The sequence below is a fragment of the Devosia sp. SL43 genome, from assembly GCF_021729885.1.
Classification (GTDB): domain Bacteria; phylum Pseudomonadota; class Alphaproteobacteria; order Rhizobiales; family Devosiaceae; genus Devosia.
Genome location: NZ_CP063401.1, coordinates 1478434 through 1705951 on the forward strand (window position 1 = coordinate 1478434; position 227518 = coordinate 1705951).

Annotated in this window: 217 protein-coding genes and 1 tRNA gene (2 of these 218 running past the window's edge); 99 read left to right on the forward strand and 119 right to left on the reverse strand. The window is 62.9% G+C overall.

Features of this window, described 5'->3' with window-relative positions; translation table 11 throughout:
• Positions 1–2009: the 3' portion of a putative bifunctional diguanylate cyclase/phosphodiesterase gene (locus IM737_RS07330; RefSeq protein WP_236899264.1), read on the forward strand. It extends 211 nt beyond the left edge of the window; only the last 2009 of its 2220 coding nucleotides appear in the window; its start codon lies beyond the left edge, outside the window; it ends in the stop codon at positions 2007–2009.
• A gap of 11 nt (positions 2010–2020) precedes the next feature.
• On the opposite strand, the gene IM737_RS07335 is transcribed toward IM737_RS07330, so the two are convergent.
• Positions 2021–3016 (reverse strand): DNA topoisomerase IB, encoded by a 996-nt coding sequence (locus tag IM737_RS07335; protein WP_236899265.1) that lies wholly within the window; start codon positions 3014–3016, stop codon positions 2021–2023.
• Between the two features lie 5 nt (positions 3017–3021).
• Entirely contained in the window at positions 3022–3180 is a 159-nt protein-coding gene (locus IM737_RS07340; RefSeq protein WP_236899266.1) for a hypothetical protein, read from the reverse strand.
• Between the two features lie 118 nt (positions 3181–3298).
• Between IM737_RS07340 and ade the strand changes: the two genes are divergently transcribed.
• On the forward strand, positions 3299–5005 hold the full coding sequence (gene ade / locus IM737_RS07345) for an adenine deaminase (protein WP_236899267.1): 1707 nt from the start codon (positions 3299–3301) through the stop codon (positions 5003–5005).
• A 5-nt stretch (positions 5006–5010) separates the two neighbouring features.
• Positions 5011–6636, forward strand: coding sequence for a CocE/NonD family hydrolase (locus tag IM737_RS07350; protein ID WP_236899268.1), 1626 nt, complete (start codon positions 5011–5013; stop codon positions 6634–6636).
• Between the two features lie 189 nt (positions 6637–6825).
• Here IM737_RS07350 and IM737_RS07355 read toward each other — a convergent pair whose 3' ends face one another.
• The 11 genes from IM737_RS07355 to uraH all read right to left on the reverse strand — a co-directional run bounded on the left by IM737_RS07355 (position 6826) and on the right by uraH (position 21477).
• Positions 6826–8985: a malate synthase G gene (locus IM737_RS07355; RefSeq protein ID WP_236899269.1), complete on the reverse strand. Its 2160-nt coding sequence runs from the start codon at positions 8983–8985 to the stop codon at positions 6826–6828.
• A 46-nt stretch (positions 8986–9031) separates the two neighbouring features.
• Positions 9032–10339 (reverse strand): guanine deaminase, encoded by a 1308-nt coding sequence (gene guaD, locus IM737_RS07360; protein ID WP_236899270.1) that lies wholly within the window; start codon positions 10337–10339, stop codon positions 9032–9034.
• Complete coding sequence (locus IM737_RS07365) at positions 10336–11562, reverse strand: urate hydroxylase PuuD (RefSeq protein WP_236899271.1); 1227 nt, start codon at positions 11560–11562, stop codon at positions 10336–10338. The genes guaD and IM737_RS07365 overlap by 4 nt, the downstream gene beginning before the upstream one ends.
• 70 nt (positions 11563–11632) lie before the next feature.
• Positions 11633–12721, reverse strand: a complete 1089-nt coding sequence (locus tag IM737_RS07370; protein ID WP_236899272.1) for a BMP family ABC transporter substrate-binding protein — start codon at positions 12719–12721, stop codon at positions 11633–11635.
• A gap of 58 nt (positions 12722–12779) precedes the next feature.
• Positions 12780–13706, reverse strand: coding sequence for an ABC transporter permease (locus IM737_RS07375; protein ID WP_236899273.1), 927 nt, complete (start codon positions 13704–13706; stop codon positions 12780–12782).
• Entirely contained in the window at positions 13703–14782 is a 1080-nt protein-coding gene (locus IM737_RS07380) for an ABC transporter permease (RefSeq protein WP_236899274.1), read from the reverse strand. The genes IM737_RS07375 and IM737_RS07380 overlap by 4 nt, the downstream gene beginning before the upstream one ends.
• Positions 14766–16298 (reverse strand): ABC transporter ATP-binding protein, encoded by a 1533-nt coding sequence (locus tag IM737_RS07385; protein WP_236899275.1) that lies wholly within the window; start codon positions 16296–16298, stop codon positions 14766–14768. The genes IM737_RS07380 and IM737_RS07385 overlap by 17 nt, the downstream gene beginning before the upstream one ends.
• A gap of 1 nt (position 16299) precedes the next feature.
• On the reverse strand, positions 16300–17163 hold the full coding sequence (gene xdhC / locus IM737_RS07390) for a xanthine dehydrogenase accessory protein XdhC (RefSeq protein WP_236899276.1): 864 nt from the start codon (positions 17161–17163) through the stop codon (positions 16300–16302).
• A gap of 163 nt (positions 17164–17326) precedes the next feature.
• Positions 17327–19654, reverse strand: coding sequence for a xanthine dehydrogenase molybdopterin binding subunit (gene xdhB / locus IM737_RS07395; RefSeq protein ID WP_236899277.1), 2328 nt, complete (start codon positions 19652–19654; stop codon positions 17327–17329).
• Entirely contained in the window at positions 19651–21117 is a 1467-nt protein-coding gene (gene xdhA / locus IM737_RS07400; protein ID WP_236899278.1) for a xanthine dehydrogenase small subunit, read from the reverse strand. Before xdhA ends, xdhB begins: the two co-directional genes overlap by 4 nt.
• Positions 21118–21120: 3 nt before the next feature.
• Positions 21121–21477: a hydroxyisourate hydrolase gene (gene uraH / locus IM737_RS07405; protein WP_236899279.1), complete on the reverse strand. Its 357-nt coding sequence runs from the start codon at positions 21475–21477 to the stop codon at positions 21121–21123.
• A 153-nt stretch (positions 21478–21630) separates the two neighbouring features.
• Here uraH and puuE point away from each other — a divergent pair, with 153 nt between their 5' ends.
• Positions 21631–23046, forward strand: a complete 1416-nt coding sequence (gene puuE, locus IM737_RS07410; protein ID WP_236899280.1) for an allantoinase PuuE — start codon at positions 21631–21633, stop codon at positions 23044–23046.
• On the opposite strand, the gene IM737_RS07415 is transcribed toward puuE, so the two are convergent.
• Positions 23043–23189, reverse strand: a complete 147-nt coding sequence (locus IM737_RS07415) for a hypothetical protein (protein WP_236899281.1) — start codon at positions 23187–23189, stop codon at positions 23043–23045. The genes puuE and IM737_RS07415 overlap by 4 nt on opposite strands.
• Positions 23190–23356: 167 nt before the next feature.
• On the opposite strand from IM737_RS07415, the gene IM737_RS07420 reads away from it, so the two are divergent.
• The 4 genes from IM737_RS07420 to IM737_RS07435 all read left to right on the forward strand — a co-directional run bounded on the left by IM737_RS07420 (position 23357) and on the right by IM737_RS07435 (position 26221).
• Positions 23357–24187 (forward strand): bifunctional allantoicase/(S)-ureidoglycine aminohydrolase, encoded by an 831-nt coding sequence (locus tag IM737_RS07420; protein WP_236899282.1) that lies wholly within the window; start codon positions 23357–23359, stop codon positions 24185–24187.
• The gene (locus tag IM737_RS07425) at positions 24184–24675 is read left to right on the forward strand and encodes an ureidoglycolate lyase (RefSeq protein WP_236899283.1); all 492 of its coding nucleotides are present in this window, start codon (positions 24184–24186) and stop codon (positions 24673–24675) included. Before IM737_RS07420 ends, IM737_RS07425 begins: the two co-directional genes overlap by 4 nt.
• 76 nt (positions 24676–24751) lie before the next feature.
• Positions 24752–25537 carry an META domain-containing protein gene (locus IM737_RS07430; protein WP_236899284.1) on the forward strand — a complete coding sequence of 262 codons (786 nt, stop codon included), beginning with the start codon at positions 24752–24754 and terminating at the stop codon, positions 25535–25537.
• Between the two features lie 60 nt (positions 25538–25597).
• Positions 25598–26221: a nucleoside deaminase gene (locus tag IM737_RS07435; protein WP_236899285.1), complete on the forward strand. Its 624-nt coding sequence runs from the start codon at positions 25598–25600 to the stop codon at positions 26219–26221.
• Between the two features lie 10 nt (positions 26222–26231).
• Here the strand turns inward: IM737_RS07435 and IM737_RS20940 are convergent, their stop codons facing one another.
• The gene (locus IM737_RS20940) at positions 26232–26357 is read right to left on the reverse strand and encodes a hypothetical protein (protein ID WP_272906553.1); all 126 of its coding nucleotides are present in this window, start codon (positions 26355–26357) and stop codon (positions 26232–26234) included.
• Between the two features lie 28 nt (positions 26358–26385).
• Complete coding sequence (locus IM737_RS20945) at positions 26386–26517, reverse strand: hypothetical protein (protein ID WP_272906554.1); 132 nt, start codon at positions 26515–26517, stop codon at positions 26386–26388.
• Positions 26518–26695: 178 nt separating this feature from the next.
• Here IM737_RS20945 and otsB point away from each other — a divergent pair, with 178 nt between their 5' ends.
• Positions 26696–27472 (forward strand): trehalose-phosphatase, encoded by a 777-nt coding sequence (otsB, locus tag IM737_RS07440; RefSeq protein ID WP_236899286.1) that lies wholly within the window; start codon positions 26696–26698, stop codon positions 27470–27472.
• A gap of 24 nt (positions 27473–27496) precedes the next feature.
• The gene (locus IM737_RS07445; RefSeq protein WP_236899287.1) at positions 27497–28912 is read left to right on the forward strand and encodes an alpha,alpha-trehalose-phosphate synthase (UDP-forming); all 1416 of its coding nucleotides are present in this window, start codon (positions 27497–27499) and stop codon (positions 28910–28912) included.
• On the opposite strand, the gene IM737_RS07450 is transcribed toward IM737_RS07445, so the two are convergent.
• From IM737_RS07450 to IM737_RS07470, 5 genes are all read right to left on the reverse strand, one after another.
• Positions 28909–29799 carry a 2-dehydropantoate 2-reductase gene (locus tag IM737_RS07450; protein WP_236899288.1) on the reverse strand — a complete coding sequence of 297 codons (891 nt, stop codon included), beginning with the start codon at positions 29797–29799 and terminating at the stop codon, positions 28909–28911. The two genes, IM737_RS07445 and IM737_RS07450, sit on opposite strands and share 4 nt — an antisense overlap.
• 66 nt (positions 29800–29865) lie before the next feature.
• Positions 29866–31467, reverse strand: coding sequence for a DEAD/DEAH box helicase (locus IM737_RS07455; protein ID WP_236899289.1), 1602 nt, complete (start codon positions 31465–31467; stop codon positions 29866–29868).
• 543 nt (positions 31468–32010) lie between these two features.
• Positions 32011–32799 carry a molybdopterin-dependent oxidoreductase gene (locus IM737_RS07460; protein WP_236899290.1) on the reverse strand — a complete coding sequence of 263 codons (789 nt, stop codon included), beginning with the start codon at positions 32797–32799 and terminating at the stop codon, positions 32011–32013.
• Positions 32796–33647: a cytochrome b/b6 domain-containing protein gene (locus IM737_RS07465; RefSeq protein WP_236899291.1), complete on the reverse strand. Its 852-nt coding sequence runs from the start codon at positions 33645–33647 to the stop codon at positions 32796–32798. The genes IM737_RS07460 and IM737_RS07465 overlap by 4 nt, the downstream gene beginning before the upstream one ends.
• An 84-nt stretch (positions 33648–33731) precedes the next feature.
• The gene (locus IM737_RS07470) at positions 33732–34118 is read right to left on the reverse strand and encodes a hypothetical protein (RefSeq protein WP_236899292.1); all 387 of its coding nucleotides are present in this window, start codon (positions 34116–34118) and stop codon (positions 33732–33734) included.
• A gap of 169 nt (positions 34119–34287) precedes the next feature.
• Between IM737_RS07470 and IM737_RS07475 the strand changes: the two genes are divergently transcribed.
• Both IM737_RS07475 and IM737_RS07480 read left to right on the forward strand, forming a co-directional pair.
• Positions 34288–34839 (forward strand): sigma-70 family RNA polymerase sigma factor, encoded by a 552-nt coding sequence (locus IM737_RS07475; protein ID WP_236899293.1) that lies wholly within the window; start codon positions 34288–34290, stop codon positions 34837–34839.
• A complete protein-coding gene (locus IM737_RS07480) occupies positions 34836–35474 on the forward strand; it encodes an NrsF family protein (protein WP_236899294.1) in 639 nt (212 codons plus the stop codon). Before IM737_RS07475 ends, IM737_RS07480 begins: the two co-directional genes overlap by 4 nt.
• 140 nt (positions 35475–35614) lie before the next feature.
• On the opposite strand, the gene IM737_RS07485 is transcribed toward IM737_RS07480, so the two are convergent.
• Entirely contained in the window at positions 35615–36262 is a 648-nt protein-coding gene (locus IM737_RS07485; protein ID WP_236899295.1) for a ThuA domain-containing protein, read from the reverse strand.
• 66 nt (positions 36263–36328) lie between these two features.
• The gene (locus IM737_RS07490) at positions 36329–36790 is read right to left on the reverse strand and encodes a GtrA family protein (protein ID WP_236899296.1); all 462 of its coding nucleotides are present in this window, start codon (positions 36788–36790) and stop codon (positions 36329–36331) included.
• A 306-nt stretch (positions 36791–37096) separates the two neighbouring features.
• On the opposite strand from IM737_RS07490, the gene IM737_RS07495 reads away from it, so the two are divergent.
• Entirely contained in the window at positions 37097–38701 is a 1605-nt protein-coding gene (locus IM737_RS07495; RefSeq protein ID WP_236899297.1) for a bifunctional metallophosphatase/5'-nucleotidase, read from the forward strand.
• A 140-nt stretch (positions 38702–38841) separates the two neighbouring features.
• Positions 38842–39213 (forward strand): hypothetical protein, encoded by a 372-nt coding sequence (locus IM737_RS07500; RefSeq protein ID WP_236899298.1) that lies wholly within the window; start codon positions 38842–38844, stop codon positions 39211–39213.
• Positions 39214–39271: 58 nt separating this feature from the next.
• Here the strand turns inward: IM737_RS07500 and IM737_RS07505 are convergent, their stop codons facing one another.
• A complete protein-coding gene (locus tag IM737_RS07505; protein WP_236899299.1) occupies positions 39272–39520 on the reverse strand; it encodes a GlsB/YeaQ/YmgE family stress response membrane protein in 249 nt (82 codons plus the stop codon).
• A gap of 221 nt (positions 39521–39741) precedes the next feature.
• Here IM737_RS07505 and IM737_RS07510 point away from each other — a divergent pair, with 221 nt between their 5' ends.
• Positions 39742–40236, forward strand: a complete 495-nt coding sequence (locus IM737_RS07510) for a hypothetical protein (protein ID WP_236899300.1) — start codon at positions 39742–39744, stop codon at positions 40234–40236.
• Positions 40237–40303: 67 nt separating this feature from the next.
• On the opposite strand, the gene IM737_RS07515 is transcribed toward IM737_RS07510, so the two are convergent.
• The 6 genes from IM737_RS07515 to IM737_RS07540 form a co-directional block, all read right to left on the reverse strand.
• Positions 40304–41347 (reverse strand): Gfo/Idh/MocA family protein, encoded by a 1044-nt coding sequence (locus tag IM737_RS07515; RefSeq protein ID WP_236899301.1) that lies wholly within the window; start codon positions 41345–41347, stop codon positions 40304–40306.
• 167 nt (positions 41348–41514) lie between these two features.
• Entirely contained in the window at positions 41515–42303 is a 789-nt protein-coding gene (locus IM737_RS07520) for a ThuA domain-containing protein (RefSeq protein ID WP_236899302.1), read from the reverse strand.
• A 179-nt stretch (positions 42304–42482) separates the two neighbouring features.
• A complete protein-coding gene (locus tag IM737_RS07525) occupies positions 42483–43490 on the reverse strand; it encodes an ABC transporter ATP-binding protein (protein WP_236899303.1) in 1008 nt (335 codons plus the stop codon).
• A gap of 12 nt (positions 43491–43502) precedes the next feature.
• Entirely contained in the window at positions 43503–44348 is an 846-nt protein-coding gene (locus tag IM737_RS07530) for a carbohydrate ABC transporter permease (RefSeq protein WP_236899304.1), read from the reverse strand.
• Positions 44348–45328, reverse strand: coding sequence for a carbohydrate ABC transporter permease (locus tag IM737_RS07535; protein WP_236899305.1), 981 nt, complete (start codon positions 45326–45328; stop codon positions 44348–44350). The genes IM737_RS07530 and IM737_RS07535 overlap by 1 nt, the downstream gene beginning before the upstream one ends.
• Before the next feature lie 91 nt (positions 45329–45419).
• Positions 45420–46688 carry an ABC transporter substrate-binding protein gene (locus IM737_RS07540; RefSeq protein WP_236899306.1) on the reverse strand — a complete coding sequence of 423 codons (1269 nt, stop codon included), beginning with the start codon at positions 46686–46688 and terminating at the stop codon, positions 45420–45422.
• Between the two features lie 496 nt (positions 46689–47184).
• Here IM737_RS07540 and IM737_RS07545 point away from each other — a divergent pair, with 496 nt between their 5' ends.
• Together IM737_RS07545 and IM737_RS07550 are read left to right on the forward strand one after the other, a co-directional pair.
• Positions 47185–48201: a substrate-binding domain-containing protein gene (locus tag IM737_RS07545; protein WP_236899307.1), complete on the forward strand. Its 1017-nt coding sequence runs from the start codon at positions 47185–47187 to the stop codon at positions 48199–48201.
• An 82-nt stretch (positions 48202–48283) separates the two neighbouring features.
• Positions 48284–48676 (forward strand): YciI family protein, encoded by a 393-nt coding sequence (locus IM737_RS07550; protein ID WP_236899308.1) that lies wholly within the window; start codon positions 48284–48286, stop codon positions 48674–48676.
• Here IM737_RS07550 and IM737_RS07555 read toward each other — a convergent pair.
• The 4 genes from IM737_RS07555 to IM737_RS07570 all read right to left on the reverse strand — a co-directional run bounded on the left by IM737_RS07555 (position 48673) and on the right by IM737_RS07570 (position 53802).
• Positions 48673–49764 carry a DUF1513 domain-containing protein gene (locus IM737_RS07555; RefSeq protein WP_236899309.1) on the reverse strand — a complete coding sequence of 364 codons (1092 nt, stop codon included), beginning with the start codon at positions 49762–49764 and terminating at the stop codon, positions 48673–48675. The two genes, IM737_RS07550 and IM737_RS07555, sit on opposite strands and share 4 nt — an antisense overlap.
• A gap of 3 nt (positions 49765–49767) precedes the next feature.
• Positions 49768–50835, reverse strand: coding sequence for an imelysin family protein (locus tag IM737_RS07560; RefSeq protein ID WP_236899310.1), 1068 nt, complete (start codon positions 50833–50835; stop codon positions 49768–49770).
• Positions 50835–52346: a di-heme oxidoreductase family protein gene (locus IM737_RS07565; protein WP_236899311.1), complete on the reverse strand. Its 1512-nt coding sequence runs from the start codon at positions 52344–52346 to the stop codon at positions 50835–50837. The genes IM737_RS07560 and IM737_RS07565 overlap by 1 nt, the downstream gene beginning before the upstream one ends.
• A 193-nt stretch (positions 52347–52539) precedes the next feature.
• Positions 52540–53802 carry an imelysin family protein gene (locus tag IM737_RS07570; RefSeq protein WP_236899312.1) on the reverse strand — a complete coding sequence of 421 codons (1263 nt, stop codon included), beginning with the start codon at positions 53800–53802 and terminating at the stop codon, positions 52540–52542.
• Positions 53803–54251: 449 nt separating this feature from the next.
• On the opposite strand from IM737_RS07570, the gene IM737_RS07575 reads away from it, so the two are divergent.
• The 5 genes from IM737_RS07575 (at position 54252) to sseA (ending at position 59411) form a co-directional block, all read left to right on the forward strand.
• Positions 54252–55322, forward strand: coding sequence for an ABC transporter substrate-binding protein (locus IM737_RS07575; protein ID WP_236899881.1), 1071 nt, complete (start codon positions 54252–54254; stop codon positions 55320–55322).
• Between the two features lie 116 nt (positions 55323–55438).
• Positions 55439–56317 (forward strand): ABC transporter permease, encoded by an 879-nt coding sequence (locus IM737_RS07580; protein WP_236899313.1) that lies wholly within the window; start codon positions 55439–55441, stop codon positions 56315–56317.
• The gene (locus tag IM737_RS07585; protein WP_236899314.1) at positions 56314–57105 is read left to right on the forward strand and encodes an ABC transporter permease; all 792 of its coding nucleotides are present in this window, start codon (positions 56314–56316) and stop codon (positions 57103–57105) included. The genes IM737_RS07580 and IM737_RS07585 overlap by 4 nt, the downstream gene beginning before the upstream one ends.
• Positions 57106–57107: 2 nt before the next feature.
• Entirely contained in the window at positions 57108–58172 is a 1065-nt protein-coding gene (locus tag IM737_RS07590) for an ABC transporter ATP-binding protein (RefSeq protein WP_236899315.1), read from the forward strand.
• 405 nt (positions 58173–58577) lie between these two features.
• Positions 58578–59411 carry a 3-mercaptopyruvate sulfurtransferase gene (gene sseA, locus IM737_RS07595; RefSeq protein ID WP_236899316.1) on the forward strand — a complete coding sequence of 278 codons (834 nt, stop codon included), beginning with the start codon at positions 58578–58580 and terminating at the stop codon, positions 59409–59411.
• Positions 59412–59551: 140 nt separating this feature from the next.
• Here the strand turns inward: sseA and IM737_RS07600 are convergent, their stop codons facing one another.
• The 6 genes from IM737_RS07600 to IM737_RS07625 all read right to left on the reverse strand — a co-directional run bounded on the left by IM737_RS07600 (position 59552) and on the right by IM737_RS07625 (position 64908).
• A complete protein-coding gene (locus IM737_RS07600; RefSeq protein WP_236899317.1) occupies positions 59552–60115 on the reverse strand; it encodes a hypothetical protein in 564 nt (187 codons plus the stop codon).
• 121 nt (positions 60116–60236) lie between these two features.
• Positions 60237–60617: a nuclear transport factor 2 family protein gene (locus IM737_RS07605; RefSeq protein WP_236899318.1), complete on the reverse strand. Its 381-nt coding sequence runs from the start codon at positions 60615–60617 to the stop codon at positions 60237–60239.
• A gap of 86 nt (positions 60618–60703) precedes the next feature.
• Positions 60704–62020 (reverse strand): multiple monosaccharide ABC transporter permease, encoded by a 1317-nt coding sequence (mmsB, locus tag IM737_RS07610; protein ID WP_442874177.1) that lies wholly within the window; start codon positions 62018–62020, stop codon positions 60704–60706.
• Positions 62017–63549 carry a multiple monosaccharide ABC transporter ATP-binding protein gene (mmsA, locus tag IM737_RS07615; RefSeq protein ID WP_236899319.1) on the reverse strand — a complete coding sequence of 511 codons (1533 nt, stop codon included), beginning with the start codon at positions 63547–63549 and terminating at the stop codon, positions 62017–62019. Before mmsA ends, mmsB begins: the two co-directional genes overlap by 4 nt.
• A gap of 105 nt (positions 63550–63654) precedes the next feature.
• Positions 63655–64731 carry a multiple monosaccharide ABC transporter substrate-binding protein gene (gene chvE, locus IM737_RS07620; protein WP_272906555.1) on the reverse strand — a complete coding sequence of 359 codons (1077 nt, stop codon included), beginning with the start codon at positions 64729–64731 and terminating at the stop codon, positions 63655–63657.
• Between the two features lie 27 nt (positions 64732–64758).
• The gene (locus tag IM737_RS07625; RefSeq protein WP_236899320.1) at positions 64759–64908 is read right to left on the reverse strand and encodes a hypothetical protein; all 150 of its coding nucleotides are present in this window, start codon (positions 64906–64908) and stop codon (positions 64759–64761) included.
• A 270-nt stretch (positions 64909–65178) separates the two neighbouring features.
• Here IM737_RS07625 and IM737_RS07630 point away from each other — a divergent pair, with 270 nt between their 5' ends.
• From IM737_RS07630 to IM737_RS07705, 16 genes are all read left to right on the forward strand, one after another.
• Positions 65179–65949 carry a FadR/GntR family transcriptional regulator gene (locus IM737_RS07630; protein ID WP_236899321.1) on the forward strand — a complete coding sequence of 257 codons (771 nt, stop codon included), beginning with the start codon at positions 65179–65181 and terminating at the stop codon, positions 65947–65949.
• Between the two features lie 59 nt (positions 65950–66008).
• On the forward strand, positions 66009–66968 hold the full coding sequence (locus tag IM737_RS07635) for a sugar-binding transcriptional regulator (protein ID WP_236899322.1): 960 nt from the start codon (positions 66009–66011) through the stop codon (positions 66966–66968).
• Positions 66969–67126: 158 nt separating this feature from the next.
• Positions 67127–68434 carry an ABC transporter substrate-binding protein gene (locus IM737_RS07640; RefSeq protein WP_236899323.1) on the forward strand — a complete coding sequence of 436 codons (1308 nt, stop codon included), beginning with the start codon at positions 67127–67129 and terminating at the stop codon, positions 68432–68434.
• 319 nt (positions 68435–68753) lie between these two features.
• Complete coding sequence (locus IM737_RS07645; RefSeq protein WP_236899324.1) at positions 68754–69626, forward strand: carbohydrate ABC transporter permease; 873 nt, start codon at positions 68754–68756, stop codon at positions 69624–69626.
• Between the two features lie 11 nt (positions 69627–69637).
• On the forward strand, positions 69638–70468 hold the full coding sequence (locus IM737_RS07650; protein WP_236899325.1) for a carbohydrate ABC transporter permease: 831 nt from the start codon (positions 69638–69640) through the stop codon (positions 70466–70468).
• 11 nt (positions 70469–70479) lie between these two features.
• Positions 70480–71484, forward strand: a complete 1005-nt coding sequence (locus IM737_RS07655) for an ABC transporter ATP-binding protein (RefSeq protein WP_236899326.1) — start codon at positions 70480–70482, stop codon at positions 71482–71484.
• An 11-nt stretch (positions 71485–71495) separates the two neighbouring features.
• Positions 71496–72971, forward strand: coding sequence for a mannitol dehydrogenase family protein (locus tag IM737_RS07660; protein ID WP_236899327.1), 1476 nt, complete (start codon positions 71496–71498; stop codon positions 72969–72971).
• Between the two features lie 9 nt (positions 72972–72980).
• On the forward strand, positions 72981–73667 hold the full coding sequence (locus IM737_RS07665; protein ID WP_236899328.1) for an HAD family hydrolase: 687 nt from the start codon (positions 72981–72983) through the stop codon (positions 73665–73667).
• A gap of 2 nt (positions 73668–73669) precedes the next feature.
• Positions 73670–75256 carry an FGGY-family carbohydrate kinase gene (locus tag IM737_RS07670; protein WP_236899329.1) on the forward strand — a complete coding sequence of 529 codons (1587 nt, stop codon included), beginning with the start codon at positions 73670–73672 and terminating at the stop codon, positions 75254–75256.
• A gap of 95 nt (positions 75257–75351) precedes the next feature.
• Positions 75352–78702, forward strand: coding sequence for a transglutaminase family protein (locus IM737_RS07675; protein WP_236899330.1), 3351 nt, complete (start codon positions 75352–75354; stop codon positions 78700–78702).
• 8 nt (positions 78703–78710) lie between these two features.
• A complete protein-coding gene (locus tag IM737_RS07680) occupies positions 78711–81116 on the forward strand; it encodes a circularly permuted type 2 ATP-grasp protein (RefSeq protein WP_236899331.1) in 2406 nt (801 codons plus the stop codon).
• 5 nt (positions 81117–81121) lie between these two features.
• A complete protein-coding gene (locus tag IM737_RS07685) occupies positions 81122–82000 on the forward strand; it encodes a transglutaminase family protein (protein WP_236899332.1) in 879 nt (292 codons plus the stop codon).
• Between the two features lie 104 nt (positions 82001–82104).
• Positions 82105–82269 carry a hypothetical protein gene (locus IM737_RS07690; RefSeq protein ID WP_236899333.1) on the forward strand — a complete coding sequence of 55 codons (165 nt, stop codon included), beginning with the start codon at positions 82105–82107 and terminating at the stop codon, positions 82267–82269.
• Positions 82270–82324: 55 nt separating this feature from the next.
• Positions 82325–82483 (forward strand): DUF3309 family protein, encoded by a 159-nt coding sequence (locus tag IM737_RS07695; RefSeq protein ID WP_236899334.1) that lies wholly within the window; start codon positions 82325–82327, stop codon positions 82481–82483.
• Positions 82484–82684: 201 nt separating this feature from the next.
• Positions 82685–83044, forward strand: a complete 360-nt coding sequence (locus IM737_RS07700) for a DUF883 family protein (RefSeq protein ID WP_236899335.1) — start codon at positions 82685–82687, stop codon at positions 83042–83044.
• 5 nt (positions 83045–83049) lie between these two features.
• Positions 83050–83490, forward strand: coding sequence for a hypothetical protein (locus tag IM737_RS07705; protein ID WP_236899336.1), 441 nt, complete (start codon positions 83050–83052; stop codon positions 83488–83490).
• 3 nt (positions 83491–83493) lie between these two features.
• Here IM737_RS07705 and IM737_RS07710 read toward each other — a convergent pair whose 3' ends face one another.
• From IM737_RS07710 to IM737_RS07725, 4 genes are all read right to left on the reverse strand, one after another.
• Entirely contained in the window at positions 83494–84987 is a 1494-nt protein-coding gene (locus tag IM737_RS07710) for a sensor histidine kinase (protein ID WP_236899337.1), read from the reverse strand.
• A gap of 117 nt (positions 84988–85104) precedes the next feature.
• Positions 85105–85965, reverse strand: a complete 861-nt coding sequence (locus IM737_RS07715) for a diacylglycerol/lipid kinase family protein (RefSeq protein ID WP_236899338.1) — start codon at positions 85963–85965, stop codon at positions 85105–85107.
• A 69-nt stretch (positions 85966–86034) separates the two neighbouring features.
• On the reverse strand, positions 86035–87399 hold the full coding sequence (locus IM737_RS07720) for a sensor histidine kinase (protein ID WP_236899339.1): 1365 nt from the start codon (positions 87397–87399) through the stop codon (positions 86035–86037).
• Between the two features lie 144 nt (positions 87400–87543).
• The gene (locus tag IM737_RS07725; RefSeq protein ID WP_236899340.1) at positions 87544–88299 is read right to left on the reverse strand and encodes a Crp/Fnr family transcriptional regulator; all 756 of its coding nucleotides are present in this window, start codon (positions 88297–88299) and stop codon (positions 87544–87546) included.
• A gap of 140 nt (positions 88300–88439) precedes the next feature.
• Between IM737_RS07725 and IM737_RS07730 the strand changes: the two genes are divergently transcribed.
• Entirely contained in the window at positions 88440–88808 is a 369-nt protein-coding gene (locus IM737_RS07730; protein WP_236899341.1) for a response regulator, read from the forward strand.
• Here IM737_RS07730 and IM737_RS07735 read toward each other — a convergent pair.
• Positions 88805–89359, reverse strand: a complete 555-nt coding sequence (locus tag IM737_RS07735; RefSeq protein WP_236899342.1) for an RNA polymerase sigma factor — start codon at positions 89357–89359, stop codon at positions 88805–88807. The genes IM737_RS07730 and IM737_RS07735 overlap by 4 nt on opposite strands.
• Before the next feature lie 4 nt (positions 89360–89363).
• Positions 89364–89552, reverse strand: a complete 189-nt coding sequence (locus tag IM737_RS07740; protein WP_236899884.1) for a NepR family anti-sigma factor — start codon at positions 89550–89552, stop codon at positions 89364–89366.
• Between the two features lie 183 nt (positions 89553–89735).
• On the opposite strand from IM737_RS07740, the gene IM737_RS07745 reads away from it, so the two are divergent.
• From IM737_RS07745 to IM737_RS07755, 3 genes are all read left to right on the forward strand, one after another.
• On the forward strand, positions 89736–90530 hold the full coding sequence (locus tag IM737_RS07745) for a response regulator (RefSeq protein ID WP_236899885.1): 795 nt from the start codon (positions 89736–89738) through the stop codon (positions 90528–90530).
• A 113-nt stretch (positions 90531–90643) separates the two neighbouring features.
• Positions 90644–90808, forward strand: coding sequence for a DUF1328 domain-containing protein (locus IM737_RS07750; RefSeq protein WP_236899343.1), 165 nt, complete (start codon positions 90644–90646; stop codon positions 90806–90808).
• A 91-nt stretch (positions 90809–90899) separates the two neighbouring features.
• Complete coding sequence (locus IM737_RS07755; protein ID WP_236899344.1) at positions 90900–91877, forward strand: sensor histidine kinase; 978 nt, start codon at positions 90900–90902, stop codon at positions 91875–91877.
• On the opposite strand, the gene IM737_RS07760 is transcribed toward IM737_RS07755, so the two are convergent.
• Complete coding sequence (locus IM737_RS07760; protein ID WP_236899345.1) at positions 91862–92659, reverse strand: YdcF family protein; 798 nt, start codon at positions 92657–92659, stop codon at positions 91862–91864. The two genes, IM737_RS07755 and IM737_RS07760, sit on opposite strands and share 16 nt — an antisense overlap.
• Before the next feature lie 177 nt (positions 92660–92836).
• Here IM737_RS07760 and IM737_RS07765 point away from each other — a divergent pair, with 177 nt between their 5' ends.
• From IM737_RS07765 to IM737_RS07790, 6 genes are all read left to right on the forward strand, one after another.
• Positions 92837–93634, forward strand: a complete 798-nt coding sequence (locus IM737_RS07765) for an ABC transporter ATP-binding protein (RefSeq protein ID WP_236899346.1) — start codon at positions 92837–92839, stop codon at positions 93632–93634.
• A gap of 48 nt (positions 93635–93682) precedes the next feature.
• Positions 93683–94435, forward strand: a complete 753-nt coding sequence (locus IM737_RS07770; protein ID WP_236899347.1) for a transporter substrate-binding domain-containing protein — start codon at positions 93683–93685, stop codon at positions 94433–94435.
• A gap of 204 nt (positions 94436–94639) precedes the next feature.
• Positions 94640–95449: an ABC transporter permease subunit gene (locus IM737_RS07775; protein WP_236899348.1), complete on the forward strand. Its 810-nt coding sequence runs from the start codon at positions 94640–94642 to the stop codon at positions 95447–95449.
• Positions 95449–96183: an ABC transporter permease gene (locus tag IM737_RS07780; protein ID WP_236899349.1), complete on the forward strand. Its 735-nt coding sequence runs from the start codon at positions 95449–95451 to the stop codon at positions 96181–96183. Before IM737_RS07775 ends, IM737_RS07780 begins: the two co-directional genes overlap by 1 nt.
• Before the next feature lie 7 nt (positions 96184–96190).
• Complete coding sequence (locus tag IM737_RS07785; RefSeq protein ID WP_236899350.1) at positions 96191–96478, forward strand: MTH1187 family thiamine-binding protein; 288 nt, start codon at positions 96191–96193, stop codon at positions 96476–96478.
• 6 nt (positions 96479–96484) lie between these two features.
• Positions 96485–97627: a succinylglutamate desuccinylase/aspartoacylase family protein gene (locus tag IM737_RS07790; protein WP_236899351.1), complete on the forward strand. Its 1143-nt coding sequence runs from the start codon at positions 96485–96487 to the stop codon at positions 97625–97627.
• A 147-nt stretch (positions 97628–97774) separates the two neighbouring features.
• Here the strand turns inward: IM737_RS07790 and IM737_RS07795 are convergent, their stop codons facing one another.
• The gene (locus IM737_RS07795) at positions 97775–100168 is read right to left on the reverse strand and encodes a putative bifunctional diguanylate cyclase/phosphodiesterase (protein ID WP_236899352.1); all 2394 of its coding nucleotides are present in this window, start codon (positions 100166–100168) and stop codon (positions 97775–97777) included.
• A 207-nt stretch (positions 100169–100375) separates the two neighbouring features.
• Here IM737_RS07795 and IM737_RS07800 point away from each other — a divergent pair, with 207 nt between their 5' ends.
• Positions 100376–101737, forward strand: a complete 1362-nt coding sequence (locus tag IM737_RS07800) for an aminotransferase class I/II-fold pyridoxal phosphate-dependent enzyme (RefSeq protein ID WP_236899353.1) — start codon at positions 100376–100378, stop codon at positions 101735–101737.
• Positions 101738–101746: 9 nt separating this feature from the next.
• Complete coding sequence (locus IM737_RS07805; protein ID WP_236899354.1) at positions 101747–102139, forward strand: response regulator; 393 nt, start codon at positions 101747–101749, stop codon at positions 102137–102139.
• Between the two features lie 202 nt (positions 102140–102341).
• Here IM737_RS07805 and IM737_RS07810 read toward each other — a convergent pair whose 3' ends face one another.
• The 4 genes from IM737_RS07810 to IM737_RS07825 all read right to left on the reverse strand — a co-directional run bounded on the left by IM737_RS07810 (position 102342) and on the right by IM737_RS07825 (position 106657).
• A complete protein-coding gene (locus tag IM737_RS07810; RefSeq protein ID WP_236899355.1) occupies positions 102342–102737 on the reverse strand; it encodes a response regulator in 396 nt (131 codons plus the stop codon).
• A gap of 23 nt (positions 102738–102760) precedes the next feature.
• Positions 102761–104647, reverse strand: a complete 1887-nt coding sequence (locus tag IM737_RS07815; RefSeq protein ID WP_236899356.1) for an ATP-binding protein — start codon at positions 104645–104647, stop codon at positions 102761–102763.
• 111 nt (positions 104648–104758) lie between these two features.
• Positions 104759–105970, reverse strand: coding sequence for a mannonate dehydratase (gene uxuA, locus IM737_RS07820; protein WP_236899357.1), 1212 nt, complete (start codon positions 105968–105970; stop codon positions 104759–104761).
• A 72-nt stretch (positions 105971–106042) separates the two neighbouring features.
• Positions 106043–106657: a trimeric intracellular cation channel family protein gene (locus tag IM737_RS07825; protein ID WP_236899358.1), complete on the reverse strand. Its 615-nt coding sequence runs from the start codon at positions 106655–106657 to the stop codon at positions 106043–106045.
• A 90-nt stretch (positions 106658–106747) separates the two neighbouring features.
• Between IM737_RS07825 and IM737_RS07830 the strand changes: the two genes are divergently transcribed.
• Positions 106748–107368 carry a hypothetical protein gene (locus IM737_RS07830; protein WP_236899359.1) on the forward strand — a complete coding sequence of 207 codons (621 nt, stop codon included), beginning with the start codon at positions 106748–106750 and terminating at the stop codon, positions 107366–107368.
• A 148-nt stretch (positions 107369–107516) separates the two neighbouring features.
• Here IM737_RS07830 and IM737_RS07835 read toward each other — a convergent pair whose 3' ends face one another.
• The 21 genes from IM737_RS07835 to IM737_RS07935 form a co-directional block, all read right to left on the reverse strand.
• A complete protein-coding gene (locus IM737_RS07835; RefSeq protein WP_236899360.1) occupies positions 107517–107852 on the reverse strand; it encodes a cupin domain-containing protein in 336 nt (111 codons plus the stop codon).
• Positions 107853–107856: 4 nt separating this feature from the next.
• Positions 107857–108621 (reverse strand): 2-dehydro-3-deoxy-D-gluconate 5-dehydrogenase KduD, encoded by a 765-nt coding sequence (kduD, locus tag IM737_RS07840; RefSeq protein ID WP_236899361.1) that lies wholly within the window; start codon positions 108619–108621, stop codon positions 107857–107859.
• Positions 108618–109448 carry a 5-dehydro-4-deoxy-D-glucuronate isomerase gene (kduI, locus tag IM737_RS07845; RefSeq protein ID WP_236899362.1) on the reverse strand — a complete coding sequence of 277 codons (831 nt, stop codon included), beginning with the start codon at positions 109446–109448 and terminating at the stop codon, positions 108618–108620. Before kduI ends, kduD begins: the two co-directional genes overlap by 4 nt.
• A 2-nt stretch (positions 109449–109450) precedes the next feature.
• Positions 109451–110191, reverse strand: a complete 741-nt coding sequence (locus IM737_RS07850; RefSeq protein ID WP_236899363.1) for a FadR/GntR family transcriptional regulator — start codon at positions 110189–110191, stop codon at positions 109451–109453.
• A 3-nt stretch (positions 110192–110194) separates the two neighbouring features.
• Positions 110195–111478: a TRAP transporter large permease gene (locus IM737_RS07855; RefSeq protein WP_236899364.1), complete on the reverse strand. Its 1284-nt coding sequence runs from the start codon at positions 111476–111478 to the stop codon at positions 110195–110197.
• A gap of 5 nt (positions 111479–111483) precedes the next feature.
• Positions 111484–112011 (reverse strand): TRAP transporter small permease, encoded by a 528-nt coding sequence (locus IM737_RS07860; protein ID WP_236899365.1) that lies wholly within the window; start codon positions 112009–112011, stop codon positions 111484–111486.
• Between the two features lie 259 nt (positions 112012–112270).
• On the reverse strand, positions 112271–113251 hold the full coding sequence (locus tag IM737_RS07865; protein WP_236899366.1) for a TRAP transporter substrate-binding protein: 981 nt from the start codon (positions 113249–113251) through the stop codon (positions 112271–112273).
• Positions 113252–113553: 302 nt separating this feature from the next.
• Positions 113554–114963, reverse strand: coding sequence for a dihydrolipoyl dehydrogenase (lpdA, locus tag IM737_RS07870; RefSeq protein ID WP_236899367.1), 1410 nt, complete (start codon positions 114961–114963; stop codon positions 113554–113556).
• Positions 114964–114984: 21 nt separating this feature from the next.
• Positions 114985–115617: a LysE family transporter gene (locus IM737_RS07875; RefSeq protein ID WP_236899368.1), complete on the reverse strand. Its 633-nt coding sequence runs from the start codon at positions 115615–115617 to the stop codon at positions 114985–114987.
• An 80-nt stretch (positions 115618–115697) separates the two neighbouring features.
• The gene (locus IM737_RS07880; protein WP_236899369.1) at positions 115698–116189 is read right to left on the reverse strand and encodes a hypothetical protein; all 492 of its coding nucleotides are present in this window, start codon (positions 116187–116189) and stop codon (positions 115698–115700) included.
• A 73-nt stretch (positions 116190–116262) separates the two neighbouring features.
• Entirely contained in the window at positions 116263–116697 is a 435-nt protein-coding gene (locus IM737_RS07885; RefSeq protein WP_236899370.1) for a hypothetical protein, read from the reverse strand.
• A 128-nt stretch (positions 116698–116825) separates the two neighbouring features.
• Positions 116826–117584, reverse strand: a complete 759-nt coding sequence (locus IM737_RS07890) for an SDR family oxidoreductase (protein WP_236899371.1) — start codon at positions 117582–117584, stop codon at positions 116826–116828.
• A gap of 96 nt (positions 117585–117680) precedes the next feature.
• A complete protein-coding gene (gene odhB / locus IM737_RS07895) occupies positions 117681–118994 on the reverse strand; it encodes a 2-oxoglutarate dehydrogenase complex dihydrolipoyllysine-residue succinyltransferase (protein WP_236899372.1) in 1314 nt (437 codons plus the stop codon).
• Positions 118995–119006: 12 nt separating this feature from the next.
• Positions 119007–122009 (reverse strand): 2-oxoglutarate dehydrogenase E1 component, encoded by a 3003-nt coding sequence (locus IM737_RS07900; protein WP_236899373.1) that lies wholly within the window; start codon positions 122007–122009, stop codon positions 119007–119009.
• A 231-nt stretch (positions 122010–122240) separates the two neighbouring features.
• Positions 122241–123149: a succinate--CoA ligase subunit alpha gene (gene sucD, locus IM737_RS07905; RefSeq protein ID WP_236899374.1), complete on the reverse strand. Its 909-nt coding sequence runs from the start codon at positions 123147–123149 to the stop codon at positions 122241–122243.
• Between the two features lie 68 nt (positions 123150–123217).
• On the reverse strand, positions 123218–123757 hold the full coding sequence (locus IM737_RS07910) for a hypothetical protein (protein ID WP_236899375.1): 540 nt from the start codon (positions 123755–123757) through the stop codon (positions 123218–123220).
• 4 nt (positions 123758–123761) lie between these two features.
• Positions 123762–124955 carry an ADP-forming succinate--CoA ligase subunit beta gene (sucC, locus tag IM737_RS07915; protein ID WP_236899376.1) on the reverse strand — a complete coding sequence of 398 codons (1194 nt, stop codon included), beginning with the start codon at positions 124953–124955 and terminating at the stop codon, positions 123762–123764.
• A gap of 101 nt (positions 124956–125056) precedes the next feature.
• Positions 125057–126019 carry a malate dehydrogenase gene (mdh, locus tag IM737_RS07920; RefSeq protein WP_236899377.1) on the reverse strand — a complete coding sequence of 321 codons (963 nt, stop codon included), beginning with the start codon at positions 126017–126019 and terminating at the stop codon, positions 125057–125059.
• A gap of 139 nt (positions 126020–126158) precedes the next feature.
• A complete protein-coding gene (zapE, locus tag IM737_RS07925) occupies positions 126159–127307 on the reverse strand; it encodes a cell division protein ZapE (protein WP_236899378.1) in 1149 nt (382 codons plus the stop codon).
• A gap of 130 nt (positions 127308–127437) precedes the next feature.
• Positions 127438–128043, reverse strand: a complete 606-nt coding sequence (locus IM737_RS07930) for an AprI/Inh family metalloprotease inhibitor (protein WP_236899379.1) — start codon at positions 128041–128043, stop codon at positions 127438–127440.
• Positions 128044–128164: 121 nt separating this feature from the next.
• Positions 128165–128398 carry a hypothetical protein gene (locus IM737_RS07935; RefSeq protein WP_236899380.1) on the reverse strand — a complete coding sequence of 78 codons (234 nt, stop codon included), beginning with the start codon at positions 128396–128398 and terminating at the stop codon, positions 128165–128167.
• A gap of 194 nt (positions 128399–128592) precedes the next feature.
• Here IM737_RS07935 and IM737_RS07940 point away from each other — a divergent pair, with 194 nt between their 5' ends.
• The 5 genes from IM737_RS07940 (at position 128593) to IM737_RS07960 (ending at position 135108) form a co-directional block, all read left to right on the forward strand.
• Positions 128593–129687 carry a microcin C ABC transporter permease YejB gene (locus IM737_RS07940; protein ID WP_236899381.1) on the forward strand — a complete coding sequence of 365 codons (1095 nt, stop codon included), beginning with the start codon at positions 128593–128595 and terminating at the stop codon, positions 129685–129687.
• Positions 129684–130826 (forward strand): ABC transporter permease, encoded by a 1143-nt coding sequence (locus IM737_RS07945; RefSeq protein WP_236899382.1) that lies wholly within the window; start codon positions 129684–129686, stop codon positions 130824–130826. The genes IM737_RS07940 and IM737_RS07945 overlap by 4 nt, the downstream gene beginning before the upstream one ends.
• Positions 130823–132451 carry an ABC transporter ATP-binding protein gene (locus IM737_RS07950; RefSeq protein ID WP_236899383.1) on the forward strand — a complete coding sequence of 543 codons (1629 nt, stop codon included), beginning with the start codon at positions 130823–130825 and terminating at the stop codon, positions 132449–132451. Before IM737_RS07945 ends, IM737_RS07950 begins: the two co-directional genes overlap by 4 nt.
• A 46-nt stretch (positions 132452–132497) precedes the next feature.
• Positions 132498–134348, forward strand: a complete 1851-nt coding sequence (locus IM737_RS07955; protein ID WP_236899384.1) for an extracellular solute-binding protein — start codon at positions 132498–132500, stop codon at positions 134346–134348.
• A gap of 61 nt (positions 134349–134409) precedes the next feature.
• Complete coding sequence (locus IM737_RS07960) at positions 134410–135108, forward strand: DUF1223 domain-containing protein (RefSeq protein WP_236899385.1); 699 nt, start codon at positions 134410–134412, stop codon at positions 135106–135108.
• Between the two features lie 29 nt (positions 135109–135137).
• Here IM737_RS07960 and IM737_RS07965 read toward each other — a convergent pair whose 3' ends face one another.
• The 4 genes from IM737_RS07965 to IM737_RS07980 form a co-directional block, all read right to left on the reverse strand.
• The gene (locus IM737_RS07965; protein ID WP_236899386.1) at positions 135138–139472 is read right to left on the reverse strand and encodes a translocation/assembly module TamB domain-containing protein; all 4335 of its coding nucleotides are present in this window, start codon (positions 139470–139472) and stop codon (positions 135138–135140) included.
• Positions 139472–141325, reverse strand: a complete 1854-nt coding sequence (locus IM737_RS07970) for an autotransporter assembly complex protein TamA (protein WP_236899387.1) — start codon at positions 141323–141325, stop codon at positions 139472–139474. The genes IM737_RS07965 and IM737_RS07970 overlap by 1 nt, the downstream gene beginning before the upstream one ends.
• Positions 141326–141745: 420 nt before the next feature.
• Positions 141746–143695: a MacB family efflux pump subunit gene (locus IM737_RS07975; protein ID WP_236899388.1), complete on the reverse strand. Its 1950-nt coding sequence runs from the start codon at positions 143693–143695 to the stop codon at positions 141746–141748.
• A gap of 2 nt (positions 143696–143697) precedes the next feature.
• Positions 143698–144897, reverse strand: a complete 1200-nt coding sequence (locus tag IM737_RS07980) for an efflux RND transporter periplasmic adaptor subunit (RefSeq protein ID WP_236899389.1) — start codon at positions 144895–144897, stop codon at positions 143698–143700.
• Positions 144898–145036: 139 nt separating this feature from the next.
• Here IM737_RS07980 and IM737_RS07985 point away from each other — a divergent pair, with 139 nt between their 5' ends.
• The 6 genes from IM737_RS07985 (at position 145037) to IM737_RS08010 (ending at position 150578) form a co-directional block, all read left to right on the forward strand.
• Positions 145037–145234 carry a hypothetical protein gene (locus tag IM737_RS07985; RefSeq protein WP_236899390.1) on the forward strand — a complete coding sequence of 66 codons (198 nt, stop codon included), beginning with the start codon at positions 145037–145039 and terminating at the stop codon, positions 145232–145234.
• Between the two features lie 64 nt (positions 145235–145298).
• Positions 145299–146072, forward strand: coding sequence for an SDR family NAD(P)-dependent oxidoreductase (locus IM737_RS07990; RefSeq protein ID WP_236899391.1), 774 nt, complete (start codon positions 145299–145301; stop codon positions 146070–146072).
• A gap of 57 nt (positions 146073–146129) precedes the next feature.
• Positions 146130–148382 carry a sensor histidine kinase gene (locus IM737_RS07995; RefSeq protein WP_236899392.1) on the forward strand — a complete coding sequence of 751 codons (2253 nt, stop codon included), beginning with the start codon at positions 146130–146132 and terminating at the stop codon, positions 148380–148382.
• Positions 148379–149032 carry a LuxR C-terminal-related transcriptional regulator gene (locus tag IM737_RS08000; protein WP_236899393.1) on the forward strand — a complete coding sequence of 218 codons (654 nt, stop codon included), beginning with the start codon at positions 148379–148381 and terminating at the stop codon, positions 149030–149032. The genes IM737_RS07995 and IM737_RS08000 overlap by 4 nt, the downstream gene beginning before the upstream one ends.
• 11 nt (positions 149033–149043) lie before the next feature.
• Entirely contained in the window at positions 149044–149712 is a 669-nt protein-coding gene (locus IM737_RS08005) for a hypothetical protein (protein WP_236899394.1), read from the forward strand.
• Positions 149712–150578: a hypothetical protein gene (locus IM737_RS08010; RefSeq protein WP_236899395.1), complete on the forward strand. Its 867-nt coding sequence runs from the start codon at positions 149712–149714 to the stop codon at positions 150576–150578. The genes IM737_RS08005 and IM737_RS08010 overlap by 1 nt, the downstream gene beginning before the upstream one ends.
• A gap of 68 nt (positions 150579–150646) precedes the next feature.
• Here the strand turns inward: IM737_RS08010 and IM737_RS08015 are convergent, their stop codons facing one another.
• A complete protein-coding gene (locus IM737_RS08015) occupies positions 150647–151687 on the reverse strand; it encodes an Ldh family oxidoreductase (protein ID WP_236899396.1) in 1041 nt (346 codons plus the stop codon).
• Between the two features lie 141 nt (positions 151688–151828).
• Here IM737_RS08015 and IM737_RS08020 point away from each other — a divergent pair, with 141 nt between their 5' ends.
• The 4 genes from IM737_RS08020 (at position 151829) to IM737_RS08035 (ending at position 155875) form a co-directional block, all read left to right on the forward strand.
• On the forward strand, positions 151829–152722 hold the full coding sequence (locus IM737_RS08020; RefSeq protein ID WP_236899397.1) for an aromatic ring-hydroxylating dioxygenase subunit alpha: 894 nt from the start codon (positions 151829–151831) through the stop codon (positions 152720–152722).
• Between the two features lie 87 nt (positions 152723–152809).
• Positions 152810–154510, forward strand: coding sequence for a Rieske 2Fe-2S domain-containing protein (locus tag IM737_RS08025; RefSeq protein ID WP_236899398.1), 1701 nt, complete (start codon positions 152810–152812; stop codon positions 154508–154510).
• A gap of 169 nt (positions 154511–154679) precedes the next feature.
• The gene (locus IM737_RS08030) at positions 154680–155327 is read left to right on the forward strand and encodes a glutathione S-transferase family protein (RefSeq protein ID WP_236899399.1); all 648 of its coding nucleotides are present in this window, start codon (positions 154680–154682) and stop codon (positions 155325–155327) included.
• Positions 155328–155389: 62 nt separating this feature from the next.
• A complete protein-coding gene (locus IM737_RS08035; protein WP_236899400.1) occupies positions 155390–155875 on the forward strand; it encodes a hypothetical protein in 486 nt (161 codons plus the stop codon).
• A 4-nt stretch (positions 155876–155879) separates the two neighbouring features.
• Here IM737_RS08035 and IM737_RS08040 read toward each other — a convergent pair whose 3' ends face one another.
• The 3 genes from IM737_RS08040 to epmA all read right to left on the reverse strand — a co-directional run bounded on the left by IM737_RS08040 (position 155880) and on the right by epmA (position 159299).
• Complete coding sequence (locus tag IM737_RS08040; protein ID WP_236899401.1) at positions 155880–156887, reverse strand: hypothetical protein; 1008 nt, start codon at positions 156885–156887, stop codon at positions 155880–155882.
• A 179-nt stretch (positions 156888–157066) separates the two neighbouring features.
• Complete coding sequence (locus IM737_RS08045; protein ID WP_236899402.1) at positions 157067–158104, reverse strand: lysine-2,3-aminomutase-like protein; 1038 nt, start codon at positions 158102–158104, stop codon at positions 157067–157069.
• Between the two features lie 133 nt (positions 158105–158237).
• On the reverse strand, positions 158238–159299 hold the full coding sequence (epmA, locus tag IM737_RS08050; RefSeq protein ID WP_236899403.1) for an EF-P lysine aminoacylase EpmA: 1062 nt from the start codon (positions 159297–159299) through the stop codon (positions 158238–158240).
• A 138-nt stretch (positions 159300–159437) separates the two neighbouring features.
• Here epmA and efp point away from each other — a divergent pair, with 138 nt between their 5' ends.
• Complete coding sequence (efp, locus tag IM737_RS08055; protein ID WP_236899404.1) at positions 159438–160007, forward strand: elongation factor P; 570 nt, start codon at positions 159438–159440, stop codon at positions 160005–160007.
• Positions 160008–160052: 45 nt separating this feature from the next.
• On the opposite strand, the gene IM737_RS08060 is transcribed toward efp, so the two are convergent.
• Positions 160053–160274: a DUF2934 domain-containing protein gene (locus tag IM737_RS08060; protein WP_236899405.1), complete on the reverse strand. Its 222-nt coding sequence runs from the start codon at positions 160272–160274 to the stop codon at positions 160053–160055.
• Positions 160275–160323: 49 nt separating this feature from the next.
• A complete protein-coding gene (locus IM737_RS08065; RefSeq protein ID WP_236899406.1) occupies positions 160324–160815 on the reverse strand; it encodes a YciE/YciF ferroxidase family protein in 492 nt (163 codons plus the stop codon).
• Between the two features lie 69 nt (positions 160816–160884).
• Between IM737_RS08065 and IM737_RS08070 the strand changes: the two genes are divergently transcribed.
• Complete coding sequence (locus IM737_RS08070; RefSeq protein WP_236899407.1) at positions 160885–161607, forward strand: class I SAM-dependent methyltransferase; 723 nt, start codon at positions 160885–160887, stop codon at positions 161605–161607.
• Positions 161608–161753: 146 nt separating this feature from the next.
• Here IM737_RS08070 and IM737_RS08075 read toward each other — a convergent pair whose 3' ends face one another.
• The 13 genes from IM737_RS08075 to IM737_RS08135 form a co-directional block, all read right to left on the reverse strand.
• A complete protein-coding gene (locus tag IM737_RS08075) occupies positions 161754–162389 on the reverse strand; it encodes a ThuA domain-containing protein (RefSeq protein WP_236899408.1) in 636 nt (211 codons plus the stop codon).
• Positions 162386–164017 (reverse strand): acyltransferase, encoded by a 1632-nt coding sequence (locus IM737_RS08080; protein ID WP_236899409.1) that lies wholly within the window; start codon positions 164015–164017, stop codon positions 162386–162388. The genes IM737_RS08075 and IM737_RS08080 overlap by 4 nt, the downstream gene beginning before the upstream one ends.
• A gap of 189 nt (positions 164018–164206) precedes the next feature.
• The gene (locus IM737_RS08085) at positions 164207–165217 is read right to left on the reverse strand and encodes a hydroxyacid dehydrogenase (RefSeq protein WP_236899410.1); all 1011 of its coding nucleotides are present in this window, start codon (positions 165215–165217) and stop codon (positions 164207–164209) included.
• Positions 165214–167067 carry a DUF2264 domain-containing protein gene (locus IM737_RS08090; protein WP_236899411.1) on the reverse strand — a complete coding sequence of 618 codons (1854 nt, stop codon included), beginning with the start codon at positions 167065–167067 and terminating at the stop codon, positions 165214–165216. Before IM737_RS08090 ends, IM737_RS08085 begins: the two co-directional genes overlap by 4 nt.
• Positions 167064–168098 (reverse strand): ABC transporter ATP-binding protein, encoded by a 1035-nt coding sequence (locus IM737_RS08095; protein ID WP_236899412.1) that lies wholly within the window; start codon positions 168096–168098, stop codon positions 167064–167066. Before IM737_RS08095 ends, IM737_RS08090 begins: the two co-directional genes overlap by 4 nt.
• Entirely contained in the window at positions 168095–169114 is a 1020-nt protein-coding gene (locus IM737_RS08100) for an ABC transporter ATP-binding protein (RefSeq protein ID WP_236899413.1), read from the reverse strand. Before IM737_RS08100 ends, IM737_RS08095 begins: the two co-directional genes overlap by 4 nt.
• A gap of 249 nt (positions 169115–169363) precedes the next feature.
• Positions 169364–170500 carry an ABC transporter permease gene (locus IM737_RS08105; RefSeq protein ID WP_236899414.1) on the reverse strand — a complete coding sequence of 379 codons (1137 nt, stop codon included), beginning with the start codon at positions 170498–170500 and terminating at the stop codon, positions 169364–169366.
• A complete protein-coding gene (locus IM737_RS08110) occupies positions 170500–171489 on the reverse strand; it encodes an ABC transporter permease (protein WP_236899415.1) in 990 nt (329 codons plus the stop codon). The genes IM737_RS08105 and IM737_RS08110 overlap by 1 nt, the downstream gene beginning before the upstream one ends.
• Before the next feature lie 81 nt (positions 171490–171570).
• Positions 171571–173478 carry an ABC transporter substrate-binding protein gene (locus IM737_RS08115; RefSeq protein WP_236899416.1) on the reverse strand — a complete coding sequence of 636 codons (1908 nt, stop codon included), beginning with the start codon at positions 173476–173478 and terminating at the stop codon, positions 171571–171573.
• Between the two features lie 108 nt (positions 173479–173586).
• Positions 173587–175410, reverse strand: a complete 1824-nt coding sequence (locus IM737_RS08120; RefSeq protein WP_236899417.1) for a heparinase II/III domain-containing protein — start codon at positions 175408–175410, stop codon at positions 173587–173589.
• Positions 175411–175672: 262 nt separating this feature from the next.
• Positions 175673–176695, reverse strand: coding sequence for a LacI family DNA-binding transcriptional regulator (locus IM737_RS08125; protein WP_236899418.1), 1023 nt, complete (start codon positions 176693–176695; stop codon positions 175673–175675).
• 73 nt (positions 176696–176768) lie between these two features.
• Entirely contained in the window at positions 176769–177737 is a 969-nt protein-coding gene (locus tag IM737_RS08130) for an acetylxylan esterase (protein WP_236899419.1), read from the reverse strand.
• Positions 177738–177859: 122 nt separating this feature from the next.
• On the reverse strand, positions 177860–178174 hold the full coding sequence (locus IM737_RS08135; RefSeq protein WP_236899420.1) for an SH3 domain-containing protein: 315 nt from the start codon (positions 178172–178174) through the stop codon (positions 177860–177862).
• Positions 178175–178331: 157 nt separating this feature from the next.
• Between IM737_RS08135 and IM737_RS08140 the strand changes: the two genes are divergently transcribed.
• A complete protein-coding gene (locus tag IM737_RS08140; RefSeq protein ID WP_236899421.1) occupies positions 178332–179036 on the forward strand; it encodes a Crp/Fnr family transcriptional regulator in 705 nt (234 codons plus the stop codon).
• Between the two features lie 26 nt (positions 179037–179062).
• A complete protein-coding gene (locus IM737_RS08145; RefSeq protein ID WP_236899422.1) occupies positions 179063–180880 on the forward strand; it encodes a CHASE2 domain-containing protein in 1818 nt (605 codons plus the stop codon).
• On the opposite strand, the gene IM737_RS08150 is transcribed toward IM737_RS08145, so the two are convergent.
• The 3 genes from IM737_RS08150 to IM737_RS08160 form a co-directional block, all read right to left on the reverse strand.
• Entirely contained in the window at positions 180864–181502 is a 639-nt protein-coding gene (locus IM737_RS08150; protein WP_236899423.1) for a FecR family protein, read from the reverse strand. The two genes, IM737_RS08145 and IM737_RS08150, sit on opposite strands and share 17 nt — an antisense overlap.
• Positions 181503–181660: 158 nt before the next feature.
• A complete protein-coding gene (locus tag IM737_RS08155) occupies positions 181661–181894 on the reverse strand; it encodes a hypothetical protein (protein ID WP_236899424.1) in 234 nt (77 codons plus the stop codon).
• Between the two features lie 129 nt (positions 181895–182023).
• Complete coding sequence (locus IM737_RS08160) at positions 182024–182806, reverse strand: L,D-transpeptidase family protein (protein ID WP_236899425.1); 783 nt, start codon at positions 182804–182806, stop codon at positions 182024–182026.
• A 184-nt stretch (positions 182807–182990) separates the two neighbouring features.
• Here IM737_RS08160 and IM737_RS08165 point away from each other — a divergent pair, with 184 nt between their 5' ends.
• Positions 182991–183773, forward strand: a complete 783-nt coding sequence (locus IM737_RS08165) for a DeoR/GlpR family DNA-binding transcription regulator (protein WP_236899426.1) — start codon at positions 182991–182993, stop codon at positions 183771–183773.
• Positions 183774–183902: 129 nt separating this feature from the next.
• On the opposite strand, the gene IM737_RS08170 is transcribed toward IM737_RS08165, so the two are convergent.
• The 3 genes from IM737_RS08170 to IM737_RS08180 form a co-directional block, all read right to left on the reverse strand.
• Positions 183903–183979: transfer RNA gene (locus IM737_RS08170), tRNA-Met, on the reverse strand.
• 80 nt (positions 183980–184059) lie between these two features.
• Entirely contained in the window at positions 184060–185508 is a 1449-nt protein-coding gene (locus tag IM737_RS08175) for a UdgX family uracil-DNA binding protein (protein ID WP_236899427.1), read from the reverse strand.
• Entirely contained in the window at positions 185508–186743 is a 1236-nt protein-coding gene (locus IM737_RS08180; RefSeq protein ID WP_236899428.1) for a putative DNA modification/repair radical SAM protein, read from the reverse strand. Before IM737_RS08180 ends, IM737_RS08175 begins: the two co-directional genes overlap by 1 nt.
• A 111-nt stretch (positions 186744–186854) precedes the next feature.
• On the opposite strand from IM737_RS08180, the gene IM737_RS08185 reads away from it, so the two are divergent.
• Together IM737_RS08185 and IM737_RS08190 are read left to right on the forward strand one after the other, a co-directional pair.
• Complete coding sequence (locus tag IM737_RS08185; RefSeq protein ID WP_236899429.1) at positions 186855–187184, forward strand: putative quinol monooxygenase; 330 nt, start codon at positions 186855–186857, stop codon at positions 187182–187184.
• 106 nt (positions 187185–187290) lie between these two features.
• Positions 187291–188241: a ring-cleaving dioxygenase gene (locus IM737_RS08190; RefSeq protein ID WP_236899430.1), complete on the forward strand. Its 951-nt coding sequence runs from the start codon at positions 187291–187293 to the stop codon at positions 188239–188241.
• A gap of 98 nt (positions 188242–188339) precedes the next feature.
• Here IM737_RS08190 and IM737_RS08195 read toward each other — a convergent pair whose 3' ends face one another.
• Entirely contained in the window at positions 188340–188927 is a 588-nt protein-coding gene (locus IM737_RS08195; RefSeq protein WP_236899431.1) for a hypothetical protein, read from the reverse strand.
• A gap of 32 nt (positions 188928–188959) precedes the next feature.
• Here IM737_RS08195 and IM737_RS08200 point away from each other — a divergent pair, with 32 nt between their 5' ends.
• Positions 188960–190111 carry a mannosyltransferase family protein gene (locus IM737_RS08200; RefSeq protein ID WP_236899432.1) on the forward strand — a complete coding sequence of 384 codons (1152 nt, stop codon included), beginning with the start codon at positions 188960–188962 and terminating at the stop codon, positions 190109–190111.
• A 48-nt stretch (positions 190112–190159) separates the two neighbouring features.
• A complete protein-coding gene (locus IM737_RS08205; protein WP_236899433.1) occupies positions 190160–190747 on the forward strand; it encodes a hypothetical protein in 588 nt (195 codons plus the stop codon).
• Here IM737_RS08205 and IM737_RS08210 read toward each other — a convergent pair whose 3' ends face one another.
• Both IM737_RS08210 and IM737_RS08215 read right to left on the reverse strand, forming a co-directional pair.
• Positions 190748–193006, reverse strand: a complete 2259-nt coding sequence (locus IM737_RS08210) for a vWA domain-containing protein (RefSeq protein WP_236899434.1) — start codon at positions 193004–193006, stop codon at positions 190748–190750.
• Positions 193003–193557: an RNA polymerase sigma factor gene (locus IM737_RS08215; protein WP_236899435.1), complete on the reverse strand. Its 555-nt coding sequence runs from the start codon at positions 193555–193557 to the stop codon at positions 193003–193005. Before IM737_RS08215 ends, IM737_RS08210 begins: the two co-directional genes overlap by 4 nt.
• A gap of 105 nt (positions 193558–193662) precedes the next feature.
• On the opposite strand from IM737_RS08215, the gene IM737_RS08220 reads away from it, so the two are divergent.
• Entirely contained in the window at positions 193663–193845 is a 183-nt protein-coding gene (locus IM737_RS08220; RefSeq protein ID WP_236899436.1) for a hypothetical protein, read from the forward strand.
• Positions 193846–193980: 135 nt separating this feature from the next.
• Here the strand turns inward: IM737_RS08220 and mnmA are convergent, their stop codons facing one another.
• The gene (gene mnmA / locus IM737_RS08225; protein WP_236899437.1) at positions 193981–195132 is read right to left on the reverse strand and encodes a tRNA 2-thiouridine(34) synthase MnmA; all 1152 of its coding nucleotides are present in this window, start codon (positions 195130–195132) and stop codon (positions 193981–193983) included.
• A 248-nt stretch (positions 195133–195380) separates the two neighbouring features.
• Here mnmA and IM737_RS08230 point away from each other — a divergent pair, with 248 nt between their 5' ends.
• The 3 genes from IM737_RS08230 to sciP all read left to right on the forward strand — a co-directional run bounded on the left by IM737_RS08230 (position 195381) and on the right by sciP (position 198142).
• Complete coding sequence (locus tag IM737_RS08230) at positions 195381–196976, forward strand: flagellar hook-length control protein FliK (RefSeq protein WP_236899438.1); 1596 nt, start codon at positions 195381–195383, stop codon at positions 196974–196976.
• 12 nt (positions 196977–196988) lie between these two features.
• Positions 196989–197678, forward strand: a complete 690-nt coding sequence (locus IM737_RS08235; protein WP_236899439.1) for a flagellar hook assembly protein FlgD — start codon at positions 196989–196991, stop codon at positions 197676–197678.
• 185 nt (positions 197679–197863) lie between these two features.
• The gene (gene sciP, locus IM737_RS08240; protein ID WP_035102845.1) at positions 197864–198142 is read left to right on the forward strand and encodes a CtrA inhibitor SciP; all 279 of its coding nucleotides are present in this window, start codon (positions 197864–197866) and stop codon (positions 198140–198142) included.
• A 55-nt stretch (positions 198143–198197) separates the two neighbouring features.
• On the opposite strand, the gene IM737_RS08245 is transcribed toward sciP, so the two are convergent.
• Entirely contained in the window at positions 198198–198644 is a 447-nt protein-coding gene (locus IM737_RS08245) for a universal stress protein (protein WP_236899440.1), read from the reverse strand.
• A gap of 67 nt (positions 198645–198711) precedes the next feature.
• Positions 198712–199329, reverse strand: coding sequence for a glutathione S-transferase family protein (locus IM737_RS08250; protein WP_236899441.1), 618 nt, complete (start codon positions 199327–199329; stop codon positions 198712–198714).
• Between the two features lie 156 nt (positions 199330–199485).
• On the opposite strand from IM737_RS08250, the gene fliF reads away from it, so the two are divergent.
• From fliF to IM737_RS08285, 7 genes are all read left to right on the forward strand, one after another.
• Positions 199486–201117, forward strand: a complete 1632-nt coding sequence (gene fliF / locus IM737_RS08255; RefSeq protein WP_336886234.1) for a flagellar basal-body MS-ring/collar protein FliF — start codon at positions 199486–199488, stop codon at positions 201115–201117.
• Positions 201118–201158: 41 nt separating this feature from the next.
• The gene (gene fliG / locus IM737_RS08260) at positions 201159–202202 is read left to right on the forward strand and encodes a flagellar motor switch protein FliG (protein ID WP_236899887.1); all 1044 of its coding nucleotides are present in this window, start codon (positions 201159–201161) and stop codon (positions 202200–202202) included.
• Positions 202203–202853, forward strand: coding sequence for a hypothetical protein (locus IM737_RS08265; protein WP_236899442.1), 651 nt, complete (start codon positions 202203–202205; stop codon positions 202851–202853).
• Between the two features lie 44 nt (positions 202854–202897).
• Positions 202898–203188, forward strand: coding sequence for a flagellar motor switch protein FliN (gene fliN / locus IM737_RS08270; RefSeq protein WP_236899888.1), 291 nt, complete (start codon positions 202898–202900; stop codon positions 203186–203188).
• A gap of 11 nt (positions 203189–203199) precedes the next feature.
• Positions 203200–204567 carry a sigma-54-dependent transcriptional regulator FlbD gene (flbD, locus tag IM737_RS08275; protein ID WP_236899443.1) on the forward strand — a complete coding sequence of 456 codons (1368 nt, stop codon included), beginning with the start codon at positions 203200–203202 and terminating at the stop codon, positions 204565–204567.
• 138 nt (positions 204568–204705) lie between these two features.
• Positions 204706–206850 (forward strand): flagellar biosynthesis protein FlhA, encoded by a 2145-nt coding sequence (flhA, locus tag IM737_RS08280; protein ID WP_236899444.1) that lies wholly within the window; start codon positions 204706–204708, stop codon positions 206848–206850.
• Positions 206851–206852: 2 nt separating this feature from the next.
• A complete protein-coding gene (locus IM737_RS08285) occupies positions 206853–207785 on the forward strand; it encodes an aminoglycoside phosphotransferase family protein (RefSeq protein WP_236899445.1) in 933 nt (310 codons plus the stop codon).
• Here IM737_RS08285 and IM737_RS08290 read toward each other — a convergent pair.
• The 3 genes from IM737_RS08290 to IM737_RS08300 are packed head-to-tail and all read right to left on the reverse strand — an operon-like array spanning position 207782 to position 209353.
• Positions 207782–207979, reverse strand: coding sequence for a DUF2934 domain-containing protein (locus IM737_RS08290; protein WP_236899446.1), 198 nt, complete (start codon positions 207977–207979; stop codon positions 207782–207784). The two genes, IM737_RS08285 and IM737_RS08290, sit on opposite strands and share 4 nt — an antisense overlap.
• Positions 207980–208031: 52 nt before the next feature.
• Positions 208032–208736 (reverse strand): glutathione S-transferase N-terminal domain-containing protein, encoded by a 705-nt coding sequence (locus tag IM737_RS08295; RefSeq protein WP_236899447.1) that lies wholly within the window; start codon positions 208734–208736, stop codon positions 208032–208034.
• Between the two features lie 5 nt (positions 208737–208741).
• A complete protein-coding gene (locus IM737_RS08300) occupies positions 208742–209353 on the reverse strand; it encodes a LysE family translocator (protein ID WP_236899448.1) in 612 nt (203 codons plus the stop codon).
• Between the two features lie 124 nt (positions 209354–209477).
• Here IM737_RS08300 and IM737_RS08305 point away from each other — a divergent pair, with 124 nt between their 5' ends.
• The 4 genes from IM737_RS08305 (at position 209478) to IM737_RS08320 (ending at position 213012) form a co-directional block, all read left to right on the forward strand.
• On the forward strand, positions 209478–210572 hold the full coding sequence (locus IM737_RS08305) for a zinc-binding metallopeptidase family protein (protein ID WP_236899449.1): 1095 nt from the start codon (positions 209478–209480) through the stop codon (positions 210570–210572).
• A 31-nt stretch (positions 210573–210603) separates the two neighbouring features.
• Complete coding sequence (locus IM737_RS08310; RefSeq protein ID WP_236899450.1) at positions 210604–211059, forward strand: GNAT family N-acetyltransferase; 456 nt, start codon at positions 210604–210606, stop codon at positions 211057–211059.
• 311 nt (positions 211060–211370) lie between these two features.
• Positions 211371–212015, forward strand: coding sequence for a PRC-barrel domain-containing protein (locus IM737_RS08315; RefSeq protein ID WP_236899451.1), 645 nt, complete (start codon positions 211371–211373; stop codon positions 212013–212015).
• Between the two features lie 73 nt (positions 212016–212088).
• Positions 212089–213012: a PRC-barrel domain-containing protein gene (locus IM737_RS08320; RefSeq protein WP_236899452.1), complete on the forward strand. Its 924-nt coding sequence runs from the start codon at positions 212089–212091 to the stop codon at positions 213010–213012.
• Positions 213013–213258: 246 nt separating this feature from the next.
• Here IM737_RS08320 and rpoH read toward each other — a convergent pair whose 3' ends face one another.
• A complete protein-coding gene (gene rpoH / locus IM737_RS08325) occupies positions 213259–214131 on the reverse strand; it encodes an RNA polymerase sigma factor RpoH (protein ID WP_236899453.1) in 873 nt (290 codons plus the stop codon).
• Between the two features lie 170 nt (positions 214132–214301).
• Positions 214302–215330 carry an RluA family pseudouridine synthase gene (locus tag IM737_RS08330; protein WP_236899454.1) on the reverse strand — a complete coding sequence of 343 codons (1029 nt, stop codon included), beginning with the start codon at positions 215328–215330 and terminating at the stop codon, positions 214302–214304.
• On the opposite strand from IM737_RS08330, the gene IM737_RS08335 reads away from it, so the two are divergent.
• On the forward strand, positions 215329–215682 hold the full coding sequence (locus IM737_RS08335) for a DUF6476 family protein (protein ID WP_236899455.1): 354 nt from the start codon (positions 215329–215331) through the stop codon (positions 215680–215682). The two genes, IM737_RS08330 and IM737_RS08335, sit on opposite strands and share 2 nt — an antisense overlap.
• 138 nt (positions 215683–215820) lie before the next feature.
• Here IM737_RS08335 and IM737_RS08340 read toward each other — a convergent pair whose 3' ends face one another.
• Together IM737_RS08340 and IM737_RS08345 are read right to left on the reverse strand one after the other, a co-directional pair.
• Positions 215821–216993 (reverse strand): hypothetical protein, encoded by a 1173-nt coding sequence (locus tag IM737_RS08340; protein ID WP_236899456.1) that lies wholly within the window; start codon positions 216991–216993, stop codon positions 215821–215823.
• Between the two features lie 177 nt (positions 216994–217170).
• On the reverse strand, positions 217171–217740 hold the full coding sequence (locus tag IM737_RS08345) for a DUF1134 domain-containing protein (protein ID WP_442874178.1): 570 nt from the start codon (positions 217738–217740) through the stop codon (positions 217171–217173).
• A 144-nt stretch (positions 217741–217884) separates the two neighbouring features.
• Between IM737_RS08345 and IM737_RS08350 the strand changes: the two genes are divergently transcribed.
• The 6 genes from IM737_RS08350 to IM737_RS08375 all read left to right on the forward strand — a co-directional run bounded on the left by IM737_RS08350 (position 217885) and on the right by IM737_RS08375 (position 222116).
• Positions 217885–218352: a YHS domain-containing (seleno)protein gene (locus IM737_RS08350; RefSeq protein WP_236899457.1), complete on the forward strand. Its 468-nt coding sequence runs from the start codon at positions 217885–217887 to the stop codon at positions 218350–218352.
• 196 nt (positions 218353–218548) lie between these two features.
• Positions 218549–219319 (forward strand): amino acid ABC transporter substrate-binding protein, encoded by a 771-nt coding sequence (locus tag IM737_RS08355; protein WP_236899458.1) that lies wholly within the window; start codon positions 218549–218551, stop codon positions 219317–219319.
• 98 nt (positions 219320–219417) lie between these two features.
• Positions 219418–220098, forward strand: a complete 681-nt coding sequence (locus IM737_RS08360; RefSeq protein ID WP_236899890.1) for an amino acid ABC transporter permease — start codon at positions 219418–219420, stop codon at positions 220096–220098.
• Positions 220095–220859 carry an amino acid ABC transporter ATP-binding protein gene (locus tag IM737_RS08365; RefSeq protein WP_236899459.1) on the forward strand — a complete coding sequence of 255 codons (765 nt, stop codon included), beginning with the start codon at positions 220095–220097 and terminating at the stop codon, positions 220857–220859. Before IM737_RS08360 ends, IM737_RS08365 begins: the two co-directional genes overlap by 4 nt.
• A gap of 106 nt (positions 220860–220965) precedes the next feature.
• On the forward strand, positions 220966–221646 hold the full coding sequence (gene chpT / locus IM737_RS08370; RefSeq protein ID WP_236899460.1) for a histidine phosphotransferase ChpT: 681 nt from the start codon (positions 220966–220968) through the stop codon (positions 221644–221646).
• A gap of 104 nt (positions 221647–221750) precedes the next feature.
• Positions 221751–222116: a response regulator gene (locus tag IM737_RS08375; protein WP_236899461.1), complete on the forward strand. Its 366-nt coding sequence runs from the start codon at positions 221751–221753 to the stop codon at positions 222114–222116.
• A 10-nt stretch (positions 222117–222126) separates the two neighbouring features.
• On the opposite strand, the gene IM737_RS08380 is transcribed toward IM737_RS08375, so the two are convergent.
• Both IM737_RS08380 and IM737_RS08385 read right to left on the reverse strand, forming a co-directional pair.
• Positions 222127–223389 (reverse strand): RNA polymerase sigma factor, encoded by a 1263-nt coding sequence (locus IM737_RS08380; protein ID WP_236899462.1) that lies wholly within the window; start codon positions 223387–223389, stop codon positions 222127–222129.
• A 45-nt stretch (positions 223390–223434) separates the two neighbouring features.
• A complete protein-coding gene (locus IM737_RS08385; protein ID WP_236899463.1) occupies positions 223435–224298 on the reverse strand; it encodes an alpha/beta fold hydrolase in 864 nt (287 codons plus the stop codon).
• A 157-nt stretch (positions 224299–224455) separates the two neighbouring features.
• On the opposite strand from IM737_RS08385, the gene IM737_RS08390 reads away from it, so the two are divergent.
• The gene (locus tag IM737_RS08390) at positions 224456–225082 is read left to right on the forward strand and encodes a hypothetical protein (RefSeq protein ID WP_236899464.1); all 627 of its coding nucleotides are present in this window, start codon (positions 224456–224458) and stop codon (positions 225080–225082) included.
• Here the strand turns inward: IM737_RS08390 and IM737_RS08395 are convergent.
• Together IM737_RS08395 and ctrA are read right to left on the reverse strand one after the other, a co-directional pair.
• Positions 225079–225591 (reverse strand): DUF2867 domain-containing protein, encoded by a 513-nt coding sequence (locus IM737_RS08395; protein WP_236899465.1) that lies wholly within the window; start codon positions 225589–225591, stop codon positions 225079–225081. The two genes, IM737_RS08390 and IM737_RS08395, sit on opposite strands and share 4 nt — an antisense overlap.
• A 110-nt stretch (positions 225592–225701) precedes the next feature.
• Complete coding sequence (gene ctrA / locus IM737_RS08400; RefSeq protein WP_236899466.1) at positions 225702–226409, reverse strand: response regulator transcription factor CtrA; 708 nt, start codon at positions 226407–226409, stop codon at positions 225702–225704.
• Positions 226410–226829: 420 nt separating this feature from the next.
• On the opposite strand from ctrA, the gene fliI reads away from it, so the two are divergent.
• On the forward strand, positions 226830–227518 hold the 5' portion of the coding sequence (fliI, locus tag IM737_RS08405; protein WP_236899468.1) for a flagellar protein export ATPase FliI. 640 nt of this gene lie beyond the right edge of the window; the window shows 689 of its 1329 coding nt (coding positions 1–689); the start codon lies at positions 226830–226832; the stop codon falls past the right edge of the window.

Below are 227518 nucleotides of genomic sequence, written 5' to 3' on the forward strand. Positions count from 1 at the left end.
TCGCCATCTGGGACGACGCCGTGGTCAATGCCAAGTTGTATTTCAACTTCGACTGGGTGGACAGCAACCTGGGCGCCTGGATGTACGAATTCTTCGGCCACAACCGCTCGGTCATTATCGGCGCCGATGGAACGCCGATCTACGCCATGGAAGGCGGCGCCGCTGCCGCCTCGGAAGACCTGGCGGATATGGCCGCATCCGTTCGGCCCATAGTCGAGCGCGTCCGCGCCATAAGGCCGGCAGAGGTCGCGGCGGGCGAGGTTCCGCCACCCGCGGCGGCCTCAGACTTCATGCTGCTGGACGGCAGGCCAGCCATTGTGAGCGCCATGGCCATCGTCACCGATAGTGGCGAGCTGATGCAGTCGCCTGGGAGCGAGGCCATTATGGTCGGCGTGCTCTTTCTGGACGAGGCCGCTGCCGAGCGGCTCAACAGAGAATACCTGTTCGAAGCAGGGCGGTTTGTGCTTACCGAAAGCCGCGACCCCGCCCGCGCCGTCTACCCAATTCTCAGCTCGACTGGTCGGTTCATCGCCTTTTTCGAATGGGACCGCGACAGACCCGGCCTCCTGATGCTGCGGCAAACCGGTCCGGCGCTGGTCGCCGCCTTCATCGTCGCCGCCATCCTGGTATTCCTGCTGCTGCGCCAGCTGCGGCGCTCGTCATCGGAGCTGGAAAACGGCCGTCGCCTTGCCGAACACCAAGCCGCGCACGACAAGCTGACCGGCCTACCCAACCGCGTGAGCTTCGACACCCATCTGGCCGACACCCTGACGAACGGAAAATTCGCTGGCGCCCATATAGCCCTGCTGATGCTCGATCTCGACCGCTTCAAGCAGGTCAATGACACCCTCGGCCACCAGGCGGGCGACGATCTGATCCGCGCCGTGGGGGACCGCATTCGCGCCGTAGTGGGCCACGACATGATGATCGCCCGCCTGGGCGGCGATGAGTTCGGCATTCTCGCCGTCGGGCAGCACGGGCCAGTCGACGTGGTGAGCATTTCGACGCGCATTATCGATTCGATCGGTCAGTCGTTCACCCTCAACCACTTCAAGGCCCATGTCGGGGCCAGCATAGGCATCGTACTGGCCGAAGGCGGCAGTGCCGAGCCGCGCGAGCTGGTGCGAAAGGCCGATATTGCGCTTTACGAAGCCAAGGCGGGCGGTCGCAATCGCGCCGTGGTCTATGAGGAGCACATGAACGAGCTGCTGCAGCTGCAGCACACGATCGAAGGGGAGCTGCGTGAGGCCCTGCGCCGCGATGACCAACTCTCAGTGGTGTTCCAGCCGCTGGTGGACCAGCACAGCCGCAAGGTCATCGGCGCCGAGGCGCTAGCGCGCTGGCATCATCCGAAGTACGGACAAATCTCACCGGCCCGCTTCATCCCGATCGCCGAGAATACCGGCCTCATCGAAGCCCTCGGCGACTTTGTCTTGCGCCGGGCCTGCGAACTGGGCGCTACTGCACCGGGTCGCACCATCGCGGTGAACATCTCGCCGACGCAGTTGCGCAATCCGCGCTTCTCGCACCAGGTTTTCGACATCCTGCGCGAGACCGGCATGCGCCCGCTCGACCTGGAACTCGAAATCACCGAATCCATCCTGCTCGACGACGAGCATATATCGAGCCAGAACCTGCGGACCTTCCGTACGGCGGGCGTGCATATCGCGCTCGACGATTTCGGTACGGGCTATTCGTCGCTGAGCTACCTCAAGCGCTATCCGGTCGATCGCATCAAGATCGACCGCTCCTTCGTCAGCCAACTGGCAGAGGGGCATGTCTCGGTCGCCATTACCCAGGCCATCGTCACGCTGGCGCACGCCATGGACATCGAGGTAACCGCCGAGGGCGTCGAGACTGAAGGCCAGGCCGCCATCCTGGGCAAGCTCGGCTGCAATACGCTTCAGGGCTTCCTGTTCTCCGGCGGCGTCGTACCGGGGCGTATCGCAGAGATATTTGCCGACCCCGCCAACGCCGTCACACGCCGCCGCCGCAAATCGGCAGCGTGAGCGGCTGAGTTTCAACCGACCGCAGCCAGCACGGCGCCCAGCCGCTTCTCCCGGGTCAATAGGCCCGCCCGCCCCTTTCCGGCAGCATCCCACATCGCCTTGAGCTTGCCGTCGTCGAACAGCTTGAACAGGCATGGCGCGATATAGGACTTGCGCGAGATGGCCGGCGTGTTGCGCAGCACATCGGCGACCTCGCGCGCTACCTGCATCATCTGCCTGCGACGCGCGGTAGGCGATGCGCCGACCTCCATCTGGGCCAGGGCCTCGCCCGCCATTGCGCTGGCATGGAGCGTGCGGAAGTCCTTGGCCGAAATCTCGACACCGCTCAATTCGCGTAGATACTCATTGATCGACTCGGTCTTGATCGGCCTGACCTTGCCGGTTTCGTCGCGCCAGACCAACAGTCGCTTGCCTGGGAGCGTCTTTATGCGGGTGACTGCATCGGCGAGCCGGGCATCCATCAGGCAATATTCCGCGCGTTTGCCGCCCTTGGCGTCGAACGCCATACAGACCTCATCGCCGTCGACCCGCACATCACGCGCATAGAGCGTCCCGGCACCGCGGGTGCCGCTGGTTTCGAGGTATTTTTCGCGGCCAACGCGCATCGCTGTCTTGTCGATCAGCGTCACAGCAATGGCTAGGGCTAGATCGCGCGTGCCCGTCTCGGCATCGAGTGCCGCTGCAACCTTCCCGCGCAGCTTCGGCAGAACGGACGTGAGCACGGCAAGTCGCTGCTGCTTCTTGCCGTCGCGACGCAGCTCCCATTCTGGATGGTAGATATACTGATCGCGTCCCGCCTCATCGACGCCAAGCACCTGGATATGGGCTTTGGGATTTGGCGCAATGCGCACCTGCTGCCAGGCCGGCGGAATGCCCAACGCCTTGATGCGCGCCTTGTCAGGCGCGTCGCACACAACTGCACCGCGGGCATCGACATAGCAAAACCCCTTGCCGCGCCGCTGGCGCAGCACGGTCAGGTCCTCACGCCCCACCTTGACCAGCCGCATGGGTGTCAGGTCGGGTTCGACTGGGTGAGGGTATAGATCAGATAGATGATCGCGAAGGCGACCACTATGCCGATCAGCGAGGTCACCAGCACGCGGGCATTCATCTTGCGCGGATTGGCCTGACGGACATCGGTCGCGCTTTTCTTCGGATCGTAGGTTTCCATGACGCTCTCCTTGGTTGTGGTGCCAACGTGCGCCAAGCCGTCGCGGTTCCGCAGCGCCCCTTGACGCGGCGCAGCGGCAAGCCGACCTTTGGCCATGACCAAATCCCGAGACCACCTGATGACCGCCCAAACCCTCACCCGCATGATCATGGCCGGCCAGGGAAAGGTGCCTGCCGACCTCGTGATCAAGAATGTGCGACTGCTCGATGTGATCACGGGCGCGGTGACGGAAACCGACATTGCCATCGTCGGCGACCGCATCGTCGGCACGCATGCGCGCTACGAGGGAGAGACGGTCATCGACGGCGCAGGACGCTTTGCCGTTCCGGGCTTCATCGATACGCACCTGCATATCGAATCCTCGCTGGTCACCCCGTTCGAATTCGACCGTTGCGTGCTGCCGCATGGCGTCACGACCGTCATCTGCGATCCACACGAGATCGCCAATGTGCTCGGCGCCGAGGGCATCCGCTATTTCCTCGACTGCGCCGAGCAGACGGTGATGGATATCAGGGTGAACCTCTCGTCCTGTGTACCCGCCACGGCGTTCGAGACCTCGGGCGCGGCGCTGGAGATTGGTGATCTCGAGCCGTTCCGATCCCACCCCAAGGTCATCGGCCTGGCCGAAATGATGAACTTTCCGGGCGTGCTCAATGGCGACCCGGGCATTATCGCCAAGCTGGTGGCGTTTCAGGATGGTCATATCGACGGTCACGCGCCATTGGTGCTGGGCAATGCGCTCAACGGCTATCTCGCCGCCGGCATTCGCACCGATCACGAGGCCACCAGCGCCGCCGAGGCGCGCGAGAAGCTGGCCAAGGGTATGGCGATCCTCATCCGCGAAGGGTCCGTGTCGAAGGATCTCAACGCCCTCGCCGAGGTGCTGGACGAGAACTCGTCGAGCTTTGTCGCGCTCTGCACCGACGATCGCAACCCGCTCGACATCGCCGAGGAGGGTCATCTCGACAGTTCGATCCGCCGTCTGATCGCCATGGGCCGTCCGCTGCACCACGTGTACCGGGCCGCCAGCCATTCGGCCGCCCGTATCTTCGGGCTGAGGGATCGTGGGCTCGTGGCCCCGGGCTGGCGCGCCGATATCGCGCTGCTCGATAGCCTCGAGGATTGCCGCGTTTCCGATGTCGTGACCGGTGGTCGCCTGATGGTGCCGGAGCTGTTCGCAGCGCGGCAGCCGGTGGAGCCGGTCGGCCTGACCTCGATGAAGGCAAAGCCGGTCACTGCGGACGACTTCATCGTCCCCGTGCGGGCTGATCGCAACCAGACGCCAGTGATCGGGGTCAAACCCGGGCTGATCCTGACGTTTCGGGAGTCGGCGACCCTCGCCACCAGCGACAAGGGCACCCTGCCCGATCTCAATGCCGACGTGCTCAAGGTCACCGTCATCGAGAGGCATGGTCGAAACGGCAATATTGGGCGCGGTTTCGTCAAGGGTTTTGGTCTCAAGCGCGGCGCCATCGCCTCTTCGGTCGGACATGACAGCCACAACATCACCGTGATCGGCGCGACCGACGAGGACATGGCCGTGGCGGTGAACCGCTTGATCGAGTTGCAGGGCGGCTTCGTCGTGTCCGAGGGCGGCAAGGTGACCGCCGAGCTGGCGCTGCCGATTGCCGGACTGATGAGCGACAAGCCGTTCGAAGAGGTGACCCACGACCTCCATGCGCTGCGCGAGGCCGCCTATGCGCTCGACTGCGTACTGCCGGAGCCATTCCTGCAGGTGGCTTTCCTGGCGCTGCCTGTGATCCCGCATCTCAAGATGACGGATCGCGGGCTGTTCGACGTCGACAAGTTTGGATTTGTGGATTGATCCCGGTGAGCCTGCGTACAATGATCCTGAGCTGGTTGGACAAGCTCCCGCCAAGGCTCAACCGCGTCACCAAGCACCGCAACATCCCGCTTGAAATGGCTGATGGCGTGGTGCTGATGACCGACCATTTCGAGCCCCGCAGCAAGGGCCCGCACCCGACCATCCTGATGCGCCTGCCCTATGGCCGCTCGGGCTTTGCTGGCGTCGCCGGTGCTTATGCGGAACGTGGCTTCAACGTTGTTCTGCAGGCGTGCCGGGGTACCGAGAAGTCCGGTGGTGAGTTCGATCCATTGGTCAATGAGCGAGCCGATGGCCTGGCCACGCTCGACTGGATCAAGGCGCAGCCCTGGTTCGATGGCCGGTTGGGACTCTCCGGCCCCAGCTATCTGGGCTATGCGCAATGGGCGATTTCCGACGCCCTGCCCGAAATTTCGGCCATGGCCACCAAGGTGACGACGGCCGACTTCCGTTCGGTGGTGTTTCCCTCCGGCGCCTTCCATCTTGGTCTGTGGCTAAGCTGGCTGCAGGTGGTCGACGGCCTTCGTGAGCGACCGCTCAAGATGGTCGGCACCATGTTTTCCGGCGGTATCGAGCGAACGACGGCCAAGGCATCGATGGTGCTGCCGCTGGTCGAGGCTGATGTGGCTGCGGTGGGCCGACCGATCCCGTTCTGGCGCCACTGGTTCAAGGAATCCATCGGCAATGACGCATTCTGGGACGCGATCGACCATCGCCATCGCCTGAGCGCGACGACGCCGCCGGTGCATTTCATGTCGGGCTGGTACGACTTCATGGTCGACCAGCTGCTGAGCGACTATCAGCGTCTGGTGGCCCTGGGCCATCAGCCCTATCTCACGGTCGGCACCTGGACCCACATCGCGGAGGAGCTGCAGCGTGACAACCTGCGCGAGACGCTGATCTGGATGCGCGCCAAACTGATGGGCGACGCGACCGGGCTGCGCGACAAGCCGGTGCGTATCCACATCTCGGGGCTTAACGAGTGGCTGGAATTCGACAGCTTTCCACCCGGGCCTGCCACACCGAAAAACTTATTGATTGGCGCCAATGGCAGTCTGTCCAGCACTGTGCCCACCGATTCTGGTCGCGACGGCTATCGCTACGACCCGGCGGACCCGACGCCTAATGTCGGCGGCGCGATATTCGCCTTTACAGGCGCCGGCCCGGTCGACAATGCCAGCCGCGAGAGCCGGTCGGATGTGCTGTGCTTCACGTCCGAACCACTCAGCGACGCCTTGACCATCATCGGTCAGACGCAGGTAGCGCTGCGAGCCAAGGCGGCCCGTCCTCATGTCGATTTCTTTCTAAGGCTTTGCGATGTTGGACCAGATGGGATTTCGATCAACATCTGCGACGGATTGATCCGCGTAACGCCGGAAACGCCGGCCGAGCCGGATGGCAGCTGGAGATTGGCGTTCACACTGCACGCGACGGCGCATCGGTTCCTGGCTGGACATCGGCTGCGGCTGCAGGTGTCATCGGGCGCGCATCCGCGCTATGCCCGCAATCTGGGCACCGACGAGCCCGTGGGTGAGGCGACGACACTGGTAGCCAATGACGTGGAGATATTCCACGAGGGCACAGGGATCACGCTGGCGAGCTACGAGATTTAGCCGCCCACCGCGCTTTCCCACCTACAATCGCCTCCCGCGGACTTGATCCGCGGGTCTCTGGTCGCTTGTGCCGTGTTTAGAGTGGCCCGCGGATCAAGTCCGCGGGAAGCGACTGTGATGGGGCAACCTATGGCCACACCTCATGGTGAGGTGCGCTCCTTCAGCGCCTCGAACCACGAGGGCGTGCGCTTACTTCCCGTCCCTTGCCTTCACCTTGCGCCGCGCCGCATGCAGCAGCGGTTCGGTGTAGCCGCTCGGCTGGTCGGCGCCGTGCAAAGCCAGGTCGAGCGCGGCTTGGAAGGACAGCGAGTGGAAGTTGTCGGCCATCGGGCGATAGAGCGGATCGCCCTCGTTCTGGGCATCGACCACTGCGGCCATGCGCTCGAAGGTGGCGGTGATGTCGTCGCGGGTGACGAGGCCGTGGCGCAGCCAGTTTGCCACCGCCTGCGATGAGATGCGGCAGGTGGCGCGATCCTCCATCAGGCCGACATTGTTGATATCCGGGACCTTGGAACAGCCGACACCCTGCTGCACCCAGCGTACGACATAGCCCAGGATGCCCTGTGCATTGTTCTCGAGCTCGCGCGTGATCTCGTCGCGGCTGAGCGAATAGGGCAATTGGACCGGCATCGAGAACAGCTCGCCCAGCGACGGCACCGACTGATTGTGACGCCGCTTCTGCGCCTCGAACACGTCGATCTGGTGATAGTGCAGTGCGTGCAGCGTGGCGGCAGTCGGGCTCGGCACCCAGGCCGTGTTGGCGCCGGCATTGGGATGGGCGGCCTTGGCCGCCATCATCGCTGCCATGTCGTCGGGCCGGGCCCACATGCCCTTGCCGATCTGCGCGCGACCGCTGAGGCCACAGGCGAGGCCAATCAGCACGTTGCGATCCTCATACGAACTGATCCAGCGCTCGGACTTGATCTCGTCCTTGCGCAGAACCGCTCCGGCTTCCATCGCGGTGTGGATTTCGTCGCCGGTGCGATCAAGGAAGCCGGTATTGATGAAGAACACCCGGGCGCGCGCTTCGTAGATCGCGGCCTTGAGATTGGCCGAGGTGCGACGCTCCTCGTCCATGATGCCGATCTTGATGGTATTGGGCGCAAGGCCCAGCATCGTCTCGACCGAGGCGAAGATCGCGCAGGCGAAGGCCACTTCCTCAGGCCCATGCATCTTGGGCTTGACGATGTAGATGGCGCCGGTGGTGCTGTTGACCTTGTCCTGCATGGCGCAGAGCACGGTCACCACCGCATCCATCAGCCCCTCGCCGATCGGCTGGCCATTCCACAGCACGGCATCCGTCGTCATCAGGTGACCGACATTGCGCACCAGCAGCAGCGAGCGGCCCTTTAGGATCAGCGGTGCGCCGTTGATATCCTTGTAGGTCCGGTCGGCATTGAGCTTGCGGGTGACGGTCTTGCCGCCCTTCTCGAATGTATCCTCGAGCGTGCCATTCATCAGGCCAAGCCAGTTGCGATAGACGCCGACCTTGTCTTCGGCATCCACGGCGGCGACGGAATCCTCGCAATCCTGGATGGTGGTCAGGGCGGATTCGACGATGACGTCGCTGAGGCCCGCCTTGTGCGTGGCGCCGATGACGCTGCCCGGCTCGATCACCAGAATGACGTGCAGGCCGTGATGGCGCAGGACCAGTTCGCCCTTGGCCTCGGTGCCGCCATAGCCGACAAAGGCACCGGGATCGCGCAGACCGGTACGGCCGGCTGACGTATCGACTTCGAGATGACGGACCTCGCCGTCCTTGATCACGTGGTAGCCGGTAACGTCGCGATGGCTGCCTGATGCCAGCGGGAAGTTCTCGTCGAGGAAAGTGGCCGCTTTGTCCACCACCGCGGCGCCACGGGCCGGATTGTAACCCTTGCCCGGCGCCAGATCGCCGTCGCGGGCTATGACGTCGGTGCCGTAGTAGGCGTCGTATAGGCTGCCCCAGCGCGCATTGGCGGCGTTGAGCGCATAGCGGGCATTGGAGACGGGTACGACCAGTTGCGGACCACACAGCGTGGTGATCTCGGGGTCGAGGCCGGCGGTTTCGATCGTGAAGTCCGCTGGTTCGGGCACCAGATAGCCGATTTCGCGAAGGAAGAACTCGTAGCCCTGAGGATTGTTGGAAACCGGCCCGTACTTGCGGTGCCAATCGTCGATCTTGGCCTGAATGTCGTCGCGCTTGGTCAGCAGCGCCGCATTGGTCGGCGCATGCTTGGCGACAACAGCGGCAAAGCCGCTCCAGAACTGCTCAGCCGTTACGGACAGGCCAGGGAGTGCTTCTTTCTCGACGAAATCGGCCAGCAGGGCATGAACTGAAAGGCCCGACTTCGTCTGATACGCGCTCATCATTGCTTCCTTCTGGTGCAGACTGACGAGACTTAAGTCATGCCGCCTAGGCTGCCAACCCGCCTAAAGTAGACTTTGCCGCTGAACCTGCCACATAGACTTCGGAAATGGACCTATCGTCGCCCAATGTCTGGAGCAGAAAGAGCTCTTCGGCGAGCGTCTGCACAGTGGCCATCCGCAAGGCCATGGCGGGTGTGGCCGAAGCGTTCAGCACCACCAGATCGGCAGCATTGCCCGGCTGGATGGCCCCTATCGTGCCGTCTAGCGACAGCGAACGGGCATTGCCCAGCGTCGCCATGTAGAACGACGCAAACGGATTGAGCCGCTGGCCGCGCAATTGCAGGATCTTGTAGCCCTCGTCGAGGGTCCGCAGCATGGAATAGCTGGTGCCGCCGCCGATATCGGTGGCGATGCCGATCCGCACGCCATGCTTGAGCAGGCGCTCGCGATCGAACAGGCCTGAGCCGAGGAACAGGTTCGACGTGGGGCAGAACACCGCAACGGACCCGGTGTCGGCCAGTACCGCAGTTTCGCGGTGGTTGAGGTGGATGCAATGGCCCAGCAGGGTCTTGGGACCGAGCAGGCCATAATCCTCATAGATGCCCGTGTAATCCGGCGAGCCAGGGTATAGCTCCATCGAATAGGTGATCTCGGCGTCGTTCTCGCTGAGATGGGTCTGTACGTAGCAATCTGGATGTTCGGCAACGAGGGCGCGCGACGCTTCGAGCTGCTCCGGGGTCGAGGTGATGGCGAAGCGCGGCGAGATGGCGTAGAGGCCACGGCCGCGGCCATGCCAGCGCTCGATCAGCAGCTTGGTGTCGTTGTAGCCTGACTTGGCGGTGTCGCAGAGCGCTTCAGGCGCATTGCGATCCATCATCACCTTGCCGCCGACCATGAGCATGTTGCGCTTCTCGGCCTCGGCGAAATAGGCATCCACCGAGCGCGGATGGCTGGAGCAATAGGCGACGGCTGACGTCGTGCCGTTGCGGATCAGCTCGTCATAGAACGCAGCCGAGACAGCGCTGGCATGGCCCTGCTGGCTAAACTTCTGTTCTTCCACAAAGGTGTAGGTATTGAGCCATTCGAGCAGCGAGCCGGCATAGGAGGCGATCATCTGGCTCTGCACATAATGCAGATGCATGTCGATGAAGCCGGGCAGGATCAGATGCGGGCGATGGTCAATGACCTCTGCACCGCCGATGGCGGCTGCATCGTAGTCGCCCAGCGATACCACCTTGCCGTCGACGATCTCGATCGCGCCGTCCTCAAAGTAGCGATAGCTCGATGTGTCATCGATGCTCGTCGGCTCGCTGACAAAGGTCAGCACCCGACCACGCAGGATGGTCCGCTTCATTGCCCAGAGCCCTCGCGGAACCATTCGACAATCAGCGCCCGCTCCTCATCGGTCATTTCGCTCACATTGCCCGGGGGCATGGCATGCGCGTAGCCGGCCTGCATGGCGATATCCCTGGCGTGGTTGGCGACGGCGATGTCGTTGTCGAGGATGACGTTCTTGGGCGCCTCGTAGATGCCCGGCCAGGCCGGTACAGCCGTATGGCACATGGCGCAGCGGGTCTGTACGGCTAGGCTGGCAGCCTCGAAATGCTCGGCGCTGAGAAAGCTCTCGGCCGCCCGAGACGCCACCTCCTCTCCTGCCGAGCCCGGCAGCTTTGGCGCGGTCGACAGCCAGGCGATGATGATGAACAGCACCACAGCAACCAGCCACGTCCAGTGCGGATTGCCCTTTCGGGCATGACGCGTGTTGAAATAGTGCCGAATGACCACGCCGACCAAAAAGATCAGGCTGGCGATGATCCAGTTCCACTGCGTGGCAAAGGCCAGTGGGTAGTGGCTCGAGAGCATGAAGAAGATGACGGGCAGAGTCAGGTAGTTGTTATGCAGCGAGCGCTGCTTGGCGATCTTGCCATACTTGGCATCGGGCACCCGGCCGGCCTTGAGATCGCCGACCACGATCTTCTGGTTGGGGATGATGATCATGGCCACGTTGGCAGCCATGATGGTCGCGGTGAACGCGCCCATATGCAGCATGGCGGCACGGCCGGTGAACAGCTGCGTATAGCCCCAGCTGGCCGCCACGAGGATGGCGAACAGCACCAGCATCAGCCCGGTGGTCGAGTTGCCGATCGGCGACTTGCAGAGCGCGTCGTACAGCACCCAGCCCAGCACGATCGAGCCCATCGAGAGCAGGATGGCGCCCCAGCTGGGGATGTCGAGCACGTTGCGATCGACCAGGTAGATATCTGCGCCGACATAGTAGACCAGGGCCATGAGCATGAAGCCGGAGAACCAGGTCCAGTAGCTTTCCCATTTGAACCAGGTCAGGTGCTCGGGCAAAAACTCGGGCGCCACCAGATATTTCTGGATGTGATAGAAGCCCCCGCCATGCACCTGCCACTCCTCGCCATGCGCCAGCGGCGGCAGGCTCGGCGTCTTGCGCAGGCCCAGGTCGAGCGCGATGAAATAAAAGGACGAGCCGATCCAGGCGATAGCCGTGATGACGTGCAGCCAGCGCACGGCAAACATCAGCCACTCATAGAAAATCGCATAATCGGGCATCGTCTCAGTCCCCTGGTCGTGAAAAGGGGGCGGGCGTCGGCCCGCCCCCTCGAGTCGTGCGAACCAAGCCCTATGCGGGCGGGTTCACGCCTTCGACATACCAGTCCATGCTCAGCAGTTCGCCATCGGTCATAGTGACGCCTGCAGCGACGCGCTCGGCGCCGGTGTGGTCGTTGATTGGGCCGGTGAAGATGTTGAATGTGCCATCGATCTGGCCGTTCTTGACGGCTTCGGCGGCGGCGACGACGTCGGCGGGAATGGACTCGTTATAGGGGCCCATTTTGACTTCGCCTTCCTTGAGACCCGGCCAGCGGTCGGCGCTGGCCCAGGTGCCGTCGATTACGGCCTGGGCAGAACCGACATAGGTCGGGCCCCACCAGTCGATGATCGAGGTCAGCTGAGCCTTGGGGGCGAAGGCCGACATGTCGGCACCCTGGCCGAAACCACCGACAATGCCGCGCTCTTCGGCAACCTGCAGGGCGGCCGGGCCGTCGGTATGCTGGGCGATCACATCGATGCCCTGGTCGATCATGGCGCGGGCGGCGTCGGCTTCCTTGGCCGGGTCGTTCCAGGTCGAGATATAGACCGGGGTGATGGTGAATTCGGGGTTCACCTTGCGCGCAGCCAGCACGAAGGAGTTGATGCCCATCACGACTTCCGGGATCGGGAACGAGCCGATATAGCCCGCCTTGCCGGTCTTGGAGAGGTGGCCGGCAATGGTGCCGCAAACCGCACGGCCTTCATGGAAGCGGGCATTGTAGGTCGCCACGTTGTCAGAGCGCTGGTAGCCGGTGGCATGCTCGAACTTCACGTCCGGGAACTGCTGGGCAACCTTGATGACATAGTCGCCATAGCCGAAGCTGGTGGCGAAGATCAGCTTGTGGCCGGACTGGGCCAGTTCGCGCAGCACGCGCTCGCAGTCCGGGCCTTCGGGGACGTTTTCGACGATGGTCGGCTCGGCGACCAGATCACCCAGCGTGTCCTTCATGAACTTGGCACCGGTGGCATGGCCGAAATTCCAGCCATTGTCGTTGGGCGTGCCGATCAGCATGAAGCCGACCTTCAGAGGTTCGGTCTGGGCGAAGGCCTTGGTGCCGAGCAGCGGCAGGGCAGCCGCAGCCGCACCGGCCTTTAGCATAGTACGACGTGATAGGGTCATTTCGTTTCTCCTGGGAATGACTTTTCGTTGATGATCGAGACGGTCATTTCGCGCCGCCTCAATTGGAGGGCAAGAACGGCTTGCCGAGGCAGGCCGGAGCATTGGTGGAAGCATCGCGCCGGATCGAAATCAGCACAAGCACGACGATGGTGCCGAGATAGGGCAAAGCCGCCCACAGCTCGGAGGGAATGGCGCTGAGCGGCCCGCCGCCGGCCTTGGCATAAAGCTCCATGGTCATGACGAGGCCGAAGAGGTAGGCGCCGGCCAAGAGGCGGAACGGCTTCCAGCTGGCGAAGACCACGAGCGCCACGGCAATCCAGCCGCGCCCGGCCGTCATCCGCTCGGCCCATTGCGGGGTGAGCAGCAGCGGGAAGCAGGCGCCAGCGATGCCGGCCATGGCGCCGCCGAACATGACCGCCAAGTAGCGCACGCCAACGACAGAATAGCCGATGGAATGGGCCGAGAGATCGTTCTCACCGACCGCGCGCAGGATCAGCCCGGCGCGGGTTTTCTTGAGGAACCACCAGATGGCGACGACCATGATCAGCGCAAAATAGACCAGCGCCGAATAGCCGAACAGCACGCGCCAGACCGAGTCTGCAGCACCGCTCGGGAACAGGGGCCCGAGCAACGTCACCGGCTTGGCGCTATAGCCCTGCCCCGCCAGTGCCGAGAAGCCGGTCCCGAAGATGGTCAGGGCGAGACCGGTGGCGGTCTGGTTGGCGGAGAGGCTCAGCGTCAGGAAGCCGAAGATCAGCGACGTCGCCACCCCGGCGGCGGCGGCCAACAGGATCGCCAGATAGTGGTTGCCGGTGACGAAGACGATGACGAAGGCGGTGATGGCGCCGACCAGCATCATGCCCTCGACGCCCAGATTGAGCACACCGGCCTTTTCGACCACCAGTTCGCCCAGCGCGGCGATCAGGATGGGCGTCGAGGCGCCGACCACCGTGACGATGATGGCAATGATCAGTTCGGGGGTCATGCGCGTGCCTCCGCCGTCGGGACGACACGCTTGATGCGGTAGCGGACAAGAATGTCGAAGGCCAACAGGAAGAACAACATCATCGCCTGGAACACACCCGTCGCAGAACTGGAGAGCCCGATCGTGGTCTGCGCGACCTCGCCGCCGACAAAGGTGATGGCCATGACGATGCCGGCGAAGATCACGCCCAGCGGGTTCAAGCGGCCGAGGAAGGCGACAATTATGGCGGTGAAGCCGTAATTGGTGGGAAAGCCCGGCACCATGCGCTGGAACGGGCCGGACACTTCGAGCGCCCCGGCAAAGCCGGCCAGCCCGCCGCTGACCAGCAACGCCAGCCAGATGGTCTTGTTCTCGCTGAAACCGCCATAGCGCGCCGCATGCGGCGCAGCGCCGACCACCTTCATCTGGTAGCCGAACACCGAGCGCGACATGATGAACCAGGCCACCAGGGCGACGATAATGGCAATGGGCACGCCCAGATGCAGGATCGTGCCTGGCACGATATTGGGCAGCAGCGCATCGGCCGCAAAGCGCCGCGTCTGCGGAAAGCCCATGCCCATCGGGTCCTTCCAGGGGGCACGGACGAGGTAGTAGATCAGCTGCACCGAGGCGTAGGTCAGCATCAGGCTGGTGAGGATTTCATTCACGCCAAGGCGCGTCTTGAGGAAGGCCGGGATTGCGGCATAGGCTGCGCCGCCGGCTAGGCCGGCCAGCATCATCAGCGGCAAGATCCACCAGCCCGTCATGGTGTAGGTCGCCAACGCCACGCCGGTCGCCGCCAGCCCGCCCATCACATACTGGCCCTCGGCGCCGATGTTCCAAACGTTAGCGCGATAGGCGATCGACAGCCCCACGCCGATGATGATCAGTGGCGCCGCCTTGACCCCAAGGTCCTGCCACTTGAACGAATTGGTCAGCGGCGTGAGGAAGATTTCGCGCACGGCGCCAATGCCGTCGTAGCCGATCAGCGAGAAGATGATGGCGCCCACCACCATGGTCAGCACCACTGCCGCAACCGGCGTCGCGTAAATCATGAACTGGGACGGTTCGCGGCGCTTCTCAAGCCGGAATTGCATCGCGCGCCTCCGCCGTTCCATGCACGCCGCCCATCAGCAGGCCAATTTCCTCGACCGTGACTTCGCCGGTCGGCCGCGCGGGCGATAGATGGCCCATATTGATCACCGCCAGCGTGTCGCACAACGCCCGCAACTCGTCCAAGTCCTGGCTGATGACAACGATGGCCGAACCGGCAGCCGCCAGATCGACCAAGGCCTGGTGAATGGCTGCAGCCGCGCCGGCATCGACGCCCCAGGTCGGCTGGCTGACCACGAGCACACTGGGCTTCTGCAGGATTTCGCGGCCCATGATGTATTTCTGCAGGTTCCCGCCCGACAGCGACCCTGCGGTGGAGGCAGGCCCCAGCGCCTTGACGGCGAACTCGGCGATCACCTTGCCGGTATAGGTTTTCGCTGCGCCCGAATTGATCAGGCCCAGCATGACCATGCCGAGGCGATCGCGGGCGGTCAGCACCGAATTGTCGCTGAGGGTGAACTCACCCACAGCAGCGTGACCGTTGCGTTCCTCCGGCACGGCGCAGAGACCGTGCTTGCGTCGACCAGTGGTATCAAGCAGGCCGAGCGGGAAGCCATCGATGGTGATGGCATCCTTGTCGTTACTGCGAATTTCGCCGGACAATGCATCGAGCAAGGCGTTCTGACCGTTGCCGGCCACCCCGGCAATGCCGAAGATCTCGCCAGCCCGCACGGTAAAGCTCACATCGTCGACCGGCACCTCGAAATGCCCAGTCTTCTGGGTCGACAGGCGCGAGACCACCAGCTTGGGCTGGCCCATGCTACGGCCAGCCGCACGCACGATGTCCTTGAGGCCGGCGCCGATCATCTTCTCGGCCATCGAGCGCGAGGTTTCCTGCCTAGGGTCACAGGTGTCGACCAGCTTGCCGCCGCGCAGGATGGTCGCGGTGTCGCATAGAGCTTTGATCTCGTGCAGCTTGTGGGAAATGTAGAGAATGGAACACCCCTCGGCCGCCAGCTTGCGCAGCACGCCGAACAGCTGCTCGACCTCCTGCGGGGTCAGCACCGACGTGGGCTCGTCCATGATCAACAGCTTGGGTTCGAGCAGCAGCGCCCGCACGATTTCGATGCGTTGGCGCTCGCCGACCGATAGCGTCGCCACAGTGCGGTGCGGGTCGAGCAGCAGTCCGTATTGCGTCATGACGGCCCGGATACGCGCCTCGAGTTCCCGCGAGGGAATCTTGGCATCCATGCCCAACGCGATGTTCTCCAGCACAGTCAGCGCCTCGAACAGCGAGAAATGCTGGAACACCATGCCGATACCCAGCTTGCGGGCGGCCTTGGGGTTCGGGACGACTACCGGCGCGCCATCCCAGCGGATCTCGCCGGCATCGGGCTGCATGATGCCGTAGATCATTTTCACGAGGGTCGATTTGCCGGCGCCATTCTCGCCCAATAGCGCGTGGATTTCACCCGGCTTGACGGCAAAGGTGACGTTGTCATTGGCCAGAACGCCGGGAAAGCGCTTGGTGATACCGGTCAATTCGAGCCGATACGGCATACTAGCGTCCAATCACCACCCCCAATGACTTGGGGGCGCATGCCCGCGCGATTTCAGCTTCCCGTTGCCCAATGTGGACCATAATTTCGGCAGCCGCCAGTGCCGCGATGACCGCAGGCCGCTTATCCCCAAGGCCCATCTGGCCGATAGGAAGAACGAGCCGTTCCAAAGCCTTGGCGTCGCCGCCTTCAGTGCGAAACCAGCTCGAAAACTTTGCCCGCTTGGTCTGCGAGCCCACCATACCGACATAGGGTGCATCGGTGCGGGCAAGGGCCTCCTGCGCAATCAGGAAATCGAGGGCATGGTCGTGGGTGAGGATGACATAGGAGCTACCCTCTGGGGCAGAACGAACCACGGCTTCAGGCATGGCCACAACGCGGGATTTGATGGCGGGCGGCAGCAGATCCAGTTCCTCACGCCGCGTGTCGATAACCTCCAACTGCACCGGCAGCAGCGCCAGGATCTGCGCCAGCGCCCGCCCGACATGGCCGGCGCCGAAGACGAAGACATGCGGCAGGACGGCGTCCTCGGCGGCTACTTGGGCCGCTAGGCGATCGCGGATGGCTTGATCGGCATAGCGCAGCGAAACCTCGACACGGCCGCCGCAGCACTGGCCGATCTCCGGCCCAAGCGGCACATCCATCGCCGCTTCGGCCTGCCCAATGGCGATCAGCCGGCGCGCATGCTCGATCACCATATATTCCAGCGCACCGCCACCGATCGTGCCGAACAGGTCGACCCGTCCGACCAGCATGAAGGTGCCCTGCTCGCGCGGCGAGGAGCCACGAACAGAGGCGAGGGTGCAAGCGATGGCATGGGGATTGGTGGCGAGGAAGGCAGTCAGTTCGGCGCTGCGGTAGGTCATAGCTTGACCGCCAGATCGTGCCCAAACGTCACCCCCTCCCCGCCTCCCCCATCAAGGGGGAGGTGGAGCGCAGTGGATAGGGCGCGAAGGTGCCACACGAGTGGAGCGGCACCTCCCCCTTGATGGGGGAGGCTGGGAGGGGGTGGGGCAACGCGCACAAAGCTCACCCCCGAGCCCCTTTCATCCGCTGCACGCCCATCAGCACCCGCTCCGGCGTCACCGGCGTATCCAGCCTCGGCGCGATCCGATAATCCGCGACCGAAGCCACCGCCATGCCCAGCGCCTCCACCACGCTCATCGCCAGCATGAACGGTGGTTCACCCACCGCCTTGGAGCGCCCGATCGTGGGCTCGGCATTGACCGACCATTCGGCCAGCTTGACGTTGAAGATCGGCGGTACGTCGCTGGCGAGCGGGATCTTGTAGGTCGACGGCGCCTTGGTGCGCAGCTGACCCTTGTCATCCCACACCAGTTCTTCTGTGGTGAGCCAGCCCATGCCCTGGATAAAGCCGCCCTCGATCTGGCCGATATCAATGGCCGGATTGAGCGACTTGCCGACGTCATGCAGGATGTCGACGCGATCGACGGTGTATTCACCGGTTAGCGTGTCGATGGTCACCTCGCTGACCGAGGCGCCATAGGCGAAATAGTAGAACGGGTGCCCACGGCCAGTAGCGCGGTCCCAATGGATTTTCGGTGTTTCATAGAAGCCGGCGGCCGACAGCTGCACGCGGTTAAGATAGGCCGAGGCTACCAGTTCGGCGAAGGGCACGAACTTGGCGCCAGCCTGAATGCCACCCTGCACCCAGGCAATGTCCGCCTCGGCGGTCTGGTGCAGCTTTGCAGCATGCTTGACCAATCGCTCCTTGATCTGCTGCGCCGCATCATAGGCCGCCATACCGTTGAGATCGGAGCCGGACGATGCCGCAGTAGCCGAGGTGTTCGGGACCTTGCCCGTCGTCGTCGCCATGATCTTGACGCTGTCGAGCCCAACGCCAAAGGCATCTGCCAGCACCTGCGCGACCTTGATATAGAGCCCCTGCCCCATCTCAGTGCCGCCATGGCTGAGATGGATGGAGCCATCCTTGTAGACATGCACCAGGGCGCCGGCCTGATTGTACCAGGTCGCCGTGAAACTAATGCCGAATTTGACCGGCGTCAGCGCAATGCCCTTTTTGAGGATCGGGCTGCCTTCATTGTATTTGAGGATCGCCGCGCGCCGGGCCTGATAGTCGGAGCTGGCCTCGACCTCGTCGACCACGCGGTGGATGATATTGTCCGTAACCGTCTGGTGGTAGGGCGTTACATTGTCGGTGTCGGTGCCATAGAAATTGGCCTTGCGGATATCGAGCGGGTCCTTGCCCAGCGCATAGGCAATGTCTTCCACCCAGCGCTCGCAGGCCATCATGCCCTGCGGGCCGCCGAAGCCGCGGAAGGCGGTGTTGGAAACCGTATTGGTATAGAGCGGCTCGCTGCGCACCCGCACCGCCGGATACCAATAGGCATTGTCGGCATGGAACAGCGCGCGGTCGGTGACCGGGCCGGAAAGGTCCGACGAGAAGCCTGCGCGGGCGCCGTAGACGGCGTCGACTGCGAGAATTTTGCCTGTGTCGTCATAACCAACGTCGTAATCGACGACGAAATCATGCCGCTTGCCGGTGGCGGTCATGTCGTCGTCGCGGTCGGGCCTGATCTTGCAGGCGCGGTTCCATTTCTTGGCCGCTAAAGCCGCCACGGCTGCGAACAAGTTGCCTTGCGTTTCCTTGCCGCCGAAGCCACCACCCATTCGGCGTATTTGCACCGTCACCGCGTGATGACGGATGCCGAGCACAGCAGCGACCATGAGCTGGACTTCGCTCGGATGCTGCGTCGATGCGTAGACCGTCACGTCCTCGTCTTCGCCCGGCACCGCCAGAGATATCTGGCCTTCGAGATAAAAGTGGTCCTGGCCGCCAATCTCGATGCTGCCCTTGACCCGGTTTTTGGCCCCGGCCATTCCAGCCGCTACGTCCCCGCGCTCAAGCTTGAGCGGCTCGGTCACAAGCTTGCCGCCAGCCGCCTGCGCGGCACGAACGTTGGTGTGATGCGGCAGGTCGCGATATTCGATCCTTACGGCATGCGCCGCGCGCCGGGCCTGATCGCGGGTTTCAGCGATGACAGCGAAGATCGGCTGGCCCCAGAAATGTACTTTGCCGATCGCGAAAACCGGTTCGTCATGCTTGTGGCTGGGCGAGACATCGTTCTCGCCCGGAATATCGTCGGCGGTGAGGATGCCGACGACGCCGGGCGAGGCGCGCACCGGGTCGAAATCAATCGAGACGATTTCGGCATGCGCCCGCGTCGACAGCGCCAGATAGGCATGCATCGTACCCGCTGGCTCGATCATGTCGTCGATGTATTCCGCCGTGCCGGTAACGTGCTTGGGTCCGCTGTCGTGGCGCGTCGAGGTGTGCAGGCTGGCGATTGCGATGGGCGCTTCGTGCTTGTTCATGCCACCTCCCGCCGAAGGCGTTGCCCATGGCCCGAGGTTTCGAGGAAGAAGCGTTGCAGCAGGTTCTTCGCCGTCAGCAGACGGTAGTCGGCGCTGGCGCGCATATCGGAGATTGGCTGGTAGTCTTCACCGAACGCGGCCATGGCGGCGTCGATGGTTGCCTGTGTCCAGGGCTTACCGACGAGGGCTGCTTCGACCGCCCTGGCCCGCTTGGGCGTAGCGGCCATGCCACCGAAAGCGATGCGAGCCATGCCCACCGTACCAGTGTCGCTGACAAACACCCGGAAGGCGCCGCACAGCGTCGAGATGTCTTCCTCGCGACGCTTGGAAATCTTGTAGACGGCGAACTTCTCGCCATCCGGCAGCAGCGGAATGGTCACGCTCTCGACGAACTCGCCGGGCTGGCGGTCCTGCTTGCCGTAGGCGACGAAGAAATCCTCAAGCTTGATCTCGCGGCGATGCTCACCCTTGCGCAGATGCAGCTTTGCGCCCAGCGCAATGAACGGTGGCGGCGTGTCGCCGATGGGCGATCCATTGGCGATATTGCCGCCGATTGTACCCATATTGCGGATCTGCTCGCCGGCAATGCGATGCCACAACTCGCCGAGATCGGGGAACGTCGCAGCGATGACCGGCAGCGCTTCCGAATAAGAAACGCCGGCATAGAAGCGCACTTCGCTGGCATTCTCGGCGATGCGCTTGAGTTCCTGCAGGTGGTTGATGAAGATCACTGGCCCGATGGGGCGCATGAACTTGGTGACCCACAGTCCCACATCGGTTGAGCCGTTGACGATGGTTGCCGTCGGGTTGGCTTCATAGAATGTCGCGAAATCGTCGAGGCTCGCGGGCACGATGATGTGCTCGGCGCCCTCGCCGATCTCGACGCGCGTGCCGTCCGTAATCGCCTTGATCTTGCCCTTGAGCGCAATGCGCTCGGCCCAGAGTGGATCGCCCTGTGGCAGGCCATAAGTGGAGATCGCCTTGCCGGCTCGGATGATCGGCGCATAGCCGGTGCAGCGGCAGAGATTGCCCTGAAGGGCCTTCTCGATGGCGGTCTGGCTCGGGTCGGGGTCGCGCATCCACAGACCATAGAGCGACATGACGAAGCCCGGCGTACAGAAGCCGCACTGGCTGCCGTGGTGATCAACCATAGCCTGCTGCACGGGATGGAGATTCCCCTCCTTTCCGCGCAGGTGCTCGATGGTCACGACATGCGTACCGTGCAGGCTACCTACGAAGCGGATGCAGGCTGTGACTGAGTCGTAGATGATCTCGTCGCCCATCAACCGGCCGACCAGCACCGTGCAGGCCCCGCAATCGCCCTCGGCGCAGCCTTCCTTGGAGCCGCGCAGGCGACGGTCCAGCCGCAGCCAATCGAGTAGCGTGGTGTCGGGCTTCACATCGGTGAGGCTGATTTCGGTATCGTTGAGGATGAACCGGATGGCGCCCGAAATCTCGGTCATCCCTCAGCTCCCCCGATAGGTCGAATAGGCGAAAGGGCTGACCAGCAGCGGCACATGATAGTGCTTGTCTTCGGAGATCGTGAAACGGATCGGCACCACATTGAGGAACGGCGTTTCGAGCTCGACGCCAAGCCGCTCGAAATATTGCCCCACATGGAAATGGATTTCGAACTCGCCATGCTGGAACTGCTGCTCATCAAGCAGCGGTGCATCCACCCGCCCATCTGCATTGGTGTAGCTGTCAGCGATATGGTGATTATGGTCGCCATGGACGAACAGCAATTCGATGCGCATGCCACGCGCCGGCTTGCCGTGCATGGTGTCCAAGACATGCGTCGTGAGGCGTCCACTACCCGCCATTTGCTGCTCCGTCCAACGTCCCCGGACAATGAGACTATCGCATCACGCCCGATGCGCAATGCTCATTTTTTACCATCTGGTCCATTTTTGTGCACCTTGTCACAGCCGGCACGATTCATAGTATTGCGGCATCAGCAGACGAGAAGAGACCCCATGCGCTACCCCCGCGACATGCACGGCTACGGCCCCAATCCGCCACATGCCAACTGGCCCGGCGGCGCCCATGTGGCCGTTCAGTTCGTGCTCAATTACGAAGAGGGCGGCGAGAACAATATCCTGCACGGCGATGCAGCATCGGAGGCCTTTCTCGTCGATGTGCTCGGTGCGGCACCCTGGCCGGGGCAGCGCCACGCCAACGTCGAGTCGATGTATGAATATGGCGCCCGCGCCGGCTTCTGGCGCTTGCACCGGCTGTTCACCGAGGCCAGCCTGCCGGTCACCATCTACGGCGTCGCCACAGCACTAATGCGCGCCCCGGCCCAATTGGCGGCCATGCAGGAGGCCGGCTGGGAGATTGCCAGCCACGGCTACAAGTGGGTGCAGCATAAGGACATGCCGCCCGACGAAGAGCGGCAACAGATTGCGGAGGCCATCCGCATCCATACTATCGCCACCGGCGAGCGGCCCCGGGGCTGGTACACTGGTCGCTCATCGCTGCAGACGGTTGATCTCGTCTCCGAAGCCGGCGGCTTTGCTTATATCTCAGACACTTATGACGACGACCTGCCCTATTGGCGCGTACATCAGGGCAAACCGCACCTCATCATCCCCTATTCGCTTTCCACCAACGACATGCGCTTCGTCACCGGGCCGGGCTTCGACAATGGCGAGGAGTATTTCCAGTTCCTCAAGGACAGTTTTGACTGCCTTTATGCCGAAGGTCAGGCCGGATCACCCAAGATGATGTCGCTGGGCCTACATTGCCGCCTGGTCGGCCAGCCCGGCCGTTTCCAAGGCCTCAAAAAGTTCGTCGACTATATCAAGGGCTTCGACAAGGTCTGGGTGCCGACACGACTTGCCATTGCTGAGCACTGGGCCCGAGAACATCCCTATGTGGCGCCCGAGGTCATCCCCTCCCAGCTCGACAAGTCCGACTTCGTTAGCCGTTACGGTTCGATCTTCGAGCACTCCCATTGGATTGCCGAACGAGCTTGGGAGGGCGAACTCGCGCCCGCCAACGACACGGCGGTGGGCCTCCACTTCGCGCTGCGCACCCAGTTCCGCATGGCGACGCCCGAGGAGCGCCTCGCCGTGCTGCGCGCCCATCCCGACCTGGCTGGCAAGCTCGCTGCCGCCAAACGCCTGACGGACGCGTCTACATCAGAACAGGCCTCGGCGGGTCTCGACGCCCTGACCGACGACGAGCGCGAGCGCTTTACGGCGCTAAACACTCATTATGTCGAGAAGTTCGGATTCCCCTTCATCATCGCGGTGCGCGACAATACCAAGGCTACAATCCTTGAGGCGTTCGAGAAGCGCATCAACAACAGTGCTGAACAGGAATTTGCGACGGCTTGTGCCCAGGTGGAACGCATCGCGATGCTGCGCCTGCAGGCGATGCTGGATTAGCCGTTCAAGTCATCCGGGTCGAAACCAATCACTGGCTCGTCCCGGAACAGGCTCATCACCAGCGTGAATAGTGCCAGCCAGGGCAGGTGGTGCTGCAGCCAGGCGTGGGGCGCGACCCCATTATGGGCGGTGAAATGTTCCATCCCCCATAGCATCGCGCGAATGTTTGAAGAATTAGTAACCCTAACAGGCTGTTAGGACCATTTGTTGGGTCAGCGCTGAAGTCCGAACGGCACCCATATCGTTTGACCCTTGGCCTTTGCCCGCTCGACACTCTAGTGTCGGGACGAGATTCCAGGACCAGGACCCAATGGCCAATACCACCTATGCCACGCCCGCAGCCGGCCTGCCGCCGCAAAGCGCCATCCATACCGGTCGCGCCGTGTTTACCGAGGCCTATGCCGTCATTCCGCGCGGTGTAATGACCGACATCGTGACCAGCTATCTGCCGCATTGGCGCGACGAACGCTGCTGGGTGATCGCCCGCCCGCTGTCTGGCTTCTCCGAGACGTTCTCGCAATACATCATGGAAGTGATGCCCGGCGGCGGCAGCGACCAGCCCGAACCCGATCCGACGGCGGAAGGCGTGCTATTCGTGGTGGAGGGGTTGGCAACGGTCACCATCGAGGGCAAATCGCATCTGCTCAAGCCGGGTGGCTATGCTTTCCTGCCGCCAGCCTGCAAATGGACCTTCGTCAACAAGGGCACGGCTCCCGTACGCTTTCATTGGATTCGAAAACGCTACGAGGCCGTCCAGGGCATTGAGATCCCATCCGCCTTCGTCGCCAACGAGCAAGACGAGCCAATCATCTGGATGAACGGCACCAAGAATACCTGGGGCACGACCCGCTTCGTCAAACCGTCCGACGTCCGCCACGATATGCACGTCAACATTGTCACCCTCGAACCCGGCGCGGTCATTCCCTTCGAGGAGACCCATGTCATGGAGCACGGACTTTATGTGCTCGAGGGCAAAGCGGTCTATCGGCTCAATCGCGACTGGGTCGAGGTCGAGGCCGGCGACTTCATGTGGCTGCGCGCCTTCTGCCCGCAGGCCTGCTATGCCGGGCCCGCTCGTTTCCGCTATCTGCTCTACAAGGACGTCAATCGTCACATGAAGCTGGGCGGCGTCCTCAAGTGAGCACGGTTGTCATCGAGCCGCTGACAGCAGCGGCCTTTGCGCCGTTCGGGCAGGTGATCGAGCTCGATGGCGCGCATCACTACCCCATCAATAACGGCATGACCGAACGCTACCACGACCTGGCGAAGGTCGAGCTGGGCGGCGTTCACGCCCGCCCGCTAATCTCCATCTTCCGCGGCAAGCCCTACACCCTGCCGTTGGAACTCAGGCTCGTCGAACGCCACCCGCTGGGCAGCCAGGCCTTCTATCCGCTGTCGGATAGTCCATGGCTGGTCATCGTCGCGACCGACGAAGGCGGCAGCCCCACCGGCTTGCGCGCCTTTCGCCCAGCGCCCGATCAGGGCGTCAATATCGCCATGAACACTTGGCACGGCGTGCTGACACCGCTTGAACGTGAGGCCGCTTTTCTGGTGGTTGATCGGGGTGGCGATGGCAACAATCTGGAGGAACATCATTTCGATGTTCCTCACACTATCCGCCTGCCCTAAACCATCAGCAAAACTCCCCCTCGAAACTGTCACGTCCCTGCGCTAGTCTTGCCGCCGCGGCGATCGGGAGGACGATATGTTTGTTTCAAGACTGTTGCGCACGGGGTTGGCACTACTGACACTGCTGACGCTTGTTTCCGCTGCCGCCGCCGATGATGTGACCTTCACGGGCGAAGTCACCTATCGCGAACGCATGCTGCTGCCGCCTGACTCAGCGCTGACAATTACTTTGGTGAGCCTGCCCGATCAGAGCCCGATCACCAGCGCCACCGCAGTCCTGGCCGACAGGGCGGCCTCGCCTATCCAGTTTACCCTTAACGTGCGCAGCACTGTATTGGCGAGCGGCGGGCAATACGGCCTTGTGGCGCAGATCATGTTGGCTGGCGGCGGCAGCTTCACCAATGTGGAACCGCTGCTGGTTGATCCCGCCGATCCGGAACGCAACCTTATCGAGGTCGCATTCCTCGCTCCACCGCCACACGACCCGCCTGTCGAAATCCTGCCCGTCGAACCGATCGAACCCTTGAGCCCGCTGCTTGACACCGCCTGGCGCGTCATCGGCATCGGCGGCGATCCGGTTCTGGCCGATACCGAGGTTACCCTGTCCATTGCCGGCGACCGCCGCGCTGGTGGCAACGGGGGGTGCAACAACTATTTCACCGAAGCCAGCTTCGACCTGACGCCGCTCTCCTTCGGCCCCGTCGCCGGCACCAGGATGGCCTGCACGCCCGCAACTATGGAACAAGAGGCAGCCTATTTCGCTGCACTTAGGACCACGACCGGCTACGAGCTGTCGGGCAATTCGCTGTCACTGGTCGATGCCATCGGCGTGCCGATCGTCGAGCTCGTCCGCCTGCAGTGACGCCCTTCCCATTGGTCGGGTGGCTGGCTAGGCTGGCCACCTGATTTTCTTGGGGCCACCATGGATAGCGCTGTACTCGTCACCCGCCTGCTCGACGTCATCGAAATCGACGTCGCCGCCAAGACGCAAAGGGGCGTGGCCGGTGGCAACAAGCTGTTCGGAGCAGCAATCCTGCGCAAGTCCGATCTGTCGCTGGTGATTGCCGAAACCAACAACGAGACCGAAAACCCGCTCTGGCACGGCGAAATGCACGCCATCAAGCGGTTCTTCGAACTGCCGGCCGATCAGCGTCCGGCGACTAAGGACTGCATCTTCCTCGCCACGCACGAGCCATGCTCGCTCTGCCTGTCCGGCATCACCTGGTCGGGCTTCGACAATTTCTATTATCTGTTCAGCTACGAGGACACCCGCGACAGCTTCGGCATTCCGCACGACATCGCCATTCTCAAGGAAGTCTACGCCGTGCCCGATCCGGAAAACGGCACGGTGTCCCCCGATCGTCCGCTCTATAACCGGATCAACAAGTTCTGGCAGAGCCACAGCATCATCCAGATGATTGCCGGGCTCGACCGCAGCAGCCGCGAGGCGCTGCTATCCCGGCTGGACGACATCAACGCCTTCTACAACGATGTGTCCGCCGCCTATCAGAAGACCAAGGGCAGCAAGGGCATCCCGCTGGCTTAGTGAGCGTAGACTATTCGTGGCTTGCGATGGCCACGGTCGTCACGAACTCGCTGCGCGGCGCTTCGGCAAAGGAAGCCGCAAAGGTCAGGAAGCTGATGGCAACGGCGAAGAGGGCGGTGAGCAGGATCTGGGTCATTTTGTTGGGTCCGGAAATGGCGTGATGCTTAGTTGACGGTGGCTTCGATACGCACAGCGCCATCGAGCTTGGTCAGACCGGCATGGTGAGTGGGCAGCACACCTGCGAAGAACAGGTTGAACAGCATTCCCACAAGGGCGGTGAACAGCATCGGAGGCATGGTCGTTTCGGCTTTCTTGTCAGTGTGACCCTCCTCTAGCGGGCACGCGTTGAACCGCTCACGAATGCGTCATTAATGTTCCGTTCAGATTGTCGGCCTCTGCATGTCAGCCATGTGAAGCGAACCAAACCGGCAGCCGCGCGTTGGGTCTACCGAACCAATCCGAGTGAGGCCTGCCATGTCGCAGATCGATAACATCGACCCTAACGCCATTCCGCACCTGGCGATCTTCACCGACTTCGACGGAACCCTGGTCGAGCTGGCGGAAACACCCGACGAGATCGATGTGCCGGTTTCCCTTGCGCACCAGCTGGAACGCGCTGCGCGCGAGTTCGACAGCGCCTTTGCCGTTCTGACGGGCCGCGAAATCGCCGATATCGACAAGTTCCTGTCGCCGCTGCTGCTGCCTATTGCCGGTGCCCACGGTACGCAGCGTCGTCGTGCCGATGGCTTTGTCGAAACGGTCGACCCGGCTTCGATACTGGGCGCTGAAGAAATCGCGCACGCAGTGCAGCCCTTGCTCATCGCTCATCCAAGCCTGCTCATGGAAACCAAAGAGGGCGCAGTGGCCCTGCACTACCGCCAGGCGCCGGAGCTGGAGACAGCCGTGCGCATTGCCATGGAAGAGGCGCTGCACAGCGTCACCGACTTCGAACTGGTTCCCGGCAAGATGGTGCTTGAGGCCCGGCCACGCGGCGTCAGTAAGGGCGAGGCGTTGCGCGCCTTCATGCGCGAAGAGCCCTTTGTCGGTCGTACCCCGATCTTCATCGGCGACGACACCACTGACGAAGACGCCTTCATCGCCGCCCAGGAACTGGGTGGCGTGGGCATCAAGCTGGGTGAGGGCGACACCGCTGCACGCATGAGGATTGCCAATGTCGCGTCCGTTCACGCCCTGATCCAGGGGCTCGGCGATATCGCCGCCCGCGATCGCGAGTATGCGCTGACGCACTGATTTGATGGACTGAAGGGGCACTGCATGAGCCGATTAATCGTTGTATCGAACCGCACGCCGGGCAAGGGCCCGGCGGCGGGCGGCTTGGCTGTTGCCCTGCGCAAGACGCTGGCTGAACGCGAGGGATTTTGGTTCGGTTGGTCTGGTGATCTTGTCGAGACACCGTCAAGCGAAGCCAGGTTTCAGGACATTGACGGCCTCTCAGTCGCCCAGATCGACCTGACGCGCGACGATCACCACGCCTACTATGCCGGCTTTTCCAACTCGATCCTCTGGCCCAGCTTCCATCTGCGGCTCGACCTCGCCACCATCGAGGCGCATTGGTACGAAGGCTATCGCTCCGTCAATGTGCAGTTCGCCCGCGCGCTGCTGCCGCTGCTGAGGCCCGACGACGTCATCTGGGTGCACGACTACCACCTGATTCCACTGGCGACGGAGCTTCGCAATCTGGGGGCGAGAAACCGCATCGGCTTCTATCTCCACATCCCCTTCCCCACGCCCGACGCGCTCTACGCCATCCCGCACCATCAGGAACTGATGCGCGACCTGTCGCGCTACGATCTGGTCGGCATGCAGGCGAACCGAGACGTCAGCGCCTTTACTGAATTCTCCGAGCACCAGTCGCCGTCGAGCCTGTCGGGCAGTCCGCTCAAGTCGGTCGATTTCAGTCGCACCGAGGTCGCGGCCTTCCCCATCGGCTCGGACCCGGACGCCTTTGCGCGCCTTTCCGTCAGCGCTGCCGCCACCAAGATGGTCAAGCGCATGGAGCGATCGCTGCATGGCCAGAACCTGATCCTGGGTGTCGATCGTCTGGACTATTCAAAGGGCCTGCCGCAGCGCGTGGAGGCCTATGAAAAGCTTCTTGCCAATGACGGCCGCTTCCGCCGGCAGGTACATCTGCTGCAGGTGGCGCCGCCGTCACGCGACACGATCAAGGAATATCAGGAAACCAGCGACACCCTCGACGCAATCTGCGGCCGCGTCATGGGTCGCTTCGCCGAACCGGACTGGCAGCCGCTCACCTACGTCAAGCGCGCCTATGGCCAACCCAGCCTCGCCGGGCTCTATCGCCTCGCCCGGGTGGGCCTCGTGACCCCGCTGCGTGACGGCATGAACCTGGTCGCGCACGAATATGTTGGCTCGCAGAACCCAGCCGATCCCGGTGTACTGGTCTTGTCGCGTTTCGCCGGTGCGGCCGAGATTTTCGAAGACGCGGTCCTGGTCAATCCCTTCGACACCGACGAAACCGGCGAAGCGCTGCGCATGGCGCTCGATATGCCGCTCGACGAGCGTATCGCCCGCTGGCAGAGCCTGATGGCCGCGGCGAGACGGCACAATGTCGACGACTGGAGCAGGAGCTTCATCGACCGCCTGGCGCCGAGCACATCGGGTGACGGCACATCGACGCGGGATATTCTCTATCTGGCGTCCGTCGCCTAGCGCGACGCCCAGGGACTGCCCGCCGCGCCGAGCAAAGTCACCAACATCTTGTTCACCGGCGTTGGAATGCCATGCTTGGTCCCCAGGCGAACGATGACGCCATTGCGGGCATCGATCTCCATCTGGTTCCCCGCAAGACGATCGGCGTGGAGAGATCCACCGACTGCGCCCTCGGGCATACCGCGCGAACTGGCGATCGTGTTGACGATCACGCTGTCCGGAATCGTGGCACCCTCGGCGCGACCGACCGCCACGCATTCCTCGACCAGCCCGCGCACGATCGCCGCCAGATCGTCGCTCCAGACGGGGCCGGTCGCGCGCAGGGTCAGCGCCGGAACGACGGCCCCGCAATTGCCCGCCAGCTTGATCCACGCCTGCGACAGAAAATCGGCATGCGCCGCCGCCTCGATCTCGGAATGGGCGAACAGCGCAGCAAAATCCTCGCCATTGCGTCCAGCCGGCACGGCGATGATACCGTGGCGGCTTTGCACGATCCGCCCCGGCGCATTGCGCGCCGCCGGCAGGTTGATCATAACGGGCACCAGGCGTTCCGCCGGCACGAGATGCTCGAACAGGCGGACATGCTCCACCCCGTTCTGGATGATGGCCACGCGCGTTTCGGGTCCAACCAGCCGGTCCAGCCAGCGTTTGGTCGAATCCACATCATAGGTCTTGGTCGCCACGAGCACCCAATCGACGGTTTCTGCCAGGGCGGGATCGGTGATCACTCTCGGCCTTGCCGTGATCATCCCGCTTGGCGTTTCGACCCGCAGATCGTCCAGCGGCGTGCGAGCACAGAGCGTGATGGCAAAATCGGGGTTCTGCGCCAGCCATGCGGCGACGGTGCCGCCGATGGCGCCGGGTCCGATAAGGGCAATCGTGGTCATGGCGCACTCCAACGAAAAAGGGCGGCCACATGGGCCGCCCTTCTCATAACCGATTCCGTGTGAGGTTTATGCGCGACCGCGCTGGCGATCGGCATTGGAGCGACCGCCGGTGCGGACAGCGTCCTTCTGCGTCTTGCCCCAGCGCTGCTTGGTCTTGTCGCCGGCCGGCTTGTTGTTGGCCATTGGCTTGCCTGTTTCCATATCGCGACGCACGGCCCGAGCCGGCGCGGCGGCACCGTCAACCGGACGCGTGCGCGGTGCGCTTTCCGGACGGGTGCGTGGCGCACTATCCGGGCGCGTACGAGCCGCTTCGGTTGCCGGACGGGCACGCGGGGTGTCCGAAGGCTGATGATGCGGCTGCGGCCGACCGCCGGTCTCCTTGGAGAACTCGGCGAAGGGACGGCGCTCTGCCGGCGAACGACGATCAGCCTGAGGCGCGCGCGGGTTCTTGGACGAACGCGGACCAGGACGGCCACCGGATGGCTTCTTGTAGGCCGAACGGGGCGCTTCGATCACACCGGTCTCGTTGGCAAGATGCAGGTTGCCGCTCTGCGGCAGCGTGCGGCGGATCAGGCGCTCGACATCGCGCAGCTTGTCGCGCTCGGTACCATCGCACAGGGTGATGGCAATGCCCGAGGCGCCGTTGCGGCCAGTGCGGCCGATACGGTGAACGTAGTTCTCCGGATCGTCTGGCAGCTCGTAGTTCACCACATGGGTGATGCCGGGCACGTCGATACCGCGCGCTGCGATATCGGTTGCAACGAGGATACGCACGTCACCCGAGGAAAAGCCCTTGAGGGCCGCCTGGCGGGCATTCTGGCTCTTGTTGCCGTGGATCGCCGCAGCCTTGTGACCATCGATCTCGAGGTTCTTCGCCACGCGATCGGCGCCATGCTTGGTGCGCGCGAAGATGATCACGCGTTCCATGGCTTCTTCTTCGTTGGCCAGCAGCTCATTGAGCACGCCGCGCTTGGCCTTGGAACCGGAAAGGATCACGCGCTGGTCGATCTTGATCACGGTAGAACCGGCAACCGACGCATCGACACGCACCGGCTCATTGAGCAGGGTCTTGGCGAGATCGGCGACTTCGGGGGCCATGGTGGCCGAGAACATCATGGTCTGGCGCTTGACGCCGATCGCCTTGGCGACAGCGCGGACCGGAGCGATGAAGCCCATGTCGAGCATACGGTCGGCCTCGTCGAGCACGAACCAGCGGGTTTCGTTGAGCTTGATCTTGCCGTCGTCCATCAGGTCCTTGAGGCGACCAGGAGTGGCGACCGTGATATCGACGCCGCGCTCGAGGCGCTTGACCTGATGGTAGCGCGACACGCCGCCCAGCAGCAGAACGGTATCAAGCTTCATCTTGCTGCCGGCAAACTTGCGGATGGCTTCGTCGATCTGGACGGCCAGTTCGCGCGTCGGGGCAAGAATGAGGGCGCGGGTGGTCATCGGCCGCGGACGGCCGGTGAGGGTGAGAAGGCCAGCCAAGATCGGCAGGCCGAAGGCCGCCGTCTTGCCCGAACCGGTCTGGGCAATGCCCATCATGTCCCGGCCTTCGAGAAGCTTCGGGATGGCCTGGAGCTGGATCTTGGTGGGCTCGGTAAAGCCTCCGGCAGTCAGGCTGTCGGTAATCAGGGTCGGCAGGCCGAGGGAAATAAAGTCGTTCAAGTGAACACGTCTTTCTGCGCCACATGGCGCTTGGGGCGCGCAGAACAATGCAGCGCGCAAATCGCCATTCCACATGGGAACAGCGGATCAACAGGTGCAATCGGGCGATAAGAGGGAGATATCGCGCGGGTGCTGGCTCGAACCCGGACAAACTGTTTCCGGGCTGACTTCGCCGCTCACCGCAGGGGATAAGAAGTGAAGTCCGTCACCAAAGTTCTGGCGCCAGCGGATCCAACAAAGGTCCATGCGCCGGTGACGATCGCGGTGATATGGGGCAAGGCGCCTGAAATAGCAAGGAAATTCGGGCTTGCAGGACGCATGGCGGAGTTGCGTTCCTCCACTTCCCCTTACCCAAAGGGCAGTTGAGGGGGCAAAAATCTCACTCGCCCACCAGACAGCACCTCCCCCTTGATGGGGGAGGCTGGGAGGGGGTGATGGCAGCCCCGATACCGGCTAAACACCCCCACCCTTGATCCCTCCCCACAAGGGGGAGGGTGTCGACTGGATCATCGAAGCTCACTTAATCCAAAAAGCGAGAAACCCTCAAATCCCCGCATACCAGTCATAGCCAGTATCTTCCCAATACCCGCCCCTGCCCTTGCCGAAGCTAGACAGGTCATCCACCAGTTCGATCGTGTGCAGGTATTTCGGTTGCTTGTAGCCCAGCGCCCGCTCAATCCGCAGGCGTACCGGCGCGCCGTTGCTCACCGGCAGCACCTGGTCGTTAAGGCCGTAGCTCAGGATCGACTGCGGGTGATAGGCGTCGATCAGGTCCGAGCTGGTATAGTACAAAATATCGCCCGACAGCGTCCGCTGGATATTGTCGAAGCAGTGATAGACGCAGAACTTCGCTGTCGGCTTGACGCGCGCCATGTCGAGGATCGGCCCCAGCGGCGTGCCGGTCCATTTGGCAATGCAGCTCCAGCCTTCGACGCAGTCGTGCCGGGTGATCTGACTGCGCGCCGGCATATTGCGCAGCTCGTCGAGCGAGAATTCCAGCGGCTGCTCGACCATGCCAATGACCTTGAGCTTGTAGCTGGCGAAGTTCTCCGCCTTGAGGAACATATATTCCGGCGTCGTCGGATCGGTGGAGCCGTTGGGCCGCTGCCCCTGGCGGATTTCGCTCGGGGCATATTCGCGCGCCAGCGTCTGGCTGCCGATGATGGCCCGCTGCGCCTGGTAGGTCAGCACATTGGCTCGTTCCATGATCTGCCGGGCGGGCCCGCTCTTGTCGGCCAGGAAATCGAATTGGTCGCAACCTGCCAGGACTAGGCCTGAGCCCGCCAGCACCGAGCTGCGCAGAAAATTGCGGCGCGTGAGAATGGCGCTCATGGCTTGTCTCCTTCGACGGTGGGTGTGCCGGGGCTGGCGCGATACCAGCCTGTGATCATCGAGCGCAGCTCGTTGATCGGCCCCGCTGCAAGCACCATGATGATGTGGATAATGAAGAAGCCGACCAGCAACAGCATGACGATGAAATGGATCGTCCGCGCCGTCTGCCGCCCGCCGAAAATGTCGAGCATCCACGGCGCGATCGCGTTGATGCCAGGGCTCATGGTCAGGCCAGTGGCTACGATCAGGGGGAACAGTACGAAGAACACACCGAAATAAGCGATGCGCTGCAATGGTCCATAAGTCCGGCCATGATGAAAGCGCAGCGTGGCGTGGTCCACCACATCCTTTGGCACTCCGGCCACGTCCTTGGGCCGCACAATAATGTCGCGGCGGATATGGCCGTTGATGAAGCTGGCGAGGAACCAGATGAACATCGTGCCGACGAAAATCCAACCAAAGAAGAAATGCACCACGCGGCCAGTGCCGAGGTCCCGATAGGACGGGATGGTCACCGAGCCCGGAAACGCGGTGAAGGTCGGTCGCTCGGCCGACCCGCTCATACCCAGGCCGATGGCCGTGGTGTCGATCGTCTGGCCGAAGATCGTGGTCTGAGCACGCGGCCCGGCATCGGTATTGATGGCGCCGATCTCGAGGATTGCATTCTCGAACTCGAAGCCCGATTGCTGGCCGATATAGAGCGCTGGATGGGCGTTGAAGATTTGCAGGCCCGTCAGCAGCAGGAAGAACAGGCAGATCGCCCAGATCCAGTGCGTCACCCGCGTCCAGATCGATTGACGATAGATCAGCGGCCCTTTGGCCGCTGGCAGACTGGTCGCTTCTGTCATGCTCTTCCCCCTATGGTCGCATTTGCCCCGCGACACACCAAGCAACGGTATCCCGCGAGGCGAATGGCGAACATCACATAAATGTTATGGCTTGGGCGCCATCGCGTCAGCCGGGGCCATAGCATCGGCAGGTGCCATTGCATCGGCGGGAGCCATTGCATCGGCGGGAGCCATGGCGTCTGCGGGAGCCATAGCGTCAGCAGGCGCCATGGCGTCCGGGATCATACCGTTATGCATGCCGTGGCAGGCGTCGCTCGCCACCTTCATCACTTCGGGGAAAGTGATCATGCCGGCTTGCTCGAGGCACATCTTGAGATCGTCGTCGCTCATAGGGGCCATGGCGCCCATGGCGTCGGCCGGGGCCATCGCATCAGTGGCAGGGGCCATCGCGTCCTGGGCGAAGCTGGGAGCGGCGGCAAAGGCGACTGCGGCAACAGCCGCGAGGGAAAGAGTGCGCAGGGCGAACGTCATGTTCTGTCTCCAGAATTTGACCACGCCCCAACGGCGCGGTTCATGCCCTGCCATTCGGGGCTCGTGTTCAAGGCGTTACGCGATAACGGTCTCGTGATTGAGAATTCTGCGTTTCAAACTTGTTGGCCCGCATGTAACCTCTGCAGCGCAGGGAGCGAATGACACCACAATGCAGACTGATCCGATCGAAACGCGGCTGCGAGATCTGATGCTCGCATCGCTCGACGGCGACGCAGCGGCCTATAGGTCTCTGCTGGCCGAACTCGGTCGACATCTGCGCCCGTATTTCACCCGGCGGCTCACCCCCGCCTTTGCATCGCACGCGGAGGATCTCGTGCAGGAGACTCTGCTGGCTATCCACACCCGCCGCATGACCTATGACCGGACCCGCCCCTTCACGGCGTGGCTGCATGCGGTTGCGCATCACAAGTTCGTCGACCATGTGCGCCGGCAGTCCATCCGGCTGACAGTGCCGCTGGAAGATGACGCGCCAATCTTTGCCCATGACGACAGTGCCGACGCCACGGCGCGACGAGACCTCGATAGAGTGCTCGATGCCGTGCCCGCGCGCACCAGCGACCTCATCCGCCGCACCAAGGTTGCCGGCGAGTCGGTTGCAGAAGCCGCCGCCGCCCATGGCATCTCCGAGACGGCTGCAAAGGTTTCCATTCATCGCGGCCTCAAGTCGCTGATGACGCGCTTCGCGGGAGGCGAGAAATGACCGACGACCTCATCGCCCGCCTCTCGTCCGACCTCAAGCCCGTGCGCCCCATGGCAATGCATCGCCTGTTGGTCGCCGCCGTGGTGGTCAGCGGCCTTGTCGCCATCGTGGCCATGAACATGTGGCTGGGCATGCGCGCGGATATCGCCACGGCGCCGATGACGATGATGTTCTGGACCAAGTTTGGCTACACGCTGGCTGTAGCGGTGCTCGGCGGATTTGCAACGCTCGCGCTCGCACGGCCGATCGGCGCAGCGCGCTGGCCGTGGCTTGCTATCGGCGTATTGGCGATCCTTTTGGTGATCGGAGCCGCCTGGCAGCTTATGCAAGCCGAACCGGACGACATGATGCCGCTCGTCATCGGCGGCACGTCACTCGTTTGCCCATGGCGCATCGTCGTCCTGGGACTGCCCGTGCTGCTTGGCGCCATTCTCGCCCTGCGCCGCTTTGCCCCTGCCAACCCAACCCTGGCCGGCTTCGCCGCCGGCATCATGGCCGGTGGAACCGGAGCCTGGGTCTATTCTTTCGCCTGCGGTGAAAACGGCATGATGTTCCTGGCGCTCTGGTATTCGCTGGGGATATTGATCGTTGGAGCGCTTGGAGCGGTGCTGGGGCGGTTCCTACTTCGGTGGTAGGCGCAACAAGTCTGCCGACACCCACCAGCCGTCACCCTCGGGCTTGACCCGAGGGCTCTTAACTTGCTGGACGTTGGGTAAGTACAGGGCCCTCGGGTCAAGCCCGATGGTGACGATCGAGTTCGGGAAAGCTTGGGCCGTTATTCCTCCCGTGCCGCCCAATTTACCCCGCGCCGCAGCATCGTTGCCATTTCGCGATTCTCGAATTCCTTGGCCTGATGGCCCAGTGTCGAGTGAAACACGCGTCCCTTGCCGTGCTGCCGCTTCCACGCCACGGGCATCTTCACCCCCTCGATCCACGGCGCATGCTCGCCCGTGAATGTCGTGGTCGCCAGCACGTGGTTGGAGGGGTCGACATGCATGTAATACTGCTCGGACGTGTAGGGGAACGACTTGATCCCCGCCATGATGGGATCGAGCGGATCGGCGACGTCGACCGTGTAGTCGATGATATTGCCCGGATGGGCCACCCACTGGCCGCCCACCATGAACTGATAGTCCACCGCATCGCGGAAAGCGTCGCTCATGCCACCGTGGTGGCCCGCAAGCCCTACCCCGCCAGCAACAGCCTTGGTGAGGTTTTCGACTTCTCCCTTCTCGATCGTGCTCATCGTGAAGATGGGGACGATCAGGCTCAGGCTGTGAATGGAAGGGTCGGCGAAGGCGCTCGTCTCGGTCGCCATGCGCACCGAGAACCCGTCCTCGTGCAGCCAGCGGCGATAGATGGCGGCGCACTCCTCGGGGTCATGTCCCGACCAGCCGCCATAGACGATCAATGCACTCTTCATACCGCAAACTCCGCAAATCAACGGTGCGGAGAATACGAAGCCTGAACCGCTATTGAAACCCCGGCATCATGCCGCAACGGTGGCAGTAACTCGGCCGCGGGCGAAGGCCCAGCTGCGCAGCACTAGGTAGTTGACGCCCGAGGTGAGCCCGATGACCAGCATCGACGCAAAGAATGTCGGCAGCGAGAGCACGCCATTGATGACGAACGAGAACACCGCCGCCAGCACCAGCGCCATTGCCTGGACGGCGAAATAGCGCGGGAAGGCCTGGACATGCGAGGCGTCGGAATCGAACGAAAAGCGCCGGTGCATCAGATAGACCGGAAGGATGGTCGCCGCGTAGCAGGCCGCGTTGATCATCCAGCGTTCAGCGTCCGGATCGAGCCACATGACCAGGGTCGACAGCATCACGAATGCAGCGGCGCCGGTCGCCCCGATGCCGATGAAATTGAACACGCCAACCAGTGGATTGGGGCTTGGCACCGAACGGGGCACATCGCGCATCAGGCTCTGCAGGGCGGCACTCATGACAGCGATGTTGTCCTGTTCTGGCGGGCAATGACGAGCATAGTCGCTCAGCACTCTTTCACCCGCGTTACCCCGGATAAGGTCGTCAGCGCAGTTTTGCGCGATGGTTGATGATTGTTGAAGCTCCACAGGCGCATGCCACCCATGAACTTTGACCAAAAGGTCCACTTTTCACTGTCACAAAAGACTGGTTAACTAGTGTTTCGCTGTGGCCCGGGCGTGCTTGTCCGTTGGGGGATCGCAAGATTTGCGAGCGCCGCCAGGTCGCGGGACTGAACTGCCGTCAAGCAACAAAGGATAACAGGGATGAAAAGACTACTTCTCGGCGCTACGGCGCTCACCCTCTGCGCCGGTTTCTCGGGCGCGGCCCACGCAGATTTCACGCTGAACATCCTGCATATCAACGACTTCCACTCGCGCTTCGACCCCATCACCGGCACCGATTCCAACTGCGATGCCGAGACCGACGCTGCGGGCGAATGCTTTGGCGGCATTGCGCGCCTCAAGACCATCATCGACGACACCCGCGCCAAGTACGAAGCCGGCAATTCGCTGCTGCTCTCGGCCGGCGACAATTTCCAGGGCTCGCTCTACTACACCACCTACAAGTCCAAGGTCGTTTCAGACTTCTTCAACCAGATGGGTTTCGACGTGGTCGCCACGGGCAACCATGAATTTGATGACGGCCCGGAAGAGTTCATGAAGTTCATCGAGGCGGCCGAATTCCCCATCATCGGCGGCAATTTCGACGTCACCCGCGACCCTAACCTTGCCGGCAAGATCAAGGGTTCGATCGTCATCGAAGTCGGCGGAGAAAAGATCGGCATCATCGGCGCCACTACCGAGGACACTCCTGAGATCGCCTCGCCTGGTGAAAATGTCGAGTTCACCGACGTGATCCAGTATGTCCGTGGCGCGTCCGAGGCCCTCGACGCAGCCGGCGTGAACAAGATCATCCTGCTCAGCCATATCGGCTACACGGTCGACATGGACGTCGCTGCAGCCCTGCCGCTGGTCGACGTCATCGTCGGCGGTCACAGCCATTCCCTGCTCGGCTCGATGGAAGGCGCCGCTGGTCCCTATCCGACCATGGTCACCAATCCCGATGGCGTGGAAGTGCCGGTGGTGCAGGCCAACCAGTATGGCAAGTATCTCGGCGATATCGCCATCACCTGGGATGACAATGGCGTCGTCACCAAGGCCGAAGGCGAGCCCTTCCTGATCGACGCTTCTGTCACCGGCAACGAAGACTTCAAGGGTCAGCTTGCTGCCCTGGCGGCGCCGATCGAGGAAGCCATGTCTGTCGTGATCGGCACCACCACTGGCCCGATCGATGGTGCCCGTGAAAGCTGCCGCGCCGTCGAATGCCAGATGGGTAACCTCGTCGCCGACGCCATGCTCGACCGCGTCGCCGACCAGGGGGCGACCATTGCCATAGCCAATGGCGGCGGTCTGCGCGCCTCCATTGATGCCGGTGAAATCACCAAGGGCGAAGTCATCACCGTCCTGCCCTTCTCCAACACCCTTGCTACCGTCGATATCTCGGGTGCCGATGTCATCGAAGCGCTGGAAAACGGCGTCAGCGACATCGAGAATGCCGCCGGCCGCTTCCCACAGGTGGCGGGCCTGAAGTACTCGTTCGATGTATCCAAGCCGGCTGGCGAACGCATCAGCGAGGTTCAGGTGCTGGTTGGCGGCGACGCCTGGGCACCAATCGACGAAGCCGCAACCTACACCATCGTCACCAACAACTATGTCCGTGGCGGCGGCGACGGCTACGGCACCTTTGCCGAAGGCGACAATGCCTATGACTTCGGCCCGCCGCTCGAGGAAGTCCTGGCCGACTACCTGGCCAAGCTGGGCGGCGAATACACGCCCTATACCGACGGCCGTATCACCGCGATCCAGTAGGTTCGGACCAGATTGAGCGAAGGGGCGCCTCGCGGGGCGCCCCTTTTCTTTGCGGCGTCGTCGCCCAAACTTTGACACCTTTTTCGACGACCCGCTTCACGGTCTCGTGAAGCGATCTATTTGATGATTTGGAGTTGACCATGAAGCGTCTCGTTATTGCCGCCGCAGCCATCGCTGCCACCCTGTCCCTGGCCGCCTGTGGCAACGCTCCCGAGCAACCTGCTGCCGAGACGCCCGCCGCCACGCCCGCTCCGGCCGCCGAGACCCCGGCTGCCGCTCCCGCCGTTAGCGGCGACACGGTCGTTCCCGGTACAGATATGACGGTCAACGACGCCATGGAGGCCGCGCAAGCCCAGGCCGCCAGCATGACTCCCGAACAGAAGCAGGCCGCCGTCGTCGAGGCGCGCACGCAGGCCGAGGCCGCAGCCAAGGCCGCAGGCATGACGGACGACCAGGTCAAGCAGGCCGGTGACGCCGCTGAGGCCGCCGCCAAGCAGATGCTGGGCCTTTAGCAACAAAAGTCCCGCCGGCAAGCACCGGCGGGACCTCGTCTTTCAGACCGATTCCAGCCTAGCCGCGCGCCAACTGCCGCCAGGCCAGCAGGATGATGACGGCGCCCACAATGGCGCCGATGAAGTTGGCGCCGTCCCCCGGTCCATACCAACCGACCGCCTGCCCCAGCCAGGTCGCCAGCACCGAGCCGATAATGCCGAGGACGGTGGTGAGAATGAACCCACTGGGCTTCTTGTCACCCGGTGTGACCCACTTGGCGATCATGCCCGCCAGAAATCCGATGATGATGGCCCAGACAATGCTCATATCGACGCTCCGTGTTGCTGATTGCATAAGTCGGAACCCCGCGTTCCGGTTGCAAGGCCGCCGCTACTCCGCCCCTCTTACGCCAGCTGGCGCCCTACTTCGCAGTGCCTTTTTGGCCGCTTTGGAGGGCACTCAAACCCACAAAATTGGAACTATCACCGCTCCGCGCGGTTTAGGGTCGTGTTCAAGTGGGGGGCACATCCCACAGTGGAGTAAGAATTATGACCAAAACTATGATCGCGACTGCTATTGCCGCCCTGATGATGTCCAGCGCTATGCCTGCCATGGCTGCCGGACTTTCGGTGGGCGCGGGAGCAGACACCGGGGTCGGCATCGACGCCTCGGGGCTGAGCGTTGAAGCAGGCACCAGCGCCACTGTCAGTGCGGCCGGCAATACCGGCAACATCCTGAACAAGACGCATGTCGCAGTGGCCACCTCGGTCGGCAGCACTGCCGACGTCGATCTTTCCGGCGTGGTCGAAGATTCGAGCGTCAACATCGTTCTGCTGTCGTCGCTGGAGGCCGACGTGGCCGCCCAGGTTTCGGCCGAACAGACAACCGACGCCAATGGCCTGAGCAATCTCCAGGCCAGCGTGGACAGCAATGCCACCATCAAGGCAAAGCTTGAAGCCGAGGGCTACGCCACCACCGATGTGGTAGCACTACAGACCAACGTGGACGGCTCCGTGATTGTCGTGGTGGACGACGCCGCGTAAAGCGCCATCCGCAAATGAGAAAACCCCGGCCATTGGCTGGGGTTTTTTGTTGTCCGGACGATGCATCCTAGACCTTGTGCTCGGTCCGATCCCGGTCGGTTACCGTTGCTAGATCCAGGACCTTCTGGATGTTGGTGGCGTGGCGGAAGCTCGGTTCGAGGTTCTTGCCGGCGCGGAACGCCTCAACGAAGCGCATATAGTTGGTCGGCACGGGATCCACCGCGACTTCCGTCCATGTGCCTGTCTCGGCATCTGCGCCCAGGCAGGTGAAGAGCTTGCTCCAGTCATGCCTATGCTGGATTTCCACCGACCCCAGGTCGCCATAGATGCGGAGCCGCAATTCGTTGAAATGGCCGGTCGCCCAGCGGCTCGCATGGATCACACCAAGGGCGCCATTCTCGAGCTGTGCCGTCATGGCAAAGCTGTCATTGGCGTCCAGCGAATATTCGCCGATCTGGTTGTTCTCGGCCTTGTCGAAGGTCTCCAGCCGGCAGAAGACCTGCGAAAAGTCGCTGCCCGCGCCGTAGGCGGCGAAATCGAGGATATGCACGCCGATATCGCCCAGCACGCCGTTGGAGCCGTGCTTTTTCGACAGGCGCCACAGCCACTGCGACTCGGTGCGCCAATCGCCCCAGGCCTTGCTCACCAGCCAGCTCTGCAGGTAGCTCGCCTCGAAATGCTTGACCTTGCCGACCTGGCCCGACTGCACGATCTCGCGCGCCTTCTGCAGCTGCGACACGTTGCGATAGGTCAGGTTGACCATGTTGATCAGGCCAAGCTGCTCGGCCGTCTCGGTCATTTCCATGGCCTTGGCATGGTCGGTGGCCAGCGGCTTCTCGCAGAAGACGTGCTTGCCGGCCTTGAGCGCCGCCATGGTCGTCGGATGGTGGATGGAGTCCGGGGTGACGTTGGCCACCGCATCGAACTCGCCCCAGGCCAAAGCCGCGTCGAGCGAGCCGAAGCCGCGCTCGATATTATGGGTCGTGTTGAACGCCTCCACCCGCGCCGGATCGACGTCCACGCCACCCGCCAGGGTCACGCCATCGATCGCCGCAAAATGCTTGGCATGCTGATTGGCCATGCCGCCGGTACCCAGAATGAGGATACGCATATTCGTTATTCCTGTATCGGCCACTCAGGGCCACCACGTTCCAAAACACTGGATGTCATTCCGGCGCAGGCCGGAATCCATCCTGAGATTTGCGCCAGTTCAGCCATCTCAGGATGGACCCCGGCCTGCGCTGGGGTGACACCGTGAGTATTGGGTGATTTGGGCTATTACTTCTTCACTTCGCCCGCATGATCGGACGCGCTGAGCTTGGCGCCGCGCTCTTCGATCTTCTCGATCGCCTCGCCGACCGGCGTGTTCGGTGCCTTCATCAGATGCGCATGGCGGGTGCCGTCAAAGGCCCAGTTGACCGCATTACGCAGCACCTGGCCGACATTGGCGTCGTGATAGGTCGGGTAGGTTTCGTGACCAGGGCGGAAGTAGAAGATGTTGCCGGCGCCGCGACGATAGGTCAGGCCGCTTCGGAACACTTCGCCACCCTGGAACCAGGACACGAAAACGGTTTCCAGCGGCTCCGGAACGCTGAAGGGCTCGCCATACATTTCTTCGTATTCAAGCTCGAAATAAGCCGGCAGCCCACGGGCGATCGGATGGCCCGGATTGACGACCCACAGGCGCTCGCGCTCGCCGGCTTCGCGCCAATGCAGGTTTGCCGGGGTGCCCATCAGGCCCTTGAAGACCTTGGAGTGATGGCCCGAATGCAGCACGATCAGCCCCATGCCCTGCCAGACATGTTCCATGACGCGCTTGACCACGGCATCATCGACCTTGTCATGCGCCGCATGACCCCACCAGACGAGCACGTCGGTATTGGCGAGTGCTTCCTCGGTGCAGCCGTGTTCTGGCTCTTGCAGCGTGGTGGTCTTCACCGAGAGATTGCTGTCCTGCGACAGCAGCTTGGCGATCTGGTTGTGCATGCCGTTGGGGTAGTTCTCGGCTACGACCTTGTTCTTCTGCTCGTGGACGTTTTCGCCCCAGACCAGTGTGCGGATCGGCATTTTCAGGCTCCTAGGTTGATTGGCAGGGCGGGGAGGCGCCGGCCTTTCGGTTGTTCTCGCGTTTTTCCCGCGAAAGTGGGAATCGCCCTTGCATCGAAGGGGGATTCCCGCTTTCGCGGGAATGACGCAGTGCTGGGTGTCGGTGGCGGATTAAAGGCCGCCACCTGATGCTTTAGCGCTTAGTGGACCGGCTTGCCTGCCGCGTCGAAGCGGTGGACTTTGCCTTCCATCGGCGAGATATGGACCGTGTCACCGCTCTTGTAGCTGTTGGCCCCATCGAGGCGCACCACAACCGGCTCTTCGGTGCCCATCTCCAGATAGACATAGGAGTCGGCACCAAGATTTTCGGTGTGGATGACCGTGCCTGACCAAACGCCGTTATCGGGCAAGATGGTGATGTGCTCGCCGCGAATGCCCACAGTATGTGCGTTGAACGGCCTGGCCTTGTCGCCGGCGATGAAGTTCATCTTGGGCGAACCGATGAACCCGGCCACGAACACCGAATTGGGGCTCTCATAGAGCTCCATGGGCGTGCCGACCTGCTCGACCAGACCATCGCGCAGCACGCAGATGCGGTCGGCCAGGGTCATGGCCTCGACCTGGTCATGCGTCACGTAGATCATGGTCACATTGTCCATGCTCTCATGCAGCTTGGCGATCTCGATTCGGGTGGCGACGCGCAAAGCCGCGTCGAGGTTCGACAGCGGCTCGTCGAACAGGAACACCTTGGGATCGCGGGTGATGGCCCGGCCAATGGCGACGCGCTGGCGCTGACCGCCCGAGAGCTGCTTGGGTAGGCGATCGAGATACTGCCGGATCTGCAGCATGTCGGCGGCCTTCTCGACGCGCCGCTTGATCTCTTCCTTGTCGTGACCCTTCTCGAGCGTTAGCCCGAACGCCATGTTCTCGTAGACCGTCATATGCGGATAGAGCGCGTAGGACTGGAACACCATGGCGATGCCGCGTTTGGACGGCGCCAAGGCATTGACCACCTTGCCGTCGAACAGCATCTCGCCGGAGGTGATGTCCTCAAGACCTGAGATCAGGCGGAGCAACGTGGACTTGCCGCAGCCCGACGGGCCGACGAACACCATGAATTCGCCCTTGCGGACATCGAGGTCCACGCCCTTGATCACTTCCACGGCGCCGAAGGCCTTGCGGATATTGCGAAGTTCGATACTTGCCATTTCTTGAGCCCTCTAACCCTTGACGCCGCCGGCGGTGAGGCCGGACACAATTTTGCGCTGGAATATCAGCACCAGGACGACCAGCGGGACCGTCACGATGACCGATGCCGCCATGATGATGCCCCACGGAATTTCATACTGAGAACCGCCCGACAGCAGCGCGATAGCCACCGGCACCGTGCGGGTATCGTTCGATGACGTGAAGGTCAGCGCGAACAGGAACTCGTTCCACGCGCCGATGAAAGCGAGCAGGCCTGTCGTCACCAGTGCCGGCCACATCAGCGGCATGAACACCTTGGTGATGATGACCCAGGGCGACGCACCATCGACGATGGCCGCTTCCTCGATTTCGATCGGCAGATCACGCATGAACGTGGTCAGCACCCACACCGTGAATGGCAGCGTGAAGATCGTGTAGCTGAAGATCAGCGCCCATGGCGTATTATAGATGCCCAGGGCACGGATCAGTTCGAACAGACCCGACAGCACCGCGATCTGCGGGAACATCGACACAGCCAAGATCACCATCAGCAAGAAACCGCGGCCACGGAACCGAACGCGGCTGAGGGCAAAGGCCGCCGTCACGGCCAGGAATAGCGCCAGGATAACGGTGACCGAAGCCACGAAAACCGAGTTGAGCAGATTGCGCGGGAAACTGCCCTGGCTGAACACCGCCTGGTAGTTTTCGAGGCTGAACGAGACCGGCCAATAGGTGACGCGGAAGATGTCGGTGCCCGATTTGAGGCTTGTCAGGATCGCGTAATAGAACGGAAAGACCGACACCACCACGATGAAGACGACAGCAGCATAGAACAGGATGGTCTTTGTGATCTTCCAGAGATCGAATGTCGCGGTCATCAGCGGTCTCCCCCGTCGAACCGAACCTTGCCCAGCCAGATATAGAGGATGGTCAGGATGGCGATGATCAGGAACAGCAGGGTCGACATGGCCGACCCGTAAGCGAACTTGTCGAAATCAAACAGGTTTTCGCGCGCCAGCACCGACATGGTCTTGGTGGCAGTGCTGTTGGGCGTCAGCACATAGATCAGGTCGAAGATGCGCAGGGCGTCGAGCAGGCGGAAGATGATCGCCACCATCAAGGCCGGGCGGACCAGCGGCAGCGTTATGCGGAAGAACTGCTTGACCGGATGGACGCCATCGATTTCGGCGGCCTCGTAGATATCCTTGGGCACCATCTGCAGGCCAGCCAGGATCAGCAGCGCCATGAACGGCGTCGTCTTCCAGATATCGACGATCAGCACGGCCGTCATTGCCGTCTCGGCCGTCGCGGTCCAGGCAACCTTCTGGCTCAGCAGGCCCAGGCGCATGCCCAGGTCGTTGAGAATGCCGAACTGGTCGTTCAGCATCCAGCTCCACATCTTGGCGGACACGATCGTGGGGATTGCCCACGGGATCAGGATGGCAGCGCGGACGATGCCACGCCCCTTGAATTCAGCGTTGAGTACCAGCGCCACGAGCATGCCGAGCACAGCCTCAAGGCTCACCGAGACGACGGCGAAGCGAAGCGTGTTCCAGACGGCATTCCACCAGGCCGGATCGGCGAGCAGGCCGCGATAGCGAACCGCCCCGCTCTCAAGCACCTGCACGCGCAAGTAATTGTCGAACCCGATCCACTGGGCGCCATCGATATTGTTCAGCGAGGCGTCGGTGAAGGAGAAATAGATCGACCGCAGGAGTGGCCAGCCGGCCACCACGGCCAGCGCAATCAGCATCGGCAGCAGGAACCATCGTGCGGCGCGCACGCGCTGCTGCATCAGTTCCGATTTGATCTTGCCGCCAGTCACCGCGACGGGCGCAGCCATCACATCTGTGGCCATTTTGGCATCCTCCCCATTGTTAACCAATCATTGCGCAAAGCGGGCGGCTGGGAAAGCCCAGCCGTCCGCTCTGCATGGGCGCTGGGAGGACTTACCAGGAGTCGCCCTTGAGATCGGTCAGGTCGGCTTCGAGCAGCTCGAGGTTCTCTGCACCGGTGCCGTTACCCGAAAGGGTGTTGTGGACGGCGCTCCAGAACAGCGAGGAGACCTCGTTGTACTTCACCTTGGTCGGTGCCGAAGGACGCGGCACGGCATTGAGGAAGATGTCCTTCCAGTTTGCCATGAACGGCGAGGCCGCCAGCACATCGGCGTCGTCATACAGCGACACAATGGTGGGCAGGTTGGACTGGTTGATCGCGCGTTCCTTCTGCACTTCGGTCGAGCTCAGGAACAGAGCCAGTTCGATGGCTGCTTCCGGATCGGGCGAGTACTTGGAAACAGCGACGTTCCAGCCGCCCAGCGTTGCCGCCGAACGTGCGCCTTCGCCGTCACCGGCGGGGAGCGGAGCCACGTCGAACTTGCCCTTGACGGCAGAGTCGTCGCCGCTGCCCAGCGCATAGGCATAGGGCCAGTTGCGGTGGAACACGGCATTGCCGAGCTGCCAAACGCCGCGGCTTTCTTCTTCCTGATAGGCCAGGTTACCTTCTGGCGAGATCGTCCCGATCCAGCTTGCAGCGCGATCGATAGCGGCAGCAGCCTGCGGGTTGTTGATCGAGATGGTGCCATCGGCTTCCACGATCTGGCCGCCGCCATTGGACATGACCCATTCCAGAGCATCACAGGTCAGGCCTTCATAGGCGTTGCCCTGGAACACGAAGCCCCACATTTCAGGGTTACCGGCAGCGCGCTCGGCATCCATGATTTCTTTGGCGGTCGCTTCCATCTCTGCCCAGGTCGTCGGCACGGGCTTGCTGTACTTCTCCAGCAGGTCGGTGCGGTAGAACAGGGCGGGCGCATCGGTGAAGGCCGGCAGGGCAACGAGCTTGCCGTCAACCGTCTGCGACTCGATGATCGAGGGGAAATGGTCGGCCACGACGCCGGCAGCGGCCTCGGTCAGGTCGAGGAACTGGTCGGCGAGCTGCGGGGCCCAGATCACATCGGTCTGGTACACGTCGATGTCGGTGTTGCCGGCAGCGAGCCACAGGCGATACTGGCCGAACTGGTCCGAGGTCGAGGACGGCATCGGCACGATCGTCACGGTATTGCCGGTGTCAGCTTCGAACTTGTCGAGCTGGCTGCGCAGGAACGCCAGGCCATTGCCAGTGTCGCCCGACACAATCGACAATTCAGCAGCCTGGGCCGAAGCGGCCACCAGCGTCACGCTCGTCAAAAGGCCGACGAGCAGCTTGTTGATTTTCATTAGATATCCTCCCGAATGAACCAACTGCCAGGGAGACACAGCTGTTCGGCCTGCGCATGTGCGCCGGCCTCGAACAGACTTCCTCCCCAAAAAGCGCCCGTTCTGGACGGCTGTTCCGTCCACGTTTCAAAGCGCTTTGAACGAAAAAGAACCAGAGCGCCGAAATTCTGTCAAGCACTCCCTCCGCGAAATTTTAACGAATTTTCGATCGACCATATTTTTATTGTTTTAAGCCAGTGCTTTAGATGAAGCTTCGGATTTTACAGGTAAACGATGCAGTCAATTTTACTGATGTACGCACCTCAGAACAACGACCCACGATTTGGCCTCTTGCATCAAAATTTGAAATCGCTTTGAATGATCCTCGGAGGAGGGAGCAGGAACCGCTGTTCAAGGCGGCCTGCCTGCCCTAAAGGCAAGGAGACCGGGCGCGCACCTCTTGTTGAGGCGCCGCCCAAAGCGTTGGTCATGCCGTGCCAGGGGCCAGTTTGCAGCAATGAGACTGAAGGATTTGGCCGAGCATCTCGGCCTGTCGCAAACCACGGTCAGTCGCGCGCTCAATGGCTATCCCGAAGTCAATGAGGCCACCCGCCTGCGCGTCGCCGAAACCGCGTCGCGGCTGGGCTACCGTCCCAATGCCAGCGCCCTGCGCCTGGCGACCGGCCGGTCGGGAGCCATCGGCCTGGTGCTGCGTGGCGCCGGAGAGCTCGGCCCACATATGAGCGAGTTCATGGCCGGCATGAGTGCCCGCATGAGCACCGAGGAAATCGACATCCTCCTGATTACGGTGGACAGTTTCCAGGACGAAATGGCGGCCTATCGCCGCCTCGCGGCCAGCCAGAAGGTGGACGCCATCGTGCTCCACTCCCCCACCCTCAAGGACGCGCGGGCCGAGCTGCTGCTCGACCTCAAGATACCCTTCATCATGCATGGTCGCACCAATATCGGCCAACCTGTCGCCTGGATGGATATCGACAATACCGGCACCGTCGAACGCGCCACCAGCCACCTGCTCGATCTGGGCCATCGCCGCATCGCGCTGCTCAACGGGCTCAAGGGCCGCACCTTCGCCGAACACCGCGAGATCGGCTACCTTGCGGCACTATCGGCACGTGGAGTTCCCTTCGACGCCGCCCTGATGGGCAATTCGGTGTTCACTGACGAAGTTGCCTTCCGACTGGCCCAGGCCATGCTCGAACTACGGCCCCGGCCCACAGCCTTCCTCGCCGGCTCGATGATGACGGCCCTGGGCGTGTTCCGGGCCATCCGCCAGGCGGGGCTGGTCCTCGGCAAGGACGTCTCGATGATCGCTCACGACGACGTCTTCCCTTATCTGAACGCCGACAACATGTACCCGTCCATGTCGACAACCCGCTCATCCATCCGCCAGGCCGGAACCCGCATCGCCGAACTGCTCCTGCAGATCATGGGCGGCAAATCGGTAGAAGACATCCACGAACTCTGGCCGGTTGAACTGGTCCTCCGCGAAAGCTCAGCCGCCGCTCCGCAGTAGCCGAGCGCCTGACAAAATATGACGCGGGCTGTCGATTGACCGGTGCCGGCGACGACCAGGCATATTCCAATGGAGAATTGCCATGCTGTATCTGTGCATCGTCTACGCCGAAGACGGCCCAAATCCCCTTACGCCGTCCGAAGAAACCGCCATCAAGGACGCCTTTATCGAGCAGGATCACAAGCTGTTCCGCGAGGGCAAAGTCATCATGGCAAGCCCGCTTCAGGGGCGCGAGACTGCGGCCAACATCCGCTACCCCAATGGCGTCCGCAGCCGCACCGACGGCCCTTATGCCGAAACCAAGGAATATGTCGCCGGCTTCCTCGTCATCTCCGCCGCCAACATGGACGAAGCCATTGCCACCGCGGTGGAGGGCCCATTCGAGGGCTTTGCCAGTTTTGAAATCCGGCCGCTGCTCGACGAGAAGCACAGCCAGACCGGCCAGGATCGCTCGTTCTTCTGGCCGCGCGCCTAGCCGACCCGCAACATGTGGTTGTCGAACTGGAAGTCGAACGTCTTTGTCGGGCGTTCGGCCCCGGCAATACCGATCATCTCGCCCAGCCCGCTGGTCGCGGCGAACCCCGCGCCATCGGCGGCCAACCCGCAACCGTTGCGCAGCGTCTCGACCAGCGCCGGTCGTTTGCCCTCCGCATCGATAGCCACCAGCAGATCGCCTTCGGGCGAGGACACGGCAATCGTGCCGCCATCGGCCGATACGGCAACCGAACCCACATAATTGCGCAAGTCCCGCAGCGTGTCGCCTGGCAACTCGATCAGCCGGATATCGCCATCCATCGTCGCGTAGCCCACCAGCTGCGGGCTTTCGCTCGGTGCGCCCTTATACTGGCAGCCGAACCACACCCGCCCGCGCATATCGATCGCCATATGTCGGATCGACAGCTGGTGCAGCCCCGCATCGAGCCGCAACTGCCCCACCAGTCGGCCATCGCGCCGATCGACGAACACCACCGATGGGTCCATCGTCTCGAGATTAAGCTCCGCCCGCCCGAAATCGGGATGCGTTTCGATCCCGCCATTGGCCACCACGAAGGTCACGCCGTCGGGCATCAGCAGCATTTCATGCGGGCCCGTGCCATAGGTCGGGAATTCACCGATCCGACGATAGGAATCGGTGGCGTCGTAGATGCCGATCACCCCCTGCGCCGCCTCGAAGTCGCTTTCGGTGGCATAGAGCAGCCGTCCGTCCGGCGAAAACACGCCATGCCCGAAAAAGTGCCGCCCCTCGATGCTTGTCAGTGTTACCGGTGCCGCGCGCCCGGCCGGATCGAACACCACTGCAAACGTCCCCGGCTGCCGGGCAAAGACCACGCCACGCCCGGCCTCGGGACTGATGGTGATGTCATGCCCCCGGTCCGGCAGATCGATCGACGCGATCAGGTCACCCCTCTCCCCCAGCAACACCGCGCCATAACTGCCACTGGCCGTCTGCACTGAGCTCGCGAACACCAGTTCGCTCCGCTCCAGCGCCTGGGCCTGACGCGGCAGCAGGCTCGCGGCAAAGCCGGCTCCGGCCGCTTTGAGAAATGCCCGCCGCTGCCACATGCTTCAGTCTCCGTCGAGCGACGAAAAGCCCACGCTCAATCCCAGTGCCGTCGACAGCTGTTCGCCGATCATCGCCTGCAGCGAACCGGTCACCAGCACGAGATAGGTCAGCGCATGCGCCTGCTTGTCATCCACCACCGCCTGCTCGACCGGCAGGGTAATGAGGTCAAGTGCCCGAACCGCATTGCTGAACTCGAACTGGATGGAGTTATCCAGCCCCTTGTTGGCCTCATCAACCGCCCGCGCCATGCCTGACACCTGCACCAGCGTCTGCATGCCGGCCATATTGGCGCGGATCATCTCCATGGTCAGTCCCGACCGCCAGAACAGCGCCTGCTTCGGCTTCGCCTCGGTATCGGCGCCGGCTATGAACGGATTGATCCGCGTGTCCCGCACCGCCTCAAGACCGTGCGATACCAGCCCAACCAACGCCTCCAGAGCTTCCGTCTCGGTGCGGTAGTCGGCATTCTCGGGCTGTGGCCGCGTCAGGTGCACTGCGACGCCATCATACTGGTACCAGCCCATGGCCAGCTGGTCGGCAATCATGCTGATATTGGCCGCGATCGCCGCGCCATAGCGACAACGGAATGCACCTTCCGGCGTCAGCAGCGTCTCCGCTCCGGTACCAAACAGCACGAATTCCAACGCGCCAAACCCCTGTGCCGCCACGCTCTTGCTGCGCAGGCTCATCACTGCGGTTGCGCCGGCATCCTGCTCGGCAATGATGGCTTGCACCTGCCTGAGGCCAATGCCTCTGCGGTCCGGCCAGAACAGCAGGCGATCGACCCGGTTGTCTTCCATCAATGGGCCAAGCCGCAGGAACTCGATCTGTCCATAGGCCACCGCGGCCTGACGGAACTGCTGGACGGCGATGGCAACCGTCCGCTCCGAAGGCTGCGCGCAAAGGGCCCCCATTCCGCTTTCCAGCCCGCTGGCCCGGCTCTTGAAATTGGCCATGCCCGGACGGATCATCATGTTGACCGCAGCATCGAGGACTTGGATTGGTGTCGTCGCCTGGGCCATGGCGGGGCCAGCCCAGATCATCATCAGAACGAGCAGCACCAGGCGCATCAGAGCGATTCCAGGAAGGCGACGAGATCATCGCGGGTAGACGGTGACATCTGCGCGAAGGCGTCGCGCGCGACCTGCGCTTCCCCGCCATGCCACAAAATGGCTTCGACGAGGTCTCGGGCTCGACCATCATGCAGGAAAAAACTGTGGCCGGATACGGTCTTGGTGAGTCCGATCCCCCACAAGGGCGGTGTCCGCCACTCATAGCCATCCGCCTGCCCTTCCGGACGATGATCGGCCAATCCCTCGCCCATGTCATGCAGCAGGAAATCCGAATAGGGCCAAATCAACTGGAACCGATGCGCCGGATTTTCAGCGTCGCGGCTGGTGACGAATTTGGGCACGTGGCACGAGGCGCAACCCGCACCATAGAACGCAGCCTTGCCCCGCAAGACAGCCGCGTCGCCCACATCACGGCGCTCCGGCACACCCAGCGTTTGCGAATAAAAGCTCACGAGATCGAGCACCGCATCGGGCGCCTCCGACACACCCAGCCTTGCCTGTTCGCCCGTCGGCATGGCCAGGCATTCCGCCTGGTTCTCGGTGCAATCGCCATGCGGCAGATTGTTGAGCGGCGTCGAAATGCCGATATCGCCAGCAAACGCCGCCGCCGACTGGCTGCGGATTGTTGCCATGCCGGCCTTCCAGCCGAAACGCCCCAACGTCACCGATTGGCTTACCGGCTCGATCGTCCAGTTCGGCCGCCCGGAAACGCCGTCGCCATCACGGTCGTCGGCATCGGCGTGGTCAAGGATATCCTCGGCAGGGATTTGCTCGACCAGTCCCAGTCCGATCATCGGATTGGCAAGGCGCGGCGACAGCATGACGCCGTCGGCCAGAGGCCCATAGTTGAGGTCGGCGACCGAATAATGCGGCTCCCGCAGGGTCACGACCGTACCGTCGCCCAGCGTCACCGGCAGGTCGGTATAGTCGATCACCATCCGCCCTTCAGCCCTGAGGCCCGGCACGGCAAAGTCCTGCAGCTGCGTACCATAGGTCGGATCGCCCACTTCGCCGGCAATCACACCATCCATGGCCAGCCGCGTATCGTTCTCGCCAGGGGGCACCGATAGCCGCAGGAACATCGACACATTCTCGGCCTGCCCCTCGAACGGCGGGTGTCCGCGGCCATCCTTGATATGGCAGCTCTGGCACCCCCGCGCGTTGAACAGTGGCCCCAACCCGTCCGATGCCTGCGTCGAACTGGGTGACGACACCCAGATCTTGCGGAACAGAGCATTGCCCAGCTTGAACTGCTCTTCCTGCTCGAAACTCAGATTGTCGAGAAAGTGGCTGAACGAATCCGCATTTGGAGCAAAGTTGGTCGTGCCCGCCCCGGCTGGTTTTGACTCGAAATTTTCAGGCTTGGAGAAATCGGTGGTGGGCGCCGTCACCGCCGCAACCCGCGCCAGGTCTTCCGGCGTCAGGTCGCCGCGCACCGCCTTGTCCTGCGCGAAGGCTAACCCCCCAGCAAGTATGGCGATCAGGGCGATGGTGAGACTGGTTTTCATGGGCGTTGCCTAGCCGCTCCGGCTTGGACTTTCAAATTGCATCGTCGTTGCTGGACCTGACATCCAACCCACCGGGTCATTCCGGCGCAGGCCGGAATCCATGTCCACATGCCACCTCAAGCTACAGGGTCGCTTGAGGGCGCCGCGCATGGATTCCGGCCTGCGCCGGAATGACATCGTGGTTGTGGATTGACTACTGGAACACCGCGTCCGGATTGCTCAGGCTGTCGCTGTCCTCTATCGTCACCGCATCGCCGAGCTCCAGCAGCGCCACCGCCCGTTCGATGCCGCGGGTCTGCGCGATCAGTCCGTCGATGGCCGCCTGCACCACCGCATTGCCCTCGGCATTGCCTTCGCCGATCTGCTGGTCATAGGCCTCGCCACCGATGGCGCGATCCGCCATCACGTTCATCTTGACGATGGTGTCGTCGAGCAAAGCCTTGATCTCGGTGTCCAGCGCCGCATCCTTGGATGCAATCACGTCGGACAGTGATGGCCCTTCGACCACCGAACCATCGGTACGCGTATACTTGCCGAGATACACATTCTGCACGCCCACAGCGTCGTTGAGATGGGACACATGCGTATTGTCGGAGAAGCAGTCGTGCTCTTCTTCCGGATCGTGCAGCAGCAGGCCAAGCTTCATGCGTTCGCCGGCCACCTCGCCAAAGCTGAGGGAACCCATGCCGGTCAGCATGGCCGAAATGCCGAGCTCCGGCAGGGCAGCGCGCGCAGCGCCGTCGGCGGTCCAGTTCGCGACCATCTCTTCGAGATCGGACACAAGCAGGCTCGACGCCGCCTTGAGGTACGCAGCGCGGCGATCGGCATGCTCGGCTGTCGAATAATCGGTGAACGGACGCGTCCCCGCGCCCGGCCCCGTGCCATTGAGGTCCTGCCCCCACAGCAGGAACTCGATGGCGTGGTAACCAGTCGCCACGTTGGACTCGACGCCCGCGGCCTCCTGCAGCTGATCCTGCAGCACGGCCGGCGTGATCTCGTCGAACACCATCTCTTCGCCATCGATGGTGATCCTGGGATTGGCGATGACGTTGGCAACGTAGAGCGCATTGCTGTCGCTCTCGGTGCCATAGCTGGCATCGACATAGTCGATCAGGCCTTCGTCGAGCGGCCAGGCATTTACCCGGCCTTCCCACTCATCGACGATCGGATTGCCGAAGCGGAAAGCCTCGGTCTGCTGGTAGGGAATACGCGCGGCCTTCCAGGCATCCCTTGCCGCGGTTAGCGTTTCTTCGCTCGGGCTCGCAATCAGCGCATCGATCGCTACATCCAGCGCTTTGGCGGTTGCCAGCGAGTCCTCGTAGCCAGCCAGCGCGATATCGGCATAGTTTGCCAACACGTCGGCATCGGCGGGCGCCTGGGCATAGGCAGCGATTGGCGCCACCGAGAGTGTAAGGGCAAAGGCGATTCTGCGCAGGGTGCGCCTGACCGAGATCATTAACGATCCTCCAGATTTATTTTGCAAGTGGAGTACGCTTGTCACCTTCAGAAAGCAATTCAAATTCAATAGTTTAGAAGAAGTCTAAACTATTGAGCGTACCCGAGTTTCCGGTTTCGGCGAATTCACCTGTGCTTTCCGGCCCCTGCCCCTTTTTGCGCCACTGGAAATTTTTTGACCATCTGGACGAAACTGTCACAAACGGGCACTGTCACAATCGTTAACTGGGGGACATAAGGCGGCGGGGTGCACCGCGAGACGGTAGGGACCAGGGCTTTGAGCCCACGTGCGGGCCGTCACATGACGCCGCTGAACCCGTCATCGCACTGTCATACCATCGCTCTACTGGCCTCCCGGTTCGCCGCAGCGTTTTGCAACGAGCGCTGACGAACGACTATTCAGGGAGACTGAACATGACTTTCAAAAAAGCACTCGGCGCATCTGTCTCGATGCTGGCTGTGCTCGCCGTTTCTGCCCCCACCTTTGCCCAGACCGACATTGACGCGCTTTACGAAGCCGCCAAGGCCGAAGGCCAGTTGACCACGATCGCCCTGCCCCACTCCTGGTGTGGCTATGGCGCCGTTATCGAAGGCTTCAAGGCCAAGTATCCGGGCATCACCGTCAACGAACTCAACCCTGACGCCGGCTCCGCCGACGAAATCGAAGCCATCAAGGCCAACAAGGGCAATACCGGCCCGCAGGCTCCCGATGTGATCGACGTTGGTCTGTCCTTTGGCCCGTCGGCCAAGGCCGAAGGCCTGATCCAGCCCTACAAGGTTGCGACCTGGGACTCGATCCCGGCCGAAGCCAAGGACGAAGAAGGCTACTGGTACGGCGACTATTATGGCGTGATGGCCATGCTGGTGAACAAGGACCTGATCTCGACCGTTCCTTCCGATTGGTCCGATCTGCTCGGCGCCGACTACAGTGCCAGCGTTGGCCTCGCCGGTGATCCGCGCGCCTCCAACCAGGCCATCCAGGCCGTCTATGCCGCTGGCCTCTCTGCCACCGGTGCCGACGAGGGCGCCGCCGATGCGGGCCTGAAGTTCTTCGCCGACCTCAACGCTGCCGGCAATTTCGTTCCTGTCATCGGCAAGGCCGCTTCGGTTGCCCAGGGCACCACGCCAATCCTGCTGGCCTGGGACTATAACCTGCTGGCCTTCCGCGATGGCTTTGAAGGCAATCCTGAAGTCGAGATCGTCGTTCCGGCCACGGGCGTCGTCGCCGGCGTCTACATCCAGGCCATCTCGGCTTACGCCCCCCATCCGAACGCTGCCAAGCTGTGGATGGAATACCTCTACTCCGACGAAGGTCAGCTTGGCTGGCTGAAGGGCTATTGCCACCCGATCCGCTTCAACGATCTGGCTGCCAATGGCAAGATCCCGCAGGAACTGCTCGACGCGCTGCCGCCGGCTGCAGCCTATGAAGCTGCCGTGTTCCCGAGCATCGACCAGCAGAACGCTGCCAAGGCCATCATCACCGGCCAGTGGGACGCTGTTGTCGGCGCCAACGTAGAATAAATCGAACCCGCCCCCGCCAGTCCATCTGGCGGGGGTTTTCCGTTTCCGAGCGGAAGAATTAGCCATCGGCCCACCGCCGATGCACGACTATCAGGGTAATGGGGCGCCCGCAGACGATGACCGACACCACAGCCAGCTTACGACCGGCTCGCCGCCGCCTCTCCTTCGAGTGGCTGGGCGTTGCCCCGTTCATCATCTTCGCGGTGATGTTCCTTATCCTGCCGACGCTCTATCTGATCGTCGCCGCCTTTGTCGGCCGCAATGGCGAGTTCACACTCGACAATATCGGTGCGCTCTTCACCGACAGCATCATGGCCGCCTACTGGATTTCCATCCGGATTTCCGGGTCTTCAGCCATTCTGGGTGCATTTATCGGCCTGGCCATCGCCCTCGCCATCATTCGCGGCAAACTCCCGTCCGGCCTGCGCTCCGCCGTCATGACCTTTTCTGGCGTCGCCTCGAACTTTGCCGGTGTCCCGCTGGCCTTCGCCTTCATCTCGACGCTGGGCCGGCTCGGCCTCGTCACCATCATCCTCAAGTTTGTGGGCGTCGACCTCTACAAGTCCGGGTTCAACCTGCTGAGCTTCTGGGGCCTGACCATCACCTACCTCTACTTCCAGATCCCGCTGATGGTGCTGATCATCGCGCCCGCCATCGATGGCCTCAAAAAGGAATGGAGCGAGGCCGCGCAAACCTTGGGCGCTTCGACGTGGCAGTTCTGGCGCTATGTCGGCCTGCCCATCCTGTGGCCCAGTTTTTTGGGTACGCTCAGTCTTCTGTTCGCCAACGCATTCGGTGCCATCGCAACGGCCTATGCGCTCACCGGCTCCTCGCTCAACATCGTGCCCATCCTACTCTTCGCGCAGATCCGCGGTGACGCCCTGCAAAATCCCGGCTTGGGTGCAGCACTGGCGCTTGGCATGATCCTGATCACGGCCTCTGCCAACATCATCTATCTGGTGATTTCCTCGCGCGCCGAGAGGTGGATGAAATGAAATCCAATCGCTTCTGGGCCTGGGTGGTCTTTGGACTGGGCGCCGCCTACTTCATTATCCCGCTGATCGCCACCGTCGAATTCTCGCTCAAGATGCGGCGCGGCTATTACAGCTTTGACTCCTATGCCTCGGTGTTTTCCGATCCCCGGTTCCAGGCAACATTCGGCTATTCGGCACTGATCGGCCTCTTCGCCATCATCGTGGGCATTCTGGTCGTCGTCCCTGCCGTTTACTTCGTTCGCCTGCGCCTACCATGGCTGCGGCCGTTCATGGAATTTATGACGCTGCTGCCGCTCATCATCCCCGCGATCATTCTGGTTTACGGCTATATCCGGCTCTACAATTCGAGCTCGATCGTTCCCTTCACCGGCAGCGCTATCGGCACCGATATCCTGCTCATCTGCGCCTATGTCACGCTCGCCATGCCCTACATGTATCGCGCCGTCGATACAGGCATGCGCACCATCGACGTACAGACGCTGACCGAGGCCGCCCAGATCGCCGGCGCCAACACCGCCCAGATCATCGGCCGCATCATCCTGCCCAATATCCTGGTCGCGGTGCTGTCAGGCGCCTTCCTGACCTTCGCCATAGTCATCGGCGAATTCACTATCGCCAGCCTGCTCAACCGCCCGGCCTTTGGTCCCTACCTGCAGAATGTCGGCGCCAACCGCGCCTACGAACCGGCCGCTCTGGCCGTCATCTCCTTCGTCATCACCTGGGGCGCCATGGGCATGATCAACGTGCTCGGCCGCTTTGCCCCCCGTACCTCCGCCAGGACCGACTGACCATGGCCGCCTTCCTCGAAGTCCAGAACCTCACCAAGTCCTTCGGCACCACCACAGTGGTCAAGGGCGTCAGCTTCGGCTTCAACAAGGGAGAGTTCATCTCCCTGCTTGGACCGTCCGGCTGCGGCAAGACCACCATCCTCCGCATGATTGCCGGCTTTGAGAATCCCACCTCGGGCACCATCAAGGTCGACGGGCAGGACATCACCACCCTCAAGCCCAACCAGCGCCAGCTCGGCATGGTGTTCCAGGCCTATGCCCTGTTTCCCAACCTCAATGTCGGCGACAATATCGGCTTTGGCCTCAAGATCGCGGGCATGCCCGCTGAGCAGCGCCGCGCCCGCGTCGAGGAAATGCTCAAGCTGATCGGCCTGCCCGGCTACGAAAAGCGCTACCCCTATGAAATGAGTGGCGGCCAGCAGCAGCGCGTCGCCCTGGCCCGCGCCATCGCTCCAGCACCCCGCATGCTGCTGCTCGACGAGCCGCTTTCGGCGCTCGACGCCAAGATCCGCGTCAGCCTGCGCGAGGAAATCCGCGCCATCCAGCTCGATCTGGGCATCACCACCGTCTTCGTCACCCACGACCAGGAAGAGGCGCTGTCGATTTCCGACCGCATCGTGGTCATGCATGCCGGCAATATCGAGCAGCTCGGTGCGCCGCACGAAATCTACAACAAGCCCGCCACCAGCTTCGTCGCCGGCTTCGTCGGCCAGTTGAACAACCTCAACGTCACCGTCCTTGATCCCGCCGCCAAGACCGTGTCGATCGATGGCCAGACCATCACCGTTCCCAACCTCGCCGCCAGCGCCACGGCTGGCGCCGCAGCGACGCTGACCTTGCGCCCCGAAGTCCTCTGGGTCGGCGCCCGTGATGGCAACGACATCACCCTGTCAGGCACCATTGCCGACGTGACCTTCCTCGGCTCGGTCATCCGCCTCCGCGTCTCCCTGGGCAAGAACATCGTCAGCCTCGACACTTTCAACGACCAGCGCACCGCCCCGCCCAGCCGCGGCGAGCCGGTCACCATCAGCCTCGCCAGCAAGGATCTGCTTGCGTTGCAGGCCTGACCAGCGGACGTGCCAAAGCGCCGCCTGTAGCGCGGTTATCGTGTCTGAGCGCCCGGGTCCGGAGCGCAAGAGTGCCCGGGGCACGGCGATGGGCGGCCTTTGGGCCAAGAACTGTCGACGTAGAACGGACCAAAGGCCGCCCATCACGATCCGCTCTTCTGCAGGGTATGGTTCAGGCGGTACCAGTATTGCAGGCCCGGCTGCCGTATTTCCCCCCACTGGACGGGCGCCCCCATCCCACGGTCTCCCCACCCGGCCCTGCGTCGGGACCGCGTGTTGGCGGGGATGGAGCCAGTATGGGCGAAGACGCGCCAGACGGGGATAAGATTGTTGATGCGTCTGGATTCACCGCTGGACCGCCACAATTCTGGCGGTCATTGTGGGCGAATTATCGAGGAGCACGACGTGGATAATCCGTTCGTCACCACCGAGTGGCTGGCCAACCATCTGAGCGATCCCAACGTTGTCGTTCTGGACGGCAGCTGGCACATGCCCAACGCGAGCAGAAATCCGCAGGCTGATTATCTGGCCGGCCATATTCCCGGCGCCGTGTTCTTCGACATCGACGGCGTGGCCGACACTGCGTCAAACCTGCCGCACATGCTGCCCTCGCCCGCCGACTTCTCCCGCATGGTCGGCGCCCTGGGCATTTCCGACGGCATGACGATCGTCGTTTATGACGAACTCGGCCTGTTCTCCGCACCCCGGGTCTGGTGGACCTTCACCACCATGGGCGCCCGCGATGTGCGCATTCTCTCCGGCGGCGGCCCCAAATGGCGCGCCGAGAAGCGCCCGACCGAAACCGGCCTCGTCGCCCGCCCGCGCCAGGTGTTCGAAGCCCGCTTCGACCCCACCCGTGTCGCCGATTTCGCCACCGTCCGCGAGCGCAGCCACGACGGCGCCGCCCAGATCGCCGACGCCCGCCCCGCCCCGCGCTTTCACGCCGAAGTGCCCGAACCGCGCGCCGGCCTGCGCAGCGGCCACATTCCCAACAGCGCCAACCTGCCGGTGAGCCTCCTCGCCGACAACGGCCAGATGCGCCCAGCCGCCGACCTCGCCCAACTCTTCGCCGAGCGTGGCATCGATCTGAGCAAGCCGCTGATCACGTCATGTGGCTCGGGGATCACGGCGTCCACGCTGGCGCTTGCGGCGCAGTTGGCCGGTGCGGAGACTGTAGCGGTCTACGACGGGTCGTGGGCCGAATGGGGTGGCCGGGCGGATGCTGAAATCGAGACCTGATTTGTCGCGCTGTTCGGCTGATATCGACCCATGCCGGTCGTTGCGATGTTCTACACTCGCCTCCAGATACAAGTTTGGGTCGTCTTCAGCCGCCCACGATCTGCCTCTTGAGTGACTCGGAAATGGCGGCACCGACTGCCTCACCTGAAGAGCGTATCGAAATCAAACTTGGGTTCGGCTGCCATCTTGCGCAGGGCAGCTATTTCGTCGGCGCGGATTGGCTCTTTCAGCATTTGCTGTGCCGCTCTGCTGTGCAGGTTTGAATTGATCTTCCCGTCTATCTCGAAGCCAGCGATGAACCATTGCTCGCCCCATTGGAAGTCGAAGTTGCAGTCTCCGTCGCCCCAGGTCATGTAGACAGGAATGATGGCCCCCGCCTCTGGGCCGACTATCGGTGTATCGACACGGAACAGGGCTGCTGCGACTTCCCGGTACACTAGGCACGTGGGCGGCGATTCAGACTCCCACTCATAGATTTTCCTAATGCATTCCGCTGGCATAGAGCCGATCAGCATTTTGCCACCGTCAGTTTCCCAGCCGATTACGGTGCCACCGAAGATCGTCGACAGGCCAGCCATTTGCTCAGCAACAGTAGGCTCTCTTTTTGGGATCATAAGGTCACAAGCAAAAGTGAGTGACCCGCTGGCGCCCAACAATAGACCCACTAGCAGCGTGGCACGCGGTAACTTCCACATGGATCTCATCTACGCCTCCTTTATGGACACACTGCCCTGACGAGGCGCCCGACCATTGTGTCTGCTTCCGCGCATTAAGCAATAGAAGCGGACAGTCCCCTTCCCACCCCAAGCACCGCGATCCCCTGAGTCAGCCAGTCGAAACGATGGTCCCCTGGTGGAACACCATCCGCCAGTCGTCGCCACCTTGCCTCCAGATCGAACTGCGCAGCACGCTGCGTTCCGTGCCATCGCTCACGACGCTGACGCTGCGATACGTCACCAGCACAATGTCCGGCGCCAGCGCCCGCGCCTCAAAATCAAGTACCTCAGGCAGGTCGGCATCGGCCCTCGGCTTCTCCCGCGGCAGCCTTTCGATGACACTGGCTCGATCATAGACCCTGCCCGAGCTGCCAAATTCCATGAAGCCTTCGTCCAGCAACGCCTCCACCGCAGCGCGCGAGGCCCGCACTTCGGGGCGATGCAGCGCCTGTTCCAGCGCGCGGAACCGCTCGATGTCGTTTGCGTCCATAGCCTTCCACCTCGTGGCTGCTCACCTTGAACAAAAAAGGCCGCCGGGTCACCCCGGCGGCCTCATCATTTTTCAACCCGAACCGACTATGCCCGGTTCTTGTTGTAGAGGTCGAAGAACACGGCTGCCAGCAGCACCACGCCCTTGATCATCTGTTGCAGGTCGATGTTGATGCCCATGATCGACATGCCGTTGTTCATCACGCCCATGATGAAGGCGCCGATGACAGCACCGGCCACGGCGCCGACGCCGCCCAACGCCGAGGCGCCGCCGATGAACACCGCCGCGATCACGTCGAGCTCAAGGCCCTGGCCAGCTTTCGGCGTCGCCGAGTTGAGGCGTGCCGCATAGATCATGCCGGCGAGAGCCGCCAGCGCGCCCATGATGGCGAAGACGTAGAAGGTCATCCGCTCGGTCTTGATGCCCGACAGTGCCGCAGCCTTAAGGTTACCACCCAGGGCGTAGATGCGGCGGCCGAAGGTCATGCGCTTGGTGATGAAGACGAAGAGCGCGATCAGTACGCCCATCACCACCAGCACGTTCGGCAGGCCGCGATAGGTGGCGAGCATGTAGCCGAAGAACAGTACCAGCGCCGCGATCACCACGTTCTTGGCGACGAACAGCCCGAAGGGCTCGTTTTCATAGCCACGCGCCTTGCGGCGCGCCCGGCCGCGGATCGACATGAACACCATGGCGACGACGCCGATGATGGCAAGGACCAGGGTCGTCGTATGCAACACGAGCGGCTGCACGGCAGCGACCGCAGCCACGCCGTCACTCGCGGGCACGGCGGCAACCGCTGCCACCAGCGTCGTCGGCCCGATCACGTCCGGGATGAAGCCTGCCGAGAGCAGCTGGAATTCGGCCGGGAACGGACCCACCGACTTGCCGGCCAGAATGGCGAGCGACAGGCCCTTGAAGATCAGCATGCCAGCGAGTGTCACGATGAAAGACGGGATCCGGTGATAGGCGATCAGGTAGCCTTGCGCCGCGCCGATCGCCGCCCCAACCACGATACAGATCGCGCCGGCAACGAACGGATTGGCGAGGAAAGCGAGCTCGGGCGGGAATTTCCAGCCCACCATCAGCATCGCCGCCAAAGCGCCGACGAAGCCGGCGACCGAACCAACCGAGAGGTCGATATGGCCGGCCACGATGACCAGCAGCATGCCCAGCGCCATCACGATGATGTAGCTGTTCTGCAGCACGATATTGGTCAGGTTCAGCGGCTTGAACAGCACGCCGCCGGTAAAGTACTGGAAGAAGAGCATGATCAGGATTAGCGCCAGCAGCAGGCCGTAATCGCGCAGGTTGGCCTGTAAGGCACCCCACACGGTCATCTGCTGGACTTTCACCGGCTCGCCGGCAGGAGTGATGCCCGGCTGGGTGGTTTCGGTGGTCATGATGCCTTCCCTTCAGCGCGCACGATCGAGCGCATGATCTTTTCCTGGCTGGCTTCGCTGGTCGGCATTTCGCCAACGATGCGGCCTTCGTTCATTACATAGACGCGGTCGGTAATGCCGAGCAGCTCGGGCATCTCAGAGGAGATGACGAGTACGGCTTTGCCCTGTGCGGCCAGATTGTTGATGATGGTGTAGATTTCGTACTTGGCGCCGACGTCGATACCACGCGTCGGCTCGTCCAGGATCAGCACGTCAGGGTTGGAGAACAGCCATTTGCTGAGCACCACCTTCTGCTGGTTGCCGCCCGAGAGATTGCCGGTGACCTGATAGACGCTCGACGAGCGGATATTGGTCTTCTTGCGATATTCGTTGGCGACGTCCATCTCGGCCAGGTCGTCGATGACGCCGGCCCGCGAAATGCCGCCGAGATTGGCAATGGTCGTATTGTGCTTGATATGGTCGATCAGGTTGAGACCATAGGTCTTGCGGTCTTCGGTGGCATAGGCCAGCCCGGCGGCGACCGCCTTCCCCACCGTCGACGTATCGGCCCGTTTGCCGTGGACATAGACCTCGCCAGATATCTTCTGGCCATAGGACTTGCCGAACACGCTCATGGCAAATTCCGTGCGGCCCGAGCCCATCAGCCCGGCAATGCCGACGACTTCACCCTTGCGGATGGTAATGCCGATATTCTTGATCACCTGACGATCGCGGTGCAGCGGGTGATAGACGCTCCAGTCCTTCACCTCAAACACCACTTCGCCGATATTGGGCACGCGGCTGGGATAACGATCTTCGAGCGAACGGCCCACCATCAGCGTGATGATGCGGTCTTCGCTGATATCTTCCTTGTTCAGCGTCTCGATACTCTTGCCGTCGCGGATGACAGTGATGCGGTCTGCCACCTTGGCGATTTCGTTGAGCTTGTGGCTGATCAGGATCGAGGTAATGCCCTGATTGCGGAATTCCATCAGCAGGTCGAGCAGAGCCGCGCTGTCCTTTTCCGACAGCGATGCGGTGGGTTCATCCAGGATCAGCAACTGCACCGACTTGCTGAGCGCCTTGGCGATTTCCACCAGTTGCTGCTTGCCCACGCCGATATTGGTCACCAGCGTATCGGGGTCTTCGGTCAGGCCGACCATGCCGAGCAGCTTGCGCGCGCCGTCGCGGGTCTCGTCCCAGTCGATCACGCCGGCCTTGGCCTGTTCGTTGCCCAGGAAGATGTTCTCGGCGATCGACAACAGCGGCACCAAAGCCAGCTCCTGATGGATGATGACGATGCCCTTGTGTTCGCTGTCGCGGATCGACTTGAAGTGCTGTTCTTCGCCCTTGTAGACGATCTGGCCGTCATAGCTGCCGGAGGGATAGACCCCGCTCAGCACCTTCATCAGGGTGGACTTGCCCGCCCCGTTTTCACCCACGATGGCGTGGATCTCGGCTTCCCGGACGTTGAGGTTCACGTCCGACAACGCCTTCACGCCGGGGAAGGTCTTGGTGATGCTGCGCATCTCCAGAATGGTGTTGGTCATTGTTTGCTTTCTCGTCGGGCCGTCGCAGCATCATAGCGCCCGGGCCCATGTACGGGAAAGGGCTCCGCGTTGCCGCGGAGCCCCGTTATCCGATCAAGCCGAAGCTTACTGGATGTCTTCAGCCTTGATGTAGCCCGAGTCGATGACGAGAGCCTGGTAGTTGGTCAGGTCGACTTCGTACGGGGTCAGCAGGACAGACGGCACAACCTTGACGCCATTGTCATAGGTGGTGGTGTCGAGGTTTTCCGGGGTACCGCCCGAAACCAGCGTGTCGACGAGGTCGGCAGTGGTCTTGGCCAGTTCACGGGTGTCCTTGTAGACGGTCGAGTACTGCTCGCCGGCAACGATGGCCTTCACCGACGGAGCTTCCGCATCCTGACCGGTGATGACAGGCCATGGCAGGTCGGCCGAGCCGTAACCAACGCCGCGGAGCGACGAGATGATACCGCGCGACAGGCCATCATAGGGGGCCAGAACGCCGTTCACGACCGAGCCGTCCGAGTAGTTGGCCGACAGGATGTTGTCCATGCGGGCCTGTGCAACAGCACCGTCCCAACGCAGCGTACCAACGGTGTCCATGCCCTGCTGGCCAGACTTCACGACGATATCGCCGGCATCGATCATCGGCTGCAGAACCGACATTGCCCCATCATAGAAGAAGAAGGCGTTGTTGTCGTCCGGCGAACCGCCGAACAGCTCGACGTTCCACGGCTTCACGTCAGCGAAGCGTTCCTTGAGGCCCTTGACCAGCGAGTTGGCCTGGAGCACGCCCACCTGGAAGTTGTCGAAGGTGGTGTAGAGGTCGACATTGGCGGTGTCGCGGATCAGGCGGTCATAAGCGACAACCTTGATGCCGGCGTCAGCAGCCTGCTGCAGCACAGCCGACAGCGTGGTGCCGTCGATCGAAGCGACCACGAGAGCCTTCACGCCCTTGGTGACCATGTTTTCGATCTGGGCGAGCTGGTTCGGGATATCGTCTTCTGCGAACTGCAGGTCGACGGTGTAGCCCTTGGCTTCGAGCGCGGCCTTGAGTTCGTTGCCGTCCGAGATCCAGCGCAGCGAGGACTGCGTCGGCATCGCGATGCCGATCTGGCCCTTGTCCTGAGCGAAAGCTGCGGTGGAAGCAGTCAGCGCCATTGCGCCGACGGCCAGCACGGTGGCAAGCGTCTTGAAAATCTTCACGTCTCGACTCCCTTTTGTATTTCGAGTTCAGAAGTTTTGGATGGTCGTCTGGGGAGAGGCCGACAGGGCATGCAGATGCAGCGCCGGGACAGAGATCGCATGCGATCCACCAACCCACGCCCGCAACAGGAAAAGCTGATCGGACACCCGTTGGCGCTCGGTCAGTCTAGTCTGCATGAAGTCCTCCTGCATGGCGGCAGGGTGCCGCCAGGGCCCTCCCAAGCCCACGGGCCGGAAGCTAGGATAATCAGATACCCGTGTAAAGCTGGATTCCGGTCCTACCTGCAATTTTTTCGACAGTCGAATATTAACGATATTGCATGTTTCAGGGCGATTGCAGTCCGCACCCTCTCCCGCTATCGTGCCGCCGCCTGAGTGGAATCTACCCAAAAAGAACGTTGCAACGGCATGGGTAAATGCAAAGGTATCTGATATCTCGGAGGAGATTTGGCCATTTTGGACAGTGACCGCGCCGATCAGCCGACTGCCGCTGGTGCGGTGGCCGACCATCTTGCGCAAATGATTCTGAGTGAACTGGCGCCCGGCGCCAGCCTGCCGAGCGAGGCTGATCTTGCGGCGCGATATGACGTCAGCCGCCTGACCATCCGAGAGGCGGTCAAGCTGCTCGAGGGACGCGGCCTGCTTGTCATTGCGCGCGGTCGCAAGGCAGTGGTGCGCGAACCCGACGGCGCTGCCTTCGCCGACTTCCTCACCTCCATTATCCGATACGACCCCAAGGGCCTGTTCGATCTGGTCGAAGTCCGCCTTTCGCTGGAAGTGCAGTCGGCAACCCTCGCCGCCAAGCGCGCCACCCGCGCTGGCATTGCCGCCATCGAGAGCGAACTCCAGGGCATGCGCGACACCGTCGGCGCCCCCGGCGACCTCATGACCACCGAGCAGGAAATGGGCTTTCACACCCACGACGTCGGCTTCCACGAAGCGGTAGCGCTTGCCAGCGGCAACCGCGTGCTCGGCTATCTCTTCGAGGCCATGGCGCAACCTCTCCGCGAAGGCTTCTTCATCAGCCGCCGCGGCCACGAGCGGCGCGGCCATACACTGCACGACACCATCGATGCACATCAGCGTATCCTCGACTGCATCAAGACTGGCAATGGCCGCGCCGCCGCCGAGGCGATGCGCCTCCACCTCAAGGACACAGAGCGCGACATACGTGTCGCGGTGAGCCAATTGGCGCTGCGCCCGGGTCCGCGTTCATAAATCGATTGCGGCCAGCGTCCGCATGGCAGAATAATCCGCGCGAACACGCAGGACCGGTTATGGCGCAGAGAGTAGATAGTTCCAGCAACAGGTTGGACGACGCGGCCCGCGCCGGCTGGCTATATTACGTGGCCGGAAACACCCAGGAAGAGATCGCCAGCAAGCTCGGCATCTCGAGGCAATCCGCCCAGCGCCTCGTATCGCTGTCGGTCAGCGAGGGCCTGATCAAGGTACGGCTTGATCACCCGATCGGCCGATGCATGGACCTCGCCGGCCGCCTCAAGACCCGATTCGCCCTCGACCTCGTCGAGATCGTGCCCACCGACCCCGCCAGCGAATCCACCACCATTGGCGTCGCCCAGGCCACGGCCGCCGAGATCGAGCGTTGGCTGAAGCGCCCCGACCCCATCGTCATGGCCATCGGCACCGGCCGCACGCTCAAGGCCGCCGTGGAACAGTTGATGCCCATGGAGTGCCCACACCACAAGGTCGTCTCGCTGACCGGCAACATCGCGCCCGATGGCTCGGCGGCCTACTACAACGTCATCTTCAACGTTGCCGACACCGTCAAAGCGCGCAGCTTCCCAATGCCCCTGCCGGTCATCGCCTCATCGGCCCGCGAGCGCGAATTGCTGCATGCCCAGCCCATGATTCGCGAAACGCTGGCTTTGGCATCCCACGCGGATGTCACCTTCGTCGGCGTGGGCGATATTGGCCCCGACGCTCCGCTCTATCTCGATGGCTTCATCACCGATGCCGAACTCAAGGCTTTGCAGAAAGCCGGCGCCGTCGGCGAGATTTGCGGCTGGGCCTTCGACGCCGATGGCAAGCTGATCGACGGGCTGACCAACGACCGTGTCGCCTCGGCCCCCATGCCGTCGCGTGAACGTTCGCTGGTGGTGGCAATCGCCATGGGAAAGAGAAAACTGCCCGGCATTCGTGCGACGCTCAACCGCCGGCTGGTCAATGGCCTCATTACCGATGAGCGTACCGCTGAAGGTTTGCTCGACCTCGCGTAAACCGATGATCAGACGATAGAATTCACTCTCCGAAAACGTTTTCAGCTGTACGTGCGTCAACCTTTGAACGCATAGCACGCTTGACTCTGCCGCATAAGTTGTGAGTATTTGCCCATCGCCGGGACAAATGCCCGTATCGATACCTGGGAGGAATACCTATGAAACTGACACCCATTCTCGTGGGCGCGTTTTCCGTTGCGCTGGCCACTTCGGCCTCTGCGCAGACGCTCACCATCGCAACCGTCAACAATGGCGACATGGTCCGCATGCAGGGTCTGTCTTCGGCCTTCACCGAAGAAACCGGCATCGAACTCAACTGGGTCGTGCTCGAAGAAAACACGCTGCGCCAGAACGTCACCACCGACATCGCCACCAATGGCGGCCAGTATGACGTGATGACCATCGGCACCTACGAAGCCCCGATCTGGGCGAAGCAGGGCTGGCTGGTGCCGCTCGACGCGCTGACCGACGACGCCGACTACGACGTCAACGACCTGCTGCCCGCCATCCGTGACGGCCTCTCGGTCGATGGCACGCTTTATGCCGCGCCGTTCTACGGCGAATCGTCGATGGTCATGTACCGCAAGGACCTGATGGAAAAGGCCGGGCTCACCATGCCAGATGCTCCCACCTGGGAATTCATCGGCGAAGCCGCCCGTGCCATGACCGATCGCGACAACGACATCAACGGCATCTGCCTGCGTGGCAAGGCCGGCTGGGGCGAGAACATGGCGTTCCTGACAGCCATGTCCAACTCCTTTGGCGCACGCTGGTTCGACGAGACCTGGACCCCCCAGTTCGATCAGCCGGAATGGAAGGCCACCCTCGATACCTACCTGTCGCTGATGGCTGACGCCGGCCCGGCTGGTGCTTCGTCCAACGGCTTCAACGAAAACCTGACCCTGTTCCAGCAGGGCAAGTGCGGCATGTGGATCGACGCCACCGTCGCCGCGTCCTTCGTGACCGGCGCCGACTCCACCGTTGCCGATCAGGTCGGCTTCGCCCTCGCTCCCGACAACGGTCTGGGCAAGCGCGGTAACTGGCTCTGGGCCTGGTCGCTGGCCATCCCGAAGAGCTCGCAGAACTGGGACGCAGCTGCCTCCTTCATCAAGTGGGCAACCGACAAGGAATACCTCGCCACGGTCGCTTCGACCGAAGGCTGGGCCAACGTTCCTCCGGGCACGCGCACCTCGCTTTACGAAAACGCCGACTACCAGGCTGCAGCGCCTTTCGCCAAGATGACGCTGGACTCGATCAACGCCGCCAATCCGAATGAGCCGACAGTGAAGCCGGTCCCCTATGTCGGCGTGCAGTTCGTCGCCATCCCGGAATTTGCCGGTATCGCCACCAATGTCGGCCAGCTCTTCTCGGCAGCGCTTGCCGGCCAGATGTCGGCAGACGACGCTCTGGCCCAGGCTCAGGAAGCGGCTACCCGCGACATGACCCGCGCTGGGTACATCAAGTAGTCCTCTCTCCCGAGGCTCCTCCTGTGGCCGGATGCTCCGGCGCCGGCCACAGACTTTCCCTTTGGACCCTGGCTTAGGCCAGGACGTCCCAAACCGGAACCGCCCGACCAACGGACCCCTCTGGAGGTCGGGCGATTCCACCAACAATCTCTCCACCATCTCGGTACCGCCCTCGGGCTTGACCCGAGGGCCTCTATCGGCCCGGTATGTGTGGTGAGTGGTCCTCGGATCAAGTCCGAGGACGGTCCGGTACAAAACCGGGACCGCCAACGTAAGAACAGAGCGCGGATCAACCGGGCTGCTTTTGGGGAGAATAGGAATGGCTACCGCACAGACCCGCACGCTCGCCCGCGTCATGATGGCGCCTGCCGTGATCGTGCTGCTGATCTGGATGATCGTGCCGCTGGTGATGACGCTCTGGTTCTCTTTCCAGAACTATAGCCTCATCAACCCGATGATGACCGGCTTTGCCGGCTGGGCGAACTACCTCTACGTGATTGGCGACCCCAGCTTCACCCAGTCGCTGCTCAATACGCTGATCCTGGTCGGCGGCGTGCTTGTCATCACCGTGGTCGGCGGCATCTTTCTGGCGCTGCTGATCGACCAGCCCATCTGGGGCCAGGGGATCCTGCGCATCATCGTCATCTCGCCGTTCTTCGTCATGCCGCCCGTAGCGGCGCTGATCTGGAAGAACGGCTTCATGCATCCTGGCTACGGCATGCTCGGCCATCTGTGGAAGGCGTTCGGCCTCGAACCAGTCGACTGGTTCAACCAGTATCCGCTGTTCTCGGTCATCGTCATCGTCGCCTGGCAGTGGCTGCCCTTCGCGACGCTGATTTTCCTCACCGCCCTGCAGTCGCTCTCCGAAGAGCAGCGCGAGGCGGCCGAGATGGACGGCGCCAATGCCGTCAACCGCTTCTACTATATCATCCTGCCCCACATGGCCCGGTCGGTGACCATTGTCATCCTGATCCAGACCATCTTCCTGCTCGGCATCTTCGCTGAAATCCGCGTCACCACCGGCGGCGGTCCGGGCTTCGCCTCGACCAATATCGCCTTCCTCGTGTTCCGCACCGGCATTCTGACCAATGACGTCGGCGCAGGCGCCGCCGGCGGCGTGGTGGCCGTCATCATCGCCAACATCGTTGCCATCTTCCTGATGCGCGCTGTCGGCAAGAACCTAGACGCGTAGGGAGGCAGGAAATGGCACGCAACGTCTCCACATCCACCAAGATCGGCTTCACGATCGCCGCCTGGGCTGTCGCTCTCATCCTCTTCTCACCCATCCTCTGGGTGTTGCTGACCGCCTTCAAGACCGAGTCCGAAGCGATCGCCAGCACGCCGACATTCTTTCCGCAGACCTTCACGCTGGAAAACTTCGCCGCCGTTCAGGATCGGTCGGACTATTTCAAGCATGCCTTCAATTCGATCGTGGTCTCGGTCGGCTCCACGCTACTTGGTCTAGTGATCGGCATTCCCGCCGCCTGGGCCATGGCCTTCTCGCCCACCAAGCGCACCAAGGACGTCTTGATGTGGATGCTCTCCACTAAGATGATGCCCGCTGCCGGCGTGCTGATCCCGATCTACTTGATCTTCATCAACCTCAAGCTGCTCGATACCCTGCACGGCCTGACGCTGATCATGACGCTGATCAACCTGCCCATCATCATCTGGATGCTCTACACCTACTTCAAGGAAATCCCGATCGACATCCTTGAGGCCGCACGCATGGACGGCGCCGAACTGTGGAACGAGATCACCCACGTCCTGGTGCCAATGGCCGTGCCCGGCATCGCCTCGACCCTGCTGCTCAATGTCATCCTTGCCTGGAACGAGGCGTTCTGGACCATCACGCTGACTGCCGGCAAGGCCGGCACGCTCACCGCCTTTATCTCCTCGTTCTCCAGCCCGCAGGGTTTGTTCCTGGCCAAACTTTCGGCCGCCTCCCTGCTCGCCATCGCGCCGATCCTGCTCATGGGCTGGTTCAGCCAGAAACAACTCGTCCGCGGTCTCACCTTCGGCGCTGTAAAGTAAGGACTAGAAAAATGGGCTCCATATCCCTGCAACACGTCAAGAAGTCCTTCGGCGAAGTCCAGATCATTCCGGACATCTCCCTCGACATCAAGGAAGGCGAATTCGTCGTCTTCGTCGGCCCGTCCGGCTGCGGTAAGTCCACCCTGCTCCGCCTGATCGCTGGCCTCGAAGACACCACATCGGGCACCATCCTGCTCGATGGCCAGGACATGACCAAGGCGCCGCCCGCCCGTCGCGGCCTCGCCATGGTGTTCCAGTCCTATGCGCTCTATCCGCATATGACCGTACGCGACAACATCGCCTTCCCGCTCAAGATGGCCAAGGCACCGCAATCGGTGATCGACCAGAAGGTCGAATACGCCGCCCGCACGCTGAACCTGAGCTCCTATCTCGACCGTCGCCCACGCGCCCTCTCCGGCGGCCAGCGCCAACGCGTCGCCATCGGCCGCGCCATCGTGCGCGAACCCAAGGCTTTCCTGTTCGACGAACCTCTGTCCAACCTCGACGCTGCCCTGCGCGTCAATATGCGGCTTGAGATCACCGAACTGCACCAGCAGCTCAAGACCACCATGATCTATGTGACCCACGACCAGGTCGAAGCCATGACCATGGCTGACCGTATCGTGGTGCTCAATGCCGGCAATGTGGAACAGTTCGGCTCGCCGCTCGATCTCTACAAGAAGCCCGCCAACCGCTTCGTCGCCGGCTTCATCGGCTCGCCCAAGATGAACTTCGTCGATGGCCCTGAAGCCGCCAAATACAACGCTCACTCCATCGGCGTCCGCCCCGAGCACTTCAAGCTCGCAACGACGGCGACCCCTGGCACCTGGAAGGGCAAGGTCGGCGTCGCCGAACAGCTCGGCTCCGACACCTTCCTTCACGTGCATGTCGACGGCCTGGGCCTAATGACCATCCGCACCGATGGCGACCAGACCTTTAGCCACGGCGACGACGTCTGGCTCACGCCCGATCCGACCCGCATCTACAAGTTCGACGCTGCCGGCATAGCGATCTAGGGACGACCAGTATGACCACCAAGCTCTCGGCCGCGGCTCTGCACTCCATCACCACGGCGTCAGTCCCCGCCTATGACCGAAGCGCCCTCTCAGCCGGCATCGTCCATTTCGGCGTCGGCAATTTTCATCGCGCCCACCAGGCCGTCTATCTCGACGACCTTTTCGCCACCGGCACCGACCACGATTGGGCGCTGGTCGGTGCCGGCGTGCGCGACGCCGACGAAGCCATGCGCCAGAAGCTGATGGCACAGGATTGGCTGACCTCGGTCGTCGAACAGGAAGCCGATACCAGCTCGGCCCGCATCACCGGTGCCATGATCGACTATGTCAGGCCCGGCGACGCCGCCGCGATCATTGCGCGTCTCACCGACCCCGCCATCCGCATCGTCTCGCTGACCATCACCGAAGGCGGCTATTATATCGACCCGGCCAGCCAGAAGTTCGATCCTGGCCACCCCGACATAGCCTACGATGCCGCGCACATGGACGCGCCGAAAACCACCTTCGGACTGATTCTCGCCGGCCTCATCGCCCGCCGCGCCGCCGGCATCCAGCCATTCACCGTCATGAGTTGCGACAACATTCCCGGCAATGGCCACGTCACCGAGAACGCCATTGTCGGCCTAGCCCAACTCGTCGATCCAGCGTTGGCGACCTGGGTCAAATCCACCGTCGCCTTCCCCAACGGCATGGTCGACCGGATCACGCCCGCCACCTCGCCACGCGAGATCGGGCTGCTCGTCGACAGCTTCGGCATCGACGACAACTGGCCGGTCTTCTGCGAGAGCTTCAAGCAATGGGTGCTTGAGGATAACTTCCCCGCAGGCCGCCCGGCACTGGAGAAGGTCGGCGTGCAGTTCGTCGAGGACGTTGCCCCTTACGAGCACATGAAGATCCGTATTCTCAATGGCGGCCACGCCACCATTGCCTACCCGGCCGGCCTGATGGACATCCACTTCGTCCACGAAGCGATGGAGCATCCGCTGGTCTCCGCCTTCCTTGCCAAGGTCGAGCGTGACGAGATCGTCAGCGTCGTCCCCCCGGTCCCCGATACCAACCTCCACGACTACATCGCTCTCTGCGAACGACGTTTCGCCAATCCCAAGATCGGGGATACAATTCGGCGTCTGGCCCTGGACGGCTCCAACCGCCAACCCAAATTCATCATCCCCTCGGCGCTCGATCGCGTCACCGCGGGCCAGGCCGTCACCGGCCTCGCCCTCGTCTCGGCCCTCTGGTGCCGCTACTGCTACGGGACCACCGAATCTGGCGCTGTGATAGAGCCCAACGACCCGAACTGGGACCGCCTGACGGCCCAGGCAAAGCTGGCCAAAGCCGATCCCAAGGCCTGGCTTGCCATGGGCGATATCTATGGCGAACTCGCCGGCAACCCGACCTTCATCGCCGCGTTCAGCCATGCACTGACCACACTGTGGACGTCAGGCACCAAGGCCACACTGGAACGCTATCTGGCGGGTAGCCTCTAGGCCGGCGCCATGAGCGCCATCGACCTCATCATCTTCGATTGCGACGGCGTCCTGGTCGACAGCGAGCCCCTCGCCATGCGAGTACTGGTGGCCGCCATTGCCGCGCAAGGCATTGAAGTCACGACGGAAACCGCCTACCGAGACTATCTCGGCCGCTCGCTCGCCTCCATCTCTGCCAGCCTCGTCGACAGCCATGGTGCGCCACTGGGCGCCGCCGCCCTCCAATCGATGCGCGACGATCTCTACGCACTCTATCGCCAGGAGTTGCGGGCCAATCCCGGGCTTCCCGCCATCCTCAGCCAGCTCGACACCCCGTTCTGCGTGGCCTCGTCCTCAAGCCCCGAACGCATCCTGCTCAGCCTTGAACTGACCGGCCTCCTGCCCTGGTTCAAGCACACCATCTACTCCGCCAGCATGGTCGAGCACGGCAAACCGGCGCCCGACCTGTTCCTCCACGCCGCCCAAGCTATGGGCGCTAATCCCCGTCGCTGCCTCGTCATCGAAGATAGTCCCGCCGGGATCACCGCTGCACAGCGCGCCGGCATGCGGGTCTTCGGCTATGTGGGGGGTAGTCATATCGCCCGGGGTGGTCTCCTCGCCGAGATCGAAACCCTTGGGCCGGACGACATTTTCGACGATATGCATGCCTTGCCCGATCGAGTAAGGTCGCTGCGAACCGATAAGAAGGCGCTCTAGGGTTGACCAAAAGCCTCCTGGTGGCAGTGGATGTAGGCACGGGGAGTGCAAGGGCCGGCGTACTGACGCCGCAAGGCGCGCTGCTGGGCCGCGCCGAGCATCCCATCGCGATGAACCGCACCGATGCCAATCATGCCGAGCACGATAGCGAACAAATCTGGCAGGCCACCTGCATGGCCATTCGCGAGGCCATGACCCTTGCGAGCGCTGCCCCCGAAGACGTCGTCGGCCTCAGTTTCGACGCCACCTGCTCCCTCGTGATCCGCGATGCCGATGGTCAGCCGGTCACCGTCTCGACCAACGGCGAAGACCGCTGGGACACCGTAGTCTGGCTCGATCATCGCGCCCTGAAGGAGGCTGACGAGTGCAACAGCACCGGCCACCCGGTGCTGAACTATGCTGGCGGCGTCATGTCGCCGGAAATGGAAGTGCCCAAGCTGATGTGGCTCAAGCGGCACATGCCGCAGAGCTGGGCTCGATCCGGCATGATGTTTGACCTGGCGGACTTCCTGTCGTGGAAAGCCACCGGCTCCTTCGCCCGCTCGCAATCCACCCTGACCTGCAAATGGACCTACCTTGCCCATACCAACCCCGGCTGGCAGCGCGACTTCCTCGCCATGGTCGGCCTCGACGACATGATCGCAAAGGCCGCGCTGCCGGAGCAGGCCAGTCCCGTTGGTGCTGACATCGGCGTGCTGACATCAGAAGCCGCCACCCAGCTGGGTCTGACCACCGCCTGCCATGTCGGCGTCGGCCTGATTGACGCCCATGCCGGCGCCTTGGGTGTCCTTGGCGCCTTCACCCATGACGTCGAGACCATCGACCGGCACCTCGCCCTCATCGCTGGCACCTCCAGCTGCGTCATGGCGCTGTCGGCTGAAGCCCGCCCGACCTCAGGCGTCTGGGGCCCCTATTTCGGCGCTGTCCTGCCCGGCGTCTGGCTCAACGAGGGCGGCCAATCCGCCACCGGAGCTCTGCTCGACCACATCATTCGCTGGCACGGCGCCGGTGGCGAACCGACCGCCGACCGTCACCGCGCCATCGCCGCGCGGATCATGGAGCTCCGCCAACGCGAGGGTCTCGCCCTCGCCGATCGCCTCCACGTTCTCCCTGATTTCCACGGCAACCGATCCCCGCTGGGCGATCCCTTCGCCCTCGGCGTCATCTCCGGCCTCACGCTGGACAGCGATTTCGATTCGCTCTGCCGCCTTTACTGGCGCACTAGCGTGTCCATCGCCTTGGGCGTTCGCCACATTCTCGAAACCCTCAACACGCGCGGCTACGCCATCGACACGCTGCATGTCACAGGTGGCCACACCAAGAATGCTGTGCTGATGGAACTCTATGCCGACGCCACCGGCTGCACGGTCGTCGAATCCTCGGCCAAGGATGCCACGCTCCTTGGCATGGCCATGGTCGCCGCCACTGCCGCCGGGCTGTATCCCACGCTCGATGCGGCCTGCGTCGCCATGCAGCAAGGCGGCCGCTCCCGGGCACCGGACCCCGTCGCACGCACCCAGTTCGACAAGGACTACCGCATCTTTCTCGAAATGCTGCGCCAGAGGCAGATCATCGACGCGATGGTCTGATCTGCGAGATGCGCCCTAGCGGTAGTGCCCGACACTCGCTAAGCTCTTTACCGGGAAGTCAAAATTTCGTGGCCTGAAGCGAGCGACCTGAACGCATGTCGATCAAAGCCGCCGTCTACCATCTGACGCACTACAAGTACGACCGTCCGGTCGTCCTCCAGCCCCAGATCATCAGGCTGCAACCGGCGCCGCATTCCAAGACCAAGGTGCTGAGCTATTCGCTCAAGGTTTCGCCTTCGCTGCACTTCGTCAACGTGCAGCAGGATCCCTACGGCAATTTCCTGACGCGCTTCGTGTTTCCCGAGCCGGTGACCGAGCTCAAGATCGAAGTCGACCTCGTCGCCGACATGACGGTCTATAACCCATTCGATTTCTTCGTCGAAGAGAGCGCCGAGACGTTCCCCTTCGAATATCCGGAGGACATCCGGGCCGATCTTTCCATCTACATGCAGCCTGAACCTGTAGGCCCACTGCTGCAGAAATTCATCGACGGCATCGACAAGAGGGCTGCCAACACAGTCAACTTCGTCACCGCCATCAATGCCTCCATCCAGCAGCACATCGCCTATATCGTGCGCATGGAGACGGGCGTCTGGACACCCGAGGAAACGCTCGGCAATGCCAAGGGCTCGTGCCGCGATTCCAGCTGGCTACTGGTCCAGACCCTGCGCAATCTCGGCTTTGCCGCCCGCTTCGTCTCCGGCTATCTGATCCAGCTCAAGCCCGACCTCGTCTCGCTCGACGGTCCCGCCGGCACCGACCACGATTTCACCGATCTGCATGCCTGGTGCGAGGTCTATCTCCCCGGTGCCGGCTGGGTCGGCCTCGACCCCACCTCTGGGCTCCTGACCGGCGAAAGCCATGTGCCGCTGGCCGCCACGCCGCATTTCCGCAACGCAGCACCGATCTCCGGCTTCGCCTCCTATGCTGAAGTCGAGTTCGACTTCGACATGAAGGTGACGCGCGTCGCCGAACACCCGCGCATCACCAAGCCATTTTCAGACGCCAGCTGGGACGAACTCGATGCTCTGGGGCACCAAGTCGACCGGGTGCTGGAAGACAACGACGTCCGCCTCACCATGGGTGGCGAACCCACCTTCGTGTCCATCGATGATTTCGAGGCCGACGAATGGAACACCGGCGCCGTCGGCCCTACCAAGCGCAACCTCGCCGATGACCTGATCCGCCGCATCCGCGAACGTTTCGCTCCCAATGGCATGCTGCATTACGGCCAGGGCAAGTGGTATCCCGGCGAGACGCTGCCACGCTGGACCTTCTCGCTCTACTGGCGCCTCGACGGCAAGCCGGTCTGGACCGATGAAAAGCTGATCGCCCGCGAAGGGGTCAAGACCACGGCAACCCATGCCGACGCCCGCAAGTTTCTTGATAGCTTTGCGCACAATCTTGGCCTCACCGGCGAGACCATCGACGAAGCCTACGAAGATCCGGGCGAGTGGCTGCTCAAAGAGGCCAACCTCCCCTCAAACGTCGACCCGGCCAATTCCGAGCTGGCCGACCCCGAAGCCCGCTCACGCATTGCCAAGGTGTTCGAGCGCGGCCTGACCAATCCGACCGGCTATGTTCTCCCGGTGCAGCGCTGGAACGCCGCCGCGTCGAGCCCCTGGCTCACCGAAAAATGGAAGACCCGCCGCGGCAAGCTTTTCCTCGCTCCCGGCGACAGCCCGGCCGGCTATCGCCTGCCGCTGAGCTCGCTCAAGCATATCAAACCCACCGAATATCCGCATGTTGTCGCCATGGATCCCGGCGCGCCACGTGGGCCGCTGCCCGATCCGGTCGAGCTCCTGGCCCGCCAGAAGACCGGCCTCGAGGCCGATCCACGCGCTCAGACCGCATCGTCGTTCACGGCATCGAGCGAACAGCAGGACCGCACCGAGCAGGAAATCAGCGAGATCGAGGGCGAAGTCCGCACCGCCGTCACTGCGGAAATCCGCGACCATCGCCTCTGTGTCTTCCTGCCGCCGGTCGAAAAGCTCGAAGACTATCTCGAACTCGTCGCTGCCGTCGAAGCCGCGGCCAGGGCTGTCGGCCAGCCCGTCCACCTCGAAGGCTATTCGCCGCCATCCGATCCCCGCCTCAACGTCATCCGCGTCGCCCCCGATCCTGGTGTGATCGAGGTCAACATTCACCCCGCCTCCAGCTGGGACGATTGTGTCGCCACCACAACGGCGATCTACGAGGAAGCCCGCCTGTCGCGCCTGGGTGCGGACAAGTTCATGATCGATGGCCGCCACACCGGCACCGGCGGCGGTAATCACGTGGTGGTTGGCGGCGCCACACCGGGCGACAGCCCGTTCCTGCGCCGGCCCGACCTGCTCAAGTCGCTGGTCCTCCACTGGCAGCGCCACCCGGCCATGTCCTACCTGTTCTCCGGCCTGTTCATCGGCCCGACCAGCCAGGCGCCGCGCTTCGACGAGGCCCGTCACGACAGCCTCTACGAACTCGAAATCGCCATGGCGCAGGTGCCGCACCCGCAGTCCGGCAATCCGCCGCCGCTGCCGTGGCTTGTCGACCGCCTGTTCCGCAACCTGCTCGTCGACGTCACCGGCAATACCCACCGCTCGGAAATCTGCATCGACAAGCTCTACTCCCCCGACGGCCCCACCGGCCGCCTCGGCCTTGTCGAATTCCGGGGCTTCGAAATGCCGCCCAATGCGCGCATGTCGCTGGCCCAGCAGGTACTGATCCGCGCTCTCATAGCCCGCTACTGGACCGATCCGGCCGACGGCTCGTTTGCCCGCTGGGGCACGACGCTGCACGATCGCTTCATGCTGCCACACTATGTCTGGCAGGACTTCCTCGACATCCTGGCCGATCTTGATCGCCACGGATTCAAGCTCGATCCCGCCTGGTTCACCGCCCAGCTCGAATTCCGCTTCCCGTTCTGCGGCGAGGTCGAATACGAGGGCGTCCATCTCGAACTGCGCCAGGCGCTCGAACCCTGGCACGTCATGGGCGAACAGGGCGCCATCGGCGGCACCGTGCGTTTTGTCGATAGCTCGGTCGAGCGCCTGCAGGTCAAGCTCGAAGGCATCAACCCCGAACGCTACGCCGTCACCTGCAACCAGCGCCCTGTCCCGCTTCGCACAACCGATCAGGCCGGGACGGCCGTCGCCGGCGTCCGCTACAAAGCCTGGCAGCCCGCCTCGGGCCTGCATCCTGTGCTGCCGATCAACACACCGCTGGTCTTCGACATCTACGATACCTGGACCCAGCGCCCGGTCGGCGGCTGCGTCTATCACGTCGCCCATCCCGGCGGCCGCAGCTACGATACCTTCCCCATCAACGGCAACGAGGCCGAGGCGCGTCGCCTCGCGCGTTTTGTTCCCCAGAACTACACGGCCGGCGGTTACGCCCTTCGTCCGGAAAAGCCTGCGGACGAATTCCCGCTGACGCTTGACCTGCGCCGACCGCCGCGCTTCTGGTAGGCATGGAAATGCGGAATCAGAAATCGAAGGGCAAGCCTCCAGCCGGACCCAGCATTATTGCTGATTACCGGCTGCAGCCCGGCGTGCCCGACGAGATGATCGACCCAAGCGGCAATATCCGTCCGGGCTGGTCGCAACTGATGGCCGCATTCGACAAGCTCGGCCCCACCGAGCTTGCTGCCCGCTTTGAGCGCGCCGACCAGTATCTGCGCGACGCCGGCGTGTTCTACCGCAAGTATGACGGCGCCGAAGGCCGCGAACGAGATTGGCCCCTGGCGCATGTGCCGCTGCTGATCGATGAGGCCGACTGGTCCCGGATCAGCGCTGGCCTTATCCAGCGTGCTGAACTGCTGGAAACCGTCATCGCCGATATCTATGGCGACAACACGTTGGTTCAGCAGGGTCTGCTGCCACCCGAACTGATCGCCCGCAATGGCGAGTTCCTGCGGCCACTTGTCGGCGTCAAACCGGCCAGCGGTCACTACCTGCATTTCTGCGCCTTCGAACTCGGCCGTGGCCCCGATGGCGCCTGGTGGGTTCTCGGCGACCGGACGCAAGCGCCATCGGGTGCCGGCTTCGCCCTCGAAAATCGCGTCGCCACCACGCGCGCGCTGTCCGACATCTATTCGGACATGAATGTGCATCGTCTGGCCGGCTTCTTCCGCGGCTTCCGTGATACGCTGTTTGACGAGGCCAAGCGCGATGGTGGCCGCGTCGCCATCCTGACGCCGGGCCAGCTCAACGAAACCTATTTCGAACACGCCTATATTGCCCGCTATCTCGGCCTGATGCTGCTCGAAGGCGAAGATCTGGTCGTCGAGGACGGCAAGGTCATGGTGCGGACCGTTGCCGGCCCCAAGCCGATCAGCGTGCTGTGGCGCCGCGTCGATGCCAGCTTCGTCGATCCGCTCGAGCTGCGCTACGACAGCCGCATCGGCACGCCCGGCATGGTCGAGGCCCTGCGCCATGGCTCGGTCTCGATGATCAATGCCCTGGGCACGGGCTTGCTCGAAACCCGTGCTTTGGCGGCCTTCATGCCCCGCCTCGCCAGGAAGCTGCTCGGCGAGAGCATGCTGCTGCCCGAAATCGCCACATGGTGGTGCGGTCAGCCCGGCGAGCAACGCCACGTCATCGACAATTTCGACAACCTGATGATCGGCCCGGCCTTCGCCACGACGCTGCCCTTCGATGACCAGCGCGGCACCATGCTCGGCTCGACCATTCCTGCCGACCAGAAGGCCGTTCTGCTCGACCGCATCCGGGCCAATGGCGCCGACTATGTCGGCCAGGAGCCGGTGCAGCTGTCCACCGCCCCCGTCTATGTCGACGGCAAACTGCAACCGCGTCCCATCGCCCTGCGCGTTTACGCCGCCCGCACTGACAAAGGCTGGACGATTATGCCCGGCGGCTTTGCCCGCGTCGGTTCGACCCTCGACACCACCGCCATTGCCATGCAGCGCGGCGGCCAGGCGGCCGACGTGTGGGTGCTGTCCTCCAAGCCGGTCGAGCGCGTTACCCTGCTGCCCCAGGATGGCGAGAAGCTCGTTCGCAACTCGCCTGGCAGCCTGCCCAGTCGCGCCGCCGATAACCTGATCTGGCTGGGACGTTATGCCGAGCGCTGCGAGTCAGCCGTCCGTATCCTGCGCGCCTACAATGCCCGGCTGGCCGAGCTGTCCAAGCCCGACCTGCCGATCCTCAAGCATTGCGCCGACTTCCTCGAAACCATCGATGTCGATGCCTCCGAGGCCATGCCGATGGGCCTGCTGTCCTCCATCGACAGCGCCGTCCACAGTGCCGGCCAGATCCGCGACCGATTCTCGCCCGATGGCTGGCTCGCCCTCAATGATCTGCAGAAGACTGCGCAACGCTTTGCAAAAAAGATCGAACCGGGCGACGATGCTACCCGCGCCATGACCGTGCTGCTGCGCAAGCTGGCGGGCTTTTCCGGCCTCGTACATGAGAACATGTATCGCTTTGCCGGCTGGCGCTTCCTCGAACTCGGTCGCCGCCTCGAGCGCGCCATCCAGATCGCCCGCATCACCGGCTGGCTGACCGACAAGGACGCGCCCGACGGCTCGCTCGAAATGCTGCTCGAAATCGGCGACAGCGTCATGTCGCATCGTCGGCGCTACTCGGTCAGCGCCGGCACGCAGAGCGCCACGGACCTGCTCGTGCTCGATCCGCTCAATCCGCGCTCGGTCCAGTTCCAGATCACCGAATTGCGCACCCAGATCGAAATGCTGCCTGGTGGTATCGACGACGGCATACTGTCGCCGGCCGCCAAGGCAGCTCTGCAGATCGAGACCGACCTGCGCATCGCCGTGGCCGCCGATATGACGCCGGAAGCACTCGACAAGCTCGCGGCCGAAATCGGCATGCTGTCGAGCCTCGTCGCCTCGGCCTACTTCGTGTAGCCGCCATGCTTTATGACATCCGCCTCGAACTGACCTACGACTACGACGCAACCGTGCATGGCGGCCGGCACCTCATCCGTGTTGCGCCGATCACCGTGCCGGGTGTGCAGCGCGTCGTGGCATCCAGCCTGTCCTTCGAGCCGCGGCCGCAGCGTGAAAGCACCTTCACCGATTTCTTCGGCAATTCGGCCACCGCCGTGACCTATGTCGAACCGCACGATCGTCTCGATGTCCGCCTCACCGCCCGGGTGCAGGTCGAGGATATCCATCCGCCTGCTGACCTGTCGCCCTCGCTGCAGGGTCTCAATCGGGAAGTGTCCCGCTACTGGTCGGTCGAGCCCGACAGTCCCCACCATTTCCTTGCCGCGTCGCCGCGCGTGCAGACCGTCCCCGCCATCACCGACTATGTCGAAGCGGTTATCGCTGACACGCAATCGGTCATGGCTGCCGCGACTGCGCTCTGCATGGCGATCCACCGCGATTTCGCCTACGACCCCAAGGCAACCGACGTCGAGACCAAGCCCGCCGAGGCCTTTGCCCTGCGCAAGGGCGTCTGCCAGGACTTCGCACATGTCATGATCGCGGGCCTGCGCGGTGTCGGTATCCCGGCCGGCTACGTCTCCGGCTTCCTGCGGACCAACCCGCCCAAGGGCAAGCCGCGCCTCGAAGGGGCCGACGCCATGCATGCATGGGTGCGTGCCTGGTGCGGCCAGCATATCGGCTGGGTCGAGTTCGACCCCACCAACGCCATGATCGCCGGCCCCGACCACATCTCCATCGGCCACGGTCGCGACTACGCCGATATCTCGCCGATCGTCGGCGTGCTCAAAACGCACGGCTCGCACGAGACCAAACAGTCGGTCGACGTATTGCGCGTAGAATAACGCGCCATTTGTTTCAACTGCGATCGCGGAACCAAATGTGATCCCTGCCCGTTGCTTGGACAGTCGCAACATCGCGCACTGAAACAGGTTCTGCGGAGGCCACCATGAGCAATATCGACATCAAGGCGCTTGAACACGCAGGTCGTACAGCCATGGTCTGGACGGAAGGCTATGACGGGGAAACCCACTATGCCAGCGTCCTCAAGGCCCTTGCGCCTGCCCTTCTTATCCTGGCCACCGCTGCTGGCCTGATGCTCGCAATTCTCTAGACGCCAGCGCGTCCACCAGGCGCCTCATGCGTCCAATAACAATAGGAGAGCTACCATGGGTCTCGGTACAATTCTCATCATCATCCTGATTCTGCTGTTGATCGGCGCACTGCCCAGCTGGGGCTATTCGCGCGGTTTCGGCTACTTCCCATCCGGTATTCTCGGCGTCGTGCTGGTTGTCGTTCTCATCCTCGTGCTGATGGGCCGCGTCTAGCAGTCGAGAAGAATAAACGGGCGCAGCCAGTCCCCTGGTTCCACCAAGTGGAATGCGCCCTGCGGGCCAAGGTCGCCCCCCTTTGCCCGCCCCTTGTCACCCCGATACGCTGCAACGCGTGTCGGGGTGTCTTTCTATTGAACGCTCGGAACTCCTTGGATTTTCAGGCGTTGTCGCCATAACAGCTAGAAGGAGCGTCACATGGCTACCACTTCAGATCTCGCACCGACCCGTCCCAAGCGCCCGACCGGCACACGGTCCAACACCAAGCCGCGCGAAGAGCAGCTTGAGGACCAGGTCGCTCAGCTTCAGTCCGACCTCAAGGCAATTGCCGCGACGCTGGCCAAGCTGAGCAACGAAAAGGTCAGCGAAGTGCGCGACGTCGCCAAGAGCGAAATGCGCCACCTGCAGCGCCAGGGCCAGCACGTCATCGACGATGTACAGGACCAGGCCGGCGCCATGGAAAAGCAGCTCAAGGACACCATCCGCGAAAAGCCACTGACCGCCGTGGCAAGCGCGGTGGGCATCGGCTTTATTCTGGCTCTGCTGTCGCGGCGCTGAACACCATGCATTTGCTGGTGCCTCTCGCGGCCCTCCTCGGCATTGAGGTTGAGGCCATAACCGATCGCGTCAAGGCAACAATCCTCGTCAATGCGGCGATGGTGTTGTTTGGCTTGACGGGTCTGGTGTTTCTATTGGTCGCCGGCTTCATCGCCCTCAGCGATCTCGTCGGGTCGATCTATGCGGCGCTCATCTTCGCCGGCAGCTTTCTGTTGCTCGCGCTGGCCGTCTATCTCGGCAGCCGCATTGGTGAAAGCCGTCACCGGCGCGAGGCGGTCAAGAAGCGCCGGTCCAGCGAGACCAGCGCTTTCGTCACCACGGCGGCATTGACGGCCTTGCCGGTCTTACTGCGGTCGCCGCTGGTGCGAACGCTGGGCCTGCCGGCGGCCGCCATCGCGGCGTTCCTACTAGTGCGCAATAGCGGCGACGAAGACGACAACGACTGAGGATCAATTATCCTCAGTCGGCAACGGCAGCCACACATCGGCCACCACGCCATCAGGCGTGAAATCGAGCTTCACTTCGCTGTCGAGTACTTTAGCGAGGCTCCGTTCGATCAGCCTGGTGCCCAAACCGTGTTCCTGCGGCGGGCTGACCTGGGGCCCGCCGATCTCGCGCCAGTTCAGCGCCAGACCGCGCTCCGGCGCGGTCTTGATGTCCCAGCGAATGCTGACAGTGCCCTTGTCGTCCGACCAGGCCCCATGCCGCATGGCATTGGTGGTCAACTCATGCAGGATCAGCCCAAGCCCCAGCGCATGATCGGCCGGCAGCATGACGTCGCTGCCGCTGACCTCGGCCCGATCGGGATTGGTCAGGAAGTTCGGTCCCAGCTGAGACGCGATAACCTCATAGAGCTGCACACCCGACCAGTCCCGGTCGGCCAGCAGCACATGCGCATCCGAAATCGTCCGCAGCCGGCCTGAAAAGGCCTCGATGAAGGCCCGCGGATCCGGATTCTGCCGGATGGTCTGCCGCGCCACCGACTGGATCATCGCTAGCGTGTTTTTCACCCGATGATTGAGCTCGCGCAGCAGCAGCCGCGTCTGGTCGGCGGACTGCTTGCTCTCGGTGATGTCGATACTGGCGCCCATCATGATCAGCGCCTTGCCCTCGGCATCGCGCTGATAGACCCGGCCGCGCATAGTCAGCCAGCGTCCAGAATTGCCGACCCGCGCCTCGGCGCCGTAGTCCACGCCATCGCGAAGACTGGCCTCGATTCCGGATCGTACCGTGGCCCGATCGGCCGGGTGTGTGGCCTCGAGCACATCATCCACCCGCACCGGCCCGCTTTCGGCAAGCCCGTACATCCGCCTGAACATGTCGTTGCAGGCCACTTCACCAGTGCGCACGTCCCAGACCCAGCTGCCGACCTTGCCGGCCTCCAGCGTCAAGGCATGCCGCCACTCCTCGCGCAGCAAAGCCGCAGCCGTCCGCGCCCGCACCCGCGCTTCGTCCTTGAGTGCAAACAGTGCAGCAGCCACGCCTGCCAGATCGACAAGCTGTTCGAGCAGCGCCGGATCAACCGCGTCTCGCGGCCTGGCGCTCAGCACGCACAGCGTCCCAAGCCGCTGTCCGGCGATAATGATCGGTGCGCCAGCATAAAAGCGTATTTGCGGTGCGTCGGTCACCAGCAAATTGGCTTTGAAGCGCTCGTCGGTGCTGGCATCGAGCACGACGGTCACGTCATCAGGCGAGGCCAAGGTGTGTGCGCAAAAAGACAGTTCGGTCTTGTTGCCGGTCATGCCTTCGGCGCCAAAGCAGCCATGGAACGACTGCCATTCCGCGCCGACCAGCGTGACCAGTCCGAACTCGGCCTTGAAAATATGCGCGACGGTCCGGCTCAGCCGCGCAAAATCGGCGTCCGGCTCATCCGTCATGTTGAGCGCGTCAAGCGCCCCCAACCGTATCGGGTCGTCAATCACCGCCCGGACGCTGTCCGGCAACGGAGCCCCTAAGTCTGTCAATTCCAGTCCTGACGCTTACAAATACGCCCCACTATCCAGGCACGACGCCAGATAATCCGGACCAAACGCGTCTCAACCCGATTGGTTCCACCTTTTTCAGCTGGCGATAGGCAGCTTGGGCAAAATGACCTTCAGCGCCCCCGGATGGACCTTGAGGGCCACCGATCGATCAAGCTTGATCAGCTCGCCATCGATCACGGCATGCGCCCCGCGCTTGCGTTTGGGGAAATGTAGGGTCACCTCCTCAACCTCCTTCTCGGAGACCATCGGGCTGGCGCGCCAACTGCCGAGGAAGACATCCACCGCAAGCCTGATCAGTGCCGACGTCGACACCGGCGCCGCAACATAGACGCCAAGTATGCCGGCATCGAGCCGGTCGGCGTGGATCTGCCCTTCACCCAGCGGATTGTTGGAAACCGCGATACCGGACACCCGGCACTTCTCCACACCCCGCTTGGTGACGAGTTCGGCATCGAATTCGGGGGGATTGATGGCCGCAGCACCAATGGCGCGCAAGCTGGCCAGCATCTTGCCCACCCGGCTGCTATAGGTCATCCCCTCGCGGATACGCACCAGCCGCGCATGAATGCCAACGCCGAACTGATGCACGAACGGTCGGTCATTGGCGGTGGCAATGTCCACCGTGCCAATTTCGCCAGCTGCGATTGCCTCCAACGCGCCCGGCAGATCGAGCGGCACTTTGAGCGCCCGGGCAAAGAGATTCATGGTGCCCGCCGGCAGCACCCCGAGCGGCACGCCGGAAGCATAGGCTATGCCTGCGGCGGCGGAAATCGTCCCATCACCACCCCCGGCCAGGATGGCATCCACGCCTTTGGTCTTTGCCGCAGTCTGCAAAGCGGCTTCGACCGCGTTTCCGGCTACGATCTTGCACTCCAGCACATGGCCGTGCCGCTCAAACACCTCACGCGCCGTAGTGCAAAAGATCTCCAGATCCATAGTCCGAAGCGTTCCGCCATCGCGGTTGAGAATAGCCACAATGCGCAAGGATAGGCTCCATTCTTGGGGTCAGGCAGGCGGCGAAACATTCTTGTCGATACCGGGCAGCGGCACGACCACCGACAGCCCGCCGCCTTCGCGCCGCAGATATTGCGGAACGCCGCCAAACTGGTTCGCCAACTGCTTGACGATGACCGAGCCCAGGCCGCCTTCGCCCGGCTGGCTGTCCTCGGCTATGCCCACGCCATCATCGGTGACGGTCAGCGTCGGCACACCGTCAGCGTCACGCCGCAGACGCACGGTCACCGTGCCGCTGCGGTCCTCCGGGAACGCATGCTTGAGCGCGTTGGTCACCAGCTCGCCGACCAGAATGCCCACGGTCGTCGCATCGCGGGCGCCGATCACGATGGGGTCGATTTCGCCGGTCAGCGTCACCGCCTTGGTGCCGGTAACGGTCGATGCCAGATCTTCGAGCACTGCGTCGAGAAAATCGTCCGCACTCGCGGTTTCGAGATCATCCCCCAGCCGGAGCCGGCGGTGTGCCGAAGCAATGGCATGGACGCGGGAACGTGCTGCCTCCAGTGCCTGGCGAACCTCATCCGACTTGCTGCGGATCAGCTGCAGGCCCAGCAGCGACGACACCGTGGCCAATGAATTGCCGATGCGGTGGCTGCTGTCCTGCAGCAGCGCCTCGACGCGCTCGCGCTCGCGCTCGGCATGGGCGCGCGCCTCTTCCACCGCCTGCGTCCGCTCGCGCACCAAAGACTCGAGCTCTTCCTTCTCGCTGCGCAGCAGATTGCGGTTCTGCGCCAGCGCCGTCACCTCGCGCTGGGTGCGTGTGAACAGGATGTAAGCCAGGATAACGGCCCCGGCCAAGGCAGCCACGATTGCCCCGACCAGCGACAGCCGCATCGTATCTATGCTCCGGTTGCGATCGAGCAGGTTCTGGTTTTCATCGCTGATGAACTGCTCTAGCGCCGCGCGCACCTCGTCCATCAGCCGCTCACCCATTCCCGTCTGGATCAGCGTCCTCGCTTCGGCCGTTCGCTGCGAGTTGACCAGATCCACCGTGCGCGCCATCTCGGCGATCTTGGCGGCAATATCCCCGGTGATGTCGTTGACCCGTGCGGCGCGTGACGGATCGTCGTCAGTAACAGCGATCAGCGCCAATACGCTGGCATCAATGTCTGCTGCGGCCCGCCTGTAGGTCTGAAGATAGCTGTCATCCCGCGTCAGCACATAGCCACGCTGACTGCTTTCGGTTTCGCTGAGGGCAATGGTCAGTTCGCGCGCCTGGTTGCGAACATCATAGGTGCGCGCCATGTCGCCGATCTGGCGATCCATGCTCTGCACCAGTACGAGCGAGGCGACGGCGGCGAGCAGCACCAGCGACAACGATGCCCAAATGGCAACGCGCCGGCCGATGCGCCTCAAGCGGACGCCGTCCTGTCTGTGCTCTGTCATGTCGCTCGCGATGGTCATCCGATTACCAGCGCAACACCGACAGCGATTCTGCCCCACGTGCCGCAGGATCGTGCTTGGCGCATGGCAGTGGCATATTTGAGGCCGACCTTGTGTTCATATCAATGGTCGCTTGCGCTCGGATGGTCCCTCCCAGCCGGAGACCTCCATCAATCCGTCGATATCGACAACCTCACAGGCGCGGTCGAGCCAGCGTATCATCTTGCGATCAGCCAATTTTCGCAGCGTCTTGTTGGTATGGACGATGGAAAGTCCCAGCGTATCGGCAACGTGCTGCTGGGTAATGGGGATATGCAGCAATTTGCCGGTCCCCAGCCCCACCGATGCCGCACGATGGTAGAGGAACGCGATGAGGTAGGCGGCCCGCTCCATTGCCGTGCGGCGCCCCAGGCTCAGCAAATGCTCGTCGAGCATGCGCTCCTCCTGCGCCGCCAACCAGGTGATGTCGAACCCCAGTCCGGGGTGATTGCGGAACAGCTCGTTGAGCCGGTCGCGCTGGAACACGCAGAGCACCAGCGAGGACAGCGCCTCCACCGAGTGCTCCATCTCCCCGATGATGGAGCCTTGCAGCCCCACCAGATCACCCGGCAACATGTAGTTGAGGATTTGTCGCCGTCCGTCGGGCAGCGACTTGTAGCGAAACGCCCATCCTGAGAGCAGGGTGTACAGGTGCGCGCTATGCGTCCCCTCCGACATCAGGGTCGTGCCGGTTTCGGCCGTCAGTTCGCCTGTCTTGAACGATGAGACAAAGCGCAGTTCCTGCGGCTCGAACTCCCGGAAACTGCCGATGGCGCGCAGTGGACATTGCTCACATGGGACACGTCGTCCGGAGCTTGGGAGGACGTAACTCAATGGGCACCGGAAGCGTTGGAAGTGAGAATTAGGCGATCAACGCGCCGAGCTCTAAGGCGTTCCAGCACATGTCAAATTTAAATGACGGCGACGCCATCGCTCGTCACTAAGGGGTGGGGCTCAGATTTGTGGAACCACCCATGCTGGACGGCAAGACCATCCTCGTTGTCGAGGCCGAATTTCTCATTGCGCTCGATATCCAGCGAATGCTGGAAGGCATGAGCGCGGACCAGCTGCTCTTCGCCCGCAGTGCTGATGAGGCGCATGAGCTCGGACAGCATTGGGATGCGCTTGGCCTTGCCATCGTCGAGCTTCGGCAGCACCAGCCTGTGTCGATGGCACTCGTGCAAAGCCTTCGCGACAGGGATATCCCCGTCGTGATCAGCTCTGCTGATGGCGCCATACGACAAGGACACCCGGATTTTCCGGGCGTCCCTGTGCTTGTCAAACCCATGGCAGAGGACGATCTGGCCAACGCGATACGCCAGATTCTACCGGTGTCACCCTAGAACGAGTGGTTGTGGGTCGTAACCTGCGCCGACACCGCGTCCGGACCGTAATCTGCCTCGCCCGATATCTTGAGGATATCCTGTAGGCGCGTGCGGGCACGGCTGACGCGGCTCTTCATCGTGCCCACGGCGCAGTCGCAGATGTCGGCCGCTTCCTCGTAGGAAAACCCAGAGGCCCCGATGAGAATCACCGCTTCGCGCTGATCGTCGGGCAGTTGTGACAGGGCCTTCTTGAAGTCCTGCATATCCATCGAGCCGTACTGTGAGGGATGCACGGACAACCGCTCGGTGAACGCGCCATCGCTGTCCTGCACTTCACGGCCGCGCTTGCGCATCTGGCTGTAGAACTCATTGCGCAGGATGGTGAAGAGCCAGGCCTTGATGTTGGTGCCCATCTCGAAGCTGGACTGCTTGGCCCAAGCCTTCATCACGGTGTCCTGCACCAAGTCATCGGCTTTGTCGTGCTTGCCGGTCAGCGACACAGCAAAGGCGCGCAGGCTGGGCAAGGTCGCGAGCATCTCGCGCTTGAACGTCGTCGGTTCTGTGGTCATGGCGCTACTCCCCGCCACGGGGTGCGTTCTTGTCCTTATGCTGCTGTTCGGCGGCATCGAGCTTTTCGAGCAGGTCGAGCAGCTGGTCAGGAACGCCTTCGTCCTGCACCGCGCCGTAGAGCGCACGCAAACGTGCGCCGATGTCCGTATTCGGACCCAGCCCATCATCTGCCCGCCCCGCCTGCGTCCGCATACGTTGCTGGGTCACCAGTTTGTCCTTTATCATGCCTAGACCGATTATCTTGAGATTGCCCCGTGTTCCGCACTAAATGCACCACGGACAAAAAAGTTCCGCAAGCTCAGGAACTTTTGGCGGCAGCTTCCGTTTAGAGGTTTCGTGCGCCTAAAAGCGTCAAGCGTCACTGGGAGTTCACTAATGACTTTGTCCACGCGGATTGCTCCGCACCTGCCGTACCTGCGGCGGTTTTCCCGGGCTGTGACCGGGTCGCAAACCTCCGGCGATGCTTACGTCGCTGCCACTCTCGAAGCTCTCATTGCCGATGTTTCGTTGTTTCCCGAAGCAACGAACGACCGCATTGCGCTCTATAAGCTCTTTTCAGCACTGTTCTCCTCATCGGCGGTGAAAGTTCCGCAGCCGACCTCTCGCTTCGCGTGGGAACAGCGTGCTGCGACCAATCTGGCCAATCTCTCACCGCGCCCGCGCCAGGCCTTTCTGCTGGTTGCCGTAGAAGGCTTCACGCACGCGCAGGCCGCTGAGATTCTGAGCGTGAAGGACGATGCGTTTGCCTCGCTGCTGGAGGAAGCAACGATCGAGATCTCGCGCCAGGTGGCCACCGAGATCATGATCATCGAGGACGAGCCGCTTATCGCCATGGATATCGAGCAGCTGGTAGAAAGTCTCGGCCATAAGGTGGTGAGCGTCGCGCGCACCCACAAGGAAGCGGTCAGCTTGTTCGCACAGACCCGGCCGCGCATGATCCTGGCCGATATCCAGCTCGCCGATGGCAGCTCGGGCATCGATGCGGTCAACGACATCCTCAACACCCATTCGGTGCCGGTGATCTTCATCACCGCCTTCCCCGAGCGCCTGCTGACCGGCGAGCGTCCCGAACCGACCTTCCTGGTCACCAAACCGTTCAACCCGGACATGGTCAAGGCGCTGATCAGCCAAGCGTTGTTCTTTGACGAAGGCTCCCGCGCAGCGGCCTGATTTTCGACCAACTGCTTGCAAAGGCCGGGTTTTTCCCGGCCTTTTTTATGCCGTGCCGGAACCGGGCTGAAGCTCACCCGTTGTGGAAACAGTAATTCCGCAAGGAGATTTCCATGCTCTACTATGCGCTCGTATTTCTGGTGATCGCGCTTATTGCCGGCGTGCTCGGCTTCGGTGGTATTGCCGGCGCCTCGGCGGGTATCGCCCAAATCCTGTTCTTCCTGTTCCTGGCCTTCCTGGTCATCTCCCTTGTCGTGGGTTTTATCCGACGCGCGTGATCGGGCCTGCCTGCCAATGACTGGTAGCGAAACGGCCTCGCCTCCGGGCGAGGCCCTTTTTGTCCCTGGTCGGTGAATGTGAGTATTGTCCATGTCCCAGGGGCCAACCGACCAGTTCATGCAGACAAGGCTGCGCGCCCTGTCTGCGGCCTTGCGCGGTCGGGGCGTCACTGTGCTGCACCAGAATACCGACCATCGTTTCGATCTTGCCGAAAACCTCCCTGCCGCCTGGCCGCAGGTAGAAATGATGGGCCGACGCGAGGCCGATGTCCTGCCCGCCGTCCTGGCGGAGCCTTTCGCCCGTGCCCACGATCTCTGCCGCGCCATTGGCCAGGCGCAAACGCTGGAATTCGAGCTGAACGACGGCACCCGTCAGCACCACTTCGAGGCCCAGCTGCTGCCCGACGAAGATGGAGTTACCACTGTCATCAGTGATGTCAGCGACGAGCACCGCCGCGAAGCCACCATGTCATCCCTGCTGCGCGAAGTGAGCCACCGCTCCAAGAACCTGCTCGCCATCGTCCAGTCGGTGGCTATGCAGACCGCCCGGCACAGTGAGGGCATCGAGGATTTTCTACGCAAGTTCCGCGGTCGCCTGCATGCCCTGTCGAGCACGCAGGATCTCGTCACCGAAAGCAATTGGCGCGGAACCTTCCTGCAGTCGCTGGTTGCATCCCAGCTGACCCGCGTCGGCCATGCAGCTCTGGCAAACCTGCGCGTCACCGGCGTCAACCCGCTGCTTGGGCCCAACGCATCCCTTCATGTCGGTCTCGCCATCCACGAACTCGCCGCCAATGCCGTGCTGCATGGCGCGCTGGCCGAAGGAATGGCCGGCAATGTGTGGGTTGATGCGCATCTCGAAGCACGTTCGGGAGACGCCCCCGATCTCGTGATCGAATGGCAGGAAGTGGGCATCGACGCGAGCCGCCCCCGGCATGAGCCACGGTTCGGCACCCTGGTGCTGGAGCGTATCGTCCCACTGTCCGTGGGCGGAAGCGCCGAATTCTCCATCGACAGCGACAGCGTTCGCTATCGCCTGACCATCCCCGCCGATCAGTTCGAACTTTGAGCCGGCAGGAACTCTGCAATCCTGCCAGTCCAGTGATAGACCGCCAGGCCGATCCACTCCTTGATCGCAATGCTGGTTGTATTGACGTTATGGGCCGGATTGGCCACGTCCAACCCAAAGCCCTCGCGACCTGAACTGCGGTAATCGGTCGGCCACGGCACCACCTCGATACCCACCCGCCGGAACAGCCCGACCGATCGCGGCATGTGAAAGGCCGAGGTGACCAGCACCACCGGCCCGTCGATCTCCCCGATCATGCCGGCGGTCAGTTCGGCATTCTCGTCGGTATTGCGCGACTCTCCCTCCAGAACGAGGCGCTCCGGCGCTATGCCCATGGCAAGGAAGAAGCGCTCGGCGGTGGCGGCCTCCGCTTCGCCCTGTTCCAGAATGCCCGCGCCGCCTGAGAAGACGAGGCGCGCTTCTGGGTAGCGTCGCGCCAGGACCACCGCCTCCGTCAATCGATCCCCCGCTTCGTTGAGCTCGCTGGTCCCGCGCGCCGTGCTCACCCGCGCATGCGTCGACCCGCCCAGCACGACGATCGCATCGACCGTCGCCGGCATCTCCGCCGGTCGCACGAAGCGGTCTTCCAGCGGCCTGATGATCAGGAAACCCAGCGAACTGAACGCGCAGAGGGCCAGCACAACCAAGGCCATTATATTGGCAGTCATCCCCAGCCGACGGCGGCCGAACGTCGTCAGCAATATCCCAAGCAGCAGCAGCGCGAGGATCACACCGAGCGGCTGCGCAACCACCCAGAACAGCTTGGACAACACGTAAAACATGGGCGCTCCACCAATATGCAAGCTTGGATAGCGCAGCCATAGCCCGTGGACCACTGCTCTTTCCGCTTGCTATCTCGCTCGCATCTGCTTTTCTGGAGGCGGTCAAGATTGCCAGCCTCAAAAAAAGGCAATCGCCAGTCAGGAAGGCGCCCGCTTCGAGCGGGCTATCGGGTGAGCATGGCGCAAGCTGCTGCCGCAGTTGCGGAAAAATTGCCGGTCGTGGACATCCGCGACCTGCATAAGTCTTTCGGCGACCTCGAAGTCCTCAAGGGCATTTCCTTTTCTGCCCGCGAAGGCGAGGTTGTGTCGCTTATCGGTTCTTCCGGTTCGGGCAAATCCACCCTGCTGCGCTGCATCAACATGCTCGAAGTGCCCAATAGCGGCACGGTCTCCATCGACGGCGAGGAGATCGTCCTGCGCGGGTCCGGCACTCATCGCCAGATCGGCGACGAGAACCAGATCCGTCGCATTCGCTCCGAGCTCGGCATGGTGTTCCAGAGCTTCAACCTGTGGGCCCACCTCACCATCCTCGAAAACGTCATGGAAGCGCCGCTGGTGGTCCAGAAGCGCGCCAAGGGCGAAGTCGAGCAGGAAGCACTCGCCATGCTGGCCAAGGTCGGCATCCGCGAAAAGGCCAACGCCTATCCCAACCAGCTCTCGGGCGGGCAGCAGCAGCGCGCCGCCATCGCCCGCGCGCTCTGCATCAATCCCCGCGTCATGCTGTTCGACGAGCCAACTTCCGCGCTCGATCCCGAACTCGAAGTCGAAGTTCTGCGCGTCATCAAGGTGCTGGCCGACGAGGGCCGCACCATGATCCTGGTGACCCACGACATGGAATTCGCCCGCTCGGTTTCCGATCGGGTCATCTTCCTCCACAAGGGCTGCATCGAGGAGGAAGGCACGCCCGATCAGGTGTTCGGCGCGACCAAATCCGCCCGCCTCAAACAGTTCCTCAACGCCGCCGACCACGCCTAGAAACCAAGAACAAGAAAACAACAGACTACTCACCCCAAGGAGAAACTCATGAAGAAGCTCATCCTCGCCGCAGTGACCGTCCTGGCCCTCGGCTCTGCCGCCCAGGCCCAGGAAACCGTGCGCATCGCCACCGAAGGCGCCTACGCGCCCTGGAATTTCCTCGATGACGCCGGCAAGCCTGCCGGCTTCGAGATCGATCTGGCTGCCGCAATCTGCGCCCAGGCTGGCCTCACCTGCGAAGTCATTACCAATGACTGGGATTCGATCATCCCCAACCTGCTCGCCGGCAACTACGACGTGATCATGGCCGGCATGTCGATCACCGACGAGCGCCTCGAAACCATCGACTTCAGCCAGAACTACTTCCCGCCCGATCCGTCCAAGTTCGTCGCCGCTGCCGGCGCCGGCATCGACCCGTCCGCCCTTGAGGGCAAGCGCGTCGGCGTCCAGGGCGGCACCATCCAGGCCGCTTATGCCGAGGAAAACCTCGGCGCCAACAACACCGTCGTTTCGTTCGGCACTGCCGACCAGGCCATGGCCGATCTGGCCGGCGGCAACCTCGACACCATCCTGGCCGATGGCGCCTATCTCGAACCCGTCGTCGCCGCCTCCAGCGGTAGCCTCGAATTTGTCGGCGAAGACGTGATGATCGGCAACGGCGTCGGTGCTGGCCTGCGCAAGGACGAAGCCGAACTCAAGGCCAAGTTCGACGACGCCCTGACCGCCCTCAAGAAGGATGGCACTGTCGACAAGCTGATCGCCCAGTGGTTCGAAGGCCGCGGACCGTATTTCGCCGAGTAACGACCAGGTATTGAGCCCGCTGCCTCACCCCCTCCCAGCCTCCCCCATCAAGGGGGAGGTGCCGGGCGGTGGGCGGGGGGCAGATTAGTGCCACATCCCCGATATGCACCTCCCCCTTGATGGGGGAGGGTGGGAGGAGGTGATGGGAGCCCAAATGCAGCTGGAAGAACCGACTGTGATGTACGCCGACAAGACCCTCAGCCCATGAGCGAAGACCTCGCCTTCTGGCTGAGCTACATCACCAACGGCAAGCATCTCACCTGGTATGCAAGCTTCCAGTTCACCATTTTCGCTGCCGTTGTCGGCGGCACGCTGGCCGTCGTCTTCGGCCTCATCGGCGCCACCCTCAAGAATTCCCGCTTCTTCCCGCTCCGCGTCATCGGTTCGATCTATTCCTCGATCGTCCGCGGAGTGCCCGACGTGCTGTTCTTCCTGTTCTTCCCGCTGGCCTTCGAACAGGCGGTGGAGTGGTTCATCGCCAGCCAGGTCTGCACGCCCGAAACGCTGGCCGCGCAATCGGCCGCCTGGCCGCCCTGCAAGGAAGCCAACTGGTTCCTCGGCACGCCCGAATACCTCATCCTCGCCTCGGTCTCGCTCGGCCTCGTCTATGGCGCCTTCGCCACCAATGTCATCCACGGCGCCCTGCGCTCGGTGCCCAAGGGGCAGCTCGAGGCTGCCCGGGCCTATGGCATGAGCGCCAGCCAGGTGCTGTGGCGCGTCCATATCAGGCAGATGTGGGTCTATGCCCTGCCCGGCCTCTCCAATGTCTGGATGTTGATCATCAAGGCGACCTCGCTGCTCTCGCTGCTGCAGATTGCCGATATCGTCCTGTGGGCCGATCGGTTGGGAGCTCCCAACTTCCTGCCAACAGTGGGCCTCGTGCATGACGACTGGCGCTGGCGCTACTACCTCGTGCTGTTCGTGTTCTACATCCTCGTGACGCTCGTCTCCGAGAAGGTCTTTGGCGCCATCATGAACCGCATGGGCCGCGGTATCCTGAGCGAGGATCGCTGATGGAGCGCTTCTTCCAGGAAATCGCCCTGTTCGCCCCATCAGTGGTGTTCAACATCTACTTCGCGGTTGCCTCGATCCCGCTCGGCTTTGTCGCTGCCGTGTTCCTGGCGCTGGGCAAGGATTCGGCCAATCCGCTGATCTCCCGCCTCAGCCGCGGCTACATCTACGCCTTCCGCGGCTCGCCGCTCTTCATCCAGTTCTTCATGCTCTATTCGCTGGCTTTGTCCTTCAACATCAGCGTCTGGAAGCCGCTCGGCATCTCCTGGTTCGTGCTGCACCCGCTGTTCATTGGCCCGCTGGTGCTGACCCTCAACACCGCCGCCTATACCGCCGAAATCTTCTATGGCGCGCTCCGGGCCGTGCCACGCGGCGAGGTCGAGGCCGCCCGCGCCTATGGCATGTCCAGGACCCAGCAGTTCCGCCATGTCATCTGGCCCAATCTCATCCGTCTGGCCTGGCCGGCCTATACCAACGAGGTGGTGTTCCTGTTCCACGCCACCGCTATCGTCTATTTCGCCCTGCCGGTCATCGGCCTGCAGAAGGACCTGATGATCACGGCCAAGGAGCTGTTCGAACGCGACTACAATGCGTTCCTGCACTTCTCGGTCGCAGCGCTCTATTTCCTCGCTGTATCGCTGGTGGTTTTCTTCCTCTTCGGCCTGGTCTATCAGCGGTTGATGCGCCACATGCCGGCCGCCCCGCGCATGCGCTTTGCGCCCAAATGGATCAGATAGGCCAGCCATGAAGATCATCGCCGATCTCTGCATCGTCCCCATGGGCGTGGGACCGTCCGTCTCGCGCTACATCCGGGAAGTCCGCAACATTATCGAGGCCTCGGGCCTGGTCCATGTCATGCATGCCAACGGCACCAATATCGAAGGCGAAATGGCCGAAGTCACCCTGGTGGTCGAGGCCTGCTGCGCCCGGTTGACCGAACTGGGCGTCGAGCGCGTCTTCTGCACCATGTCCTTCTCGACCCGATCGGACAAACCCCAGTCCATGGCCGACAAGCTCGCCAGCCTCGCCTGAGGACCCATGACCTTCCAGCTCCACCGTACCGATCTGATCGGCGACACGCCCGGCACCACCACGGCGCTCCATTGGTTCACCGCCGGCCCAACCGACTCGCCCGTCCGCGTCCACCTGCAGGCGGCCCTGCATGCCGACGAGCAACCCGGCACCATGGCGCTGCATCATCTGCTGCCGCGACTACGCGACGCCGACGCTGCGGGCCAGCTCAGGGCTCATTTCACCATCTTCCCGTCGGTCAATCCGCTCGGCCTCGCGACATATTCGCTGCGGCACCATATCGGCCGCTACGACATCGAGACCGGCATCAACTACAACCGCCGCTGGCCCGACCTCTACCCGCTGATCTCAGCGGCGATATCAGGCAAGCTCACCGACGATCCACACGCCAATGTCGCCACCATCCGCGCCGCCGCTGCAGCCTGGATCGATTCCCAGCGGCCAGGCAGCGCCATCCAGCAGTTGCGCCTGCTCGTCCTTAAATCCGCCGCCGCATCCGACATCGTGCTCGACCTGCACTGCGACGACGACAGCCTCAAGCACATCTTCACCTCGCCCGAGCTGATGCCCCGTCTGCAGGATTTGGCCGACTGGATGGGCGTCGCGGCTACCCTCACCGCCGAGGATAGCGGCGGTGGCTCCTTCGACGAAGTCCTGCCCTCGCTCTTTCGCAAGGCGCAGCTCGACAACCCCGGCTATCCCATTCCTGCCGCCGCGGAAACGGCAACCCTCGAATATCGCGGTCGCGCCGACAGCTTCGACGCCCTGGGCCGGGAAGACGCCACCGGCCTTTTCGGTTTCTTCGCGTCACGGGGCCTGATCGCCGCCGATCCCGGCCCGCTTCCGCAGCCCGCTCCCGGCCCCACACCATTCGAAGCCACCGAAGTCCTCCGCGTCGACGCCCCCGGCCTCCTCGCCTATCGCGTCGAACTCGGGGACCGCGTGGTCAAGGACCAGCCCATCGCCGACCTCATTGCCATGGACGGCCCTGAAGCCTTCATGGCTCGCCGGCCCATTCTGGCGGGAACGGATGGCTTCGTGCTGTCGCGGGTATCGGGAAAGTACGTGAAACGCGGTGCGGGGATTGCGAAGATCGTGGGGACGCAGGTTTTGCCGGCACGGGCGGGTGGGTACCTGCTGGAGGACTAGGTTGTCCCGTCCCACGCCCTCGTGGTTCGAGGCTCGCGAAGAGCTCGCACCTCACCATGAGGGCTACGGGTAGCTCGGTGTCAAAGTAGCCCTCATGGTGAGGTGCGCTTCTTCAGCGCCTCGAACCACGAGGGCGTGGCACCGTGCCTACCCCGCCAGCCGCATCTCCGCCTCGGCCTTCACCGCAGCGCCCTTGCCGGGCACATGCGTCAGCAGGTAATGCGGCAGGTCGATACTGTCGAGCGGCCGGGCGAAGTAGAAGCCCTGCAGCTGATGGCAGGCGATGCCAGCCAGGAACACGGCTTGCTCCTTGGTCTCGACGCCTTCGGCTGTGATCTTGAGCTTGAGCGTCTTGCCCAGCGACGCGATCGCCTTGAGAATGTCGCGCGCCACTTCGTCGCCGCTCGATGCATCCACGAAAGACCGGTCGATCTTGATCTTGTCGAACGGAAATTTCAGCAGGTAGCTGAGACTCGAATAGCCGGTGCCGAAATCGTCCATCGCAATGGTCACGCCCAGCGCCCGGATTTCGGCCAGCTTCTCCACCACCTCGTCGGGATTCTCCATCAGAAGCCCCTCGGTAATCTCGATCTCCAGCCGCTCCGGAGCCAGTCCGGACAAAGCCAGCGCCTTCTGCACGATCAGCGAAATGTCCGACCGGCGGAAGTGCTTGGCAGACAGGTTGACCGCTACGGTCAGGTGATCAGGCCAGCTCGCTGCGGCCTTGCAGGCCTCGACAATGGTCCAGTCGCCGATATCGACGATCAGGTTGGAATGCTCGGCAATGGGTATGAACTCCGCCGGCGGCACCAGCCCGCGGATGGGGTGGTTCCAGCGGATCAGCGCCTCGAAGCCAACGGGTTGCTCGTCAACAGCGGAAACCAGAGGCTGGTAGTACAGCACCAGTTCATCATTGCTGATCGCGTCGCGCAGTTCCACTTCCAGCAGGCGCCGCTCGCGCGCTTCGGAGTCCATCTGGCTCTCGAAGAAACGGTAAACCGAACGTCCATCGGCCTTGGCGCGATAGAGCGCCAGGTCCGCGTTGCGCAGGATTTGGTCCGGCCGTGTGCCATTCATCGGCGCCATGGCGATGCCGATGCTGACGCCGATCACCACGTCCTCGCCATCGATGCCGTAGGGCTGCTTGATCTCGTCGATCAGCCGCGTCGCCAGCCGCGCTGCATTGTCCGCATCCGCGTCATTGGGCAGGATGATGGCGAATTCGTCGCCGCCCAGCCGCGCCGCCACGTCGGCCTCGCGCACCAAGGCGTTAATACGGCGCGCGACCTGCACTAGCAGCTTGTCGCCGGCCATATGGCCCTTGGTATCGTTGACTGACTTGAACTGATCGAGATCCAGGAACATCACGGAGAATGGGGTGCCATAGCGCTCCAGCCGCGCCACGCAGCTGTTGAGCTGCTCGGTGAACTTGGTGCGGTTCAGCAACCCGGTCATCGGATCGTGATGCGCCAGCATGGTGATGCGCTTTTCGGCCTGCTTCCGCTCGGTCACATCCGAGCCGGTGCCGATATAGCCGAGATAGGTGCCCGCCTCGTCGAATGCCGGCTTGCCCGTCAGGCTCCACCAGCAATCCTTGCCATCGGCGATCACCCGCAAATCGACATCCTGGAAGGTCTGGCGACCCTCGACATCCCGTTCGATATGGACCATCAGCGGATCGTTGGGCGGCGTGATGCAGCGCAGGAAATGCACGAAGTCCGCACCGCGCAACGCATCTTCAGCAACGCCGGTGGCGGCGGTGAACCCGCCTGAAAGCCGGTTGATGCTGCCATCGGCGTCAAAGCCCCAGATCCAGTCCGACGCACTTTGCTCGAACTCGCGCAGCAGCAAACCGATGATCTCGCGCTTTTCCTCGACCAGTGTCTCGGATGCGCGATGCGCCACAAAGGCGGCAGCATGGTTGAAGGTGATCATCACCATGATGAAGGTGAAGGCCATCAGCAGTGAACCTTGGGCCCAGATATCCGAAGTGGTCGAACCCATGCCAAGCACGCTGCCCAGCGCGCCGACGATCAGCGGTATCGTGAAGGCCGCCAGCGCCTGCGGGTAGTTCACCAGCGCCATCATCGAAATACAGAGCAGACCGCCGACCCCGATTGTCGCGGCCCCGCGCACCGTGCTGTTCTGATCCACCGGCAGCAGGTTGAGCACAAAACCCCACAGCGTCCCGAGCAGGAAGGCATAGAGGATCGTCCGCGCCACCGACCTATGCGGACGGCCATCCAGCGGCGACTGTGGATGCGCATATGCCAAATACATGCCGTGAAGCTGCACCAGGTTGATCACACTGGTCGCCACAGCGACCGGGACAAAGCGCGACGTCCCCCAGGTCAAGAACAAGAAGACGGCCGAAACCACCACCGAGGCCACCATCATGGCGGGTGTCATCTGGCTCACCGAGCCCAGTTGCTGGCGCAGCAGTTTCTGGCGGACATGCGGCGACAACCCGTCCGCACCGATGGCGCGATCGACAAAGTCGTTGATCAGGGAAAGCAGGCCTGCACCCGGTATGACGCTCATGAGGCCAACATGACGCGGAGCACTTAATTTTACGTATGCTGGCATTAGCATGCGCCCAGTATTCGCAGAACAGATACCGATCATTAAGCTCAAATTGCAGTTCAAAGCAGTTACGCAAAATAAACCGAAGCGCTTAAGTCGATTTTCAAGTCGCCTCCGTAGTTTTGCTCACAGATGGGCCAGAAAGGTCCGCTTGGAGAGCGTCGCATGAGCACCGATTTCACCCCAGTTCCAGAGGCCGCACTGACGGGCAGTCTGCGAGACTTCCGTGCGCCAGAAGGCCACAATCTGATGACCCGCATCGCCGGGTTCTACGAATGGCAGAACCTCCGCCGCGAGCACGAGCTGTGGCCCTATGCCCGCTCAACCTCGACAGCCCCAAAGGCACGTTGCGAGGCCAAGAGCGATACCGGTAGTGCCTTCTCCGGCATCAATTTCGCCAGCCAGGATTACCTGAGCCTGTCGTCCCACCCCGCCGTCAAGGAAGCCGCGATCAAGGCGATCGGTGAGTATGGCGTGCATAGCGCAGGCTCAGCCGCCCTGCTCGGCAACACCGCCAATTCGCTGCTGCTGGAACAGGGCCTGTCCTCGTTCCTCGGCAACCGTGAAGTCGTGCTGTACCCGACCGGCTGGGCTGCCGGCTACGGTTCGGTCCAGGGCTTCGTCCGCGCCAACGATCATGTTGTGATGGATATCCTGGCCCATTCGTGCCTGCAGGAAGGCGCCAAGGCCGCCACGCAGAACATCCACTATCACGGCCACCTCAATCTCGACGCGCTGGCCCGCAAGCTCGAGCGCATCCGTACCAATGACAAGGACAACGGCATTATGGTGGTGACGGAGAGCCTGTTCTCCATGCACTCCGATACGCCTGATCTGTTGGCGATGCGCGCCCTCTGCGACGAGTTCGGCGCCACCCTTCTGGTCGACTGTGCTCATGACCTGGGCTCGATCGGCGACGATGGCCTCGGTCACCTTGGCCTGCAGAACGCCATGGATGCGGCCGACATCATCATCGGCAGCTTCTCCAAGACCTTTGGCTCCAATGGCGGTTTCATTGCCGTTAAGACCAAGGCGGCCGCCGAGTATCTCAAGTATTACAGCGCCACCCACACCTTCTCCAACGCCCTGTCGCCCGTTCAGGCCGCAAGCGTCCTAGCCGCTCTTAACATCGTACGGTCCGAAGAAGGCCGCACGCTGCGCCGCAAGCTGATGGACAATATCTTGTACCTCCGTGCCGAAATGACCCGTGCTGGCCTTGAAACCCTCGGCGACCCATCGCCGATCGTTCCGGTGCGCCTCGGTCTTGAGGGCGTTGGCCGCTTCGCCTCGCGCCACCTGATGGCAATGGGCGGCATTGCCAACCTGGTGGAATACCCGGCCGTCCCCCAGGGCGGCGCCCGCTTCCGCTTCCAGGTCATGGCCGCGCATAGCCGCGAGGACATCGACCAGGTCGTGGCGATCCTGTCCAAGGCCATGCGCGATGCCGATCTCGAATACCGTCTCGGCCATGAAGGCCAGCAGGAAACCGGGCGCACACGCCCAGCACAATCGAGCGCAGCCGCCTAAGGATTGACGATGACTCAACCCCTCAAGCTGCTTGCGGTGGACGACGACGCGCCCTCTGCCGAGCTCATCGTGCGGGTGGCGGAACGCTGCGGCTACGAAGCCTTCGCCACCTCGGATTCGCGCGGCGTCATCAACCTCGTCGCGGCCCTGCGGCCCGACGTGATGGCTGTCGACATCTCGATGCCGCATGTCGATGCGATCGAACTCTTCCGCCTGCTCGCCGAGCAGCGCTATGCCGGCGAGATCGTCATCGTCAGCGGCCAAGACGAGGCGACGCTATCGATGGTGCAGCGCTCCGCCGAACTGATGGGACTCCATCGCCCCTACGTCCACCAGAAGCCGCTGGACTTCGCCCGCCTGCGCGAAACGCTGAACGGCACGAGGCTCGCCAAGGCGAGCTGAGCGACCAGCCGTACAAACGAACAAGCCCCCGATCATAGGGGGCTTTTTGTTAGGGGGGCACTAGGTGTGCCGAGCTTTGGGTCAAGGCGAGTCGAGAACGGCTGGTCTTCGAGAACCGGAGCGGAGCGTACTCAAGTACGTGAGCACCGGAAGCGCAGAAGACGGCCGTTCGCAGGCCGCCTTCACCCAAAGATCGGCGCACCTAGACCGCGATAATCGCGGCCTCCGGTGTCTTCGGCCCCAGCACGGCCTGCATCTTGCCCAGCAAGCGCGGTAGATCCACCGGCTTGGTGTCAAAATCGATACATCCCGCCGCCAAGGCGTTGGCCCTATCCGACTCAAACGCACTCGCGGTCAGCGCGATGATCGGCAAGGCCGCCGTTTCCGGGTCCGCGCGGATACGGCGCGTCGCTTCGCAGCCATCCATCTCTCCCAGGCCGATATCCATCAGGATCACGTCAGGCATCAACGACTTGGCCGCGGCAATACCACTCGGGCCGTCCTCGGCAAAGCGGATGGAGAAACCACGCCGCTCCAGCCGACGGCCCAGCACGTCGCGATTAATGGGATTGTCTTCAACGATGAGAACCAGCGTCATGCCCGGTGCTCCCTTCTATACTTCTATGCGTTTGCGGCTTTGGCACGGGCTTGCCCGCGCGTCGCCTTGAGACCGGCCAGCGCCGCCTTGACCTTGGATGCATCGAGCGGCTTCATCACGATGCCGTCGGCTCCCGCCGCCAGCGCCTTGCTGCGCTCGCTGAGGATCGAGATCATGAACACCGGAATGTCTGATGTGACAGGATCGGCCTTGAGTGCCGCCAGCACGTCCCAGCCGTCAAAGCCGGGCATCAGGATGTCGAGGAAGATGGCCGACGGCTTCACCGTCCGGGCGATCTGCAGCGCTGATTGCGGCGCGTCGGTGCAGATGGGCGTATAGTCTTCCTTGAGGAACAGCCGCTCTGCGAGTTCGAGGAAATTGCGGTCATCATCCACCACCAGCAGGCGCTCGCGCGTCGAGTGATTGGCCGAATGCCCGCTCATCCCCGCATAGGCGGCCGTGCGCTGTCCAACCTCGGCCTCGCTCTCGGCCAGAAATGCGTCTTCATCCTGGGTACGCCGCGCCACAACAACGGGCGCAACGGGCTCAGCCGGGGCATGTTCGGCTTGCGCCGGCAGGCGGATGGTGAACCGGCTGCCCTTGCCCAGTTCACTCTCGATCTCGATCTGGCCGCCCATCAGACGTAGCAGGTTCTGGCTCAGCGACAGACCCAGGCCGGTGCCGCCATATACGGCAGCGATCTTGGCGTTGGCTTGCTGGAAGTTGGAGAACAGTGCCTGCTGCTGCTCGCGCGAAATACCGATGCCTGTGTCAGCCACCGCAATCTCGACCCAGTCGCCCTTGCGCTTCACCGCCAGGGTGATCTGCCCGTTCTGCGTGAACTTGGCCGCGTTGGACAACAGGTTGAACACCGCCTGGCGCAGCTTGGTCGCATCGGCGCGCATCGTGCCCAGCGCGCCGCTTCGCTCGACCACGAAAGTGTTGGTGTTCTTGGCCGCCAGCGGTCGTGCAGTCGCCTCGACCTCGTCGATTAGTTTGTCGAGGTCCACGTTCTCGACGTGAAGCGCCATCTTGCCAGCCTCGATCTTGGAGATGTCGAGGATGTCGTTGACCATGGCCAGCAGGTGCTTGCCGGCGGCGCTGATCTTCTGCAGGTCGGCGATCTGCTCGCCGCGGCCATCGAGTTCGGCGTCCTCGAGCAGGATTTCCGAATAGCCCAGCACTGCATTGAGCGGCGTACGCAACTCGTGGCTCATCTTGGCCAGGAATTCGGACTTGGCGCCGTTGGCCCGCTCGGCCTCGTCCTTGGCACTGGTCAGCGCCTTCAGCGTATCCTGGTGCCGCTCGATTTCCTTGATCAACTCAGACTGGCTATCGACCACGCTCGAGTAATAGGCCGCCATCATGAACACGTAGATGTTGGAGCCCAGCGCAGAAAGCACCCCGGCCACCACCATCTTCTCGACCGGAATATGCACGGGGAAGTCAGCGTACAGATAGAAACCGTAGAGCGAACCGATACCGACGATGATCTGGCCGAACACGAAGGCGCGCGCCGTCCAGGTCGAGCCCAGATACATGAAGGCGAGCAGCGGCGTCAGCACGAACCACACCAGGAACGGCGAACTGGTACCGCCGTAATTGTAGGTGCCCCAGAGAATACAGAACGTCAGGTTCAGCACCGAGGCCATCGCCAGCGGCGTATAGGCTCTGGGGAACAGCTTCACCAGCGCCAGGAAGGGCCAGAAGCCATAGATCGACGCCGCCAGGATCAGCACATGCGGCGACGGGTCAGGATCGGCGAACCACAGGAACAGCGGGATCGGCGTCGCGATGATCGGCCCGAAGATATGGCTGATAATGAACATCTGCACGCGCTTGCGCGTATGCAGGTCATTCGCCATTTGCGCCGGGATGAACCAGTTCATCACCGCCTGAAAAACCGTCAATACGTTCACGGAGCCGCCTCGCGCCACAATACGGCACGACATTGGCCCCAACCCTTTGAGAAGTCGTAAACTATCGTTCCGAACGTGAACCTATATGGCCAATTCCAGGCCTCAGAGCCCCAGGCTGGCGTGTTCGAATGCCATCATCACCCCGCGCAACTCCGCCAACCCCTTCATCCGCCCGATCGTCGGATAACCCGGCTGCGAGCGTCGTCCAAGGTCGTCCAGAATGTCCTGTCCGTGGTCGGGCCGCATCGGGATTGTATGATCCTTCCGCCCGGCCGCCTTGCGCTTGTTCTCCTCGCGCACGATGGCCGCGATCAGCGCCACCATGTCGGTATCACCCGCCAGATGCTCGGCCTCATAGAACGAGCCGACAATGTCGTCATTGTCGCGCTTGACGTTGCGCAGGTGTAGAAAATGCACCTTGTCGCCCAGCCGCTCCATCATGCCGGGCAGATCGTTATCCGGCCGCGCACCCAGCGAGCCCGAGCACAGCGTCATGCCGTTGGCGGGACTGTCGACAGCGTCGAGGATGTATTGGTAATCCGCCTCGGTCGACATCACCCGCGGCAGCCCCAGCAGGGCAAACGGCGGATCATCAGGATGGCAGCAGAGGCGCAGGCCGAGGTCTTCGGCCACGGGCACAACCTCGTCGAGGAAGTCGACGAAATTGGCCCGCAGCCGCTCCCGGCTGATCCCGCCATATTCGCTGAGATGCGCTCGCACATCGTCCAGCGTCATCGACTCGGTCGATCCGGGCAAGCCCATGGTTACGTTGCGCGCCAGCTGCTTCTTGCCGGCATCGTCGAGGCCCGAGTACCGCCGCGCCGCTTCGTCGGCGATGGCATTGGTATAGTCGGTGGCCGCGCCCTGCCGTTCGAGGATATGAATGTCGAAGGCGGCGAAATCGTTGATATCGAACCGCATACAGGACCCGCCATTGGGCACGGTCCAGCGCAGGTCGGTGCGCGTCCAGTCCAGCACGGGCATGAAGTTGTAGCAGATCACCTCTACGCCGCTATCGGCCAGGTGCTGCATGGACACCTTGTAGTTGGCGATATGCTCGCGCCAGGCATTCTTCTGCTTCTTGATATCTTCGGATACCGGCAGGCTCTCTACCACGTCCCAGGTCAGTCCGGACGGCGTGCCGTCCTTCCGCGTCTGGATTTCCTGGTGCCGCCTAGCGATCTCCTCCGGCGTCCACACCACCCCGTTGGGCACATGGTGCAGCGCGCTGACCACGCCCTGCGCACCCACCTGGGTGATGTCGTCGATGCTGCACAAATCTTTGGGTCCGAACCACCGCCAGGTCTGTCGCAAATCATCGCTCCTACACTTGTATGGAAGACTGCTTGCCACAAGGCGGACGCCTGGAAAAGGCCTATTCGCTGGCTAGCGCAAATCCTTGTCATAGACGAACTTCGGCATTTCCCACTTCTTGAGAATGGCCAGAACGCGCAGCGGAAACCCCACCAGGAGGGCCACAGAGATCACCACTTCGGGATAGATGTTGGCCTGCAACCCGAAATAGTAGATCGCCCCGGTGACGATCGACACCGTGGCATAGAGCTCGCCGCTGAACACCAGCGGCACGTCATTGCACAACACGTCGCGCAGGATGCCGCCGAATATCCCGGTGACCATGCCCGCCACCAGCACGATCAACGGATGCGCTCCGACCTCCATGGCGATATTGCAGCCAATGATGGTGTAAACCACCAGCCCCAGCCCATCGAGCAGCAGGAATGGCCAGCGCAGCCTGTCGACCACCCGTACCAGGGCAATGGTCAGCAGCGCTGCCCCGCAGATTAGCAGCAGCACATAGGGGTTCTTCACCCAGAACAAGGGATAGTGGTCGAGAAAGATATCGCGGATCGTCCCGCCGCCCAGCGCCGTCACGCAGGCCAGCAGGCACACGCCAAACCAGTCCATCTTGCGCCGTCCGGCCGCCAAAGCCGCAGTCATCGCCTCAGCCGTCAGCGCGATGTAGAAAATGACGTTCAGCATCGTGCTTCTACCCCCATTACCCGATGTCGAAACCGGGTTGCCCTTCAGCACGTTACCGCAAGAGATTGCCGCGTCCAGAGCGAGAACAAGATGCGCCAGCCCAAATCCGTCAAAGCCCTCGAAGATCTCGGCCGAGTCCAACTCAGCGAAAACTTCTTCCTGCGCGATTTCCTCTATTCCGAAATCGCCATCATCCACGGCTTCCAGAACATCCCCGGCGACCCCGACCTGGCCATCGCTACCGGCAAAGTGCTCTGCGAAACCCTGCTCGAACCGCTGCAAGCGCGCTTCGGCAAGATCTCCATCCGCTCCGCCTACCGCTCGCCCGGGGTCAACCAGTTCGGCAACATCAACAAGCTCAACTGCGGCCGCAACGAAGCCAACTATGCCGGCCACATCTGGGACCGCCGCGACGCCGAGGGTCGCATGGGCGCCACCGCCTGCGTGGTCGTCAACCGCTTCGTCCCTTACTACGAACCCACCGGCGACTGGGAAGCCATGGCTTGGTGGATCCACGACCACCTGCCCTATTCCGACATGGAATTCTTCCCCAAGCTGGCCGCCTTCAACCTGCAATGGCGCGAGGAGCCGGTCAGGAGCATCTACAGCTTCATCCCACCGAGGCGAGGACGGTTGACGGAGCCGGGAAAGGCGAACTGGGATGGTCGGCACGATGAAGCCTATGCGGCGATGCTAGCGGAGGTTGGGTGACCCCCGAACCATTCCCAAACACGGTGTCATCCCGGCGAAGGCCGGGATCCAAGTCCGTGGTCATCAGCAACATCCAGCGTATGGGTCATTCACCGCATGGATTCCGGCCTTCGCCGGAATGACACCGCGAGTGTGAGAGCCTCCGCTCCTACAAGAAATCCGCCCGCATCGGCGTGAAGACATCCACCAGCCGGCCGCGCGTCAGCGCCACCACGCCATGCACCAAGCCGCTCGGCACAATGAAGCTCCCGCCCTGTTCCACCACTTGGGTAACCCCGTCGATCGTCACCTCGAACCGGCCCTCGGCGACATAACTCACCTGAATATGCGGATGGCTGTGCAGCGCACCTACCGCGCCCTGCTCGAAGCCGAACTCGACCTGCATCAGCTCTGGCGTATGGATCAGTACTCGGCGCGTATTGCCCGGCGCCAGCTCAACCCACTCGCTCTCGCCCGGCTGTGCAAACAGGCTTTGCTCAGTCATCTCATCACCTCGCCAGCCAGCCGCCATCCACCGGGATGACAGCGCCATGCATGTAGTTGGAGGCCTGCGACAGCAGGAACACCGCCGCGTCACCGATATCACCCGGCGCGCCCCAGCGTCCCGCCGGGATACGCCCCAGGATCGACGCCGACCGATCCGGATCGGCGCGCAAAGCCTCGGTATTGTTGGTCTCGATGTAACCGGGTGCGATCGAATTCACGTTGATCCCCTTGGCCGCCCACTCGTTGGCCAGCAACCGCGTGATCCCGAGCACACCGCTTTTGGACGCCGTATAGCTCGCCACCCGTATGCCGCCCTGAAAGCTCAGCATCGACGAGATATTGACGATCTTGGCCGCCCGGCCTGCGCCGATCGCCTTCTTCCCCAGCGCCTGGCACAGGAAGAACATCGTCTTGAGGTTGATATCCATCACCGCGTCCCAGTCGGCCTCGGTGAAATCCACCGCGTCGACCCGTTTGATGATCCCGGCATTGTTGACCAGCCCATCGATCGGCCCGTGGTCGGCCCATGCCGCATCAAACATCGCCTGCGCTGCGACGGTCGAACCGAGATCGGCACGAACCTCGACGAAGTCCGCCCCCTGCCCCGCCATCAGCGACGCTGTGACCTCCATCGACGAGCGCCCGACGCCGATCACCCTGCCACCGGCCCGACCAACGCTGAGCGCAATGCCCTGCCCGATGCCGGTATTGGCGCCGGTGACCATTACCGTCTTGCCGCTGAGGCTGAATGCCGAAAGATCGGTCACCGCAGCTCGTCCATGCCGACCTTGTCGACATCGGTATAGTCGACATTGTCCCCGGCCATCGCCCAGATGAAGGTGTAGGCCCCCGTCCCGGCGCCCGAATGGATCGACCATGGCGGCGAGATCACTGCCTGCTCGTTCCGCACGATCAGGTGCCGTGTCTCCTCCGGCTCGCCCATCAGATGCACCACGAAGGCATCCGGCTTGAGGTCGAAATAGAGGTAGGCCTCCATGCGCCGGTCATGCACATGCGCCGGCATGGTGTTCCACACCGAGCCCGGCGCGAAGCTGGTCAGCCCCACCACCAACTGGCATGTCTTGACACTGTCGGCATTGACGAACTGGAAGATCGAGCGCTCGTTGGCCGTCTCCTGGCTGCCAAGGTCGAGCCGCTTTGCGTCGCTCTGCTTGATCAGCTTGGTCGGATGGCTGGCGTGTGCCGGTGCGCTCAGCAGGTAATACTTCGCCCCCTCGCCGCCAAACCGCACATCCTTGGCGCCCATGCCGATATGGAGCATGTCGCGCGATCCCACGGCATAGTCCGTGCCATCCACCGTGATGGTGCCGGCAGCGCCGATATTGGCCGCGATCAGCTCGCGCCGGTCGAGAAAATTTGCCGTCCCGGTCGGCTTGATCGGCTCCAGCGCCAGAGGCGCCTTGCCCGGCATCGCCCCGCCCACCGCCATGCGGTCGTAATGGGTATAGGTCCAGTTGACCCCGCCCAGCGTGAACAGTTCCTCGATCAGGAAATGCTCGCGCAGTTCTTCGGTGTTCATCGTCCCGGCGCTGACCGGGTCGATGGCGAAGCGAATATCGAAATCGGTGCTCATAACTAGTCCTGTTTGTTTTGTTCGCGCAGCCGCTGGCGGTAGCGCTCCTGGCTTAGCGAAAGGTGCTGTCGCATCGCCTCGCGCGCTGCATCGGCATCCTGCGCCGAAATGGCCCTGAGAATGGCCAGATGCTCTCTTTGCAGCCCGGCCTGATACTCATAGGTCAGCACGCTCTCGGTGCCCCAGGGCGAGGCCACGTCGCAGGGGATGGTCCGGCTGCCCAGCCCATCCAGCACCTCGATGTAAAACGGGTTGTTGGTCGCCGCCGCGATGGCACGGTGGAAGGCGAAATCTGTCTTGCCGGTCGGCGTCCCCAATTTCAGCAGCCGTTGAAAATCGTTCCACGCCTCCTGGATCGCCGCATCCTGACTGGCGCTGCGCCGCACCGCCGCCAGTCCCGCCGACTCGATCTCGATGCCCATGCGCACTTCGAGCACGTTGAGCGCCACCGATATCTTGTTCGAGCTCTCGGCCCCGATCGCATTGAACGGGCTCGCTGCATTGGCGACGATGAACACGCCCGCCCCCTGCCGCGACTGCACCAGCCCATCGGCCGCCAGCGCCGCGATCGCCTCGCGCACCACCGTCCGGCTGACGCCGAAAATGGTCGTCATCTGGCTCTCGGTCGGCAGTTTGCCGGTCTTGCCATATTCGCCCGCGCTGATGCGCTTCTTGAGCGTACCGATGACGAGATCGGCGAGCTTGGGTCGGCGGACCGCAACGCCACTTTCGTCTAGGCTCATGGTCTATCCCCTGAACAGCGCCGGCAGCCACAGCGACAGCGCCGGAATGTAGGTCACAAGGCCCAGCACAATCAGGCCTGCCAGGTAGAATGGCCAGATACTCTTCATCGCCTCCCACACCGTGATCTTGCCCACCGCCGCCGCAACGAACTGAACCGGCCCCAGTGGCGGGGTGTTCAGTCCGATTCCCAGATTGAGGATCATGATGACGCCGAAATGCACCGGATCGATACCGAACGACTTGGCGATGGGCAGGAAGATCGGCGTCGTGATGATGATCAGCGGCCCCATATCCATGAAGGTGCCCAGTAGGAGCAGCAGCACGTTGATCAGCAGCAGCACCACCAGCGGATCGCTGGAGATGGCCGCAATGCCATCGGTGAGGATGATCGCCACCTTGAGATAGGCCATCAGCCAACCGAACGACGCTGCTGCGCCGATGATGAACAGCACCATCGACGTGGTCCGCACGGCACCCAGCACCGAATGCACGAACTCGCTCCAGCTCAGCGAGCGATAGACGATCAGGGTCACCAGCAAGGCGTAGAACACGGCAATGCAGGAGCTTTCGGTGGCGGTGAAAATGCCCGACCGCACGCCGCCGAAGATAATGGCGATCAGCATCAGCCCGGGAATGGCAACCACTAGAAAATATCCGGCCTTGCGGAAACCGGGAAACGGCTCGGTCGGGTAGCCGCGCTTGATGGCCACGATGTAGGCGGTGATGCTCAGGGCCAGCGCCAGCAGCAGACCGGGAATGATGCCCGCCGTGAACAGGTCGGCGATGGAAATATTGCCGCCACCCGAGAGCGAGTAGATGATCATGTTATGGCTCGGCGGCAGGAGCAGCGCGATCAGCGCCGCCATCGACGTCACGTTGACCGCATAGTCGGCACCATAGCCGCGCGCCTTCATCTGCGGGATCATGATGCCGCCAACCGCCGCAGCCTCGGCCACGGCCGACCCGGAAATACCGCCGAACAGCGTCGATGCAGCAATATTGACCTGCCCCAGGCCGCCGCGCACATGCCCGATCAGCGAGCCCGCGAAGCGAATGATCCGCTCCGCAATGCCGCCGCGCATCATCAGGTCGCCAGCAAAGATGAAGAAGGGAATGGCCAGCAGGCTGAAGGCAGAGACACCCGAATTGAGCTGCTGGAACACCACAATGGCCGGGCGTCCCAGATAGACGATGGTGGCAAAACTGGCGATGCCCAGGCAGAAGGCGATCGGCGTGCCGATCACCATCAGCACCGTGAACACACCAAAGAGGATCCAGTATTCCATACGTCTCAGGCCTCGGTGATTGCAGGGTCGACTGCCACATCGTCAACCGGTTCGCCGGCCAGGCGCAGCAGAAAGCGCTCAAGCGCGAACAGGCACATCAGCGCGCCCGAAACCACGATGGGGAAGTACGTGAAGGACGTTGGCAGCCCCAGCACCGGAATGCGGGTCGACCAGTAGCGGATCGCCAGCTCGCCGCCATACCAGAGCATGCCGAACGCAAACGCGAAGACGATGACATCGCTGGTTCCGCGCAGCCAGGGCTTGGCGCTTGATGGCAGTACATAGAGCAGCACGTCAAAGCCCATGTGGAAATTCTCGCGCACACCCACAGCCGCGCCCAGGAAAATGAACCAGGTCATCAGCATGATCGCCCCGGCCTCGGTCCAAGACGGCGAGGCGTTGATCACGAAGCGCATGAAGACCTGGTAGGCAACGATGACGGTCATGGCCACGAGGCCTAGTCCGGCCAGCCACAGGATTGCATCGGAGAACTTTCCCAGCACACGGCTGATAGGCAGAAGCCAGGTTTTCATTTTGGAACCTTTCCCGTTGCTGCAGTCGACACCCTCCCCTCTGTGGGGCTTGAGAGCGGCCCCGTGGGGCAAAATCGCTCCGGTGGAGCGATTTTAGTGAGCAAGGCCATGAGAGCTGCGCTCGAATGGCTGGATCAAGGGTGGGGGTTGTTTGGCCGCAATATCGGGGCTCCCGTCACCGCCTCCCACCCTCCCCCTTCAAGGGGGAGGTGTCGTCCGGTGTGAGGGCGAGATTGGACCTCGCCCTCGCTTGTGCCAATCAGCCCTCAGTCGCCTGGATGCGCGCAACCAGGTCCTGAAGTGCAGGGTCGGTGACATACTTTTCGTAAACCGGCTTCATGGCTTCGATGAAGGGGGCCTTGTCGACCTCGTTGATCACCGCACCCAGCGCTTCCACAGCAGCCTTGGACTCGACTTCCTTGGCAGCCCACAGCTCGCGCTGCTTGGCCACCGATTCCGTGGCGGCCTCGCGGAACAGAGCCTGGTCTTCTGGCGTCAGGCCATCCCAGATGATCTTGGAGATCACCAGGACTTCCGGAACCATCAGGTGCTCGTCGAGCGAGTAGAACTTTGCAACTTCGGCGTGGCCGGCAGTGTCGTAGCTCGGATAGTTGTTCTCGGCACCGTCGATGACGCCGGTCTGGATACCCGAATAGACTTCGCCATAGGGCATCGGCGTGGCATTGCCGCCAAGCGCGGCGACCATGTCCACGAAGATGTCCGATCCCATGACGCGGAACTTCATGCCTTCCATATCCGCCATGGTGTTGATCGGCTTTTCGCTGTTGTAGAACGAGCGGGCACCGCCGTCGTAGAAGGCCAGTGCGATCACGTCCACGGCGTCGAATGCCGCCAGGATTTCTTCGCCGATCGGGCCATCGAGCACGGCATGGAAGTGGTCAGCCGAACGGAAGATATAGGGCAGCTGGGTCACGGTAGCGGCGGGCACCTGGGTGCCGAAGGCGCCGATCGAAATGCGGTTGAGGTCGAGCACACCGAACTGCGTCTGTTCGATCGTGTCGGCTTCCTGGCCGAGCTGGGCCGAATGGAACACTTCCACCGAATAGCGGCCGTCCGTCTTCTCGCTCAGCAGCTCGCCAAAATACTTGACGGCTTCGACAGTCGGATAGCCGTCCGGATGCGTGTCCGACGAACGCAGCACCGTCTGGGCGCTGGCAGTCGAAACCATCAGCGTTGCGACGACGAGCGCCGACGCTGCCAGTTTAGGCAGATGAAACATGGTGTCCTCCAAAATGTCTGGTGACATCGACCCGGCCCGTCCTCCGCGCCGTCTCGATCGATGCCGTTCTATGCGGCACAAGGCTCCCCACCCTGCCGCTCAAGCCCGCCAGCGTCCGAAATGGACACCAGCCATGCTTGGTGTTGAAACTGGTATGGAAGACAGGGTGACAAGTCAACATACAAACATTCGCATGTTGTATGATGACTTTTCGAGCACTCCTACTCCTACGGCGCTTCCGTTGGTCCAAACAAAAAGGGCCCCCGCCACAGCAGGAGCCTCCGAAAAAATTCTCAGCACGATCAGATATGGATCGCGCCATCGCCCAACGACAAAGCCGCCTCACGCACCGCCTCCGACAGCGTCGGATGCGCATGCGTCGACCGTGCTAGGTCCTCGGCAGCGCCCGAGAATTCCATCAGCACGACCAGCTCATGGATCATCTCACCGGCATTCTTACCGACGATATGGGCACCCAGCACCCGGTCAGTCTCGACATCGGCGAGGATCTTGACGAAGCCCTGCGTTGCCAGCATCGCCTTGGCGCGGCCATTGGCGGTGAAGGGGAACTTGCCGATCTTGTAGTCGATGCCTTCAGCCTTGAGCTCGTCCTCGGTCTTGCCGACCGAAGCGATTTCCGGATTGGTATAAACCACCGCCGGAATGGCCGCATAATTCACATGCCCGGCCTGGCCGTTGAGGATTTCGGCGACCGCAATGCCCTCGTCCTCGGCCTTGTGCGCCAGCATCGGCCCGGCGATCACGTCGCCGATCGCATAGATGCCATCCACCGAGCTCTTGTAGTGCTGGTCGACGCGCACCCGGCCGCGCTCATCCAGCGCCACGCCGACGATGTCGAGCCCCAGGCCCTCGGTGTAGGGCTTGCGGCCGATTGCCACCAGCGCCACGTCGGCATCGAGGATTTCCATATCTCCGCCCTTGGCCGGCTCAACCCGCACCTTGAGCGAGCCATCGTCCTGCTTGTCGATACCGGCGACCTTGCTCGACAGCTTGAACTCCATGCCCTGCTTCTGCAGCATGCGCTGGAACTGCCGCGCCACTTCGCTATCCATGCCGGGGAGAATCCGGTCGAGATACTCGACGACAGTCACTTGGCTGCCCAGCCGTGCCCAGACCGAACCCAGCTCGAGCCCGATCACGCCGGCACCAATCACCAGCAGGCGGGCCGGCACCTTGTCGAGGTTCAGCGCCCCGGTCGAGGTGACGATGCGCTTCTCGTCGATCTCGATGCCCGGCAGACCGGCCGAAACCGACCCGGTGGCGATGACGATATTCTTGGTCTCAACCTCGGTGGCCGCACCCGTGGTCGGCGTCACCAGCACCTTGCCCGGCGCGGTAATGGTGCCGATGCCGCGCAGCGTCGTGATCTTGTTTTTCTTGAACAGGTAATCCACGCCGCCGACATTGGCCGCCACCGTCTCGGTCTTGTGGTTCATCATCTGCGGCAAGTTCAGCACGGGCTTGGGAATATCGATGCCCAGCGCCTTGAAGCCATGCCCGGCTTCCTCGAACAGTTCGGAGGCGTGCAGCAGTGCCTTCGATGGGATGCAGCCGATATTGAGGCAGGTGCCGCCCAGCGTTGGCCACTTCTCGACCACGGCGACCTTCATGCCGAGCTGCGCCGCGCGGATCGCTGCAACATATCCTCCCGGGCCCGAGCCGATGATGGTGAGGTCGAACGCGTCTGCCATGATGGAAAGCCCCGAAACTTGTTAGTGCTGCTGCGCCAGTGCCACACGCACGGCCAGCACGATGAAGGTAATGCCGGTGACACGATTAAACCACCGGCCGAAGCGGAAAAAGCCTTGCCGCACCGAAGCTGTCGTAAAGAAGATCGACACCAATGCGAACCAGGCAAAAAGCATGATGCTCATGCACGCCACATAAAACACCTTGATGTCGCCGCCTGTATGCGCCGAGACCAGTGTGGTGAACAGCGCCAGGAAGAACAGCACGGCCTTGGGATTGAGCAGGTTGGTGAGGAAGCCCAGCGCAAACGCCGCGAAATCGCCGCGCCGAGCCGAAGCCAGATCGCCCTCTGCAGGCGGCGTCGGCGCCGGGCTGCGCAGGGCCGAGATGGCCAGCCAGACAAGATAGGCCGCACCGACCCACTTGATGATGTTGAACAGCATCAGCGACTGCCCGACGATCACCCCGATGCCCAGCAGTGTATAGCTGCCATGGACCAGGATCGATGTCGCTATGCCCGCCGACGTAAACAGCGCCGCCCGCCGCCCATGGGCGATCGACTGTCGCAGCACCATGGCGAAATCGGCACCGGGAATAACCGCATTGATGCCGAAGGCCAGCATCAGCGCCGCAAACTCAAGCCAGGGGAATTCCATGGACGCGTCCACCTTCACGGAGTCATTCCCGCGCAGGCGGGAATCTCTGTTTAGCGGAGTATCCGGCGCGGCGAAACAGCTCAGTCGCAGCCGGTCAGCGTGAACACGTCGCCCGCATCCATATCCGCTTCGAACTCCGCCCCGCGATACATCGAATACCACAGGCTCATCGCCAGTTGCGGCAGGATGACCTGATCTGGCGCCTTGGCGCCGCGCGCATCGTCGAACCAGTCGACCTTGCCGCCATAGTTCCCATACGCGGCGGGGCTGCTGCCTTCGGTGATGAATGTGCAGGTCTCGGTACTGTCCTCCGAGCACGGACCCTCGATCGACCACAGCGGCGAGCCAAATCCGTTTGGCCGATGCACCGCACCCTCGAGCGTCACGCCAGAATTGGGCAGTTCGATAATGAAAGCGGTCGTCTGATTAGGCGCCGAGAACCTTGGAACCGGCTTGAAGCTCAGCCACCACGCCGCCTGATCATGCTCGTAACGCGCATTTGTGATCGTACACTCAGCGCCGACCGCCGCCGCCGGCAACATCACAGCGATCATCATAAGAATGCGGATCATCTTTTCCCCCTCGCGCACAACGCCCGTAGGCTAACCGCAACAGAGGATGAGGCAACCCATAGGCAGGGGGTATCTATTGCGCAGCAATGTCCTGCGCCCGGTCCAAAGCATCAGGCAGCTGTTTGTCGATATCGAGCGCACCGCTATCAACCTGTTCCAGAAACGCCCGGCAGAACGTCTCCTTGTCCGGCGCCTGGTTGTAGGCGCTCATTATCTGCGTGCCACCATAGGTCTCGGCGGCTGCGATCTCCTCCGGCGTGCCACCACCCAGCCGCAGCGCCACGCGGTCCGCCAGATCGAGAAAGCCGATATTGCGCAGGTACCAGTTGTCATTGGCTGTCTGATAGGCCGTGTCCAGCCCGGTCGTCTCGTAGCAATGCGTCGTCATCGCCGAAACGATCGCCTTCGAACCGTGAAAGGCCATCAGCTCGCCCACCAGTTCCGGATCGACATCCTGCGCCATCGCGGGCGACGCAAGGAACAAGGCAAGGACCAACATTCTCTTCAACAATAGGCTCCAGACGACATCGCGAACGAAGCCCCTTCATAGCGGCTCAACGTCCTACCAAATCCTTAATCACGTCGACTGCTGCACAGCAACGTGAAGGCGGAGGCGCTAAACCCACAATGCGGTGATCACGGGGCAATACCGCGGCCGCCGGTCACATTGATCACCGAGCCGGTCGTATAGCTCGCCTCGTCCGACAGAAGCCACAGGATCGCCCGCGCAACCTCCTCCGCCGTGCCGGCTCGCGGGATCGGTACACTCGGCGCCATCTCCGCCGCCCGGCCTGGAATGCCGCCCGAAGCATGGATCTCGGTATCGATGATCCCTGGCCGCACGCCGTTCACCCGAATACCCTCGCCCGCCACCTCCAGCGCCAGCCCAACCGTAAAACTATCCACGGCCCCCTTGGCGGCCGCATAATCCACGTAATTGCCTGGCGCCCCGAGCTTGGCCGCAGCCGAGGTCACGTTGACGATACCGCCACCTTTGCCGCCATGCTTTGTCGACATCCGCTTCACTGCCCGCCCCGAGCACAGGATCGTGCCCAGTGTGTTGATTGCAAACATCCGCGTCAGCCGTGCCGCGTCAAAGTCCTCCACGCGCGCCGCCAAATCAACCACGCCGGCATTGTTGACCAGCCCAGCTAGTGTCCCCATCCGATCCGCCGCCGCAAAGATGTGGTCGATATCGGCCTCGCTGGACACATCGCCCCGCACCGCCACCGCTACTCCGCCGGTCGCATGAATACGCGCGCACACCGCTTCGGCAGCCGCAACATTGGCCGTGTAGTTCACAACCACGCCATAGCCGCGCTCCGCCGCCAGCATGGCTGTCGCCGCGCCAATCCCGCGCGAACCACCGGTGACGATCACAACCCTGTCGGACATCGCTTCCTCCATTTTTCGGACAGTCTAGAACCAGACCGCCAAAAACAAAAAGGGCGCGGTCGCCCGCGCCCTTTTCAAATCTATATCTGTCGATCCCTAGAGATCGAGCACCAGCCGCTCCGGCGCCTCGAGGCTTTCCTTGACGCGCACGAGGAAGGTCACGGCTTCCTTGCCGTCCACGATGCGGTGATCGTAGCTCAGGGCCAGATACATCATCGGGCGGATCACGATCTGCCCGGCGACCACAACCGGCCGCTCCTGGATCTTGTGCATGCCCAGAATGCCCGACTGCGGGGCATTGAGGATCGGCGTCGACATCAGCGAGCCGTAAACACCACCATTGGAGATGGTGAAGGTACCGCCCTGCATGTCGGCCATCGAGAGCTGGCCGTCACGGGCCTTCTTGCCCATGGCATTGATGCCCTTTTCGATCTCGGCAATCGACATCTGGTCGGCATTGCGGATCACCGGGACGACGAGGCCCTTGTCGGTCCCAACCGCCACGCCGATATGGGCGTACTGCTTGTAGACCAGGTCATCGCCATCGATCTCGGCATTGATCGACGGGATTTCCTTGAGCGCGTGCACCACGGCCTTGGTGAAGAAGCCCATGAAGCCCAGCTTCACGCCATGCTTCTTCTCGAAGAGCTCCTTGTACTGGGTCCGCAGGTCCATCACCGGCTGCATATCCACCTCGTTGAAGGTGGTCAGCATCGCGGCAGTGTTCTGCGCATCCTTGAGACGGCGAGCGATGGTCTGGCGCAGCCGGGTCATCTTGACCCGTTCCTCGCGGCTGGCATCGTCGGCCGAAACCGGCGCGCGTGGCGTAGCAGCAGCCTTCGGCGCTTCGACCTTGGCAGCGGGTGCGGCAGCCGGAGCGGCCTGAGCCACAGCCGGTGCCTCGGCAACAGCCGGAGCGGCGGGAGCGGCGGCCGGCTTGGCCAGCGTCGACAGCACGTCTTCCTTGAGCACCTGGCCGCGCTTGCCAGAACCATCGATATCGGCGCCGTTGAGGCCGTTCTCGTTGATCAGCTTCTGCGCCGACGGCGCTGGCGACATGCTGGTCGGCACAGCCGGCTTCACCGGCTCGGGGCCGGCAGCATTGGCGGCAGGCACTTCGGCCTTGGCCGGGGTTGGTGCAGCTTCGGCCGGCTTGGGCGTTACAACTGCCCCTGCACCACCGATGGCGCCGAGCAGCGCACCCACATCCACGGTCTCGCCCGGCTGGGCGGCAATGGCTTCGAGCACGCCGGCAGCCGGCGCTGGCACTTCGATGGTCACCTTGTCGGTTTCGAGCTCGACAATGGGCTCATCGGCGTTGACGGTATCGCCAACCTTCTTGAACCATTGCCCGATCGTAGCTTCGGTGACGCTTTCGCCCAGCGTCGGCACGCGGATTTCAGTCGACATTTTTTTGTCCTTCTAGCTGCCGAGCGCTTCGTCGAGGAAGGCTTGCAATTGGGCAAGGTGGGTCCGCATCAGACCCGTAGCGGTGGAAGCGGAAGCCGGGCGGCCGGTGTAGCGGACGCGCTGGCCGTTACGACCCATCTGGTCGAATACCCATTCAACATAGGGCTGAATGAAGGCCCAGGCACCCATATTCTTGGGTTCTTCCTGGCACCAGATGATCTCGGCATTCTTGAAGCGGCTCAACTCGTCCAGCAGCGCCTTGGCCGGGAACGGATAAAGCTGCTCGATGCGCAAGAGATAGACATCGTTGATGCCCTTCTTCTCGCGATCTTCGAGCAGGTCATAATAGACCTTGCCCGTGCAGAGCACGACGCGACGGATCTTATCGTCCGCGGCGAGCTTGACCGTGGTCTTGGGCGCGCCGGGCGCCTCGGCATCGTCCCACAGGAGACGATGGAAGCAGGAATCCGGACCCATTTCGACCAGCCCAGAGGTGGCCCGCTTGTGGCGCAGCAACGACTTGGGCGTCATCAGGATCAGCGGCTTGCGGAAGTCGCGGGTCACCTGGCGGCGCAGGGCGTGGAAGTAGTTGGCTGGCGTCGTGCAGTTGGCGACCTGCATATTGTCTTCCGCACACAGCTGCAGGAAGCGCTCGGGACGCGCGGAGGAGTGCTCCGGACCCTGCCCTTCATAGCCATGCGGCAACAGCATCACGAGGCCCGACATGCGGAACCACTTGCGCTCGCCCGAGGAGATGAACTGGTCGATGACGACCTGCGCACCGTTCACGAAGTCGCCGAACTGCGCCTCCCAGATGGTCAGCGCCTTCGGTTCGGCCAGCGAGTAGCCATACTCGAAGCCCAGCACAGCCTCTTCCGAGAGCATCGAGTTGATGACCTCGTAGCGGCTCTGGTCGTCGCTCAGGTTGTTGAGCGGCGTGTAGCTCTTGTTGTCGACAAGCTGGTCATTGAGCACCGAATGGCGCTGGCTGAATGTGCCGCGTTCGACGTCCTGGCCGCTGAGGCGCACTGGATGTCCCTCGGTGACCAGCGTGCCGAATGCCAGCGCTTCCGCCGTTGCCCAGTCGATGCCTTCGCCGGATTCGATCGCTGCCAGGCGGTTGTCCATGAAGCGCTTGACCGTCTTGTGGACGTTGAAGCCTTCCGGCACATAGCTCAGCTGCTGGCCAAGCTTGGCCAGCGTGTCGATGGCCACACCGGTTTCGCCGCGGCGCGGACCTTCCTGGTCGGCGGGGCGGAAATCCTTCCACATGCCATCGAGCCAGTCGGCCTTGTTCGGACGATAGTCCTGCCCGGCCTCGAACTCGGCTTCCAGCTTGGCGCGCCAGTCTGCCTTCATCTTGTCGATTTCGGCTGCGGTCAGGTGACCCTGCTCGATCAGCTTGTCCGAATAGATTTCCAGCGTCGACTTGTGCGCGCGGATCTTGGAATACATCAGCGGCTGGGTGAAGCTGGGCTCGTCGCCTTCGTTGTGCCCGAAGCGGCGATAGCAGAACATGTCGATAACGACAGGCTTGCCGAACTTCTGGCGATACTCGACCGCGACCTTGGACGCGAACACCACAGCTTCCGGGTCATCCCCGTTCACATGCAGCACCGGCGCCTCGATCATCTTGGCGACATCGGTCGGATAGGGAGACGAGCGCGAATACATCGGGCTCGTGGTGAAGCCGATCTGGTTGTTGATCACGAAGTGGATCGAACCACCCGTACGGTGACCCTTGAGACCCGACAGACCCAGACATTCGGCGATCACGCCCTGCCCGGCAAAAGCCGCATCGCCATGGATCAGCAGCGGCAACACCATCGAGCGGTCCGGCTTGCCATCCGTCGCGATGTTGACCAGCTTGCCGTCTGGCGAAATGTGCTGGTCCTGCTTGGCGCGCGCCTTGCCCAGCACCACCGGATCGACGATCTCGAGATGCGATGGGTTCGCCGTCAGCGACAGATGGACCTTGTTGCCATCGAACTCGCGGTCGCTGGAAGCACCCAGATGGTACTTCACGTCGCCCGAGCCCTCGACATCGTCAGGGTAGAACGCGCCGCCCTTGAACTCATGGAACAGGGCGCGATGCGGCTTCTGCATCACCTGCGTCAGCACGTTGAGACGACCGCGATGGGCCATACCCAACACGATGTCCTTGATACCAAGGGCACCGCCGCGCTTGATGATCTGCTCGAGCGCCGGAATGGTCGATTCACCGCCATCGAGACCGAAGCGCTTAGTGCCGGTATACTTGACGTCGATGAACTTCTCGAAGCCCTCGGCCTCGATCAGCTTGCTCAGGATGGCCTTCTTGCCTTCCTTGGTGAAGGTGATTTCCTTGTCCGGACCTTCGATGCGTTCCTGAATCCACTGCTTGGCTTCGGGATCGGAGATATGCATGAACTCGATGCCAACAGTGCCGCAATAGGTGCGCTGCAGGATCGCCAGCATCTCCGGCAGGGTCGCGTATTCGAGTCCCAGATAGTTATCGATGAAGATCTTGCGGCTGTAATCAGCCTCGGTGAAGCCGTAGCTCTTGGGATCGAGCTCCGGCGCCGGCTCGTCGGCCTTCATCTTCAGCGGATCGAGATCGGCGTGAAGGTGCCCGCGCATGCGATAGGCACGGATCATCATGATGGCGCGGATCGAGTCGCGCGTCGCCTGCAGCACATCGGCTACGGAGGACTTGGCGACACCCAGTGCCTCGGCCCTCTTGGCCACGGCCTTTTCAGTCTTGATGGCGATTTCGCCCCAGTTGCCATCAAGGGCACTGACCAGTTCGCCATTGGCGCTCTGCGGCCAGTCCTTGCGACCCCAGCTTGGGCCGTCGGCATTCTGCTGGGCGACACCATCGGTATCGTCCAGCTTGCCGAAATAGCTCTGCCAGGTCTCGTCGACGCTGGAAGGGTCGGTCTTGTAGCGGGAATAGAGTTGTTCGATGTAGTCGGCGTTCCCACCATAGAGGAACGAGGTCAGCAAGAACGTGTCGTTCTTTTCCTGTCGTGTCATCGCTTTTCGTCGCGAGGCCCACGCCCCGCCATCCTTCTCAACAACCGGCTTAGTGCCGGTCCATGCGGTCCCTAAGTTTCGATCGGATACTGACCGCTTATCCTTAGTATCCTGTTAACTGTTGCGGCCCCTGAGCAGGGCCGCGGCTCAAATTCACGTCCACCCGCCGCAGACGCAGTACGGCGTAGCACCGTTCTGTGTCTGAAGCGCGACCGACTTTCGACTATAACTTCAGCCCTTGAGGACTTCCGCCAGCGTCCTGCCGATCCGCGCCGGCGACTTCGACACGCGGATACCCGCAGCCTCCATCGCCGCAATCTTGTCTTCGGCACCGCCCTTACCGCCCGAAATTACGGCGCCAGCATGGCCCATCGTGCGACCGGCCGGAGCCGTCAACCCGGCGATGAAGCCAGCCATCGGCTTCTTGCGGCCGCGCTTGGCTTCGTCGATCAGGAACTGGGCTGCATCTTCCTCGGCCGAACCACCGATTTCGCCGATCATGATGATCGACTTGGTGGCTTCGTCGGCCAGGAACATTTCGAGCATGTCAATGAACTCGGTGCCCTTGACCGGGTCGCCACCGATACCGACGGCAGTGGTCTGGCCGAGGCCTTCATTGGTGGTCTGGAACACTGCCTCATAGGTAAGCGTGCCCGAGCGCGAAACAATGCCCACTGAGCCCTTCGAGAAGATCGAACCCGGCATGATGCCGATCTTGCATTCTTCCGGCGTCAGCACGCCCGGGCAGTTCGGCCCGATCAACCGCGACTTCGACTTGTCGAGCTTGGCTTTGACCCTGACCATGTCCAGCACCGGCACACCTTCGGTGATGCAGACGATCAGCGGAATTTCCGCATCGATCGCTTCCTCGATGGCAGCAGCTGCACCCGGAGGCGGCACATAGATCACCGATGCATTGGCGCCGGTGCGCTCCTTGCCTTCGGCGACCGTGGCGAATACCGGCAGCGATGCCGAGCCGTCGACACCCGACGTCCAGGTTTCGCCGGCCTTCTTGGGGTTCACGCCGCCCACCATCTTGGTGCCGTAATAGGCTAGCGCCTGTTCGGTGTGGAACGTACCGGTCTTGCCGGTCAGGCCCTGTACGAGAACCTTGGTGTCTTTGTTGACAAGGATCGACATCTATTTCTCTTTCGTCGTTGGGCGCTCAGCGCCGTCTTCGCCCGCCGAAGCGGGGCGGCGTTGCAGGTCTACTCGGTCGAAGCAGGCTTCGGCGTGATAATTGTGAGCTGCACCACGAAGCTCTCGGCGCTCCAGTGGGTCAGCAGCATGCGGTTGGTATCGTCGTCGGCGCCGACCAGGCTGGCAAAGCTGCCCTCGCTGATCATCTGCGTCTGGCCTTCGTAACGGTCCAGATTCTGGATGGCCTGGATGACCACACTACCGTCATTGCCCTGCGGCTCCAGCACGTCCATGCGGCAATAGCCGAGCGTGTGCGTCGGATAGTCCTCGAACAGTACGAAGATTTCCGCCGACCCGATTCCGGCCAATTCCTTGCTGGCGCTATAAGTCTGGACATAGGGGCTTTCGCCCGTCCCCTCATACGCGTCCCAGCCCTTGGCGATTGCATCGTCGACCGCCAGAACGTCGCCCTTGGCGAATTCCTCGCAGAGTTCGACGACTTCGACGCCGACATCGAGGGACATGGCAGTGCCCTTGGTCTTGCCCTGCGCCACGACCGGCGTGACGCTGAGGGCAAGCGCGGCGATGACGGCGAGGCCGGCGCGCACCGGACTAGCCCTGGACCGCCTTGACGATCTTCTGGGCGGCGTCGTCGAGATCGTCGGCCGAGATCACGTTGAGGCCCGAGCTTTCGAGGATCGCCTTGCCCTCTTTCACATTGGTGCCTTCGAGACGAACCACCAGCGGCACCTGCAACCCGACTTCCTTGACCGCGGCGATCACGCCTTCGGCGATGACGTCGCAGCGCATGATGCCGCCGAAGATGTTGACCAGGATGCCCTTCACCGCCGGATCGGCCGTGATGATCTTGAACGCCGCCGTCACCTTCTCCTTGGAGGCGCCGCCGCCAACGTCGAGGAAGTTCGCCGGCTCGGCGCCATAGAGCTTGATGATGTCCATGGTCGACATGGCCAAGCCTGCGCCATTGACCATGCAGCCGATATTGCCGTCGAGCGCCACATAGGCGAGGTCGAACTTGGAGGCCTCGATTTCCTTGGCGTCTTCCTCGGAAAGGTCACGCAGCGGCTTCAGCTCTTCGTGGCGGAACGCCGCGTTGTTGTCGAAGCTCACCTTGGCATCGAGCACGCGCAGGTGACCGTCGGTCATCACGATCAGCGGGTTCACTTCCAACAGGCTCATGTCGGTATCGGTGAACGCCTTGTAGAGGATCGGGAACAGCTTGGCCGCATCGGCCTTGGCATCACCCTCAAGCTTCAGTGCCGTCACGATCTCGGCAATGTTGGCCTCGGTCACGCCAGTCATCGGATCGATATCGACAGCGATGATCTTCTCGGGCGTGTCATGCGCCACCGCTTCGATATCCATGCCGCCTTCGGTCGAGATCACGAACGACACCCGACCAGTGCCACGATCGACCAGCAGCGAGGTATAGAGCTCGCGGGCGATGTCGGCGCCGTCTTCGATATAGAGGCGATTGACCTGCTTGCCGGCTTCGCCGGTCTGCTTGGTCACCAGCGTATTGCCCAGCATTTCCTTGGAGAATGCAACGACGTCGTCGATGGTCTTGGCCAGGCGCACGCCGCCCTTGGCATCGGGCCCGAGCTCCTTGAACTTGCCCTTGCCACGCCCGCCGGCATGGATCTGGCTCTTGACCACATAGAGCGGCCCCGGCAGCGACTTGGCGGCCGCCTCGGCTTCATCCGCCGAAAAGATCGCCACGCCGGCAGCGACGGGCGCGCCGTAGGACTTCAGCAGCTCTTTGGCCTGGTGTTCATGGATGTTCATTCGTTAGTCCCCTTGCATGGGCAGGACGCCGGCGGATGATCGCAACGCAGCGTCGGACGAGAAACGGCAATCCCCGCCGCAGCGGGGATCGCGAGATGGGATCAGGCCAGCTTGGGCGCGATCTTCTTGCAGGCCTCGATCAGGCCCTCGACGGCGCCGACCGACTTGTCGAACGCCTTCTGCTCGGCCGAGTTCAGCGAGATTTCGACGATCTTCTCGGCGCCACCGGCGCCGATCACGACCGGCACACCGACATAGGTGCCTTTGACGCCGTATTCGCCGTTCAGATAAGCAGCCGACGGCAGCACGCGCTTCTTGTCCTTGAGATAGCTCTCAGCCATCGCGATGGCCGAAGCGGCCGGGGCGTAGAAGGCCGAACCGGTCTTCAGCAGACCGACGATCTCGGCGCCACCGTCACGGGTGCGCTGGATGATGGCGTCGAGCCGATCCTTGCTGAGCCAGCCGGACTTGACCAGGTCGGTCAGCGGAATGCCGGCAACGGTCGAATAGCGCGCCAGCGGCACCATGGTGTCACCATGGCCGCCCAGCACGAAGGCGTTGACGTCTTCGACCGACACGCCCAGCTCTTCGGCGATGAAGTGGATGAAGCGAGAGCTGTCCAGCACGCCGGCCATGCCGATCACCTTGTTGGTGGGCAGGCCGGAGAACTTCTGCAGCGCCCAGACCATGGCATCGAGCGGGTTGGTGATACAGATGACGAAAGCCTTGGGTGCGTACTTGGCAATGCCTGCACCCACCTGCTCCATCACTTTAAGGTTGATTTCGAGCAGGTCGTCACGGCTCATGCCGGGCTTGCGCGGCACACCGGCGGTGACGATCACCACGTCGGCGTCCTTGATGTCCTTGTACTCGCTGGTACCCTTCATCACGGCATCGAAGCCCTGCGATGGAGCGGACTGCGCGATGTCGAGCGCCTTACCGGGGCCTACGCCTTCGACAACGTCGAACAGGACGACATCGCCCAGCTCTTTCTGTGCCGCCAGCAGCGCCAGCGTTCCACCGATCTGACCCGAGCCAATAAGAGCGATCTTCTTGCGCGCCATTCGTCCTCATCCCGCCACTGCGTTGAATTGGCGCACCTCTTAACCCTACCCGCCATGGGGGGCAAGTGAACCCTTCGTCTAAACGGGAAATAGAGCCTTGCCGATGGGCGATGGGGTAATGCCCGATAAGCATGTGTCTTTAGCCGGCAACCTCGCTCGGCGCATCCCTAAGCCCCTTGGCCAGGTACTCCTCCGACTGCATCTCGATCAGCCGTGACACCGTTCGCTGGAACTCGAACGCAGTCCTGTCGTCCTTGCCCAATTGCTCCAGCGGCACAACAAAGCTTGCCCCCAGTTTCACGCCGCGGTCGTAGAGGTTGTCGATCAGCAGGATAAACCGCTTTGCTGCATCGGACTTCTGTCGGTCCATTTGCGGCACATCATCGATGATGACGGAATCGAACTGGTGGGAAATCCGCACGAAGTCGCGCGAACCCAGCGGCTTCTCGCACAGGTCGGGAAAGGCAAACCGCGCCGCGCCCATCGCCATCAGTGGCACAGGAATCTGCCGGCCGATGCTCTCGACGATCCCAGGCAGGCCCGCCACGCCACCGGTGATCCGTAGCCACAGGCGATCCATTTCCGCCCGAACCTCCGGACCGGTCCCAAATGCATAGACATGCTGCCCGGCAAATTTCATCCGCCGATAGTCACGCGCCGCCGGCAGGGACGCGACCGTCACATGCTCTTTGAGCAGGGCAATGAAGGGCAGGAACAGCTGCCTGTTGAGACCGTCCTTGTAGAGTTCGTCAGGCACGACATTGGATGTCGCCACCAGCGTCACGCCATGCGCGAAGAGCTTCTCGAACAGCCGATAGAGCAACATGGCATTGGTGATGTCATGCACGTGGAATTCGTCGAGGCACAGCAGCCGCAGCCCAGACTTGACGATCGGCCGCACCACGGCCTCGACCGGATCGGCATCCTTGCCCTTCACGCTCTTGCGGAACGCGGCCATCCCGGCATGCATCTCGTCCATGAACTCGTGAAAATGCACCCGTCGCTTCTGCTTGATCGGTACACCGGCAAAGAACAGGTCCATCAGCATGGTCTTGCCGCGCCCGACCTCGCCATGCAGGTAAAGCCCTCGCACCGGCTCAGGCTTGTCGAACAGCTTGCTCAGAAAGCCCTTCGGCTGCTCGGCGGAAACGCCGGCCAGCACATCATCGAGCAGCCCCGCAGCCTCAAGCTGCGCCGGGTCAGCGATGAGCACGCCTTGATCCGCCAGCTCCGCATATGCGTTGCTGACGGGGCCGGTATGTGTTGTGAAGGACGTGACGGTATTCATGCGGCTGCCATACCACGAAGTCATTCCCGCGAAAGCGGGAACCTCCGTTACCTGGCCTCAAACAGGGGTTCCCGCTTTCGCGGGAATGACCCGGTGAAACGAAATGCCCCGGTGGGACCGGGGCATTCGATTACCTTGCCATGGAGATGGCCTGTCCGCCACCCATGGTGCCGATATAGCGGCCGCCACTCGGAGCGAGGAACGCAGCGATATTGCCGTTGTCATCATAGAGCTGCAGCTGGCTGCCGACCTGTTGCCAGCCGGTAACGGCGGCGAGGCCAGGCACGGCACAGCCAGGGGCCGAGGCGCGATAGTAGCTGGTGCCCGTCTTGGCAGTCATGGGCAGGTTGAGGCGGCACTGCGATGCGCCGGCAACCACGTTCCACACGCCTTCCGGACCGGTGCCAACAGCGGCCGTCGGCGAGTTCAGCGCAACGATTGAGGGATTGGTACCAGGCGCAACGCCCGCCGTAGTGATGGTCGGCTGCACGCTACCGGCGGGCACGCCGCCGAGAACGGGCTGACCAGAAAGGCCTGGTGCCGGCGTACCGGTCGCGCCGATGGCGGGCAGTGTGCCCTGCTGCACAGTCGAGTTCTGCACGGGCTGCAACTGCGCCGGCTGGCCGATCGTATTGAGGTTGGCCGTATTCGACCCGGTCGACGAACAGGCCGTCACGACCAGCGCGATGGCTGCAATTCCCGCAGCGGACAACGATCCGCGCATCCAAACCGTCATTGGTTCGCTCCTGCCCGAAGGCTTAACAAAGGTTAACAGGTTGGCTGGCTTATAGCCAAAGCCTGCTCTGCGTACAACCGCCCGTGCCGCATGAAAGCCAACACCTATTATTGTGGCGGTTTTACGGGTCGGAGGCCGCCATTTCCTTCAACAGTTCGCGGGCCAGAACGGTTGCATCGCCGGCCTCTTCGTCCGGAACCCGCACCGGCACGCCATCGGGCACGAACAGATTCGGCATGCCCGGCAGTCCGCCATCGCTTTGTTCCAGCGGATGAAACCCATAGGCCCGCAGCGCCACAACCAGCGCCCGCGCCATGGATGGGTTCTCGACATGCGCGATAGTCTGGTAGGTCATGGAAGTCTCCGCTACGGCGCAAACCTGAACGCACCCCTTCGTACCTGCAAGCAAAAACGCCGTGTGACACCCCGCTTGCAAAGACGTCGTCAAAATGTTGCAGTCCGCGCTAGCCTGTTTCACCGCATGGTGATTTGCGGCCAAACGCGGCGGGGCGCTTACCTTGCCGGATAACCTGCCTGCCCGGAGTGCCGATGGGCGCCTATATACTTCGCCGCCTGCTGCTGATGATCCCGACCGTTTTCGGCATCATGGCCATTTCGTTCATCATCACCCAGTTTGCCCCCGGCGGGCCTGTGGAACAGATGATGGCCCAGCTCAGCGGCCAAAACCAGTCGATGGCCGAGCGCATTACCGGCAGCGAAGCCGGAGACTTCGCCGGCCAGCCGGGCCAGGGCAATAAATCCGGGTATCGTGGCAGCCAGGGCCTGTCGCCCGAACTGGTCGCCCGCATCGAGAAGCAGTTCGGCTTCGACAAGCCGCCGCTCGAACGATTCGGCATGATGCTGTGGAACTACCTGCGCTTCGATTTCGGCGACAGCTACTACCGCGACATCTCGGTCATCGACCTGATCAAGGAGAAGATGCCCGTCTCTATCTCGCTGGGCCTGTGGATGACGCTGATCGCCTATGGCATCTCCATCCCCCTGGGCATCCGCAAGGCGGTCACCGACGGCTCCCGCTTCGACGTCTGGACCTCAACCGTGGTCATCGTCGGCTATGCGGTTCCCGGCTTCCTCATTGCTATCGCGCTGATTGTGCTGTTCGCTGGCGGCAGCTTCTGGTCGATCTTCCCACTACGCGGGTTGACCTCGCCCGGCTTCGACAGCTTCCCTTGGTGGCGGCAGATCATCGACTATTTCTGGCATCTGGCATTGCCCATCATCGCCATGGGCCTGGGCGCCTTCGCCACCACGACTTTGCTCACCAAAAACTCGTTCATCGACGAGATCGGCAAGCAGTATGTCACCACCGCCCGCGCCAAGGGGCTGACCGAAAACCAGATCCTCTACCGCCACGTCTTTCGCAACGCCATGATGCTGATCATCGCCAGCTTCCCAGGCGCCTTCGTCGCCGCCTTCTTCGGCGGCTCGCTGCTGATCGAGACCATCTTCTCGCTCGATGGCCTGGGTCTGCTCGGCTTTGAGGCCGTCACCAGCCGCGACTATCCGGTGGTCTTTGCCACGCTCTACATCTTCAGCCTGCTCGGCCTCGTCATCGCGCTGGTATCGGACCTCGCCTATATGTGGGTCGATCCGCGACTCGATTTCGAAAGCCGCGAAGTATGACCGACCTCGCGCAACAGGCCGCCGCCATCGATGCACCCCGACGCCGGCTGCTCAGTCCGCTCAACCGCCGCCGCTGGGACAATTTCCGCAACAACCGCCGCGGTTGGTGGTCGCTGTGGATATTCCTCGCCATCTTCACGCTCACGCTAGGCTCCGAATTCATCGCCAACGACCGCCCCATCGTGGTGTCGTACAAGGGCGAGATCCTGTTCCCGGCCTTCGTCAATTACCCGGAATCCAAGTTCGGCGGCTTCCTCGGCACCACCAACTACCGCGACAGCTTCATCGGCGACGAAATCGCCGCCAATGGCTGGGCCGTCTGGCCGCTGGTCCGCTTCAGCTACAACACCGTCGACGGCTACCAGCCCGGCTCCGGCGCCCTGCCCCCAACCTGGCTGCTCAGCCGCGACGAGGCCTGCGCCCGTTACCCACTGCAGGCCGAAGACCCCAATTGCAACTGGAGCAATTACCACTGGCTCGGCACCGACGGCGAAGCCCATGACGTGCTGTCCCGCCTGCTCTACGGCATGCGCATCTCGGTGCTGTTTGGTTTCACCCTGACCATCCTGTCATCAGTGATCGGCCTCGTCGCCGGCGCCGTGCAGGGCTATTTCGGCGGCTGGGTCGACCTCATCTTCCAGCGCCTCATCGAAATCTGGACCTCGGTGCCCGCCCTCTACCTGCTGCTGATCATCTCGTCGGTGATCGCCCCCAGCTTCTGGGTGCTGCTGGGCATATTGCTGCTCTTCTCCTGGGTCTCGCTGGTCGGCATCGTGCGCGCCGAATTCCTGCGCGGCCGCAATTTCGAGTACATCGCCGCCGCCCGCGCCCTTGGCGTCTCCAACGCCACCATCATGTGGCGGCACCTGCTGCCCAACGCCATGGTGGCCACCCTCACCTTCATGCCCTTCATCCTCTCAGGCTCCGTCGTCACCCTCACCTCGCTCGACCTCCTTGGCCTTGGCCTCGAAGTCGGCACGCCGTCGCTGGGCGACCTGCTGTTCCAGGGCAAGGAAAACCTCCAGGCCCCCTGGCTCGGCCTCACCGGCTTCTTCGCCATCGCCATCATCATGACACTGCTGGTGTTTGTCGGCGAAGGCGTGCGCGACGCCTTCGATCCCCGCAAGGCGATCGCATGACCACCCCGCTCCTCTCCATCCGCCACCTCGCCATTCGCTTCGGCGCCAACCCAGCGACGTCTGGCGTGTCGTTCGATATCGCGCCGGGCGAAACCGTCGCCCTCGTGGGCGAGAGCGGGTCGGGCAAGTCGGTCACGGCTCTCTCCGTGCTCAAGCTCCTGCCACCTGCCGCGCAGCTCTCCGGCCAAATCCTGTTCAAGGGCAAGGACCTCCTTACCGTCCCGCCCGCCGAGTTGCGTGCCACCCGTGGCAACGACATCTCCATGATCTTCCAGGAGCCGATGAGCTCGCTCAATCCGGTCCACACCATTGAGCGCCAGATCGGCGAGGTTCTCGCCATCCATCGCGGCCTGCGCGCTACCGCTGCCCGCAAGCGGACGATCGAATTGCTCGATGCCGTCGGCATTCCTGACCCGGAAAGCCGCCTCAAGTCCTTCCCGCACCAGCTCTCCGGCGGCCAGCGCCAGCGCGTCATGATCGCCATGGCCCTGGCCAACGAGCCCGATTTATTGATCGCCGACGAACCCACCACCGCCCTCGATGTCACCGTCCAGGCGCAAATCCTCACCCTGCTCAAGAGCCTGCAGCAGCGTCTCGGCATGGCCATGCTGTTCATCACCCACGATCTGGGCATCGTCAAAAAGATCGCCGACCGCGTCTGCGTCATGACCAAGGGCGAGATCGTCGAGACCGGCCCCGTCGCCCCGCTCTTCGCCAATCCGCAGCACGCCTATACCAGGCACCTGCTCGCCGCCGAGCCGCGCGGCACGCCACCGGCCTCCGATGGGACGGCACCCAGCATCGTCGATGTCGCCGACCTCAAGGTCTGGTTCCCCATCAAGCGCGGCATCCTGCGCAGCACGGTGGGACACATCAAGGCTGTCGATGGCGTCGATCTCTCGATCCGTCGTGGCGAAACCCTGGGTGTCGTCGGCGAAAGCGGCTCGGGAAAATCCACCCTCGGCTTCGCCTTGCTCCGCCTGATCCCGTCTGATGGCCGCATCGTCGTACTCGGCAACGAGATTCAGAACCGCTCCTGGAAGGCCATGCGGCCTTTGCGCGCCGATATGCAGATCGTGTTCCAGGACCCGTTCGGCTCGCTCAGCCCACGCCTGTCAGTCGATGCCATCATCGGCGAGGGGCTGGCCGTCCACATGCCGCGTCTCAGCGCGGACGAGCGCGATGCCCGCGTCGTCCAGTCTCTGCGCGAAGTTGGCCTGCCGCCCGAAACGCGCTTCCGCTATCCGCACGAATTCTCCGGCGGCCAACGCCAGCGTATCGCCATCGCCCGCGCCATGGTGCTCGAGCCCAAATTCGTGGTGCTCGACGAACCCACATCCTCGCTGGATGTCTCCATCCAGGCCCAGGTGGTCGACCTCCTGCGCGACCTGCAGCAGCGGCATGGTCTCACCTACCTGTTCATCAGTCATGACTTGAAAGTCGTCCGCGCCTTGGCCAACCAGCTCATCGTCATGCGCAACGGCAAGATCGTCGAGCATGGACCTGCCGCCGACATCTTCGCTGCGCCGCAATCGGACTATACTCGAGCGCTCATGGCCGCCGCGTTCGATGTTGCCGTCATCGGCCCGCAAAGTCTTGATCCGGCGCCCCCTGTCGCACCCTGATATTTCCGCCTAGTCTCGTCACAAATCTGTAGTGTGGAGCCGCCCGATGAAGTTCGCCCCCCTCCTGGCCCTCGGCTTGCTGCTTGGCCTCGCCGTCCCGGCTTTGGCCCAGACCCAGACCGGCGTCTGGAGCCACGCCTTCTCGACCAATGGCGACCTGCCCAAATATCCCGCCGACTACACCCACTTCGACTATGTCAACGTCGACGCCCCCAAGACCGGCATCGTTCGCATGGGCGATATGGGCGGCTTTGATACCTTCAACCCCATCCTGCCCAAGGGCGAGGGGGCGGGCGGTCTGGGCCTCGTCTACGAGACGCTGATGATACCCTCGCAGGACGAGGTGAACACCTATTACGGCCTCCTCGCCAAGGAACTGATGATCGCGCCGGACTATGGCGCCGTTACCTTCCGCATCGATCCTGCCGCCAAATGGCACGATGGCGAACCGGTCACGGCAGAGGACGTGGTCTGGTCGTTCGAAAAGAGCATCGAGCTCAATCCGAACATGGCGCAATACTACGCCAATATCACCAAGGCCGAAGTCACCGCGCCCGGTGAGGTGACCTTCACCTTCGACGTCACCGACAACCGCGAACTGCCGCTGATCCTGGGCCAGTTGATGGTGTTGCCCAAGCATTGGTGGGAGGGCACGGACGCCGATGGCAAGCAGCGCAACATCGCCGAATCCACCCTCGAGGCACCTATGGGTTCAGGCCCCTACGAGCTTGAAAGCTTCGAGGCCGGCCAGACTATCACCTACAAGCGCGACCCCGACTACTGGGGCATCAACCAACCGACCCGCGTCGGCACCAACAATTTCGAGGAATACCAGATCGAGTATTTCCTCGACCTGACCGTGATGTTCGAGGCCTTCAAGGGCGATCAGTTCGACTGGTGGACCGAGAACCAAGCTCGTCGCTGGGCCACCGCCTATGATTTCCCAGCCGTCACCCAGGGCCGCGTCATCAAGGAGATGTTCCCGCAGGATTACGCCGACAACGGTCTGATGATGGCCTTTGTCCCTAATCTCCGCCGCGAGAAATTCCAGGACGAGCGCGTCCGCGAGGCCCTCAACTATGCCTTCGACTTTGAAGAGCTGAGCAACACGCTGTTCTTCAACCAGTATGAGCGCATCGACAGCTACTTCTTCGGCCTGCCCTTCCGCTCCACCGGCCTGCCGCAGGGCGAAGAGCTGGAAATCCTCAATTCCGTCAAGGATCTGCTGCCGCCGTCGGTGTTCACCGAGCCCTATACCAATCCGGTCAGTGGCGATCCGGGCAAGCTGCGCGAAAACCTGCGCAAGGCCCTGACCCTTTTCAACGAGGCCGGCTACACCCTCGACGGCACCCGCCTCGTCGATGCCAATGGCAACCAGTTCAGCTTCGAAATCCTGCTCAATGGCCCCACCATAGAGCCCGTGGCGCAGAACCTCGTCACCAACCTCGCCCAGATCGGCGTGGCGGTAACGATACGCTCGGTCGACAGCCCGCAATATATCAACCGAGCCCGCTCGTTCGACTTTGACGTGATCTATAGCGGCTGGGGCCAGTCCTTCTCCCCCGGCAACGAGCAGCGCTACTTCTTTGGCTCATCCACCGCCAACGAAGAGGGCTCGCAGAACTATGCCGGTATCGCCGATCCCGGCGTCGACGCGCTCATCGAAAAGCTGATCAACGCCGACGACCGCGCCACGCAGGAGGCCACCGTCATGGCCCTCGACCGCGTGCTGCTGCACCACCACTACGTGGTCCCCAGCTATACCCTGCGCAATTCCCGCATCGCCCGCTGGGACCGCTTCAGCCACCCCGATCCCCTGCCCGAATTCGGCTCGGCGTTCCCGACGATCTGGTGGTGGGACGAGGCGAAGGCGGCAAAGACAGGCGGCGTGCAGTAACCTTTCGCCACACCGAACGAATAGCTCCCCGGATGCAGCCACGCACCGGGGAGTTTTTTTCATGTCACGCACCGCGACAGTTCTGGCCGGATTTATCCTCGTAGCGTCAACCGGCGGCATCATATCCGCGACGGCGGAACAACGCTCGCCTGTCGTGGTCGAACTCTTCACCAGCCAGGGCTGTTCCTCCTGCCCGCCAGCCAATGCCAATCTCATCACGCTCAGCCAGCGGCCTGACGTGCTGGTGCTGAGCTTCGCAGTGACCTATTGGGATCGCCTGGGCTGGAAGGATACGTTCGGCAAACCGGAATTCACCGAGCGACAAGTCATCTACGAACCGGCCCTTGAGCAGTTCGGACCCTACACCCCACAGATGGTGGTCAACGGCAGCACGACCGCCGTCGGCAACCGTCTCGAAGACGTCGAAGCCCTCATCGCCAGCGCCGCGCCTTTGCCCGGTCCGGCGCTCGACCTGGGAACCGCCATCCTCTCCATCGCAGCCGGCAACGCCCCGGCGTCAGGCGCAGATATCTGGCGCGTCACCTATGACCCCCGCACGGTTGAAGTCCCGATCGGCCGCGGCGAGAATACAGGACGGACTCTGGCCCATACCCACGTCGTACATGCGCTGGAAAATCTGGGAAACTGGACCGGGACCGCGTTGGATCTCCCGGTATTGCCGGTGCCGAACGGGTTCAAGACGGCAATCCTGGTGCAGGAAAGGAACGGCGGCCCGATCCTGGCAGCGGTGACGAACTGAGTGGCAATGGCGAGCAGCGCCCCGCGCCTTTAGTAGTCCCGCTCGTAAAACACGCCCAGGCTTGAATTCCCGTCCTGCCCGGCCGCGCCCGTGACCTTGAGATCGTCAGTCACATCGAGATTGATCGTCACCTTGCTCTGCCCGCCGGCGCCGGCCTGCACGCCCAGATAGACATTGTCCTGGATATAGGTCCCAGCCTGCACCGCGACATTGCCCTGGTCGTCGGTGACGATGTCGAGATCGTCCAGCCCTGCCGCGCCGCGCAGGCTGTCCACCAGCCCGTTACCGCCGCCACCGACCAGCTCGGCGGCAGCACCCGCCAGCTTGGCCAGCTGCAGCGGCGATAGCTCGCCCATCGATTTCTTGAAGATCAGCCGGCTCAGGACCTCGTCCTGCGGCAGCATTGGCGCCGACGTGAAACTCACGTCGATATCCGACGCCCGGCCCGACACCGTCACAAACACCGTGATGCCCTCGCCCTCGGTGCGCGCCACGAAGTTCAGGAACGGGTCGAGATCGCCCACTAGCGTCACGGTGCCGCTTTCAAAGGTCACTCGCTGCCCCAGGATCGCCAGCCGCCCGCGATTGAGCGAGAAGCCGCCCACCGGCTGGATATTGCCGATCGGCCCGGTTAGCCGCACTGACCCGCCAACCTCTGCATCGAGCCCGCGGCCACGGATGAATATCTGGTTCGGCGCGTTCACATTGATATCGAGCAGCAACCCGGCGGACCGCGTCTGCGGCACCGGCGCCCCGGATTCGTCGATCCGCGCCCGCGCCAGCGTCTGCTCCACTGCGGGGGGCGTCCTAATATGCTCGACGTCGATCAACTCCGCCCCGCCGCCAAAATTCTCCGGCACGGTGATATTGGCTTCCTCGACCAGCACATTGCCGCTGAGCAGCGGCGAGCCAGTCAGATTGCCGGTCAGCGCCAGATTACCCGACACCGTCGCGACGAATAGGTTGCCATCGGCATAGCGCGCCGAGTTGAGCGCCACCTGCACATTGGCCGGAATGCCGCCACTGAGGCCCACGGTGCCCGAAGCCGAAACCGAGCCACCAGTAGCCAGGTTGGCTGAAAGGCTGTCGATGACCAGATTGCTGCCATTGAGACTCGCCGAACCAGTGATCGCCTGAAGCCGCAGATTGAGTTCCGGATCGATATAGCCTGCGCCGCTGGTCGACACGCGTCCGCCAAACTGCGGACTACTGATGCTACCGCTGACGCGGGCATCAAGGTTCACCGTGCCGCTCAGCTGGCCGCCGCGATCGCTGACAAACCGGTTACCCAGCGCCAGCGGCGCCGATCCTGTCACCGCCACATTGAGACCGCTACCGGCAAGTGGTACCGTGCCCGACCCACGCAGCGTCAGCCCGCCCGACCCGTTGGCCGTCATCTCCGCCAGCGTCACCGTGCCATTGCGATAGCTGCCGCTGGCATTGACACCCAGCGGCGCAATCCCGAGTTCGTCGATCGCCCGCGCATTGATGCCCTGCGCCTGCGCCGTAAACGTTACCTGCGGATCGCTGCCCGTACCCGATATCGTCGCCTGCCCGCTCAAAGTCCCCGCCAGGCCCAGCTCTGGCGCCACGGCATTGGCGATCGACAGCGGCAAGGCATTGATATCGAGCGCGATGTTGAGCGCCTCGCCCGCTGACCCGCCAGCCGTTATCGAGCCCGAGCCCACATCGAAGCGCACGGCATCCAGGGCCACGTTCGAACCCGCCACCTGCAACACCGTCGGCTGCGCCAACCGCGCCGACAACTGGCCCTGCACCAGTTGCGCACGATCGAGTGCCAGGCGGTAGCCGTCATCCACCGGCGTCAGCGAGCCGGCCACATCCACATCAGTTCCAGTCGCCAGGGCGGCCTGGGCATCGAACACCGTCGTGGTGCCGCTCTGGGTTGCCCGCGCCGACAGCGTCCGGATGTCCACGCCCGCTGCAGCCACATTGGTCGCGTTCACCGACCCGTCGACAACAGGCACACCGAACAGATCGCTGATCGTGGCGCTGATGTCGGCTGCGCCAACCCTGATATCGTTCACCGCCAGCCCGCTGACGTCGCCACGCACACTGGCGCTCTGCGTCGCGCCATCCGGCGCCAGCGTCACCTCGGCATTAACAGCACCTTCGGCCTCCAGTAATGTCAGGGCCGCCGGCACCGACACATCTGGCGAGACCACCGTGAGATTGCCGTTGATCAGGCCAGTCAGCAACGTCCGCGTTAGCCCGCCCGTCACCCGCGTCCCGGCCGCCTGGAAGTCGATATCGACCAGAGCCTGTTCGCTCGGCGTGACGCTCACATCCACCGCCAGCGTCGTCCGGAACCCGTCCAGCGCCGCCGCACCGCTGATATTACCGTCGAGCCGATCGACATCGTACCGGCCATCGAAGCTGATCATCGCCTCGCGCAGTGAACGGCCAGCCAGCTCACCGACCGGCACCGTCGCATCGAGATCAAGGTCGACCACATTGTCGGCGCCCTTGGCCGTCCCGACCACCTTGAGCGCACCGCTGGCCTCGTCGGACAGCAGCGCCAGATCGCTCAGGTCGAGGTTGAAGGTGAAATCGGCCAGCGCATTGGAGTAGGTGCCATCGGCCAGCACCTGCAGCTGTTGGTTCTCGATGCGGAAATCGTCCGCCGTTAGCCCATTGGCGTCGCGTGCCACACGACCGTTGAGCGCCACGGTGCCCGCCAGCAGCCCGTCGGCCACCTCATCATCGATGCTGAGATTGGTCCCGGTCCCGTCCAGCGTCAGGTCGAACCCGCCCGTCAGCGGCATGATCGAGCCCGTCGCGCTGAGCGTCAGCCTGCCATCGAGGTCGCGCCCGGCAACGCCAGAGAATGGCGAAATGCTCGAGGTCTCAAGCCCGATATTGCCGTTGAAATCGAGGCCGTCCAACTGCCCGGACAGCGCTGCGGTCAGTGCCTGCCCCACCACGCGCAGTTCGGCCAGTTGTACTGGCTTGCCGGCCTCGTAAAGCCCGGCAATACCGATGCCGATTTCATCACCCAGCGCCGCTTTCACCTCTTCCGCAGCGGTAATGCCGCTGATGGCGCCATCGCCATTGAAGGTCAGCATGCGCGCCGCGGGATCGTCGAGCGCAGTAGCGACGCCACCCAGCGTCAGGGCGATCGTCTCGGCCGCCAGTCCGGGCTGTTCGAAGCCGACGACATCGACATTTGCCGACCATGCCTTGCCCGTATTGGGTTCGGTTGCCGCGACCGGGCCGCCAAAGTCGACCGTCACCTGCGCCGAACCCACCTTGGTGGCGCTACCGGCCACCGGCAGGATCACCTGCCCACCTGCGGGATCGTTGACTACGGCGTTGAGATTGAGCTGGCTGAGGAAATTGTCTGCCGTCGTCTCGGCCGAAGCCTCGAGCGACAGTTGGCCACCGCTGAGCCTGAGCCCGCTGATCGACAGCCCGCCTGCTGATCGCACCAGCGCATTGGCCGTCAGCGACGTTTCCGCGCCGAAGAACGGCCGATAGGGTTCGGCGATCAGCGTCGACAATGGCCCGCGCAGATCGGCGGCGACCGCGAAGCCCTCCGCCTGCTGCTGGATCGTCGCGACACCGCTCAGTGCCGTCTGTTGATTGGCCTGCAGCACCAGCTCGGTCCGCAGGTCGGCCACCGGCCCCTGCCCGGTCAGGCTCAGCGTCACCGCCGGGCGGTTCTCGATATTGAGCAGGTTGGCGATCACGCCATTCTCGGGCTCCACCAGCGACAGGCCGAGATCGACGGCGTTGTCGGCCTTGGTATAGGCGACGTCGAGATCGAGCGTACCACCCGGCCCATCAAGCCTGATGATGTCGAGATTAGTGGTGAGGTTGCCACCTTCGAGCTGGAAGGCGCCGGCCAACGAAATCTCCGAACCCAGCCCAAACACATTCTCGCCGAATGTCACCTTGGGGACGGCAAGCTCCTGCAGCACGATGGCCACCGGAAACTCGGGGATCGCCAAGCCACCGGCTTCAGGCGCCGGCAGATCGACCGCAGCCTCGGCAGGCACCGCATTGCGGATATAGTCGATCGAATCGGCCTTGATCGACCTGACGTCCAGCTTGCCGAGGAACAGGGCCGCCTGGTTCCAGCTGAGCTGCGCATTGTTGACGCGCAGCCACACGCCTTCGGTGTCCGAAATGGTAATCTCGCGCACCGACACATCCGAGCCGAGCACACCGTCAATGTTGCTGAGCCGGATCTGCCGTTCCGGCGTCGATAGCCGGTCCTGCACGAAGTTGGTCAGCCAGTCCTTCTGCTCTTCATTGCTCATTGTGAGCACGTCCTGCGCCACGATCGCGGCGGGAACGGCGAGGCCACCAGCAACAAGGGCGATGACAAGGAAACGCCGCATCAGAATGCCTGCCCGATGCCAACATAGATGGCGTAGTCCGGATCGCCTGCCTTCTTGTTGAGCGGCAGCGCCACGTCCAGCCGCAACGGCCCCAACCCGGTATAGTAGCGCAAGCCCACACCGGCGCCGATGCGCAGGTCGTCGAGCCCGGGGAAGGTATCTGCGGCTACGTAGCCGCCGTCGACAAAGCCAACCACGCCAATGCTCTCGGTCACCTTGACCCGCGCTTCGAGCGAGGCTTCGAGCAGATAGCGCCCACCGGTTACATTGCCCATGCCGTCATCGACACCAATGGACTTATAGGCATAGCCGCGCACCGAGCCGCCACCGCCGGCAAAGAACAGCTTGTCCGGCGGAATCTCCGCCAGGCTCGGGCCGATCAGTGCCCCGGCCTTGACCCTCGCGGCCAGCACGAACGGATCGTCCTCGCCAAAGCCGAAATAGGTGCGGCCCTCGACGGTGATCCGTCCGCCGGCATTGCCATAGCTGAACTCGTAGAACGGCTCGATATCGCCCTGCAGGTACCAGCCCGATGTCGCGTCGACCTTGTCGTCGCGGAAATCCAGCGTCGCCCCGGCATAGAGCCCGGCCGTGGCAAAGTCGCGCGTCCCGAACGTATCGTCGAACCGGTTGCGCTCGAATGTGGCGCCACCTTCAAACGTGATCTGGTCGGAGAAGAAATGGGTCAGCCCCAGCTTTCCGGCGGCCGAAGTCTCGGTATAGTTCGGATAGACCGTCCGCTCGGCCGATATCGCGGCGACCAGGTCGGTATCGGGGGTAAACACGCCCGGCTTGGTAAAGGTGCCGCCGAAGAAATAGTCGAACTGCGCCGTGTCGAGCGGCCAGGCAATGCTGGCCACGCGCGCATCGAGCCGCAATCGCTCGGCCTGACCGAACAGATTGCGCCAGAGGTGATAGGCCTCAAGCCCCAGGCCATCCACCGTCGAATAGGTGGCGCCAAAGCCGAAGCGCGCGCCGGGCAGCTCCTGCACGATCAGATCATAGGGCAGGAGCCCGTCCGTGCCGATGAATTCGGCCGCTTCCAGCCGCGCCGCGCGGAACACTTCGAGCCGATCGAGCCGCTTCTGCGCCAGCGCCAGCTCATCGGGATCATATTCTTCACCCGGAGTCAGTCCGGTCTGTCGCCGCACAAATTCGGGGTCCATGCGTTCGGTGCCAGTGACGGTGACGTCGCCAAACGCCGCCTTCACGCCCGGATTGACCGTGAGGGTCACATCCACCGTATTGGTCGCGTGATCGGCCACCACATCGCGACCCACGATCGCAGCCTTGGCATAGCCAAGCTGTCGCCAGGCCTCCAGCGACAGCGTTTCAGCGGCCAGAATCACGCTGGATTTGGCAATCTCGCCGGAGCCGAAGCCGCGCAGAGCCGGCGGCTCGACATAGTCGAACGGGTCATTGGTCAGCGGCGCCTGGTTGACGATGGTGACTGAGCTGAAGCGGAACAGCGGACCCGGATCGACCACGATGGCCACATCCACCGGATCGGGCAGGTTGACGTCAGGCGCCAGGTTGGCCGCCTCCACCCCGCCAACACGAATGCTCACCGTCCCGCCATAATAGCCTTCGTTGTAGAGGGCCGCGACGATGCGCCGGTAGTCGCCGCGCGCCTTGGCGAGCAGCCCCGCCGCGCCCGAGGCCGGCTCGGCCTCATCGGCCACCAGCGACGATGCATTGCGCACCACGCTATCCAGCGCGCCGGTCGCATTGACCACGACCGTCATGACGTAGGGCTGCGGATCGGCGATGACGGCGTCGGCATCCGCCGCGCTCTGATCCTCGAACAGCTTGAGGCCAAAAATTTCAAACGCGGAAACGGGCGCGGCGACCATGCTGGCCGCAACGCACAAGGCGCAAATACTCGATACCAGACGCGCTGTATGCAGTGGACCAATCCCGCCCGTTACGCTTCAACCACTTAGGCAGAAGCATAGTTTGCCCCTACGGCGCGAAGATTCCGTTAATCATCCCGCCGGACTGCGCTGACGCTGCACGCCTGCCCAACAGGCGTTCACTTCATGGCGAGTTTAGGGCTACCAGGAGGCAGTGAACACCCTTGGGACGAATTTGCTCCAAATTGCAGGGAAGATCGTGGCCGATGGGGCACAGGTTGCCACGCCCTCGTGGTTCGAGGCTCGCGAAGAGCTCGCACCTCACCATGAGGGCTACTACTAGATCGATGCAAGAACAGCCCTCATGGTGAGGTGCGCTTCTTCGGCGCCTCGAACCACGAGGGCGTGGCACAGGTGACTCTACTCCCGCGCCAGTGCGTCCACCGGATCCAGCCTTGCTGCCGACCGCGCCGGCATGAACCCGAACACCACCCCGATCAAACTCGCCGAGGCAATCGCAAGCACGATCGATTCCGCCGAATACGAAACCTTCGCCCCTGCCACCAAGGCTGTCAGCAGACTCCCCAGCCCAAAGCTCAGCGCTACCCCAGCCGCCCCGCCGACGAAGCACACCAGCACCGCTTCGATCAGAAACTGCCGCAGGATATCCCCACGCCTGGCTCCCACCGCCATGCGGATGCCGATCTCCTTGGTTCGCTCCGACACACTCACCAGCATGATATTCATCACCCCGATGCCGCCCACCACCAGCGAGATGACAGCGATCGTCGAAATCAGCAGCGTCAGCGTTGCGGCCGTCGATTCGATCGTATCGCGAATGGTCGCGGTGTTCTGCAGGAAGAAGTCCGTCTTGCCGCCATGCAGCCGGGTGATGAGATCGGTGATCTCGGCTTCCGCCTGATCCATGTCGTAATCGTCGGCAACCCGCACTGCGATCGAACTAAGATACGATTGACCCAATATCCGGCTCATGGCCGTCGTGTAGGGCACATAGACATTGGCCGAAGTACCGCCGGGACCGAAGCCGGTGACATTGTCGACCACGCCGATCACCCGCACCGGTACCTTGTCGAGCAGGATGACCTGCCCTATCGGATCCTCGCCATTGACGAAGAAGGCATCCCGCGCCGTGACGTCGATGACCGCTTCCTGCGTTCGCTCGCTGACGCTGGTCGCATTGAAGCCCAACCCGGCATTGAACGTCCGTCCATTGACCTGGAAGTAGCCCTCGCCAACCCCGGTCACCGTCGCGTTGGACGAGGTACTGCGGAACCGCACGGTCTCGTTGCTCGATACCTGCGGCGAAACGCTGTCGGCATAGGCCTGCAGGCCCACCGCATCGGCATCGCTTGGCAACAAGGTCTCGATCCGCGCCGAGCGCCGGTCGCCAAACCCGGTTCCCGGATAGACATTGATCGTGTTGGTGCCGATCGAGGCGATATTGGCCAGCACCGTCTCCTGGCTACCTTGACCCAGCGCCACCACGCTCACCACCGACGCGATACCGATGATGATGCCGAGCATGGTGAGAAACGTCCGCAGCTTGTGCGCGACCATGGCCCGCAGTGCCATGCGCAGGGCCTCGAGCCCGCGATCAAAGCCTTCTCGCCAGCGCGCGATCTTGCGGATCGTCTCCTTGACCCGATCGACCCGCGTATCCTCGCCCGTTCGGCGATCGGCGATGATCACACCGTCCGAAATCTCAATCACCCGCTCGGTCTGCGCCGCAATCAGCGGATCATGCGTCACGATGATGATCGTATGCCCATCCCGATGCAGTTCGCCCAGCAGCGCCATCAACTCCTTGCCGCTGCGCGAATCCAGCGCGCCGGTCGGTTCGTCCGCCAGGATCACCTCGCCGCCATTCATTAGCGCCCGCGCCACACTGACGCGCTGTTGCTGGCCACCCGAAAGCGCATTGGGCCGATGCGTCAGCCGCTCGCCCAGCCCCAGCCGCGTCAGCAGGTCGATCGCCCGCTTGCGCCGCGCCGCGCCGTCCACCCCGGCGTAGATCGCCGGCATCTCCACATTTTCGACCGCGTCAAGATCGGGCAGCAGCTGATAGCGCTGGAAGATGAAGCCGAAATGCTCGCGCCGCAGCTCGGCCAGCGCATCCGGCGCCAGCTTGCCCACGTCCTTGCCGGCAAACTCATAGGTGCCGCCGCTTGGACGGTCGAGGCAGCCAAGGATATTCATCAGCGTCGACTTGCCGGAACCGGACTGGCCAATTATGGCCACCAGCTCACCCCGGTGGATGTCGAGGTCGACATCCTTCAGCACGGTCACGGCCTCCGCACCGGTCTGAAACTGCCGCGTCAGCCCGCGGAGCGAAATAATCGGATCGGTCATGGTCAGCCGCCACCGCCGCGCGGTCCGCCCATCATCATCATGCCGCCACCCGGGCCGCCGATGCCGGGCGTCTGCCCGGTCCGGACGACCGTGGACGTGCCCGAAACCACCTGCTCACCCTCATCGAGCCCGCTCTTGATTTCAGCCATGACATTGTTGTTGAGGCCCACTTCGATCCGACGCGGCGCAACCTGCTCGGTCTGTGGGTCGAAGACCGGCACCATCACATTGCCCTGGGGGTCCTTTCGCGTCACCAGCCCCGAGGGCAGCGTCAGCGCATTCTCGACCTCAGCAAGCACGATCGTCACTTGCGCCGTCATCGAGATGCGCAGCTTGTGTTCCGGATTGGGTACGTCGAACAGCCCGTTGTAATAGACCGCGCTGTCGGTGCTTGCCGTATCCGAACTGATCGAGGTCGGGGCCGGCTCCACCTCACGCAGCGTCGCGTCGATCTGCACGTCAGGCTCACCCAGAATGGTGAAATAGACCCGCTGTCCCGCCTGCACCCGCACGACATCGGCTTCCGAGATTTCGGCCTTGATCACCATCGTATCGAGGTCCGCGATCTTGACGATGGTCGGGATGGTCTGGCTGGCGCTGACCGTCTGTCCAACCTCGACCAGCAGCGCCACGATCGTTCCATCGCTTGGCGCCACGATCTTCGTGCGCGCTAGGTTCAGCTCTGCCGATTCTACGCTGAGTTCCGATTGCGCGATCTGCGCGTCGAGCTGGTCGATCTGCGCCGCCGCAGAATCCACCGCGGCCTGCGCCGTTTCGAGATCGGTCTGCGACACCAGGCTATTGGCACTGAGCTGCTGGTTGCGATCCAGCGCCGCCTGCGCCTTGACCAGCGTCGCCGCCTGGCTGCGCTTCTGCGCCTCAATCCCGGCAAGCACCGCCTGCGCCGTCTTGAGGGCATTCTCCTGGTCGAGGCTGTCCAGCTCGGCGATCAGGTCGCCCTTCTTGACATCCTGCCCCAGCGCCACATGCACCGCCTCGATGCGCCCGCTGACTTCAGCGCCTACGCTCACCAGCGAATTGGCCTCCAGCACGCCGGAGGCTAGCACGGTCTGTTCGATGCTGCCACGCCCCACTGCGACCGTCGTCGGCACGGTGGCCGCCTGTGAGGTCGCGATGAAAAACCACCAGGCGGCGAACCCGCCGCCCGCCAGCACCACCACAACCGCCAGCCATTTCGCCAAGCTTTTCACCCAGGTTGACCCCACACTACATTCGCAAGCCCAATCGTACCTTTTTCGGGCCACAGCTTCACGTTAGGAGTTGTTAAGCCACCTTACGCTTTGGAAAGGTCGCGGGGACCAACCGACCTTGGAGTGCCGCATGGCCAAGCTGACCGCAATGGACGTCCTCGAAATCGCCTTCTGCGTGCTTGGCGGCATTATCGGAGCCGGCTTTGCCGGCACCCTAGGCTACTTCATTTTCGCCGTTCCCGGCGCCATCGTGCTCGGCCTGATCGGGCTCATTCTCGGCTTCATCTGCACCCGAGCAGGCGCAGACTGGATGTCCCTGTTTCCATAGACCGTTGACGCTCCTGCCGCCGTCAGTCCACTTTGCAACCCTCCCGACCATCAGGACCACCCGCATGTACCAGCTGCTCGATCCCAGCCGCTTCGTTGTCTTCATCACCGGCGCCACCTCCGGATTCGGCGCCGCTGCGGCACGCCGCTATGTCGCCGCCGGCGGCAAGGTGATCGCAACCGGCCGCCGCTGGGATCGCCTGGTCGAGCTGCAGGCCGAACTCGGCGCCGAAAACTGCCACATCATTGAGCTCGATGTGCGCGACCGCGCCGCACTGGAGCGCGCCATATCAGCCATTCCCGTGCCCTTCGACGCCATCAACATCGTCCTCGCCAATGCCGGCCTGGCCCTCGGCCTCCAGCCCGCCGCCGAGACAGATCTCGACGACTGGCAGACCATGATCGACACCAATGTGTCAGGCCTGACCTACACCGTCCGTCTGCTGCTGCCCGGCCTCATCGCCCGCGGTGGCGGCCATATCGTCACCCTGGGCTCGGTGGCCGGCGAATATGCCTATCCCGGCGGCTCGGTCTATGCCGCCACCAAGGCCTATGTGAAGCATTTCGCCCTGGCCATCCGCTCTGACCTGCAGGGCAAGAATGTCCGCGTCACCAATATCGAACCGGGCCTCACTGAAACCGAATTCTCGCTCGTCCGCTTCAAGGGCGACGACGCCAAGGCCGCCAAGCCCTACGAGGGCGTCAAGGCCATGAATGCCGACGACATTGCCGAGTCCATCTTCTGGGCCACGACTTTGCCGGCGCATGTCAACGTCAACAAGATCGAGTTGATGGCCAGCAACCAGGCCATCGGCCCATTCGATATCCACCGCGGTTAGTAAGACTAAAATAACTATAGTATTGCGGCGCAGGATTTTTGCCCATTCTATGCCTTCATGAAGTACAGCCCCGCCACGCCCAACCTGCTGCTCGTCGCCGTCACCCTGCTCTGCGTGCTGGTGTTTGTCGTGGTGGCGGGTTTCGCGAGCACGATGCCCCGCTTGGGCATCAAGCTGACGGCTGGCCCCGAGAATGCCGGCGTCTTCGTGACCGCCATCGATCCGGCATCTGCCTTCGAACCGGGCATTGAGCTCTACTCCGAACTCCTGGCCATCGGCAACGCACCACCACCTGGCCCTCGCCCCGAAAACTGGTTCGAGCCCCTCAGGCTAGAGGCGGGAGATCTCATTCCCGAGCCAGACAGCCTTGAGACCTATCCTGGTCTCCTGACTTTCTTTGACCGCCAGAACGGGCTCTCCCGCATGCTGAGCCATGACAGCGTCGAGCTGCACCTGCGCAGCTCGACGACGTTGCAAACCTATACCGCCATTGGCCATCCCGATGGCCTGCCGCTCTGGCGCCTGCCCGATGGCTTCTGGGTCCAGTTGCTGACCGGTATCGCCGGTATGCTGATCGCCGGCTGGGTCTGGGCCCTTCGTCCGCGCAGCGCCGGTCCCATTCTCTTCGCGCTGACGGCCATCGGCCTCCTCGCGGCAACATCGACCTCCGCCATCTATGCCAACCGCGAACTCGCCATCGACGCCACGGCATTCGCTAGCATGATCGGCATCAACCACGCCGGCGTCCTGCTGTTCGGGCTTGCCATGGTCGGCCTGCTGCTCAGCTATCCCCGCCCACTGGTCCGCTCGGCCTGGTTCTGGCTTATCCCCGTTCTCGTGGCGGTCTATCTTGCCATAGACATCGCCCATATCGGCCTGGGTCCGTCCCAGCTCTACATCTTCGTCGCCGCAGCCATGCTCGGCATCATTGCCGCCGTCATCATGCAATGGTGGGCAACACGCCGCAGCCCCTCCGATCGCGCTGCCCTTGGCTGGCTCGGCCTGTCGGTCATCGCCGGTTGCGGCGCCTTCACGGTGCTTGGCGCCGCGCCAGTACTGTTCGGCACGCCATCAGGCATTCCCCAGAGCCACGTCACCGGCGTGCTGGTCATCATCTATGCTGGCCTCGCCCTCGGCGTCAGCCGCTATCGCCTGTTCGAGCTTGGCGACTGGTCCTATCGCATCCTGTTCTACACCGTTGGCGCCATCCTCCTGCTGATCATCGACGCCACGCTGATCTACGTCCTCAACCTTGAGGCGGCACCCGCGCTGGGCGTCTCGCTGATCTTCGTCAGCTTCGCCTACCTGCCGGCGCGCGACTGGATCTGGCGCCGCCTCACCGCCCGCCGCAGGGTGGAGCAGGACGAGTTGTTCTCGGCGGCGCTGGACATCGCCTTCGCCCCGTCGCCGTCAGCCAGCGCCCAGCTCTGGCGCGCCCTGATGCAGCGCCTGTTCGACCCCCTCGAAATTGAGGAGACCACCGACGCCACAAAGCTGCCATCCGCCACCGAAGACGGCCTCTCCATGCAACTGCCCGCCGTTGCCGGCGCCCCACCTTTGCGCCTCACCTACCTCTTTGCCGGCCGCGGCCTGTTCTCGCCGACCCATCTCAAGCTCGCCACCAATCTCGTCTCGCTCACCGAGCGTGCCGACGAGGGCCGGGCCGCCTATATGCGCGGCGTGGGCGAGGAGCGCCGGCGCATGGCGCGGGACCTGCACGACGATGTCGGCGCCCGCCTGCTCACCGGCCTCCACACCGCCGACGAGCATACCCGCCCTACGCTCCAGGCCGCCCTGTCCGATATCCGCGCCATCGTCAGTGGTCTTTCCGGCGACGAAGCCAGCCTCGACCGCGTCCTTGCCGAAACCCGCCACGAAGCCGCCCGCCGCCTGGAGGCTGCCGATATCGTTCTCGACTGGCCGCTGCTCGAAACCGAGGCCGAAGCCATCCAGCTCGATTACCGCCTGCACAAGGCACTGACCTCCTCGGTCCGCGAAATCGTCTCCAATGCCATCCGCCACTCCGGCGCCAGCCGCCTGGCCGTCACGCCCACACTGTCGCCGGGCCATCTCGCCCTTGGCTTTACCGACAATGGCAAGGGCCTGCCGTCCGCCGCTCTCGCCGGCGAAACGGCCGGTTTCGGCCTGCGCAACCTGCGCCACCGAATCGAGGATATCGGCGGGCACCTGACCCTGAGCAGCACCTCCGCAGGCACCACCATCACCCTCGATATTCCGCTGGTCCTGGCGCCCCACACCCCGGAACCGGGGGTGTTAACATCAGCCGATGCGCTTAACTCAACCGCATGAGCGTCGAACCCGCCACCCGCCTATGCCTGTTGATCGAAGACCAGCCTCGCACCCGCGACTGGATGCTCGGCGTTCTCGCCGCGGCCTTTCCCGGCCTCCGCATCGAGACGGCAAACACGGTCAAGTCTGCCCAGGCCTGGCTCGACCGGCATGGTACGGAGCTGTGGCTGGCCATAGTCGATATCGGCCTGCCCGATGGCTCGGGCATCGACATCATCAGCCGCCTGCAGCGCGACCTGCCCGAAGTCCTGCCTGTTGTGGCGACCATCTACGACGACGATGCCCATCTGTTCGAAGCCATCGCGGCCGGCGCCCGCGGCTACATCCTCAAGGACGAAGAGGCCGACCTCCTCGTCAACTATCTCCGCCGCATCGAGCGCGGCGAGCCGCCGTTGTCGCCCTCGATCGCCCATCGAATGCTGAGCCATTTCCGTGCCCCGGCCGTGGTCCACGACGACGCCGGCCTTAGCCCGCGCGAGACCGAAGTGCTGACCCTCCTCGCTCGCGGCATGACCGTCTCCGAGGCCGCGTCGCGCCTGGCTCTCCAGCCGCAGACGGTGGCGTCCTACGTCAAGGTCATCTACCAAAAGCTCTGCGTCACCAGCCGCGCCGAGGCCACCCGCGAGGCGGTCCGCCGCGGCCTTGCCTGAAGGACAAGCTTATGAAGCGATCCGCCTTGCTTCTCGCCGCGACCCTGCCGCTGTTCGCTGTCGCTACCCACGCCGCTGAGTCTGTCGATCTTGGCGATATCGCCACCACCTGCCTTGAGAGCCCGCTGGACAATTGCACGGTGCATACAGCCGGCTTCCTCAATGTCGCTGATTTCGGCGAAGTCGACGGCTCGCCTTTCATAGCCTGGCAGACGCAGTTCGGTTCGACCGATCTCGATGGCGTCATCGGCGGCTTCGTCCTGTTCGAGCATACGCCGGAGGGCTGGTCTGTGCTCAGCAAGGGCTTCGACGGCTTCTTCGAGCCGCCCAGCCTCAACGACGACAACCTGCTGCATATTGCCGGCTATGGGCAGGGCACTGGTGCCTTCAATACTGACCGGCTTTTCCAGCGCGGCGATGCTGGCTGGCAAGCCATCGAAATGGATCAGTGGTTCACTGACGTGGTTCCCATGCTGCCCGCCGGCCTCGGCATCTGGAAGGGCGTCGACTACGACTTCAGCAATCCCTATGCCGGCTATGTCGCCAATACCGGGCTCTGGCGCGACGACGACGCCAATTGCTGCGCGACTGGCGGCAGCGCCGTCATCACCCTCTCCATCCGCGACAACGCCCTCGCCGTCGAAGGCGTGCGCTACACGCCGCCGGCCAAGTCCAAATAATGCCTGCTGCCGCCGAGATTCTGCTGCGTCTCGTCGGCATCCTCTACCTGCTCGCCGGCGCCGCCCTTATGCGGCATCTGGTGATGGACCACATTCTCGATCAGGCTCTGTCAGGCCTTACCCTCAAGCCGATCCCCATCAGGGATCGAATCCGCCGCTGGCTATTGGGATCAACGAGCATCGCCCTCGGCATGGGCGGTGCGGCGCTGATGGTCCTCAACATCTGGGCCGTCCCACTTTTCCTCTTCGTCGCCGCCGATCAGACCATCTTCTTCCTCTGGGCCCGCAAAGCGTTCCCACCCGAAGCAGCAGCGACTGGCAGCCGAAAAGGCCTCAATGCCAGCCTGTTCTATGGTGGCGTCACCGTTCTGGTTTGCTGGCTTGGCTGGGCCGGCCACCTCCATCCGTGGCTCGACCCGCTGGCACTGTTTGTTCCCCTGGCCGCCATTGCCATCCTCTTCGGCATCGGACGCCACTTCTTCTGGCGGGCCCGCCGCGTCGATGCTTGGGATGTGCCCGAACCACCGCCACCCGACCCGCTTGCTCGGCCCCGCGCCGTGGCGCTCGCTCCCGCCTGGGGCGGTCGCCTGCTGGTCGATGCGGACCGCGACGACTGGCTGGACTACGACCTTTTCGTGCCGCCCGAACTGAGCGCCCGCATCTATCTCTGGGGCGAGGTCTTCCACGCCGGCGACGACGAAGACTCCAGGGAATTCTGGGCCCAGTTCTCTGACAAGGACCACGAAGCGGCCCATCGAATGGAGGGCAAAGCCATCGTCGCCGAACTCAAGCTGATCTTCGGGGAAGACGAGACGTTCGGGCCGAATTATCCCGACGATGTCAGGTACCACCGGGAAACTCACTAAACGCAGCCCGGGCACCGGCCCGGCCTCCCTTTCCCTTGTGGGGAAGGGGACGACTGGAAGTCTCGGAACTACAGCCCCAGAAACCACTCCGTATGCGGGTCAACAGGCACACCCTCGGCCTGACGCCGTGCCACCTCTTCCCACTCCCGATCCCCCGGCGCCATCACCCGCTCCGCTCCCGGCCGCACCGCCGCGCCGCGTAGACTGGCCAGGTAGCGCGTTATCATCATCCCGAACATCTCGCGCCCGACAAACTTGTCCGGATCGATCACCAGCACGAAATGCCCCATATTGCGCGGCGTCGAGATATCGCCATCGGCCCCGCCATACATCGGGATGAAGTCGCCATCGAGTGTCGTCCCGGTCAGCAGCGCCGAGAACAGCGTCGCCACACCCGCCAGAGCCGCACCCTTGTAGCCATAATCCGCCCCGCCCAACGGCAACAGCATCTCGACCGTTGTGGGATCGGTCACCGGCTGCCCATCCTTGTCCGCCGCGACCCCAGGCGGCAATTCCATCCCAAGAGACCGATGCAGTAGCACCCGGTTCATCGGGATCGATGACGTCGCCATATCCAGCAGCCAAGGCCGGCTGCCCGGCACCGGCGCGGAAAACGCCAGCGGATTGGTGCCATGAAACTTCGACGCCCCATCGAACAGGGCGACCATAGAATCGGTATTGGTCGTGGCGAATGTCACGAAACCCTGCTCCGCCCCTGCAAGCGCGTAGGCTCCCGCCGCCCCCAGATGCGACGAGTGTGCAATCCCCACCGCCCCCACACCGGCCGTCCGCGCCAGTTCGATCCCCACCTCGACCGCCTTATAGGCAGCGTAGTGTCCCAGCCCATCGTCCCCATCGACCATCGCCGACCCGGCGGCACGGACATCCACCTTGAGTTCGGGATTTTTGTTGAGCCGACCTCCAGCCAGCATGGTGCAATAGTGCTCGGTCAGCCGCACCCCGTGGCTGTCCACCCCCACCAGTGACGCATGCATCATCGCCCGCGTCGCGGCACCCAGCGAAGCCTCACTGGCCCCCGCATCGCGCAATGCGGCCGCCACCTTCTGCTCCAATACTCCCGCCGGAAACCGCTTCGCCGAACTATCCAACGCACATCCCCTCAAGCCGTTCTGTACACCAGGTCAGTGCCGGACCTTAGCATCATGCCGCCACAGCATAACGCCTCCACCAACTTTCCTCTTTCCCCGATGATTTAGCGGACTATGCTCACCCCAACAGTTGAGAACATCATGTCCGCCATCGACCCCATCACCCGCGACCTCTGGCAGGTCATCGCTGCCACCGATGAAATCCCCGTCGGCGTCGTCGAAACCACCCTCCTGCTTGATACCAGGCTCGCCCTGACCCGCGACGCCGATGGCCTCCCCGTCGTATGGCTCCGCACCGACGAGGAACAGGGCGACGAGATCGACCCCGACACAATCCTCGACCGCCTGCCGGTCAAGACTGGCTACGGCTACATCTGGACCAGCCTCGGCAATCCGCCGGCCGATCTCTTCCCCATCCCCGAATATGCCGAAGCCGACCGCGTCAACATGAGCTGCGGCTCCATCGGCATTCACGTCTCGGCCCCTCGCGCCGTCGAGAACTTCCTCGACATGGGCCACTTCCCCTATGTCCACACCGATATCCTGGGTGCCGAGCCGCATACCGAGGTCAAGGAATACGACGTCGAGGTCTCCGAGGAGCGCGACGAAGTCCTCGCCACACGCTGCAAATTCTTCCAGCCGCGTGCTGCGCTTTCGGCCACCGAGGGCATGGAAGTCGAATATGTCTACCGCGTCCCCCATCCCTTCTGCTCGGTGCTCTACAAATCCTCGCCCGAGGCACCCGACCGCCGCGACGTCATCGCCATCTTCCTCCAGCCCATGACCGAGGAACGCTGCCGCGCCCATCTGCTGCAGTCGATGATCGACAGTACCTCCACCATCACCGACCTGCGCCGTTTCCAGCAGACCATTTTTGGCCAGGACAAGCCCATCCTCGAAAACCAGTTCCCCAAGCGCCTGCCTCTCGACCCGCGCTCGGAAACCCCGATTCGCGCCGACAAATCCGCCATCGCCTACCGGAGATGGCTGAGCCAGAAGGGCATCACCTACGGGGTCATTCCCGTCGCGAGCTGAACCAATGCCGCGGACCTCGTACGCCAAGGCCCGCTGATACCGACCTCATCCGATCGTGGCGCGATCCAATACTCCTCGGATGACTGCATGACGCTCTCGCTTTCAGACCCCACCTGGTACCCCATCGCCAGCTCGGAAGATCTTCCCTTCCGCCACGTCTACCAGGGCCAGTTGCTCGGTCGCGAACTCGCCGTCTGGCGGGCCGACGACGGCAACGTCAATGTCTGGGAAAACCGGTGCCTTCATCGCGGCGTGCGCCTTTCCATCGGCATCAACGAAGGCGGCGAGCTCAAGTGCCAGTATCACGGCTGGCGCTATGCCAACCGCTCCGCCGGCTGCACCTATATCCCGGCCCACCCCGCTGATGCCCCGGCCCGCCGCATCGAAAACCGCACCTACCCCGTGCGCGAGGCCTACGGTCTGATCTGGTCCGCCGCCAATGACGACCAGCCCTTCCGCCCCTTCGCCGGCGCCGAGGGCTACGACTGGTTCCCGCTCCGCCCCATGCCCGTCAACGCCGCCCCCGAGGATGTCCTCGCCGCCATCGCCCGCCTCGCTCCAGACGATCAGCCGGCCGACATCCTGCCCGGCCTCGCCATCCGCTTTGGCGGCACCTACTATTTCGTCCAGCCCGTCGATGCCAGCCGCGCCGTCATCCGTGGCCTGCTGTCGACCCAGCCCGACCTGGCCACGCTGCGCAGCAACAACGAAACCCTAAGCAAACTCCGCGACCGCCTCGAACGATTAGCCGCCAGGAAGCCAGCCCCCACCCCGCTCCAGCCCGCCTTCGACAAGGTCTCGGCCGATCTCGCCACCATGCCCGATATCGCCATTCCGCGCGGCAACACCATCACCGTGGTGGTCAAGCGCAAATGGACCAGCGCCGATGGCGTCATCGGCTTCGAACTGGCCGCCAGGGATGGCCACCTGCCCACTTTCCAGCCCGGCGCCCATATCGACGTGCACCTGCCCAATGGCATGACGCGCCAGTATTCGCTCACCAACGGCCCGGGCGAGCTGATGAGCTACATCATCGGCGTCAAGCAGGAGAGCGCCTCCAAGGGCGGCTCAAAGGTCCTGGTCGAAACCGTGCGCGAGGGCGACCTGCTCTCCATCTCCGAGCCCCGCAACAACTTTCCGCTCAGGCGTGACGCTGTCAGGTCAGTGCTCATCGCCGGCGGCATCGGCATCACGCCGCTTCTGTCGATGGCCCGCTTCCTCGACAAATCCAGCCTCCCGTACGAGCTGCACTATTTCACCCGTGCCGGTGAACAGGTCGCCTTCCGCGGCGACCTCGAAGCCCTGCACGGCAAGGTCATCCTCCATACCGGCCTGCCCCGCGCCCAGATCGGCACCACCATCGCCACGACGCTCGGCCAATGGTCCTTCGCCCAGCACGTCTATGTCTGCGGCCCCGCGGCCATGCTCGAAACCGTGCGCGACACCGCCGCCGCCCAGGGCTGGCCGGAAGAGTCGATCCACTACGAGTATTTCAAGAACGACAAGGTCATCGACGACAGCTCGGCCTTCGACGTCGAACTCGCCCGCTCTGCCATGACGCTCCATATCCCTTCGGGCAAGACCATCCTTGAAGTCATGCGCGAAGCCGGCCTGACCGTCCCCAGTTCCTGCGAACAGGGCGCCTGCGGCACCTGCCTCACCAGGGTGATGGAAGGCGAGGTCGACCACCAGGACGTCTATCTCAACAAGTCCGAGAAAGTGTCGAACAGCTGCATGATGACGTGTGTGAGCCGGGCGAAGTCGGCCAGACTGGTGCTGGATATATGATGATGAGCGCTTTCACGAACGGATCAGTCGACACCCTCCCCTTCTGTGGAGAGGGTCAGGGAGGGGGGTGGCACCGATATCGGGGCTCCCTTCACCCCCTCCCAACCTCCCCCATCGAGGGGGAGGTGCCGTGCGGTGGACGTAACCAAATCGAGGATGAGACCACCCCATGATCACCCTCTACGACTTCGAGCTGTCGGGTAACTGCTACAAGCTCCGCCTGCTGATGAGCATCCTCAAGCTCCGCTGCGACATCATCCCGGTCGATTTCTATCCGGGCCGCCAGCACAAGGCCGACTGGTTCCTGCGCCTCAATCCCTTCGGCCAGCTCCCCGTGCTCAAGGACGACGAGCTGATCCTATCGGATTCCGGCGCCATCCTCGCCTATCTAGCGAAGACATACGACGAGACCGGCCTCTGGTTCCCCGACGATCCGGCCGTGACATCAGAAGTCCTGCGCTGGCACGCCGTCGCCGATGACATCACCTCAACAGCTTCCGCCGCGCGCCTGGCTCTCGGCTTCTTCTACGATTTCGATATCGAGAAGGCCCAGAAGGGCGCCCACCGCATCTTCCGTCTGATGGACGAGCACCTGTGGTTCGGCGAGAAGATGGGCCGTGACTGGCTGTGCTCGCCCGCGCACCCGACGACGGCGGACATCGCCTGTTTCCCCTATGTCATGCTGAGCGAGGAAGGCGGCATTGGGCGCCAGGACTACCCCGCCCTCCGCCGCTGGACCGACCGCGTCCGCCGCATCCCAGGATTCGTCGTGATGTCGGGTATATTCCCGGCGGGTCGGGCGCTGGAGCAGGCTTAGCGCCTGTACATCCCTCGTTCATCTGGCGAGCCCTAATCTTCTCCCATTACAGGAGGAGGCCCGTGGGCAGTCTCTTCGCCGCCGAAAAATACATCCAGCTCTACGCCACCGGCCCGCGCGCCGTCGTGTCATTCATGCTCTGCGCGCTCATTGCCCTCGTCATCCTGCTCCCCACGATCGGCGAACCCAACCACCTCGGCGGCTTCATCGCGGGGCTCTTCTATGCGGCCTGGATTGGCCTCCTGTCCCAGTTGCCCAAGCTGATCGACCGCCACATCGTCAAGCGCATCTACTGCATCGGCGATACCCTGCATGTCGATCTGCGCAGCTTTCCGGGCTTTCCGCGCGGCTTCACATGCCCGCTTCGCGATGCGTACGCATGGCAGCGCATTCAGAAATGGCGCGGCGCGCTGCTCGTCTTCCACTACCAGGGCAAACGCTACGTCGCGCCCCTGACTGCTGACGACAATGTCGACGCCTATGCCCTGTCAGAAGCCTATGCCGAACTCGCCTTGACCTTCGGCATCAAACGCCCCGCGATAGCCTGACACCTTAGGACTTGATCTTGCTCGGCTGCACCGTCTTCCAGCTCATATAGTCGCTCGCCGTACAGCCATAGGGCGCATTGCTGTCGCCGAAGCGCGCCTCGAGCTGAGTGCACCCCCACAGGTTGATCGCCTCGGGCATGATGTTGTTGATCTCCATACCCACCGAGTCGAACGCGTCAGGCCCGCTGGTGACGTAGTAGAGCCAATACCCCACCGCGCCGATCAGCATCAGCAGCAGAACGCCCAAGCCACCCAGGACACCGCGCCAGATATTGGGGCCGCCCTTGCCCTTGCTTTCGACCACCTCGGGCGCTCTCTGCTGCGCATCGAGCGTGGCATAGACAGCGTCGCGCTCCCGCTCCGTCAGGTCGATCCGTTCCAGGGCGCGATCGAGCAGCACCGGGACATTGCAATGTTCCGACACCACCGCGACGCCGACCGTCCTGCCATCCGAGCTCACCGCCATCAGCGGTTCCTGCCCGCGGCCAAGCCGTGTCCGCGTCGTCCGGCGCGACTTGGGTCCCTTGTTGTGGTCGACATAGCTGACATAGCCGTTGCGCTGCTCGATCACCTCCACCGGCACCACTGTGAGCCGACCAGGCGTGGCGACCGCACGATTGGCCGCCATTGCTTTGAGCCCCGCCACGATCATGCCGATCGTACCGCCGCCAAACAGCAGCATTAACAGTGCGAAGACAATCAGCCGGTTCCACAGCATGTCGAGCCCCAGGCTGATCGTGGCCAGCTCAGGTTTGTCGCGCGACACCACCACCTCGACCTCATAGTCACCGCTGGAAAAATCGACAAAGGCCAATGACACGTCAGCCTCATAGGCTTGCCCGTTATAGTCGTAGACCAGGTGGGCCTCGCAGTCGGTCAGTCCGCGACGCGTCGAGCATTCGCCATCCAGCACCTGCCCATTGGGCAGATGCTGCGGGTTCTGGCTGATCTGCCAATCCCGCCACAGCCCCGGCCCTTGCCACCATGCACAGAAGCCGAACAGGGCGGACATGACCACCACCGTGAACAAAAACGCGGCCGGCAACGAGAATGGCTTGGGTGCAAGCTGGAGCGATCGATTGGGCAAAGTAAGATCAAGGGAAGACATCAGAACAGCTCTATCGAAAACAGGATAAGGGCAATCACAGGCATGTGACCGCCTTATCTAACGCTAGCCCAGCCCTGTCAAAATCAGATGTCGTGCTTGGGCGGATATGAGTGTTCACCACCCTGCCAGTCGCGCACGGTAAAGCACCCGTCGCCACCAACAATCGACGCCGCCCCGATATCGGCCTTGCCATGCCCACCAGGAATGTCCAGCACATAGGTCGGCTGCGCCAGGCCAGAAATACGTCCGCGCAGTGCCGTCACCAGTGCCTGCCCTTCCGCGATACCAACGCGGAAATGGCTGGTTCCCGGCGCCAGGTCGAGATGATGCAGGTAGTAGGGCTTCACCCGATTCTCGACGAAAGCCTTCATCAGCGCTGCCAGCGTTTCGACATCGTCATTGACGCCCCGGAGCAGCACTGATTGGCTGATCAGGGCAATCCCACCATCCACCAGTCGCCCGATCGCTGCGCGTGCATCCTGCGAGAATTCGCGCGGATGGTTGGCATGAACTGCCAGATAGGTCGTCTTGCCGCTGGCCTTCAGTGCCGCAATCATCGCCGCGTCGATCCGCTCCGGCTCCACCACAGGCACGCGGGTGTGAAACCGAACGATCTTGACGTGTTCGATGGCGGCCAGCCGCTCCATGAGCTCACGCAACCGCCTTGGCGACAGCACCAGCGGATCACCGCCTGTCAGGATAACTTCCCAGATTTTCGGATGCTCGGCGACATAGCCCACCGCCGCATCCAGTTCCGGTCCCGTCAGCGTCCCCAGCCCCTGCGGCCCCACCATTTCGCGGCGGAAGCAGAACCGGCAGTAGACCGGACACACATGCACCGCCTTGAGCAGCACCCGGTCCGGATAGCGATGGACGATCCCCTCCACCGGCGAATGCGTCAGGTCGCCGATCGGGTCGGCACGCTCGTCCGGGGTGGTGATCAGTTCGCGCGTGCTGGGCACAAATTGTCGGGCGATGGGGTCGGTCGGATCGTCGGCATCGATGAGCGCAGCCACGGCCGGCGTAATGCCGATGGCATATTTCGCGGCCACGGCATCAAGTCCCGTCGCATCCGCGACCAGACCAGCGTCTACTAAGTCCCTGGCGGTCTTTATGAGCACTAAGTCCCCCACCCACCGATCGTCACCCTCGGGCTTGACCCGAGGGCACTGCACTTAACAATCGTCAGGCAAGTATAGTGCCCTCGGGTCAAGCCCGAGGGTGACGGCTGATGGTGCGGTGACGAAAGAAGACTCATTCCGCCACCGGCGCCCATAGCACCGCCTCGATCCGCGGCGCCGCCGTCGCCAGCATCACCAGCCGGTCAAACCCCAGTGCCACCCCGCTCGCCTCCGGCATCAATGCCAGCGCCGCCAAAAAGTCCTCATCAACAGGATAGCGCTCGCCATAGAGGCGCTCCTTCTCCGCCATTTCCGCGGCAAACCGCCGCCGCTGCTCGCCGGCATCGGTCAGCTCGCCAAACCCGTTGGCCAGCTCCACGCCACAGGCATAGAGCTCGAAGCGCTCCGAAACCCGTCGATCATCCTCCGCGCGCCGCGCCAGCGCCGCCTCGGCCGCCGGATAGCGATCGAGCACTGTCACCCGGCCAATGCCGAGTTTGGGTTCCACCTTGTCGGTCAGGATCAGGCTGAACAGGTAACTCCAGCTCAGATCCTCCGGCACATGCATGCCAAGCGAAGCCATCTGCTCCGCCAGTGCCTCGCCGTCGGTTGCGCCTTCAGTATCCATCGTGGCCAGCAAGTCGATCCCGGCATAGCGCTGGAATGCCTCCACCACGCTCAGCCGCTCTGCCTCGGCAAATGGGTCACATTCCCTATCGCGGAACCGCAGCAGCTTGCTCCGCGCCGCCTCGGCCGCCAGCTTCAGCATGGCGAGGCAATCGCGAATGACTGCCTCGAACGGCTCGCCCGCCCGATACCATTCGAGCATGGTGAACTCAGGATGATGCAGCGCGCTACGCTCCCTGTTGCGCCAAACATGCTGCAGGCTGGCGATCCGTCGTTCGCCGGCCGCCAGCAGCTTCTTCATGGTGAATTCGGGCGAGGTATGCAGGTACATCGCCTGCCCTACCCCGTCATTGCCGATCATTTTCGTGCCGAATGCATGCAGGTGGGTCTCGTTGCCCGGTGAGCGCTGCAATCCGGGCGGATCGACCATCAGGAAGTCCCGCGCCGCGAGATATTCCCGTAATGCCGCCTCGATCCTTCCGCGTGCCAATAGGATCGGCCGCCGGTCGGCATGAACCGATGGGGTCCACCAGAGAGAGGCAGCATGCTGGAGGTCTTGCTTGCTCATGTGACCTTTATGATCTGGCGCATCGAGCGGGCTGGCGATTTTTGCTCAGATAGGGTAGTTGGCGCACCGAATAGCTATTTCGGCGCGCACGACGGCCCTGCCTCTACGACGCGCCCCTCGTTTGAACAAGGAAGAATAATGGTCAAGGTCATCGCCTCCTCGCTGCGAAAGGGCAATGTCGTCGAGCAGGACGGCAACCTCCACATCATCCTCACGGCTGAAAACGTCCATCCCGGCAAGGGCAACTCGATCACCAACGTCAACATGCGCCGCATGTCCGATGGGGTGAAGGTTGTCGGCCGCTGGCGCACCGTCGAGATGGTCGAGAAGGCCGATGTCGACGAGCGCGAGTATGACTATCTCTATTCCGATGGCGAGGGGCACCATTTCATGGAACCCGTCAGCTTCGAGCAGATCACCGTCTCCGAAGACGTCATCGGCGAGCAGAAGGCCTATCTCGTGGATGGCATGAAGGTCTACCTCAAGACCTTCGAAGGCAGTGCCGTCGCCATGGAATTGCCGCAGCGCCTCAGCTTCGAGATCGTCGAGACCGAGCCGGTCGTGAAGGGCCAAACGGCCTCCTCGTCCTACAAGCCGGCCGTGCTCAACAACGGCCTCAAGGTCATGGTCCCGCCCCATATCGGCGTCGGCACCCGCATCGTGATCCTGACCGAAGACAATTCCTACGTCGAACGCGCCAAGGACTGATCCGGCGCATTCAGCACAAACCAACGGGCCCATCTGGGCCCGTTTTCATTTCCCCTCGATTTCTCCCGCCGCGTCGCGCCAGTGCTCCTCGGCCCGATCCACCGGCGTGCCGTCGGCCAGCCATTTGTCATAGGCCATCTGCCGCAGCAACATGTCCTTGGCGCGCAGCCAATAATCGAACGACCGCCCGTCCGGCTGGCCATCCTGTTCCCACAGGAAATAGGCCGTTCGCCTGATGCTCTCGGCCACGTCAGAATTCTTCCGCATCCTGCCACCCGAAAATGGGCGCGAGCCGGAACTCGCGCCCGCGGCGGTCTTACGCCGCCTTCTGGTTTACGTTGGCCGTCGCCACCTGGCTCAGCTTTTTGTCGGTCGCCACTTCTTCCTGCAGCGTCGCATCGAGCAGCGCGGCAATGTCCTTGTGACCAAGCTGAGTCGCCCAAGTCTTGAGCGTACCGTAGCGGGCGATTTCGTAGTGCTCAACGGCCTGCGCTGCCGACACCAGCCCGGCATCGAGCGCCACAGTGCCCTTGAATTCCTCGATGATCGATTTGCCTTCCTCGATGATCCCGAGGATGGCGTCGCAAGTCTTTCCGCGAGCCGGCTTGCCCAGCAGCTCGAAAATCTGCTCCAGGCGCTCGACATGGCCCTCGGTTTCCTCGAGGTGCTGCTCGAAGCCCGCCTTCAGTTCCGGCGAGGTCGCCGCCTTGGCCATCTTCGGCAGGGTCTTCACGATCTGCCGCTCGGCATAGTAGATGTCCTTGAGCGTATCGAGAAACAGGTCGTCCAAGGTCTTTTCGGTAGCCATTTGTCATCTCCGGTGATTGGGTTCGACGCTGCCCCAAGAACGACTTCCCTCGTCCAAGGTTCCGCCGATATGACCGCCCCGCTCTACCCCACCGATTTCTACCAGAACCGCCGCGCCCACACCGCCCACGCCGCCCGTCGCATCCTCGGCACACTGCCATCTGGCCTGCCCCGCGCCAGCGTCGCCGATATCGGCTGCGGCACCGGCACCTGGCTCGCTGCAGCACTCGAACTGGGTGCTAGGACCGCCTTCGGAATCGAGGGAGATTGGGTGAAGCCTGGTATGCTCGACGATGCCAGGATCGTCTTCGCCCCGCAGGATCTCGAAGAGCGCTTCACCGGCCCCCGCGTCGACCTCGCCATCTCGCTGGAAGTCGGCGAGCATCTATCCTCGGCCCGCGCCGAGAGTTTCGTTGCCGACCTGGTCGCCCTGGCGCCAGCCATCCTGTTCAGCGCCGCCATCCCCGGCCAGGGCGGCGTCGCCCATATCAATGAGCAATGGCACTCCTGGTGGGCACGGCTCTTCGCCGTCCACGGTTACTCCGCACATGATGTGATCCGCCCCGCCATCTGGACTGACGAGGCGATCCCCGCCTGGTACCGGCAGAATGCGGTGATGTATCTTGATGAAGCGACGCGCACCGGGCTGGGGCTGACGCCGTCCGATCCGGCGCTGTTGGACAAGGTTCATCCCAGCTTCTGGGCGAGGGCCAATCGCGAGCTGGCGTATGCGAATGCACTGCCGGAGTCGGAGGTGCTGCGGCGTCAGGCGGAGGCGGCGCAGCAGCAGTAAGTAAGGAAGGATACCCCCACACCTAACCTCCCCCTGAAAATGGGGAGGGACCGGCCGGTGGATGGGGTTCGATCTCGGCAAGCCCCGATATGTCCCTCCCCCTTTTTCAGGGGGAGGTTAGGTGGGGGTACCTCTTCGCAAAGACTCTACCGCGCCGCCCAAACCAGCCCGCGCCGCAATATCTCCCGCACCGGCCCGCCCGCTAGCTCATCCGCCGTATGCCCCAGCGACGAGTAAAACACCCGCCCCTGGTCATGCATGGTCGTGAACACCACCGGCATCACCACATCCTTGCGCCAGGGATGAAACTCACCGGAAAACCGCGTCGTCGCCAGCACCTCAACCGCCGGATCGTAGTTGAGGTAGTACTGCTCGCTCGTATGCTCGAAGCTCTCGATACCCTCAAGCAGCGGGTTGTCGCCCACGTCCACCCGGTAGGTGATGATGTTTCCCGGATGCTGCACCCAGTAAACACCGGCCATATACCGGAAGGGCACGCTGGCGCGGAAGGTCGTCGCCAGCCCCATGTGATAACCCGCCAGCCCCGTCCCCGCCCGTACGGCCGCAACGAGGTTGTTCATCTTCTCCGGCGCCAGCGTGCCATCGGTGATCACAGGCACGACCAGATCATTGCTGCCGACATCTTCGGCGCCCAGTGCGTCATAGTCCGGCGTCACGGTGACGGCGAAGCCTTCCGCCTCCAGCAGCTCGCGCACCACATGGGCGCCCCGCTCCGGCGTATGCAGCTCCATCCCGCCCCAGACAACGAGGGCTTTCTTCATAGTCCCAGCCCCACTGCCTTGGTCCGATGCACACCCTTGGGCACGAACACGAATTCGTCCGCAATCCCCAGCAGCTCCGCCGCCAGATGCACCACCGATAACCACATCTCGGTCCCCTGCAGGCTCGCATCCTGCCCATCGGCAAAGGCAAAGCCCTGTCCGCCCACCCATCGCTCCTCGGCCCGCACAATCACCGCCCGCGCAATGGCTTCCGCCTCCGCACGGCGATAGTCGGTCTGCCGCAGGCACAGCAGCAGTGGATGGATAGTGTCGAGCAGGTTGCAGGCCGTGTAGGTCCGCCCAGAGAACCCGCCATAATTGCGATAGTTCAGCAGCACCGAGTCGATCGCCCGCTCGGCATTGGGTACCGGCAGGCCGAACTGGGCATAGGTCCCGCGCGTCAGCCGGTAGAAGCCGTTGACCGGCTGCAGCAGCCCCTCGTCGGCTGTTGTCGAGCCCCACAAACCGGTCGCCCGGTCCTGCTTCAGCGCCAGCCAGCCGAATAGGGTCTCGCGCGTCCGTCCGGTCGAGAAATACCGCGCATTGTAGTAGAGCGCCGTGCCGATCGCATCGACCGCCGCGCCCGCGCCCCAGGCCCGCTCGCGCCACGTGAGCTCCTCGAGCCATGCACACAGCGCCGGCGCGTCGAGCTCGACCGCCGATACCGGGTACAGCGGCTTGCCGCCCAGCACCTCGATGGCATAGCCCACCGAGAGCACGTTGTAGAGCGCCAGCCCCTCGTCCCGCATCGCCTGGCCCGCTGCCGGTGGTCGGTGCGGATCGGGGAATAGGCCCGTGACCGGGTCCTGCATGGCCTGCAACTCCGCCAGCGTCGCCGCGACATCGAGCCCCTCGGGCACGCCGCCGAAACCCGCCGCGATCTCGATGGCATCATTGCGATGCCGCGCACTGGGCCGCGCTGTGCCGTCAGCCTCGCGCGATACATACTCGCCGTCCTCGCGATAGCGCGCCAGCACCTCGGGCCACTGCGCCGCCGCCGCACCGCCCAGCCGACCCAGCGCGCCAACCGCATCGCGCTTGCCCGATTGCCCGCGATAGCGCACCACCTTGGCCGGCACGCCACCGACAATGGCCAACGGCGGCACGTCCCTGCTGACGACAGCACCGGCCGCAACCACTGCGCCCCTGCCCACCGTCACGCCATCAAGCACCACGGCATTGGCGCCGATCCACACATCGTCCTCGATGGTGATGCCCAGCGTCTCATGCTTCTGTTTGTGGATCGGCTGTGTGGGATCGTCGAAGCCATGGTTGAACCCGACGATCGACACATGGCTGGCAATCCGCACGCCATCGCCACAACGCACCTTGCCCGAAATCATCGCATAGGGATTGACCGTGGTATGCGCGCCAAACTCCACGTCGCCCCGCACCAGCGCATGACCCGCGATCCAGCTGTGTTCACCCAGAACCAGATGCGTCGTGAAGATCGCCGCCTCCGCCGCGACAAAGGCCGTCGGCGCGAAACTGGCTCCCGCCACGCCCGCCAGATGCGCCTGCCGCGCCCGGTGGTCAGGGGAGTCGATGTCTGCTTGCGTACGATCCCAAGTCAAGAACTGCAGGCGGGCTTCGTGGTCGATCTGTTCTGGAGTGCGATAGCTGTCCATTAAACTCTCTCCAGGCAAATGGCTTTGGACGGCACGATATCTCAGTCGTCACCCTCCCCCTCTGTGGGGAGGGATCAAGGGTGGGGGGTGGCTCCAATATCAGGGCTCTCGCACCCCCTCCCACCCTCCCCCATCAAGGGGGAGGTGCCGCGTTGTGGTTGGGCACCATCGTGCCAAATACCAAACAGGCTAAGCCAGCCGCTCCAGCAGCGCCGGTTCCACCGCAAATTCCAGCGGCACGCCCTTCACGAAGCGCTCTACCTCATCCACCGCCATCTGCCCCAGCCGCAACCGCTCCATCCCCACGGCCCCCGCCACATGCGGCGTCAGGAACACATTGGGCAAACTATAGAGCGGCGAATCTGCCGCCGGAATCTCGGGGTCCGTCACATCGATCACCGCATGGATGCGGCCGGTCTGCAATTCGGCAATCAGCGCCGTCTCGTCCACCACTGCGCCGCGCGCGGTGTTGATGAAGGCCGCCCCGTCCTGCATCAGCTTGAGCTGCCGCGAGCCGATCATCGCCTTGGTCGACGGCAGCGACGGTGCATGGATCGACACCACGTCCGACCGCGCCATCAGCGTATCGAGCTCCACCAGTTCTGCCCCTTCGAGCACCGCATCGCCCGGTCGAACGAAGGGATCGCTGAGCAGAACCTTGAAGTCGAAGGCGGCCAGCATCCTGGCCACCTTTCGCCCGATGCGCGAGGCGCCGACCAGGCCCACCGTCCGTTGGTAATTCCCTATTGGCTCGTCCATCAGCGCGTAGCTGCTGCGGCGCGCCGGATCGGCCCGATAGCGGTCGCGCAGCTCGAACACGCGCTTGTTGGCGAAAATGATCGCCGCCAGCGTGAACTCGGCCACCGGCACAGCATTGGCATCGGCCGCATGCGTCACCACGATCCCGGCGGCATAAACCGCCGGATCGAGCGTATATTTTACCGTCCCCGCCGCATGGGCGATGAGCTTGAGATTAGGCGCCGCGCGCACCACCTCCGCCGTCACCATGGGGCAACCCCAGCCGGTGACGAGAATATCGATCTGCCCCAGCACGGCCCGCGCGGCCGGACTGGTGAATTCCCCCAGCGGCTCGGTCTGCACGATGTCGCAAATGTCAGCCAGCCGCGCCAGCGCTTCGGCGTCAAAGACATATTTCGTGCGATCCGCCGCAAGGGCGAAGGCGAGTTTGGGACGCATCAAAACCGCTCCGGCACCAGGATGGCGCTGACATCAATGCCCTCGCGGGCGAACAGGGCTTCCAGAGCCGCAATATCGGGGGCGTGCGGCGGATTGGCCAGGGCAGCCTCAGCCTCCGCACCTGCTGGCAAAGCCATTGCGGCCGTCACCAGCACACTCGTGCCGGCAGGCACATCGCCCCGCAATTGCGGCACGATGGTCTTGGAGACAATGAGGTTGGAATTAGGATAGGCGCGGAACGCCCGCCCCTCGCGCTTGCCACCAAGATCGATGATCGCGCTTATATCGGTCGGGCTCTTGGCCACGCCGCGGCCCGGCTCGTCGATATAGGCGTCGGCGTTAAGGTCGGCGCGCGCGATGGCAAACCCACCCTCGGTCGCATGCAGCGCGCGCGGCGTGGTGATCCGATGCACCCGGATATGCCAGAGATTGGCCGGGATCAACCAGGTCTCGGCCTCGACATCGCTCCACGGTTTCCACCTGGCGAACAGCGTGTTCTCGGCAATCTGCGCGACCTCGTTGGTTTCGCGCACACGATAGTGCCGCCCATCATCCGAGAAGGCCAGTGCACCGTCGAAAGTGCCGCCATTGTAGTTGCGCTCGTCCACTTCCACCGAAAAACCGTAACGGCTGGAATAGACGAATTTGGCGTATTTCTCGGTGCCGTGCCGCATCTGCCAGTTCTGTTGGCCGCTCGACAATGCCACCACATTGCCTGGCGTATGCTGCATCACCATGCCGGGCTGCTTCAGCGGAATGGGCTTCTTGCTGGTGACGGCCGGCGTCTCTTCCGCCGTCCAGAATGGGTGATCGGCCGGCAGCGCCAGCGGCAGGAAGGCCTTGAGCGCCCAATAGGGCGAGCCGGCCGAGTTGTAGCTCTCGGACATGAACAGGTTCGGATAGCCGTAGCCGATCGACAAAATCCCATCGCGATTGGCGATCGGCTTGTCGGCCCACCAGCGGAGGTGGCGCATGAACTGGCCCTTGATTTCGCCCCAGGGCAAAGCCTCAAGGTCGGCGAAGGCCAGTGCGCCCCAAAAGCCGCCACAGGCGAACCGATAGGTGAGGCTCCGCCCGAAGGCGAGCGTGCCGCCATCTTCGTCGAACCAATGGCGGATATCCTTGGCGAACAGCGTCGCCCGCTCTTTGTAGGCGGCCACGCGCTTGTCATCGCCACGCGCCAGCTTGGCGTAGATCAGGCCGTAGAAGTGCATGGCGAAAGGAATGTAGTGGTCGATCCGTCGGACATTGCCGTCGCGATACCAGCCATCGCCGAGATAGAAGCCGTCGAGTTCCTCGAGATATTTCTCGGTCAATGACCGGTCGAACTCGACGCCGCACTCCCCCAGCCCCAGATCGACCAGGATGCGGAAGAACTTCCAGTTGTTGTCGGCATAGTCGAACTTGCGAGCATGCTTGAGATAGGCGGCAAGATTGTCCTTGGCCCGCTGCGGCAGCGGCTCCCAGACATGCTGTGGCACCATCCGCATGGTGAAGCCGATGGCCGCCAGTTCCACCATGCGCTGGTCGGTCGAATTGACCGTGCCCCAATATTCCGGATGCTCCGGATCGGTGCCATTGGCCAGCCCGCGGCGATACAGCTCCCAGTGGTCGAACGCGCCGCCACCCGCCGCCAGCGGCGTCAGGCCCCACAACGGCCGGGCAAAGCCCTCGAGGTCAGCCGCCGCTCGGTCAAAATGGGCCCCGGCTGCGTCGAGCCGCACCCGCGCCCCACCTTCCGAGAAGAATGGCAGCACCGGATTGAACAGGTCATGCAGCGCCTTCTCCACGTCGACGCGGGTCTTGAGCGGATTGCCATGCAGCGGATTGGCGGTGACGGGATCGTAAGTCATGCAAATTCCTTCGTCGGCGCATCGTCGTAGGCGCCCTTCAGATCCAGTTTCTCGGCAAAGTGGCAGGCGGCCATCTGGGCCGTGCCGTTGATGGCCCGCAGCTCGGGCCTGTCGGTGCGGCACTTGTCTTCGGCATATTTGCAGCGCGTATGAAACGGGCAGCCGACCGGGCGATTGCCGAGATAGGGGATTTCGCCCCGCACTTCCTTCTTCCGCCCCTTGCGACGCAGCGGATCGGCGATTGGCAGGGCTTCGAGCAGCAGTTCGGTGTAGGGATGGCGCGGCCGCTCGAACAGCATTTCGGTGGGCGCATTTTCCACCACATGGCCAAGATACATAACCACCACACGGTCAGCGATGTAGTTTACCACGCCCAGGTCATGGCTGATGAAGATATAGGTCAGCCCGAACTCGGCCTTGAGGTCTTCGAGCAGGTTCAGCACCTGAGCCTGAATGGACACGTCCAGCGCCGATACCGCCTCGTCGGCAATCACCAGCTTGGGGTCCAGCACCAGCGCCCGGGCAATGCCGATGCGCTGCCGCTGCCCACCCGAAAACGCATGCGGATACCGCCCCACCGCTTCAGCCGGTATGCCGACCTTTTCCAGCGTCGAAATCACCCGCTCTTCCAGTTCCTTGCCCTTGCATATCCGGTGGATACGCAGTGGCTCGGCGACGATGTCGAAGACCCGCATATTGGGGTTCAGCGAACTCATCGGATCCTGGAAGATCATGCGGATATCCTGCCGCCACGGCTTGATCTCGCGCTTGCTGAGTGCCGTCAGTTCCACGTCGCCGCCGGCCTTGGGATGATAGGTCACCCTGCCCTCGCTGACCGGCTGCGCCTGGATGATGCAGCGCCCCAAAGTGGTCTTGCCGCAGCCGCTTTCACCCACGATAGCCAGCGTCTCGCCGGCTTCCACCGTCAGGTTGATGTCGGTCAGCGCATCGAGCCGCCGCTCGGCTCCGAACCAGCCGCCAGACAGAACGTAATGCTTGGAGAGGTGCTCCACACTCAGCAGCGTGCTCATGCCACCGCCTCCACTGGCTGGCGCGTCAGCAGGTGACAGCGCGCATAATGCCCATTGCCGACATCGGTCCGCTCCGGCCGCACCGTTGCGCAGGGCTCGAAAGCATGGGGACAACGGCTGGTGAAGGCGCAGCCCACCGGCCTGTCCTTCGGTGCCGGCACGGTGCCCTTGATCGGCGACAGCCGCACCCGGTCGGCCTTGCGCGCCATCTTCGGGATCGAGCTCATCAGCGCCTGCGTATAGGGGTGGCTGGGCCGGGCGAACACGTCGAACACACTGCCCTGCTCCACCACATCGCCCAGATACATCACCGCCACCTCGTCGGCGATTTCGGCCACCACGCCCAGGTCATGGGTGATGAACAGCATGGCCATGCCAAAATCTGCCTGCAATTGCCGCAGCAGATCGAGAATCTGCGCCTGCGTCGTCACATCCAGCGCCGTGGTCGGTTCATCGGCAATCAGCAATTGCGGCGTGCAGGCCAAAGCCATGGCGATCATCGCGCGCTGCCGCAACCCGCCCGAAAGCTGGAACGGATAGGCATCCGCCCGCTCCCGCGCGCCCGGTATTCCGACCTGGTCGAGCAGCGCCACCGTCCGCTCGCGGGCCTGCTTAGGCTTCAGTCCCTCATGCAAAATCATCATCTCGTCGATCTGGTCGCCGATCGTATGCACCGGCGACAGCGAGCTCATCGGCTCCTGGAAGATCATCGAGATCTGGTTGCCCCTGATAGCCCGCAGCGGCAGGCTGTCCTGCCTGAGCTTGGCAATATCGGTCGGCCGCTCGTCTTCGGGCGAAAACACGATCGACCCTGTCCGGATGTCCGCATTCTTGTCGAGCAACCGCAGCACGGCGCGCGCCGTCACCGATTTGCCGCAGCCGCTCTCGCCGACCAGCGCCAGGGTGTTGCCCGGCGTCAGCGTCAGGTCGACCTGCCGCACCGCCTCGATATCGGCCTCGTCTGGCGACGAGAACACGATGGACATGTCGGAAATGGTCAGGATGGGTTTGGTCATGCGGCAACTCCTGCGCCGTTGGAAGCACCGCGCCCCCCCTTCCGAGCGCCGCTAGGCGCTGCGCGCCAAGCTTTGCTTGCCCTCCCCACGAGGGGGAGGGTGAACCTTGTGGACGTGGCAGGATATTGCGAGCGAGTGGAGATCACCTCCCCCCTTGTGGGGGAGGCAAGCAAAGCTTGGCGCACAGCGCCTAGCGGCGCTCGGAGGGGGGTATTCTTCGGCAAGCCAGGTACGAGTGAAAACATCGAACTACCGCCCATGAGGATCAGCCGCATCGCGCAACCCGTCCCCAAAAAAGTTCATCGACAAAATAATGACGATCACGCAGATGCCCGGCGTCAGCAGCCACGGGGCACTCGCCAGCGTGCGGATATTCTGCGCGTCCTGCAGCAGCGTGCCCCAGCTGACGATCGGGGCCTGCAAGCCCAGCCCGAGGAACGACAGAGCCGTTTCCGCCAGGATCATCCCCGGTATCGCCAGCGTCGCCGCCGCGATGATGTGGCTCATGAAGCTGGGCACCATGTGCCGCGTGATGATGCGCCAGTCGCTCGCCCCATCGAGCTGCGCCGCCGTGACGAAGTCCTCGGTCCTGAGGCTCAGGAACCGCCCGCGCACCACGCGTGCCAGCTCGGTCCAGCCGATCAGGCTGAGGATCAGCGTGATGGCGAAATAGGTCTGTAGCGCCGACCAGTCCTTCGGCATCGCCGCCGCCAGACCCAGCCACAGCGGAATGGTTGGCATTGAGCGGATGAACTCGACCACCCGCATCACCGCAGAGTCGAACCAGCCGCCATAATAGCCCGCGAACCCGCCGATGATGATGCCGAAGAACAGGCTCAGCGTGACGCCCGCGAGGCCGATGCTGAGCGAAATGCGCGTGCCGTGGATCAGCCGGCTCAACAGGTCGCGACCCAGTCGGTCGGCGCCGAGGATGTAGAATGGGTCGCGCGGGTTCTCGACGCCCATCAGCTTGATCGACATCGGGATGATGCCGGCCAGCTTGTAGGGCTCGCTCTCGGCAAAGAAGGTCACCGGCAGCCGCACTGTCTCGTCGATCACGAAGGTACGCCGCAAAGCCACCGGATCGATCTCGGTCTTATAGCCGTAGACGAACGGCCCCACATGCCATGAACCATCTTCCTCTTGGGCGAAGAAATGCAGGCCCTGCGGCGGCGCGTAAGTATAGCGGGCGCTGTAATGGGATGGATCGACCGGCGCGATGAATTCAGCCAGCAGCGCCACCAGATAGAACAGCCCGACGATCCACAGGCTGACCAGCGCCAGCCGATGCCGCTTGAAGCGGCGCCACATCAGGCCAAACTGGCTCTCGCGCGAGCGCTTGGCGGGCATGGTGGACAGGGGAACATGCATGGTCTCGGTCGCCATCACTTGCTCCCGTAGCGGATGCGCGGATCGATCAGCGCGAGGAGAATGTCCGAGATCAGTGTGCCGATGACCGTCAACACGCTCAGCAGCAGGATGATCGCGCCGGCCAGATACATGTCCTGCGTGGTCAGCGAGCGCAGCAGCATCGGTCCGGCCGTCGGCAGGTTCATCACCACCGAGACGATGACCGAACCCGAGACCAGCGCCGGCAGCAGCCAGCCGATGGTCGAAACCAGCGGATTGAGCGCCAGCCGCACGGGATACTTCAGCACGACCTTCCATTCCGGCAGGCCCTTGGCCCGGGCAGTAGTGACATAGGGCTTCTTGAGCTCATCGAGCAGGTTGGCACGCAGGATGCGGATCAGCTCCGCCGTGCCCGCCATCGACAGCACCAGGATCGGGGCCCAGGCATGGGTCAGGAAATCCCAGACGCGCGGCAGGCTCCAGCGCGCATTTTCGAATTCGGGCGAGAACAGCCCGCCCAGCGTGGTGCCGAACCAGGTGAAGGCAAGATACATCAGGATCAGCGCGAAGAAGAAATTTGGTACGGCCAGGCCGATAAAGCCGCCGATGGTAGCCAGATAGTCGCCCAGCGAATATTTGCGGACCGCCGCATAGATGCCGATGGGCAGCGCGACGAACCACATCACGATGACCGCCAGGCCCTCGAGCAGGATCGAATAGCCCAGCCGGCCCCAGATCAGCTCCCAGACCGGGCGCTTCCATTCAAAGCTATGGCCGAAATTGCCCTGCACGATGCCCGATATCCACTTGAAGTATTGCACATAGAAGGGCTCGCCCAAGCCATATTGGATGCGCAGGTTTTCGATGACGCGTGGGTCGACCTGATCACCCGTGGCAGACAGGGCCGCGATATAGCTCGTCAGGTAGTCGCCCGGCGGCAGCTGGATGATGGCGAAGGCCACGATGGACACAGCCACCAGCGTCAGCAGCATGGCGATGAAGCGTTGAATGATGAAGCCGACCATAGAGCCTGTCCCTGATGTTAGGGGTCTCTCCGCGGCGGCAAGCACCGCGGAGAGAGGGAGCGGGGTGGGAGGAAATCCCGCTTATTCGAAGTACCAGACCGTGGGGTCCATCGACGCCGGGGTCGGGAACAGCCAGGCGTTGAACATCGATTCCGGCGCGTTCTTGAGATTGTTCCGGATGATCGAATAGGAGTTCGGCATCAGGCTCACCCCGATGACCGGGAACTGCTCCTTGGTGATGGCCAGGATCTGGTTGAACAGCTCGGCACGCGCCTCGGGGGTGCTTGCCGCACGGACCTGGTTGTAGAGGTCCATCTGCTCCTTGGCCCAGTCAACCGGCTCTTCGGCGATTTCAGGACGTGTCCCGTTGAACCACTGTGCCCAGCGATAGGCCCAGACCGATTCATCGCTGAAGGGGAAGTAGTAGCGCGGCTCCTGCAGGGCCTCGATACCACCGTCGCCAGCCCAGACCTGGGCGTCGAACTCACCGGCCGGGCGCTTTTCGTAGAACAGCGTGCGGTCGATATTGTTCAGCTCGATCTCGACACCGGCAGCAGCAAGCTGCAGCTGCATGATTTCGAGCATGTCGATCCATTCCGGACGCAGCGCCGAAATCACGTCGACGGTGATCTTGACCGGATTGCCGTCGCTCGCCAGGTAGATGCCGTCGCCGTTTCGCTCGGTCAGGCCGGCAGCTTCGAAATGCTGCGCAGCAAGATCGGGGTCGAACTCGGTATACTGCTTGGCCAGCTCTTCATCATAGAAGGTGGACTCGGGGCGCGGCGCGACCTGGAAGGGTTCGCCCTGGCCGGTAAACACCACGTCGATGATTTCCTGCCGGTCGATGGCGTGGGAAATACCGATGCGGAAATCCTTGTTCTGGTAGAGCTCGCGCTTGACCGGATCGAGGTGGTTGAGGTTGAGCTGCAGCACCAGCGTATTGGATGCCGACGGGATCACTTCACCCAGGTGATAGTCGCCCGCTTCCTGTCCGTCGAAAAATAGTGGCTTGTTGGTGGTCGTGGCGATGTGGCGTTCCTGGAAGTCGATCTCGCCGTTGAGTGCGGCCAGCGTCAGCTCTTCGACACCACCCTGGCTCACCCGCATATCGAGATTGTCGATATAGGGCAGCTGGTTCCCCTCAACGTCGGTCTTCCAGTAATAGGGATTGCGCGTCCAGGTGACGCGCTGCGCATTAGCCGTCAGCGGCGTCTCGATCACCCAGGCATTAAGCGATGGCAGGTCGGGGTTGGCGTAGCGGATAGTTTCCCAGCCCCAGGCGCAACGGTCCTGCAGATAAAGTGCCCAGCTGGAGAAGCCAGCAGCCTCCGCCTCGGCAGCGGCGTTTTCGTTGTAGGTCGGGTGGAATTGGCTGCAATAGGCCTTCTGCAGCGAGGTGATGTGGATGCCATCGACGCCAGCCAGCGTCTCGATGAACATGCCGTTCGGCTTGCCGAACTTGAAGATGAAATTGTAGTCGTCGATGACCTCGAGCGTCACCGGATTGTTCTTGTTGTCGATCCAGCTGCCGGCGGCATAGTCCGGGTCTTGATACATCTCGACCGCGAAGGCCAGGTCGGCAGTGGTGAACGGCGTACCGTCGGACCACTTCACGCCTTCGCGCAGCTTGAAGGTGAACTCGGTGGCATCGGCGTTGACCTCCCAGCTCTCGGCAAGGTTCGGGACCGCTGTCTTCCACTCATGATCGAAGCGGATCAGGCTGTCATAGGCCACCGTCTTGACGATCAGGCCGTTGTCGCCACCACCATTCAGGCCCATGCGCCAGGTGCCGCCATACTTGCCGACGCTGTCGCCTTCCACCACCATCGGATTGACCGGCAGGCGTTCCGCGACCGGCGGCAGCGCGCCGCTGGTGACCAGTTCGTCGAGCGTCGGCGATTGCTGCTGCGCAAGCGCCGGCCCGGCCGCAGCCATCATGGCCGCCACGGCCACTGCTGCGCTCAAACCGAAGAAATTGTCTTTCCTCATTGTAGTCCTCCCTGTGCCGAAGCGGTTGCCCCGGCGGTTACATCTGGCGTCCGGCTGTTCCTCATTGCCGGTGCCGCGATAGTCCTGCTCAGCGAGCAGCACCCGCGCTCATGCGAGCGGCGAGATTGCGAGCGCGAGGCGTCCTTCCCGGCTGCTTTGCCGGGGGGTGAACACCACGCGAGTTAGGTCGACGGCAGGCTGGTATTGCTTTTCCATCTGCCGGTGCTGGTCGAGCGACACCTCGAGGGTCGCGCCATCGAAGTCGACGCGCACGCCGCCATCGGCGTCGCCGATGACGACGGCATTGGTTTCGGTCGCGACCGCCAGCGGCGTTACCAGCACGGATTGAAACTGCCCGTCGGCTGCCGCAAAGGCGAAGCGATCCTCGACCAACACCCGGCCCGACCCGGCACGATCGAGGGTCACACTCCGTTGCAGCGTCGAAAGGCCTGCCTCTGCTGGGTAGGCGCTGGCCATGTCCAGCTCCAGCAGATCCTGCGATCCATCGTGTGAATGACGCAGCACGCTGGCGGCATGATCGGCGCCTTCCGTCTGCTCGAAGCCGTTGACCACGGGCACCGAATGGCCGCGCGACGAGGCGAAGATGTTGGAATAGCGCTCGGGTCCGAAATAGGCCTTGGAATAGCGGCCGCGACCGGGATCGGTCAGCACCACCTTGCCCTTGCTGACAACGATCAGCGAGCCGACGTCGTTCTGATTGTGCATCTCGTCATTGTGCCCGCCCTTGACCGCCAGCCGCAGCGACTTCGGATCATCAGGGTCGAGACGCGAGATCATCCAGGCCATGTCGGCGAACCAGTCATGCGCTGTGCCGCCGAAGGCCACATTGCGCTCCGGCAGTGGCCACGCGAACTGCCGCAGCGGCCAGACGAACTGGTTGAAGTGATCGACGTTGAAGTCGTTGCGCATCCCGAGTTCGGTCAGCGCGGGCAGGTCCAGCCGCTCGGCCAGATGGGTCAGCAGACCCGGGTGGAAGCTGGGATTGCTGTCGGAATCCGAAAAGCTCGTCCAGACGCCCTGTGTCAGCACGGTGCGCACCGGAAACTGGGCGATATCGCGGATTTGCGCGCCATCAAGCAGGTCGATCTGGCCGCCGGTCCGGGCATGCAGCAGTTGCGCCAGCACTACATAGTTGCCAAAGCCATAGGACCAATAGTCGGGCCCTTCCGACGAGCCACCCTGGCTGTCGAAGGTTTCGAGATAGTCGGCAAGGCTATGCAGCCCGCGCGTGATGATATTGGCCAACCGATCAAGATCGGTTTCGAGATAGCAAGCCGCCCCGACCACGCCGGCGATGCAGACCGCCGTCCAGTTGTTGACCTGCTTGGCCGGCGTCGTATGCAGCCACCAATGGTCGTTGCGCTCGAGGAACGGCAAGATGGTGCGGCGGTCGACCTCACTGCGCAGTCGCGCCCGCAGCGACAGCGATAGCGCATCGCCGATCAGGTAATCCATTTCCGCCAGATCGAGCGCCGTCATCGCCGCCGCCAGGTCGACTGTCGGATGATTGGGCAGGTCGAGCGTTCGGGCATGCGCAGGCCAGGCCCAGTTGGTCTCTTCCAGACGGGCAAAGGCTAGGGTCTCGATGGCATCGACGAATTCGCCCTTGCGCTCCAACCATTCGGCCAGCGTCAGGCGATAGAGCATGTTGCGGCGGGCGCGCTGGGCGTCTTCGTAGCCCTCGCGGCGACCGGTTCGCAGGAATTCGAGATAGAGGCTGGCCGGCAGCGCCGGGATGGGCGCCAGCATATCGGTGCGCGCCCGGCGCAGCAGATCGTCGATGGCCGACTGACCAACCTTGGTCCGGATGGCTTGCGTGCCGGAACCCTCGCCGCGTGGAAACGGCACAAAGTCAGGTGCGCTTTCGAGCACCTGCCTGACGTGCCGAACATTCCATCGCCGAAGTTCCAAAACAGTCCTCCCACGCCAGTCGATCCTGCCGCGTGAAGCGGTCTCTTGATCTTCGCCAGTTCCGGAAAGCTAGTTCACATTTTGCACCAGCGCAAGTATTTCGCGCAAATCACGCAATTTACGCAAATTTGTTCATATTGCATTGGAATGCCAAAGGCGTAGGGGTCGGAAAAGTGCAACTGGTGACGCTCACGCCAGCGGCCCGCTATCACTTTTGACGAAATGGGGCTGTGGATCGAATGATCGCCCACGGAGCGCGATGTCAGCGGGTCGCCATCGTCTGGACGGTGAAAACCGTTTCGCCCGGCACCATGCTCACGCCCACTTCCAGCTGCTGTATCGCGGCCTCGCCATCCATGTGCTGCGCCAGTAGCCGCACCGCACCACGGCCGATCGCCTCGCGATCCACCCTGATCGTGCTGAGCCGCGGCGTCGCCATGCTGGCGATCGGCAGATCGTCGAAGCCGATCATCGAAAAGCTCGGCTGCAGCGGGCTTTCCGGGCCATAGAGCCCCTCCAGCATCTCCACCGCCGCGATATCGTTCCAGCTGAACATCGCCGTCACGTCATGCTTGCCGGCAAGGATATCGGCCAGCAATTCGCCGGTCTTGCGCTCGGCGGTATTGACGATCACCCCCACAGCGCCCGGCGTTGCCGCAATCGCCGCCTCAAAGCCGCGTTGCCGCTGCAAAATCGTCGGCCGATAGCGATGCGTATAGTGCAAAATCCGCCGATGCCCGGCGTCGAGTAGCCGCTGTGTCGCCCGATAGGCGCCATAGAAATTGGCCGGCGAAACCGAGCTGATCCGCATCTGCGGATCGCTGCCATTGACCAGCACCGCCGGGATTTCCTCGGCCGCACACCAGTCCGCCAGCTCATCCCAGGCATCGATACCGGCCAGCAGCACGCCACCCGCATCGGCCTGCGCGATCTGCTTGCGGATCATGTCGAGCGTCACCACTGACTCGTTGACCAGCCGCACATCGAGCACCATGCCGGCCTCCGCCGCCTGTTGCCTGATACCCTCGACAATGCCGAAGTAGAAACCTGACAGCCCGCTGGTCGCACTCCCCAGCGGCACGAGGGCCACCGCGCGCTTATCCCCGCTCACCGCCGCCGTGGTATGCTTGGATTTGTAGCCCAGCGTGCGCGCCATGCGTTGCACGTCACGCCGGACCGCATCGCTGATGCCAATCTCGTTGGCCAGCGCGCGCGACACCGTGCTCACAGATACGCCGAGGCGTTCCGCGATATCAGCCTGGTTCGAACGTCTCTGGATTGCCACGGTTGAGCCCTAGGGTTGCCTATTACGCAATATTTGCGTTTTTTGAGCAAAGCAAGCCCCGTCGTAGTTTATCCTACGGCTGAAAGCGCCTGTCGAGCCACGCCATCTGCTCCAGATCCTGGAACGGCCCACCGCCCTCGTGGTTGTTGAACTCGTATTCAACGATGCTCTTTTCACCGGCATAGGCGTTGTAGGCGCCATAGACGGTCGAAGGCGGGCAGATATCGTCCATCACAGCCACCGAGAAAAGCGCCGCTGCTTTCGACTGCCGGGCGAAGTTCACCCCGTCGAAATAGTTCAGCGTTTCGAACACCTTGGCCTTCTTGTCGCGATGCTGCGCCAGGAAACGCACGATCTCGCCATAGGGATCGCGCTGCGCCTTCTGCACCGCGCGAGGATAGTCGCAGAGAAACGGCACATCCGGCATCGCCGCCTTGACGCGCTGATCGATACCCGCCACCGCCAGCGCAATCCCGCCGCCCTGACTGCCGCCGCACACCGCGATCCTGTCGGCATCGACAAAATCCTGCGCCACCAGCGCATCGATCGCCCGCACCCCATCGGTGAACAGCCGCCGATAGTAATAATCGTGTCTGTCGAGGATACCCTTGGTCATCACACCCGGCAGCGATGCCGTGCTGCCGACCGGGTCAGCCGTTGCCCCCATGCTCCAGCCACTGCCCTGCCCGCGTGTATCCATGCGGAAATAGGCGTAGCCCGAGGCCGCCCAATGCAGTTGCTCATGCGGAAAGCTGCGACCACCGCCATAGCCCAGATACTGCACCACCAGCGGCAAGCGCCCACTGCGCAGCGTAGGCAACACCAGCCAGCCCTTGATCGGATGCCCGCCAAAGCCCGGAAACGTCACGTCGAACGCTTCCACAGCCTTCAGTGTCGTCTCTGCCCGTACAATGCTGACTTCGCCCCCGATCGCCCGCGCCTCCGCGATCGTCGCCGCCCAGAAATCAGAGAAGTCCCCGGGTGTCTGAACGCTGCTGACATAAGCGCCGAGTTCAGGTTGAATCAGATCGGGAAACGGCATTGCAGGACCTCGTTTGCATCGGCGGCGACCATGCACCGACACGTTCCTGCGCGCCATATTTTTGTGGTGAGTATAGCGAGGCACCGCCCTGCCGGTTCGGCAGGGCGGCTGAAAAGTCTGGCTCAGTAGCCGTTGCCGGCAGGCTTGTGATAGTTGCCAGCAGGAGCGCTGTAGCTGGCGCAGTAACCGGAGTCGGTGGTCACATAGCGCTGGGCGATCCAGCCCCAACGGCCATTCCAGTTGACGCGGTACCAGCCGTTGCTGACGTAGTCGAGCTCGATGCTGGCGCAGCGCGGAATGCTGCCGATCTTGGCGTAGTAGGTGCCGGCGCCGTCGCGGAAATTGACGCCGCCCGTGGTCCAGCCGGTGCCGGCCGCCATGCTGGCGGTGGTGGTTGCGACGATGACGGCGGCGGCGAACAGAACTCGTTTGAACATGGTGCAGTCCCTTCTTCGGTTGCGGGTCGCCCTCTGCGATCCGATGACCCGACAATGGACCGCGCTCGGATTGCCCGCAGTTCCCTGGGGAACAGGCTTGCAGAGCACTGCGTAATCGGACAGTTTTGCGCCTCGCGGGGGCAAAGGCAGGTTTGACATGGCGCCAGCAAGGACGGGCGTGGCGTTCTGGCGATCGTTCGCGATCTTCGAGGGTTTCGAAGCTGACGCCATTGCCACGCTCGACACGATCGCGATGGCGCGCCACTGGACCGCCAGCGAGAGCATTTTTCAGCGCGGCGACGATGGCGACTATCTTGTTGTTGTCACCGAAGGGCGCATCAAACTGTCTCTGCTCACCGCCGCAGGTCGAGAGCTCACCCTGCGCTACGCCGAGGCCGGCGATATCATGGGCGAGTTGTCTTTGCTGGATGGCGCACCACGCTCGGCAGACGCAACCGCCGCGACAGACACCACGGGCTTGATCCTCATGCGCGGCGACTTCGAGCGCTTGCAGGCGCGGTTTCCGCAGACCGCGACGTCGCTGATCCGCTACCTGTCGCAGCGCTTGCGCGACACGACCGATCAACTGGAATCCATCGCACTGTTCGAAATCGAAGCCAGGCTGGCGCGGTTCCTGCTGCTGAGCATCCGCCAGTATTTCGGCGACGACGCCCCCTCTATGCCGCAATTGCGGCTGGACCTGAGCCAGACCGAGCTGGCGGGCGTCCTGGGCGCCAGTCGGCCCAAGGTCAACCGGGCCATCGTGGCATTGGAGGATTTGGGCGCCATTACCCGCTCCGGACATGTGCTCACCTGCGATCCTGAACAGCTCGCGCTCATCGCCGAACCTGGGGCGACGTGATGCTCGACTGGCGGCGAGGCCTGCCCATGCTGGCAGCGACCATGGTCGCGGCGCTAGGCGCGGCTCTCGTGCTGACGCTGCCCGCTAGCCTTGCCGAGTGGCGCGAGACAGGCCTCGATCGCCTCGTCAGCCTGATGCCGGTGCCAGGTTCGGAGGACATCTTCGTCGTCGATATCGGAACGATCTCCGATAGCGGTGAAGCCTGGAGCCGCGTCGACACGGCTCGCCTGCTGACCGCCATTGCCGATGCCGCACCAAAGGCAGTGGCGCTCGATATCGTGCTCAGCGCCAATTGTGCGGCAAACCCGGCCAATGAAGCCCTGGCAGCGGCGATCGCCAAAGTCCCGACGACGCTTGGATTTCTCTTGGGGCCGAGCGGCGGCCAGCCCCGCCCCGCACCTAACATCGCGGCTAGCGAGGGTCTTGCACTGCCTTCGATCTGGCAGTCATCCGGCGCCGAGCGTGCTTGCCCCGCCTTCGAAGCAGCCGCTACCGGGGCTGGCGCCGCCTCGCTTGCCGGCGGCATGGACGCCATGATCCGCGAGGCCCCGGCGCTCGCCGTCGTCGGCGGCACCGCCTATCTCGGCCTGGCACCCGATGCCATACGGCTCGCAAAGGGCTCCGCGTCGACGCTGATCGGCGGTGACCCGGCCTGGCTGCGCATCTTCGGTGCGCCGGTCGAGATCGGACCGTCGGCGACGCTGCGCTTCCACCCCGGATTGCCCGCCCAATGGCACAGCCGCACCATCGACGCAGCGGCCCTGCTGGCCGACAATGCCGTGGCGCAGCGCCTGACCGACAAGATCGTCTTTGTGGGCAGCAGCGTTCCTGGCGCAGGCGCTTTGCGCGCCACCTCCAGCAGCCCGGTGCATCCATCCGTGCAGATCCATGCCGACCTAGCCGCTGGTCTGCTCTCAGGCCGATTGCCGCATCGCCCCGTGACCGCCAACGCCACCGAGGCATCGGCCTCGCTCATCGGGGGCATTGCCGCTGGATGGTTGGGCGTAGCACTGGCGCCGCTCTTTGCCGGACTGTTGATCGTCGGTCTGGCCATCATATGGATATCAGGAACGGTCGTCCTCGCCCTGCAGGGCGGCAGCCTCCTCGATCCGATTGCGCCACCCATCATCATCGCACTGGCCGGTCTTGCGGCAGTCCTGACCCAGGCCGCCCGCACACGCCGTGCCGAGACGGCGCTGCGTCGCCGCATCGGGCAATTGCTGCCGCCCGGCGTTGTCGCCCGTTTCGTGCGGGAGCCAAACCTGCTGCGGCTGGAGGGCGAAGAACGTCAGGTGACGGCGCTCTTCACTGATATCGAGGGATTCACCCAATCCCTGCAGGGGGTCGAGCCGCGACGCTTCGTCGGCATCCTCGACGCCTACTTTACCGGCATGACGCGGATCGTGCTGGCACATGGCGGCATGATCGACAAACTGGTGGGCGACGCCGTCCACGCGCTGTTCAACGCGCCGGCCGACCTGGAGGGCCATGTCGACAAGGCCATTGCCTGTGCGGTGGAAATGCAGGCCTTTGGCGAGAGCTTTCGGCTGCAACCGGAAATGCAGGCGTTGGGCTTCGGTCGCACCCGCATCGGCGTTGAAACCGGCATGGTCATTCTGGGCGACGTGGGCCCGGCCGACAAGATCGACTACACGGCGCATGGCGTCGCCATTAACATGGCGGCACGGCTGGAGCAGGCCAACAAGGCGCTGGGCACCAGCATATGTGTTGGCCCCAGCGCAGCCGCGCTGGCCACGACCAGCCTGAGCCCGCTCGGCATGATCGAGGTCCGCGGTTTCGGCCAGGTGGCCGTTTACAGCCCAACCGCTAGCGTCCGACCCTGACGCTGGCATAGGCCTCTTCGACACGGGCCTGGCCCCACTTGACGACAGGTCCGGGCGGCGCGCCCTCTCCTTCAAACTCCACGCCTTCCCCCGCCACCAGGATCCGCTCCTCGCCGCCTCCAGTGACAGAGACCGAGCCGTGATCGACAAAGACAGAGAACTTGCCCTTGGTCGGGCCGGCGAAGAAGGTGGTGCCGCGCACGCCGATCTGGCCGAACGCAGTCAGGATGGTGATATCGGTTGGCGGCAGGTCGGCTGGGCGATCGAACAGCATGGCGCCGCCCATCGAGATGGTGCCGCCCTGATCCACGATGAACTGATCGATAGTCAATTCGCTGCTGGCACCCAGGTTGATCTTCGTGCGGTCGTCGAGCAGCAACAGCGCGAAGCCATCCTCGCGCGTCATCACACGGTCGGCGATCATCAACGGATCGTCAGGCGAGAGGTTGAGACTGGCGGTATCGCGCTCGAGCTCCACCAATCCGTCGATCGAAACGACTTTGCCGATCGGGCCATTGCCCAAAGCCGGAAATACGATGACCCCGGCACCACCCAGACCCATCAGGGCCAGCAGACGGCGTCGACCAATGGTCCGGCGACGTCCATACCGCGCAGTAGTCATTCAGACCTCCCTTTGTATCGTCTCCATCAATGCAGTTTGCGATCGTATCGGGCATCGGACACCTGTCCGATGCTGTCCAATTCTGGTCGTCTAAAGGACCGCACTTGCTGTCGGCAGTACGACGATAGCATCAAACTCCGCAGTGCGGTCTGGCCGCTTCACGCGGTCACAACGGCGTCGGTGGCAGTGGGAGCAATATAGCGGGGCAGCAGGTAGGCATGTCCCCGAGTTACCACCCAATCCTTGCACACCACGCCATGCTCATCGGCATCGGCGCAATCGGCGATCAAGACGGCGGGCTGCGGTGTCAGGTGGGTGACATTTGGCTGGTTGGCATGGGCTGCCGAGGCAAAAGCGAGAACGAAGATGGTGGTGAGTGCGGTGCGGATCATTTGGAGCTCCTGAGTTGCTCGGTTTTCGATGATCCTGTTGTAGAGCGCCTCATTGGCTGTGGCTGTTCCGCACGAAACAGCTGCACAGACCGGTCGGCTATGATCAAACGACGACCGCCCTCAAGCCAGCTACAACCCGGCCATGGTAGAGAAATTGCCCACGGGGCATGGCCCGAACGGATCCAGCGGCGCCGTGCGCGGATCGTTGCGGTTGAAGACGTAGCGGCGTTCGCACACATCCCAACTCGGCGGGCGCTTGGTGGCATCGAAGATATCGGTGCCGGCCTTGAGGTCGCGCCAGAAGGCGGCATGCGGGCTCGAGGCGTTCATGGTCAAGTTCGCCTCGGTCATCCGGAACGGTAGCAACTGCAGCTGGAACGAGGCATTGCCGCCCTTGAAGGTTTCGCGGGCCAGCGCGTAGATTTCCTTGATGCCGGCATCGGTCATGGCAAAGCACCCCACCGACTTGCAGTCGCCATGCACCATCAGATAGCTGCCAGTACGGGCCAGGGCCTGGTCGAATTTGTTGGGAAAGCCGACATTGAAGGCGAGGTAATATGATGACTTGGGGTTCAGCATGCCCGGCGTCACGTCGTAGAAGCCTTCCGGCGACTGGTAATCGCCCTCGCGCACCTTGGGCCCGAGTTCACCCGACCATTTGCAGATCGGGTACGTCTTGAGCAGCACGTAGTCGCCGCTGCCGGTGCGCTTCCACACCTCCAGCTCGGACGACTGCTTGTAGACGCGGATCATCATCGGCTCCGATGGTGACGAGCCGATCTCCGCCATGCGATCGACCAAGGCCTTGGGCAGCGGCACATTGTGGCGGTTGTCGCCGACGAACTGGCTGCAAGCGGCAAGGGTCGTTGCAATCAGAAGCAGGCCGGCAGCGCGGAGCGCGAGCTGAAACATGGTTCGATCCCGTTGAGGTTCAGGAAACCATAGGAGGCAGGAGTTACCAGTCGGTGACCGGCCGGCCCCGTGCTGTTGCAAACCCAAAGGTTTCGGTCGCCATGACAGGGCAAAGCCTGACCTTCCCTTTCGATAACTTTCGTTTTGATCTAGCATTGCAAAGAGCGAAACCAGGGTTGTATCGATGGAAACCCACGAACGGCATGCGCAGATCGTCGAGATTGCCAAGCTCCGTGGCCGTGTCTCGGTGAACGACCTTGTGCTTGAGTTCGGCGTTTCTCCGCAGACAATCCGCAAGGATCTCAATGACATCTGCAACCGGGGCTTGCTCAAGCGCAGCCATGGCGGAGCCGTGTTCCCATCCAGCATCGAGAATATGGAATACGAGGCGCGCCGGCAGATTGCGGCGCGTGAAAAAGATGCGATCGGCCGGGCTGCTGCCCGACTGATCCCCAACAACTCGTCGCTGTTCATCAATATCGGCACAACCACCGAGGCCGTCGGCCAGGCCCTGCTCGATCACGCAGGTATGATGGTGATCACCAATAACATCAATGTTGCCAACAAGATGCGGGTCTACCCGCAGTTCGAGGTGGTCATATCGGGCGGCATCGTCCGCGCCTCGGATGGCGGCATCGTCGGAGAAGCTGCCGTCGATTTCATCAAGCAGTTCAAGGTGGACTATGCCGTGATCGGCGCGTCCGCTATTGACGCCGATGGCGCCCTGCTCGATTTCGATTACCGCGAAGTGAAAGTCGCGCAAGCGATCATTGCCAATGCCCGCAACGTCATTCTGGTCTCGGACTCAACGAAATTCGAACGCACCGCACCGGTCCGGATTGCCCATCTCTCGCAGGTCAACACCTTCATCACCAACCTCTGCCCCCTGCCCTCGATCAAGACCATCTGTCGCGAGGCCGGGGTGAACCTGATCGAGACGAATCCGGTATCACTCCGTTTCACTTAAGCCTGTCACAAAGCCAACAAGGGGAGCATTTCTGAAAGCGCGGCAGCCAAACGATCGGCGCAGAAACAGCCCGCAAGGTTCCCACCAGCCCCAGAAACAAAAAACCCCCGGTTTCCCGGGGGTTTTTATTGGTAGCGAAGCCCAGATTTGAACTGGGGACACACGGATTATGATTCCGCTGCTCTAACCAACTGAGCTACTCCGCTTCAAGGAGCGCGCGGGTTTCCCCGGCGACGCACTTACTAGTTTTAGCACGTTCGCCTGTCAAGCCGCTACCCCGGCCCGATCAATGCTTTGAGCGCAAGCCCGCAATGGCGTCGCGCACCAGCGCCAGGTCAGCCTCGAATTTGGCCTGCTCGCGCGCCTTACCCTCGGCATCGGGAATGCGCAGCAGGTAGGAGGGGTGGTTGGTCACGAACAGCAAAGTGCCGTCGTCCAAGGTCATTGGCCTGCCGCGCAGCTTGCTGATAGTGTCGGTCTTGCCAAGCAGGCTTTGCGCTGCCGTAGCGCCCAGCGCGACGATCACCCTGGGTTTGACGAAACCAATCTCCAGATCGAGCCAGAATTTGCAGGCTTGCACCTCGCCACCATCGGGGCGCTGGTGAATGCGGCGCTTGCCGCGCGGCTCGAACTTGAAGTGTTTGACGGCGTTGGTGACATAGACACGGGAGCGATCGATGCCCACTTTCTGTACAGCCGCATCCAGCACTTTGCCGGCCGGTCCTACAAACGGCTTACCAGCCAGATCCTCCTGATCGCCCGGCTGCTCGCCGACGAACATGACGTCAGCCTGCTCCGGCCCTTCGCCGAATACGGCCTGCGTGGCGTGCTCGTAGAGCGGGCAACGCTGGCAACCCAGCACGGCAGCACGGGCGTCGCGCAAACTGGAAATTTCGCTAGTCTGTTCAACCGCTTCAGCATCACGGACCTGCTGCCGCAGATGGCGGGAAGGTGGTTGTGTGGCCACCCGTTCGATCATTTCGGCCTCCATCTCTCGTGCCCCGCGGATCAGGGGAGCAATGAGTTCGGCCTCGGGCAGGTTGCGCCAGTATTTCATCGGCATTTCCGACTTCATCATCGCGACCTTGAGCCGGGCCGGATTGAAGATCGAACCGAAATAGGTCTTCCAGTCGGCCTCAACCGCATCGTCCTGCGGCACGTCGGATTTGTATCCGCCTGGCCCGAAGGCGAGACTCTCGCCATCCCAATAGGCGCTGCGATAGGGCGTGACGATGGCCCAGATCATGCCATCGAAGCGCCGCGCGAAGAATGGCGCCGTCGCCTCCAGCGTATAGTGTTCGGGCTCGAACCAGGCGGCGTAGCGCTCGAGGCCACTGTCATCCACGATCGCCTTGAAGCGCACGAAGGCCTTCATCTTGTGGCTGTCGCGGCGGACGGCGCTGGCCATGCGGGTCAGTCGCACCAGATCAGAATCGGAAGCCGTTTCGATCAGCCCGCGATCACCCAGTAATCGCCAGAGGAAGCGGTAGAGCAGTCCGAACCGCTCAGGCTCGGAATGATTGATCGCCTGCTGCGCCAGTTCGATGAAGGCGGGCGGCACGGCACCGACCGGACGATCTCCCTGCACCAGGGCCACATCGCCAAACAAGCCGCCTGCGGCTCCGGGCTCCAGCCAGTCCACCTGGTCGGGCGGCACACCCGCCGCCAACAACTGTCGTGCTATGTTCCGCCACTCGGCGAAGTCGTTGAGCGCCTGCAGGCGGACCGTATGCACTAGAACAGGCTCAGTTGCTCGGGCTGGGGCGTCAGCCTGGCCCGCAACCGCTGGTCATCTGTCAACCCGCCCGGCGTCCAGTCCACGGCTTCGATGAAGGGGCGAACCTTGTCGATCGAGCCGGCAATCCGGGCCACATCGTCCAGCCCCAGGCTGTGGTGCCGGCGCGTCGCGATAATGCGATCGATGCTTCGCGTCCCCAGCCCCGGCACGCGCAGCAGCATCTCCCGATCGGCCCGATTGACGTTCACCGGAAACCGCGCCCGGTTCTTCAGCGCCCAGGCCAGTTTTGGGTCGATGCCGAGATCGAGCAGCCCGCCTTCCCCGCCCGACATGACTTCGGGCACGTCGAAGCCATAGAAACGGATGAGCCAGTCGGCTTGATAGAGCCGATGCTCCCGCATCAGCGGCGGCGGCTTGAGCGGCAGGCGGGAACTGCTGTCGGGAATGGGCGAGAAGGCCGAATAATACACCCGCCGCAGTTTGTAGCCCGAGTAGAGCCCTGCCGCCCGGTGGAGAACAGCGCCATCGTCGGCCGCATCGGCCCCGATGATCATCTGCGTCGATTGCCCCGCCGGTGCAAACTTGGCCGGCTTGGCCTTGGCCTTCTTGTCGGGCCCCGCTTCGTCGAGCTTGCCGCGCACCCGCGCCATGGCGGTACGGATTTCGCTCGGCTTCTTTTCCGGCGCCAGCGTTTCGAGGCCAATATCGGTCGGCATTTCGATATTGGTCGAGAGCCGGTCGGCCCAGCGCCCTGCTTCCGCCAGCAATTCGGGCGCAGCGTTGGGGATCACTTTGAGGTGGATATAGCCGGCAAAGAGGTGATCTTCGCGCAGGCTGCGCGCCACGCGAACCAGTTCCTCCATCGTATAGTCTGGCGAGCGGATGATGCCCGACGACAGAAACAGGCCCTCGATATAATTGCGCTTGTAGAAATCGAGGGTGAGCTTGACCACTTCCTCCACGCTGAACCGTGCCCGCACCACGTTGGACGACGACCGGTTGACGCAATAGATGCAGTCATAGACGCAGAAATTGGTCAGCAGGATTTTGAGCAGGCTGATGCACCGTCCATCCGGCGCATAGGAGTGGCAAATGCCGCTGCCCTCGGTCGAGCCGATGCCGCCGGTACCGGCGCTATTACGTTTCTCCGAGCCACTGGACGCGCAGGATGCATCATATTTAGCCGCATCCGACAGAATGGCGAGCTTGCGGCGTAGGGTGAGCGCGGCCATTGTTGTTCCCTTTATGTTCATGAAAGGGATAGCGCAAAACCTGGAGTCGGCGCATATCAAAATGACAGGTGTCGTGGTTTTGTGATCGATATAGCGGGAGGAGTTTTACCGATGGACATTCTGAACGATCTGCCGGGCGAGGGCCCAATATCCTTGATCGCCGAATTTACCGCCCGTCCACTACAGGGCGAGGCAGTGGCCGAACTTCTCGCCGGCCTCGCAACCAAAGTGCGACAGGAGCCCGGCAACATCGCCTTCGATTGCTTCCGGAGGCTGGACGACAGCGCCAAGTTCGTCGTCTACGAAATCTATCGCGACAAGTCCGCCTTCAAAGCCCACATCTCTGCCGACTATGGCGCCGTCTTCAATGCCCGGTTGCGCGAGCTGATCGTCGAACCGAACTCGGTCCTGACATTCCTGACGCCGCTCGCCGTTCGATAATCGACATCAGTCCGTCGCGATTGGCCTGCTCCTCAAACGTGATGGCGTTGTCTACATCTTGCTCAACACGGTGCGTAACAACCCGCGCCGCTACAGGAGACATAAAATGACGCTCGAACTCGGAGGCATCCATCACCTCACGGCAGTGACCGCAGAAGCCAAGAAGAACCTCGCCTTCTACACCCAGACCCTGGGCATGCGGCTGATCAAGAAGACGGTCAACCAGGACGACACCACCGCCTATCACCTGTTCTACGGGGACGGCGTAGCCTCGCCGGGCGCTGACCTGACCTTCTTCGACTTCGACGCACCGCGCGAAACGCGTGGCAATCACACGGTGGGTCGCACCGGTCTGCGTGTCGATAGCGAGGACAGCCTCAACTGGTGGAAGACCCATCTGCAGAGCCACAATGTCGGCACGTCGGCCATCAAGGAACGCAACGGCCACCTCTCGCTCGATTTCGAGGACTTTGAGGGTCAGCGCTTTCGCATGGTGATCGATGCCGCCAACACGGTCGTGCCCTGGGCCAAATCGCCCGTGCCCTCAGAACGGCAGATCATCGGGCTGGGCCCGATCACTCTGTCGGTGCCGCGGCTCGATCGCACCGAGGCCGTGCTGACGCAGGTGATGAACATGCGCAAGGTTCGCCAATATGCCATGACCAGCCACACGCCCGAGACCCATGTCTTCGAAATGGGCCCAGGCGGCCCGGCAGCCGAACTGCATGTGGCGGTCGATCCGAACCTGCCCCCGGCGCGTCCGGGTGCAGGCGGCGTCCACCACGTCGCCTTCCGCACGCCCGATCAGGATACCCTGCGTCAGTGGATCGAACGGGTGACCAAGGCCGGCATCCGCTCGAGCGGCGAAGTGGAGCGCTTCTATTTCACCTCGCTCTACTTCCGCGAGCCCAATGGCATCCTGTTCGAACTCGCCACCGACGTCCCCGGCTTCGCAGCCGACGAGCCGATGGAAACGCTTGGGGAAAGCCTGGCTTTGCCCCCTTTCCTCGAAGGGCGCCGCGCCAGCATCGAAGCGGGCTTGAAGCCGCTGGTTTGAACGCAATGCAGGGCGCTCATAGTCGAGCGCCCTGCCATATCTGTGTAGTCGATCCGTTATTTTTACCAACTTCGTCGCATGACTGCGAATGAGTTAATTTAGTGTTGATACAAAGTCTTGGATGTGATTGTTTGTAACTGCGGCAGGTAGAAGTCCCATTGGGAACTTCGTGTAGGAGTTTGTGTGATGAGTACGCAAGTACCCGCCGCGCGCAGGCGTCGCTTTGGCACAATGGCGAAAGCCGTCAGCATCACCTCAGCAGCCGTTTTGATTGCCGCCGTTATTGTTGTTCCGGCAACGGCAATTGAAAATGTCCGCCGCGAAGTTCGCCATTTCTTCGAGTGCCTTGAGCTGATGATTTCGGATCCCGAAACGCACGCGGTCGAGTGCCTTCCGAACAACATCCCTACTGGCCTGGAGTCGCTTTCAGGCACTGGCGGAGGTAGCCCGTCTAGGGACATCCCGGCCACGACGGCAACACCAACGACCACGACGACCCCGACCAGTACGGTTGCACCGACATCCACGGTCACGCCGACGTCTACCGTAACACCCACATCGACGGTCACGCCTACAACTACCGTCGTTCCTACCACCACGGCCGTGCCAACCACGACTGCGGTACCAACCACGACTGCCGTACCAACCACGACAGCATTACCCACAACTACGGCCGTACCGACCACGACCTCGCCACCGACCTGAGGCGACGCGGTTCGTGGACTATGCGGTTCTGACCCGAGCGACATCGCGCCGCCTAATCGGCGCGGGTGCCGTCGTTCTCCTGGCCCTCGCTGGCCTGGCTCTCCGCTACGCAGTGTTTGCCAATACAGCCGGGCATTCCGGCCTCATCGCCTATGCCGATGCCCTCTGCGTGTGGGACTGCGCGTGGTACAAGCACATCATCGAGCATGGCTACGATCTGGAGCCGAGCGGCGCCTTTCGCCCCGGCGCCGCCAACTGGGCCTTCTTTCCGCTCTATCCGCTCGCAGCCGGCGCCACGCACTATCTTACGGGCTTGCCCATTTCTCTCGCCGGCATGCTGGTTTCCACGACTTTCATCATTGCCGCAATCCTCCTCGGCCGGCCCTTGTTCCCCAACGACCGCAGCTACTGGATGTTTGCGTTCCTGCTGACCAACGGGCCTTTCTCGGTCATATTCTCGACACTCTACACCGAGAGCCTCTTCATCCTGCTCACTGTGGTAACGTTAGCTCGCCTGCAGCGTGGCGACGTTCTTTACGCAGGGCTGGCCGCCGGCCTCCTGTCCGCGACCCGCACGACCGGCATTCTCATGGGTCCCGCCATCCTGCTGGAGGTGGTCCGCCAGCATTTTGCGGCGGGCGGTCGCCTGCTCGGCCTACCAAAGGCTGTCATCACCAATTCCCGCACAGTGCTCGGGCTGGCGCTCGCACCCGTGGGTGCCCTTTGCTACATGGTCTACCTTCATGTCCATATGGGGGACGCCCTGGCTTTCGCCCATATCCAGCGCGCCTGGGGTCGGGATATTGGCGATCCGTTGCGCGCGCTTTGGTCCGCCATAACCCCGACAAATGTGCTGCACCCCGACGCGATGATCATCGCTGTCTGGGGTGGCGCCGCCATCTTCGGGCTGGCGATCAGCCTGTTCCTCGCATGGCGGCGACTGTGGGGCGCCGCACTGTTTTCCGTACTGGTTATCCTGCTTTCGCTTGGCAACGGCGTCGGCTCGATGGTCCGGTTCATTGCCGGGCTCGCGCCGATCAGCGTGGGGCTGGCGCGGTTGCTCGCGGCCAACCGGATCATCGCCGTATTGGTGCTGCCGCCACTGCTGTGGCTAAACTGGCTGGTCACCACAGGCTGGATACGCTCTTCGTTCTTCTTGATGTAAGCCATGGCAGCACCCTCAAACAATCACGCCGACCTGGTTCGCTACGCATTGGCCGCGATTATTGGTCTGCTTGCGGTAACCGTGTTGGCGCTCGTGAAGAACCCGCACGTTAATGACCAGTACCGCGCCTATTTTATTGATCGGACAACCGATTGCTGGCCGCTTCCGATCGACGGAGCCATCGCCTGGGGCGAGCAACTGTCCTTTGTCGGCGCTGCGGCCGTTTCCCCGACCTATCCCTTGCGGCGCTGCGGTTGGATGGAACCGCAAGATACCGGCACCTGGTCGATGGGCCCGGAGGCCGTGCTGCGCCTCAACCCTGGTCCGCGCGCCCGTGATCTGCTGCTTGACCTCGAAATGCTGCCTTTCGTAACAACCGAGAGCCCGGTGCAGACGGTGCGCCTGACATTGGCAGGGACCGACCTGGCGACGCTTACGTTGGACGCTGCCTCGTCACCGCAGCATCGCTTCATATTGCCGGCGGCACTGGCCAGCTCCAGCGGGCCAATCGATGTTGGCTTTCACTTTCCGACCGCCCATTCGCCCTCCGCCGCCGGCATGAACGACGACAGGAGGCGGTTGGCTATCCGCCTCCTGTCGGTTCGCATCACTGAGGCGGATGGGACCGCCCACTGATTATTGCTGCGGCGCGCATTCCCCGGTAATGCCCATGATGCAGCCTTGGTCGGGCGCGCTCGTATCACCCTCCGGGACGACCACCGCATCCGGCTTCAGCAGGCTCGTCGTCTTGATCAGCTGGATAAATTCGGCGCGATAGCCGCTTTCGTCCTCACCCTTGCCGGACCGTGCCAGGTCGGCAACCTCAGCCCAGGTCATGGCATTGCCATAGTCGGACCCCTTGAGCTTCTGCCCGAAGGCGGCCACGGCTGCCGCAAACCGCATGTCATCGCTGACTGCGCCGATATCGGCATAAACAATGCTCGGCGTTACCGGCTGTTCCATCAGCTGGCTGACATCGCTGTCCGGCAGCTTGTAGCGCATCTTGAGGAAGGCGATTTCACCAGGCGCATCCGTCGTCGCAACCGCCGCCGGGTCTGCCCCTTCGGCGCCATAGCGCAGCGGATCGACCAGTTCGGCGCCCGAACCGGCAGGGGTGATCTCGTAGATCGCCGTCACTGTATGCCCGGCACCGATATCGCCGGCATCGACCGCGTCATTGTTGAAATCCTCGCGGTTGAGCGCACGGGTCTCGTAGCCGATCAGCCGATACTCCGACACCACCGCCGGGTTGAATTCGACCTGGATTTTCACGTCCTTGGCGATCATTTCGAGCGTCGAGCCGCCCTCTTCCACCAGCACCTTCTGCGCTTCGCGGAAGTTGGAAATGTAGGCGGCGTTACCATTGCCGTTCTGCGCCAGCGCCTGCATCGTCGCGTCATCGAGATTGCCGCGACCGAAGCCCAGCACCGACAGGGTCACACCGCTATCGCGTTTGGCCTTGATGAAGGTCTCGAGGTCTTCGGGGTTGTCGATGCCGACATTGAAGTCGCCGTCGGTGGCGAGGATCACGCGATTTGTTCCCCCGGTGACCCGACCCTGCTCGGCCAGCCGATAGGCCAGCTCGATGCCTTCGGCGCCGGCCGTGCTGCCACCGGCAGACAGCATGTCAAGCGCGCCCAGGATCTTGGCCTTCTCGGTCGCTGCCGTGGGCTCCAGCACCACACCGGCCGAACCGGCATAGACCACGATGGACACCGTATCGTTAGCCGACAGCTGGTCGACCAGCAGCGCGAAGGCGCGCTTGAGCAGCGGCAGCTTGTCGGGCTCGTCCATCGATCCGGAGGTGTCGATCAGGAACACCAGGTTGCTCGCCTTGTCCTCGGTGACCGCGGGCACATAGCCCTTGATGCCTATATGCAGCAGCTGCGTCTTGGCGTTCCACGGCGTCGGATAGACCGCCATGGTCGGCTTGAACGGTACGGCGGCGCTGTCGGCCGGCGCATAGTCGTAGGGGAAGTAATTGAGCATTTCCTCGATGCGCACGGCATCGGGCTCGGGCAGATAGCCGTCCTCGATCATGCGGCGCACATAGGAATAGCTGGCCGTATCGACATCAATCGAGAAGGTCGAGACCGGCTCGTCGACAACGACCTTGAGCCGCTGCTCGTCGAAACTGGTGAATTCGTCGCCGCTCGGTTCGGTCGGCAGCGCCACGACCGACGTCGGCATCGGGGCCGGCGCCGCCAGATACATGTCGCTCTCGGCCGTTGCACCGGCAGGAGCCATCGTCGTCATCGGCGCGGCGACAGTGCCGCCCACCATGGGCGCAGCTTCCTGGCGCGCCACTTCCATGTCCGCCAACCCATCGTCGAGGTCCGCAGCGATCTCACCGGCGACCATGGGCTCTGGCGCCGCGACGGTCTGGTCACGACCAACCTGCGGGACGGCAACCGTCTTGGGCGCCGTGCTGGGGATGGTGTTGGCCACCGGCTGATCGGCTGCGGCCATCCGTGTATCGGAAGGCTCTTCTTCTACGGGCGCCACCTCGGTCGTCACCGCCACCGGATCATTCGCCACCGGCGTCTGGTCGATCACCACCGGCCGCGTGACTGGCACATCGGCGGGCGTCATCGAGGTCGACGTATAGAGCTGGTAGCCGAGCGGCAGGATCAGCAGGGCAACGGCGGCAGTGCCGATGGGGAGACGCATGTCCATGATCGATTTCCCTTTCAAGGAAGTGATGATGGACGTGAGACGCTGGCCCCAATTGTTTCCTTGGGTGGTGGGCGAAGATTTTTTGGCTTCGATATTTTTGGCGGCTTCGAACGCCGCCATGCCAGCCGCCATTGCCCGCTTGCGGGCCTCGGCGCGCGGGTCCGGCGCTTGGGCGCCTTTGAGCTGGTCGAATGGATCGGGCATGTTGTCGTCGCTCATAGCAGCCCCCTCAGGGTCTTGCGTGCCTCATGGACATGGAACGACACCGTCGCTTCTTTGATGCCCATGATTTCGGCCGCCGCCGCGTGGCTCAATTCCTCCGCATAGACCAGCAGCACCGCGTCGCGCTGCTTTTCCGGCAAGGTGCGGACCGCAGCCCAGAGCTGGCGGCTGGTCGCCGCTTCTTCCTGGCTTGGCGGCTCATCCTCCGGCGTAACCTGGGCATAGGCGTCGACATGCTGGCCGCGCCGCTTACCCGCTCGCTGCATGTCGCGCACCGCATTGAGCGTGATCCGATAGACCCAGCTCGAAAACGCAGAGCGCCCGTCAAACTGGGCGATGACACTGCCGAGCTTCACGCAGACATCCTGCGCGATATCTTCGGCATCAACGCGGTTGCCACACCATTTCCAGGCCGTGCGATAGATCAAGTCGTAGTGATCCGCGAGAAGGTCGCCAAAGGCCTCGGCATCGCCATTGCGCGCACGAACGACCAGCGCCAGCGTTACCGCTTTCGCTGCATCGATCGGTACTGCGGCAGTCAGTCCCATCACCGGCGCATGCACTCGTGCCTTACCTCTGGCATCATTGTAGTGGTAAGACGCCGCCGGAAACCCGATCCTTGGGTCGTATGCAAAGATTTATTTGAGGCCACCATGGAAGAACCCAAGCAGAGCCCGTTTGCATTGAACAAGGGACGCGTGCTCATCCTGGCACTGGGCGCCCTGATCGTGGTGATTGCACTCTCCACCTGGTTCGGCGGCATCAACGCGTACCAGTCCCTGCGCGAGGCCAATGCGGAAGCGACGACTGCCACGCAGGAGCAGACCGCTCAATAGCGCCACACCCTCGTGGTTCGAGGCGCTGAAGAAGCGCACCTCACCATGAGGACTGTTTGAAGCACCGAGTCTACAGCAACCCTCATGGTGAGGTGCGAGCTCTTGCGAGCCTCGAACCACGAGGGCGTGGCACGATTAAGCCGCAAACACCTGTGGCACGGCCTCTGCGATAAACCCACCGCCCCAGACTTCCGACGTCGCCGTATCATCCGCATAGAAAACGCAGGCCTGCCCCGGCGAAATGCCGTACTCGCCCGACACCAGCGTCACGAACACATCGCTTCCCTGCATCTGGATCACCGCTGGCTGCGGCCCGCGCGTCGAACGCACCTTGACCTCGACAGGCGCGCCATTGCCTGCCGAGAGTTCGGCCAGCGGCGTCGCGCCGAGCCAGTTCACATCCCTCAGCCGCACCGTATGCGTCTTGAGCGCCTCGCGCGGCCCGACGATGACCCGTCCGGTCTTGTGCTCGAGCTTGATCACATAGAGCGGTTCGGCAGCCGCCACGCCCAGGCCCTTGCGCTGGCCGATCGTGTAATTGACGATGCCCTCATGCGTGCCGAGCACGCGGCCATCGAGATGCACGATCTCGCCGGTTGCCACGGCCTCCGGATGCATCTTGCGGATGATGTCGGCATACTTGCCCTGCGGCACGAAGCAGATGTCCTGGCTGTCATGCTTTTCGGCAATCTCCAGCCCCATCTCGCGCGCCAGTTCGCGCACTTCGGCCTTGCCCATGCCGCCTAGCGGAAAGCGCAGGAAATCGAGTTGGCTCTGCGTCGTCGCAAACAGGAAATAGGTCTGATCGCGTTCGGCATCGACAGGGCGGAACAGTTGGCGGCGGCCGTCGTCGCCCAACCGCGACTGCACATAGTGGCCGGTCGCCAGCACATCGGCGCCCAGGTCGCGCGCCACTTCCATCAGGTCAACGAACTTCACCGACTGGTTGCAGGCAATGCACGGCACCGGCGTCTCGCCCTGCTGGTAGGCATTGGCAAACGGCGCGATCACCGAGCGCTTGAAGCGTTCTTCATAGTCGAGCACGTAGTGCGGAATGTTGAGCGTCGCCGCCACCCGGCGCGCATCATGGATATCCTGCCCGGCGCAACAGGCGCCCTTGCGATGGGTGGCCTCGCCATGATCGTAAAGCTGGAGGGTGACACCGACGACGTCATAGCCCTGGCGGGCCAGCAGGCCGGCGACGACCGAAGAATCCACGCCCCCTGACATCGCAACGACAACGCGCGTGTCTTCGGGACGCTTGGCAATATCAAGCGAGTTCAGCATCTTTCCAGTATCCGGTTGGGTTCAAGGGCCAGCGGACGAATTTGAGGGACGCTCATTACCCCTTTCGCGACGAGCCCGCAACATTTGCCCGGCAGCTTTTGCCGCATGGCACGGGTGCGAGCCGGCGCTGCCGCTGCGGCTGGGCAACTAACATACTGAGATTAAATACAATCTTCCCGGCGAAGGGACTTGGCACCGCCCTTGCATTGTTCAGACCGGATTAGTCTCAACTCTGCGAGGCCGCGATCGTGGCATCTCATCTGACCATTACGCCCTCTGCCGGTGTCAACGTGACCAAGGGGGGGCTCAACGCCCAGGCCGGCGTCGGCGCCGATACCTCCGCCGAGGGCGGCATCATGGGCGTCTTTGCAGCCCTGCTGGGCGCTGCGAACCAGAACGCGACTGCAACGACATCGGCCGAAACCACCACCGATCTCAGTCTGGGCAATCTGGTCAACCTGTCATTCGGCGCCGGTTTCGGTAGCGAAGACGGCGAGCAGACCGAGGACCCCGAGGCTATCGCTGCTGCGATCGACGTCGCATTACCCATCCAGACCACCGTCGATGCCGGGCCTGTGCTGGCCGACCTGGTCGACAGCCTGACCGAACTCAAGCAGAGCCTGGAAGCCGGCGAAGCGGTCAACCCCGAGCTGCTCAAGCGCATCGATGCAGCGCTCGATGACCTCGCCGCCCAATTCGATATCGATCTCTCTGCCCTGCCCTCGCTCGACGATCTTACCGCCATGGTGACCGGCGTCCTGCCCGACGACACCAGCGTTGAAGCTCAACTGACCATCGCGCTGGCGCCACTGGCCGAAGAACTGCTGTCCGGCTCCTCGGACACCGACGTATCGGTCGATGTCGAGCTTTCCACGCTGATCAAGTCGATCGGCGAAAAGCTGGGCGCGCTGCTGCAGTCGATCAATAGTGACGAAATCTCACCGGAGAAGCTCGCGGCGCTCGGCCTCGATGCCGAAGGCTCGATCGATACCGATCTCGAAGCCGCCATCGCCCGGCTGCTCAATCCCCCGGTCAAGGTCGATGCCAGCGCCAACGCGCAGGTCATCGCTACGCCGCAGCTCAAGCTCACCGAACCGGTGCTCACAGGCAAGGCGACCACGGAGACTGCGCCAATCGCCGACAAGGCTGAGGCGACCGCCGACGTAGCGCCGCAGGTTGCGACATCAGTCGACGGACGGGCCACGACCGATACCGACAGCGGCGCCAGCAATACGCCCGACGACGACAGGAAGCCTGTCGAAGCCAAGACAGCGCCAGCGACTGCCGTGGCCGCTCCGGTGGAAACCGCCACCACCGATCCACAGGTCGCTGCCCAGCCCACCCATGTTGCCTCGCGCATCGATGCGGCCGCGGCCCGTCCGGTCGTCCAGGCCGGCTACCAGACCAGTCAGCAGCAGCTCAACCTGCCGCAGCTCGCCTTCGAGCTGGTGCGCCAGGTCAATGATGGCAACACCCGGTTCCAGATGCGGCTCGATCCGCCCGAACTGGGCAAGATCGACGTCAGGCTCGACATCGATGCCGCCGGCCAGGTCAGTGCCAAGCTGATCGTCGAGCGCGCCGAAACGCTTGACCTGATGCAGCGCGACCAGCGCGGGCTGGAACGAGCCCTCCAGCAGGCTGGTCTCGACAGCGCCAAGACCAACCTGGAATTCTCTCTCAAGCAAAGCCCGTTCAGCGGCGGCAACCAGCAGGGCCAGGACGGCAACGGCCGCCAGCCCCAGTTCGGCGGCAATGGCTCGGCCGAGGCCGAGGACGTGCCCCCGCCCACCGTCAATCTCTACCGCGGCAGCCTGACTGCCAGCGGCGTCAACATCATCGCGTAAGGAGTAGGCGTCATGGCCGTCAGCAGCGTTTCCGGAACGAGCACCACCAGCCAGATGGCGACCTCGCGCGCAACCATCGCGGAGAATTTCGACACGTTCCTCAATGTGCTGACCACCCAGCTCAAGAACCAGAACCCGCTGGATCCGCTGGATACGAACGCGTTCACCCAGCAGCTGGTACAATTCACTGGTGTCGAGCAGCAGCTCAAGACCAATGAATTCCTCGAAACCCTGATGCTGGCCGGCCAGAACACCGCCAAGTCAGACGCCGTCTCCTATATCGGCAAGGAAGTGACATCTTCCGGCGAAAGCGGCGAACTCACCGACGACAATCCGGTCTTCTGGGCCTACAGCGCCGACGCCAATGCCGCCAACTCCACCGTCACCATCAAGGACGCCAATGGGCAGGTCGTCTACACCCAGACCGGCCCACTCTCCGCCGGTGCCGGCACCTTCCGCTGGGATGGCGTTGGCAGCGACGGCAACGTCAAGCCCAATGGCATGTATACCATCGACATCAAGGGCGCGGATGCCAACGGTCAGAACGTCAAGGTCAGCACCGCCTCGATCGGCGTGGTCACGGCAGTGGACTTCACCGGCGACGTGCCGATCCTCACCATCGGCACACGCCAGGTCGCCATCACCGACGTCACCGACGTCCGCATTCCCGATGTGACGGCCACCGAAGACGACGACGCCTGATCGTCAGCTTAGCCTCCGCCCGCCAAACGCCCCCAACTTGGGGGCGTCTTGCGTTCAACGAAGACTTGAATCCAATCCCTTGAATTCCCAGACCATTCTTAACCTGTTGTAAGTTTCCCCTTAGTCGAATTTTAAGGCCGTTACCCTACTCTCTGGTCATATGGTCAGGTTGAGTAGAGAGTAAAATGACCGTACAAATGCGTCCTCGCGTTAAGTACGTTATCGGTCCGGACGGAAGTCCGCTCACGATTGCAGATCTACCCCCCGCTAATACGCGGAGGTGGGTCATTCGCCGCAAAGCCGAAGTCGTCGCTGCCGTACGCGGCGGGCTGCTCAGCCTCGAAGAGGCCTGCGACCGCTACACCCTGAGCGTCGATGAATTCCTCAACTGGCAGGCCGCCATCGACAAGCATGGCCTGGCCGGGTTGCGGACCACCTGGATCCAGCACTACCGCGAAGGTTAGTCTGGCGTTCAGTGCAAGTTTCAAAGCCCGCCGGCGCAAGCCGGCGGGCTTTGTGTTAGGCCTTGACCACCAGCACCGGCAACTTGGACCGTGCCAGCACCTCGGCCGCCTGGCTGCCGAGCAGCAGCCGGCTTAGCCCGCGACGGCCATGCGAACCCATGACAATCAAACTGGCCCCTGCCGCTTCGGCGGCCTCCAGAATGCCGTCGGCAATCTGCCGGCTGGCCAGATGAATCGCCCCGATTGCCACGTTCCCGGCCGCCTTGCGCGTGTGGTCGAGGATCTGCGCTGCCGTCTCGGCCTTGGCCTTTTCCAGGTCTTCGAACAGGCTTGCCGTATCCACCGCGACCAGATCAAGTGCGGGAACGGCCATGCTCGAGGGCTCCGTTACCGTCACCGCCGTTACCTGGCCGCCGGATAACCGGGCAAGCTCCAGCGCATGACGCAGGGCAGCGTCACTGTGTTCCGAACCATCAACGGCGACCAATATCTTGTCATACATGCTGCGTACCTCCATTGGCTGTCCGCAGCAGCTTGCACCTAACCGGCAGGTGTCGCCTTGATCCAGGTCATGGCGTGCCCGGCCCCATCCAGGCAAGGCCGGCCGGCCGCTCCAGCAGCCGCTGGTAGTATGCGCCTATGGCGGGGAGCGCCTTCTTTTCCGTCGGTATCATCATCCAGCGGTGGATCGACAGGCCGAGGGCGATATCGGCGATGCTGAAGCTGTCACCAGCAACGAAAGAATCCCGCCGCGCCAGTTGCGCCTCGAGGATGTCCATCTTGGCGCCCCACCTCGCCATCGAATTCGCGATTCTGGCCGGATCGTCATAGCCCGGCGTCTTGCGGATCAGCGCGTTGAGCGCATAACCCCATGGCGGATTGAGCTCAGTCGCCTGCCAGATCAGCCATTGCAGCGCCAGCGCCCGCTCCCCCAACTGATCAGGCAGCAACCGACCCTCCTGCTCGGCCAGGTGGATCAGGATGGCATTGCTCTCCCAGAGTACAAATTCGTCGTCAACAAGCACCGGCACCTGGCCGTTGGGATTGAGCGCCAGGAACTCGGGCACCTTGGGATCGCGCAGCGGCAAACCCCAATCCTCCCGGTCGTAGACCAGCGCCAGTTCGTCGAGCGCCCACAGCACCTTGCGGACATTGATCGACGTCACCCGCCCCAGAACCTTCAGCATTGCGCAACCTTTCCTTCATCATGCCCGGCATTTTGTGCCGGAATTTGCAAACTGCAACCGAGAGTTAAGACAATGTTTACCATCCACTAGGTAACTTTTGCCTAGCGGTCGTCTCACGCGTTTGCGTCGCAGGACCTTTTTGAATCGAGTGCCGGCGTGGACAACTTTACCCAGCTGATCAATCGCATAGGCCTGCCGCGGCTCGCTGCCATGGCGACTGTGGCTGTGCTCATGCTCGGCTTCTTCGGGTTCCTGATCATGCGGGCCCAGACGCCGAGCCTTGCCCCGCTCTATACCGGCCTCAGCCTCGAAGACTCTTCCGCAATTGTGACCGAACTGCAGACGCAGAATATTCCGTTCGAGCTGCGCGGCGACGGCGACACCATCCTGATCCCGCGCGACCAGATCACCACCGTGCGCATGAGCCTGGCCGGTTCGGGTCTGCCGCAGCGTGGCCAGGTCGGCTACGAAATCTTCGACGAGCAGTCGACGCTGGGCGCCACCAGCTTCGTGCAGAACCTCAACAATGTCCGAGCGCTCGAAGGCGAGCTGGCGCGCACCATCGGCTCGCTCGCCCGCATCAAGTCGGCCCGCGTCCACCTCGTGCTGCCCGAGCGCGAGCTGTTCCGCCGCGAGACCAAGCAGCCATCGGCGTCCATCGTGCTGTCGGTCCGGGGTGAACTGGGTTCCGGTGAAATCCGCGCCATCCAGCATCTGGTGGCGTCGGCCATCGAGGGACTGACCCCCACCCGCGTGTCCATCGTCGACGATCAGGGCAACCTGCTCGCCTCGGGCACCGGCGACGACACCGAGGGCGCCATGTCCGGCGAAGCCGCCGAGCGCACGCTGGGCTTCGAGAACCGCCTGCGCACCCGCGTCGAGGACATGCTGGCCAATGTCGTTGGCGCCGGCCGCGCTCGCGTCGAGGTCTCGGCCGAGATCGACTACAACCGCTCCACCACCACCCAGGAAACCTTCGACCCGGAAAGCCAGGTCGTCCGCTCCAGCCAGGTGCGTGAAACCGAGAATATCACCGCTGGCGCCAACGGCCAGGTGACGGTGGCCAACGAACTGCCAGGCGCCAGCCAGAATGCCGGCGCCACCGGCGCGACCGACCAGGGCACCTCGACCGAGGAAGTCACCAACTACGAGATTTCCAAGACCACCCAGACGGCCGTCACCGAAGCCGGCGCCGTCAAGCGCCTCTCGGTTGCCGTCGTGGTCGATGGCGTCTATGCCGACGATGGCGCAGGCAACCAGACCTATACGCCGCGCACCGCCGACGAAATCGCCCAGATCCTGACCCTGGTCCGCTCTGCCGTCGGTTACTCGGAAACCCGCGGCGACAGCGTCGAAGTGGTCAACATGCAGTTCGCCGAACGTCCCGAACTCTCCGTCCCCGGCACGGATGGCGAAGGTGGCCTGCTCGACTTTACCCGCGACGACATCATGAACGGCGCCGAGATGGCCGTGACCCTGCTGATCGCCCTGGCCCTGGTCTTCTTCGTCATGCGCCCGCTGCTCAAGAAGGTGCTGACGCCCGAAACCAAGCCGCTGGCTCTGTCGTCCGGTGCCGAACTCGGCCATCATGGCGTCATCGCCGCCAACGGCCTCGTCATCGCGGACACATCAGAAGAGCCCAAGGACAAGACACCTGCCTGGGTCGCCAACGCCAAGTCGATGGGCGAAACCCAGCTCCAGACCCTCAAGACCGTCGGCACCCTCGTCGAAGAAAATCCCAAGCAAGCCGCGCTTATCGTGCGCGACTGGCTGGGTAGTGCAGCGTAACCGCCATGGCCCTTGTTTCCCAATCCGGCGATGCCGCCCAGATGACAGTCAACCCCAGCCAGCTGGTGGTGGGCGATGCGAGCAATCATCGCGTCCTCAAGGGCGACGAGAAGGCCGCCGCCTTGCTGCTCGCCCTCGGCCCCGACTATGGCAAGCCCATCTTCGATGAACTCGACGAACTCGAGGTCAAGCAGCTCAGCCGCGCCATGGTGCGACTTGGCCCGATCACCCAGGATATGCTGGACGACCTGATGATCGAGTTCGTCACCACCATCTCGTCCAACGGCTCGCTTTCCGGCAACACCGACTCCACCGAACGCCTGCTGCTCAGCTTCCTGTCGCCCGACAAGGTCGATGCCATCATGGAAGAAATCCGCGGACCGGCCGGTCGCAACATGTGGGAGAAGCTCTCCAACGTGCAGGCCGACGTGCTCGCCGCCTATCTCAAGAACGAATATCCCCAGACGATCGCCGTGGTGCTCTCCAAGATCGCCACCGATCACGCCTCCAAGGTCCTGGCCGTCCTGCCGGAGGAACTCGCCATGGATGTGGTCCAGCGCATGCTGGGCCTCGATCCCGTTCAGAAGGAGATTCTCGAAAAGATTGAGACCACCCTGCGGACCGAATTCATGTCGACGCTCAACCATTCCAAGCGTCGCGACAGCCATGAGCAGATGGCCGAAATCTTCAACAGCTTCGATCGCCAGACCGAGGCCCGCTTCATCACCACGCTCGAAGAAAACAGCCGCGACGATGCCGAGCGCATCAAGTCGCTGATGTTCACCTTCGAGGATCTGGCCAAGCTCGAATCCTCCGCCATCCAGACCCTGCTCACCAAGATGGACAAGAAGGAACTGGCCATGGCGCTCAAGGGCGCCAACGAAAGCGTCAAGGAAACCTTCTTCAACAACATGTCCGGCCGCACCGCCAAGCTGCTGCGCGAAGACATGGAAACCATGGGCCCAGTCCGTCTCAAGGACGTCGACGAGGCGCAGGGCCGCATGGTGTCGACCGCCAAGGATCTCGCCGCCAAGGGCGAAATCCTCATCATGAAGTCCAAAGCCGACGACCAGATGGTGGCGTAAGTGGCACAACCCGCACGTTTCACCTTCGATCTCGATCTCGGCAAGCGCACCAACGCCGCGCCGCCAACGCCCATGGTGCCCGAGGACCTGGTGGCCCAGCTCATCGCCCAGGCGCGCGAGGAAGCCTATGCCGAAGGCATGGTTGCCGGTGAGCGCAATGCCACCGCGACCGCTGCGCAGACCCTGGCCGCCGCAGCCGGAACACTCGCGACCCAGACCGCCGAAATGGCAATCGCCCTCGACGACGCCACGCTGCAGGCGCAGCGCGAAGCAATCGAACTGGCCGCCAGCGTCGGTCGCAAGCTGGCCTTGCACCTGTTGGCCCGCTACCCGACCACCGAACTCGACGCCCTGATCGGCGAGTGCATGCAAAGCCTGGCCGGGGTGCCGCACCTGGTCGTGCGCTGCCATCCTGCCATTGCCGACGGCATCCGCGACATCGCCACTGCCCATATGCAGACCTCGGGCTTCTCCGGCCGGCTGATCGTCATGGGTGACCCCGATCAACGTCTCGGCGACGGCAAGCTCGAATGGGTCGATGGCGGCCTGGTGCGCGACATCGGCGCCGTCTCCAAAGACATCGACACCAAGATCAAGGCCTACCTCGCCGCCAAGAGCGGTCGGGCCAACTCAGAGGAGAGCGGCCATTGAGCGCTTCCGATAACGACATCGCCGAAACCATCAGCTTCGAAGAGATGATGCCCGCCGGCAAGTCCGACGGCCCCGAAGCCCATATCGACCGCACTGCCGGCGACCTCGAAGCAGTGTTCGACGTTCCCGTTCGCATTTCGGTCGTGCTTGGCCGCACCAAGATGCCGGTCAGCGAACTGCTGCGCCTCGATACCGGCACCGTCATCGAACTGGACCGCCAGGTCGGCGAGGCCGTCGAAATCTTCGTCAACGAACGTCTCGTGGCGCGCGGCGAGATCGTGCTGGTCGACAGCAAGCTCGGCGTCACCATGACCGAAATCATCAAACCACAGTAAGGGAGGCCAGGATGCGTCTGCTCATCATCGGAGCCCTCGAGGGCCAGCTCAGCGAAGCCACCAAGATGGCCATGAATGGCGGGGCAAAGGTCGCCCATGCCCCATCGGTCGAGATCGCACTGGCCGCCCTGCGCGCCGGCCGCGGCGCCGACCTGCTGCTGGTCGATGTGGTCATGGACATTGCCGGCCTGATCGCCGGGCTCGAAGCCGAGCGCATTGCCATTCCGGTGGTGGCCTGCGGGGTCGAGGCCAATGCGGCTGCCGCCGTCAACGCCATCCGGGCCGGCGCCAAGGAGTACATCCCGCTGCCCCCCGATGCCGAGCTGATCGCCGCCGTCATCGCTGCGGTCGCCCGCGAAAGCGCCGAGTTCCTGTTCCGCGATCCGGCCATGGAACGCGTGGTCAAGATGGCCGACCAGATCGCCGGCTCCGACGCCTCGATCCTGATTACCGGCGAAAGCGGCACCGGCAAGGAAGTCGTCGCCAAATACGTCCACGCCAAGTCCAAGCGCGCCAACAAGCCCTTCATCTCGGTCAACTGCGCCGCGATCCCAGAGGCTCTGCTCGAATCCGAACTCTTCGGCCACGAGAAGGGTGCCTTTACCGGCGCCATCGCCCGCCGCATCGGCAAGTTCGAGGAAGCCTCGGGCGGTACGCTGCTGCTCGACGAAATCAGCGAAATGGACGTGCGCCTGCAGTCCAAGCTGCTCCGCGCCATCCAGGAACGGCTGATCGATCGCGTCGGCGGCGGCAAGCCGGTGCCAGTCGATATCCGCATCCTCGCCACCTCCAACCGCAACCTCAACGAAGCAGTCCGCGAAGGCAGCTTCCGTGAGGACCTGCTGTTCCGTCTCAACGTGGTCAACCTCAAGCTTCCCGCTCTGCGGGATCGCCCCGGCGACATTGCTGCTCTCTCCGAGCACTTCGTCGCCAAATACGCCAAGGCCAATGGCCTGCCCCCGCGTGTTCTCTCCCCCGACGCCCGCGCCGCATTGTTGCAAGCCCCCTGGCCGGGGAATGTGCGCGAGCTTGAGAACACGCTGCACCGGGCAGTGCTGCTGTCCTCCGGTGACGTCATTGGACCCGATGCCATCGTCTTGCCCGATGGCATGGGTCTCAATGAAGTCGCAGCCGCGTCCTCACTCTCGGCACAGCTCGCCCAGACCGCTCAAACCATGTCCGCGGCCCTGGTCGGCCGCACCGTGGCTGATGTCGAACGTGACCTGATCCTTGATACCCTCGATCACACGCTGGGTAACCGCACCCACGCCGCCAACATCCTGGGCATCTCAATCCGCACGCTCAGGAACAAGCTCAACCAATATGCCGACGAAGGCACCAATGTGCCCGAGCCCGGCGAGAGACGGTCGGTCGCTTGATGCCCCTCAAACCCACGATGTCATTCCGGCGAAGGCCGGAATCCAAATCCGTGGCGCTCCCCACACGCCTCGTTCGGGGGACCATGCGGACATGGATCCCGGCCTTCGCCGGGATGACATCGGAGTTGTGGAAATAGCATGACCGACCTGCCCACCGGCCGCCAGCACGCTAAATTCAAGGTCCCGAGCGCCGCATCGGTCGTGGACATGCTGCGCTCTGGCGATATTGCCCTCGCCACTGGCGTCATGGGCCTTATCGTCATTCTCATCGTGCCGCTGTCGCCGCTGCTGCTCGATCTGCTGCTGGCCGTGTCGATCGTCTTCTCGGTGATGATCCTGATGACGGCCCTGTTCATCCAGAAGCCGCTCGAATTCTCGTCCTTCCCGACCGTGCTGCTGATCGCCACCATGCTGCGGCTGGGCCTTAATCTGGCGACAACGCGCCTGATCCTCTCCGAGGGTCATACCGGCACCGACGCCGCCGGCCACGTCATCGAGGCCTTCGGCCACTTCGTCATGCGCGGCAATTTCATCATCGGCGTGGTGGTCTTCGCCATCCTGGTGATCGTCAACTTCATCGTCATCACCAAGGGTTCCGGCCGTATCGCTGAAGTCGCTGCGCGCTTCAATTTGGACGCCATGCCCGGCAAGCAGATGGCGATCGACGCCGATCTCAGTGCCGGCCTGATCGACGAGGAAACCGCCAAGAAGCGCCGCGCCGACCTCGAAGGCGAGAGCGCCTTCTTCGGTAACATGGACGGTGCGTCCAAGTTCGTCCGCGGCGACGCCATTGCCGGCCTGATCATCACCTTCATCAACGTCATCGCCGGCATGATCATCGGCATGATGCAGGAAGGTCTCTCTATCCAGGAGGCCGGCAATGTCTATACGCTGCTGACCATCGGCGACGGCCTCGTCTCCCAGATTCCGGCGCTGATCGTTTCGACCGCAGCCGGTATCCTCGTCTCCAAGTCCGGCGTCACCGGCTCCGCCGACAAGGCTCTATCCGCCCAGTTCACCGGCTATCCCCGCGCCCTGGGCATGTCCTCCGCCGTCATGGGGCTGCTGGCCTTCCTGCCCGGCATGCCGGTCATCCCCTTCCTAGCGCTGGCCGTCGGTGTCGGCTATGTCGCCTGGCGCTCGGCGCGCAGCAAGGACGAGCGCAACGAGGATGCCGCCCTCAGCGCCCTCACCAAGGCCGCCAGCCAGCCCGGCGCACCCGGTGCTGCTCCCTCTGGCGAACAGCCCATCACCGACAGCCTCAAGATCGACGAGCTCAAACTTGAACTCGGCTATGGCCTGCTCAGCCTGGTCAAGGAAGACGAGAGCGGGTCCGATCGTCTTACCGAGCAGATCAAGGCCCTGCGCCGCCAGCTGGCGACCGAACTCGGCTTCGTCATGCCGCCGGTCCGCATCCTCGACAACATGCAGCTCGAACCCAATGCGTACAAAGTCCGCATCAAGGAAGTCGAAGCCGGCGCCGGCGAGATCTACGCCAACCAGCTCATGGTCATGGACCCCTATGGCAACAAGATCGACCTGCCCGGCCACCATACGACCGAGCCGACCTTCGGCCTGCCCGCCACCTGGATCGAACCGGCTTTGCGCGACGAAGCCGAACTGCGCGGCCTCTCGATCATCGATCCATCGACGGTCATCTCGACGCACCTGACCGAAGTGCTCAAGGCCAATGTCGCCGACCTTCTGAGCTATTCCAATGTCCAGTCCCTGCTCTCGGGCCTGCCCAAGGAACAGCAGAAACTGGTGGAGGACATCGTCCCCGGCCTCATCTCGGTCTCCGGCGTGCAGCGTGTGCTGCAGACGCTGCTCAACGAGCGCATCTCCATCCGCGATCTGTCGACCATCCTCGAAGGTATCGCCGAAATCGCCGGCCCCGGCCGCTCGGTGCAGATCATCGCCGAGCATGTCCGCAGCCGTCTCGCCCGCCAACTCTGCGCCGCCAACCTGGGTCCCGACGGTAACCTGCCGCTCCTCACCCTGGGCCCGCAATGGGAACGCGACTTCGCCGAAGCCATGGTCGGCGACGGCGACAACCGGCACCTCGCCATGGCGCCCTCGCGCCTGCAGCAGTTCATCGGCGCCATCCAGACAGGCTTTGAGCGCGCCGCGCAGCAGGGCGAAATCCCGGTGCTCATCACCTCCCCCGGCATTCGCCCGCATGTCCGCTCCATCATCGAACGTTTCCGCCCGCAAACGGTGGTCATGAGCCAGAACGAGGTCCATCCCCGCATCCGCCTCAAGACCGTCGGCAGCGTGACCTGATCATGTCGGCCGCGGTCCGGTTCCCCGTTCCCGACATCGTCCGCCGCCGCGCCGAGAGCGAAGGCGAGGCCAGCATCGCCTGGCTGGCCAAACTTGACGACGACCTGACTAGCCTCGAACAGGAGTGGGGCCTGACCATCGGCCAGGCGTTGCCCGGCGGCACAGTCGGCTTTGTGGCCGAGGCGACCGACGCCGAGGGCAACCCATTCATCGTCAAGGTCTGCAGTCCGCCAGCGCATGACGGCGGGCATGAGGCCGCCATACTCGGCGCCGCTGCGGGCAAGGGCTATGCCCGCCTGATCCGCCACGATGAGGCGCGTCACGCCATTCTGATCGAAGAGCTGGGCGAAAGCCTCGAGGCAGCAGACCTACCCTACCGCACCAAGGTCGACGCCATCTGCGCCACGCTGCTCCAGGCCTGGATGCCTGTCCCAGCTCACCTGACGCTGCCGACCGGCGAGGAAAAAGCGAACAGCCTCGCCATGTTCATCCTGAGGACCGCACACGCGCTCGGCCAGCCCTGCGCACAGAATGTGATCGAGACCGCGCTGATGTATTGCCGTGATCGCGCAGCAGCCTGGCGCCCGGCCAATGCCGTGCTCGCCCACGGCGACCCTCACCCGGGCAACACGCTGGCCGTACCGAACGAACCCGGCCATTTCCGCTTCATCGACCCCGAAGGCCTCGCCATCGAACCCGCCTACGACCTCGGCGTCGTGCTGCGCGCCTGGCACGAGGGCATCGAGGGTCGCCACGCCCACGACATTGCCCGCAGCCATGCCCATCACCTCACCACCCGCACGCAGGTGCCCGCGGAGGCCATCTGGCAATGGGGCTATATCGAGCGCGTCTCGACCGGGCTCCACCTCATGGAGCTCGGCGAAATGACCAAGGGCCGCGAATTCCTGACGGTTGCCGAAGCGATAACGCTCTAGCGGGCCAAGGTCCCCGCCGGCGGCGTCGGCTGCGTCACCTCGGCGGCCTCCTCCGAAGTATCCAGCCCGCCCTCCTCGCTCAGCTCGCGCTCGGCCTGGTACCAGAACTCCTGCTCGCGCCCCTCGGGCGAGCCCTGTTCGACCCAGAGGGCGTAGGCGCGGTCGCGGATATCGTCGTCATTGATGCTGTGCATTGAAACCTCCCTTGCGGTAGGGGTTCAATGCACAGCTCCTCAGCCGGTTGCGTCAGCTCGGGCGCTTGGGAATATCGAGCCCCCGCTGCACTGCCGGACGCGCCAACCCACGTTCCAGCCAGGCCGGCACATTCTTGAGGCTTGCATAGTCCACCAGTCCGCCGGCATCGTAGAAACCGATGAAATTGCGCACCCAGCCCAGCGTCGCAATGTCGGCGATGGAATAGTCGTCCATGATCCAGTCGCGGCCTTCGAGACGGGTCTCCAGCACGCCCAGCAGGCGCTTGGACTCGGCGGCATATCGGTCGCGGGGACGCTTGTCCTCATAGGCCGCACCGGCAAACTTGTGGAAGAACCCGACCTGCCCGAACATCGGCCCGATCGCCGCCATCTGGAACATCACCCACTGGATGGTCTGGTAGCGCGTCGCCGCATCCGATGACAGAAACTTGCCGGTCTTCTCGGCCAGGTAGATCAGGATAGCGCCCGACTCGAACAGTTCCAGCGGCTTGTCTCCAGGGCCATGCGGGTCGATGATCGCCGGGATCTTGCCGTTTGGATTGAGCGCCAGATATTCCGGACCCCAGGTCTCGTTCTTGGTGATATTGACCGCATGCGGCTCATAGGCCAGCCCGGTCTCTTCCAGCATCATCGAGACCTTCACCCCGTTCGGCGTCGGAAACGAATAGAGCTGAATGACGTCAGGATTGGCCGCCGGCCAGAGTTTGGTGATGGGAAAGCTCGAAAGGTCGGCCATAGGGTCTATCGCTCCGTAAGGGCAAGTTTGGCGCCGAGCAGCACAAACGCCCCGGCAAACGTCCGGCGCATCCATACCATGATGTCAGGACGGGAGATCACGTGCCCGCGTATGGCTGCCGCGAACAGTCCGTATAGGGCAAAGACCACAAAGGTCATGGCCATGAACACCCCGCTCAACTCCAGCATGCGGTTCAGCGCATTGGGCGTCGCTGCCGGCACGAACTGCGGCAGGAACGCAAAGAAGAAGATCGAAAGCTTAGGATTGAGGATGTTGATCAGGATCGACTCGACGATCACCTTCCCGACCGATTTCGCCTCCTGATCGCCTTCGACGCTCAGCGCCCCGGTCTCCTTCAGCGTTGCCCAGGCCATGTAGAGCAGATAGACCACACCGGCATATTTGATGATCTCGAAGGCTAGCGCGCTGGTGTGAAGGATCGCCGCCAGCCCGGTGATCGCCGCCAGCATATGCGGCACGATGCCCAGCGTGCAGCCAAACGCCGCCCATAGACTGGCCTTGCCACCCCGGCTCAATCCGGCGGCGATCGTGTAGAGTGCCCCGGTCCCCGGCGAGACCACCACGATCAGTGTTGTGATCAGAAATTCGATACTCATCCTGCGTCCTCCAGATGTCACCAATCATGCCCACAATTGCCAGCGCCTTCCAGAGCCCGCTCCTGCATAATGGGCGGAACACGCCGCCGCTTCGCGCATTGTTGCCGTGCCACCGGAGCCACCAATGAAACTCTTCGTCTGCGACCACTGCGGCAATACCGTCTATTTCGAGAATGCCCGCTGCGAGCGCTGTGGCCATCAACTCGGCTACATCCCCGATCGCAATGCCCTCGTGTCGCTGACCAGGTCCGACGGCACATGGTCGACGCCAGCCTTTCCCGATCAGCGCTATGTCTTCTGCGCCAATGCGCAATTTGCCGCCTGCAACTGGCTGGTGCCCGCTCAACACGGCGGCGACGTCTACTGCGCCGCCTGTCGGCACAACGAGACAATCCCCGCTATCGACGATCCACGGAACCTGGCGCGCTGGCAGACCATCGAACGTGCCAAGAAGCGCCTGTTCTATTCCCTGCTTCGGCTCGATCTTCCGCTTCAAACGCGCAACGAAAACCCCGCGCACGGCCTGAGCTTCCGCTTCCTGGCTGATATGCCGGTCGCCGCTATGCCCGTCATGACCGGTCATGAAAACGGCATCGTCACCATCGCTCTGGCCGAAGCCGACGACGCCGAACGCGAATACCGCCGCGCCAGCATGGGCGAGCCGTACCGCACCCTCCTCGGACACTTCCGCCACGAGATCGGCCATCACTACTGGGATCTGCTGGTCGATCATCAGCCGGCGCAAGACCGCTTTCGCGCGCTCTTCGGCGACGAAACCGTGGACTACAATCTCGCGCTCCAGACATATTACGCCAATGGTGCGCCCCAAGGCTGGCCGCAAACCCACATCAGCGCCTATGCCACCGCCCATCCGTGGGAGGACTTCGCCGAGACCTTCGCCCACTATCTCCACATCACCGACACGGTGGAGATGGCCTCGGCCTTCGGCGTCCGCGCGCGACCACGGACCCAAGATCGGCATCTGTCCGTCGAGCCTGCCAGCTTCGACTCCTATATGGAGCCCGATCTGGGCGTGACGATCGACCACTGGATTCCCTTGGCGTCGATGCTCAACAACCTCAATCGCGCCATGGGTCACCAGGATGCCTACCCCTTCATCCTCACCTCTAAGGTTATCGAGAAGCTGGCTTTCATCAACAGCCTGGTCCACGGCGCGCCGGTGCAGGCGCAGATGGCGCAACTCAACGCGGTCGGGTGACAGGCACAGGGCAGCCCGCTATCGTTGTGTCATGACCACCGCCATCCTCATCGTTCCGCCCTTCTCCACCCTCTGCAACGCTGCCTTCGCCTTGCGACGCGAGGTATTCGTCTGGGAGCAGAAGGTCCCCGAGGAAGAAGAGAACGATGCCGATGACCTGACGGCCACGCACTTTGTCGCCATCGTCGCCGGCGAAGTTGTCGGCACCCTCCGCCTCATCGACAAACCCGAACACATCAAGATCGGTCGCGTGGCCGTTCGGTTTTCCTTCCGCGGCCAGGGCATAGCCAAGCAGCTCATCCTTGTCGCCATGGATCACGCCCGCATGGCGGGTCGCGATCGATTTTACCTCACCGCCCAGTCCGACAAACTTGCCTTCTACGAACGGCTCGGCTTTGCCGCCTTCGGCCCGGAATTCCAGGACGGCGGCATGCCCCATCGCGCCATGCGAACCTATGACCGCGAGACGGCAATATTAACCAATTAGCAAGCGCTTAAGCCTGTCGGCGGACTCCCCGCGCCGTGCCCCAACACATGCGCTATTGTCCTCGATGTCGGGAGGCCTGCGCGCCCATAGCAGCGCGGCAACCCCAGACGAAAAACCGCCAGGGAGGCGGAGAAGGCCGGCCTCGTTTCGAGAGCCGGCCTTTTCAATTTCCGCACGCCCGCGACAAACGATCAGGGAACCCACGCGGATTCGTGACGTTGTCGAAACATCATGGGCCGCACGGCACTCCACCGGCAAGTTTTGTGTCGCGCGGCCCTGTTCACCTCAACGATGAACCTATGGAGCCTACAATGATCCGCACCCTGCTGACCACTACCGCCCTTTCGATCCTGCTGACCGCAGGCGTCATGGCTCAGGACGCCACGACACCAGCCGATCCGGCTGCTCCGGCGACAACCGAGGCGCCTGCTGATCCGGCGGCACCCGCCGCCACCGACCCGGTGGCTCCTGCCGCTACGGAGGCTGCTCCGGTCGAATCCGGCGCCATGGAAGAGACCGACATCAACGAACCCTGGGACATGTCGGCCGGCTATACCGCCGCTGATACTGACAATCTTGGCTCGCGCCTGATCGGCCAGCCGGTCTTCTCGACCGCCGGTGATGATGCCGAGGAAATCGGCAATATCGACGATCTGGTCTTTGACGAAAGCGGTCAGATCACGGCTGTAGTCATCGGCGTCGGCGGCTTCCTGGGCATCGGCGAAAAGGCCGTCGCGGTTGATTTCGGCATGCTCGAATTTACCCTGGCTGCTGACAACACCGAGCGCTGGGTCCTGCCCACCACCGCCGAGGCCCTCACTGCCGCTCCAGACTTCGTCTGGGAGGAAGATGAGCCCGTCGACGGTGCGGCTGATGGCATGACTCCGGCCGACCCGGCTGCTCCTGCCGATGCGATGGCTCCAGCCGATCCGGCTGCGGCACCCGCAACCAACTAATCTCTCGCGAATTATCACTGTTGGGGGCTGGCCTTCGGGCCGGCCCCTTTTTGCGTCAAGCCGGAGAATTGCCATGCGCCGCCTGATTACCGCCTCCACTCTTGCCTTGCTGCTGACTGTGCCAGGCATAGCGCAGGAAGCCACCCCGATCGCGCCGTCGACCGAGCTGGAACGTAGCGGAATTACCACCCCGACCTTGCTGTCGGAAGGCTATGCCACCGGCGGCAGCGATATTCTGGTCACTCAGCTGCTCGGCGAGACTGTCTATAGCTCGGCGGGCGAGGATGCCGAGAACATCGGCACCATCAACAATCTCGTCATCACCTCCGGCTTGGGTGTCAGTGCCGTGGTCATCGGGGTCGGTGGCTTCCTCGGCGTGGGGACCAAGGACGTCGCTGTCGACTTCTCCCAGCTTGAATGGGCCAAAGGCGCCGACGGCTCCCGCCGCTGGGTGCTCAGCACCACCGCCGAAGCCCTGACAGCAGCGCCTGCCTTCATCTGGACCGACAGCGAGGAAGTCACCGGCGAGTCGGCCATGACCCCGGCGGAGGAACAGGACCAGCTTGTCGAAGGCGACCCGAACGCCGCGCCCGTAGATCCAGCCCTGACCACGGACCAGGCAGAGCGACCCGTCATCAGCACGCCCGTCGATCGCTCCGGCTTTTCCGAGTTCGACGAAAGCGGCCTGACCGCCGACGATCTGCGCGGCATTGGCGTCTATGGCATCAATGACGAACAGATCGGCACCATCGGCGATATCATCACCAATCCCGACCTGAGCTTCGATGCCGTCATCGTCGATGTCGGCGGCTTCCTCGGCCTGGGCGCCAAGCCGGTCGCCGTCGGCTTCGACAACCTCACCTTCTCCTCCGACACCTTCGGCAACCGCTACCTGTTCATCAACGCCTCACGCGAAGAGCTGGAAGCCCAGGCGGCCTACGATCCGGCCACCTATGAGTCCGACCGCGACAACCAGCGCATGGTAATCACGCCATAGTGGTCTGGCAGCCAGGCACCGTCTCGCCACTATCACTGGTTTCACCCTCCCCCTTGAGGGGAGGGCAAGCGAAGCTTAGCCGCAGGCTTAGCGGAGCTCGGGAGGGGGTAAGGGAGCCCCGATATCGCATCGGCCACCCCCTCCCTTGATCCCTCCCCTCAAGGGGGAGGGTGTCGACTGCAATATCTCGCAAAGAAAAAGGCGGGCTCTTGGCCCGCCTTCAATTCATTCTGCGTCCGTCTCGGCTTAAGCCGCGCTGCGCGCCGCTTCCCGCACTGCGTCCTGAACCTTCTCGAAGGCGCGAACCTCGATCTGGCGGATGCGCTCGCGGCTGACATCATACTGCTGCGCCAGCTCTTCCAGCGTTGCCGGATTTTCCTGCAGGCGGCGGGCATGGAAGATCGCCTTTTCGCGCTCGTTGAGCACGGTCATGGCATTGTTCAGCAGGCCCATGCGCTCGGAATATTCCTCGCTCTCGCCCAGCGTGGTTTCCTGGCTCGGGGTATCGTCCACCAGCCAGTCCTGCCACTCCGACGCGCCCTCGTCGGCCCGCATCGGCGAATTGAGCGACGCATCGCCCGACAGCCGCGCATTCATCGACACCACATCGGCCTCGGTGACATTCAGCGTCGTCGCGATCTGCGCGATCTGGTCGGGATGCAGGGAACCGTCATCAAGCGCCGCGATCTGGCCCTTAACCTTGCGCAGGTTGAAGAACAGCCGCTTCTGCGCGGCTGTCGTGCCGATCTTGACCAGGCTCCACGAGCGCAGGACATATTCCTGTATCGCCGCGCGGATCCACCACATCGCATAAGTAGCCAAGCGGAAGCCCTTTTCAGGCTCGAAGCGCTTGACCGCATGCATCAGACCCACATTGCCTTCCGAAATAACTTCCGAGATCGGCAGGCCGTAGCCGCGATACCCCATGGCAATCTTGGCGACGAGGCGGAGATGGCTGGTGATCAGCTTCTGGGCCGCGCCCGGATCGGCGTGTTCCTTGTAGCGCTTGGCCAGCATGTATTCTTCATCCGGTTCCAGCATCGGGAACTTGCGAATTTCCTGGAGGTAGCGGCTAAGGCCACCTTCGGCTGAAAGAACCGGCAAATTTGTCTGGGCCATCAACGCACCCCTTTCTTGCTCCCCCGCATTCCGCGGGCGGAATCTCCCCGTCTACCTATGCCCGCGAACGGCCCATCGGTAGACTACGATGGATATATAGTCGGCAGTTTGGCGAATGTAAGAGGACCAACCCTTACAAATGCGCAAGGTTGGCAATGGTTCCGAACTGACTACCGCGCAAACGCCTTGTTGAAATCTCCAAGCGCCTCTTCCAGCGCCTGCAGGTCCTCAGGCAATGGCGCCTCGAAGAACATCTCCTCGCCCGTCACAGGGTGCTCGAACCCCAGTTCAGCCGCATGCAGAGCCTGCCGTCCCAACGCCTGGATCGGTCCGGCAACCTCCGGCGGCAGCCGGTTGATCTTGGTGGCATAGCCCGAAGCATAGACCGTATCGGCGACCAACGGATGACCGATATGGGCCATATGCACGCGGATCTGATGCGTGCGCCCGGTCTCAAGCTGGCACTGCACCCGCGTAATGTCCCAGCCCTCGTCGCCAAAACGCGCCTCGACGGCGTAATGGGTAATCGCCTCGCGCCCATCCTTGCGGACGGTCTGCTTGAGCCGGTTGTTCTGGTCGCGGCCCAGCGGCGCCACCACCGTTCCCTTAGCCGTCTCGGTCGTGCCCCAGACAAAGGCGATGTACGCCCGATGCAGCGGCCCGGTGCGACCATGATCGGCAAACTGCGCCGACAGATGCTTATGCGCCGTCTCCGTCTTCGCCGCCACCATCACGCCAGACGTATCCCGGTCCAGCCGATGCACGATCCCCGGGCGCTTGACGCCGCCAATACCCTGCAGACTGTCGCCGCAATGGAACAGCAGCGCATTGACCAGCGTCCCGTCGGGCGAGCCCGGCGCCGGATGCACCACCATGCCGACTGGCTTGTTGACCACGATCAACTGGTCGTCCTCGAACAGGATATCGAGCGGGATATCTTCCGGATGCGGTTCGGCATCTTCGGGGGGTGGGGCAAGAAGGACGATTGTCTCGCCCACACTAAGCCGGTAATTGGGCTCGCTGACGGTCCTGCCGTTGATGCTGACCGCGCCTTCGAGGATCAAATCCTTGATCCGGCTGCGGCTCAGCACGCTGTGCACCCTGGCCAGCACGGCATCGAGCCGCCCGCCGGCCATGTCGGCATCGACCACGACTTCGACTTCGTCGCCCTCGAACTCCAGTGAGCTATCTTCGGTCATGAGCAATCCTAACGAAACTGGTGCAGCCGAACAAAAGCCGGATGCGCCACTGACGCCCGAAGCCATTGCCATGCTGGGAAAGGCCCGCCGTTCGTTCGGTATCTCGATCGGCATCCTGTTGCTGGGCTTTATGGCGATTGGCATCGCCCTTGTCTATCGCGTGATGCGAGACGCCCCACCACCGGCCGTCGCGGAGACTGTCACCGTTCCTGCGGGAGCCGAGGTGGTATCGGCCGTGGTCAGCGAAGGCGCGATCAACGTCACCTATACGATCAATGGCGTGACGACACTGGCACTGTTCGATCAGACGACGGGTGAATTGACGCGCAGCGTGGTGATCGGGGAGGAGTAGTGCCACGCCCTCGTGGTTCGAGGCGCTGAAGAAGCGCACCTCACCATGAGGGCTACTCTGATATTGAGCTAGCAGTAGCCCTCATGGTGAGGTGCGAGCCCTTCGCGAGCCTCGAACCACGAGGGCGTGGCGACGAACCTACCGCCCCTGAATTTCCTTCAGCGCCGCCATGCGATCGCTGACCGAACCGCGCCGCTCACCCGCTGCCTTCACCGGCAACGCATCGCGGCCCTCGCCATCATCAGCAAAGCGCTGCACCCGGTCGAACAGGCTTTCCTCGTCACCACGCGCCACCGGCGTTTCGGTATCAACAGCATAGACCAGCCGGCTCACGCTGGCGGCGATGTCGTTGAGCTTCTCGCGCAGATAGGCTTCCTCGATCCGCTCGCTGTCCCAGTCGGCCATGATGGAGCTTTCCACATTGGCCACCTTCTTGCGCAGCGTCTCGACCTCTGCCTCGAGGTTGAGCTTGTCGGCCAGCAATTGCTCGGCGCGGCCGGTCGCCTTGTCCACCACCTCGCCGCTCTCGGCCAGGATGGCGTTGAGCCGGTTTTCGGCGCTGGCAATGCGGGCTTCAGCCGCAACGAGATTCTCGGCCGCCGCCGCTTTCTTGTCATCCTTGCCGGCCAACGCCTCGCGCATTTGCGCGATGGCGGCAGTCGCATCGACGCTGCGACGGTCGGACTTTTCCAGCCGTTCGATCAGGCTATGGGCCTGATCCTCGAGGAATTTGGCCCGCTTGCGCTCGATGGCCAGCGCCGTGGTCAGACGATCGATATCCTCTTCATAATCCCCCGACAGCATATTGCCGTCGAGGTCGGTGCCTTTGGGCAGGCCGCCGCGCATCGTGTCGCGCAGCGTTGCGATCTCGCCGCTGCGCACATCCAGCTCGCGGTCGCGCATGCGCAGGCGCTGCGCCAGGTCGGTCCCGTCCCGCTCGAGTTCAAGCACCCGCGCCCGCAAGTCCGCCTCGCGCGCCTCAAGCTCCTTGACGATAACAAGATGCTGGTCGCGCTCGGTCTTGAGCGCGCCAAGGTCGCTGCGCTTCTGGTTGACGTCACCGAGCTGCTCGGCAAGCCGCTTGCGCAGCGTCTCAACATTCATCTCCAGCCGACGTGTCGACAGCGCGAACTCGGCGCGCAACTGGTCCTTGTCGGCCCGGAACTCGGCCATGGTGATCGGGGTCGCCGCCTCGATCCGGCGCTTGGTCAGCCGCACGGCACGCTTCCACACCGCCGGCAGCATGATCAGCGCCACCAGGCCCGCCACCAGCAGGCCGAGCGCGAAATACATCATGTTCTCGATGAGCATCAGCCGACCTCCGCACCGCACGACAAGACGCGCGCGGACAAACCCTTATCTGGCAGCAACACGGCGCAGCCGCCATCTTCGCCACTGGTTAACCCTAACGCGGATGGGGCGTCCAGTCACGACAATGCCGGGGTCTTTGACCCCGGCATTGAGCAGATTCGATCCTGATTGGAACGGTCAGAAGGGGTTCCAGGTCGGCTCAGGCGTGAACTTAAGATAACCCACATTGATCCCCAGGCGGGCGCCGACACCGGAGCGGATCGGCACCATCACGACATTGCCGCGCTTGATCACCGTCATCCCGAAGCCGCCCACCACGTAGGCCGAGCCATCGACACCGGCAAAGCGGCCGAGCACATCCTGAATTTGCGCCAGATTATAGACCAGCATCATGGTCTTGGAGCCATCGCCACCCACGTCGAAGCCGATGGACGGCCCCTGCCAGTAGACGTTGAACTCGCCGGCATTGCGCGTGTAGAGAATGCCCTCGCCATAGCGGGCGCCGGCAAACAGCGCACCACCGGCATCTTCACCCAGGATATAACCGTTGGGCAGGCCGAACTGGCTCACCGCCCGCTCGACCAAAGAGGCCAGCCCCTGCGAGGCGGAGCCGAAGAACTGCTTGCCATTCTCGACCAGATCCTCACCCGAATAGGTATCGCTCAGCGACCCCTGTGCGAAAGCTGATGGCACCGGTGCCGCGAATGCGGCCAGCATGGCAAGGAGAAGAGCGAGGCGCTTGAACATCGAAAGATCTCCCGGGCGAAAAGCGGCACTGGCAGTTACGAGGACGTTAAGGCTTGGACCGTAACTTTTGTAAGGCAGCCTCGAACATGCTGTGCGCCGATCATTGGTTCGATGATGAAGCAAACCTCTAAACAAATCTTAACCATGCTCGCCTTTGTTCTGCCGCTATTGGGCACGGTTTCGGCCGCACTCGCCCCGGCACAGGCACAGTCAGTGGTCACGCTCATCGTCACCGATCCACTGACCGGCATCGGCCTCTCGGGCACCGACCCGGTGAGCTATTTCACCGAGCCCATCCCCCTTGCCGGTCGCTCCGACCACGAATTCATCTGGCAGAATGTACCGTGGTACTTCGCCACCGCTGCCAATCGCGACATCTTCGCGGGCAATCCCGATATCTATGCGCCGCAGTTCGGCGGCCACGATGCCATGGGCGTGGCACGCGGTTTTGTCTCCGATAGCGACCCGCGCATCTACGCCGTGTTCAAGCAGCGGCTCTACATGTTCTATTCCGCCGCCAACCGCGAAGCCTTCCTGCTGGCGCCCGATGCCGCCGGGCGTGCCGCCGAGGAACGCTGGCCCGAGCTGGCCAAGAACCTGTCGATCAACTGACCATCACGACCTGACGCCGTTCGGTGAAATCCGGCAACAACCGGCTCTCGAAACCTGCAATTCGAGCATGGCCGCATCGTGCTCGTGCGCCTGAGAAAAACATCCATCCAACCGGTTGAAACCAGCATGCCGCAAGCGCATTTTCCGGGCTAGTCCGGCCCACGGTTATGACGCTGGCCCCAATAAGGAGAAGAAGATGAAACTCTCGAAACTGCTGCTGGCCGCCGGCCTGTTCGCCAGCCTGGCGACCCCGAGCTTCGCACAGACCGCCCTTGACGCCATCAAGACCGCAGGCGCCATCCGCATCGGCACCGAAGGCACCTATGCGCCCTTCACCTACCACGACGCCAGCGGCGCTCTGGTCGGTTTCGACGTCGAGATCGGCCAGGCAATCGCCAAGCACTTGGGCGTCGAGGCGCAGTTCGTCGAAGGCCCTTGGGATGGTCTAATCGCCGGCATCGACGCCAACCGCTACGACGTCGTCATCAACCAGGTCGGCATCAACGCCGACCGCCAGGCCAAGTACGACTTCTCCGAGCCCTACATCGCCTCCAAGGCCGCCCTGATCGTCCGTGGCGACAATACCGATATCACCAGCTTCGAAAGCCTGGCCGGCAAGACGTCGGCCCAGTCGCTCACCAGCAATTTCGGCAAGCTCGCCGAAGGCTATGGCGCCGAACTGGTCGGCACCGAAGGCTTCGATCAGTCGATCGCTCTCGTCATCCAGGGTCGCGCCGACGCCACCATCAATGACAGCCTGTCCTTCTTCGACTTCAAGAAGCAGCAGCCCGATGCCGATGTGAAGGTCGTCGCCACCGCCGATGATGCCGACTTCTCCGGCGTATTGCTGGCCAAGGGCAAGCCCGAACTGCTGGCCGCCATCAACGAAGCGCTGACCGCCATCAAGGCCGACGGCACCTATGCCGAGATTTCGCAGAAATACTTCGGCGAAGACGTCTCGCAGTAACCGCGTCCAACGCATAATACTGGAAGGACCGGCAGGTAAACTGGCGGTCCTTTTTCATGGCGGACCTGCCGATGCTTATACCATCCTGGCTTTTCGAGATGCCACGCTGGCTCTCCCTGATGCTGGACTCTCTGCCGTCCCTGCTCTGGGCATGCCTGCAGTTCACCGTGCCGCTGACCCTGCTGTCCTTCGCACTCGGGCTCGGCGTCGGCTTTCTCGCGGCGGTTACCCGCCTCTTTGGCCCCTGGCCACTATCGGCCTTTGTGCGCTTCTATGTCTGGATCATCCGCGGCACGCCGCTGCTGGTGCAGCTCTTCCTGATCTTTTATGGCCTGCCCAGCGTCGGCATCGTGCTCGATGCTTTCCCAGCCGCGCTGATCGGCTTCACGCTCAATGTCGGCGCCTATACGTCCGAAATCATCCGCGCCGTGCTGCTCGCCGTGCCCAAGGGCCAGTGGGAAGCCGCCTATTCCATTGGCATGACCTGGCCGCAGGCCATGCGCCGCACCATCCTGCCCCAGGCCACGCGCATCGCCGTGCCGCCGCTGTCCAACACCTTCATTTCGCTGGTCAAGGACACCTCCCTCGCGGCAGCCATCACCGTGCCCGAACTGTTCCGCGCCGGCCAGCGCATCGTCGCCACCACCTACGAGCCTCTGATCCTCTATGTCGAGGTCGCGCTGATTTACCTCGTCGTCAGCTCGGTCCTGTCGAGCCTGCAGGCCCGCGTCGAAAGGCGCTTCTCCCGCTATGGCGGCTATATCGAGGCTGCGTCATGATCACGCTGAACCACATCCACAAAAGCTTCGGCGACAATCACGTCCTCAAGGGGGTCAGCATCGAAGTGCCAGAAGGCGGCGTCACCGCCCTGATTGGCGCCTCGGGCAGCGGCAAGAGCACGTTGCTGCGCTGCGTCAACCTGCTCGAAATGCCGCAATCGGGCGATGTCCGCATCGACGATACCGCCGTGCACTTTGCCCCCGGCAGGAAGATAAGCCGTGACGCCATCCTGGCGCTGCGCCGCAAGACCGGCATGGTGTTCCAGAACTTCCAGCTCTTTCCCCATTTGACCGCGCTGGAAAATGTCATGGAAGGGCCGCTCACCGTCCTCAAATGGCCAAGAGAGAAGGTCCGGGCCCGCGCTCTCGAACTCCTCGACAAGGTCGGCATGACCGCCAAGGCCGACGCCTGGCCATCAAGCCTATCGGGCGGCCAGCAGCAGCGCGTCGCCATCGCCCGGGCACTCGCTCCGGCCCCAAAGGTCCTGCTGTGCGACGAGCCCACTTCGGCCCTCGACCCGCAACTGGCCACCGAAGTGGTCGAAGTGCTGGCCCAGCTCGCTCGCGATGGCACCACCATGCTGATGGCAACGCATGACCTGCGCCTCGCCGCCCGGATCGCCACCAATGTGGTGTTTCTCGAAGGTGGTGACGTGGTGGAAGCCGGCCCGGCGTCCGCGGTATTCGGCAAGCCGGTCGACGACCGCACACGCCGCTTCATCTCGACGCTCACGGCACAGACAGCCCCGCTGCCGGTCTAGCAGGCCGGCAGCGGCTTCGTGCCATGCGCCAAATAGTGATCCACATTTAACCACCAGCCTCTAATGTCGGCAGCAGTGATTCTTGCTGCCCTACGGAGACTTCGACATGGCCGATATCATCGAGCTCAAGGCAACCGACCTCGCGGCCATGCTGTGCAGCCGGGTCTGCCATGACCTGATCAACCCCATCGGCGCGATCGGCAATGGGCTCGAAGTGCTGGGCGATCCCAACCAGACCGACATGGCCGAAGGCGCTCGCGACCTCATTGCCAACGCTGCCAAGCAGAGCCGGGCCAAGCTCGAGTTCGCCCGCCTTGCCTATGGCGCTTCCTCGACCTCGGGCACCGATATCGACACCCGCGAATGCGAGCGCGTCGCCCGCATCCAGTTCGAGATCGAAAAGGCCGACCTCGAATGGAACGTTCCGCTGATCCTTTTGCCCAAGCACAAGGCCAAGCTGTTCATGAACCTGCTGCTGATCGCTGCCATGTCAGTACCGCGCGGTGGTCAGGTCACCGCCTCGATCACCGGTGATGCCGGCAATGAGAAGTTCGAGTTCACCTCCAAGAGCGACCCGGAAAAGCGCCAGAAGACCCTGATCCCATCCGGCGCCGTCGGTTTGCTCGCCGGCACGCCCGACGAAGGCTTCGTCGATGCGCGGGGCATTCAGCCGTTCTACACGGGCCTGCTTGCCCGCATGACCGACATGGAAATCACCATCGGCATCGAGAACGAGATGTTCTTCCTAACGGCCATCCCAAAGCCGGCGGTTACCGCAGAAGTGTAGCCTCTGCTCTTGGCGGCGCCAAACGTCAGCATATTGCTAACCAATCTGTAGGATGTGAGCCTTAAGATCGAATGGAGCGTTAGTCTCTGCGGGGCCCATCCGAAATGAAATCCTGCCTGATCGTCGACGATTCCAGCGTCGTGCGCAAAGTGGCGCGCCGCATCCTCGAAGACATGGATTTCATCGTCGAAGAAGCCGAGGACGGACAGGAAGCCTTCGACAAGTGCCGCCAGGAAATGCCTGACGCCATTCTGCTTGACTGGAGCATGCCAATCCTGACCGGGCTGGATTTCCTAAAGCTTTTAAGGGGTTACGTCGGCGGTGAGAAACCGCACGTGGTCTACTGCACCGTCGAAAACGACATCGGCGCCATCGCCATGGCCCTCAAGGCCGGCGCCAGCGACTACATGATGAAACCCTTCGACCGCGCCATCCTCGAAGCCAAGTTCGAAATGGATATGGCTGCCTGAATCGGGCCGCTTAAGCTGTTTTTTCAGCTCTACCAAGTAGATAGGCCTTCTCGCGTTCGTTGCGCGTCAGCTCGGCCGCCCGGCGGAACTCCAGCGTCGCCTCGGTATGCCGCCCGAGTTTACTCAACATATCTCCGCGCACGCCAAACAGCAGATGATAGGTCCTGAGCGCCGGATCGTCCTTGATCGCGTCGATCAGCGCCAAAGCCGCGGCAGGACCCTCAGCCATGGAAACGGCCACGGCGCGGTTGAGCTCGATCACCGGAGACGGCGTCACCTGCCCGAGAACACCGTAAAGCGCTGAAATCCTCGCCCAATCGGTATCTCCAGCCTTGCGTGCTCGCGCATGGCAGGCCGCGATCGCCGCTTGCAGGGCATAGGGCGCATTGGCCCCGCCAAGTTCGACTGCCCGGTTGAGCGCTACCAGACCCCGGCCGATCAGCAACTGGTCCCAGCGCGACCGGTCCTGATCGAGCAACAGTACCGGTTCACCCCTGGCATCAGTGCGCGCGTTCAGTCGCGACGCCTGGATTTCCATAAGCGCCACAAGGGCGTGCACCTCGGAATCGTCTGGCGACAGTCGTGCCAGCACGCGACCCAGCCGCATCGCCTCCTGGCACAATTGCGGTCGCATCCAGTCTTCGCCCGCCGTGGCCGAATAGCCCTCGTTAAAAATCAGATAGAGCACGCCCAAGACCGACGACAGGCGCTCCACCCGCTCCTCACCACGCGGCACTTCAAACGGAATGCCAGCCTCGGCAATGGTCTTCTTGGCGCGCACGATACGTTGCCCGATGGTCGGTTCGGCCGCGAGGAAGGCCCGGGCAATCTCCTCGGTCGTGAGCCCGCCCAGCAGGCGCAACGTCAGCGCGACCCTTGATTCCGCAGGTAAAATCGGATGGCACGAGGTAAAAATTAGCCGCAGGAGATCGTCGCCAACATCATCGTCGAGGCTCTCGACCAGATCCGCCTCATGATCGGGCGCATCGTCCTCGATGATCCGACCGACCTCTTCAAGCTTGGTCGCCGCCATCTTGCGGTGACGAAAATAGTCGATCGCCTTGCGCTTGGCCGTCTGCATCAGCCAGGCGCCGGGATTGTTCGGCACGCCCGATTGCGGCCAGGTCCTGAGCGCGATGATCAGCGCATCCTGCGCCAGTTCCTCGGCCAGTGAAATATCGCGCACCATGCGCGTCAGCCCCGCAATCAGGCGGGGCTGCTCGATTTTCCAAACGGTGTTGATGGCGCGGTGGGTGTCGGATTCGCTGGTCATATCGGCGATCAAACCAGCATCGCTTTCCCACCGCAACATCGCAGGCTACTCGAACATGCCCTTGGGCGTTTCACCCTGAAGAAACGGCTCGATGAAGCCATGCAGTAGATCGACCTGATTGATCACCGCCGTATGCGACGTCGCCGGCAGTACGGCGAGCCGCGATGTCGAAAGCGGCTTACCCATGTCGCCGGGGGCACCGCCGCCCTTCAGCCGGAACAGGCTGACCAGATGCTCCAACGTCACCATGTCGGCATCGCCGGCAATGATCAGCATCGGCGTATCCAGTGCCTTGACCTCATCGCCCCAGGCCAGCGGCTCATGTTCAAGTGCGATCATGCGCTCGACAAAGGGCCTGAACCCATCCGGATTGGGCGCATACTGCTTCCATGCCTCCTCCATCGGCGACCCGATGAACATTTCGGGCACCATGGTCGGTATCATCTCGAGAAATTCGGGCTGCGAACCCGACATGTCATAGGCCACGGATGCCGCCACCAGTTGATCGACCTTTTCCGGGTGGTCTATGGCCAGCCTCAATCCGGCAGCAGCGCCCATCGAGTACCCAAACACATCGGCCTTCTCGATGCCCACCGCATCCATGAACTTGGCGACGTCATCGGCCAGATTGGGGTAGGTGACCGGTCGTTCGATATCATTGGTCCGGCCATGGCCCTGAAACTCGATGGCATAGACCTTATGCGTCTCGGCGAGCTTCGGGATGATCCCACCCATGGCGGGAATGTTCATGTACGCGCCATGCAGCACGACCAGCGGCTCGCCCTCGCCCGACACCTCGTAATACATCTGCATGCCATTGACCTCGACGGCCTGACCGACTGGTTCGGACTGGGCAAAGGCGGTGGTTGTCAGCAGCAGCGCGCCGACGAAAGCTGCGAAACGGATCATGGTCGTCTCCTCGGTTTGTACGCGGTCCCAACCGCGCTTCTGCCTACACAACGAGCCGCATTGCTCCCGATCGACACGCCTCCGGGAAAATTTTGTCGGTCAGCCTCCGTTCATGTTCCGGCGTCTATCTGGCGCACCGAACTCAAAGGGAACTCCAATGCGCGTCATCATTGCCTGCCTGCTGCTCACCACCACCGTCGCGCCTGTCATGGCCGAAGACTCGCCCTTGAAGGGCACCTGGATCAACTCCGTCGCGACCAGTGGCCTGCCAGCCCGCGATCCATGGGGGGAGGTCAAGCAGGTCTATCAGATCACCATCGGCGAGCACGCGGTGGTACTGGAAGAAACTCCTATCGCTGAACTTGCTGCCGCACTGGGCGGCGCTTCGCACAATTGGGGTGAAGCCGGCGGTGCCGTGACCTGGGCCTGCTTCGCCCGCGCCGCGGAAACACTCTGGCTCTACTCCGATGGCGAGATGGGCGACGGCAAGGTGACAGGCATTGGCATCGATGTGCGCGACGCTGCGCCTGCATCGGCGCAGTGTGCCGAATGGCCTGCAACGGTCGCCGTCGACCTCGGCCTGATGGGCATCGGCATGCCGTCCGACGTCATCGTCGGCAACTATCTGACCAGCGAGCCGGACGACTATGGCTGGATGCGCGCGATCAACGTGACGCCCCACGCCACCACGGCAGGCTTCTCGGTTTGGGAAGAACTCACCTTCCGCGCAAATGAGGACGGCACCATCAATGCCTTGGCTGTGTTTCAGGAGTCTGGCGACTAGGCTGCCACAATGCCCAGTTCCGCCGCGTTGTCGAGGCAACGCGCCACGATAATGCGGTGGAACGGGTAGACCGTGGCGAGATAGGCATTCCCAAGGATATTATGTGGGCGCACCCATGTACTAATGGCCACCAAGTCCTCGGGCACCGACCGCAGGATCGACACGCGAAAATCGAGATGCTTGTCGTCAGTGCCCAAGATGACCTCGTCTGGCGTCGCCGAATGCACTGCGAAGACGCCCGGATAACTACAATCCAAAACCTCCTGGCGCGTCGGCACGCGATATCCCTCCGAGCGGGCCGTCTTGAGCCCCAGCGGCGACACCAGCCCGTCGCGCAGGGCCAGCAGTCCCATCACCCAGCCCGGCATTTTGAAGAACGTCGCAATCGTCAGATCGGCGGCATCAGGCGCAGGATGCGGTAGCGGCACCCACTGGCCGTCGAGAAAATCACCATCGGCATAGTAGCGGCGCAGTGCACCGTCGTCTGGATAGATAAAGTCCTTGGCCACGGGCGGGTCCTCATGTCAGGGAGCCGCAAGGATAGGCCCAGGACAAAGCAAAACCCCGCGCGACGGTGTCGCACGGGGTGGAGCAGAGTGACGCAGGAGCCCTGGGAGGCTTAGGCGACGTTGTCGGCGTAGACTTCGCTTTCGTCGGGCTCGCGCAGCACATAGCCACGGCCCCAGACGGTCTCGATGTAATTCTTGCCACCGGTGGCCACGCTGAGCTTCTTGCGGAGCTTGCAGATGAACACGTCGATGATCTTGAGTTCGGGTTCGTCCATGCCACCATAGAGGTGATTGAGGAACATTTCCTTGGTGAGCGTCGTCCCCTTGCGGAGGGAGAGCAGCTCGAGCATCTGGTATTCCTTGCCAGTCAGGTGCACGCGCTGGGTCATTACTTCGACGGTCTTGGTGTCGAGGTTGACCGTAAGGTCGCCGGTCTGGATGACCGACTGGGCGTGGCCCTTGGAACGGCGGACGATGGCGTGGATGCGGGCCACGAGCTCGTCCTTATGGAAAGGCTTGGTCATGTAGTCGTCGGCGCCGAAGCCGAGACCGCGAACCTTGTCCTCGATGCCGGCAAGGCCGGAGAGGATCAGAATGGGCGTCTGGACCTTTGCCACGCGGAGGGTGCGAAGCACCTCATAGCCGCTCATATCGGGCAGATTCAGGTCGAGAAGGATGATGTCGTAGTCATAGAGCTTACCGAGATCGACGCCTTCTTCACCGAGATCGGTGGTATAGACGTTGAAACTTTCGGACTTCAGCATCAGCTCGATGCTCTGCGCCGTAGCGCTGTCGTCCTCAATAAGGAGTACCCGCATTATATTCCCCTTGTCATTCGTTCCTGCTGGAACCGTGGGACCTGGCCTGCCCACGCCAACCCTACTGGATATGACTGAACCCTAAGCCCAAATAGTTAACAAAGTTTAATTCGGTTCGGCAATACGCAAACGGCGTTAGGGTGAATTAAGTCTAAGTCATTGAAATTTATAGGTTAATCTTATCAATTTTTCTTAAGAAGATGGTTTAAGTAGCCGTCCTAAGCGACTCTCCGGACTCAAGCAATTGTGGCTATGTCAGGGGTTTGGACGGTGATCGGCGCAAAGCGGCAGACGGACCGGCCCGGCACCTGAAATAGCGCCTTTTGCTTAACGTTCAGTTACTGTGTGATTCGTCGGCTATGACGATTCGACCGGTGCGGAAACCATAGTTTCCCACCGCTATGAGCGAACGGGACGGATATGAAGGCCCTCATTTCGGCCATCGAGGCGATCGACGACATCGAGGTCTATGGCCGCGTGAAATCGGTGCAGGGCCTGCTGATCGAAATAGTCGGCCCGGTGCGCGAATTGCGCGTCGGCGGCCGCGTTCAGATCGAGACCGTCAACGGCGAGTTCCTGGCGGCCGAAATCATCGGATTCAAGGACGGTCACGCGCTGTGCCTGCCCTTTGGCCAGCTATCGGGTGTCCGCCTCGGCTGCAAGGCCGTGTTCCAGCGCCACGACGGCGCAGCCTTCCCGTCCGAGGGCTGGCTGGGCCGGGTCATCAACGCCAATGGCGAGCCCATCGACGGCAAGGGCCCTCTCCCGCGCGGCCCCACGGCCTATCCGCTACGTCAAAACCCGCTCCTGGCCCATGATCGCGTCCGCGTTGGCGGTCCGCTCGAACTTGGCGTCCGCTGCCTCAATACCTTCACCACCGTATGCGAGGGCCAGCGCCTTGGCATCTTTGCCGGCTCGGGCGTCGGCAAGTCGGTGCTGATGTCCATGCTGGCGCGCAACACCAATGTCGATGTCGCTGTCATTGGCCTGATCGGTGAACGCGGCCGCGAAGTGCACGAATTCATCCAGGAATATCTGGGCGAGGCCGGGCTGGCCAATGCGGTGGTCGTGGTCGCCACCTCCGACGAGGCCGCGCTGATGCGCCGGCA

Excerpts from the sequence above, each read along its gene's own strand:
- IM737_RS07555 (WP_236899309.1), bottom strand. The coding sequence starts at position 49,764 with ATGTGGCAGCGGCGGGCATTTCTCAAAGCGGCCGGAGCCGGCTTTGCC.
- IM737_RS07795 (WP_236899352.1), bottom strand. The coding sequence starts at position 100,168 with ATGAGCGTCATACCGGGTGCAGGCCTGCTTTCCCTGATCAACGACTTT.
- IM737_RS08065 (WP_236899406.1), bottom strand. The coding sequence starts at position 160,815 with ATGGCTACCGAAAAGACCTTGGACGACCTGTTTCTCGATACGCTCAAG.
- xdhC (WP_236899276.1), bottom strand. The coding sequence starts at position 17,163 with ATGACCTACCGCAGCGCCGAACTGACTGCCTTCCTCGCCACCAATCCC.
- IM737_RS08380 (WP_236899462.1), bottom strand. The coding sequence starts at position 223,389 with ATGACCAGCGAATCCGACACCCACCGCGCCATCAACACCGTTTGGAAA.
- xdhA (WP_236899278.1), bottom strand. The coding sequence starts at position 21,117 with ATGACCGAGATTTCGGGCGCCATCCGGTTCATCCTCAACGATACCGAA.
- IM737_RS07605 (WP_236899318.1), bottom strand. The coding sequence starts at position 60,617 with ATGGACGCAAACGACATCGAGCGGTTCCGCGCGCTGGAACAGGCGCTG.
- IM737_RS07730 (WP_236899341.1), top strand. The coding sequence starts at position 88,440 with ATGCTGGACGGCAAGACCATCCTCGTTGTCGAGGCCGAATTTCTCATT.
- IM737_RS07995 (WP_236899392.1), top strand. The coding sequence starts at position 146,130 with ATGAAGTACAGCCCCGCCACGCCCAACCTGCTGCTCGTCGCCGTCACC.
- IM737_RS07495 (WP_236899297.1), top strand. The coding sequence starts at position 37,097 with ATGAAAAGACTACTTCTCGGCGCTACGGCGCTCACCCTCTGCGCCGGT.
- IM737_RS08070 (WP_236899407.1), top strand. The coding sequence starts at position 160,885 with ATGACCGCCCCGCTCTACCCCACCGATTTCTACCAGAACCGCCGCGCC.
- IM737_RS07480 (WP_236899294.1), top strand. The coding sequence starts at position 34,836 with ATGACCGACGACCTCATCGCCCGCCTCTCGTCCGACCTCAAGCCCGTG.
- IM737_RS08160 (WP_236899425.1), bottom strand. The coding sequence starts at position 182,806 with ATGTTTCAGCTCGCGCTCCGCGCTGCCGGCCTGCTTCTGATTGCAACG.
- IM737_RS07695 (WP_236899334.1), top strand. The coding sequence starts at position 82,325 with ATGGGTCTCGGTACAATTCTCATCATCATCCTGATTCTGCTGTTGATC.
- IM737_RS07705 (WP_236899336.1), top strand. The coding sequence starts at position 83,050 with ATGCATTTGCTGGTGCCTCTCGCGGCCCTCCTCGGCATTGAGGTTGAG.
- IM737_RS08355 (WP_236899458.1), top strand. The coding sequence starts at position 218,549 with ATGAAACTCTCGAAACTGCTGCTGGCCGCCGGCCTGTTCGCCAGCCTG.
- IM737_RS07930 (WP_236899379.1), bottom strand. The coding sequence starts at position 128,043 with ATGACGGTTTGGATGCGCGGATCGTTGTCCGCTGCGGGAATTGCAGCC.
- IM737_RS07780 (WP_236899349.1), top strand. The coding sequence starts at position 95,449 with ATGGAGCGCTTCTTCCAGGAAATCGCCCTGTTCGCCCCATCAGTGGTG.
- IM737_RS08315 (WP_236899451.1), top strand. The coding sequence starts at position 211,371 with ATGATCCGCACCCTGCTGACCACTACCGCCCTTTCGATCCTGCTGACC.
- IM737_RS08080 (WP_236899409.1), bottom strand. The coding sequence starts at position 164,017 with ATGGACAGCTATCGCACTCCAGAACAGATCGACCACGAAGCCCGCCTG.
- IM737_RS07830 (WP_236899359.1), top strand. The coding sequence starts at position 106,748 with ATGCGCCAGCCCAAATCCGTCAAAGCCCTCGAAGATCTCGGCCGAGTC.
- IM737_RS08000 (WP_236899393.1), top strand. The coding sequence starts at position 148,379 with ATGAGCGTCGAACCCGCCACCCGCCTATGCCTGTTGATCGAAGACCAG.
- IM737_RS07660 (WP_236899327.1), top strand. The coding sequence starts at position 71,496 with ATGACCACCAAGCTCTCGGCCGCGGCTCTGCACTCCATCACCACGGCG.
- flhA (WP_236899444.1), top strand. The coding sequence starts at position 204,706 with ATGACCGACCTGCCCACCGGCCGCCAGCACGCTAAATTCAAGGTCCCG.
- IM737_RS07990 (WP_236899391.1), top strand. The coding sequence starts at position 145,299 with ATGTACCAGCTGCTCGATCCCAGCCGCTTCGTTGTCTTCATCACCGGC.
- sucD (WP_236899374.1), bottom strand. The coding sequence starts at position 123,149 with ATGTCGATCCTTGTCAACAAAGACACCAAGGTTCTCGTACAGGGCCTG.
- IM737_RS20945 (WP_272906554.1), bottom strand. The coding sequence starts at position 26,517 with ATGCCTCCGATGCTGTTCACCGCCCTTGTGGGAATGCTGTTCAACCTG.
- IM737_RS07550 (WP_236899308.1), top strand. The coding sequence starts at position 48,284 with ATGCTGTATCTGTGCATCGTCTACGCCGAAGACGGCCCAAATCCCCTT.
- kduI (WP_236899362.1), bottom strand. The coding sequence starts at position 109,448 with ATGAGCACCGATTTCGATATTCGCTTCGCCATCGACCCGGTCAGCGCC.
- IM737_RS08345 (WP_442874178.1), bottom strand. The coding sequence starts at position 217,740 with ATGTTCAAGCGCCTCGCTCTTCTCCTTGCCATGCTGGCCGCATTCGCG.
- IM737_RS07540 (WP_236899306.1), bottom strand. The coding sequence starts at position 46,688 with ATGAAAATCAACAAGCTGCTCGTCGGCCTTTTGACGAGCGTGACGCTG.
- IM737_RS07835 (WP_236899360.1), bottom strand. The coding sequence starts at position 107,852 with ATGACTGAGCAAAGCCTGTTTGCACAGCCGGGCGAGAGCGAGTGGGTT.
- IM737_RS07470 (WP_236899292.1), bottom strand. The coding sequence starts at position 34,118 with ATGACGTTCGCCCTGCGCACTCTTTCCCTCGCGGCTGTTGCCGCAGTC.
- IM737_RS07750 (WP_236899343.1), top strand. The coding sequence starts at position 90,644 with ATGCTCTACTATGCGCTCGTATTTCTGGTGATCGCGCTTATTGCCGGC.
- IM737_RS07800 (WP_236899353.1), top strand. The coding sequence starts at position 100,376 with ATGAGCACCGATTTCACCCCAGTTCCAGAGGCCGCACTGACGGGCAGT.
- IM737_RS07675 (WP_236899330.1), top strand. The coding sequence starts at position 75,352 with ATGTCGATCAAAGCCGCCGTCTACCATCTGACGCACTACAAGTACGAC.
- IM737_RS08135 (WP_236899420.1), bottom strand. The coding sequence starts at position 178,174 with ATGTTCAAACGAGTTCTGTTCGCCGCCGCCGTCATCGTCGCAACCACC.
- IM737_RS07650 (WP_236899325.1), top strand. The coding sequence starts at position 69,638 with ATGGCACGCAACGTCTCCACATCCACCAAGATCGGCTTCACGATCGCC.
- IM737_RS07950 (WP_236899383.1), top strand. The coding sequence starts at position 130,823 with ATGACCACCCCGCTCCTCTCCATCCGCCACCTCGCCATTCGCTTCGGC.
- IM737_RS08100 (WP_236899413.1), bottom strand. The coding sequence starts at position 169,114 with ATGACCAAACCCATCCTGACCATTTCCGACATGTCCATCGTGTTCTCG.
- IM737_RS08130 (WP_236899419.1), bottom strand. The coding sequence starts at position 177,737 with ATGCCGTTTCCCGATCTGATTCAACCTGAACTCGGCGCTTATGTCAGC.
- IM737_RS07810 (WP_236899355.1), bottom strand. The coding sequence starts at position 102,737 with ATGACGCTGGTTCTCATCGTTGAAGACAATCCCATTAATCGCGACGTG.
- IM737_RS07560 (WP_236899310.1), bottom strand. The coding sequence starts at position 50,835 with ATGCGCCTGGTGCTGCTCGTTCTGATGATGATCTGGGCTGGCCCCGCC.
- IM737_RS08385 (WP_236899463.1), bottom strand. The coding sequence starts at position 224,298 with ATGATCCGTTTCGCAGCTTTCGTCGGCGCGCTGCTGCTGACAACCACC.
- IM737_RS07545 (WP_236899307.1), top strand. The coding sequence starts at position 47,185 with ATGAGACTGAAGGATTTGGCCGAGCATCTCGGCCTGTCGCAAACCACG.
- IM737_RS07515 (WP_236899301.1), bottom strand. The coding sequence starts at position 41,347 with ATGCGTATCCTCATTCTGGGTACCGGCGGCATGGCCAATCAGCATGCC.
- IM737_RS07465 (WP_236899291.1), bottom strand. The coding sequence starts at position 33,647 with ATGACAGAAGCGACCAGTCTGCCAGCGGCCAAAGGGCCGCTGATCTAT.
- IM737_RS07935 (WP_236899380.1), bottom strand. The coding sequence starts at position 128,398 with ATGACCTACCAGACTATCGCGCATGTCGAGAACCCATCCATGGCGCGG.
- IM737_RS07520 (WP_236899302.1), bottom strand. The coding sequence starts at position 42,303 with ATGCCGATCCGCACACTGGTCTGGGGCGAAAACGTCCACGAGCAGAAG.
- IM737_RS07765 (WP_236899346.1), top strand. The coding sequence starts at position 92,837 with ATGGCGCAAGCTGCTGCCGCAGTTGCGGAAAAATTGCCGGTCGTGGAC.
- IM737_RS07530 (WP_236899304.1), bottom strand. The coding sequence starts at position 44,348 with ATGACCGCGACATTCGATCTCTGGAAGATCACAAAGACCATCCTGTTC.
- IM737_RS08350 (WP_236899457.1), top strand. The coding sequence starts at position 217,885 with ATGCTCGCCTTTGTTCTGCCGCTATTGGGCACGGTTTCGGCCGCACTC.
- IM737_RS08290 (WP_236899446.1), bottom strand. The coding sequence starts at position 207,979 with ATGCACAGCATCAATGACGACGATATCCGCGACCGCGCCTACGCCCTC.
- IM737_RS08285 (WP_236899445.1), top strand. The coding sequence starts at position 206,853 with ATGTCGGCCGCGGTCCGGTTCCCCGTTCCCGACATCGTCCGCCGCCGC.
- IM737_RS20940 (WP_272906553.1), bottom strand. The coding sequence starts at position 26,357 with ATGACCCAGATCCTGCTCACCGCCCTCTTCGCCGTTGCCATCAGCTTC.
- IM737_RS07865 (WP_236899366.1), bottom strand. The coding sequence starts at position 113,251 with ATGTTTCATCTGCCTAAACTGGCAGCGTCGGCGCTCGTCGTCGCAACG.
- IM737_RS08220 (WP_236899436.1), top strand. The coding sequence starts at position 193,663 with ATGGAAGAACCCAAGCAGAGCCCGTTTGCATTGAACAAGGGACGCGTG.
- IM737_RS07355 (WP_236899269.1), bottom strand. The coding sequence starts at position 8,985 with ATGAGCGCGTATCAGACGAAGTCGGGCCTTTCAGTTCATGCCCTGCTG.
- IM737_RS07335 (WP_236899265.1), bottom strand. The coding sequence starts at position 3,016 with ATGCGGCTGGTCAAGGTGGGGCGTGAGGACCTGACCGTGCTGCGCCAG.
- IM737_RS08140 (WP_236899421.1), top strand. The coding sequence starts at position 178,332 with ATGGCGCCAGCAAGGACGGGCGTGGCGTTCTGGCGATCGTTCGCGATC.
- guaD (WP_236899270.1), bottom strand. The coding sequence starts at position 10,339 with ATGAAGCGGACCATCCTGCGTGGTCGGGTGCTGACCTTTGTCAGCGAG.
- IM737_RS07460 (WP_236899290.1), bottom strand. The coding sequence starts at position 32,799 with ATGAGCGCCATTCTCACGCGCCGCAATTTTCTGCGCAGCTCGGTGCTG.
- IM737_RS08330 (WP_236899454.1), bottom strand. The coding sequence starts at position 215,330 with ATGACCGAAGATAGCTCACTGGAGTTCGAGGGCGACGAAGTCGAAGTC.
- IM737_RS07445 (WP_236899287.1), top strand. The coding sequence starts at position 27,497 with ATGAGCCGATTAATCGTTGTATCGAACCGCACGCCGGGCAAGGGCCCG.
- mnmA (WP_236899437.1), bottom strand. The coding sequence starts at position 195,132 with ATGCTGAACTCGCTTGATATTGCCAAGCGTCCCGAAGACACGCGCGTT.
- IM737_RS08190 (WP_236899430.1), top strand. The coding sequence starts at position 187,291 with ATGACGCTCGAACTCGGAGGCATCCATCACCTCACGGCAGTGACCGCA.
- IM737_RS08025 (WP_236899398.1), top strand. The coding sequence starts at position 152,810 with ATGACGCTCTCGCTTTCAGACCCCACCTGGTACCCCATCGCCAGCTCG.
- IM737_RS07645 (WP_236899324.1), top strand. The coding sequence starts at position 68,754 with ATGGCTACCGCACAGACCCGCACGCTCGCCCGCGTCATGATGGCGCCT.
- IM737_RS07565 (WP_236899311.1), bottom strand. The coding sequence starts at position 52,346 with ATGAAAACCAGTCTCACCATCGCCCTGATCGCCATACTTGCTGGGGGG.
- IM737_RS07770 (WP_236899347.1), top strand. The coding sequence starts at position 93,683 with ATGAAGAAGCTCATCCTCGCCGCAGTGACCGTCCTGGCCCTCGGCTCT.
- sciP (WP_035102845.1), top strand. The coding sequence starts at position 197,864 with ATGACCGTACAAATGCGTCCTCGCGTTAAGTACGTTATCGGTCCGGAC.
- IM737_RS07955 (WP_236899384.1), top strand. The coding sequence starts at position 132,498 with ATGAAGTTCGCCCCCCTCCTGGCCCTCGGCTTGCTGCTTGGCCTCGCC.
- IM737_RS08305 (WP_236899449.1), top strand. The coding sequence starts at position 209,478 with ATGAAACTCTTCGTCTGCGACCACTGCGGCAATACCGTCTATTTCGAG.
- IM737_RS07590 (WP_236899315.1), top strand. The coding sequence starts at position 57,108 with ATGGCCGCCTTCCTCGAAGTCCAGAACCTCACCAAGTCCTTCGGCACC.
- IM737_RS07890 (WP_236899371.1), bottom strand. The coding sequence starts at position 117,584 with ATGTCCGACAGGGTTGTGATCGTCACCGGTGGTTCGCGCGGGATTGGC.
- IM737_RS08180 (WP_236899428.1), bottom strand. The coding sequence starts at position 186,743 with ATGGCCGCGCTCACCCTACGCCGCAAGCTCGCCATTCTGTCGGATGCG.
- IM737_RS07420 (WP_236899282.1), top strand. The coding sequence starts at position 23,357 with ATGGCCAATACCACCTATGCCACGCCCGCAGCCGGCCTGCCGCCGCAA.
- IM737_RS07450 (WP_236899288.1), bottom strand. The coding sequence starts at position 29,799 with ATGACCACGATTGCCCTTATCGGACCCGGCGCCATCGGCGGCACCGTC.
- IM737_RS08165 (WP_236899426.1), top strand. The coding sequence starts at position 182,991 with ATGGAAACCCACGAACGGCATGCGCAGATCGTCGAGATTGCCAAGCTC.
- IM737_RS08250 (WP_236899441.1), bottom strand. The coding sequence starts at position 199,329 with ATGCTGAAGGTTCTGGGGCGGGTGACGTCGATCAATGTCCGCAAGGTG.
- IM737_RS08145 (WP_236899422.1), top strand. The coding sequence starts at position 179,063 with ATGCTGGCAGCGACCATGGTCGCGGCGCTAGGCGCGGCTCTCGTGCTG.
- IM737_RS07380 (WP_236899274.1), bottom strand. The coding sequence starts at position 14,782 with ATGCAATTCCGGCTTGAGAAGCGCCGCGAACCGTCCCAGTTCATGATT.
- IM737_RS08210 (WP_236899434.1), bottom strand. The coding sequence starts at position 193,006 with ATGAGCGACGACAACATGCCCGATCCATTCGACCAGCTCAAAGGCGCC.
- IM737_RS07960 (WP_236899385.1), top strand. The coding sequence starts at position 134,410 with ATGTCACGCACCGCGACAGTTCTGGCCGGATTTATCCTCGTAGCGTCA.
- IM737_RS08235 (WP_236899439.1), top strand. The coding sequence starts at position 196,989 with ATGGCCGTCAGCAGCGTTTCCGGAACGAGCACCACCAGCCAGATGGCG.
- IM737_RS07965 (WP_236899386.1), bottom strand. The coding sequence starts at position 139,472 with ATGCGGCGTTTCCTTGTCATCGCCCTTGTTGCTGGTGGCCTCGCCGTT.
- IM737_RS08020 (WP_236899397.1), top strand. The coding sequence starts at position 151,829 with ATGTCCGCCATCGACCCCATCACCCGCGACCTCTGGCAGGTCATCGCT.
- fliG (WP_236899887.1), top strand. The coding sequence starts at position 201,159 with ATGACAGTCAACCCCAGCCAGCTGGTGGTGGGCGATGCGAGCAATCAT.
- IM737_RS08245 (WP_236899440.1), bottom strand. The coding sequence starts at position 198,644 with ATGTATGACAAGATATTGGTCGCCGTTGATGGTTCGGAACACAGTGAC.
- IM737_RS08375 (WP_236899461.1), top strand. The coding sequence starts at position 221,751 with ATGAAATCCTGCCTGATCGTCGACGATTCCAGCGTCGTGCGCAAAGTG.
- IM737_RS07385 (WP_236899275.1), bottom strand. The coding sequence starts at position 16,298 with ATGCCGTATCGGCTCGAATTGACCGGTATCACCAAGCGCTTTCCCGGC.
- chpT (WP_236899460.1), top strand. The coding sequence starts at position 220,966 with ATGGCCGATATCATCGAGCTCAAGGCAACCGACCTCGCGGCCATGCTG.
- zapE (WP_236899378.1), bottom strand. The coding sequence starts at position 127,307 with ATGAATACCGTCACGTCCTTCACAACACATACCGGCCCCGTCAGCAAC.
- IM737_RS07970 (WP_236899387.1), bottom strand. The coding sequence starts at position 141,325 with ATGGTCGCCGCGCCCGTTTCCGCGTTTGAAATTTTTGGCCTCAAGCTG.
- puuE (WP_236899280.1), top strand. The coding sequence starts at position 21,631 with ATGCGCTACCCCCGCGACATGCACGGCTACGGCCCCAATCCGCCACAT.
- IM737_RS07700 (WP_236899335.1), top strand. The coding sequence starts at position 82,685 with ATGGCTACCACTTCAGATCTCGCACCGACCCGTCCCAAGCGCCCGACC.
- IM737_RS07535 (WP_236899305.1), bottom strand. The coding sequence starts at position 45,328 with ATGGCCACAGATGTGATGGCTGCGCCCGTCGCGGTGACTGGCGGCAAG.
- IM737_RS07510 (WP_236899300.1), top strand. The coding sequence starts at position 39,742 with ATGACCAAAACTATGATCGCGACTGCTATTGCCGCCCTGATGATGTCC.
- IM737_RS07500 (WP_236899298.1), top strand. The coding sequence starts at position 38,842 with ATGAAGCGTCTCGTTATTGCCGCCGCAGCCATCGCTGCCACCCTGTCC.
- IM737_RS08155 (WP_236899424.1), bottom strand. The coding sequence starts at position 181,894 with ATGATCCGCACCGCACTCACCACCATCTTCGTTCTCGCTTTTGCCTCG.
- IM737_RS07735 (WP_236899342.1), bottom strand. The coding sequence starts at position 89,359 with ATGACCACAGAACCGACGACGTTCAAGCGCGAGATGCTCGCGACCTTG.
- IM737_RS07485 (WP_236899295.1), bottom strand. The coding sequence starts at position 36,262 with ATGAAGAGTGCATTGATCGTCTATGGCGGCTGGTCGGGACATGACCCC.
- IM737_RS08005 (WP_236899394.1), top strand. The coding sequence starts at position 149,044 with ATGAAGCGATCCGCCTTGCTTCTCGCCGCGACCCTGCCGCTGTTCGCT.
- IM737_RS08030 (WP_236899399.1), top strand. The coding sequence starts at position 154,680 with ATGATCACCCTCTACGACTTCGAGCTGTCGGGTAACTGCTACAAGCTC.
- IM737_RS07430 (WP_236899284.1), top strand. The coding sequence starts at position 24,752 with ATGTTTGTTTCAAGACTGTTGCGCACGGGGTTGGCACTACTGACACTG.
- IM737_RS08105 (WP_236899414.1), bottom strand. The coding sequence starts at position 170,500 with ATGGCGACCGAGACCATGCATGTTCCCCTGTCCACCATGCCCGCCAAG.
- IM737_RS07655 (WP_236899326.1), top strand. The coding sequence starts at position 70,480 with ATGGGCTCCATATCCCTGCAACACGTCAAGAAGTCCTTCGGCGAAGTC.
- IM737_RS07490 (WP_236899296.1), bottom strand. The coding sequence starts at position 36,790 with ATGAGTGCCGCCCTGCAGAGCCTGATGCGCGATGTGCCCCGTTCGGTG.
- IM737_RS08390 (WP_236899464.1), top strand. The coding sequence starts at position 224,456 with ATGCGCGTCATCATTGCCTGCCTGCTGCTCACCACCACCGTCGCGCCT.
- IM737_RS07570 (WP_236899312.1), bottom strand. The coding sequence starts at position 53,802 with ATGATCTCGGTCAGGCGCACCCTGCGCAGAATCGCCTTTGCCCTTACA.
- IM737_RS08310 (WP_236899450.1), top strand. The coding sequence starts at position 210,604 with ATGACCACCGCCATCCTCATCGTTCCGCCCTTCTCCACCCTCTGCAAC.
- IM737_RS08075 (WP_236899408.1), bottom strand. The coding sequence starts at position 162,389 with ATGAAGAAAGCCCTCGTTGTCTGGGGCGGGATGGAGCTGCATACGCCG.
- IM737_RS07860 (WP_236899365.1), bottom strand. The coding sequence starts at position 112,011 with ATGAAAACCTGGCTTCTGCCTATCAGCCGTGTGCTGGGAAAGTTCTCC.
- flbD (WP_236899443.1), top strand. The coding sequence starts at position 203,200 with ATGCGTCTGCTCATCATCGGAGCCCTCGAGGGCCAGCTCAGCGAAGCC.
- IM737_RS07475 (WP_236899293.1), top strand. The coding sequence starts at position 34,288 with ATGCAGACTGATCCGATCGAAACGCGGCTGCGAGATCTGATGCTCGCA.
- IM737_RS07975 (WP_236899388.1), bottom strand. The coding sequence starts at position 143,695 with ATGACCGATCCGATTATTTCGCTCCGCGGGCTGACGCGGCAGTTTCAG.
- IM737_RS07740 (WP_236899884.1), bottom strand. The coding sequence starts at position 89,552 with ATGCGGACGCAGGCGGGGCGGGCAGATGATGGGCTGGGTCCGAATACG.
- IM737_RS07900 (WP_236899373.1), bottom strand. The coding sequence starts at position 122,009 with ATGACACGACAGGAAAAGAACGACACGTTCTTGCTGACCTCGTTCCTC.
- IM737_RS08090 (WP_236899411.1), bottom strand. The coding sequence starts at position 167,067 with ATGACTTACGATCCCGTCACCGCCAATCCGCTGCATGGCAATCCGCTC.
- IM737_RS08335 (WP_236899455.1), top strand. The coding sequence starts at position 215,329 with ATGAGCAATCCTAACGAAACTGGTGCAGCCGAACAAAAGCCGGATGCG.
- IM737_RS07375 (WP_236899273.1), bottom strand. The coding sequence starts at position 13,706 with ATGACCCCCGAACTGATCATTGCCATCATCGTCACGGTGGTCGGCGCC.
- IM737_RS07880 (WP_236899369.1), bottom strand. The coding sequence starts at position 116,189 with ATGATCCGCATTCTTATGATGATCGCTGTGATGTTGCCGGCGGCGGCG.
- IM737_RS08010 (WP_236899395.1), top strand. The coding sequence starts at position 149,712 with ATGCCTGCTGCCGCCGAGATTCTGCTGCGTCTCGTCGGCATCCTCTAC.
- IM737_RS07985 (WP_236899390.1), top strand. The coding sequence starts at position 145,037 with ATGGCCAAGCTGACCGCAATGGACGTCCTCGAAATCGCCTTCTGCGTG.
- IM737_RS08040 (WP_236899401.1), bottom strand. The coding sequence starts at position 156,887 with ATGTCCGCCCTGTTCGGCTTCTGTGCATGGTGGCAAGGGCCGGGGCTG.
- IM737_RS07760 (WP_236899345.1), bottom strand. The coding sequence starts at position 92,659 with ATGTTTTACGTGTTGTCCAAGCTGTTCTGGGTGGTTGCGCAGCCGCTC.
- IM737_RS07945 (WP_236899382.1), top strand. The coding sequence starts at position 129,684 with ATGACCGACCTCGCGCAACAGGCCGCCGCCATCGATGCACCCCGACGC.
- IM737_RS08365 (WP_236899459.1), top strand. The coding sequence starts at position 220,095 with ATGATCACGCTGAACCACATCCACAAAAGCTTCGGCGACAATCACGTC.
- uraH (WP_236899279.1), bottom strand. The coding sequence starts at position 21,477 with ATGGCGGGTAGTGGACGCCTCACGACGCATGTCTTGGACACCATGCAC.
- IM737_RS08060 (WP_236899405.1), bottom strand. The coding sequence starts at position 160,274 with ATGCGGAAGAATTCTGACGTGGCCGAGAGCATCAGGCGAACGGCCTAT.
- xdhB (WP_236899277.1), bottom strand. The coding sequence starts at position 19,654 with ATGAACAAGCACGAAGCGCCCATCGCAATCGCCAGCCTGCACACCTCG.
- IM737_RS08340 (WP_236899456.1), bottom strand. The coding sequence starts at position 216,993 with ATGCTCATCGAGAACATGATGTATTTCGCGCTCGGCCTGCTGGTGGCG.
- IM737_RS07580 (WP_236899313.1), top strand. The coding sequence starts at position 55,439 with ATGACCGACACCACAGCCAGCTTACGACCGGCTCGCCGCCGCCTCTCC.
- IM737_RS07745 (WP_236899885.1), top strand. The coding sequence starts at position 89,736 with ATGACTTTGTCCACGCGGATTGCTCCGCACCTGCCGTACCTGCGGCGG.
- IM737_RS07525 (WP_236899303.1), bottom strand. The coding sequence starts at position 43,490 with ATGGCAAGTATCGAACTTCGCAATATCCGCAAGGCCTTCGGCGCCGTG.
- IM737_RS07850 (WP_236899363.1), bottom strand. The coding sequence starts at position 110,191 with ATGAGCCTAGACGAAAGTGGCGTTGCGGTCCGCCGACCCAAGCTCGCC.
- IM737_RS07665 (WP_236899328.1), top strand. The coding sequence starts at position 72,981 with ATGAGCGCCATCGACCTCATCATCTTCGATTGCGACGGCGTCCTGGTC.
- IM737_RS08320 (WP_236899452.1), top strand. The coding sequence starts at position 212,089 with ATGCGCCGCCTGATTACCGCCTCCACTCTTGCCTTGCTGCTGACTGTG.
- IM737_RS07575 (WP_236899881.1), top strand. The coding sequence starts at position 54,252 with ATGCTGGCTGTGCTCGCCGTTTCTGCCCCCACCTTTGCCCAGACCGAC.
- IM737_RS07855 (WP_236899364.1), bottom strand. The coding sequence starts at position 111,478 with ATGGAATACTGGATCCTCTTTGGTGTGTTCACGGTGCTGATGGTGATC.
- efp (WP_236899404.1), top strand. The coding sequence starts at position 159,438 with ATGGTCAAGGTCATCGCCTCCTCGCTGCGAAAGGGCAATGTCGTCGAG.
- IM737_RS07755 (WP_236899344.1), top strand. The coding sequence starts at position 90,900 with ATGTCCCAGGGGCCAACCGACCAGTTCATGCAGACAAGGCTGCGCGCC.
- lpdA (WP_236899367.1), bottom strand. The coding sequence starts at position 114,963 with ATGGCAGACGCGTTCGACCTCACCATCATCGGCTCGGGCCCGGGAGGA.
- IM737_RS07625 (WP_236899320.1), bottom strand. The coding sequence starts at position 64,908 with ATGCAGACTAGACTGACCGAGCGCCAACGGGTGTCCGATCAGCTTTTC.
- mmsB (WP_442874177.1), bottom strand. The coding sequence starts at position 62,020 with ATGACCACCGAAACCACCCAGCCGGGCATCACTCCTGCCGGCGAGCCG.
- IM737_RS07715 (WP_236899338.1), bottom strand. The coding sequence starts at position 85,965 with ATGGATCTGGAGATCTTTTGCACTACGGCGCGTGAGGTGTTTGAGCGG.
- mdh (WP_236899377.1), bottom strand. The coding sequence starts at position 126,019 with ATGGCGCGCAAGAAGATCGCTCTTATTGGCTCGGGTCAGATCGGTGGA.
- sucC (WP_236899376.1), bottom strand. The coding sequence starts at position 124,955 with ATGAACATCCATGAACACCAGGCCAAAGAGCTGCTGAAGTCCTACGGC.
- mmsA (WP_236899319.1), bottom strand. The coding sequence starts at position 63,549 with ATGACCAACACCATTCTGGAGATGCGCAGCATCACCAAGACCTTCCCC.
- IM737_RS07805 (WP_236899354.1), top strand. The coding sequence starts at position 101,747 with ATGACTCAACCCCTCAAGCTGCTTGCGGTGGACGACGACGCGCCCTCT.
- IM737_RS07505 (WP_236899299.1), bottom strand. The coding sequence starts at position 39,520 with ATGAGCATTGTCTGGGCCATCATCATCGGATTTCTGGCGGGCATGATC.
- epmA (WP_236899403.1), bottom strand. The coding sequence starts at position 159,299 with ATGAGCAAGCAAGACCTCCAGCATGCTGCCTCTCTCTGGTGGACCCCA.
- IM737_RS07600 (WP_236899317.1), bottom strand. The coding sequence starts at position 60,115 with ATGAGATCCATGTGGAAGTTACCGCGTGCCACGCTGCTAGTGGGTCTA.
- rpoH (WP_236899453.1), bottom strand. The coding sequence starts at position 214,131 with ATGGCCCAGACAAATTTGCCGGTTCTTTCAGCCGAAGGTGGCCTTAGC.
- IM737_RS07370 (WP_236899272.1), bottom strand. The coding sequence starts at position 12,721 with ATGACCCTATCACGTCGTACTATGCTAAAGGCCGGTGCGGCTGCGGCT.
- IM737_RS07875 (WP_236899368.1), bottom strand. The coding sequence starts at position 115,617 with ATGGAATTCCCCTGGCTTGAGTTTGCGGCGCTGATGCTGGCCTTCGGC.
- ade (WP_236899267.1), top strand. The coding sequence starts at position 3,299 with ATGACCGCCCAAACCCTCACCCGCATGATCATGGCCGGCCAGGGAAAG.
- odhB (WP_236899372.1), bottom strand. The coding sequence starts at position 118,994 with ATGTCGACTGAAATCCGCGTGCCGACGCTGGGCGAAAGCGTCACCGAA.
- IM737_RS07435 (WP_236899285.1), top strand. The coding sequence starts at position 25,598 with ATGGATAGCGCTGTACTCGTCACCCGCCTGCTCGACGTCATCGAAATC.
- IM737_RS07785 (WP_236899350.1), top strand. The coding sequence starts at position 96,191 with ATGAAGATCATCGCCGATCTCTGCATCGTCCCCATGGGCGTGGGACCG.
- IM737_RS08300 (WP_236899448.1), bottom strand. The coding sequence starts at position 209,353 with ATGAGTATCGAATTTCTGATCACAACACTGATCGTGGTGGTCTCGCCG.
- IM737_RS08095 (WP_236899412.1), bottom strand. The coding sequence starts at position 168,098 with ATGAGCACGCTGCTGAGTGTGGAGCACCTCTCCAAGCATTACGTTCTG.
- IM737_RS07680 (WP_236899331.1), top strand. The coding sequence starts at position 78,711 with ATGCGGAATCAGAAATCGAAGGGCAAGCCTCCAGCCGGACCCAGCATT.
- IM737_RS07775 (WP_236899348.1), top strand. The coding sequence starts at position 94,640 with ATGAGCGAAGACCTCGCCTTCTGGCTGAGCTACATCACCAACGGCAAG.
- IM737_RS08150 (WP_236899423.1), bottom strand. The coding sequence starts at position 181,502 with ATGACTACTGCGCGGTATGGACGTCGCCGGACCATTGGTCGACGCCGT.
- IM737_RS07690 (WP_236899333.1), top strand. The coding sequence starts at position 82,105 with ATGAGCAATATCGACATCAAGGCGCTTGAACACGCAGGTCGTACAGCC.
- IM737_RS07415 (WP_236899281.1), bottom strand. The coding sequence starts at position 23,189 with ATGGAACATTTCACCGCCCATAATGGGGTCGCGCCCCACGCCTGGCTG.
- IM737_RS07585 (WP_236899314.1), top strand. The coding sequence starts at position 56,314 with ATGAAATCCAATCGCTTCTGGGCCTGGGTGGTCTTTGGACTGGGCGCC.
- IM737_RS07365 (WP_236899271.1), bottom strand. The coding sequence starts at position 11,562 with ATGCCCGATTATGCGATTTTCTATGAGTGGCTGATGTTTGCCGTGCGC.
- IM737_RS07790 (WP_236899351.1), top strand. The coding sequence starts at position 96,485 with ATGACCTTCCAGCTCCACCGTACCGATCTGATCGGCGACACGCCCGGC.
- otsB (WP_236899286.1), top strand. The coding sequence starts at position 26,696 with ATGTCGCAGATCGATAACATCGACCCTAACGCCATTCCGCACCTGGCG.
- IM737_RS08215 (WP_236899435.1), bottom strand. The coding sequence starts at position 193,557 with ATGGGACTGACTGCCGCAGTACCGATCGATGCAGCGAAAGCGGTAACG.
- IM737_RS08295 (WP_236899447.1), bottom strand. The coding sequence starts at position 208,736 with ATGGCCGACCTTTCGAGCTTTCCCATCACCAAACTCTGGCCGGCGGCC.
- IM737_RS08360 (WP_236899890.1), top strand. The coding sequence starts at position 219,418 with ATGCCACGCTGGCTCTCCCTGATGCTGGACTCTCTGCCGTCCCTGCTC.
- IM737_RS07940 (WP_236899381.1), top strand. The coding sequence starts at position 128,593 with ATGGGCGCCTATATACTTCGCCGCCTGCTGCTGATGATCCCGACCGTT.
- IM737_RS07340 (WP_236899266.1), bottom strand. The coding sequence starts at position 3,180 with ATGGAAACCTACGATCCGAAGAAAAGCGCGACCGATGTCCGTCAGGCC.
- IM737_RS07685 (WP_236899332.1), top strand. The coding sequence starts at position 81,122 with ATGCTTTATGACATCCGCCTCGAACTGACCTACGACTACGACGCAACC.
- IM737_RS07825 (WP_236899358.1), bottom strand. The coding sequence starts at position 106,657 with ATGCTGAACGTCATTTTCTACATCGCGCTGACGGCTGAGGCGATGACT.
- IM737_RS08115 (WP_236899416.1), bottom strand. The coding sequence starts at position 173,478 with ATGAGGAAAGACAATTTCTTCGGTTTGAGCGCAGCAGTGGCCGTGGCG.
- IM737_RS07640 (WP_236899323.1), top strand. The coding sequence starts at position 67,127 with ATGAAACTGACACCCATTCTCGTGGGCGCGTTTTCCGTTGCGCTGGCC.
- fliN (WP_236899888.1), top strand. The coding sequence starts at position 202,898 with ATGATGCCCGCCGGCAAGTCCGACGGCCCCGAAGCCCATATCGACCGC.
- IM737_RS07635 (WP_236899322.1), top strand. The coding sequence starts at position 66,009 with ATGGCGCAGAGAGTAGATAGTTCCAGCAACAGGTTGGACGACGCGGCC.
- IM737_RS08185 (WP_236899429.1), top strand. The coding sequence starts at position 186,855 with ATGGACATTCTGAACGATCTGCCGGGCGAGGGCCCAATATCCTTGATC.
- IM737_RS08110 (WP_236899415.1), bottom strand. The coding sequence starts at position 171,489 with ATGGTCGGCTTCATCATTCAACGCTTCATCGCCATGCTGCTGACGCTG.
- ctrA (WP_236899466.1), bottom strand. The coding sequence starts at position 226,409 with ATGCGGGTACTCCTTATTGAGGACGACAGCGCTACGGCGCAGAGCATC.